Origin of the sequence: Comamonas odontotermitis (assembly GCF_040396735.1) — a bacterium.
GTDB classification, from domain to species: Bacteria; Pseudomonadota; Gammaproteobacteria; order Burkholderiales; family Burkholderiaceae_C; genus Comamonas; species Comamonas odontotermitis_C.
In genome coordinates, this window is sequence record NZ_JBEBNZ010000001.1 from 1 (window position 1) to 226,187 (window position 226,187).

208 protein-coding genes (1 of these 208 running past the window's edge) are annotated in these 226,187 nt (G+C 62.8%); 132 read left to right on the forward strand and 76 right to left on the reverse strand.

Going from position 1 to position 226,187, the window contains the following annotated elements; translation table 11 throughout:
• Nucleotides 1–432: 432 nt before the first annotated feature.
• Both ACH2DG_RS00005 and ACH2DG_RS00010 read right to left on the reverse strand, forming a co-directional pair.
• Entirely contained in the window at nt 433–1,044 is a 612-nt protein-coding gene (locus ACH2DG_RS00005; RefSeq protein WP_395023687.1) for a class I SAM-dependent methyltransferase, read from the reverse strand.
• 199 nt (nt 1,045–1,243) lie between these two features.
• The gene (locus ACH2DG_RS00010; protein WP_184704513.1) at nt 1,244–1,627 is read right to left on the reverse strand and encodes a VOC family protein; all 384 of its coding nucleotides are present in this window, start codon (nt 1,625–1,627) and stop codon (nt 1,244–1,246) included.
• Between the two features lie 343 nt (nt 1,628–1,970).
• Here ACH2DG_RS00010 and ACH2DG_RS00015 point away from each other — a divergent pair, with 343 nt between their 5' ends.
• Nucleotides 1,971–2,927: a DMT family transporter gene (locus ACH2DG_RS00015; protein ID WP_395023688.1), complete on the forward strand. Its 957-nt coding sequence runs from the start codon at nt 1,971–1,973 to the stop codon at nt 2,925–2,927.
• 25 nt (nt 2,928–2,952) lie between these two features.
• Here ACH2DG_RS00015 and ACH2DG_RS00020 read toward each other — a convergent pair whose 3' ends face one another.
• Nucleotides 2,953–3,903: a LysR substrate-binding domain-containing protein gene (locus ACH2DG_RS00020; protein WP_395023689.1), complete on the reverse strand. Its 951-nt coding sequence runs from the start codon at nt 3,901–3,903 to the stop codon at nt 2,953–2,955.
• Nucleotides 3,904–4,107: 204 nt separating this feature from the next.
• On the opposite strand from ACH2DG_RS00020, the gene ACH2DG_RS00025 reads away from it, so the two are divergent.
• The 7 genes from ACH2DG_RS00025 (at nt 4,108) to ACH2DG_RS00055 (ending at nt 9,666) form a co-directional block, all read left to right on the forward strand.
• Complete coding sequence (locus ACH2DG_RS00025; protein WP_395023690.1) at nt 4,108–4,806, forward strand: hydrolase; 699 nt, start codon at nt 4,108–4,110, stop codon at nt 4,804–4,806.
• 30 nt (nt 4,807–4,836) lie between these two features.
• Nucleotides 4,837–5,109, forward strand: a complete 273-nt coding sequence (locus ACH2DG_RS00030) for a XapX domain-containing protein (RefSeq protein WP_395023691.1) — start codon at nt 4,837–4,839, stop codon at nt 5,107–5,109.
• Nucleotides 5,110–5,274: 165 nt separating this feature from the next.
• Nucleotides 5,275–7,173 carry an amidohydrolase gene (locus tag ACH2DG_RS00035; protein ID WP_395023692.1) on the forward strand — a complete coding sequence of 633 codons (1,899 nt, stop codon included), beginning with the start codon at nt 5,275–5,277 and terminating at the stop codon, nt 7,171–7,173.
• An 11-nt stretch (nt 7,174–7,184) separates the two neighbouring features.
• Entirely contained in the window at nt 7,185–7,625 is a 441-nt protein-coding gene (locus tag ACH2DG_RS00040) for a DoxX family protein (RefSeq protein ID WP_395023693.1), read from the forward strand.
• A complete protein-coding gene (locus ACH2DG_RS00045; RefSeq protein ID WP_395023694.1) occupies nt 7,622–8,344 on the forward strand; it encodes a YoaK family protein in 723 nt (240 codons plus the stop codon). Before ACH2DG_RS00040 ends, ACH2DG_RS00045 begins: the two co-directional genes overlap by 4 nt.
• Before the next feature lie 17 nt (nt 8,345–8,361).
• Nucleotides 8,362–8,955, forward strand: coding sequence for a TMEM175 family protein (locus tag ACH2DG_RS00050; protein WP_395023695.1), 594 nt, complete (start codon nt 8,362–8,364; stop codon nt 8,953–8,955).
• Between the two features lie 24 nt (nt 8,956–8,979).
• On the forward strand, nt 8,980–9,666 hold the full coding sequence (locus ACH2DG_RS00055) for a YoaK family protein (protein ID WP_395023696.1): 687 nt from the start codon (nt 8,980–8,982) through the stop codon (nt 9,664–9,666).
• Nucleotides 9,667–9,720: 54 nt separating this feature from the next.
• Here ACH2DG_RS00055 and ACH2DG_RS00060 read toward each other — a convergent pair whose 3' ends face one another.
• The gene (locus ACH2DG_RS00060) at nt 9,721–10,194 is read right to left on the reverse strand and encodes an RDD family protein (RefSeq protein ID WP_395023697.1); all 474 of its coding nucleotides are present in this window, start codon (nt 10,192–10,194) and stop codon (nt 9,721–9,723) included.
• A gap of 114 nt (nt 10,195–10,308) precedes the next feature.
• On the opposite strand from ACH2DG_RS00060, the gene ACH2DG_RS00065 reads away from it, so the two are divergent.
• From ACH2DG_RS00065 to bla, 4 genes are all read left to right on the forward strand, one after another.
• Complete coding sequence (locus tag ACH2DG_RS00065; RefSeq protein ID WP_395023698.1) at nt 10,309–11,139, forward strand: DUF4261 domain-containing protein; 831 nt, start codon at nt 10,309–10,311, stop codon at nt 11,137–11,139.
• A 7-nt stretch (nt 11,140–11,146) separates the two neighbouring features.
• Nucleotides 11,147–11,764, forward strand: a complete 618-nt coding sequence (locus ACH2DG_RS00070) for a nucleotidyltransferase family protein (RefSeq protein WP_395023699.1) — start codon at nt 11,147–11,149, stop codon at nt 11,762–11,764.
• A 117-nt stretch (nt 11,765–11,881) separates the two neighbouring features.
• Complete coding sequence (locus ACH2DG_RS00075; protein WP_395023700.1) at nt 11,882–12,499, forward strand: PadR family transcriptional regulator; 618 nt, start codon at nt 11,882–11,884, stop codon at nt 12,497–12,499.
• A gap of 222 nt (nt 12,500–12,721) precedes the next feature.
• Nucleotides 12,722–13,654 (forward strand): class A beta-lactamase, encoded by a 933-nt coding sequence (gene bla, locus ACH2DG_RS00080; RefSeq protein ID WP_395023701.1) that lies wholly within the window; start codon nt 12,722–12,724, stop codon nt 13,652–13,654.
• Nucleotides 13,655–13,812: 158 nt separating this feature from the next.
• On the opposite strand, the gene ACH2DG_RS00085 is transcribed toward bla, so the two are convergent.
• Together ACH2DG_RS00085 and ACH2DG_RS00090 are read right to left on the reverse strand one after the other, a co-directional pair.
• Nucleotides 13,813–16,122 (reverse strand): Ig-like domain-containing protein, encoded by a 2,310-nt coding sequence (locus ACH2DG_RS00085; RefSeq protein ID WP_395023702.1) that lies wholly within the window; start codon nt 16,120–16,122, stop codon nt 13,813–13,815.
• A gap of 276 nt (nt 16,123–16,398) precedes the next feature.
• Nucleotides 16,399–17,193: a tyrosine-protein phosphatase gene (locus tag ACH2DG_RS00090; RefSeq protein ID WP_395023703.1), complete on the reverse strand. Its 795-nt coding sequence runs from the start codon at nt 17,191–17,193 to the stop codon at nt 16,399–16,401.
• Nucleotides 17,194–17,370: 177 nt separating this feature from the next.
• On the opposite strand from ACH2DG_RS00090, the gene ACH2DG_RS00095 reads away from it, so the two are divergent.
• Complete coding sequence (locus tag ACH2DG_RS00095) at nt 17,371–18,597, forward strand: acyl-CoA dehydrogenase family protein (RefSeq protein WP_395023704.1); 1,227 nt, start codon at nt 17,371–17,373, stop codon at nt 18,595–18,597.
• A gap of 4 nt (nt 18,598–18,601) precedes the next feature.
• Nucleotides 18,602–19,645, forward strand: coding sequence for a phosphotransferase family protein (locus ACH2DG_RS00100; protein WP_395023705.1), 1,044 nt, complete (start codon nt 18,602–18,604; stop codon nt 19,643–19,645).
• Nucleotides 19,646–19,656: 11 nt separating this feature from the next.
• On the opposite strand, the gene ACH2DG_RS00105 is transcribed toward ACH2DG_RS00100, so the two are convergent.
• From ACH2DG_RS00105 to ACH2DG_RS00115, 3 genes are read right to left on the reverse strand one after another with little or no spacing between them, the layout of a single operon-like run.
• A complete protein-coding gene (locus tag ACH2DG_RS00105; protein ID WP_395023706.1) occupies nt 19,657–20,010 on the reverse strand; it encodes a DUF4124 domain-containing protein in 354 nt (117 codons plus the stop codon).
• Nucleotides 20,011–20,036: 26 nt separating this feature from the next.
• Nucleotides 20,037–21,488 carry a hypothetical protein gene (locus tag ACH2DG_RS00110; RefSeq protein WP_395023707.1) on the reverse strand — a complete coding sequence of 484 codons (1,452 nt, stop codon included), beginning with the start codon at nt 21,486–21,488 and terminating at the stop codon, nt 20,037–20,039.
• On the reverse strand, nt 21,488–24,406 hold the full coding sequence (locus tag ACH2DG_RS00115) for a DNA topoisomerase III (protein ID WP_395023708.1): 2,919 nt from the start codon (nt 24,404–24,406) through the stop codon (nt 21,488–21,490). Before ACH2DG_RS00115 ends, ACH2DG_RS00110 begins: the two co-directional genes overlap by 1 nt.
• 160 nt (nt 24,407–24,566) lie before the next feature.
• Between ACH2DG_RS00115 and ACH2DG_RS00120 the strand changes: the two genes are divergently transcribed.
• From ACH2DG_RS00120 to ACH2DG_RS00130, 3 genes are read left to right on the forward strand one after another with little or no spacing between them, the layout of a single operon-like run.
• The gene (locus ACH2DG_RS00120; protein WP_395023709.1) at nt 24,567–25,211 is read left to right on the forward strand and encodes an SET domain-containing protein; all 645 of its coding nucleotides are present in this window, start codon (nt 24,567–24,569) and stop codon (nt 25,209–25,211) included.
• Complete coding sequence (locus ACH2DG_RS00125; RefSeq protein WP_395023710.1) at nt 25,208–26,086, forward strand: biotin--[acetyl-CoA-carboxylase] ligase; 879 nt, start codon at nt 25,208–25,210, stop codon at nt 26,084–26,086. The genes ACH2DG_RS00120 and ACH2DG_RS00125 overlap by 4 nt, the downstream gene beginning before the upstream one ends.
• 39 nt (nt 26,087–26,125) lie before the next feature.
• On the forward strand, nt 26,126–26,920 hold the full coding sequence (locus tag ACH2DG_RS00130; RefSeq protein ID WP_395023711.1) for an SPOR domain-containing protein: 795 nt from the start codon (nt 26,126–26,128) through the stop codon (nt 26,918–26,920).
• Nucleotides 26,921–26,963: 43 nt separating this feature from the next.
• Here the strand turns inward: ACH2DG_RS00130 and ACH2DG_RS00135 are convergent, their stop codons facing one another.
• Both ACH2DG_RS00135 and ACH2DG_RS00140 read right to left on the reverse strand, forming a co-directional pair.
• Nucleotides 26,964–28,418: a sensor histidine kinase N-terminal domain-containing protein gene (locus ACH2DG_RS00135; RefSeq protein ID WP_395023712.1), complete on the reverse strand. Its 1,455-nt coding sequence runs from the start codon at nt 28,416–28,418 to the stop codon at nt 26,964–26,966.
• Between the two features lie 68 nt (nt 28,419–28,486).
• Nucleotides 28,487–29,167, reverse strand: coding sequence for a response regulator transcription factor (locus ACH2DG_RS00140; RefSeq protein WP_184704474.1), 681 nt, complete (start codon nt 29,165–29,167; stop codon nt 28,487–28,489).
• Nucleotides 29,168–29,391: 224 nt separating this feature from the next.
• Here ACH2DG_RS00140 and ACH2DG_RS00145 point away from each other — a divergent pair, with 224 nt between their 5' ends.
• Nucleotides 29,392–30,321, forward strand: coding sequence for an SdiA-regulated domain-containing protein (locus tag ACH2DG_RS00145; protein WP_395023713.1), 930 nt, complete (start codon nt 29,392–29,394; stop codon nt 30,319–30,321).
• Between the two features lie 34 nt (nt 30,322–30,355).
• On the opposite strand, the gene ACH2DG_RS00150 is transcribed toward ACH2DG_RS00145, so the two are convergent.
• A complete protein-coding gene (locus tag ACH2DG_RS00150) occupies nt 30,356–30,856 on the reverse strand; it encodes a MarR family winged helix-turn-helix transcriptional regulator (RefSeq protein WP_395023714.1) in 501 nt (166 codons plus the stop codon).
• Nucleotides 30,857–31,054: 198 nt separating this feature from the next.
• Here ACH2DG_RS00150 and recA point away from each other — a divergent pair, with 198 nt between their 5' ends.
• The 7 genes from recA to ACH2DG_RS00185 all read left to right on the forward strand — a co-directional run bounded on the left by recA (nt 31,055) and on the right by ACH2DG_RS00185 (nt 36,881).
• Nucleotides 31,055–32,131 carry a recombinase RecA gene (gene recA / locus ACH2DG_RS00155; RefSeq protein WP_395023715.1) on the forward strand — a complete coding sequence of 359 codons (1,077 nt, stop codon included), beginning with the start codon at nt 31,055–31,057 and terminating at the stop codon, nt 32,129–32,131.
• A 101-nt stretch (nt 32,132–32,232) separates the two neighbouring features.
• The gene (gene recX, locus ACH2DG_RS00160) at nt 32,233–32,688 is read left to right on the forward strand and encodes a recombination regulator RecX (RefSeq protein WP_395023716.1); all 456 of its coding nucleotides are present in this window, start codon (nt 32,233–32,235) and stop codon (nt 32,686–32,688) included.
• Nucleotides 32,689–32,785: 97 nt separating this feature from the next.
• Nucleotides 32,786–33,763, forward strand: a complete 978-nt coding sequence (locus ACH2DG_RS00165) for a Bug family tripartite tricarboxylate transporter substrate binding protein (RefSeq protein ID WP_395023717.1) — start codon at nt 32,786–32,788, stop codon at nt 33,761–33,763.
• Nucleotides 33,764–33,779: 16 nt separating this feature from the next.
• The gene (locus ACH2DG_RS00170; RefSeq protein ID WP_395023718.1) at nt 33,780–34,832 is read left to right on the forward strand and encodes a porin; all 1,053 of its coding nucleotides are present in this window, start codon (nt 33,780–33,782) and stop codon (nt 34,830–34,832) included.
• Nucleotides 34,833–35,000: 168 nt separating this feature from the next.
• Entirely contained in the window at nt 35,001–35,255 is a 255-nt protein-coding gene (locus tag ACH2DG_RS00175) for a VF530 family DNA-binding protein (protein WP_395023719.1), read from the forward strand.
• Between the two features lie 302 nt (nt 35,256–35,557).
• Entirely contained in the window at nt 35,558–36,040 is a 483-nt protein-coding gene (locus tag ACH2DG_RS00180) for a VOC family protein (RefSeq protein ID WP_224150619.1), read from the forward strand.
• 136 nt (nt 36,041–36,176) lie between these two features.
• The gene (locus tag ACH2DG_RS00185; protein WP_395023720.1) at nt 36,177–36,881 is read left to right on the forward strand and encodes a hypothetical protein; all 705 of its coding nucleotides are present in this window, start codon (nt 36,177–36,179) and stop codon (nt 36,879–36,881) included.
• Between the two features lie 13 nt (nt 36,882–36,894).
• Here the strand turns inward: ACH2DG_RS00185 and ACH2DG_RS00190 are convergent, their stop codons facing one another.
• Nucleotides 36,895–37,530, reverse strand: coding sequence for a LysE family transporter (locus ACH2DG_RS00190; protein WP_395023721.1), 636 nt, complete (start codon nt 37,528–37,530; stop codon nt 36,895–36,897).
• A gap of 351 nt (nt 37,531–37,881) precedes the next feature.
• Here ACH2DG_RS00190 and ACH2DG_RS00195 point away from each other — a divergent pair, with 351 nt between their 5' ends.
• Nucleotides 37,882–39,636, forward strand: coding sequence for a peptidase M20 (locus ACH2DG_RS00195; protein WP_395023722.1), 1,755 nt, complete (start codon nt 37,882–37,884; stop codon nt 39,634–39,636).
• A 21-nt stretch (nt 39,637–39,657) separates the two neighbouring features.
• The gene (locus tag ACH2DG_RS00200) at nt 39,658–40,086 is read left to right on the forward strand and encodes a peptidase dimerization domain-containing protein (RefSeq protein ID WP_184704450.1); all 429 of its coding nucleotides are present in this window, start codon (nt 39,658–39,660) and stop codon (nt 40,084–40,086) included.
• A gap of 105 nt (nt 40,087–40,191) precedes the next feature.
• Here ACH2DG_RS00200 and ACH2DG_RS00205 read toward each other — a convergent pair whose 3' ends face one another.
• The 4 genes from ACH2DG_RS00205 to ACH2DG_RS00220 all read right to left on the reverse strand — a co-directional run bounded on the left by ACH2DG_RS00205 (nt 40,192) and on the right by ACH2DG_RS00220 (nt 43,434).
• Nucleotides 40,192–41,115 carry a hypothetical protein gene (locus ACH2DG_RS00205; RefSeq protein WP_395023723.1) on the reverse strand — a complete coding sequence of 308 codons (924 nt, stop codon included), beginning with the start codon at nt 41,113–41,115 and terminating at the stop codon, nt 40,192–40,194.
• A gap of 85 nt (nt 41,116–41,200) precedes the next feature.
• Entirely contained in the window at nt 41,201–42,136 is a 936-nt protein-coding gene (gene yddG, locus ACH2DG_RS00210; protein ID WP_395023724.1) for an aromatic amino acid DMT transporter YddG, read from the reverse strand.
• Between the two features lie 135 nt (nt 42,137–42,271).
• Nucleotides 42,272–42,424 (reverse strand): hypothetical protein, encoded by a 153-nt coding sequence (locus ACH2DG_RS00215; RefSeq protein ID WP_395023725.1) that lies wholly within the window; start codon nt 42,422–42,424, stop codon nt 42,272–42,274.
• Nucleotides 42,425–42,588: 164 nt separating this feature from the next.
• Nucleotides 42,589–43,434 (reverse strand): IclR family transcriptional regulator, encoded by an 846-nt coding sequence (locus ACH2DG_RS00220; RefSeq protein WP_395023726.1) that lies wholly within the window; start codon nt 43,432–43,434, stop codon nt 42,589–42,591.
• A gap of 199 nt (nt 43,435–43,633) precedes the next feature.
• Here ACH2DG_RS00220 and ACH2DG_RS00225 point away from each other — a divergent pair, with 199 nt between their 5' ends.
• From ACH2DG_RS00225 to ACH2DG_RS00255, 7 genes are read left to right on the forward strand one after another with little or no spacing between them, the layout of a single operon-like run.
• Nucleotides 43,634–44,713: an ABC transporter ATP-binding protein gene (locus ACH2DG_RS00225; protein ID WP_395023727.1), complete on the forward strand. Its 1,080-nt coding sequence runs from the start codon at nt 43,634–43,636 to the stop codon at nt 44,711–44,713.
• Between the two features lie 35 nt (nt 44,714–44,748).
• Nucleotides 44,749–45,606, forward strand: coding sequence for an ABC transporter permease (locus tag ACH2DG_RS00230; RefSeq protein ID WP_395024113.1), 858 nt, complete (start codon nt 44,749–44,751; stop codon nt 45,604–45,606).
• 17 nt (nt 45,607–45,623) lie between these two features.
• The gene (locus tag ACH2DG_RS00235) at nt 45,624–46,418 is read left to right on the forward strand and encodes an ABC transporter permease (RefSeq protein ID WP_184704438.1); all 795 of its coding nucleotides are present in this window, start codon (nt 45,624–45,626) and stop codon (nt 46,416–46,418) included.
• Nucleotides 46,418–46,771, forward strand: a complete 354-nt coding sequence (locus tag ACH2DG_RS00240; protein WP_395023728.1) for a (2Fe-2S)-binding protein — start codon at nt 46,418–46,420, stop codon at nt 46,769–46,771. Before ACH2DG_RS00235 ends, ACH2DG_RS00240 begins: the two co-directional genes overlap by 1 nt.
• The gene (locus ACH2DG_RS00245; protein WP_395023729.1) at nt 46,768–48,210 is read left to right on the forward strand and encodes an FAD-dependent oxidoreductase; all 1,443 of its coding nucleotides are present in this window, start codon (nt 46,768–46,770) and stop codon (nt 48,208–48,210) included. The genes ACH2DG_RS00240 and ACH2DG_RS00245 overlap by 4 nt, the downstream gene beginning before the upstream one ends.
• The gene (locus ACH2DG_RS00250) at nt 48,203–49,363 is read left to right on the forward strand and encodes an NAD(P)/FAD-dependent oxidoreductase (RefSeq protein ID WP_395023730.1); all 1,161 of its coding nucleotides are present in this window, start codon (nt 48,203–48,205) and stop codon (nt 49,361–49,363) included. Before ACH2DG_RS00245 ends, ACH2DG_RS00250 begins: the two co-directional genes overlap by 8 nt.
• Nucleotides 49,360–50,427, forward strand: a complete 1,068-nt coding sequence (locus ACH2DG_RS00255) for an ABC transporter substrate-binding protein (RefSeq protein ID WP_395023731.1) — start codon at nt 49,360–49,362, stop codon at nt 50,425–50,427. Before ACH2DG_RS00250 ends, ACH2DG_RS00255 begins: the two co-directional genes overlap by 4 nt.
• A 143-nt stretch (nt 50,428–50,570) precedes the next feature.
• Here the strand turns inward: ACH2DG_RS00255 and argC are convergent, their stop codons facing one another.
• A complete protein-coding gene (argC, locus tag ACH2DG_RS00260; protein WP_395023732.1) occupies nt 50,571–51,503 on the reverse strand; it encodes an N-acetyl-gamma-glutamyl-phosphate reductase in 933 nt (310 codons plus the stop codon).
• Nucleotides 51,504–52,032: 529 nt separating this feature from the next.
• Between argC and sucC the strand changes: the two genes are divergently transcribed.
• The 7 genes from sucC (at nt 52,033) to ACH2DG_RS00295 (ending at nt 57,855) form a co-directional block, all read left to right on the forward strand.
• Nucleotides 52,033–53,193 (forward strand): ADP-forming succinate--CoA ligase subunit beta, encoded by a 1,161-nt coding sequence (sucC, locus tag ACH2DG_RS00265; RefSeq protein WP_224150606.1) that lies wholly within the window; start codon nt 52,033–52,035, stop codon nt 53,191–53,193.
• A 17-nt stretch (nt 53,194–53,210) separates the two neighbouring features.
• Nucleotides 53,211–54,107 (forward strand): succinate--CoA ligase subunit alpha, encoded by an 897-nt coding sequence (sucD, locus tag ACH2DG_RS00270; protein ID WP_184704425.1) that lies wholly within the window; start codon nt 53,211–53,213, stop codon nt 54,105–54,107.
• Nucleotides 54,108–54,277: 170 nt separating this feature from the next.
• The gene (locus tag ACH2DG_RS00275; RefSeq protein ID WP_395023733.1) at nt 54,278–54,961 is read left to right on the forward strand and encodes a TerC family protein; all 684 of its coding nucleotides are present in this window, start codon (nt 54,278–54,280) and stop codon (nt 54,959–54,961) included.
• Nucleotides 54,962–55,120: 159 nt separating this feature from the next.
• Nucleotides 55,121–55,819, forward strand: coding sequence for an FHA domain-containing protein (locus ACH2DG_RS00280; protein WP_395023734.1), 699 nt, complete (start codon nt 55,121–55,123; stop codon nt 55,817–55,819).
• 308 nt (nt 55,820–56,127) lie between these two features.
• The gene (locus tag ACH2DG_RS00285; RefSeq protein ID WP_395023735.1) at nt 56,128–56,571 is read left to right on the forward strand and encodes a pilin; all 444 of its coding nucleotides are present in this window, start codon (nt 56,128–56,130) and stop codon (nt 56,569–56,571) included.
• A gap of 48 nt (nt 56,572–56,619) precedes the next feature.
• On the forward strand, nt 56,620–57,396 hold the full coding sequence (locus tag ACH2DG_RS00290) for a hypothetical protein (protein WP_395023736.1): 777 nt from the start codon (nt 56,620–56,622) through the stop codon (nt 57,394–57,396).
• A 15-nt stretch (nt 57,397–57,411) separates the two neighbouring features.
• A complete protein-coding gene (locus ACH2DG_RS00295) occupies nt 57,412–57,855 on the forward strand; it encodes a pilin (RefSeq protein ID WP_395023737.1) in 444 nt (147 codons plus the stop codon).
• Nucleotides 57,856–57,871: 16 nt separating this feature from the next.
• On the opposite strand, the gene moaC is transcribed toward ACH2DG_RS00295, so the two are convergent.
• Nucleotides 57,872–58,336 (reverse strand): cyclic pyranopterin monophosphate synthase MoaC, encoded by a 465-nt coding sequence (gene moaC, locus ACH2DG_RS00300; protein ID WP_395023738.1) that lies wholly within the window; start codon nt 58,334–58,336, stop codon nt 57,872–57,874.
• A gap of 252 nt (nt 58,337–58,588) precedes the next feature.
• On the opposite strand from moaC, the gene ACH2DG_RS00305 reads away from it, so the two are divergent.
• Nucleotides 58,589–60,256, forward strand: coding sequence for a M48 family metalloprotease (locus ACH2DG_RS00305; protein WP_395023739.1), 1,668 nt, complete (start codon nt 58,589–58,591; stop codon nt 60,254–60,256).
• Here ACH2DG_RS00305 and ACH2DG_RS00310 read toward each other — a convergent pair.
• From ACH2DG_RS00310 to ACH2DG_RS00320, 3 genes are all read right to left on the reverse strand, one after another.
• On the reverse strand, nt 60,224–60,580 hold the full coding sequence (locus tag ACH2DG_RS00310) for a phage holin family protein (RefSeq protein ID WP_395023740.1): 357 nt from the start codon (nt 60,578–60,580) through the stop codon (nt 60,224–60,226). The two genes, ACH2DG_RS00305 and ACH2DG_RS00310, sit on opposite strands and share 33 nt — an antisense overlap.
• A gap of 177 nt (nt 60,581–60,757) precedes the next feature.
• Nucleotides 60,758–61,192: a hypothetical protein gene (locus ACH2DG_RS00315; RefSeq protein ID WP_184704400.1), complete on the reverse strand. Its 435-nt coding sequence runs from the start codon at nt 61,190–61,192 to the stop codon at nt 60,758–60,760.
• Nucleotides 61,193–61,266: 74 nt separating this feature from the next.
• Entirely contained in the window at nt 61,267–62,034 is a 768-nt protein-coding gene (locus ACH2DG_RS00320; protein WP_395023741.1) for a TerC family protein, read from the reverse strand.
• Between the two features lie 445 nt (nt 62,035–62,479).
• On the opposite strand from ACH2DG_RS00320, the gene ACH2DG_RS00325 reads away from it, so the two are divergent.
• Complete coding sequence (locus ACH2DG_RS00325; RefSeq protein ID WP_395023742.1) at nt 62,480–62,908, forward strand: DUF3717 domain-containing protein; 429 nt, start codon at nt 62,480–62,482, stop codon at nt 62,906–62,908.
• A gap of 117 nt (nt 62,909–63,025) precedes the next feature.
• On the opposite strand, the gene ACH2DG_RS00330 is transcribed toward ACH2DG_RS00325, so the two are convergent.
• Nucleotides 63,026–63,586 (reverse strand): YaeQ family protein, encoded by a 561-nt coding sequence (locus ACH2DG_RS00330; RefSeq protein ID WP_395023743.1) that lies wholly within the window; start codon nt 63,584–63,586, stop codon nt 63,026–63,028.
• A 99-nt stretch (nt 63,587–63,685) separates the two neighbouring features.
• Nucleotides 63,686–65,065 carry an adenylosuccinate lyase gene (gene purB, locus ACH2DG_RS00335; protein ID WP_395023744.1) on the reverse strand — a complete coding sequence of 460 codons (1,380 nt, stop codon included), beginning with the start codon at nt 65,063–65,065 and terminating at the stop codon, nt 63,686–63,688.
• A gap of 154 nt (nt 65,066–65,219) precedes the next feature.
• On the opposite strand from purB, the gene ACH2DG_RS00340 reads away from it, so the two are divergent.
• Nucleotides 65,220–65,843, forward strand: coding sequence for a glutathione S-transferase family protein (locus tag ACH2DG_RS00340; RefSeq protein ID WP_395023745.1), 624 nt, complete (start codon nt 65,220–65,222; stop codon nt 65,841–65,843).
• Nucleotides 65,844–66,331: 488 nt separating this feature from the next.
• Here the strand turns inward: ACH2DG_RS00340 and glnE are convergent, their stop codons facing one another.
• Nucleotides 66,332–69,073 carry a bifunctional [glutamate--ammonia ligase]-adenylyl-L-tyrosine phosphorylase/[glutamate--ammonia-ligase] adenylyltransferase gene (glnE, locus tag ACH2DG_RS00345; protein WP_395023746.1) on the reverse strand — a complete coding sequence of 914 codons (2,742 nt, stop codon included), beginning with the start codon at nt 69,071–69,073 and terminating at the stop codon, nt 66,332–66,334.
• A gap of 119 nt (nt 69,074–69,192) precedes the next feature.
• Here glnE and ACH2DG_RS00350 point away from each other — a divergent pair, with 119 nt between their 5' ends.
• From ACH2DG_RS00350 to ACH2DG_RS00365, 4 genes are all read left to right on the forward strand, one after another.
• Nucleotides 69,193–73,458 (forward strand): YhdP family protein, encoded by a 4,266-nt coding sequence (locus tag ACH2DG_RS00350; RefSeq protein WP_395023747.1) that lies wholly within the window; start codon nt 69,193–69,195, stop codon nt 73,456–73,458.
• A 112-nt stretch (nt 73,459–73,570) separates the two neighbouring features.
• Nucleotides 73,571–74,386: a carbon-nitrogen hydrolase family protein gene (locus tag ACH2DG_RS00355; RefSeq protein ID WP_395023748.1), complete on the forward strand. Its 816-nt coding sequence runs from the start codon at nt 73,571–73,573 to the stop codon at nt 74,384–74,386.
• Nucleotides 74,380–76,428, forward strand: a complete 2,049-nt coding sequence (locus tag ACH2DG_RS00360) for a nitrogen regulation protein NR(II) (protein WP_395023749.1) — start codon at nt 74,380–74,382, stop codon at nt 76,426–76,428. The genes ACH2DG_RS00355 and ACH2DG_RS00360 overlap by 7 nt, the downstream gene beginning before the upstream one ends.
• Before the next feature lie 6 nt (nt 76,429–76,434).
• Entirely contained in the window at nt 76,435–77,064 is a 630-nt protein-coding gene (locus ACH2DG_RS00365; RefSeq protein ID WP_395023750.1) for a response regulator transcription factor, read from the forward strand.
• 110 nt (nt 77,065–77,174) lie between these two features.
• On the opposite strand, the gene ACH2DG_RS00370 is transcribed toward ACH2DG_RS00365, so the two are convergent.
• Both ACH2DG_RS00370 and ACH2DG_RS00375 read right to left on the reverse strand, forming a co-directional pair.
• On the reverse strand, nt 77,175–77,819 hold the full coding sequence (locus ACH2DG_RS00370) for an OmpA family protein (RefSeq protein WP_395023751.1): 645 nt from the start codon (nt 77,817–77,819) through the stop codon (nt 77,175–77,177).
• A 217-nt stretch (nt 77,820–78,036) separates the two neighbouring features.
• Complete coding sequence (locus ACH2DG_RS00375; protein WP_393944293.1) at nt 78,037–78,165, reverse strand: hypothetical protein; 129 nt, start codon at nt 78,163–78,165, stop codon at nt 78,037–78,039.
• Here ACH2DG_RS00375 and ACH2DG_RS00380 point away from each other — a divergent pair.
• Nucleotides 78,125–79,330, forward strand: coding sequence for a murein transglycosylase A (locus tag ACH2DG_RS00380; protein ID WP_395023752.1), 1,206 nt, complete (start codon nt 78,125–78,127; stop codon nt 79,328–79,330). The two genes, ACH2DG_RS00375 and ACH2DG_RS00380, sit on opposite strands and share 41 nt — an antisense overlap.
• 116 nt (nt 79,331–79,446) lie before the next feature.
• Here the strand turns inward: ACH2DG_RS00380 and ACH2DG_RS00385 are convergent, their stop codons facing one another.
• Together ACH2DG_RS00385 and ACH2DG_RS00390 are read right to left on the reverse strand one after the other, a co-directional pair.
• The gene (locus tag ACH2DG_RS00385) at nt 79,447–79,839 is read right to left on the reverse strand and encodes a DUF4124 domain-containing protein (protein WP_395023753.1); all 393 of its coding nucleotides are present in this window, start codon (nt 79,837–79,839) and stop codon (nt 79,447–79,449) included.
• Between the two features lie 103 nt (nt 79,840–79,942).
• Complete coding sequence (locus ACH2DG_RS00390; RefSeq protein ID WP_395023754.1) at nt 79,943–80,452, reverse strand: Lrp/AsnC family transcriptional regulator; 510 nt, start codon at nt 80,450–80,452, stop codon at nt 79,943–79,945.
• Between the two features lie 213 nt (nt 80,453–80,665).
• Here ACH2DG_RS00390 and ACH2DG_RS00395 point away from each other — a divergent pair, with 213 nt between their 5' ends.
• The 5 genes from ACH2DG_RS00395 to ACH2DG_RS00415 all read left to right on the forward strand — a co-directional run bounded on the left by ACH2DG_RS00395 (nt 80,666) and on the right by ACH2DG_RS00415 (nt 90,288).
• On the forward strand, nt 80,666–84,262 hold the full coding sequence (locus tag ACH2DG_RS00395) for an indolepyruvate ferredoxin oxidoreductase family protein (RefSeq protein ID WP_395023755.1): 3,597 nt from the start codon (nt 80,666–80,668) through the stop codon (nt 84,260–84,262).
• 294 nt (nt 84,263–84,556) lie between these two features.
• Nucleotides 84,557–84,889, forward strand: coding sequence for a preprotein translocase subunit YajC (yajC, locus tag ACH2DG_RS00400; protein WP_395023756.1), 333 nt, complete (start codon nt 84,557–84,559; stop codon nt 84,887–84,889).
• 68 nt (nt 84,890–84,957) lie between these two features.
• Nucleotides 84,958–86,850, forward strand: coding sequence for a protein translocase subunit SecD (gene secD, locus ACH2DG_RS00405; protein WP_395023757.1), 1,893 nt, complete (start codon nt 84,958–84,960; stop codon nt 86,848–86,850).
• 11 nt (nt 86,851–86,861) lie between these two features.
• Nucleotides 86,862–87,812, forward strand: coding sequence for a protein translocase subunit SecF (gene secF, locus ACH2DG_RS00410; RefSeq protein WP_395023758.1), 951 nt, complete (start codon nt 86,862–86,864; stop codon nt 87,810–87,812).
• Nucleotides 87,813–87,924: 112 nt separating this feature from the next.
• Nucleotides 87,925–90,288 (forward strand): DUF1631 family protein, encoded by a 2,364-nt coding sequence (locus tag ACH2DG_RS00415; protein WP_395023759.1) that lies wholly within the window; start codon nt 87,925–87,927, stop codon nt 90,286–90,288.
• Between the two features lie 46 nt (nt 90,289–90,334).
• On the opposite strand, the gene dprA is transcribed toward ACH2DG_RS00415, so the two are convergent.
• On the reverse strand, nt 90,335–91,510 hold the full coding sequence (gene dprA, locus ACH2DG_RS00420) for a DNA-processing protein DprA (RefSeq protein ID WP_395023760.1): 1,176 nt from the start codon (nt 91,508–91,510) through the stop codon (nt 90,335–90,337).
• A 35-nt stretch (nt 91,511–91,545) separates the two neighbouring features.
• Nucleotides 91,546–92,772 carry a LysM peptidoglycan-binding domain-containing protein gene (locus ACH2DG_RS00425; protein ID WP_395023761.1) on the reverse strand — a complete coding sequence of 409 codons (1,227 nt, stop codon included), beginning with the start codon at nt 92,770–92,772 and terminating at the stop codon, nt 91,546–91,548.
• Nucleotides 92,773–92,944: 172 nt separating this feature from the next.
• On the opposite strand from ACH2DG_RS00425, the gene def reads away from it, so the two are divergent.
• The 8 genes from def to ACH2DG_RS00465 all read left to right on the forward strand — a co-directional run bounded on the left by def (nt 92,945) and on the right by ACH2DG_RS00465 (nt 99,034).
• On the forward strand, nt 92,945–93,466 hold the full coding sequence (gene def, locus ACH2DG_RS00430; RefSeq protein WP_224150577.1) for a peptide deformylase: 522 nt from the start codon (nt 92,945–92,947) through the stop codon (nt 93,464–93,466).
• 1 nt (nt 93,467) lies between these two features.
• Nucleotides 93,468–94,016: a hypothetical protein gene (locus ACH2DG_RS00435; RefSeq protein WP_395023762.1), complete on the forward strand. Its 549-nt coding sequence runs from the start codon at nt 93,468–93,470 to the stop codon at nt 94,014–94,016.
• A gap of 65 nt (nt 94,017–94,081) precedes the next feature.
• Complete coding sequence (fmt, locus tag ACH2DG_RS00440) at nt 94,082–95,068, forward strand: methionyl-tRNA formyltransferase (protein WP_395023763.1); 987 nt, start codon at nt 94,082–94,084, stop codon at nt 95,066–95,068.
• Nucleotides 95,065–95,889: an AzlC family ABC transporter permease gene (locus ACH2DG_RS00445; RefSeq protein ID WP_395023764.1), complete on the forward strand. Its 825-nt coding sequence runs from the start codon at nt 95,065–95,067 to the stop codon at nt 95,887–95,889. Before fmt ends, ACH2DG_RS00445 begins: the two co-directional genes overlap by 4 nt.
• Complete coding sequence (locus tag ACH2DG_RS00450) at nt 95,886–96,230, forward strand: AzlD domain-containing protein (protein WP_395023765.1); 345 nt, start codon at nt 95,886–95,888, stop codon at nt 96,228–96,230. The genes ACH2DG_RS00445 and ACH2DG_RS00450 overlap by 4 nt, the downstream gene beginning before the upstream one ends.
• A gap of 193 nt (nt 96,231–96,423) precedes the next feature.
• On the forward strand, nt 96,424–97,617 hold the full coding sequence (locus tag ACH2DG_RS00455; RefSeq protein ID WP_395023766.1) for a phosphoglycerate kinase: 1,194 nt from the start codon (nt 96,424–96,426) through the stop codon (nt 97,615–97,617).
• Between the two features lie 209 nt (nt 97,618–97,826).
• Nucleotides 97,827–98,459 (forward strand): hypothetical protein, encoded by a 633-nt coding sequence (locus ACH2DG_RS00460; protein WP_395023767.1) that lies wholly within the window; start codon nt 97,827–97,829, stop codon nt 98,457–98,459.
• Nucleotides 98,456–99,034 carry a FlgO family outer membrane protein gene (locus tag ACH2DG_RS00465; protein WP_395023768.1) on the forward strand — a complete coding sequence of 193 codons (579 nt, stop codon included), beginning with the start codon at nt 98,456–98,458 and terminating at the stop codon, nt 99,032–99,034. Before ACH2DG_RS00460 ends, ACH2DG_RS00465 begins: the two co-directional genes overlap by 4 nt.
• Nucleotides 99,035–99,192: 158 nt before the next feature.
• Here the strand turns inward: ACH2DG_RS00465 and ACH2DG_RS00470 are convergent, their stop codons facing one another.
• The gene (locus tag ACH2DG_RS00470) at nt 99,193–100,083 is read right to left on the reverse strand and encodes a DMT family transporter (RefSeq protein ID WP_395023769.1); all 891 of its coding nucleotides are present in this window, start codon (nt 100,081–100,083) and stop codon (nt 99,193–99,195) included.
• An 83-nt stretch (nt 100,084–100,166) separates the two neighbouring features.
• Between ACH2DG_RS00470 and pyrF the strand changes: the two genes are divergently transcribed.
• The 3 genes from pyrF (at nt 100,167) to ACH2DG_RS00485 (ending at nt 102,741) form a co-directional block, all read left to right on the forward strand.
• Nucleotides 100,167–100,988, forward strand: coding sequence for an orotidine-5'-phosphate decarboxylase (pyrF, locus tag ACH2DG_RS00475; RefSeq protein ID WP_395023770.1), 822 nt, complete (start codon nt 100,167–100,169; stop codon nt 100,986–100,988).
• A 113-nt stretch (nt 100,989–101,101) separates the two neighbouring features.
• Nucleotides 101,102–101,644: a helix-turn-helix domain-containing protein gene (locus ACH2DG_RS00480; protein ID WP_224150567.1), complete on the forward strand. Its 543-nt coding sequence runs from the start codon at nt 101,102–101,104 to the stop codon at nt 101,642–101,644.
• A gap of 137 nt (nt 101,645–101,781) precedes the next feature.
• Entirely contained in the window at nt 101,782–102,741 is a 960-nt protein-coding gene (locus ACH2DG_RS00485) for a Bug family tripartite tricarboxylate transporter substrate binding protein (RefSeq protein ID WP_395024114.1), read from the forward strand.
• Nucleotides 102,742–102,824: 83 nt separating this feature from the next.
• Here ACH2DG_RS00485 and ACH2DG_RS00490 read toward each other — a convergent pair whose 3' ends face one another.
• A complete protein-coding gene (locus tag ACH2DG_RS00490) occupies nt 102,825–103,778 on the reverse strand; it encodes an EamA family transporter (RefSeq protein ID WP_395023771.1) in 954 nt (317 codons plus the stop codon).
• 175 nt (nt 103,779–103,953) lie between these two features.
• Nucleotides 103,954–105,099, reverse strand: coding sequence for an NAD(P)/FAD-dependent oxidoreductase (locus ACH2DG_RS00495; protein WP_395024115.1), 1,146 nt, complete (start codon nt 105,097–105,099; stop codon nt 103,954–103,956).
• An 84-nt stretch (nt 105,100–105,183) separates the two neighbouring features.
• On the opposite strand from ACH2DG_RS00495, the gene ACH2DG_RS00500 reads away from it, so the two are divergent.
• The gene (locus ACH2DG_RS00500; RefSeq protein ID WP_395023772.1) at nt 105,184–106,338 is read left to right on the forward strand and encodes a PQQ-dependent sugar dehydrogenase; all 1,155 of its coding nucleotides are present in this window, start codon (nt 105,184–105,186) and stop codon (nt 106,336–106,338) included.
• 19 nt (nt 106,339–106,357) lie between these two features.
• Here the strand turns inward: ACH2DG_RS00500 and ACH2DG_RS00505 are convergent, their stop codons facing one another.
• Together ACH2DG_RS00505 and uvrA are read right to left on the reverse strand one after the other, a co-directional pair.
• Nucleotides 106,358–106,819, reverse strand: coding sequence for a GNAT family N-acetyltransferase (locus tag ACH2DG_RS00505; protein ID WP_395024116.1), 462 nt, complete (start codon nt 106,817–106,819; stop codon nt 106,358–106,360).
• A 65-nt stretch (nt 106,820–106,884) separates the two neighbouring features.
• Entirely contained in the window at nt 106,885–110,025 is a 3,141-nt protein-coding gene (uvrA, locus tag ACH2DG_RS00510; protein WP_395023773.1) for an excinuclease ABC subunit UvrA, read from the reverse strand.
• Nucleotides 110,026–110,390: 365 nt separating this feature from the next.
• Between uvrA and ACH2DG_RS00515 the strand changes: the two genes are divergently transcribed.
• From ACH2DG_RS00515 to ACH2DG_RS00540, 6 genes are all read left to right on the forward strand, one after another.
• Complete coding sequence (locus ACH2DG_RS00515; RefSeq protein ID WP_395024117.1) at nt 110,391–111,614, forward strand: MFS transporter; 1,224 nt, start codon at nt 110,391–110,393, stop codon at nt 111,612–111,614.
• 165 nt (nt 111,615–111,779) lie between these two features.
• The gene (gene ssb / locus ACH2DG_RS00520; RefSeq protein ID WP_395023774.1) at nt 111,780–112,382 is read left to right on the forward strand and encodes a single-stranded DNA-binding protein; all 603 of its coding nucleotides are present in this window, start codon (nt 111,780–111,782) and stop codon (nt 112,380–112,382) included.
• Between the two features lie 88 nt (nt 112,383–112,470).
• A complete protein-coding gene (locus ACH2DG_RS00525; RefSeq protein WP_395023775.1) occupies nt 112,471–113,205 on the forward strand; it encodes an ABC transporter substrate-binding protein in 735 nt (244 codons plus the stop codon).
• A 3-nt stretch (nt 113,206–113,208) separates the two neighbouring features.
• Entirely contained in the window at nt 113,209–113,694 is a 486-nt protein-coding gene (locus tag ACH2DG_RS00530) for a YbaK/prolyl-tRNA synthetase associated domain-containing protein (RefSeq protein WP_395023776.1), read from the forward strand.
• A gap of 185 nt (nt 113,695–113,879) precedes the next feature.
• Nucleotides 113,880–115,394 carry a rhomboid family intramembrane serine protease gene (locus tag ACH2DG_RS00535; RefSeq protein ID WP_395023777.1) on the forward strand — a complete coding sequence of 505 codons (1,515 nt, stop codon included), beginning with the start codon at nt 113,880–113,882 and terminating at the stop codon, nt 115,392–115,394.
• Nucleotides 115,395–115,522: 128 nt separating this feature from the next.
• The gene (locus tag ACH2DG_RS00540; RefSeq protein ID WP_395023778.1) at nt 115,523–116,872 is read left to right on the forward strand and encodes a tol-pal system YbgF family protein; all 1,350 of its coding nucleotides are present in this window, start codon (nt 115,523–115,525) and stop codon (nt 116,870–116,872) included.
• Nucleotides 116,873–116,888: 16 nt separating this feature from the next.
• Here the strand turns inward: ACH2DG_RS00540 and mnmA are convergent, their stop codons facing one another.
• Nucleotides 116,889–118,046, reverse strand: coding sequence for a tRNA 2-thiouridine(34) synthase MnmA (mnmA, locus tag ACH2DG_RS00545; RefSeq protein ID WP_395023779.1), 1,158 nt, complete (start codon nt 118,044–118,046; stop codon nt 116,889–116,891).
• Nucleotides 118,047–118,263: 217 nt separating this feature from the next.
• On the opposite strand from mnmA, the gene ycaC reads away from it, so the two are divergent.
• Nucleotides 118,264–118,893 carry an isochorismate family cysteine hydrolase YcaC gene (gene ycaC, locus ACH2DG_RS00550; RefSeq protein ID WP_395023780.1) on the forward strand — a complete coding sequence of 210 codons (630 nt, stop codon included), beginning with the start codon at nt 118,264–118,266 and terminating at the stop codon, nt 118,891–118,893.
• Between the two features lie 55 nt (nt 118,894–118,948).
• A complete protein-coding gene (locus tag ACH2DG_RS00555; protein ID WP_395023781.1) occupies nt 118,949–119,197 on the forward strand; it encodes a hypothetical protein in 249 nt (82 codons plus the stop codon).
• 138 nt (nt 119,198–119,335) lie between these two features.
• Here ACH2DG_RS00555 and ACH2DG_RS00560 read toward each other — a convergent pair whose 3' ends face one another.
• Complete coding sequence (locus ACH2DG_RS00560; RefSeq protein WP_395024118.1) at nt 119,336–121,795, reverse strand: penicillin acylase family protein; 2,460 nt, start codon at nt 121,793–121,795, stop codon at nt 119,336–119,338.
• A 130-nt stretch (nt 121,796–121,925) separates the two neighbouring features.
• Entirely contained in the window at nt 121,926–122,426 is a 501-nt protein-coding gene (locus ACH2DG_RS00565; RefSeq protein ID WP_395023782.1) for an NUDIX hydrolase, read from the reverse strand.
• A 190-nt stretch (nt 122,427–122,616) separates the two neighbouring features.
• Here ACH2DG_RS00565 and ACH2DG_RS00570 point away from each other — a divergent pair, with 190 nt between their 5' ends.
• Nucleotides 122,617–124,053 carry an aminopeptidase P N-terminal domain-containing protein gene (locus tag ACH2DG_RS00570; RefSeq protein WP_395023783.1) on the forward strand — a complete coding sequence of 479 codons (1,437 nt, stop codon included), beginning with the start codon at nt 122,617–122,619 and terminating at the stop codon, nt 124,051–124,053.
• Nucleotides 124,054–124,313: 260 nt separating this feature from the next.
• Entirely contained in the window at nt 124,314–125,759 is a 1,446-nt protein-coding gene (gene pyk / locus ACH2DG_RS00575) for a pyruvate kinase (protein ID WP_395023784.1), read from the forward strand.
• A gap of 182 nt (nt 125,760–125,941) precedes the next feature.
• Here pyk and ACH2DG_RS00580 read toward each other — a convergent pair whose 3' ends face one another.
• Entirely contained in the window at nt 125,942–126,652 is a 711-nt protein-coding gene (locus ACH2DG_RS00580) for a phosphatase PAP2 family protein (protein WP_395023785.1), read from the reverse strand.
• A gap of 75 nt (nt 126,653–126,727) precedes the next feature.
• Here ACH2DG_RS00580 and ACH2DG_RS00585 point away from each other — a divergent pair, with 75 nt between their 5' ends.
• The 25 genes from ACH2DG_RS00585 (at nt 126,728) to ACH2DG_RS00705 (ending at nt 154,159) form a co-directional block, all read left to right on the forward strand.
• Complete coding sequence (locus ACH2DG_RS00585) at nt 126,728–127,429, forward strand: response regulator transcription factor (protein WP_395023786.1); 702 nt, start codon at nt 126,728–126,730, stop codon at nt 127,427–127,429.
• A complete protein-coding gene (locus tag ACH2DG_RS00590) occupies nt 127,426–128,793 on the forward strand; it encodes a histidine kinase dimerization/phospho-acceptor domain-containing protein (RefSeq protein WP_395023787.1) in 1,368 nt (455 codons plus the stop codon). The genes ACH2DG_RS00585 and ACH2DG_RS00590 overlap by 4 nt, the downstream gene beginning before the upstream one ends.
• A gap of 244 nt (nt 128,794–129,037) precedes the next feature.
• Nucleotides 129,038–130,102, forward strand: a complete 1,065-nt coding sequence (gene fba / locus ACH2DG_RS00595; protein WP_395023788.1) for a class II fructose-bisphosphate aldolase — start codon at nt 129,038–129,040, stop codon at nt 130,100–130,102.
• A gap of 250 nt (nt 130,103–130,352) precedes the next feature.
• Nucleotides 130,353–131,762, forward strand: a complete 1,410-nt coding sequence (gene gorA, locus ACH2DG_RS00600; RefSeq protein WP_395023789.1) for a glutathione-disulfide reductase — start codon at nt 130,353–130,355, stop codon at nt 131,760–131,762.
• Nucleotides 131,763–131,851: 89 nt separating this feature from the next.
• On the forward strand, nt 131,852–133,096 hold the full coding sequence (locus ACH2DG_RS00605; protein WP_395023790.1) for a M48 family metallopeptidase: 1,245 nt from the start codon (nt 131,852–131,854) through the stop codon (nt 133,094–133,096).
• A 188-nt stretch (nt 133,097–133,284) separates the two neighbouring features.
• Nucleotides 133,285–134,124 carry a hypothetical protein gene (locus ACH2DG_RS00610; protein ID WP_395023791.1) on the forward strand — a complete coding sequence of 280 codons (840 nt, stop codon included), beginning with the start codon at nt 133,285–133,287 and terminating at the stop codon, nt 134,122–134,124.
• 181 nt (nt 134,125–134,305) lie between these two features.
• Complete coding sequence (locus ACH2DG_RS00615) at nt 134,306–135,994, forward strand: AMP-binding protein (protein WP_395023792.1); 1,689 nt, start codon at nt 134,306–134,308, stop codon at nt 135,992–135,994.
• A gap of 93 nt (nt 135,995–136,087) precedes the next feature.
• Entirely contained in the window at nt 136,088–136,846 is a 759-nt protein-coding gene (locus tag ACH2DG_RS00620) for a 5'-methylthioadenosine/adenosylhomocysteine nucleosidase (protein ID WP_395023793.1), read from the forward strand.
• Between the two features lie 86 nt (nt 136,847–136,932).
• Entirely contained in the window at nt 136,933–138,135 is a 1,203-nt protein-coding gene (locus ACH2DG_RS00625; RefSeq protein ID WP_395023794.1) for an MFS transporter, read from the forward strand.
• A 245-nt stretch (nt 138,136–138,380) separates the two neighbouring features.
• On the forward strand, nt 138,381–139,157 hold the full coding sequence (locus ACH2DG_RS00630; RefSeq protein WP_395023795.1) for an SDR family oxidoreductase: 777 nt from the start codon (nt 138,381–138,383) through the stop codon (nt 139,155–139,157).
• Nucleotides 139,158–139,173: 16 nt separating this feature from the next.
• A complete protein-coding gene (locus ACH2DG_RS00635; protein ID WP_395023796.1) occupies nt 139,174–139,704 on the forward strand; it encodes a cupin domain-containing protein in 531 nt (176 codons plus the stop codon).
• A gap of 18 nt (nt 139,705–139,722) precedes the next feature.
• The gene (locus ACH2DG_RS00640; RefSeq protein ID WP_395023797.1) at nt 139,723–140,601 is read left to right on the forward strand and encodes an alpha/beta fold hydrolase; all 879 of its coding nucleotides are present in this window, start codon (nt 139,723–139,725) and stop codon (nt 140,599–140,601) included.
• 15 nt (nt 140,602–140,616) lie between these two features.
• Nucleotides 140,617–141,453, forward strand: a complete 837-nt coding sequence (locus ACH2DG_RS00645) for an IclR family transcriptional regulator (RefSeq protein ID WP_395023798.1) — start codon at nt 140,617–140,619, stop codon at nt 141,451–141,453.
• Between the two features lie 13 nt (nt 141,454–141,466).
• Nucleotides 141,467–142,276, forward strand: a complete 810-nt coding sequence (locus ACH2DG_RS00650; protein ID WP_395023799.1) for an SDR family oxidoreductase — start codon at nt 141,467–141,469, stop codon at nt 142,274–142,276.
• 157 nt (nt 142,277–142,433) lie between these two features.
• Nucleotides 142,434–144,128 (forward strand): thiamine pyrophosphate-binding protein, encoded by a 1,695-nt coding sequence (locus ACH2DG_RS00655; protein WP_395023800.1) that lies wholly within the window; start codon nt 142,434–142,436, stop codon nt 144,126–144,128.
• A gap of 39 nt (nt 144,129–144,167) precedes the next feature.
• Nucleotides 144,168–144,965, forward strand: coding sequence for an aspartate dehydrogenase (locus ACH2DG_RS00660; RefSeq protein ID WP_395023801.1), 798 nt, complete (start codon nt 144,168–144,170; stop codon nt 144,963–144,965).
• Nucleotides 144,966–144,983: 18 nt separating this feature from the next.
• The gene (locus ACH2DG_RS00665) at nt 144,984–146,459 is read left to right on the forward strand and encodes an aldehyde dehydrogenase (protein ID WP_395023802.1); all 1,476 of its coding nucleotides are present in this window, start codon (nt 144,984–144,986) and stop codon (nt 146,457–146,459) included.
• Nucleotides 146,460–146,468: 9 nt separating this feature from the next.
• Nucleotides 146,469–147,431 carry a VOC family protein gene (locus ACH2DG_RS00670; protein WP_395023803.1) on the forward strand — a complete coding sequence of 321 codons (963 nt, stop codon included), beginning with the start codon at nt 146,469–146,471 and terminating at the stop codon, nt 147,429–147,431.
• Between the two features lie 38 nt (nt 147,432–147,469).
• Nucleotides 147,470–148,450 (forward strand): tripartite tricarboxylate transporter substrate binding protein, encoded by a 981-nt coding sequence (locus tag ACH2DG_RS00675; protein ID WP_224150534.1) that lies wholly within the window; start codon nt 147,470–147,472, stop codon nt 148,448–148,450.
• Between the two features lie 52 nt (nt 148,451–148,502).
• Nucleotides 148,503–149,477, forward strand: coding sequence for a Bug family tripartite tricarboxylate transporter substrate binding protein (locus ACH2DG_RS00680; RefSeq protein WP_395023804.1), 975 nt, complete (start codon nt 148,503–148,505; stop codon nt 149,475–149,477).
• 24 nt (nt 149,478–149,501) lie between these two features.
• Entirely contained in the window at nt 149,502–149,723 is a 222-nt protein-coding gene (locus ACH2DG_RS00685; protein WP_184704273.1) for a recombinase-like helix-turn-helix domain-containing protein, read from the forward strand.
• A 19-nt stretch (nt 149,724–149,742) separates the two neighbouring features.
• Complete coding sequence (locus tag ACH2DG_RS00690; protein ID WP_395023805.1) at nt 149,743–150,768, forward strand: Rieske 2Fe-2S domain-containing protein; 1,026 nt, start codon at nt 149,743–149,745, stop codon at nt 150,766–150,768.
• Nucleotides 150,765–151,724 (forward strand): PDR/VanB family oxidoreductase, encoded by a 960-nt coding sequence (locus ACH2DG_RS00695; protein WP_395023806.1) that lies wholly within the window; start codon nt 150,765–150,767, stop codon nt 151,722–151,724. The genes ACH2DG_RS00690 and ACH2DG_RS00695 overlap by 4 nt, the downstream gene beginning before the upstream one ends.
• Before the next feature lie 24 nt (nt 151,725–151,748).
• A complete protein-coding gene (locus ACH2DG_RS00700) occupies nt 151,749–152,804 on the forward strand; it encodes a porin (RefSeq protein WP_395023807.1) in 1,056 nt (351 codons plus the stop codon).
• Between the two features lie 86 nt (nt 152,805–152,890).
• Nucleotides 152,891–154,159, forward strand: coding sequence for an MFS transporter (locus ACH2DG_RS00705; RefSeq protein WP_395023808.1), 1,269 nt, complete (start codon nt 152,891–152,893; stop codon nt 154,157–154,159).
• A gap of 102 nt (nt 154,160–154,261) precedes the next feature.
• Here the strand turns inward: ACH2DG_RS00705 and corA are convergent, their stop codons facing one another.
• The 4 genes from corA to tsaB form a co-directional block, all read right to left on the reverse strand.
• On the reverse strand, nt 154,262–155,248 hold the full coding sequence (gene corA, locus ACH2DG_RS00710) for a magnesium/cobalt transporter CorA (protein WP_395023809.1): 987 nt from the start codon (nt 155,246–155,248) through the stop codon (nt 154,262–154,264).
• A 257-nt stretch (nt 155,249–155,505) separates the two neighbouring features.
• Nucleotides 155,506–156,042: a uracil-DNA glycosylase family protein gene (locus tag ACH2DG_RS00715; RefSeq protein ID WP_395023810.1), complete on the reverse strand. Its 537-nt coding sequence runs from the start codon at nt 156,040–156,042 to the stop codon at nt 155,506–155,508.
• Between the two features lie 347 nt (nt 156,043–156,389).
• Nucleotides 156,390–156,890: a ribosomal protein S18-alanine N-acetyltransferase gene (rimI, locus tag ACH2DG_RS00720; protein WP_395023811.1), complete on the reverse strand. Its 501-nt coding sequence runs from the start codon at nt 156,888–156,890 to the stop codon at nt 156,390–156,392.
• Complete coding sequence (gene tsaB / locus ACH2DG_RS00725) at nt 156,887–157,618, reverse strand: tRNA (adenosine(37)-N6)-threonylcarbamoyltransferase complex dimerization subunit type 1 TsaB (protein WP_395023812.1); 732 nt, start codon at nt 157,616–157,618, stop codon at nt 156,887–156,889. Before tsaB ends, rimI begins: the two co-directional genes overlap by 4 nt.
• A gap of 263 nt (nt 157,619–157,881) precedes the next feature.
• On the opposite strand from tsaB, the gene dacB reads away from it, so the two are divergent.
• Nucleotides 157,882–159,414, forward strand: coding sequence for a D-alanyl-D-alanine carboxypeptidase/D-alanyl-D-alanine-endopeptidase (dacB, locus tag ACH2DG_RS00730; protein WP_395023813.1), 1,533 nt, complete (start codon nt 157,882–157,884; stop codon nt 159,412–159,414).
• Nucleotides 159,415–159,646: 232 nt separating this feature from the next.
• Nucleotides 159,647–161,095, forward strand: a complete 1,449-nt coding sequence (locus ACH2DG_RS00735) for an IS1182 family transposase (protein WP_395023814.1) — start codon at nt 159,647–159,649, stop codon at nt 161,093–161,095.
• A 251-nt stretch (nt 161,096–161,346) separates the two neighbouring features.
• Here the strand turns inward: ACH2DG_RS00735 and ACH2DG_RS00740 are convergent, their stop codons facing one another.
• The 4 genes from ACH2DG_RS00740 to ACH2DG_RS00755 all read right to left on the reverse strand — a co-directional run bounded on the left by ACH2DG_RS00740 (nt 161,347) and on the right by ACH2DG_RS00755 (nt 164,055).
• The gene (locus ACH2DG_RS00740) at nt 161,347–161,787 is read right to left on the reverse strand and encodes a hypothetical protein (protein ID WP_395023815.1); all 441 of its coding nucleotides are present in this window, start codon (nt 161,785–161,787) and stop codon (nt 161,347–161,349) included.
• A 297-nt stretch (nt 161,788–162,084) separates the two neighbouring features.
• Nucleotides 162,085–162,498 (reverse strand): GNAT family N-acetyltransferase, encoded by a 414-nt coding sequence (locus ACH2DG_RS00745; RefSeq protein ID WP_395023816.1) that lies wholly within the window; start codon nt 162,496–162,498, stop codon nt 162,085–162,087.
• Nucleotides 162,499–162,513: 15 nt separating this feature from the next.
• Nucleotides 162,514–163,086, reverse strand: a complete 573-nt coding sequence (locus tag ACH2DG_RS00750; RefSeq protein WP_395023817.1) for a putative glycolipid-binding domain-containing protein — start codon at nt 163,084–163,086, stop codon at nt 162,514–162,516.
• A 63-nt stretch (nt 163,087–163,149) separates the two neighbouring features.
• On the reverse strand, nt 163,150–164,055 hold the full coding sequence (locus tag ACH2DG_RS00755) for a LysR family transcriptional regulator (protein WP_395023818.1): 906 nt from the start codon (nt 164,053–164,055) through the stop codon (nt 163,150–163,152).
• A gap of 137 nt (nt 164,056–164,192) precedes the next feature.
• On the opposite strand from ACH2DG_RS00755, the gene ACH2DG_RS00760 reads away from it, so the two are divergent.
• On the forward strand, nt 164,193–165,059 hold the full coding sequence (locus ACH2DG_RS00760; protein ID WP_395023819.1) for a pirin family protein: 867 nt from the start codon (nt 164,193–164,195) through the stop codon (nt 165,057–165,059).
• 193 nt (nt 165,060–165,252) lie between these two features.
• Here ACH2DG_RS00760 and ACH2DG_RS00765 read toward each other — a convergent pair whose 3' ends face one another.
• Entirely contained in the window at nt 165,253–166,248 is a 996-nt protein-coding gene (locus ACH2DG_RS00765) for an SGNH/GDSL hydrolase family protein (RefSeq protein ID WP_395023820.1), read from the reverse strand.
• A gap of 154 nt (nt 166,249–166,402) precedes the next feature.
• Here ACH2DG_RS00765 and ACH2DG_RS00770 point away from each other — a divergent pair, with 154 nt between their 5' ends.
• Nucleotides 166,403–167,560: an SGNH/GDSL hydrolase family protein gene (locus ACH2DG_RS00770; RefSeq protein WP_395023821.1), complete on the forward strand. Its 1,158-nt coding sequence runs from the start codon at nt 166,403–166,405 to the stop codon at nt 167,558–167,560.
• Between the two features lie 82 nt (nt 167,561–167,642).
• Here ACH2DG_RS00770 and ACH2DG_RS00775 read toward each other — a convergent pair whose 3' ends face one another.
• The 3 genes from ACH2DG_RS00775 to purE are packed head-to-tail and all read right to left on the reverse strand — an operon-like array spanning nt 167,643 to nt 170,317.
• On the reverse strand, nt 167,643–168,641 hold the full coding sequence (locus ACH2DG_RS00775; protein WP_395023822.1) for an L-threonylcarbamoyladenylate synthase: 999 nt from the start codon (nt 168,639–168,641) through the stop codon (nt 167,643–167,645).
• A 9-nt stretch (nt 168,642–168,650) separates the two neighbouring features.
• On the reverse strand, nt 168,651–169,826 hold the full coding sequence (locus ACH2DG_RS00780) for a 5-(carboxyamino)imidazole ribonucleotide synthase (protein ID WP_395023823.1): 1,176 nt from the start codon (nt 169,824–169,826) through the stop codon (nt 168,651–168,653).
• Nucleotides 169,823–170,317, reverse strand: a complete 495-nt coding sequence (gene purE / locus ACH2DG_RS00785; protein ID WP_224150514.1) for a 5-(carboxyamino)imidazole ribonucleotide mutase — start codon at nt 170,315–170,317, stop codon at nt 169,823–169,825. The genes ACH2DG_RS00780 and purE overlap by 4 nt, the downstream gene beginning before the upstream one ends.
• A 111-nt stretch (nt 170,318–170,428) precedes the next feature.
• Here purE and trxA point away from each other — a divergent pair, with 111 nt between their 5' ends.
• On the forward strand, nt 170,429–171,385 hold the full coding sequence (trxA, locus tag ACH2DG_RS00790) for a thioredoxin (protein ID WP_395023824.1): 957 nt from the start codon (nt 170,429–170,431) through the stop codon (nt 171,383–171,385).
• A gap of 210 nt (nt 171,386–171,595) precedes the next feature.
• Nucleotides 171,596–172,591: a DUF6882 domain-containing protein gene (locus tag ACH2DG_RS00795; protein ID WP_395023825.1), complete on the forward strand. Its 996-nt coding sequence runs from the start codon at nt 171,596–171,598 to the stop codon at nt 172,589–172,591.
• A 93-nt stretch (nt 172,592–172,684) separates the two neighbouring features.
• Here ACH2DG_RS00795 and ACH2DG_RS00800 read toward each other — a convergent pair whose 3' ends face one another.
• The 3 genes from ACH2DG_RS00800 to ACH2DG_RS00810 all read right to left on the reverse strand — a co-directional run bounded on the left by ACH2DG_RS00800 (nt 172,685) and on the right by ACH2DG_RS00810 (nt 175,364).
• Entirely contained in the window at nt 172,685–173,095 is a 411-nt protein-coding gene (locus tag ACH2DG_RS00800; protein WP_395023826.1) for a hypothetical protein, read from the reverse strand.
• A 239-nt stretch (nt 173,096–173,334) separates the two neighbouring features.
• On the reverse strand, nt 173,335–174,834 hold the full coding sequence (locus ACH2DG_RS00805) for an FAD-linked oxidase C-terminal domain-containing protein (RefSeq protein ID WP_395023827.1): 1,500 nt from the start codon (nt 174,832–174,834) through the stop codon (nt 173,335–173,337).
• A 164-nt stretch (nt 174,835–174,998) separates the two neighbouring features.
• Nucleotides 174,999–175,364 (reverse strand): hypothetical protein, encoded by a 366-nt coding sequence (locus ACH2DG_RS00810; RefSeq protein WP_395023828.1) that lies wholly within the window; start codon nt 175,362–175,364, stop codon nt 174,999–175,001.
• A 161-nt stretch (nt 175,365–175,525) separates the two neighbouring features.
• On the opposite strand from ACH2DG_RS00810, the gene ACH2DG_RS00815 reads away from it, so the two are divergent.
• The 4 genes from ACH2DG_RS00815 to ACH2DG_RS00830 all read left to right on the forward strand — a co-directional run bounded on the left by ACH2DG_RS00815 (nt 175,526) and on the right by ACH2DG_RS00830 (nt 177,837).
• Nucleotides 175,526–176,041 carry a phage tail protein gene (locus ACH2DG_RS00815; RefSeq protein ID WP_395023829.1) on the forward strand — a complete coding sequence of 172 codons (516 nt, stop codon included), beginning with the start codon at nt 175,526–175,528 and terminating at the stop codon, nt 176,039–176,041.
• Nucleotides 176,042–176,092: 51 nt separating this feature from the next.
• Nucleotides 176,093–176,620, forward strand: a complete 528-nt coding sequence (locus ACH2DG_RS00820; RefSeq protein ID WP_395023830.1) for a phage tail protein — start codon at nt 176,093–176,095, stop codon at nt 176,618–176,620.
• A 79-nt stretch (nt 176,621–176,699) separates the two neighbouring features.
• The gene (locus ACH2DG_RS00825; protein WP_395023831.1) at nt 176,700–177,236 is read left to right on the forward strand and encodes a phage tail protein; all 537 of its coding nucleotides are present in this window, start codon (nt 176,700–176,702) and stop codon (nt 177,234–177,236) included.
• A gap of 28 nt (nt 177,237–177,264) precedes the next feature.
• The gene (locus tag ACH2DG_RS00830) at nt 177,265–177,837 is read left to right on the forward strand and encodes a GNAT family N-acetyltransferase (protein WP_395023832.1); all 573 of its coding nucleotides are present in this window, start codon (nt 177,265–177,267) and stop codon (nt 177,835–177,837) included.
• Here the strand turns inward: ACH2DG_RS00830 and ACH2DG_RS00835 are convergent.
• The 3 genes from ACH2DG_RS00835 to purU all read right to left on the reverse strand — a co-directional run bounded on the left by ACH2DG_RS00835 (nt 177,834) and on the right by purU (nt 182,304).
• Nucleotides 177,834–178,127 (reverse strand): DUF6916 family protein, encoded by a 294-nt coding sequence (locus tag ACH2DG_RS00835; RefSeq protein WP_395023833.1) that lies wholly within the window; start codon nt 178,125–178,127, stop codon nt 177,834–177,836. The genes ACH2DG_RS00830 and ACH2DG_RS00835 overlap by 4 nt on opposite strands.
• A 1-nt stretch (nt 178,128) precedes the next feature.
• The gene (locus ACH2DG_RS00840; protein WP_395023834.1) at nt 178,129–181,143 is read right to left on the reverse strand and encodes a beta strand repeat-containing protein; all 3,015 of its coding nucleotides are present in this window, start codon (nt 181,141–181,143) and stop codon (nt 178,129–178,131) included.
• A 312-nt stretch (nt 181,144–181,455) separates the two neighbouring features.
• Complete coding sequence (gene purU / locus ACH2DG_RS00845; protein WP_395023835.1) at nt 181,456–182,304, reverse strand: formyltetrahydrofolate deformylase; 849 nt, start codon at nt 182,302–182,304, stop codon at nt 181,456–181,458.
• An 89-nt stretch (nt 182,305–182,393) separates the two neighbouring features.
• On the opposite strand from purU, the gene ACH2DG_RS00850 reads away from it, so the two are divergent.
• The 3 genes from ACH2DG_RS00850 (at nt 182,394) to ACH2DG_RS00860 (ending at nt 186,190) form a co-directional block, all read left to right on the forward strand.
• A complete protein-coding gene (locus tag ACH2DG_RS00850; protein ID WP_395023836.1) occupies nt 182,394–182,657 on the forward strand; it encodes a hypothetical protein in 264 nt (87 codons plus the stop codon).
• A 225-nt stretch (nt 182,658–182,882) separates the two neighbouring features.
• Nucleotides 182,883–185,342: an adenosylcobalamin-dependent ribonucleoside-diphosphate reductase gene (locus ACH2DG_RS00855; protein ID WP_395023837.1), complete on the forward strand. Its 2,460-nt coding sequence runs from the start codon at nt 182,883–182,885 to the stop codon at nt 185,340–185,342.
• Between the two features lie 158 nt (nt 185,343–185,500).
• Nucleotides 185,501–186,190 carry a hypothetical protein gene (locus ACH2DG_RS00860; RefSeq protein WP_395023838.1) on the forward strand — a complete coding sequence of 230 codons (690 nt, stop codon included), beginning with the start codon at nt 185,501–185,503 and terminating at the stop codon, nt 186,188–186,190.
• 66 nt (nt 186,191–186,256) lie between these two features.
• Here ACH2DG_RS00860 and ACH2DG_RS00865 read toward each other — a convergent pair whose 3' ends face one another.
• Nucleotides 186,257–187,468, reverse strand: a complete 1,212-nt coding sequence (locus ACH2DG_RS00865; protein ID WP_395023839.1) for an MFS transporter — start codon at nt 187,466–187,468, stop codon at nt 186,257–186,259.
• A 101-nt stretch (nt 187,469–187,569) separates the two neighbouring features.
• Here ACH2DG_RS00865 and ACH2DG_RS00870 point away from each other — a divergent pair, with 101 nt between their 5' ends.
• Nucleotides 187,570–188,343: a helix-turn-helix transcriptional regulator gene (locus tag ACH2DG_RS00870; RefSeq protein ID WP_224150498.1), complete on the forward strand. Its 774-nt coding sequence runs from the start codon at nt 187,570–187,572 to the stop codon at nt 188,341–188,343.
• 74 nt (nt 188,344–188,417) lie between these two features.
• Here ACH2DG_RS00870 and ACH2DG_RS00875 read toward each other — a convergent pair whose 3' ends face one another.
• From ACH2DG_RS00875 to ACH2DG_RS00885, 3 genes are all read right to left on the reverse strand, one after another.
• Nucleotides 188,418–188,723 carry a DUF3567 domain-containing protein gene (locus ACH2DG_RS00875; RefSeq protein ID WP_224150497.1) on the reverse strand — a complete coding sequence of 102 codons (306 nt, stop codon included), beginning with the start codon at nt 188,721–188,723 and terminating at the stop codon, nt 188,418–188,420.
• Nucleotides 188,724–188,928: 205 nt separating this feature from the next.
• The gene (locus tag ACH2DG_RS00880) at nt 188,929–190,158 is read right to left on the reverse strand and encodes a DUF3108 domain-containing protein (RefSeq protein ID WP_395023840.1); all 1,230 of its coding nucleotides are present in this window, start codon (nt 190,156–190,158) and stop codon (nt 188,929–188,931) included.
• 48 nt (nt 190,159–190,206) lie between these two features.
• A complete protein-coding gene (locus tag ACH2DG_RS00885) occupies nt 190,207–191,016 on the reverse strand; it encodes an IclR family transcriptional regulator (protein WP_395024119.1) in 810 nt (269 codons plus the stop codon).
• Between the two features lie 144 nt (nt 191,017–191,160).
• Between ACH2DG_RS00885 and ACH2DG_RS00890 the strand changes: the two genes are divergently transcribed.
• Entirely contained in the window at nt 191,161–192,243 is a 1,083-nt protein-coding gene (locus tag ACH2DG_RS00890; protein ID WP_395023841.1) for a fumarylacetoacetate hydrolase family protein, read from the forward strand.
• A gap of 209 nt (nt 192,244–192,452) precedes the next feature.
• Here the strand turns inward: ACH2DG_RS00890 and ACH2DG_RS00895 are convergent, their stop codons facing one another.
• A complete protein-coding gene (locus ACH2DG_RS00895; protein WP_224150494.1) occupies nt 192,453–192,917 on the reverse strand; it encodes a MarR family winged helix-turn-helix transcriptional regulator in 465 nt (154 codons plus the stop codon).
• Nucleotides 192,918–193,231: 314 nt separating this feature from the next.
• Here ACH2DG_RS00895 and ACH2DG_RS00900 point away from each other — a divergent pair, with 314 nt between their 5' ends.
• The 6 genes from ACH2DG_RS00900 to ACH2DG_RS00925 all read left to right on the forward strand — a co-directional run bounded on the left by ACH2DG_RS00900 (nt 193,232) and on the right by ACH2DG_RS00925 (nt 200,014).
• The gene (locus tag ACH2DG_RS00900) at nt 193,232–194,974 is read left to right on the forward strand and encodes an FAD-dependent monooxygenase (RefSeq protein WP_395023842.1); all 1,743 of its coding nucleotides are present in this window, start codon (nt 193,232–193,234) and stop codon (nt 194,972–194,974) included.
• Nucleotides 194,975–195,007: 33 nt separating this feature from the next.
• Nucleotides 195,008–195,220, forward strand: coding sequence for a hypothetical protein (locus tag ACH2DG_RS00905; protein ID WP_395023843.1), 213 nt, complete (start codon nt 195,008–195,010; stop codon nt 195,218–195,220).
• A 28-nt stretch (nt 195,221–195,248) separates the two neighbouring features.
• Nucleotides 195,249–196,577 carry a homogentisate 1,2-dioxygenase gene (gene hmgA, locus ACH2DG_RS00910; protein WP_395023844.1) on the forward strand — a complete coding sequence of 443 codons (1,329 nt, stop codon included), beginning with the start codon at nt 195,249–195,251 and terminating at the stop codon, nt 196,575–196,577.
• A gap of 157 nt (nt 196,578–196,734) precedes the next feature.
• The gene (fahA, locus tag ACH2DG_RS00915; protein WP_395023845.1) at nt 196,735–198,054 is read left to right on the forward strand and encodes a fumarylacetoacetase; all 1,320 of its coding nucleotides are present in this window, start codon (nt 196,735–196,737) and stop codon (nt 198,052–198,054) included.
• 67 nt (nt 198,055–198,121) lie between these two features.
• Nucleotides 198,122–199,093 carry a Bug family tripartite tricarboxylate transporter substrate binding protein gene (locus ACH2DG_RS00920; RefSeq protein WP_395023846.1) on the forward strand — a complete coding sequence of 324 codons (972 nt, stop codon included), beginning with the start codon at nt 198,122–198,124 and terminating at the stop codon, nt 199,091–199,093.
• A gap of 210 nt (nt 199,094–199,303) precedes the next feature.
• Nucleotides 199,304–200,014, forward strand: a complete 711-nt coding sequence (locus ACH2DG_RS00925; protein ID WP_395023847.1) for a haloacid dehalogenase type II — start codon at nt 199,304–199,306, stop codon at nt 200,012–200,014.
• Nucleotides 200,015–200,122: 108 nt separating this feature from the next.
• Here the strand turns inward: ACH2DG_RS00925 and ACH2DG_RS00930 are convergent, their stop codons facing one another.
• Nucleotides 200,123–201,328: a M20 aminoacylase family protein gene (locus tag ACH2DG_RS00930; RefSeq protein WP_395023848.1), complete on the reverse strand. Its 1,206-nt coding sequence runs from the start codon at nt 201,326–201,328 to the stop codon at nt 200,123–200,125.
• A 352-nt stretch (nt 201,329–201,680) separates the two neighbouring features.
• Here ACH2DG_RS00930 and ACH2DG_RS00935 point away from each other — a divergent pair, with 352 nt between their 5' ends.
• Nucleotides 201,681–203,747 carry a molybdopterin-dependent oxidoreductase gene (locus tag ACH2DG_RS00935; protein ID WP_395023849.1) on the forward strand — a complete coding sequence of 689 codons (2,067 nt, stop codon included), beginning with the start codon at nt 201,681–201,683 and terminating at the stop codon, nt 203,745–203,747.
• A 109-nt stretch (nt 203,748–203,856) separates the two neighbouring features.
• A complete protein-coding gene (locus tag ACH2DG_RS00940; protein ID WP_395023850.1) occupies nt 203,857–204,954 on the forward strand; it encodes a M14 family metallopeptidase in 1,098 nt (365 codons plus the stop codon).
• 35 nt (nt 204,955–204,989) lie between these two features.
• Here the strand turns inward: ACH2DG_RS00940 and ACH2DG_RS00945 are convergent, their stop codons facing one another.
• Complete coding sequence (locus ACH2DG_RS00945) at nt 204,990–205,550, reverse strand: hypothetical protein (RefSeq protein ID WP_395023851.1); 561 nt, start codon at nt 205,548–205,550, stop codon at nt 204,990–204,992.
• A 73-nt stretch (nt 205,551–205,623) separates the two neighbouring features.
• Between ACH2DG_RS00945 and ACH2DG_RS00950 the strand changes: the two genes are divergently transcribed.
• Nucleotides 205,624–206,889 (forward strand): class I SAM-dependent methyltransferase, encoded by a 1,266-nt coding sequence (locus ACH2DG_RS00950; protein ID WP_395023852.1) that lies wholly within the window; start codon nt 205,624–205,626, stop codon nt 206,887–206,889.
• A gap of 99 nt (nt 206,890–206,988) precedes the next feature.
• The gene (locus ACH2DG_RS00955; RefSeq protein ID WP_395023853.1) at nt 206,989–207,321 is read left to right on the forward strand and encodes a DUF1840 domain-containing protein; all 333 of its coding nucleotides are present in this window, start codon (nt 206,989–206,991) and stop codon (nt 207,319–207,321) included.
• A gap of 67 nt (nt 207,322–207,388) precedes the next feature.
• Here the strand turns inward: ACH2DG_RS00955 and ACH2DG_RS00960 are convergent, their stop codons facing one another.
• The 10 genes from ACH2DG_RS00960 to ACH2DG_RS01005 all read right to left on the reverse strand — a co-directional run bounded on the left by ACH2DG_RS00960 (nt 207,389) and on the right by ACH2DG_RS01005 (nt 217,420).
• Nucleotides 207,389–208,381 (reverse strand): Bug family tripartite tricarboxylate transporter substrate binding protein, encoded by a 993-nt coding sequence (locus ACH2DG_RS00960; RefSeq protein WP_395023854.1) that lies wholly within the window; start codon nt 208,379–208,381, stop codon nt 207,389–207,391.
• A gap of 204 nt (nt 208,382–208,585) precedes the next feature.
• Nucleotides 208,586–209,575, reverse strand: coding sequence for a tripartite tricarboxylate transporter substrate-binding protein (locus tag ACH2DG_RS00965; protein ID WP_395023855.1), 990 nt, complete (start codon nt 209,573–209,575; stop codon nt 208,586–208,588).
• Nucleotides 209,576–209,970: 395 nt separating this feature from the next.
• Entirely contained in the window at nt 209,971–210,429 is a 459-nt protein-coding gene (locus ACH2DG_RS00970; RefSeq protein ID WP_395023856.1) for a hypothetical protein, read from the reverse strand.
• 54 nt (nt 210,430–210,483) lie between these two features.
• Entirely contained in the window at nt 210,484–211,785 is a 1,302-nt protein-coding gene (locus ACH2DG_RS00975) for an amidase (RefSeq protein WP_395023857.1), read from the reverse strand.
• 73 nt (nt 211,786–211,858) lie between these two features.
• Complete coding sequence (locus ACH2DG_RS00980; protein ID WP_395023858.1) at nt 211,859–212,527, reverse strand: hypothetical protein; 669 nt, start codon at nt 212,525–212,527, stop codon at nt 211,859–211,861.
• A complete protein-coding gene (locus tag ACH2DG_RS00985; RefSeq protein ID WP_395023859.1) occupies nt 212,524–213,345 on the reverse strand; it encodes a hypothetical protein in 822 nt (273 codons plus the stop codon). Before ACH2DG_RS00985 ends, ACH2DG_RS00980 begins: the two co-directional genes overlap by 4 nt.
• Nucleotides 213,342–213,842 (reverse strand): hypothetical protein, encoded by a 501-nt coding sequence (locus tag ACH2DG_RS00990; protein ID WP_395023860.1) that lies wholly within the window; start codon nt 213,840–213,842, stop codon nt 213,342–213,344. Before ACH2DG_RS00990 ends, ACH2DG_RS00985 begins: the two co-directional genes overlap by 4 nt.
• Before the next feature lie 8 nt (nt 213,843–213,850).
• Nucleotides 213,851–214,516 carry a hypothetical protein gene (locus ACH2DG_RS00995; RefSeq protein WP_395023861.1) on the reverse strand — a complete coding sequence of 222 codons (666 nt, stop codon included), beginning with the start codon at nt 214,514–214,516 and terminating at the stop codon, nt 213,851–213,853.
• Between the two features lie 5 nt (nt 214,517–214,521).
• Entirely contained in the window at nt 214,522–215,130 is a 609-nt protein-coding gene (locus ACH2DG_RS01000) for a hypothetical protein (protein WP_395023862.1), read from the reverse strand.
• Between the two features lie 133 nt (nt 215,131–215,263).
• Complete coding sequence (locus ACH2DG_RS01005) at nt 215,264–217,420, reverse strand: SdrD B-like domain-containing protein (RefSeq protein WP_395023863.1); 2,157 nt, start codon at nt 217,418–217,420, stop codon at nt 215,264–215,266.
• Nucleotides 217,421–217,823: 403 nt separating this feature from the next.
• Between ACH2DG_RS01005 and htpG the strand changes: the two genes are divergently transcribed.
• From htpG to ACH2DG_RS01030, 5 genes are all read left to right on the forward strand, one after another.
• Nucleotides 217,824–219,767 (forward strand): molecular chaperone HtpG, encoded by a 1,944-nt coding sequence (gene htpG / locus ACH2DG_RS01010; RefSeq protein WP_395023864.1) that lies wholly within the window; start codon nt 217,824–217,826, stop codon nt 219,765–219,767.
• A gap of 423 nt (nt 219,768–220,190) precedes the next feature.
• Nucleotides 220,191–220,745, forward strand: a complete 555-nt coding sequence (gene xrtH, locus ACH2DG_RS01015; protein WP_395023865.1) for an exosortase H — start codon at nt 220,191–220,193, stop codon at nt 220,743–220,745.
• Nucleotides 220,746–220,838: 93 nt separating this feature from the next.
• Nucleotides 220,839–221,573, forward strand: coding sequence for an exosortase H-associated membrane protein (locus ACH2DG_RS01020; RefSeq protein ID WP_395023866.1), 735 nt, complete (start codon nt 220,839–220,841; stop codon nt 221,571–221,573).
• A gap of 188 nt (nt 221,574–221,761) precedes the next feature.
• On the forward strand, nt 221,762–222,208 hold the full coding sequence (locus tag ACH2DG_RS01025; protein WP_395024120.1) for a hypothetical protein: 447 nt from the start codon (nt 221,762–221,764) through the stop codon (nt 222,206–222,208).
• A gap of 155 nt (nt 222,209–222,363) precedes the next feature.
• Entirely contained in the window at nt 222,364–223,800 is a 1,437-nt protein-coding gene (locus ACH2DG_RS01030; protein ID WP_395023867.1) for a hypothetical protein, read from the forward strand.
• Between the two features lie 94 nt (nt 223,801–223,894).
• On the opposite strand, the gene ACH2DG_RS01035 is transcribed toward ACH2DG_RS01030, so the two are convergent.
• On the reverse strand, nt 223,895–224,935 hold the full coding sequence (locus ACH2DG_RS01035) for a serine/threonine protein kinase (RefSeq protein ID WP_395024121.1): 1,041 nt from the start codon (nt 224,933–224,935) through the stop codon (nt 223,895–223,897).
• Nucleotides 224,936–225,217: 282 nt separating this feature from the next.
• Between ACH2DG_RS01035 and ACH2DG_RS01040 the strand changes: the two genes are divergently transcribed.
• A protein-coding gene (locus ACH2DG_RS01040) for a class I SAM-dependent RNA methyltransferase (RefSeq protein WP_395023868.1) crosses the window boundary here: on the forward strand, nt 225,218–226,187 show its 5' portion. Its footprint extends 320 nt past the window's final position; the window shows 970 of its 1,290 coding nt (coding positions 1–970); the start codon lies at nt 225,218–225,220; its stop codon lies off the right edge, out of view.

Consider the following 226,187-nt stretch of genomic DNA (forward strand, 5'->3'; position numbering starts at 1 on the left):
GCAGAAGACACGGCCGCTATTGTCGTCGCCCTTTGCAGCCCAGGAAATCAAGCGGCTTTAGAACGTGTTGACGATCTCCTCGCGCCGCGACAGTGGGCTTGAGGGGCGCCCGGCTAGGGAGGGGACGCTAGGCGCAATACCGCAGCAATAGCCCCGCTATTGTGAGGATTTGCAACAACGCAGACCGCCCGCAGGGCCACCGTCCCTACGGGGTGGAGTGAAATCGGGCGATTTCTGCGCGCTCGCCCTTGCTTGCACCCCGGTGCAAGCTGCGACCCATCGCTTCGAGTTCATCCCGATTGCACTCCAACGCGGCTGCATAGAGATCGTAAACACGTTCTTAGTGCGGCCAAAGAGGCCTGGCCACGCCGGATCGCTGGGCAGTCGGCCAGCTGGGCACCAGGCAAGTCGGGTCCGCTTCGGGCGGATTTCTCAGTCGCCCAGCGCTTCCAGCGCGAACAGCGGCACCTCGGCGCGGCGGCTCAGCCATACGCCGCCGCCAAGCTCGGTAAAGCCCTGGGCCAGCCCGCGCCGGTACAAGGCGGCGCGGTGGCGGAACAGGCGCGGATCGGTGAGCGTGTCGTCGATGATGTCGCGTTCATAGTCTTCGCGGGCCACGGCTTCCACATACAGGGCGCCGCAGGACAGGCGCGCCAGATTGTCCAGCGCCAGCTTCAGATCGGTGGGGCTCAGGTACGGCAGCACACCCTGGCAGATGACCAGATCAAACGGCTCGCCCCCGGCGTGTTGGTAGTCGACGACCGAGCCGCGCTCCCAACCATAGCGCTGGCACAGATATTCGCTCAATTCGACACCGTGGTAGCTGGCAGAGGGAAAGTGCTCCGCAATCGCATCACGCCACAGGCCGATTCCGCAGCCCACATCGAGCACACGGCGTACCGGCACCCGCACGTATTGCAGGTAACTGCAGACAAAGGCGCCCAGACGCGCGGCATGGGCCGGATCGACGACACTGGTTTTCTTGTCGAAGTAAAAGCGCTGGTAATACGCCTCGTCAAACCATCCCTTGTCCGCTGATTGCACCCTTCGTCCTTTTGCTGCTGAGCGCTGCCGGGCGCAGCGCTGAGCGGGCAGTATGGCGCAGATGGCGATGCTGGCGGCGCACTGCGGTATTTCTTGCGAAACCATGGCGGTCTGTGCTGCCACAGGCGCTACCTGGCAACAAAAAACGGGCGCTACCGCCCGTTCTGTCTGGAAAGATGGCTGTCGAAAGACCGGCGAATCACTCCTTGGGTTTGCGATGTGCCAGGCACAGCTTGTTGCCGTCCGGATCGCGCAGATAGGCCAGATACAGGGCGCCGGGCCCTTCGCCGCGCCAGCCGGGCGGGTCTTCGCAGGTCACTCCTCCGTTGGCAAGGCCGGCAGCGTGCGCGGCATTCACTTGCTCGGGGCTGGTGGCGGCAAAACCTGTGGTGCTGCCATTGCCAAAGGTGGCTGGTTGGCCGTTGATGGGGGTGCTGACACCAAACGTGCCGCCATTGCCGCGCCAGAAATAGCGGTTCTTGTTGGCATTGCCAGGCGGCACGCCCAGTACGCCCAGAAAGGCGTCGTAGAACTGGCGGGACTTTTCCAGATCGCTGGCGCCCAGCATGATGTGGTTGAACATGGTTGTCTCCAGAGGGGGTGCAATAGTGCAGCGGCCACTATAACGAGAAAGGGCTTGCGTGCCGCGTTATGCGCGTGACAATTGCCGGGGGCGGTTTTGGGGGGTATGAAGACAATAATTTGATAGCTGACAGTGCTTTATTGGTGGGCGCTGGATGCTGTTTTCAGAAATATTTTTTGGAGCGGGCAGCCGGGCGCGCGCATGCCCCTGTTGCGCAGTTGCCCGTGTGGGGCGGCCTGCGCAGCCATCTGCGCTTGTCGCTATAGTCGATGCAGCTTGCAACCATCGCCCTCTCTGCGGCATATGGATGGACAAGGAGCGCAAGTGCGCGGTGTACCGAACTATGAACCTCCAGAAAACTCTTGGCCCGCAGGCATCTTCGCACCTGCGGTTGATTGGCATGGCTTTGCTGTGGGGGGCGTCATGGCCCGCCGGGCGCATGGTGGCGCAGCACATGCCGCCGCTGGCCGCATCGGGCCTGCGCTTTGTGCTCGCGGCCTTGGTGCTGCTGCCATGGATGTACATGGCAGGGGGGATGGGCCAGCTCAAGACCTGGTCGGCTCGGCGGTGGCTGGGCATGGCTGCAGCAGCCGCGACGGGGGTGTTTGGCTACGCTGCATTCTTTCTGAGTGGCCTGCAACACCTGCCGGCAAGCAAGGCCGCCCTGGTGATTACCCTCAACCCGGTGGTCACCTTGCTGCTGGCAGCGTGGATCTTCCGGGAGCGGCTCAATCGCACCATTGGCCTGGGCATGCTGGTGGCCGCCATGGGCGCGGCGCTCGTCATATCGCACGGCAATCCGCTGCAACTGCTCAGCTCCGGCGTAGGCGTGGGAGAGCTGATGATTCTGGGCTGCGTGGTGTGCTGGGTGAGCTATACCCTGATTGGCCGGGCCATCCTGACCGGGGTGGATGCGCTCTCGACCACGGCAGTCACCTCCACCATGGGGGCGATCATGCTGCTGCTGGCCAGCCTGGTGGTGGAAGGCCCGCAAGGCATGGCCGGCGTCGTGCACGCGGGGGGCACGGCATGGGGCGCCCTGTTGTTTCTTGCCTGGGGCTCCACGGCCCTGGCCTATGCCTGGTATTTTGATGGTGTCAAGGCGCTGGGTGCGGGCGCCGCGTCCGGCTACATCACCCTGGTGCCGGTGATCGGTGTCATCTGCTCGGCCCTGTGGCTGGGTGAGCAGGTCGATGCATCCATGCTCGTGGGTGGTGCCTTGGCGGTGGCTGGCACGGCGGTGATGAACTGGGGGCGCCGCCAGCCTGCGCCTCTGGCCGGAGCAGCCCGCGCAGGCTGAATGAGCTGGCGCGGTGCATCACCGGTCACTGCGATGGAGGCTCCAGAACTGCGCATTCCTCTTCCACCCGTGCCCAGGGCTTGCTCCGGAACTCCTGCGCAGCGTAGTCCATGAAAGCCTGTACCCGCGCCGGTCGGGTGCGGCCGGGCGGAGTCACGATGCTGAGCGAGAGCACATCGGCCTCCCAGCCCGGCAGCGTGGTCTGCAAGCGGCCATCGATCAGCTCCTGCCACACCAGAAAAGAAGGCTGCAAGGCCAGGCCCATGCCTGCCAGCAAGGCGGGCTGCAGCGCCTCGGCATTGTTCACCTGCAACTGAAAAGGGATCGCCTGGGTGCATTCGCCATGCTCTGCGTGGCGAAAGCGCCAGGTTTTTCCATAGTGCGCGAGGCTGTATTGCAGGCCCTTGTGCTGCGCCAGCTCGCTGGGGTGGCTGGGATGGCCATGGCGTTTGAAGTATTCAGGAGCGCCCACCAGCAGGATCGGCACCTGGCACAACCGGCGCGCGATCAGGCTGGAGTCGCCGAGATTGGCAATCCGCAATGCCAGATCGAACCGGTCGCGGACCAGATCCTCCTGTTCGTCGGCAAACTGAAGGTGCAACTCTACATCGGGGTACATCTGCATGAACCGGGGCAGGACCGGTGCCAGCCGCGTGATGCCGAATGACATCGGCGCTGCAATGCGCAACTGCCCTCGCAGGCTCGCCGAACGGTCGGTGATATCGGCTTCGACGGCTTCTCCCTCCTGCAGGATGCGCGATGCCCGCTCCAGGGCGCCCGCTCCGGCGTCGGTCAGCGTGATGCGCCGTGAGGTTCGGTGAAACAGGCTGGTCTTGATCCGCCCTTCGAGGCGGGAGATGGCTTTGGACACCGTGGCCTGTGACAAGGCCAACTCTGTTGCGGTGCGGGCGAATGACCCTGTTTCCGCAACCTTGGCAAAGATCGCCCACGCTTCCAGATCTGGCAATTTGTTCATGGCATCGGCCGCTCGGCACATTGAAACACCCCTGCAATATGCCAGTACCAGCCGGGTTTGTGGATGTCAAAAATGGAAAGGGTGGAATTCCATTCCTTGGCTTCTCAACACCATGTCTGGCTTCTAGACTGCCCTTGCGCTGAATCCGGATTCTCCGGTTCCTGCCTCCCAATCACCGTCCTCCAGCATTTGAAAGCGGTCACCATGTCCAGAACCAACCTTCTCGAAGTCCTGACACCGGCCAATAGCCAGATCATCTTCATCGACCAGCAGCCCCAGATGGCCTTTGGCGTGCAGTCCATCGACCGCCAGGTGCTCAAGAACAATGTCGTCGGCCTCGCCAAGGCAGCCAAGGTCTTTGGCATTCCGGCCACGATCACGACGGTGGAGACCGAGAGCTTCTCTGGCCACACCTATCCCGAGCTGCTGGGGGTGTTTCCCGAGCACCAGATTCTGGAGCGCACCTCGATGAACTCGTGGGATGACCAGAACGTGCGCGATGCGCTGGCGGCGGGCGCTGCCCAGGGTCGCAAGAAAGTGGTGGTTTCGGGACTGTGGACCGAAGTGTGCAACACCACGTTTGCCCTGTCGTGCCTGCACGATACCGACTATGAAATCTACATGGTGGCCGATGCCTCGGGCGGTACATCGCTGGATGCGCACAACTACGCCATGGACCGCATGGTGCAGGCCGGTGTGGTGCCCGTGACCTGGCAGCAGGTGCTGCTGGAATGGCAGCGTGACTGGGCACGCCGCAGCACCTATGATGCGGTGATGGACATCGTGCGTGAGCATTCGGGCGCCTACGGCATGGGCGTGGACTATGCCTACACCATGGTGCACAAGGCGCCCGAGCGCGTGCAGCACGGCGAGCGCATCGGCCCCAACCCGGCCAAGGCCTGACCGTATCCGCGTTTGAACAGGCACGACGCCATGAAGCTCTATGCACTATCGCTGGGCGCCGGCCTCCTGGTCGGTGTGGTCTACAGTTTGCTCCAGGTGCGCTCGCCAGCGCCCCCGTTGGTGGCCCTGGTCGGGCTGCTGGGCATTCTGGTGGGTGAGCAGGCCATTCCTGTAGGCAAGCAACTGCTGCGTGGTACGGCGTTCGGTGCGGCCTGCCAACAGACGCAGGCCACCGAGCATGTGCTGGGGCAGTTGCCCGGGCGGCAGGCTGCAGAAACCAAACCCGGTGACCCGCAAGCCTGAGCCCGCTGCGGGCCTGCCGAGCGCTGCGCCGCTCGAATACTTCAGAGAGGTAGATGCATGACTTCCCGCCGAAACATTCTGAGCGCTGCAACATCTCTGGCATTGGGCGGCTTATGGGGTCGTCCTGCCGCTGCCGGCGCTGCCGATCAAAAAGGAGCTTCCACCATGTCCGACACCCATCCCGATGCCATTTTCTTCAATGGCCGGATCACCACACTGGACCGTAGCAAGCCAGTGGCCAGCGCCGTGGCGGTCAAGGCGGGCCGTTTTGTCGCGGTAGGCGATGACCAGGAGATTCTGGCCCTGGCGGGCGACAACACCCGGCGCGTGGACTTGAAGCGCAGGAGCGTGCTGCCCGGCCTGTTCGACAACCACACCCATGTCGTACGCGGCGGTCTGAACTACAACCTGGAGCTGCGCTGGGATGGCGTGCGCTCGCTGGCCGATGCACTGGAAATGCTCAAGCGCCAGGTGGCCATTACCCCGGCGCCGCAGTGGGTGCGCGTGGTGGGGGGCTTTACCGAGCACCAGTTTGTTGAAAAGCGCCTGCCCACATTGCAGGAGATCAATGCGATTGCCCCCGACACCCCGGTGTTTCTGCTGCACCTGTACGACCGCGCCCTGCTCAACGGCGCTGCACTGCGTGCGGTGGGCTACACCAAGGACACCCCGGCGCCGCCCGGTGGCGAGATCGTGCATGACGCTGCAGGCAACCCCAGCGGCTTGCTGCTGGCCAAGCCTAACGCCACCATTCTTTATGCCACGCTGGCCAAGGGCCCCAAGCTGCCGCTCGATTACCAGGTCAACTCCACGCGCCACTTCATGCGCGAGCTCAACCGCCTGGGAGTGACTGGCGTGATCGACGCGGGTGGCGGCTTTCAGAACTACCCGGAGGATTACGAGGTCATCCAGAAGCTGGCCGATGCGGGGCAGATCACGGTGCGGCTGGCCTACAACCTCTTCACGCAAAAGCCCAAGGAAGAGAAGGCCGATTTCCTCAAATGGACCTCCTCGGTCAAGTACAAACAGGGCGACGATTATTTTCGCCACAACGGCGCGGGCGAAATGCTGGTGTACTCGGCGGCCGATTTCGAAGACTTTCGCCAGCCCCGTCCCGACATGCCCGCCAATATGGAGGATGACCTCGAAGAAGTGGTGCGCGTGCTGGTGCAGAACCGCTGGCCCTGGCGCCTGCATGCAACCTATGACGAAACCATCACCCGCGCGCTCGATGTGTTCGAAAAAGTCAACCGCGACACGCCGCTGACCGGTATCCACTGGTTCTTTGACCACGCCGAGACCATCTCCGACCGATCCATTGACCGCATCGCCGCACTCGGTGGCGGCATTGCCGTGCAGCACCGCATGGCTTACCAGGGCGAATACTTCATCGAGCGCTACGGCGCGCGCGCCGCCGAAGCCACGCCACCTGTCAAGCGCATGCTGGAAAAGGGCGTCAAGGTCTCCGCTGGTACCGACGCCACGCGCGTGGCATCGTACAACCCCTGGGTGTCGCTGTCGTGGATGGTCACGGGCAAGACGCTGGGCGGCACGCAGCTGTACCCGCAGCGCAATCTGCTGGACCGTGAAACGGCCTTGCGAATGTGGACCGAGAACGTTGCCTGGTTCAGCAACGAGGAAGGCAGACGGGGCCGCATCTCGGCAGGCCAGTTGGCAGACTTCATCGTGCCCAGCAAGGACTTCTTCCAGGTACCGGAGGACGAAATATCGTTCCTCACTTCGCACCTGACCGTCGTCGGAGGCCGTGTGGTCTATGGCGAGAGTGATTTTGCTGCGCTGGACGACAACCCGCTGCCCCCGGCCATGCCGGATTGGTCGCCCACGCGCACCTTCAAGGGCTATGGTGCCTGGGGCGAGCCCGAGGGCGCTGGCAGAAATTCGCTGAACCCGGCCCGCTACCGCAATATGGCTGCTGCCTGCGGTTGCGGCACCCATTGTGGTCTGCATGGCCACAGCCATGCCGATGCCTGGGCCTCCAGCGTGCCGTCGTCCGATCCCAAGAGCTTCTTTGGCGCGCTGGGGTGCTCATGCTGGATGGCTTAAGAGGGGGCGGGATGGCACGCCTGCGCCTTGAAGGCCGCCTGGCAGCCTTGGCGCGGCCGGTCTTTGCCAGCACCGCGCTGCGTTGGGTGGCGTGGCTGGGTCTGTGCGCGGCGTATCTGCAGGGCGGGCTGGTCAAGCTCAGCGATTTTCCCGCCGCCATGGCGGAGATGGCGCATTTCGGGTTGGCACCCGCGCCCGTATTCGCGGTGCTCGTGATAGCGCTGGAGCTGGGTGCTTCGGCGTTGATTCTCATCGGGCGGCTGCGCTGGCTGGGCGCGTTGGCCTTGGGCGGTTTCACGCTGCTGGCCACCTTGCTGGCGCTCCGGTTCTGGGAGCTGCCCCCGGGTCAGGAGCGATTCATGGCCGCCAATTCGTTTTTTGAGCATCTGGGCCTGGTGGGCGGTTTTCTGCTGGTGGCTTGGCTGGATCTGCGAGAGAAGGAGGCCGCATGAAGACGACCGACAGCGCACCGTCTGTTATGGCGCCGGCGCCGGGTCTTTGGGTGCAATGCCGCGCGCCTGTGCTGCTCACGATTGTGGGCGGCGCCATCGATACGATCGGCTTCATCGCGCTGCTGGGCTTTTTCACCGCCCATGTGACCGGCAATCTGGTGCTGGCCGGGGCGGCATTCGTCAAGGGCGGGGCAGGCCTGTGGATCAAGCTGGGAGCGATCCCGCTGTTCATTGCCACGGTCATGCTCACCAAGATGTGGATAGACCGCTGCAGCCAGTCCCCTCGGCCTCACCGAACCCTGGGCTGGCTGTTTGTGGCAGAGGCGGTGCTTCTCATCGGTTTCATGGCTGCCGGCCTGCAGTTGGAGCCATTTAGCAGCCCTGATGCCGTGGCGCTGGCGCTGACCGGAGGCCTGGGCCTGATGGCACTGGCCATACGCAACACGGCCAGCAAGACCCTGATCAAGCACATCAGCCCGAGCACCATGATGACGGGCAATACCACGCAGTTCGGCATCGACCTGTCCAACTATGTGCGCCAGCCCGGCCGTGCGCAGGGCCAGGCTTTGCTCAGGAGCGGCAGCATCGTGGGGGGCTTTGTGCTGGGCGCTTTTCTGGGCGCGGTGCTGTACCACCACCTGGGTTTCTGGAGCGTGCTGCCCTTCATGCTGACCGTGCTGTACCTGGCCAGCCTGGCCTTTCGCCAGCAGCCCATCTGACGGACGGGAGCAGTGCCATGAACAAAGGCCGGCTTGAATCCTTCAGCGACGGCGTCATCTCGGTGAGCCTGACGCTGATGCTCTACCAGATCCAGCTGCCCGCCGAATTCACCTGGGGCGGCTTGTGGAAGGAAGCGCACAACTTCTTTGGCTATGTGCTCAGCTTCATCTACGTCGGCATCTACTGGAACAACCACCACCACCTTTTCCTGGTGGTGCGTGGCATCAATGGCCGCATCATGTGGGCCAACCTGAACCTGCTTTTCTGGCTCACCATGATTCCGATCACCACCACCTGGGCCGGGAAGTCGGGGCTGCTGGCGCTGCCCACGGCGCTCTACGCTGCGGTGCTGTTCATGTGCGCGCTCTCGTACTGGGTGCTGGAGCGTGTCATCATCCTCTCGGAAGGCAAGGATTCCGTGCTTGCCGACACCCTTGGAAAGGACCTCAAGGGCAAGATATCCCTTCCGGTGTACGCTCTGGCCATCGTCGTCAGCTTTTACAGCACCATGGCAGCGTTTTCCATTTTCACAGCGATGGCTGCGCTCTGGTTCCTGCCGGATTCACGGATCGAGAGATACCTGGCCCGGCAAGATGGCCCGCAGCCTTGAACTCCACCTTCGTTAGGAATGCCGATGCCAGAAGCCGCTACCACTCCAGCCCCCTTGAGCCATCTGCTGGGCTTCAATGCCGGTTATGTGGATACGGCGGGGTTTCTGGCGCTCAATGGCCTGTTTGCGGCGCATGTGACAGGCAACTTCGTCACACTCGGCGCGGCGCTGATCCACGGCAGCGCAGGTGCGGTCTCCAAGCTCCTGGCGCTGCCTGTCTTCTGCGCAGCGGTGGTGCTGACACGTCTGGCCAGCAACGCATTGGCGGCGCGGCAAAAGGCGCCCATGCGCCGCCTGATTGCGGCCCAGGTGCTGCTGCTGGCGCTGGCGGCAGCGCTGATGCTGGCTTTTGGCCCTTTTGCCGACAGCGACGCGCTGCCCGCATTTACCGCAGGCATGCTGATGGTGTGCGCGATGGCTGTGCAAAATGCCATGCAGCGCATGCATCTGGCCCAATTGCCACCTTCAACCTTGATGACAGGCAACACCACCCAGGTCATGATCGATCTGGCGGATCTGTTCAAGGGCCTGCAAGGTGAGGGGCGCAATGCGGCCACTGGTCGCCTGCGCAAGATGCTCCCCGCCATCGCCAGCTTTGCCGTGGGTTGCGCGCTGGCGGCCCTGGCCTACGTTGCCCTGGGCATGTGGTGTTTCGTGTTGCCGCCGGTGGTTGCGGCGCTGACGTTGCGCTGGACGCCGAAGGCGGGGTAAATTGCTATCACGATAGGAGCATAAGCGGGCTGCAGCTGCGCGACACGCATCATTTCAAGGCTTGTCCGTGCCTTTGAATGCCACCGCCTGCGTACGCCCGCCCTTTTTGCGCACCACGACGGTATTGGCCATCTTGTCATGCCAGCCCTGCTTGCGTGGGTCGAACGCCACCCAGATCAACCCCAGCCCCAGAGGGATGGTGGATACAAAGTAGCCCAGGTAGCGGAGCACCGACTGGCCTACCGTCATTGCCTCGCCGGTATCTGCGTCCACTATTTCGGCGCCGATCAGCATCTTGCCCGGCGTGGCCCGCAGCTTGTGCCACAGCCAGATGCAGGCGACTGCCGGCAGCACCCAGCTGATCAGCACATCGGCCGGGCCCCTCACCCATCCGTCGGCAAAGAAGTACTCCCACCCATACACCGCCACCAGCGCCGGGGTGATGATCAGCATCAACACCACCGTGTCAATCAGCGCCGCGCCTACGCGCGCCCAGAAACCCACATACTCCAGATCATTGCCGTCCATGCTGGCTGCTCCGTTTGCGTTGCACCATCATAGAACCAGCGGGTAAAGCGCAGGTAACGCCGCTGCAGCGCCTCCATGGCAAGATGCACGCTTCTTTCACTGCTGCGCACGCTCATGGCTCCCACCGATTCCAGCCCTCGCATGGCCCCCGATATGTGGGCGTTTGAAGCACTTTACGCCCAGCCCCCGCAGCTGGATGGCGAGACCCTGCGCGCCGCGCTGGCCGAGCGCCTGGGGGAGGTCGAGCTGGTGTCGGACGGCGACACCATCCTGCTGGCGCTGCGCGACTACACCGTTGATTACAGCGACAAAAAGGGCGTGCCCAGCGAGATCGCCATCATCCGTGCCGATCAGCCACCGGATGCTGCCGAGTACGCCAGCGCACTGGAGCAGACCTGGGATTGGCCCGAGAAGGAAGCGGCGCTTGCCCAATGCCAGCACTGCGTGCTGGTGAGCGAGTTCATGGGCCGGGGGCTGGGTACGGAGGAGCGCCTGGAGATTCTGCAGGCCGTCATGCATGTGCTGATCGGTAACGGCGGCATCACCGCCATCAGCCAGACCAATGCGGGCTGCCTGCTCGATCCGCAGCGCTACCTGCAGGCCCATGCGGATGGCTTCCTCTACTACGGCGTGCTCAATGTGCGTTTCTTCAACATCAGCAACCGCCCTGGCGAGATGTTGATGGACACGCTGGGCGGTGCAGCCTTTGGCGTGCCGGATTTGCAACTGCACTTTCAGACGCTGGAGCCGGCCGAGGTCTCCCGGTTTCTGTTCAACACTGGCGTGTACCTGATCCAGCACGGCGACGTTATCCAGGACGGCCACACGCTCACCAGCATAGACGGCCAGCACAAATGGCCATGCCAGCATGAGGATGCATTGGCAGCACCGGAGCGGGTGGTGGTGGATGTGCGGGCTGGGGACAGGCTGCCGACGAAGGATTGACCCTGCCATGCAGTCTCAGCACGAACAGGCAAGCCCGCCAACGGCTCCCACGCCGGAAATTGGTCATGAGCAGCGCTTGTGCACTTTGGTGCAGTCTTCCGAAACGCTGATGGCCGCATTGAGGGCAATACGCTCCCTGGGATTGCATTCCTGGTGCCTTGGTGCGGGCATCATCAGGGCAATGGTGTGGGACCACCTGCATGGATACCGCGAGCCTTCAAGCGTGCCTGACGCCGACGTCGCCTTTTTTGACGCGCTCGCCCCACATGGCCTTGACGCCCAGCTTGGGCAGCAACTGAGCGCCTTGTTCCCGGGCTTCACGTGGGAGGTGGTCAACCAGGCGCAGGTGCATACCTGGTATCCCACGGTTTTCGGGCAGGAGGTCGCACCATTGACCTCTTTGGTGGATGGTCTTGCCACATGGCCGGAGACGGCGACCTGTGTGGGCGTTTACCTGGACAGAGATGACAGGCTGCATATCGTCGCCCCCTTCGGCTTGAGCGATCTGTTCGAGATGAGACTCCGCCACAACCCGCGCAGGGTGCCTTATGAGGCATTCATGCACCGTGTCTGGTCCAAGCAGTTTTTGGAGAGATGGCCGAAACTGACCCTCTGCAGCGCATGAACCGATCTGCGGTCCCCCTTCATTTCTGGGCATGCGGTAGCCATCTTTACAAATCGCCTCTTGAAATCTTTCTTATTAAGATATATCTTAGATGCATCTTAAAAAGGAAATTCTTCCATGCCACATCCACACTATCACTTTCACCACAATCACCATCTGTGCAGCCCGCGTGGGCGGCATGGCGATGAGGGCGGGCCGGGCCGAGGCCACCACCATGGCCCGCGCGGTCACGGGCCCGACGCCGAGCGCCACCTGGCGCACAAGCGCGAGCGCATGTTCGAAGCCGGGGGCCTCAAGCTGCTGGCGCTGCACCTGATCGGCCAGCAAGCGAGCCATGGCTATGACGTGATCCGCGCAGTGGGCGAGTTGGTCGGCGGCGATTACCAGCCGAGCCCCGGCACCATCTACCCCACGCTGAGCTATCTGGTGGACATGGGCCACGCCACAGCGAGCGAATCCGCAGGCGGGCGCAAGCGCTACACCATTACCCCGGAAGGTGAGCAGGCTCTGGCCGAACAGGCGGATGCGCTGCAATTGCTGCTGGCACGCTTGGCCCGGGGCAAGGACCGCGATGCCCGCCAGCGCCCCCCGCAACTGGTGCGCGCTATCGAGAACTTCAAGATGGCCCTGCGGCTGAAGATGGCGGGTGACGGGGAAACGGCACTGTCTGCCGCCCAGGTGGACAGGATTGCAGCGTTGCTTGATGAGGTAGCGCTGAAGATCGAAAAGGTCTGAACGCTGAATGGCAGCCATTCGCGGAGGCTTTTCGAAAGAGCTGCCTGAAAAACGTCGATTGATATTGATGGGTATGTGGATAAAGCTATTGAAAATATAGCCAACGCAGGCGCACGGAATGCACAAAGGTGGATGCGCACTGACGCGAACAGCCGCCAGCCTGCGTTATGCTGGAGCAGGTGTGCTCTGCACCCTCTCACCACAACAAATAAGCAGATCGATATGCAGCGACGTCAATTGGTAGCAAGCGGCCTGGCCGCTGGTTTTACAGCAGCAACGGGCCTGGGGTTGGCCGGTTGCGCCCACAGGGTGGCCGCCCATCCCAAGGCGGACAAGGCCCTGGCAAGCGCATTGGCCGGTATTGAAAAACAAAGCGGCGGGCGCATGGGCGTCTATGTGTACGACGCCGTCACGGGCGGCGAGGCTGGCTGGCGCGAGCGCGAGCGTTTTCCGATGTGCTCCACGTGCAAAACCCTGCTGGCGGCCCATGTGCTGCATCTGGCGCAGGACGGACAAGTGGATCTGGGGCGGCAGGTGGCCATCGCGCAGACCGATTTGGTGACCTACTCGCCGGTGACCGAAAAGTATGCGGGCCAGCCGGGTGGCATGACGGTGCTGGAATTGTGTGAAGCCGTAGTCGTGCTGAGCGACAACACCGCCGCGAATCTGATTCTGGGCGCTACTGGTGGCCCTGCCGCGCTGACCGCATGGCTGCGCAGGGAGGTGGGCGACAAGACTACGCGCCTGGACCGCACCGAGCCCAGCCTGAACACCGCCGAGCCCGGTGACGAACGCGATACCACCACGCCGCAGGCCATCAACCGCACATGGCAGGCCTTGCTGCTGGGCGATGTGCTCAAAGGCTATGGCCGCGCCATGCTGCAGCAGTGGCTGATCGACAGCCGGACGGGTGACAAGCGCGTGCGCGCTGGCCTGCCCGCAGACTGGAAGGCCGGGGGCAAAACCGGTTCCGGGGCGCACAGCACCTTCGGGGATACCTTGATCGCCTGGCCCAATGCAAAGTCGGAAGGGCTGATCATCTCTGCCTATCTGACCGGTGGGCAACAGAACTTTGCCCAGGGCGATGCGGTGCTGGCCCAGGCGGGAGCCGCGATTGGACAGTGGTACCAGCAGATACAGAACGAGAACGGTTGATCTCTGGCAGTCAATCGAGTGCCGTTGCCGTGGCGTATCAAACATGGTTTTCCGGCCTTTTTCTGGCCGTGTGGTGCCAATGCAATGAATGCTCCTTTCCCAAGCAAAACGCCGCCCGTATCTCCACAGGCGGCGTTTTTTCATGGGCTTTCAGCGATTTAGCGCACGGCCCTGCGGCGCTTGCGCCAAGCACAGCCACCCACCAGCGATGTGAGCAGGACCAATGCAGCCGGATGCATTGTCGGCACAGGTGCAGGCTGCACGGCACGCCCCGCTTGCCAGGTCATGGTTGCCGTGCGCACCTGCAAGGCCTTGGCGCGGGCGGACTTGATCTCGCTGTCGGCCGTCGCCGTGATGGTGTCCACCCCCGCCACGGTGCTGGTGTAGCACAGTTGGGCAGTCCCGGTGCTGTCTGTCGTGAGGCTGCTGCTCTGGTTGTTGGCGCCGCTGACCGCGAAGCTCACCGTCTGGTTGGCGACCGGTTGGTTTTTCGCATCGCTCAAGGCCGCTGTAAAGCACTGGGTGGCATGGGTTGGGCTGCTGAGTGCCAGAGGCGAAAGGCTCAGCGTCTGTGACAAGGCCGGGACTGTCCAATTCGCCGTGGACGTCTGCACGAGCGGGCCGCTGGTAGCCGACACCGTGTCATTGCCCCCATGGGCTCCGTTGACGCACAACTGTGCCTCGCCCGCTGCACTGGTGGTGGCTGCGCTTTGCTGGGGGTGGACACCTGCGACATCGAAGGCAATGGCCATGTTGGCCAGAGGTTGGCTGGATGCATCTGCCAGCCTGGCTACAAAGCACTGCAGGGTGTTGACGGGGTTGCTGGCGATTGCGGGGGTCAGAGTCAGTGTTGCATCGCTGGCGCCTTGCTGCCATCTGACTTTGGAGCTTGCAGATTTCCCGCCCGTCGACAGCACCAGGGTATCGATGCCTGCCATGCCGCTGGTGTAGCAGAACGAGGCTTTGCCCGACGTGTCAGTGAAAATGCTGGAGATCTGCGGATTGGCTCCGGAGAGGGTGACATCCACCTTCACGCTGTTCAGCGGCGCGTCTGCCATATCGGTCACCAAGGCGGCAATGCAGTACTGCTGGTTCACCCAGCGGATGGCGTCCTCTGAGGGAGACAGCTTGATCTCCTTGATGTTGGAGATTTTTGCAAGGCCCATACCGCCTGCATAGCCGTACGAGTCATAGTTGGTAAAACCATAGATGGTGACGCCCACGCCGACGGGCGAAGTGATGTGGTACGAGCCTGGGGCCACTCTTTTGTTGATGTAGAAAAAATTTCCTTGAGGGCCCGGCCAGAAGTCTGCCTTGGGAATCAGTACACCGTCGAGAAAGACATCTACCGGCAGCTGTGTGGCAGGATCAACGGGAGTGACGATGCCCAAATAATTTTCGGTAAAGCGCGGCGAAACCGGGTCTGCGTCTGCGGTCGCCAGGGTGTAGTCATTGATGAAAAGATCCGCTGGCGGCACCAGCATCATGAAGGGGTCTCCTTTTTTTCCGTACTGGTCAAAATCATTGCTGTTGGCGTACTGCACCACCAAGGCAGGTTTGCTGGTTTGAACGGAGAGCGCCTGGATATCGTTGAGTTCGTGAAATTGGCCGGCGCCAAGTGTGGCCACCACCGAGCCGTTGATGGTGACGGCGGTGCCTGCCTGATCCGCCAGAATTCGGTATCTGGTACCCCCATACCGGCTGGCAAGCGGAGCCATGAAAAAACGCGTGCCCCAGGACGAGGTGGGGATCATCTGCTCCATCAGCATGTCGCAGGCTGGCCAACCGACGGGAATATAGGCGCAGGTGGCACCAGACACGACCACGATGGGAAGGTTGGACGTCACCGTAGAGCCCGTCAAATCACTTTCCGACAGGATTTGGTAAGTTTCCCCTCGATTGAGGGTGATCTGGATAGGTGTGTTGGCCGGGTTGGCGAGCACTGCCGCTGTGGGCATGATGGTGACCGTACTCCCATCCTGCGTTGCCACAATCGCTGCGGATGAATACTGTTTGGGCGTCGGTGCATAGCTTGCGATGCGGTAGGCGTTGCCAAGGGTTGCGGTTGGGAACGCCAGAAATGCGTCGGTGGATACGGCCCGGTTACTCAAACCGTACAAACTGATCGCTTTGTCGGAGCGGACATGAATCGCCTTTTTCTCGACCACCATGTTGGTGGTGAGCTGGCTCGAGATGGGAACCTGTATCCGCAGTACCTGGTTCGGTGTGGTGGTGAATGCCTGGGTTGTGCCGGTTTCCAGAAACTCAATCGTGCCGGTTGCGGCCTCCGCGCTTGAAATGAACAGATCCAGCGAGTTGACCGATGCATCGTAGTTCTGCGTGAACGTAGCGTAAAAATCGGTTCCTTTGGAGGTGAGGCTCTGCGCCCAGGCAACGGGTGCGCTGGCAACAACCATTGCGAGCAGGCAGACCGAGCCCGCTATTCTCAAAATTCGTCGGATGCTCATGGAAACCCCTTCTGAGGCCTCGCCCGCAATCCACGCGGCAAAGCCTGCACATGTGATTTGGAAAATTCATGGACCTCTTGAGGTTAGTAGTAAATTTGTTTAATAACAATGACCTATGCCGCTTGATAGCCAAGTGGTATTTTTGCGTCGCTATTTGGTGAATAGGCGCGTTGGTAATGCACCTCGGTCCACGCTCTGCACAAGGCGCAGCCAGCAAAAGAAAGCGCCGGCCTGCGAAGTGCAGCCGGCGCTCGGCGCTATAAATTCAGGAGAAGGCTATTCCAGATACATCTGCGCCAGCCGGGCCTGGGCCTTGGCGTCCACGCCCAACACCTGGCTCACATAGGCGGGGACGCTGCCGTATTGCTCCAATACTGGATCGAGTGCTGCAGTCAGAAAGGGTTCCTGCACTTTCCACAGCACATTGAGCACTTCTTCGGGGATGTGGCTGGCGGCGGCGCGGGCCTCTGCGGGGCGGTGGTAGTACTGGTTGGTCAGCAGATAGTCGTGCATCACCACATCCCGCGGCACACCCAGGGTCATCAGTAGCAAGGTGGCGGCCCAGCCGGTGCGGTCCTTGCCGGCCGTACAGTGGAAAACCAGCGGCTTGTCGCTTGCCAGCAGCATCTGGAAAAACTGCGCAAACTGGCCGGCGTTGTCGTGGATGAAACTGCGGTAGGTGTCCTGCATCAGCTCGACGGTGTGCGCCGCGCTCAGGTTTTCGCCTTGCTGCAGCAGGGTAAAGGCGCGCTGCACGACAGTCGGCTCGATGGCCAGCGAATGGTGCAGCAGGCCATCGATGCGGTAGTTGTCCACGGTTTGCTCGCGCTGGCCGCGAAAATCGGCACTGCGGGCAACGCCCAGTTGCTGGAGCAAGGTGTGCTGCGATTCCGACGTCAGGTGCGCCAGATGGTCGGAGCGAAACAGGGTGCGCCAGCGTAGCTTTCCGCCATCGAGACCCTGGTAGCCGCCCAGGTCGCGGAAGTTGGTGGTGCCTGCCAACGGCAGGTGGCGTTCGGGAAGTGTGGTGGCCTGTGGTTGCGGCGCCACCGCCGCGTTCATCGTATCCATACAAGGGTTATAGCCCACTCTCATGACAGGGCTGTCGTGCAGGTGATTGGTGGGTGCAAATAGACCGCCCTGACTGCATCCCACAGCACGCTGTGAACGGGCGCCTTTGTCGCTATTGCGACCTGGGCTGGGGTAGTGCATGGCAACATCGGCGCCATCTGATTGCAAGGCGCCGATATGGACTTTTCCCTCTCTCCCCAACTGCAAGCGCTGCGCGACAAGACGCGCCAGTTCATCGCCGAACAGGTGATTCCGCTCGAAAACGACGAGCGCCAATCGAGCCATGGCCCGAGCGAGGCACTGCGGCGCGAACTGGTGGGCCGCGCGCGTGCGGCCGGCCTGCTCACGCCCCATGCCTCCAAGGCGCTGGGCGGCCTGGGCCTGAGCCATGTCGAAAAGGCAGTGGTGTTTGAGGAAGCTGGCTACTCGTGGCTCGGCCCCACGGCGCTCAACATCCACGCGCCCGATGAAGGCAATATCCACCTGATGGAGGAGGTGGCCACTGTCGCACAGAAGGAGCGCTGGCTGCGCCCGCACGTGGCGGGTGAACTGCGCTCCTGCTTTGCCATGACCGAGCCCGCGCCCGGCGCAGGATCGGACCCGGCGGCGCTGGCCACCACGGCGGTGCGCGATGGTGACGACTATCTCATCACGGGCCGCAAATGGTTCATCACCGGCGCGGAAGGCGCCGACTACGCCATCATCATGGCGCGCACCGAGGATGGCGGCGCCACCATGTTTCTCTCCGACATGAACCGCCCCGAGATCGTGCTGGAGCGCAGCATGGATGCGATGGACGCGTGCTTTACCGGAGGCCACAGTGTGCTGCGCTTTGACAGGCTGCGCGTGCCAGCGGGCGACATCCTGGGCGAAGTCGGCAAGGGCTTTCGATACGCGCAGGTTCGGCTGGCGCCTGCCCGCCTCACACATTGCATGCGCTGGCTGGGCCAGGCCCGCCGCGCACAGGATGTGGCCCTGGCCTATGCGCGCCGCCGCGTCGCCTTCGGCAAGCCGTTGGCATCGCACGAAGGCGTGGGTTTCATGCTGGCAGACAACGACATGGACCTGCATACTGCGCGGTTGCACATCTGGCACACCGCATGGCTGCTGGACCAGGGCGAGCAGGGCAACTACGAATCCAGCCGCGCCAAGGTGGTGTGCTCCGAAGCCGAATGGCGCGTGGTGGACCGCTGCGTGCAGATGCTGGGCGGGCAGGGCGTGACCATGGAGACGCCGGTCATGCGCATCTTCATGGACATGCGGGCCTTTCGCATCTACGACGGCCCGAGCGAAGTGCACCGCTTCAGCATGGCGCGCAAGCTGGTGCAGGCGGCCGAGAAGGACGCCGATGCAGAGCGCGGCGTGCCCGATGCGATCTGCGCCATTCCGCCATTGCAGCATTGATGCTATGAAAACGGAAGCTATTGGCGCAGGCCAGTTAAGTGCAGTGCTGCAAAAGTACCTGAAGGACGCAGGCCTGACGCAAGGCGAGGCGGTGGGCGTCAGCGTGCTCGCTGGCGGCCAGTCCAACCCTACCTACCGCGTGCAGGTGGGAGGGCAGCAGATGGTGCTGCGCAAGCAGCCGCCGGGGCCGCTGGTGGTGGGGGCGCACGCGGTGGACCGAGAATACCGGGTCATGCATGCCCTGGCGGGCAGCGATGTGCCCGTGCCCCGCATGCTGGCCTATTGCGACGATGCGCAACTGCTGGGCACGCCGTTCTACCTGATGGAGTTTCTCGAAGGCCGCGTCTTCATGGACCCGGCCCTGCCGGAACTGGGTGGTGCCGAGCGCGCTGCGCTGTATGGCGAGATGAACCGCGTCATCGCCGCGCTGCACCAGGTGGATATCGATGCCGTGGGTCTTGCCGATTACGGACGCCACGGCGGCTATGTGGCGCGGCAGGTCAAGCGCTGGGGGCAGCAGAGCCGGCAGCTGTCCGTGACCGTCAACGATGCCATGCGCCGCCTGATCGACTGGCTGCCCCAGCACCTGCCGCAATGCGATGCAACCACGCTGGTGCATGGCGATTACCGGCTGGACAACCTGGTGTGGCACCCCAGCGAGGCGCGTGTCATTGGCGTGCTGGACTGGGAACTTTCAACCCTGGGCGATCCGCTGGCCGACCTGGCCTACCACGGCATGGCCTGGCGTGTGTCGCCCGATCTGTGGCGCGGCATCGGCGGGCTGGATCTGGCTGCGCTCGGCATTCCGGATGAAGCGCAGTACCTGCAGCTATACGCCAACGCAACGGGCCGCAGCCCTGGGGCGCTGTGGGAGTACTACCTGGCCTTCAACCTTTTCCGCATGGCAGCCATTCTGTATGGCATTGCCCAGCGGGCTGCCGATGGCACGGCTGCGGCAGCCGACGCGGTGCTCACGGGCGCCAAGGCGGGGCCGCTGGCCGAGCTGGGCTGGCAGTGCGCGCAGCGCTTCATGCGCCAGCAGCGATAGCATTGCCGTACTCAGCGCGCTGCATTCCCTGGTACAACCGATAGGTTCTCCGGCACCACCTGCTCTTCGCTGCCCGCAGGGCAAGGGGCATCGGTATAGATGGTCTTGCCGTTCTGGATGCATTTGCGTGGCTGCGCCGGCACGGCTGCAGGCTTGCCTTGCGCATCAGCTGTGCGACGCGCCTGGCTGCGCTTCTGCTCATCAGCAGAGGGTGGCGGCGGACTGGATGCCTTCTTGAGCAGGGTGTTCGCCGTGTCCCGGGCTTCGTCCAGCACTGCCGGGCCGCGCCAGGCAACGATGGCAGCCACCACGGCCAGCGCAATGGCCAGGCCCAGGAGGATGCGGTGGGTGCGGCGAATATACATGGAGCTGTCCGGTCAAGACGAGGCCGCTATTGGCAGGCCAGTGCGGCCTGGTGCTGGGGATGGCTGCGGCACATCATCTGCTCCGAGGCCTTGAAGATATGCGCCTTGACGGAGGGCATGTCCACGAAGCCTCCTATGTTCAGATGAATGGATTTGTCGTAGGTGTTGTCAAACGTGAAGAACTCCAAGGCTTCGATATCGCCGCGCTTGCGCTCCTTGTCATAGAAGGTGAGGGCGCGCTTGACTTCGTCCAGCACACGAGACTCGATCAGCAACTGAGGCTGGCCCGGCTCGATGTTCTGCCTGGCGTCGAATTCCAGCACACCATTGTTGCTGGACTCGGTGACCAGGATGATCTTGGCCTTGCTGTTCGCTTTGGCGATTTCCTTGCGCAGCATGTTCGTGGCAGCGGCCATGCGGCATGTGTACAACTGGTCCAGCAGGCGGCGGTCCTTGTCGCGGGCGCTATCGGTGGACGCATTGCCATTGCCCGCAGCGGGCGGGACGATGGGGCCATCCTGGTAGAAGGAGAGCTGCGCGCGCAGTTCGGATACCTTGCTGAACTTTTCGATCTCGCAGGCTCCGCGCGGAGCGTGTTTTTGCAGCTCGGGCAGCATGTTTTCGTAGAGCGCGTCCTGCAGCACGGTGGACAGGTAGAAGTCGAATCCGAAGAGGTCGTACCCTTGGGGCAGGCCACCGGCCAAATACATGTTGCCAGCGCTGTCATAGGTAGTGAGGCGGTACTTCTCGATGTGCTGCAGCCATTGCAGCTCGTCTGCCGCGGCAATACCGACCTGGGCCTTCTCGCTCAAGGCCTGGTAGTACTGGTCGATGCTGCGCACGTACCGGCTGGCTTCACGATCCACCATTCTGGCGAAGTCGGCATTGACCATGCCGCTGGCAAAAATCACCCCCAGCTTCACATTCCGGATCTGGTACTCGGCAAACAGCATGCGCAGCGTCTTTGCCGTGCGCTCCAGCTCTGCCTTGGAGATGCCGTTGAGATAAGGCTCATCTGCAACAAAGACCGTCGCCACCTGGGCCTGGTAGCGCTGGATCAGCTCCATGTAGGGCCGCAGGATGGCGATGGCTTCCGGATCGGGGGGGATGTCGCGCAGCTTGTTGGACGCAAGCGGTGCGAGCAGCTTGCGTTGCCGCTGCGCATCCATGCCATATTCGGTAGTGAGTTGCGCGGGAGGCCGGATACGGTTGAGCACCGGCCCCAGGTCCAGGTCCACCCGGGTGTTGCTGCCCACCACTTTCTGAAGCTGCACTTCCAGCAGAGCTGGCTCAAAGACGTTGATATGGGCGCCTGCCACCTTGCCGATGAGCTCTGGGTTGATGCCGTCGGGCGTAAACACAGCGATGTGCGCAGGCACATCTCCGCGTGGGTACAGGGCTGCGACGGCGATCGCCACGCCGATGGCGCAGACAGCGGCGGCAGCGAAGAGGGCCTTCTTTCGCACAATCGGCCGCATCAACCCAGGTGCTGGCCCAGAACGCCAGCCAGCTCGAACATGCCGATGCTGTCCTTGCCGAACACGGGGCGCAGTTTGTCGTCGGCGAGGATGGTGCGCTTGTCCTTGGGATCCTGCAGATTGTGGGCCTTGATGTACTCCCACATCTTCTTGACGGCCTCGGGGCGAGCTACCGGCGCGCTGCCGATCACGGCGGCCAGGGCTGCGCTTGGCGTCTTGCCCGATGCGGCGGTGGTCTTGCGGGGGGCCTTGGTTGCAGTCTTTGCTGCCGTTTTCGTGGCCTTGGTGGCCTTTGCACCCGTCGTCTTGCCTGCGGTCTTGGTGGCCGTCTTGGCCGCCGCAGCCTTGCGCGCGGGGAACTTGCCTTCGCGCGGCTCGAACTCGAAGTTCACCTTGCCGGCTTCCTTGTCCCAGGCCAGGAAGGCCTTGAAGCTGCGGCGTGTGCGGTTGGAGATGAACTTGTCCAGCAGGTCGGTCTTGCCGGTGGCCAGCAGCTTGGCCATCTGGTCGCGCTCGATGGGTTGCTGCAGGATGATCTGGCCGCTCTTGAAATCGCAGCTGGGCGTGGGCTGCTGCGCCGTGGGTACGGCCTTGCTGCACACGTAGTTGGCGCCATGCTCGAACACCGGCGCGCCGCACTTGGGGCAGGCGCCCAGCGCGTTCTGGTGGCCAAAATCAACCAGCTCACCCGATTCTTCGTCCGATTTGTTGTCATCGAACACGAACTCGAACTTGAAGTTGTTGTTGTCCTCGTCGCGCACGATGGCCACTTCGGCGGCAAATGGCCAGCCAGCCTTGGAGCGGAAGCCGTCCAGCGGTCCCAGCTTGCGGTCGCGCAGCAACTGGTCGGCTTCTGCGGTCTCGAAAGTGCGGCCTGCGGGCGACTTGGTGAATGAGAAGCCGCAGCCTTCGCCATTGCCGTGGATGCCGGTACAGGCATAGCGGCGGTAGTTTTCCTTGACGACGCCGCCGCAGTTCGGGCAGGGTGCGGACAAGGTGGCGTAATCGCCGGGAATGGTGTCGCGGTCGTATTCCTTGGCCTTCTTGACCAGGCGCTCGGTCATGGCCTGGATCTCGGCCATGAAGGCTTCGCGCGAGAGCTGGCCCTTTTCCATCTGCGCCAGCTTGTATTCCCATTCGCCGGTCAGGTCGGCGCGCGACAGCTCTTCCACCTCCAGGCCGCGCAGCAGGGTCATCAGCTGGAAGGCCTTGGCGGTGGGAATCAGCTCGCGGCCTTCGCGCAGCATGTATTTTTCGGTCAGCAGGCCTTCGATGATGGCAGCGCGCGTGGCAGGCGTGCCCAGACCCTTTTCCTGCATGGCTTCGCGCAGCTCGTCGTCGTCGATCTGCTTGCCGGCGCTCTCCATGGCGCCGAGCAGAGTCGCTTCGGAGTAGCGGGCGGGCGGCTTGGTCTTGAGGCCTTTGGGGTCGACCGGGTCAGCGAGCGGCTTCTCGCCGGGCTGCACCGGCACCAGGTTCTGGCCCTTGTCACCGTCCTTGGCGTCTTCCACCTCGTGGGCGGCTTCCTTGCCGTAGATCGCCAGCCAGCCGGGCTTGACCAGTACCTTGCCCTCGGTCTTGAAGTGGTGCTGCTCAACCTGGCTGATACGGGTCGTGACCTGGTACTCGGCGCTGGGGAAGAACACCGCCATGAAGCGGCGTACCACCAGCGTGTAGAGCTTGTGTTCCGCTTCGGAGAGCGCTCCGGGAGCCTGTGTGGTCGGGATGATGGCAAAGTGATCGGACACCTTGCTGTTGTCGAAGATGCGCTTGGATGGCCGGATGTAGTTGGCACCGATGGCCTGCTGCGCAAAAGGCGCAAGCTGCTGCATGCTGCTGTGCGCCAGCATCTCGAAGGTCTGGCGCGCCACAGGCAGGTAGTCCTCAGGCAGCGCGCGCGAATCGGTACGCGGGTAGGTCAGGGCCTTGTGCCTTTCGTACAGGGCCTGGGCCAGGGCCAGCGTCGTCTTGGCAGAGAAGCCGAACTTGCTGTTGGCTTCACGCTGCAGGCTGGTCAGGTCGAACAACAAGGGCGATGCCTGTGTGGTGGGCTTGCTCTCTTCGGTGACGGTGGCAGGCTTGCCACGCGCGGCGTTGGCGATGGCCTGCGCCTCCTGCAGGCTCCACACGCGATCGGCCTTGGCCTCGGCGTCGTCGCTCTTCTTCCAGGCGGGGTTGAACCACTTGGCCGGGTAGTTGCCGGCCTGGGCGCCGAACTCGGCGTGGATTTCCCAGTAATCGCGGCTGACGAACTTGCGGATCTTTTCCTCGCGCTCCACCACCAGCGACAGGGTCGGGGTCTGCACACGGCCCACGGTGGTCAGAAAGAAGCCGCCATCGCGCGAGTTGAACGCCGTCATTGCACGCGTGCCGTTGATGCCCACCAGCCAGTCGGCTTCGGAGCGGCTGCGCGCAGCGTTGGCCAGACCCTGCATCTGGCTGTCGGTGCGCAGCTTGCCAAAACCCTCGCGGATGGCCTGCGGCGTCATCGACTGCAGCCACAGGCGCGTGATGGGCTTGCCCAGACCGCCCTTGGCGCCGCCTGCGTACTGCTCGATCAGGCGAAAGATCAGCTCCCCTTCGCGGCCCGCGTCACAGGCGTTGATGAGGGCGGTGACATCCTTGCGCTTGGCCAGCTTGACCACGGCATTGAGGCGCGCCTTGGTCTTGTCGACGGGCTTGAGCTCGAAATAGGGCGGGATCACCGGCAGGTGGGCAAAGCTCCACTTGCCGCGCTTGACATCGAATTCTTCCGGCGCCTGGATCTCCACCAGGTGACCCACCGCGCTCGTGACGATGTAGCCGTCCGACTCGAAGTAGTCGTCGTGTTTGGCAAATTGGCCTGCCACCGGCGTCAGTGCGCGGACGATGTCTTGCGCAACGGACGGCTTTTCTGCAATGACCAGGGTCTTGGACATGGGTTCACTCTCATCAATCTGGGGTCTGCCAGCGCTGTGAATTGCTGGCTCTCTGAGCACGCTCTTACAATGCACGCTTCACGCGCATGTGCGCGGGCGCCTGCATGTACGTACGCGCACATGCGCATGTGCTTATTTTTAAAGTAGCAGAAAAATTCCCATGCCGAGCAATGTCCCCCATTTTTCAACAGGCCGCCGTATCCAGGTACGGCGTTCCGGCGTGCACGGCAGGGGCGTTTTTGCGCTGCAGGATATCGCAGAAGGCGAAGTGATTGTCGAATACGCGGGCAAGGTCATCAGCTATGAAGAGAGCCAGCGCCGTCATCCGCACGATCCGGCCCACCCGAACCACACCTTCTTCTTCCAGATCGACGGCCACCGCGTGATCGATGGTGGCGATGGCGGCAACTCGGCCCGCTGGATCAACCACAGCTGCGATCCCAACTGCTTTGCCGAAGAGGTGGAGGACCGCATCTTCATCAGCGCGCTGCGCAATATCAGCGCTGGCGAGGAGCTGGGCTACGACTACGGCCTCATCATCGAAGAGCGCTACACCGCCAAGCTGAAGGCCGACTATGCCTGCCATTGCGGCGCGGCCGACTGCCGGGGCACCATGCTGGCGCCCAAACGGGGCTGGAAGCCCAAGGGGCCCGCCAGCGACCAGCCCGATCCTGGCAAGAAGCCAAAGACAGGCGGCAAGACCACAGCGAAGGCCAAGGCAGAGCCGAAGCCAAAATCGAAGGCCAAGCCAAAGGCCAAACCCAAGGCCAGACAGACCAAGACTTCGGCAAAGGCCCGCGCATGACCGCAGCCAGCCAGGAGCCCATCCGTTGGCCTGCTGAGGCCATCTGGCAGGCTGTAGAGCCACAGTTGCCGGGCTTCACGATCGAGATCGTGCCCAGCATCGATTCCACCAACACCGAACTGATGCGCCGCGCGCGTGAGGGCCGGCAGGAGCCGATCCTGCTGGTGGCCGAGCAGCAGACGGCAGGCCGTGGCCGCCTGGGCCGCCCCTGGCGCAGCGAAGTGGGAGATTCGCTGATGTTCTCGCTGGGCCTGCCGCTTGCGCCGCGCGATTGGTCCGGTCTGTCGCTGGCCGTGGGCGTGAGCGTGGCGGAAAGCCTGCAGCCGCAGGCGCCTGCTGCAGGCAGCGCCACGCTGCAGACACCAAAAATCGGCCTCAAATGGCCCAACGACCTGTGGCTGACGGGCGACCGCAAGCTCGCCGGCATTCTGGTGGAAACTGCAAGTTTCATAGCAGGCAGTGCGCATTCAGCAAGCGCAAGCGGGTATTTTGATCCGCAGCAGGCACTGCGCTATGTCGTGATCGGCATCGGCATCAATGTGCGTGCGCCGCAGGGCGATGGCCTTTCCACCGTGCCCGGCAGCCTGCAGATGGTGGATGGCCGTTGGGATGCGCCGCAGGCGCTGGCCGCCGTGGTGCCGGCATTGGTGACCACGGTGCAGGCGTTTGCCCGCCAGGGATTTGCACCGCTGCAACAGCGTTTTGCTGCGCGCGATGCATTGGTAGGCCGTGCGGTAAGCTTGAGCGATGGCACCCAGGGAGTCGCGCAGAGCGTGGCCGCAGATGGTGCGCTGCAGGTACACACTGCTGCCGGGCTGGTGGGCGTGACCAGTTCCGAGATCAGCGTGCGTCCCCAGGCGCCGCTGCAGGGCTGACGCACGGGTGGTGCAGACCAAGACAAGGGAAAAGTCGGGATGATTCGTTTTGCCATCGTGCTACTGTTGCTGGCCAATGCGGGCTACTACGCGTTTTCGCACGGCATGCTGCGCAGCCTGGGCTGGGCGCCTGAAAACCCGGCCGAGCCCGAGCGCCTGCAGCAGCAGGTCAATCCCGAAGCGTTGCGCATCATGACGCGCGAGGAAATGGAGCAGGCGCAAAAGCAGGTGCAGAGCGCGGCGCCTGCCGCCGAGGCGCCTGTGAACCCAGCCTCGGAAACAGTTGCCAAGCCGGCTGCCGAAGCCGATAAAGCGGCAGAAAAACCTGCGGACAAATCGGCAGACAAGCTGGCCGAGAAGCCTGCTGAAAAGCCCGAAAAGCCCGAAAAGCGGGAATGTCTGGTGGCAGGCAGCTTCGATGCCAAGCAGGTGGAGGCGTTGCGCCTGCAACTGGCCAAGCTGCCCGAAGGCAGCTGGAAGCTCGATTCCACCACCTCTGCGGGCCGCTGGATGGTCTATGTCGGCAAGTTCAGCAGCCAGGATGCGTTGGACAAACGCCGCGAAGAGTTACGCGCGCTGGACATCAGCACCGACCGCGCCCGTCTGGCGAGCCTGGAGCCCGGCATTTCTCTGGGGCGCTTTTCCACCGAGGAAGCCGCAGAACGCCACCTGGCCGCCATGGGCAGGAAGGGCGTGAGCGGCGCCAAGGTGGTAGTGGACCGGCCCGAGACCATCAACTACACCCTGCGCCTGCCGCGCGCCGATGCGGCCACCAAGAAGCGCGTGCAAAGCTGGCATGTGATGGATGGCAAGGATCTGCAGACCTGCTCCTGACAGGAGCGCTCCGCTTTCCAGCCACAGGCCCAGAGAGCATTGGTCATGCAGCAGCGTCTGGCTTCTGGGTTGTCGGCAGCCGCACGCTGAACACCACGCCGCGCTGCGTCTGCTTGGGATAGGCGTCTTCCAGAGTGACGCTGGCGCCATGCTGGCGCGCGATTTCCTGCACGATGGGCAGGCCCAGTCCGGAGCCGTCGACATCACTTCCGAGCACGCGGTAAAAGGGCTGGAAGATGTGTTCACGGTCCTCCTCGGCAATGCCAGGGCCGGAGTTCTCTACCTGCAGCACCAGCACATGGCCAAAGGGGTCGGCCAGCAGGCGCACATTGATGATGCCCGGCGTGCTGGCGCTGGAAGGCGTGTAGTTGATGGCGTTGTCCAGCAGGTTGCGCACCAGCTCGCCTAGCAAGGTGGCATTGCCGTTGACCCAGACTTCCGGGTCGTCCACCTGCATGCCTTCGTAGCCCATGTCGATGTGCTTGGCCAGCGCACGGTCTATGCCGTCGTGCATGGCATCCAGCACGATCTCTGCCATGTTGCAGGGCGTGCGCTGCAGCAGCGCGCCTGGGCCTTCGGCGCGAGCGAGCGAGAGCAATTGATTGACGGTGTGGGTGGCGCGCATGCTCGAACGCCCGATCTGCTGCAGCGACAGTTTCAGGTCCGTGGCATTGGCATCGGCGCGCTGGGCCATCTCGGCCTGCATGCGCAGCCCCGCCAGGGGCGTCTTGAGCTGGTGGGCGGCATCGGCCAGAAAGCGCTTCTGGGTGGCCAGCGAGTCGTTGAGCCGCCCCAGCAGGTCGTTGACCGCGTCGACCAACGGCACCACTTCCAGCGGAACATCCTTGTGGTGGATGGGCGAGAGGTCATCGGGCTTGCGCGCGCGGATGCGCTCCTCCAGTTGGTGCAGCGGCTTGATGCCACGCGCCAGCGCCAGCCAGACCAGCAGCACCGCCAGCGGCAGGATGACGAACTGCGGCAGCATCACGCCTTTGATGATCTCGGTGGCCAGCACGCTGCGTTTCTCGCGCGTCTCGGCCACCTGGATCAGCGCCAGATTGGGCTCGGGCAGCGACAGCCGCACCCAGATCCAGGCAATCCGCACTTCCACGCCGCGCAACTCGGCATCGCGCAATTGCACCAGGCCAACGGGGCGCTCCTGGTCGTCCTGGGGCGGGGGCAGTTCCGATTCGCCAGCCAGAAAACGTCCATTGGGCGCCGTTACCTGGTAGTACACGGCGTCCGAGTCATCGGCACGCAGAATTTCGCTGGCGGGCTGGGGCAGGTTGAAATAGGTCTGCCCACCATGCACGCTCACCAGCTGTGCCAGAGCGTGGGCGTTGTACTCCAGCGCGCGGTCAAAAGGCTTGTTGGCCAGGTTCTGCGCCACCAGCCAGGTCAGCGCGAGCGACACCGGCCACAGCAGCAGCAGCGGGGTGAGCATCCAGTCGAGGATCTCACCGAACAGGGAACGCTGCTCACCGCGAAACAGGGCCAAGGCAGTCCTTGTGGTCTAAAGTGCCGCCAACGCCCATGTACAAAGCGCTGGCTGCTATGAAATGATGGTCAGGCCGCAGGCTGTATCTTTTCGAGGCAATAGCCCAGGCCGCGCACGGTGGCAATGCGCACCGGGCCCTTCTCGATTTTCTTGCGCAGGCGGTGGATGTATACCTCGATCGCATTGGTGCTGACTTCTTCGCCCCATTCACACAGGCGCTCGACCAACTGGTCCTTGCTGACGAGGCGGCCGCTGCGCTGCAGCAACACCTCCAGCAGGCCCAGTTCGCGCGCGGACAGCTCCAGCATCCGGCCTTCCAGCGTGGCGACGCGTCCTGCCTGGTCGTATTCCAGCGGGCCGTGCTGGATCAAGGTGGTGCTCATGCCTGCGCTGCGGCGCGTGAGGGCACGCACGCGTGCCTCCAGCTCGGACAGCGCAAAGGGTTTGGCCATGTAGTCGTCGGCCCCTAGATCAAGGCCTTGCACGCGCTCGTCCACGCTTTCGGCGGCGGTGAGGATCAGCACGGGTATCGCCGAGCCGCGCGCGCGCAGCCTTTTGAGCACTTCCAGCCCGTGCATCTTGGGCAGGCCCAGGTCGAGAATCAGCAAGTCGAACTCGTTGTTGGCCATCAATGCGGCATCGGCTTCGGTGCCAGTGGCTACATGGTCCACCACAGCGCCCGAGTTGCGCAGACTGCGCAGCAGGCCGTCGGCCAGCACCTGGTCGTCTTCGGCAATCAGAATTCGCATGGGGTCTCCTGTTTGGTATGCGCTGCGCGCTGTTTCGGTTGATTCTAGAGCCTGTTGACGCCGTGTATGGCGATTGGCCGGGCGTGGCGCTGTGCCTGCAGGAGAGCGAGCGTGCATGACCGCGTCACAAAAATGCCGCACGGCATCGCGTACCATGCGCGTACGCGTTTTCAGCCCCGGCATGGTGCCCTGGCGCACAGGCGTGTTCAACCAGACAGGGCAGAATGAAACGGGATACCCAGGTGTTGGGGTGGCGGTTGCGCCGCCGCCGGATAGCGGCGGTCATGGCCTTGCTGGCGCTGGTTGCGATCTGTCTGCACCTGAACACCATGCGCCTGCCCTGGCACGGTGCAATCGCAGCAGAGCGTGCTGCTCCGGCCGCGAATGCGCAACTGGCGCGTTACCAGGCAACAGAGCAGGCCAAACCGGTCATCGGCATTCGCGACAACCTCTCGGGTCTGACCTACAGCCCCCACACCCATACCCTGTTTGCCGTGATCAACCGCCCGCCCAGCGTGGCCGAGCTGAACACCAGGGGCGAACTGCTGCGCCTCATGCCCCTGGAAGGCGCCGATGACCCTGAAGGGATTGCCCATATCGATGGCAACTGGTTCGCCATTGCGGATGAACGCCGCAACCGTATCCACTGGGTGGAGATCATGCCTGAAGGCCGCCAGGTGGTGCTGAGCCAGGCCCAGTCTCTGGCATTGGGCGATACGGAGATCAAGAACTTCGGGGTAGAAGGTCTCAGCTGGGACGGGCAGCGCCGGCAACTCGTTGCAGTGACGGAAAAATGGCCCATGCAGGTATTGCGCATCAGCCTGCCCGCCTTCGCTCCCGGTACCGGCGCTTCGCCCTCCGTGACTGTCAAGTCGTGGGAGCCTGCCGACCCCACCGGCCTGCCCACCACCGATCTGGCGTCGGTCGAAGTCGATCCTCGCACGGGCAATCTGCTGCTGCTGGGAGAGGAGTCGTCGGTGCTGTACGAATACGACCGCAATGGCGATCTGGCCGGCCTGATGCCGCTGTGGGCGGGCGAAAGCGGACTGGAGCGCACCATCCCCCAGCCCGAAGGCGTGGCCATGGATGGCGCTGGCGTGCTGTACCTGGTTTCTGAACCGAATCTCTTCTACCGCTTCGAAAAACGGAGCTAGCAGTGGTTGCTAGATAAGCGCTGGTGGGGTTTTGTCAAAAATTTTGTGCATCGCTGCCGCAATAGGCTTCCAGCCCCAGTTTCACCACGGTCGCCACCTCATCCCCCACCTCGGTGCGGAACTCGGCCTCTGCCTGCGTCACCGCTCGCTCGAAGGCCTGCAGCCACAGCAGGCCGGTGCCGGTAAAGCGCACGATGCGGGCCCGTGCGTCACGCGGATCGCTCTCGCGCGTCACCAATCCCCAGGCTTCGCACTGATCCACCAGATTGGCCATGGCCTGCTTGCTCATGCCTGCGCGCTCGGCCAGGTCGGTCAGGCGGTCACCGGCCAGCGCCAGATGCCGGGTAATGTGGATATGGGCGGCGCTCACCTGGTCTCGCGCTGCCAGGTTCGACAGGGCAAGCGGCACCGCTTCGTCCTGTGCCATCAGCTGCAGCACGCGGGCATCGAAGCGGAGCATGGCATGGCCCAGAAGGCGGCCCAGGTGCGTCAGGCGCCAGCTATCGTCGGGCAAGTGGGGAAGAAGAATGGGCATGGGTCCTTGAAAACAAAGGGCTTTTTTGTCAGAGCGGGTCGGTGTCGGTATTTTATATATAGTCAACTAAACTGACTAAAAAAATGATTTTATAAAATATACCAATCCCATAAACTACTGTGCAAGCATCCAGTCTGTATATGTAGACAGCTGGATGGAAATCCATACGACATGACTGTTAAACGCAAGGAGAAATCCATGAACGCCACCGCTACCAAGCCAGAAGCCAATACCGAAAAAGCCAAAGCCCTGGCTGCGGCGCTTGCCCAGATCGAAAAGCAGTTCGGCAAGGGCACGATCATGAAGCTGGGGGAGGGCGAAGCGATTGCGGACATCCAGGTGGTCTCTACCGGCTCGCTGGGGCTCGATATCGCCCTGGGCGTAGGCGGCCTGCCGCGTGGCCGTGTGATTGAAATCTATGGCCCTGAATCGTCCGGCAAGACCACGCTGACCCTGCAGGTGATTGCCGAAATGCAAAAGCTGAATGGCACCTGCGCCTTCATCGACGCCGAACATGCGCTCGATACCAGCTATGCGCAAAAGCTGGGCGTGAACCTGTCCGAGGTGCTGATCAGTCAGCCCGACACCGGCGAGCAGGCGCTGGAGATTGTGGACAGCCTGGTGCGCTCTGGCGCCGTGGACCTGATCGTGGTGGACTCGGTCGCTGCCCTGACGCCCAAGGCCGAAATCGAAGGTGAAATGGGCGACCAGCTGCCCGGCCTGCAAGCGCGCCTGATGAGCCAGGCGCTGCGCAAGCTGACCGCCACGATCAAGAAGACCAACTGCACGGTCATCTTCATCAACCAGATCCGCATGAAGATCGGCGTGATGTTCGGCAGCCCCGAAACCACCACGGGCGGCAATGCGCTGAAGTTCTACGCCTCGGTGCGCCTGGACATCCGCCGCACCGGCACCATCAAGAAGGGCGACGAGGCCATCGGCAACGAAACCAAGGTCAAGGTCGTCAAGAACAAGGTCTCGCCTCCGTTCAAGACCGCCGAGTTCGACATCCTCTTTGGCGAAGGCATCTCGCGCGAAGGCGAAATCCTCGACATGGGCGTCAATGCCCGCATCATCGAGAAAAGCGGCGCCTGGTATGCCTACAACGGAGAGAAGATCGGCCAGGGTCGCGACAACTCGCGTGAGTTCCTGCGCGAGAACCCAGAGCTTGCCATCGAGATCGAGAACAAGGTGCGTGAAAGCCTGAACATCTCGCTGCGCCCCGCAGAAGACGGCGTGATCGCAGGTCCTGATGTCGATGGAGACGACGCCTGACCCGCGTCCGCATCTCATCGGTTTCCGTAAAAATAGCTGCTTGCGCACAGTAGGTGCACGCAAGCAGCTATTTGTTTTATAGCGTATTGAATGCATTCTGAATGTCGTTTGCCAAACTCTCCCTCCAAGGCCGTGCATTGCGCTATCTGGCGCAGCGCGAGCACTCGCGTGCCGAACTGGTGACCAAACTCCGCCCGCACCTGGAAGAGGGCGATGATCTGAATGCCGTGCTCGATGCGCTGGAAGCCAAGGGTTTCATCAGCGCCGAGCGACTGGTGGACAGCGTGCTCCATACCAAGGCGGCGCGTTTCGGCGCCAATCGCGTGGCGCAGGAGCTGCGCCACAAGGGTGTGGATGCCGAGCTGATTGCCGACGCCATGGACCGCTTGCGGGGCACCGAGCTGCAGCGAGCCCGGGAAGTGTGGCGGCGCCGCTTTGGCGAGCAGCCTTCCACGCCGCAGGAGCGGGCAAAACAGATGCGTTTTCTGGCCAGCCGTGGTTTTGGCGGAGATGTGGTGCGCAGGGTGCTGGATGGAGCCGGGGACGAGGATCAGTAGCGCAGTCATGCCGAACAGGCATATCTGCTAGCCGCTCAGAGGCAGTGCTCAGCAGCATCGATTTTGGCCACAGTGTGAACTCTACAGGAGACTTCACATGCAAAGACGACAGTTTGCCAGCGCCCTGCTGGCATTGGGAGCCATGCCCTTGGCGGTAGGTGCCCAGCCATCATTTTCTTCCAAGCCCATCCGCATCATGGTGCCCTTCGGCCCGGGAGGCGTAGCCGACCTTACCGTGCGCATCGTGGCGCAGAAAATGACCGAACTGCTCGGCGGCCAGCCCATCATCGTGGACAACAAGCCGGGTGCGGGCGGCGTGGTGGCTGCAGAGCAGGTGGTGCGGGCCGCGCCCGATGGCCTCACGTTGCTGCTCATGTCGAATGCCAACGCGGTTGCAGAAGGGCTGTTCAAGTCGCTTTCGTACAACGCGGCCAAGGACTTTGCGCCGATCTCCATGTTGGGCTATTTCGATCTGGCCGTGCTGGCGCCGCAGGACGGCCCGATCCGTTCGCTCCAGGATCTCGTCGCCCAGGCCAAGGCGCGGCCTGGCAAGCTCAATATCGGCACCATCAATATGGGCAGCACGCAGCACCTGGCGGCAGAGCTGCTCAAGACTACGCTGGGCATCGACGTGCAGATCGTGCCTTTCAATGGCTCGCCCGCCGTGCTCAACGCGCTGCGTGGCAAGCAGGTGGATGCGGCCGTTGAAATTCTCGCGCCGGTGATGGCCCAGGTCAGCGGCAAGGTGCTGCGGGCACTGGCCGTCATGGGTGACAAGCGCGCGCCCGGGCTGCCGCAGGTTCCCACCGTGGCCGAGAGCGATGCGGCGGCCAAGGGCTTCAGCGTGGCTTCGTGGAATGCGCTGGCAGCACCGGCAAAGACGCCTCAGGCCGTCATCGCACGGCTTAACCAGGCGGCCAATGCGGCGCTGGCCTTGCCCGATGTGAAGCAACGCCTGCAAGTCCTGGGGGTCGAGGCGCGGGGCAGCACCGCCGAGCAGCAGGCGGCGCTGTTGAACAGCGAAATCCAGCGCTGGGGTGCCGTGATCCAGCGTGCCGGCATTCCGAAGCAGTAAGAGAGAGGGCGTGTCCATGCAAACCCAAACCTCATTCTCTGCATATGCCGCCGCCTTGGCACTGATGGCTGGCGGCACCATGGCTGTTCATGCACCTGCCCGGGCTGCCGACGTCAGCAGCGTGCAGCTGTACGGGCTGGTGGATGCCTATGTCGGCTCCATGCGGCGCAGCGACCAGTTGGCACGCACCCTGGTGGTCAACAGCAATGGCATGACCACGTCCTACTGGGGCCTGCGCGGCAGCGAAGACCTCGGTGGCGGCCTCAAGGCGCTGTTTGCGCTGGAGAGCTTTTTTCAGACCGACAGCGGAGCGAACGGACGCAACAGCGCTGATCCTTTTCTGTCGCGCAATGCCTGGGTAGGGCTTGCGGGCGGCTTCGGGCAAGTGACGGCCGGGCGGCAGACCAACCGGCTATTCGTGGCCAGCGGCCAGTTCGATCCATTCGGCGGCTCGCTGCAGTTCTCTCCCATCATGCTCCAGACCTGGCAGGTGGCATACGACCGCGCGGTGCTGGGCGATAGCGTGTGGAACAACACCGTGCAATACACCTCGCCGACCATCGGCGGTTTTCGTGCCGATGTTTCCTATGGCTTTGGAGAACAGGCAAGCGACCACGGCCGCAGCAACAAAAGCCTGGCCATCAACTATGCGCAAGGGCCCTTCGCGGCAGCGTTGATTGCGCAAACCGTGCAGTACGGGCCGGGGCTGGATGGCACCAGCATTACCCGCCAGTCGGCGCTTCTAGCTGCCGTCTCCTACGATCTGGGCATGGCCAAGGTCTATGGCCAGTGGCAGCGGGCGCGCACGCCTGATCTGGGCGCGAGGGCCAACACTGCCCAGCTGGGCGTGGGTGTTCCGGTGGGGGCGGCAGGCAAATTCATGGCATCGGTGGCACGTACCCGGCGCGATGCTTCCAACGCCGACGATAGCCGCCGCACCAACTGGGCCGTGGGTTATGACCACCAACTGTCGCGGCGCACCGACCTGTATGCCATCTACCTGAGCGACAAGCTCTCAGGCCATGGCGTGGAAGGCAGCATCGGGGCGGGCATACGCCACCGTTTTTGAACCGCATTCAAGCCTTGTTGCGGCGCGATGGCGCAGACGACTCTGGCCGGGCGCCTGCAATGCCGTGGTGCCGAAGGAGTCGTGCCAACTTGCGGGATTTCGGCGTGCGCGCCCTTGACTGTTCCCCGGTGCACGCCTTGCAGGGCTGCACTGGGCGACAATGGCGCCATGACCCTCTCTGAGCAACCACGCAATCCTCTCCACGGCATGACGCTGGAGCGCATCCTGAACGAGCTGGTGGATTACTTCGGCTGGCCGGGGCTTGGGGCGCGCATTCCGGTGCGCTGCTTTACGCTCGACCCCAGCATCACCTCCAGCCTGAAGTTTCTGCGCAAGACGCCCTGGGCCCGCGAGAAGGTGGAGAGTCTCTACCTGTTCATGCTGCGCGAGCAAAAACGCACTGATCGCAACGAGCGCGACTGAGCAGGTTCGCCGTACAGTTCCCTGTTGCATGCATCAAAAGCATCGGTGGCATATGACGGTATTGCGCCAATCGCTATTATTAATATAGCTAATTTACGCCCTCGTACCCTCATGCCCTCATCGAATTTGTACCCGAGCTTGTGAGCGTCTGGCCGGGGAAAGCGTTCCCATATGCACATCTGGACGCGATCCGTACGTGCTGGTTACCCCGTGTTTGCGCGAACGGTATTACCCTGTAGCTTGGTTGCGGCGGGTGCGCAAGGTGTCCGCCAGATCGATCAGATTCTGCAGGAGACTTTTGCATGACTCCCAAAAACACCATATGCCTCTGGTATCAGGGCGACGCCCTGGAGGCAGCGCGCTTTTACGCGCAGACTTTTCCTGACAGCACGGTGGGCCAGATCCACCGCGCACCCGGCGACTACCCCGATGGCAAGCAGGGTGACGTGCTGGTGGTGGAGTTCACCGTTGCCGGTATCCCGTGCATCGGGCTCAACGGCGGGCCGCATTTTCAGCACAACGAATCGTTTTCGTTCCAGATCGCCACCGACGACCAGGAAGAGACAGACCGGCTGTGGAACGCGGTTGTGAGCAATGGCGGGCAGGAGAGTGCCTGCGGCTGGTGCAAGGATCGCTGGGGCATCTCGTGGCAGATCACCCCGCGCGCGTTGACGCAGGGCGTGTTCAATGCCGACCCGGCCACGGCGCAGCGCGTATTTGCCGCCATGATGACCATGACCAAGATCGACATCGCGGCCATCGAAGCTGCCCGCAAGGGGGCGTGAGGCCGGGCCTCTGACCGGTCGAGGGGCGAAGGTTCAGCGGGTGGGTCGGCCGATTTTTGCTGCATTGCCATCCATGCTTCTTCTATGATGTCTGCAGCGGCACCGTTTGCCGCAGGCAACCGGGAGACCAGCCAAGATGGCAGAACAAGTACCAAACGGGGCAGTGGGCTCCGCCCTGCGCACGGGTGCAAGCGCAGGCGTGTCGATGGTGGGCGGAATCGCACTGGGCGTGGCGCTCGCCTTTGCATTGGGCTTGCTCGGCACCGTCTACTACCTGGTGCTCTGGAGTACTGCCAAGGCGACATTGCCCGCTGATGCGCTGGGGGCCGGGCCTGTGGTGGTTCTGGTCTTGCTGGCGCTCACCATCCCCGCCTATTTTTTTATGGGCATGAATCTGGGCCGTGGCATGGCGCTGGCCAAGCTGGTGCGCCGCTATGGCCCAGCATTGGCGCAGCCCCTGGCCGATCAACTGGCAACCCGGATAGAAGCGCTGCCTGCGGCGCACCGCACCTTCCATCGCGGCGCAGATGTGTTTTCGGCAGAGGCAGCGGTGGAGAAAATCAAACCCCTGGTGGGAGACGGTGCAGTCGTGCGCAAGGTGGTCGGAATGCTGATGGACCGGTTGCCACTGTCCGAGCTGATGCAGGAATGGGGCGAGACCCGTGCGGCCCATGGCGGTGGAGATGCGCTGCCAGGCGACCCAGCGCTGCGCAGCTTTCTGGCCACTCGCATTCAGCAGACATTGGACGGCATGGCGTCGCCCGCCCTGACATGGCTGGGCGCATTGCTGGCCGTGCACGCCGTCGTCTTTGGCGCAGGCCTGTGGTTGCTGCGCGGCTGACCGCCGCAGATGCTCAACGGCTGGCCAGGCGCTGGATGCCCAGCAGCACCAGCGCGCCGCCTGCGAGGCCGTTGACTGCCCGCTCCATGCGCAAGTAGCCGCGGCGCAGTGCCGCATTCCCAAACACCCAGGTGATCCCCAGGTGCCAACCCAGCGACAGGCAAGTGACCAGCAGCACGGTTGCCACATGGAACCAGGCTGGCGCATGCAAGGGAACGAGCGCGGCAAACGCACTGGTCCAGAACGCTGCCCCCTTGGGGTTGGTGACCCCCGTCAACAGCCCGGACCGGTATGCCGCCATGGGTGAAGCAAGGCGCGGCGCTTGCGCGACAGTGCCAGATTCGGCATTACGGCGTGAGCGGAGCGCGGACCGCAGCAGTCCCGCCCCGTACCAGACCAGATAAGCCGCCCCCGCCACCCGCACGCCGGTTGCCAGCCACGGGTGCTGCGCCAGCAGGGTGGACAGGCCCGCGAGCGCCAGCACCACCCAGAAGATGGAGCCGGTGGTGAGGCCCAGCACCACAAAGCGCGCCGCCTTGTGCTCCCCTTGCAGCGCCAGCTGGCTCAGGATGAAGAAATTGGGGCCAGGGCTGGCAAGCACGGCCAGGTAGATGCCGGCAATGGTGAGCAGCGAAACAAGGTAGGACATGGTGCGCGGGGGGAGCAGGGATGGGGGACGGACGCCTGTCTGTGATTGTGGTGCCGAACCGCTGTCGCGCTGATGCTGGTTTTGCAGCGCTGTGATGCGCTGTCGATTACCGTGGCACGTGTCGCGCGGTGCATAGCAAGCGACTGCCACCAACCTATGGTTTCTCCCCGGTTTGACAAATCGGTGACAGTTCACGCGCAAGGCGTGGCGGGATGATGCGTCTTGCAAGAATTTATATCTATAACTTCATTGCAAATATTTATAAAAATGCATCCAGGCATTGTTGATATCGGTCGGGCGAGGAAGGTTGGTCAACGGTGCCGACGCACCATTTTTGGAGAAGCATAGAGCATGATGAAAACGCACTTCTACAGCAGATCTCCATTGTTCTACGCCATGTCGGCAGCCTTGTTGCTGACCGCATGCGGAGGCAGTGGTTCCAGCGACGACGGTGGCGAAACACCCGCCACCCCCAAGCCCACCACCATTGTGGATGGGGTTCCCGCCATTGATCCGTTGATCGCGTCGGCTTCGCAAAAGCTGATGGCTGACAAAAAGATCCAGGACATCATGGCCGAGCTGAACACGGCGGCCAGTGAAAAGCAGCGCTACAACCAGCACATGGAGCTGGTGCGCATTGCTTCGCCGTCGCGCTACGAAAACCGCATGGCCCAGGAGGTGCACCGCCGTTTCGTGAACGACTGGGGTTTTGCGGCCAACGAAGTGAAGACCCGCGCTGATGGCAATCTGCCCGGCTCGGACGTGCAGATCGTCGATGGCCTGCCGGTGTACAACGCCTGCGTGGAAATCAAGGGCAGTTATTCGGGCAGCCCAGGCGCCAAATCGTACAAGGGCCAATATCCCAAGGTGCTGATCGAATCGCACATCGACGTGGTCAACCCCGAGGTGCTGCCGCCCGAGGACAAGAAATACCAGCCGATCAAGCTGCAGCCGATCACCGACCCCGTGGTGACGACCCCTGCGCAACTGGCTGCGATCAAGACCGAACTGGCCTTCGACGCCAATGGCCGCATCATCGAAGACGACAACTATGCGCGTTCGAGCAAATGGTTTGCGACGCAGGACGAGGCCAAGGCCGGTGGCGGTGTGCGCATGTACGTGCCGGGCTACTCGGATGCAATGGGCAACACCACCAATGTGTTCACCATGGCGCGCATGTTCAAGAAATACGGTATCAAACCGGTGTACGACGTGTGGCTGTGCGGCACGGCAGGCGAAGAGGGCAAGGGCAATCTGGCCGGGATGAAGCAGCTGTATGGCTTCGAGCAGGACCTGGGCACCGGATCGAACCCGCTGAACTTCGTTGCCAACTTCGGCTCGGAAGGCGGCGGCACGGTGAACTTCACCGGCAGCTACCGCTTCGAGATGAAATTCAAGGCGCCAGCCACACCGGGCGCAGGCCCGAGCGCTGTCGAAGCCATGGCCTCCACCATTGCCAAGATTGCCGACCTGAAGACGCCTTCGGAGGAGCGCAGTGGCGCCCTCAAGACCACGTACACCGTGGGCCAGGCCAGCTGCGAAGCGCCCGCTGCCGGCAGCGATGTGGTGCCCAGCTGCTCCTTGCTGGTGGACATGCGCTCGGAGCGCACCGACACCTTGAACGAGATGCGCGCCAAGATCGAACCCACCTTCAAGGCGGGCATGACGGCGGAGAACACCCGCTACAGCAAGGCTGACGGCTCGCCCGAAGCGGTGTCGATCGAGCAGGTCTGGTATGGCCTGCGCCCTGCATTCGTCAATGGCAACACCGCCAACATCGCGCTGCAGGTGGGCTGGCAGGCAGCCCAGTCGGTGGGTGTGGACAACACCGGCAAGGTGCCCTCGGGCTCGACCAGCCTGAACGACAACGTGCCTGCCAACACCGGGGTGCCCACCTACAACTGGTCGCTCGCATCGGATGTGGCGGGCGGCGGCGGCCATGCGTTCTGGGAATGGGGCACGCGCGGCGATCCCAAGCGCGAAGCCAAGCGTATCCAGCGCGCCATGATGGCGGTGTTGATGGCCTCGGGCTACAACCTCTCCGATGGCACGGTCATCACGCCAGCGCTCGACCCGATCGGCGTGCGTACCCGTGAAGTGAAGTAAGCCACCGCAGGAGTCAATACCATGAAGAAAACCATTTCCACCCTGTTCCTGGTCGCATCTGCGTGGGGCGCCGGTCTGGCACAGGCCCAGACCATTGTGGCGGAGTTCCAGGGCCCCGGCGGCCACAGCAGTGGCAACTATGGCCGCACCAGTGCGCTGCATGCCGCTGCGCGCGCCATGATGGAGCTGCAGAAGTCCGGCTTGCCGGCGGGCAGCTATTCGGTCTCCGAACTGACAGGCGGCAACTCGGTCAACTCGATCGCATCGGACGGCAAGTTTGTCGTCAAGCTCAATGCCCAGTCGGGTGTGAGCGAGAGCGATCTGCTGGCCAAGGTGACCGCAGCCGCCAAGGCTGGTACCGATGCGGAAAACGCGTTCCGCAACGTCAAGCCTGGCGATCTGACCGCAGGCGCGCCAGCGGATATCCGCTACAGCGTGACCCAGCCGTAAGCTGCGCTGCAGGCAGCAAAAAAGGGGAGCACTCGCTCCCCTTTTTTCATCTTTGATAGCGCCTGCCGTTTGATAGGTGGGCGCGGAAGACTGGTTTGCTTGAAACTACGGGCGCTGCGCCAGAGTTTTGCCTTCCTGAGACATGGCACGCAGATGGCGTTCTACGCGCAGGAAGACGACGATCATCATCAGGAACACGAACGACCACAGCAGCACGGTGAACACCAGCAGGTTGCTCGGTTCGAGCAGACGCTCCAGCCAGCCCGGCGTTGCGGCCTGCGCATCACTCTCGCCCGCCTTGGTGCTGAATACCATGTTGTAGTTGAGCAGCAGGTTGCTCACCACGATGGATGCGGTCTGCTTGCTGATGCCCGCCTGCACCTGTGGGTCGGCCAGCAAGGTTTTGAGGGCTGCAGGCGCGCCCAGTACAAATGCACGGCCTGCGTCGTAGTTGTAGCTGGTGATGATGCTGCGCGTCTGGTTCAGCAAGGCCTCGCCGATGCTGGTGGGCTGGGGTTGCCAGCCATCGCCGTCGGCCGCCTCGACGGCAGCGGCGGCAGCCGTGGCTGCATCAACCGCTGCGGTGTCAAGGTCAGCACGTTCCTTGGCCTGCATGGCAGCCACCAGTGCAGGCAGCGCCTGTGCTGGCGCCAGGCCCCGCTCGTTGTTGTCGTCTTCCAGCTTCTTGCGCTGCGCGGGGTTGCGCTCGATGGCGGCGCGCACCAGCGCATCCACTTCTGCAAAGGCGGCAACGACCGTCGTATCGGCCGCCAGCTTGCCATCGTTGAGGGCCTGGCTGGCATCGCCATAGCCAAAGTCGGAATAGGTGATCTTCTTGAGTTCTTCGTCGCTGATCTTGAGCGTCGCCCAGTCACGGTCCTTGTGCGCTTCCTCCAGTGTGGTGTCCGGCTTGGGTTTGCGCACGGCCTCCCAGCTCCACAAGGCAAAGTTGAACAAGGTGAACAGCACAAGGATCACCATCACCAGGCGCATCAGATACAGCAGTGCGCTCTCAATTTTCCCGAGCATCGATTCCATCCCCCATGGGTTGTGCAAAACCCGCGAGTGTGCCATGTGCCCATGACGCGATGGAGGTTGCCGCACGTCTCTGTGGTTACTGTTTGTTGCGAGGCTGGCGCGTGCACCACCAGCAGATCAGCGAGCCCAGGGTGACCAGGGCCACGCCTTGCCAGAAGCTCCAGCCCGGTTGCACCTGCAGCCACACCGTACCCACCAGGGCTGACAGTACGGGGGTGAAGTACGAGCCCACCGCCATCACCGTGAGATTGCCGTGGCGGATGCCGTAATCCCAGCAGCTGTAGCCCAGCGCCGTGAGGCCGCTCAGCATGCCCAGTTGCAGCACGGCAGGTACAGACCACTGCAGGGCGCTTTCGGCGCTGATGGCATATTTGGCCCACAGCACCGCCGCCACCGCCCACAAGAAGGCGGGCAGGGCGTTGGCGCCATGCGCATAGCGCTTGGAGAGCACCGAGTAGCAGGGCCAGAGCCAGGCCGCAGCGAAGGCCAGGCCATAGGCGAGCGGGTTGCTCTGCACATTGGCCCACACGCTGGCAATCGACAAGGCGCTGTCGCCCTTGAGTACCAGCACGATACCCGCCATGGCCAGCAGCACGCCGGGCACGAGGCCGATGCGAAAGCGCTGCAGGCCGAACACGGTGGCCAGCACGATGGTGAGGCTGGGCCACAGGTAGTTGATCATGCCCAGCTCCAGCGTCTGCGTGCGGTTGCTGGCAAAGCCCAGGGAGAGCGACAGCGCTATCTCGTACAGCACGAACAGCAGGCCGCAGCCCCACAGATAGGCGGGGTGCATCTTGCGCAACTGTGCAGTGCGCGGCATGCCAAAGCGCAAGGTCACCAGCAGTGCGCTTGCCGTGAAGACGGAGGCAGCGCCACCAATCGGCCCCAGGTGTTCGGCCACGCTGCGAAACAGCCCTACCGACGTTGACCAGCACAGCACGGCTGAAAGCCCTACCAGGGTGGCGCGAGGATGGGTGCTGAGGACGGAGGGCGAGGAGGCGTCGGAAGACATCGGAACAGGCAGAAGCAGAAGGCGCCTTGCATGGTAGCGGCAAAGCACGCAGCCTGTCTGTCGCCTGCCGTATCAGGGGAGATTCAGCATCTTGCGCTTGATTGGAAAGCGTAAAAAGCTATCAAAATAATAGTGTCAGCCGGCGATATGGCTGCCAAAGGCCAGTGCGGCAAACAGGGTAGCGACAATCACCAGCACCGCAAAGGCGATGAGGCCACGGTTTTCGCTGCGTTCGGCGGCTGCCAGTTCATCGGCCGTAGGCACGTGATTGGGGCGTGTGTAATCCATGCAGAATCTCCAAAGCATTGCAGCCACACGCCGTGCGGCTGCCCAGTGGCTAGACTATAAAAGCTCGCCGTCCGCTTGTGGAGCTGCAAATCTAGGTGTTTTACCTGTATACAAAATTTGCATGCAATGTGTGCCAGCGGGCGGCTTTTACGTATGTGGACGTTCTAAAGGCTGCGCGTGCGGTCGCCGGTGGACAGCGCGTGCATTGGGTGGCGCAAGGTAGGGTCGAACGGGTTGACCTGGCTGCTGAGTGTTCTGGCCTCGCGCAGCAGCATGTCGCGTACGGCAGGCAGGCGTTCGTCGTTCAGGCGGGCCGTGTGGGTGCCGATGGACAGCGCCGCCACCACATGGCCATTGCGGTCAAACACCGGGGCTGCGAGGCCAGCCATGCCTTCGAGCAGGCCGGAATTCCTGGCGGTATAGCCTTGCTGAAGCGTTCTGTCGATCTCGGTACGCATATACACCTCGTCGTACACGTTGTAGTGCTGGATGCGCGGCAGGTTGTAGCGCAGCACCTCTTCGCGCTCGGCGTCGGGCAGATTCGCCAGGATGGCCAGTGATCCTTGGCCGACGCCCAGCGGAATGCGGCCGCCAATGTCGCCCGTGAAGGTGCGGATGGGGAACTGGCCTTCGATCCGGTCCAGGCACACCGCATCAAAGCCGGAGCGCACCATCAGGATCACCGTGTCGCTCAGGCTGGCAGACAGGCGCAGCAGCACGGGACGCGCGAGGCTGCGCAGATCCTGCACTCCGCCAGCAAGCGCCGCCAGCGAGAACAGGTCAAGGCCCAGCCGGTACAGCTTGTGCTGCTGGTCCTGCTCCACCACGCCTTCCTGCACCAGGCCTTGCAGCAATCGGTGGGTGGTGGCCTGGGTCAGGCCGATTTCCTTGGCCAGGTGGGTCACGCGCACGCCTTCCTTCTGGTGCGCGGCCAGCGCGCGCAGCACCACAAAGCTGCGGTGCAGAGTGCCGCGCTGGTGGCTGGCGGTGTTTTCGTTGTCGTGGTCCATGGTGTACGCGGAATAAAACAATGAGTTTTTCGATTTTTATTCCATTTAACGGAATAAATCAAATTTATCTTCCATTATTAGTATTTATACCGTGTCTCTGCCAGGCCTGCATTCCGAAAATTGGCGAATTCTTGAAAACATCGTCCATGCCCGCGCGCTGACCAGCAGGGCTGCTGTGCATGCCACCGAGGTGATCCCCATGAGCTTTTTACGTCTTCACCAAGTCTCCAAACAGTACGGCACCACGCGCGTGGTCAGCGGCTTCAATCTAGAGGTGAGCAAGGGTGAATTTATCTCGCTGCTCGGCCCGTCGGGCTGCGGCAAGACCACCACCTTGCAGATGATTGCGGGCTTTGTGGATGTGAGCGAAGGCCGCATCGAGCTGGATGGCAGCGACATCACCCGGGCCAAGGCCAATGAGCGTGGCCTGGGCATCGTGTTCCAGACCTATGCCCTTTTCCCCCACATGACGGTGCGCCAGAACGTGGAGTTTGGCCTGGAGATGCGCAAGGTGGTCCAGCCCGAGCGCAGCGAACGCGCCAGCGACGCGCTCGCCCTGGTGCACCTGGCGCAATACGCCGACCGATACCCGCGCGAGCTGTCCGGCGGCCAGCGCCAGCGTGTGGCCCTGGCGCGCGCGCTGGTGATCAAGCCGCCCGTGCTGCTGCTTGACGAGCCGCTGTCGAACCTGGATGCCAAGCTGCGCGAGGAGATGCAGTTCGAGCTGCGCGAGATCCAGCGCAAGGTTGGCACCACCACCATCATGGTCACCCACGACCAGAGCGAAGCCATGTCGATCAGTGACCGCGTGGTGGTGATGGAAGCGGGCCGCATCACCCAGGTAGATACGCCGCACACCGTGTACGAGCACCCGCACAACGCCTTCATCTCCACCTTTGTGGGCAAGGCCAACCTGCTGCAGGCCACGGTTCAGCCGATGGCCTCGGCGCAGGGCGGAGCCGTGGCCCAGGTGGGCGGGGTGGCGATCGAGGTGGTGGGGAGTGGCGCGTTGCCTGCCGGTGGCGCGCGCGTGCTGCTGGGCCTGCGCCCGGAGAAGATCCTGCTGTCCGCGATTGACGCCGGCCGCGTGCAGGGTCAGGTGCGCGAGCGCTTCTTTCTGGGCAATACCTGGATGTACACCGTGGAGTGCCCGCTGGGCACGCTCACGGTCACTTCGGCCAACGATGGTACCGAGCCGCATGGGGTGGGCAGCACGGTGGGCATGGCCTGGTGCGACAGCAATGTGCGCGTGATTGCCGGTGAAGGAGTGGCCGCATGAGTCGCCCTGCCGTAGCCATGGCGCAAGGCGCCCCGATGCCAGAGCGGCGCAACTGGGCCCCCTGGGGCATGAGCGCGCCAGCCCTGCTGCTGTTTGCCGTGATGCTGGTGGTGCCGCTGATCCTGACGACCATTCTGTCGTTCAACGTCTACAACGCCGACAGCGGTCCGGTGGCCGGTACGTTCACCATCGAGCACTATGTGCACATCGTCACCGACAGCTACTACTACGAGATTTTCTGGCGCACGCTGTGGATCTCTGCTGTGGTTACCGTGATCTGTATTGCCATCGGTGCGCCCGAGGCCTACATCCTGAGCAAGATGCGCGCGCCCTGGCGCTCGATCTTTCTGCTGATCATCCTGGCGCCGCTACTCATCTCCGTGGTGGTGCGCGCCTTTGGCTGGAGCATGCTGCTGGGCCCGGAAGGGCTGATCAACACCGTGCTCAAGGCCGTCGGCATCGGCAGCGTGAAACTGCTCTACAACGAGACCGCCATCGTGATTGCGCTGGTGCATGTGATGCTGCCTTTCATGGTGATCCCGGTGTGGACTTCGCTGCAAAAGCTGGATCCGTCCGTGGAAAGCGCCTCGCTCTCGCTGGGGGCATCGCACGCCACCACCTTGCGCCGCGTGGTCTTTCCGCAGGTGTTGCCCGGCATTCTGTCGGGCAGCCTGATCGTGTTTGGCCTGGCGGCCAGCTCGTTTGCCATCCCGGGCCTCCTGGGCGGGCGGCGGGTCAAGATGGTCGCCACCCTGATCTATGACGAATACCTGCATGAGCTGAACTGGCCCCTGGGCGCAGCCATCGCCTTTGTGCTGCTGGCTGCCAATCTGGTCATCATGCTGGGCTGGAACCGCATGGTCGAAGGCCGCTACCGCAAGACGCTGGGCTGAATGGCGAGGTACACACAATGCAAAAAAACGGACCCATTGCCCTCATCTTCAACGCGCTGGTCATCACCTTCATGCTGGCGCCGCTGGTCATCGTCTGCCTGGTGGCGTTCACCCCCGAAGAGACGCTGACGATCCCTACCACCAGTTTTTCGCTGCGCTGGTTTGATCAGGTGCTGCACCACCCGGATTTCGTGCAATCGTTCTGGAACAGCCTGGGTCTGGCCGTGTCTGCGGCATCGATTTCCACAGCCCTGGCGGTACCTGCCGCAATAGCGCTGGTGCGCTACGAGATTCCGGGCCGAGGCGCGCTGCAGGCGCTGTTCCTGTCACCGCTGATCATTCCGCACCTGGTGCTGGGGGTGGCCATGCTGCGCATGTTCTCCCTGGTGGGCGGGCAGGGCAGCTTTGGCTGGCTGATCTTTGCGCACGCGCTGGTGGTGATGCCTTACACCATGCGCCTGGTGATGGCTGCGCTGATCGGCTTTGACCGCAGTGCCGAGCAGGCTGCATATTCGCTGGGTGCGAGCAATGCCACCGTGTTCAAACGCATCACCTTGCCGATGATCCTGCCGGGCATCACTGGTGGCTGGCTGCTGGCTTTCATCAACAGCTTTGACGAGCTGACGATGTCGATCTTTGTCATATCGCCCAGCACGGTGACCTTGCCGGTGCGCATGTACATGTATGCCACCGAGTCGCTCGACCCGATGATGGCTGCCGTCTCGGCACTGATCGTGTTCATCACGCTGGGACTGATGCTGCTGCTCGATAAGGTCTATGGCCTGGACCGCATTCTGATTGGCAAGCACTGATGGCACACGCGACAACCAACAGCAACGCGGCCCAGTTGCAACGGCTCAAGGAGCAGGGCCGCATGCCCGTGGCCTTTGTGCTCAATGGCCAGCCTGCACAGGCATTGCAGGGCGATACGGTGCTGACCGCCGTGCTGACGCAATCGGCACAACTGCGCACCCACGAGTTTGCGGGAACGCCCCGCGCGGGCTTTTGCATGATGGGCGCCTGCCAGGACTGCTGGGTCACCCTGGGCGGCACTGACGCAGGCCGCAAGGTGCGCGCCTGCTCCACGGTGCTGCAGGCGGGCATGCAGGTATGCACCACGCCTGGCGCCGTTGCCACCGCCGCACCGGTGGAGGTGCAGCCATGATCGGCAGCGACTTCTACCTGGATGACCCGCGCCCAGCCGATGGCGCGGCCGTGATCGTGGGTGCCGGCCCTGCCGGTATCCGCGCGGCCCAGACCCTGCTTGCCCACGGCGTGCGGCCTGTCGTCATTGACGAAGCGCCCAAGGCCGGTGGCCAGATCTACCGCCGCCAGCCTGACGGCTTTGCCCGCTCGCCCAAGGATCTGTACGGTTTTGAAGCGGGCCGCGCCACTGCCTTGCACCAGGCCTTTGACAGCCTGTGCGCGGACATCGACTACCGGCCTGACACCCTGGTGTGGAATGCGCAAGGCCACACGCTGGATCTGCTGCACACGGCCCGCCGCACGGCAGACACCGTGCGCTGGCGCGATGTGATCGTGGCCACCGGCGCCACCGATCGCGTGTTGCCGATCCCTGGCTGGACATTGCCTGGCGTCTACACCTTGGGCGGTGCCCAGGTGGCACTCAAGTACCAGGGCTGCGCCATTGGTGACGCGGTGGTGTTTGCCGGCACCGGGCCGCTGCTGTATTTGGTGGCCTACCAGTACGCCAAGGCGGGCGGCAAGGTGTGTGCGGTGCTGGATACCGCGCCCGCTGCGCAACGCTACAAGGCAGCCCCCGCCATGCTGGCGCAACCGGCGGTGACTGCCAAAGGCGTGTACTACGTGAGCTGGCTGATGTTCCACAACGTATCCGTGCACCATGGCGTGCAACTGCTGCGAGTAGAAGGCGGGGTGGGGAATGAGCGCGTGCAGGCCCTGGTGTGGAAAGATGCACAAGGCGCTGAGCAGCGCACGGCCTGCAGCGCCGTCGGCCTGGGCTATGCATTGCGGCCCGAGACGCAGTTGCCAGACCTGCTGGGCTGCGAGTTTGCCTTTGCGCCGCTGCACCGCTGCCATGTGCCGCAGACCGATGCGGACCGCCGCAGCTCGGTGCCCGGTGTGTATCTGGCTGGCGACGGCGCAAGCATCATGGGTGCGGATGCTGCCGAGATGTCGGGCGAACTGGCTGCCTTGGCGCTGTTGCAGGATCGCGGTGTCCCAATTGATGCCTCGCGCGCATCTCACCTGCGTCAGCGGCTCCTGAAAACAGAGCATTTTCGGCGGGCGCTGGAAGTGGCCTTCCCGTTTCCCGAGGATTGGGCCGCGCGGGCGAGCGACGATCTGGTGGTGTGCCGCTGCGAAAACATCACCGCAGGCGAAATGCGCAGCACGGCCGCTGCCAATGCGAATGGCGATATCAACCGCATCAAGGCGCTGTGCCGCGTGGGCATGGGGCGTTGCCAGGGGCGTATGTGCGGCGTGGCGGCGACCGAGATTCTGGCCGATGCATTGCAGGTGCCGGTGGAGAGCATCGGCCGCATCCGTGGCCAGGCGCCGATCAAGCCCCTGCCGCTGGACATGACCGTGGCAGCCGCTGCGCAGGAGGCTGCCCATGGTTAAGCATCTGGCCACCGAGGTGGTGGTGATCGGCGGCGGCATCATGGGCGCGAGCACGGCGCTGTTTTTGCGTCAGCGCGGCGTCAACGTGGTGATGCTCGAGCGCGACCTGTGCGGCTCGCGTTCGAGCGGCGTCAACTTTGGCGGCGTGCGCCGCCAGGGCAGGTCGCTTGCCATGCTGCCGCTGTCGCAGCGCTCGCATGTGTTGTGGGGGCGGCTGACCGAGTTGATCGGTACCGAGGCCGAGTACGAGCGCTCGGGCCATTTCAAGATTGCGCGCTCGGATGCAGACATGGAGTCGCTCATGCGTTACGCCGAGATCACGCGCGACTGCGGCCTGGGCTTGCAGCTGCTCGACGGGGCGGAGCTGAAAAAGCGCTTTCCCGTAGGCGGCACGCAGGTGGTGGGCGGCTCGTTCTGCCCCGAAGACGGCCAGGCCAACCCACGCCTGCTGGCGCCTGCCTTTGCTGCCGCCGCGCGCCGCGCAGGCGCGCAGGTGCTGGAACACACACCGGTACAGGCGGTGGAGCACAACGGTCAGCGCTTTGTGGTGCGCGCGCCGGGGCTGGAGATCAAGGCCAACATCGTGGTCAACGCGGCTGGCGCCTGGGCGGGCCAGTTTGCCGAGCAGTGCGGCGAGCCGGTGCCCATGCGCATCCGCCCGCCCGCCATGGGTGTGACGGAGCCATTGCCGCATTTTCTGCACTGGAGCCTGGGCGTGGAGGGCGGCAGCATCTATTGCCGCCAGGTGCGACGTGGCAACGTGGTGTTTGGCGGCGGCCCGGGCCTGGTGCTGGACGACACCCGCGCCCGCAACCGCGCCACCACCATCTGGGAACAGCTGCCGCAATTGGTGGCGCTCTTGCCGCAGCTCAAGAACGCACAACTGATCCGCACCTGGAGCGGCAACGAGGGCGCGCTGCCCGACCATGAACCCATCATCGGCGCCAGCAGCCGCATTGCAGGCCTCTACCATGCCTTCGGCTTTGCAGGCGGGGGATTTCAACTCGGCCCCGGCGTGGGCGAGGTGATGGCCGAGCTGATTGCGCAGGGCCGCAGCAGCACGCCGATAGACGCTTTCCGTATCGACCGATTCTTGCAACCTGCTTCCGCTGGCGAAGCCTCTTCTCCCACCCCCGAAAGGAAAATCGCATGACGACAAAGACAACCAAGACCTCTCCGCTGCGCGGTGCCATTCGGGCAACAGCCCTGGTGGCAGCGGTGGCTGCAATGGGCGCAGCGCACGCACAGACCAAGACCATCTACATCGGCATGAATGGCGGCAACATGGAGCGTACGTACTCGCAGTTCGTCTTCCCGCCGTTTGAAAAGGCCAACAACGTGAAGGTAGTGGTGGTGCCCGGCACCTCGACCGACATCCTCGCCAAGGCACAGGCCAGCAAGGACAAGGCCCAGATGCAGGTGATGACCCTGGACGACGGCGTGATGTACCGCGCCATCGGCATGGGTCTGTGCGAAAAGCTCAAGCCATCGGCCAACATCAATGACATTCCGGCCATTGCCAAGATCAAGGACAGCGCCGTTGGTCTGTCGATGGGGCTGACGGGCCTGGCCTACAACACCAAGATGTTTGCCGAAAAGGGCTGGGCAGCGCCCACCTCCTGGGGCGATCTGGCCGACCCCAAGCTCAAGGGCAAGGTGGTGGTGCAATCCATGCCCGCGTCATCCTTCGGCCTGCATGCCTTCCTGATGTTCAACCGCCTGAAGGGGGGCAACGAGAAGAATGTGGATCCGGCATTCAAGGCCTGGCCCACGACGATTGGCCCGAACGTGGTGGAATATATTCCCAACTCGTCCAAGGTGGTCGAGATGATGCAGGCCGGTGATGCGGCCATCTTCCCCTACACCCTGACGCAGGCCGAGCTGATGAAATCCAAGGGCATTCCGATGGAGTACGTGGCGCCCAAGGAAGGCGCGGTGGTGCTGATGACGGCCATGTGCGTGCTCAGCAACAACCCCGAATCGGAGCTGGCGCACAAGCTGCAGGACTACCTGGTGAGCCCCGAAGCCCAGGCCCTGGCCATGGAAAACGGCAGCTACAACCCGGTCACGCCCAAAGCCAAGCTGCAGGGCAAGGCTGCTGAAGAGCAGAACAAGATGAACGCCATCCTGAAAAATGCGGTGGCAGTGGATTGGGACGTGATCAACGCCGACCGCCCTGAGTGGAACAAGCGCTGGAACCGGACGGTGGAGCGCTGAATCACGGCGGTCTTCAAAGGCACAAAAAACAAAAGCGACCTCGGGTCGCTTTTGTTTTGATAGCTGTTGGCGCTTGTCTTGGTTAGGTCTCAGGCACCTGAATGCTGGAACTCCATGAAGAGCAAGCGCTTTTCGCTATGTTTTTACAAGCCCAGCATCAGCTTGAGGTTCTGCACCGCAGCGCCGCTGGCGCCCTTGCCCAGATTGTCGAGGCGGGCGATCACCACGGCCTGGCGCAGCTGCTCGTTGCCGAACACGCGAATTTCCAGGTTGTTGGTGCCGGCCAGCGTATCAGCGGCCAGCTTGTTGTCCTCCGTAGGAGAGAGCACCTTCACCCATTGCTCAGCCTGGTTGGTCTTGGCGTAGTGGGCGGCCAGTGCATCGTGCAGATCGCTCATCAGCGGCTTGGTGGGCAGCTCTTCGAGGTGCAACGGCAACTGCACCAGCATGCCTTGCGCAAAATTGCTGACAGCTGGAATGAACACCGGGCGACGCGTCATGCCGGTGTACTTCAGGATTTCAGGGATGTGCTTGTGTGTCAGGCCCAACGCATAGGCTTCGTAAGGAGCGGCGGTGCCAGCCTCGTAGGCCTCGATCATGGTGCGGCCGCCGCCGCTGTAGCCAGATACCGAAGGCAGCGCCAGCGCTGCATCGGGCGCGATCAGGCCCGCATCAACCAGCGGGCGCAGTATGGCAATGGCGCCCGTGGCATAGCAGCCGGGATTGGAGACGCGCTTTGCCCCTTGCACGGCTGCCTTCTGGCTGGCGCTCAGCTCTGGAAAGCCATATACCCATGCATCATTGGTGCGGTGCGCGGTGGAGGCATCAATGATCTTGATGGTGCGCCCGGTTTCCTGCTCGATGGCATCCACCATGGCAGCGGTTTCCTTGGCGGCATCATCGTGCAGGCACAGGATGACAAGGTCGACACCAGCAATCAGCGCCCGCTTGGCCGCAGGGTCCTTGCGCAACTCGGGTGCAATGCTTACCAACTCCACGCCGGGCATGTCCACCAGGCGCTCGCGAATCTGCAACCCGGTGGTGCCAGCTTCGCCGTCGATAAACACTTTTGCCATTGCCATAACTCCTGCAGTGCTGCGGCATGGGCGAGCCCGGCCGCTGTTGGATGGGAAAACACCTATTTTCATACAAAGCAGCCAATTGTGGGCTGGTGGTGCGAAATTTTGTGTCCGGAGCACGTTCTTCGCCCTGGAGTGAGGGCCTGCAGGCAGCAAGGCGCCTACCCTAAAACCGTGACAGGCACGGCAAGGCGTCGCAAAAATCCTGCAGTGTCCGGGTATTTATGTGGGAGCCACCTGCAGACGTTCTCCCTGCGCCTGGTGAAAGACAGGTTGGGCAATAAGGAAGGGCATTGGCGTACAACAGACTTCAATAGTTAGCTATACAAATAGTAGCTATAAGCATTTGTACCTAAGGTAAATCCAGAGTGTCCGCTCAGGATGCATGGCCGGATGCGGGCCATGGCGCAGTGCAGCATGTTAAATTCGCGGGTTGCCAGGCCTCCTAGCCCAGTTTGCGAGTTCTTTGTTCTGCGCGCATGGCCGCCGGGTTTTTCCCTTTTTTGTTTTACTCCGAGAGACACTCATGAAAATTCATGAATACCAAGGCAAGGAAATCTTGCGTCAGTTCGGTGTGCCCGTTCCGCGTGGCATTCCCGCTTTCACTGTGCAAGAAGCAGTGGAAGCCGCACAAAAGCTGGGTGGCCCGGTTTGGGTGGTGAAGGCCCAGATCCACGCAGGCGGCCGCGGCAAGGGCGGTGGCGTGAAGGTGGCCAAGACGATCGACGATGTGAAGAAGCTGGCTGAGCAGATCCTCGGCATGCAGTTGATTACGCACCAGACCGGTCCTGAAGGCCAGAAGGTTCGCCGCCTGTACATCGAAGACGGCGCCGACATCCAGAAGGAATACTACCTGTCTGCCGTGACCGACCGTGGCACGCAGAAGGTGGCCTTCATCGCTTCGAGCGAAGGCGGCATGGACATCGAGGAAGTGGCGCACAGCACCCCCGAGAAGATCGTCAAGGTGTTCATCGACCCCCTCAAGGGCTTCACCCAGGCCGACGGCGAAGAGCTGGGCAAGGGTATCGGCATGCCTGCGGACTCGATGGCCCAGTTCATCGACATCTGCCAGAAGCTGTACAAGTGCTACATGGACACGGATGCATCGCTGGTCGAAATCAACCCCCTCAACCGTGACTCCAAGGGCAATGTGATTGCGCTGGACGCCAAGTTCAACTTCGACTCCAACGCCCTGTTCCGCCACCCGGAAATCGTGGCCTTCCGCGACCTGGACGAAGAAGATCCTGCTGAAATCGAAGCTTCCAAGTTCGACCTGGCCTACATCAGCCTGGACGGCAACATCGGCTGCCTGGTGAACGGCGCAGGGCTGGCCATGGCCACCATGGACACCATCAAGCTGTTCGGCGGCGAGCCTGCCAACTTCCTGGACGTGGGCGGCGGCGCCACCCCCGAGAAGGTCACCGAAGCCTTCAAGATCATGCTCAAGAACCCCAAGGTCAAGGGCATCCTGGTCAACATCTTCGGCGGCATCATGAAGTGCGACACCATCGCCACCGGCGTGATCACCGCCTGCAAGGCCGTGAACCTGCAAGTGCCTCTGGTCGTGCGCATGAAGGGTACCAACGAAGAGCTGGGCAAGAAGATGCTGGCTGAATCGGGCCTGCCGATCATCAGCGCAGACACCATGGCCGAAGCGGCCACCAAGATCGTTGCCGCAGTGAAGTAAGCCCTGGAGAACACAACATGTCTATCTATATCAATAAAGACACCAAAGTCATTACCCAAGGCATCACGGGCAAGACCGGCCAGTTCCACACTGAAAAGTGCCAGGAATACGCGAACGGCAAGAACTGCTTCGTCGCTGGCGTGAACCCCAAGAAGGCTGGCGAAAAGATTTTCGACATCCCAATCTACGGTTCGGTCAAGGACGCTGCCAAGGACACCGGTGCAACCGTATCCGTGATCTATGTGCCACCCGCTGGCGCCGCTGCTGCCATCTGGGAAGCCGTGGAAGCCGATCTGGACCTGGCCATCTGCATCACCGAAGGCATTCCCGTGCGTGACATGCTGGAAGTGCGCAACAAGATGAAGGCCAAGGAAGCGGCAGGCGGCAAGAAGACCCTGCTGCTGGGCCCCAACTGCCCAGGCCTCATCACCCCCGGTGAAATCAAGATCGGCATCATGCCCGGCCACATCCATATGCCAGGCCGCATCGGCGTGGTGAGCCGCTCCGGCACGCTGACCTACGAAGCCGTGGCGCAGCTGACCGAACTGGGCATTGGCCAGTCGTCCGCCGTCGGTATCGGTGGCGACCCGATCAATGGCTTGAAGCACATCGACGTGATGAAGGCTTTCAACGACGATCCCAACACCGATGCCGTCATCATGATCGGCGAAATCGGCGGTCCGGACGAAGCGGAAGCTGCACAGTGGTGCAAGGCCAACATGAAGAAGCCCGTCGTTGGCTTCATCGCTGGCGTGACTGCCCCTCCCGGCAAGCGCATGGGCCACGCAGGCGCGCTGATCTCCGGCGGCGCCGACACGGCAGATGCCAAGCTGGCCATCATGGAAGAGTGCGGTTTCACCATCACCCGCAACCCATCCGAAATGGGCCGCCTGCTCAAGGGCTTGCTGAAGTAAGAACGTGTATGGAGCCTCTGCGTACCCGCAAAGAGGTTCCAGACGGGTTCTACGCAAAATTACGCATGTAAAGAGCGGTTTGCGCCGCTACACTGCGTACTCCAACTAAAAAGAAGACGCCAGATCTCCATGATCTGGCGTCTTTGCATTCATAACTACGGAGCGCAACAATGGAGTACCTCAGTCACCCCGACTTCTGGATCGGGCTGGTCAAGATCATCTGGATCAACATCATTCTCTCGGGCGACAACGCAGTTGTCATCGCCCTTGCAGCACGTTCACTCCCGCATGAGCAGCAGAAAAAAGCCATCATGTTTGGCTCTGGCGCCGCCGTGGTGCTGCGGATCGTGCTGACCGTGGTGGCCGCCAAGCTGCTGGAGCTGTCCTTCCTGCAGATCATCGGCGGCTGTCTGCTGCTGTGGATCGGCCTGCAACTGCTGACTGGCAATGAAGACGACGAAGGCGCATCCAAGGGCACTGGCTCAATGATGGCCGCCATCCGCACCATCCTGATTGCCGACCTGGTGATGAGCCTGGACAACGTGATTGCCGTGGCCGCAGCGGCGCAAGGCAACATGGTGCTGCTCATCCTGGGCCTGGCCATCTCCATTCCCCTGGTCATCTTTGGCTCCACGCTGATGATCAAGCTGATGGAGCGCTTCCCCGTGATCGTCATCCTGGGCGCAGGCCTGATCGGCTGGGTTGGCGGTGAAACCATCATGAACGACAGACTGCTGCACAGCTATGTCGAGGCCAATCCTGCGCTGCACTACATTGCTGCGGCTGCAGGTGCTGCACTGGTGGTGGGCCTTGGCCTGTGGCTGCAAAAGCGAGGCGAAGCGAAAGCTGCCTGATCCGCAGTCGCAACCATCTTTCAGAAAAGCGCCTCAGGGCGCTTTTTTTTGCGCCCGAAACCCATGCATGAGCGACGATGCGTATCGTTTGTTAACAAAACTATCGAGATCGGCAACTCCATTGTGATTTTACGTATAATTACACGGAGGTAAATCAACATGCCACGCTTAATAGTTTCTTTAGATGGGATGGTGGTTCAGGACTATGTGCTCAAAGAGTCCAGAACCACCCTGGGCCGCCGTTCCTCCAACGACATCATCCTCACCGACATGGCTGTCAGTGGGGAGCATGTGGCATTCACCTATGAAAAGAAAATCGGCATCGTGGTGGTGGAAGACCTGGGCAGCACCAACGGCACCCGGGTCAACGGCATCAAGATCCGCCGCCAGGTGCTCCAAAGCGGCGATCTGCTCGATATCGGCAAATGCCGCATCCGCTTTTTGATGAGTTCCATCGCACCGGAAACCGGTTCGCCCAATGGCGGCTTCTATACCGAAGCGTTGTCCGTCCCCGTGCCCCACATGCTGCCCGAGAACGAGTCGCATGAAGAAGGCCCATCCACATCGCCCGCAGCATTTCCCCATCATGAGGAATCGCCCTATAACGCTGGTGCCCACCTGCGCGCAGTCAAAGGCGCGGATGAAGACGTGATGCTCTCCAAGATCGTGACCGCCGTAGGCCGCCCTGGCATCGCGGTGGTGGCCTTCACCAGACGCGGCAAGGGCTACGTGGTCTCCAAGGTGGACGGTGCCACCGATGCCAAGCTCAACGGTCGCGCGCTGAGCACTACCGAAGCGGTGGTCAAAGGTGGCGACAAGATTGAGTTGGCGGGCATGGAGTATGAGTTTTTGAGCTGATGGCTGTCGGCCACTGCTTCACTCTTCAGACCAACGGCACCTTCGGGTGCCGTTGTCACTTGTAGAGGCGGAAGGTTGAGGCTCGCTGGCAGATGGTCTGTAGAGTGACAAAAATGTCGAAGCAGGCGGAATGTGACAAAAATGCCTGTTTGCAACAATCAATTAACAAAAAGCTGCAGTTTTGTCAGCCTCACGCAAGCTGACGCACACCGCCAAAAGTTGGCACGGCGCTTGCACTACTACTCACAAGCCAAGTCGCTGTGATCTGGCTACTAGTTTCAATACAGATTCCATAGAGAGGTTTCAACATGCTGCGTAAGATGCAAAAGGGTTTCACCCTGATCGAACTGATGATCGTTGTGGCGATTATTGGTATTTTGGCTGCGGTGGCTCTGCCTGCTTACAATGACTATGTAACTCGTGCCCAAGTGGCTGAGGCCGTGGAATTGACTGGTGGAGTAAAAGCTCCATTGGCTGAATATGGTGCTCAACAAAGTGCATGGCCGACACTGGTTGCTCCTACAGCTGCTACTACTGCAACCGATATTCCTGCTACCTTGGCTGGCAAATATGCTACACTGACCGCTACAGTGGGTGGTACATATCCATCAGGCGATGTAACTGCAACTATGAATGCGGGTACTCGTGCTGCTGGTACGACTATTATTATGTCAACCACTGATGGTGGCGCAACATGGTCTTGCACTGGTGGTACGGTTGTAAGCAAGTATCGTCCACAAGCCTGCCGCTAATAAAAATATATCTAAAAAAGGATTCCGTTAGGAATCCTTTTTTTTTTTATGAAAAAATCCTCTGTGCAGATGACCATATTGCAAATTTTTAAGATTCATCTGGTTGTAAGTGGATTAATAGCCATATGTGCATGGCTGATTGTTGAAAAATTATTGTTTCCATATCCTTTTGCAAAAATTTCTGGAGGTGCTCATCTTCTACTGATAATTATTCTTGTTGACGTAATATGTGGTCCAGTACTAACATTGGTTTTATTTAATTCAAAGAAATCCAAAAATGAATTGGTGGCCGACTTCTTGTTGATAGCCTTATTGCAACTATCGGCATTGAGTTATGGTTTTTATAGTGCATATGTCGCAAGGCCAATTGCTATAGTATTTGAGAATGATAGATTTGTTGTAGTGTCTGATTCTGAGATTGATGAGTTTAGCCAAATTGAGGCATCGAATGAATATAAGAAATTCAAAATATTCGAGCGTGTATTGGTTGGGATTCGATCGCCGGTTAACTCGACCGAAGAGAATCAAAATATTAGTCTATCTTTGGCTGGACTTGATCCTAGTTTGCGCCCCTCTTGGTGGCAGCCGTACAATTTAAGTCAAGATGAAGTCATGCGAAATATGAAGGGTTTTTCTGCTTTTATGATGAGAATGCCCATGGATCAAGAGAGGAGAGTCCGAATGGAAATTAATAGGTATAACAAAAATGAAAATGAGCTATATTACTTACCGATTGTCGGGCGTGATTCTCTGGATGACTATGTTGTTTTGCTGGATAAAGATGCGAATATATTGGGATATATTGCTGCTAATGGTTGGTTATAAAGGTATGGAGGTTGAATGCAAATTCTTGAAAAAGGATTTACTCTTGTTGAGATGATGATCGTTCTTGCCATAATTGGTGTGTTAGGGGGGCTGGCATTAGTGGCTTATGATGATTATATTTCGAAGGGGCAGATCGATGAGGCTATCACCTTGCTAGCTGGTTTGAGAAATCCTCTTGTAGACTATAGTAGTCAAAATAATTCATGGCCCACTTCTATTGTGGGGAGTGGTGTAAATGCAGCCTCTACAGAGATTTCCGCTTCAATAACGGGGAAGTACGCGACGATCACTAGCTCTGTTAGTGGAGTTTATCCATCTGGAGTTATTACGGCGACATTGGGTTCCAATACTCGAATGAATGGTCAAACGATTATTTTCTCTACCACTGATGGGGGAGCGAATTGGCTGTGCAATGGAGGGACGGTGGTCTCTCGAAAAAGACCGCAGGCATGTCGTTAATTTGCTTTATAGATAGCTATTTATTAGATTTTCCACCTATTTTTTTTAAAAGATGAATTTCTGTTTGAAGCAGAGTTTTATCCACCGCTTTACACATATCATAAATAGTCAATAGCGCAATCTGCACCGCAGTAAGGGCCTCCATTTCCACCCCGGTCTGTCCCACTGTCTCCGTCCGTGCCTCGCATCGCACAGCATTTTTCTCTGGCAGCACCTCAAAATCCACCGACACCTTGGTCAGTGCAATCGGGTGGCACAGTGGAATCAGATCGCTGGTTTTCTTGGCGGCCATGATGCCTGCGAGGCGAGCTACGCCTAGAACGTCGCCTTTCTTGGCGGTGCCTGCCTGGATGATGGCCAGGGTTTCTGGCTGCATGGTGATGTAGCCTTCTGCAATGGCAATGCGGTGGGTGGCGGGTTTGGCGCCTACGTCCACCATATGGGCTTGGCCCTGGGCGTCGAAGTGGGTGAGTTCATTCATGGCGTGTGCTTTCAATCTCAATCGCTGGTATCTCTTGTCTCTGCGCAGCAAGTGCAACTTGTGCGAGGGTGCTTCATCATACGTGTTAGCGTTGTCGTTGCCTGCATGGAGATTGCGACAGGCAATGCCTTGACTCCGCCCCGGGCGTCATATCTTTTGCTACACGGAATTTTGATGAAAAAATGGCTGTTTGCGCGTACGGGATGTGCGCTGTTAGCTACAAATTTGATAGTTTCTGCCGCACTGGCTCCTATGGCTGTTCATGCCCAAGGCAGTTTGCCTGCCATGGGCGAAGGCGCCGAGATGACGACCAGCGAGGAGCGGCGTCTGGGTGACGATATTGCGCGCGAGATTTACCGTGATCCGCAGTTCATCGACGACCCGATTCTGTACGACTATGTCAACGGCATCTGGCAGGAATTGATGGCGGCCGCCAAGCAGCGCGGCACCTTGACGGCAGAGCTGCAGGAGCGTTTTGCCTGGCAGGTGATGCTGATCCAGGATGCGACCGTGAACGCGTTTGCCCTGCCTGGTGGTTTCATGGGGGTACAGACGGGCCTGGTGGCGGTGGTGGGTAGCCGTGATGAGCTGGCGTCGGTATTGGCGCACGAGTTGAGCCATATCACCCAGCGGCATATCGCACGCATGATGGCGCAGCAAAAGCGCATGACGCCGGTGATGATTGCGAGCATGTTGCTGGGCGCATTGGCGGCCAGCAAGAATCCGGCTGCGGCGCAGGCCCTGATGATGGGCGGGACGGCTGCTGCCATTCAGACGCAGCTGAACTTTTCGCGCGATATGGAGCGCGAGGCGGATCGCACCGGCATGGGCTTGATGCAGCCTGCAGGGTACTCGCAGGCGGGCTTTGTCACGATGTTTGAAAAGCTGCAGCAGGCCAACCGCATGAATGACAACGGCAGCTGGCCCTATCTGCGCACCCACCCGCTCACCACGGAGCGGATTGCCGATATGCAGTCGCGCCTGCCCAGCGGTGCAGCGCGTCAGCCGCAGGATGCAGGCATGGTGGCGCAGATGATGTCGGCGCGGGCCAAGGTGCTGTCAAAGGCGGAGCCCGCAGTACTGCAGCAATGGGTGCAACTGACGCAGGCGCCGGAGTTTGCCGCCAAGACGGCTGGGCAGCGTGCCGGCGGCTGGTATCTGGCGGCACTGGCCAACAGCCAGTTGGGCCGCAATGATGCAATGCAGGCGGCGCTGGACCAATTGGACGCGTTGGTGCAGGGCCACCCGGATGCCACCCGGCAGGCCGGGCTGCTGCGCGCCGATCTGGCACTGGCCAACCGGGCGCCGGATTCCGCCTTGGCCGCACTGGGCAAACTTGCCGGTGCAGCTGCCGCCAATCCACAAGCACCCGCTGCTCGCCAGACGACAACGGTCAGCAATGCGGCGACGGGCCTGGTCAATGAAGCGGTCATCAGCCGGGGCGAAGACAAATCACTGCGTATATCGGATGCGGACACCAGCACCCCGCTGGCGATGCCAACGAACTCGACCGCTGCGCCATTACCGGCAACCGGTGGTCTGGACCGGGCCGTTGCAATACTGGATGCGCAGGCCCTGGCGCAGTTGCCGTCCGCAGCCCTGGCGCAGCATGCCGATGTGCTGCGCAATGCCAGCAGTGTCTTGCAGAGCCTGACGGCGCAGTCGCCCAAGGACGCAGCAGCATGGCAGGCGCTGGCGACGGCATTCCGCCTGCAATGCCAGCCGTTGCGCGCAATCCGTGCCGAAGCGGAGGCGCGTAGCGCGCAGTACGACTATGCGGCTGCCGTAGACCGCTTGCGTGCAGGGCAGGACATGGCGCGCGGCAGCCAGAACCGCACCGATTACTACGAGGCCTCGATCATCGATACCCGCCTGCGCGAGATGCAATCACTCGCGAAAGAGCAGGCGGCTCGTAAGTGATTCGATGACCAGGCTGATGACAGAGTAGAGCAGCGAGCCGATTAGCGCGGCCCAGAAGCCATGCACCTGAAAGCCGCTGCCTGCGATTCCCGATGCGGCCCAGAACATCAACGCATTGATCACGAAGAGAAACAGGCCCAGCGTGATCACCGTGACTGGCAGTGTCAGCACCACCAGAATCGGGCGCACGATGGCGTTGCACAAGCCGATCAGCAGGGCGGCAATCAGTGCTGCGCCAAAGCTGCGCACTTCTACGCCGCTGTACAGATAGGCCACGCACAGCAGGGCGAGGGCGGAGAGGAGCCATTTGATGAGGAGTTTCATGGTTGGGCAGCATAGCGGATTGCAGTAGCTGCGTCATGTCATCCCATTTCTCCAATTTCGGATGCGAGTGTCGGTATCGCAGGGCGCACGCCCAGTGACAGTTGCCTCCAAGGCAACAAAAAAGCACCCGAAGGTGCTTGATGGGAGAGGCCCGGTGAGGACGGGCTAGTGACTTGATCAATCCAGCGCCAAGGTAAAGCAGACGCCCAGCACGCTGAGCAGCGAGCCTGCCAGCTTGGCGCGGTGAGGCACAAAATCGGCCGAAGGCGGCTCCGAGATGGCCTTGGGGCGGCGCCAGTCCAGCACTTCTGCCTCCGGGTATTCGGCGTGCAGTTGGGCGGTCATCTGCTGCACGCTCACCTCGGAGATGTGGGTGGACACGCGCGCGCTCTGCAGCAGCGGGCTTTGCGGGATCAGGCCTTCAAACAGGTTCTTGGCCCACTTGTTGCGCCATTTGTCCAGCGTGCTGCGGTTGCCCCAGCGGCTGGCGCGGCGGGTGATCTTGGGGGCGCAAGCCACCAACACCCAGTGCTCTTCGCAGCTGGCTGCTCGCTCCGTCAAGCGTTGCAGGGCGAAAGCGGCGTCATCTACAAAGACTATTTTTACGTTCATCCAAGTGGCCTAGGTGGGCCGGGGGGCGCTTTGGGCGCCGCCCGGTGGTTGAAGGAAAATGTGGCAGTATCCGCTTAGTGGGACTTTTCTGCCGAGAGTTCCGCAGTCTTTTTGCTGGCGATCCACTTGCCCAGTGCCAGCACCAGCAGTGCGCCGCCTACATGGGCTATCCAGTACAGCGAGGTGGAGATCACCGCCATGCCCTTTTCGTCGGTCGTGCCCAGCTTGGGCATCCAGGTCCATTTCTCGGTGTTGACGAACACGGGGTCGGTCACAAGCATGCCACCTGCAATCCAGCCCAGCAGCATGCCGCCAGCCACGATGATGACAGGATAGCGCTCCATCAGCTTGATGACCAGCTGCGAGCCCCAGACGATGATCGGGATCGAGATCAGCAGGCCCAGGATGATGAGCAGCATCTGGTGCTCGCCCGAGCTTTGCGCGGCACCGGCAATGGCGATCACATTGTCCACCGACATGACCAGGTCGGCCACGATGATGGTTTTGATGGCCGCCAGCAGCTTGTCGCTGCCCTGGATGTTGTCATGGCTTTCTTCATCGGGAGCCACCAGCTTGATACCGATCCACACGAGGAGGATGGCACCCACGACCTTGAGGAAAGGCAGCGCCAGCAGCACCATGGCAAAGGCGATCAGGATGACGCGCAGCACAATGGCACCGGCAGTGCCGTAGATGATGCCTTTTCGGCGTTGTTCGGGAGGCAGTTTGCGGCAAGCCAGCGCAATCACGACGGCGTTGTCGCCACCGAGCAGGATGTCGATGATGATGATCTGGCCGAGAGCGATCCAGAAGGGTGTGTGCGTGAGAAAATCCAAATCCATGTAAGCACCTATTTTGAGAAACCGGCCGGTCTTTGAAAACCGCCAGCGATGGGGTGTCGTTACAGGTTTGAAGAGGCGACGTGTTCCGCTGCGGCGAGCGCGCAGGCAGGGGCAGTGGCTTCGAAAAACCTGTGGTGCGGCACCATGGTTTTCAAAGGTCTTGCTCGGATCATGTTGCCATGAACCTAACGCGCCGGAAGCTGTTGAGGCTTCGTATTGACGACGCATTATCTGTCCCAACACCTGCCGCAGGCAGCGCTTGGACGGGAGCTACTCCCCTTCGTCAGCCGGTATTGAAACACATGCCAGTGAAGAATGGGTGAAAAGCCCCGGCGCGGCGTCGGAGTATTGCCCGTGGTCCGGCCTTTTCAAGCCCAAGGCCCGCAGGGCAATTGTCATGGGCTCGTCCGACGGGCAGATACTGCGGTCTATGATCGCCAGGGTTATGGAGCGTATTTACATCACCGACATCGAGGCCGCCATCAACCACTGGCGCCAGCGGGTGCCCAGCGGCCCGGGGCTGGCACTGGCACCCGAAGTGTGCGCCCTGGCCGAGGTGTATGCGCAGATGGTGTTTGGGCGTGTTTCCGAGATAGATGCCGACGCGCTGGATGGCGAGGCGATGTTTGCCTGGCTTGCCTGGTATGACACTACGCCGGATACGCCCTGCATCGCGATCTGCTCCACCAGCCAGGGTGATGGCTTCTGCAAGGGCTGCGGGCGCAGCTTCGAGGAGGTACAGCACTGGCTGTCCTATTCGCCCGTGCAAAAGCGTGCCGTGTGGCAGCGCATCACGGCCGATGGCTCGGCGTGGCGTTTCAACCGCTATGCCGAGCGTGCTCTGGGCGGGGTGCCCGTCAAGCTTGTTGAATGAAAATAGCTGCTGGCGCTTGATGCATAAGCGCCAGCAGCTATTGTTTTCATGGTTTTCTGCGGCGTATGTGGCGCTGCCTCAACCAGTCGATGGGTGCTTTTTGCAGCAACGGATGGCCTACTTCCAGCGAATTGGCTCCACGAACACGGTGCCAAGATTGCTGGAGAGCGTCAGCTGCCCTTCCTGAATGGTCGCCTGCAGCTGCATGCTGCGCTCGGCGAGCCGGGCCAGTTCCTGCGACACATCGGAGGGCAGGCGGAAGACTTCGAGCTTCTCCTGGCGCGCCAGTTTGCCCTCCAGGCCCTTCCACCATACTTCGGCGGCGTGGTGAAAACAGTACACCAGCATGTGGTCCGACTTGTTGCAGGCCTTGGTGATGGGCTTCTCCTCGGGCTGGCCCACCTCGATCCATACGCGCTTGGCGCCGGTGAAATCGGTCAGGTGGACATCCGGATCATCGGGATCGGACAGGCCTGCGCCAAAACCCAGGGTGCCATCGCCATTGCACAAATCCTGCAACTGGTGGGCATTGAGCGCCAGGGCCACCAGGCGCACCATCATCCGCTCGTCGGTTTCGCTGGGGTGGCGCGCCAGGGTCAGGTTGTGGTCGGCGTAGTAGTTGTGGTCGATGTCTGCAATCGACAGGTTGGCCTTGTAGACCGTGGATTTGAGCGCCATGGCGGGTAATGCTTCAAAAATAATAGCTGCCTGCGCTTTTCGGGTGCGCGCCAGCAGCTATTCTTATTAAAAAACCGGGCGGGATGCCCGGTGGCAGGGTCAGATGCGCTTGGCCAGCTCGGCCGCCTTGCCCGTGTATGAGGCGGGGGTCATTGCCAGCAGGCGATCCTTGTCGGCCTGGGGGATTTCCAGGCCGTTGATCAGGCGGTGCAGGTCTTCGGCCTGCACGGTCTTGCCGCGCGTGACTTCCTTGAGCTTTTCGTAGGCGCCCTGCACGCCATAGCGGCGCATCACGGTCTGGATGGGCTCGGCCAGCACTTCCCAGGCGTTGTCAAGGTCTTCGGCCAGGCGCTCTTCGTTCAATTCCAGCTTGTTCAGCCCGGTCATCAGCGAAGCGTAGGCCAGGGCCGTGTAACCCATGGCCACACCAATGTTGCGCAGCACGGTCGAATCGGTCAGATCGCGCTGCCAGCGGCTGATCGGCAGCTTCTCGGCCAGATGGCGCAGAAGCGCGTTGGCCAGGCCCAGGTTGCCTTCGGCGTTTTCAAAGTCGATGGGGTTGACCTTGTGCGGCATGGTGGACGAGCCGATCTCGCCTGCCTTGAGACGCTGCTTGAAGTAGCCGACCGAGACATAGCCCCAGATGTCGCGCGAGAGGTCGATCAGGATGGTGTTGGCGCGGGCAATCGCATCGAACAGCTCGGCCATGTAGTCGTGCGGCTCGATCTGGATGGAATAGGGCTGGAAGCTCAGTCCCAGGCCCTGCGGCTCCTGCTTCTCGATCACGTTCTTGCTGAAGGCTTCCCAATCGAACTCGGGCCAGGCCGACAGGTGGGCGTTGTAGTTGCCCACGGCGCCGTTCATCTTGGCCAGCAGCTTCACATTGGCAATGCGCTCCATGGCGGCCTGCAGGCGCACGGTCACGTTGGCCAGCTCCTTGCCCACGGTGGTGGGCGATGCGGTCTGGCCGTGGGTGCGGCTGAGCATGGACACAGCGGCGTACTGGTGTGCCATTTCGCGCAGCTTCAGCACCACGCGGTCGAGGCCCGGCAGCACGACCTGGTCACGGCCGGCGCGGATCTGCAGTGCATGGCTGGTGTTGTTGATGTCTTCGCTGGTGCAGGCAAAGTGCACGAATTCCGCCGCCTTGAGCAGCTCGGGGCGGGCATCGAACTTGCCCTTGATCCAGTATTCCACCGCCTTCACGTCGTGGTTGGTGGTCTTTTCAATCTCCTTGATCGCCTCGGCGTCCGCTTCGGAGAAGTTGGCAACCAGGCCGTGCAGATAGCTGCGCGCGCCTTCGGAGAGCGGGGCAAACTCGGCGAAACCGGCGTCCGACAGCGCGATGAACCATGTGATTTCGACCTGCACGCGTCGGTGCATGTAGCCGTATTCGCTCATGATCGGGCGCAGGGTTGCGAGTTTGGAGGCGTAGCGGCCATCCAGCGGGGAAAGGGCGGTAAGGGAAGACAGGCTCATGGACCGCTATTGTAGGAGTTGCACTTTTGCCGCGGCGGCAGTCTGGATTTGGCTCGGTACAATCCACACCGGTGCCGCGCACGTTGACCTACAGCAAGGTCCGTGCAACCCACCCTTGCTCCCACGGTCACGCAAATCCATCACCTTAAATGCTATGAAATTGTTAGGAAGCCTCGCCAGCCCTTACGTACGCAAGGTCCGCGTGGTGCTGGCGGAGAAAAAGCTCGACTACCGGTTGGAGCTGCTGGACGTGTGGCAGGACAGGGTGGCCATCACTGCTGCCAACCCGCTGGGCAAGGTGCCTTGCCTGGTGCTGGACGATGGCGCGGCGTTGGTGGATTCGCGCGTGATTGTCGAGTATCTCGATACGCTGTCGCCGGTGGGCAAATTGATCCCTGGTGTGGGCCGGGAGCGCGCCGAGGTGCGCTCCTGGGAGGCGATTGCCGATGGCGTGCTGGATGCGGCCGTTCTGGTGCGACTGGAGAACATTTTTGCCGGGCGCTCGCCTGAGCAGCGCAGCCAGGAGTGGATCGATCGCCAATGGGGCAAGGTCTGGTCCGGACTCGATGCCATGAGCCTGGGCCTGGGCAAGAAAAGCTATTTTGCCGGCAACGGCATCCACCTGAGCCTGGCCGACATCGCCGTGGGCTGCGCATTGGCGTGGCTGTTGTTCCGCTTTCCGGAGCTGGACTGGCAAGGCAAATACCCGAATCTGGCGCAATTGCTGGAGCGCCTGGAAGCGCGGCCCAGCTTTGCTGCTACCCAACCTCAGGTCTGATATCTGATACGGGGCAGACCCCTCCTTCCGCGCACCTCTGCCGGCAGTTTCACTGCGCCAAAGCCATCCGCACCAAAGAAAAGGCCCAGTCCGTAGACTGGGCCTTGGAAGAAAAAAGTTGCGAAGCGTCCCGAAGTGAATGATAGAGAGGGAGGGAGGAGAAGCACCTCAGGTTTGCAGTCATACCGCATACGGCCTGAAAGACTTCGCAACACTAAACTGGCTGGGGTTCTGCAGCTTGGGCAAGCCGCTCTGCTGAACTCTTGTTCATAGAGTATGGCTCAAATCCCGAAGTTCCAGAGCACCGAAGAAAATGTATTGTAAATAAACAAATTAATTGTTTTCGAATGTAATTTTCTATCGCGTTTTAGTATAGGGTAAATATTAATACTACTGCAAATGGACGGGTCTTTGCGTGCAAGTGATCGCCCACGCCGATGACCGATCCAAGTATAAACCCTTGCTGCGATGCCGTGGATGTGGGGTATTTAGCCCGGGTTGAATACGGCTTGCCACAGCGCCAGAACGGCCTGCTGCTCTGGCTGCAACTCACCCTGCGGCACCTGCGTCGGTGTTTCGTTCAGCCTTGCCACGTGCTGCACACGGCGCAGCGCACGATAGGCATTGGCGGCTGCCTGGCCGACGCTGGCAGGCACCAGACCGGCGGCCTCGGCGCGTTGTACCAGCGCAATATTGCCCAGGTTGGGAATCAGTTCGCGGTGCGCGCCAGCGTGGAGCAGCACCAGGTATTGCACGGCAAACTCCACGTCCATCATGCCGCCCACGCTGTGTTTCACATCGAAGAGACCTGCGGGCACGGTGTGGGCGCCGCGCACGCGTTCACGCATGGTGACAATTTCGTCACGCAGCGCCTTGCCATCGCGCGGTGCGGTGATGACAGCTTCGCGCACGGCGTCAAAACGTGCGCCCAAGGCTTCGCTGCCCAGTACAAAGCGAGCCCGCGTCATGGCCTGGTGCTCCCAGGTCCAGGCGGTATTGCTGCCGCGCTGCTGCTGGTAGTTGGCGTAGGAATCAAAGCTGGTGACCAGCAGGCCCGAATTGCCGTTGGGGCGCAGGGCGGTGTCGATCTCGAACAGATCACCCTCGCCGGTCTTGACTGTGAGCCAACTGATGAGCTTGCGCACGAAGGCCGAGTACACCTCGGGTGCCCGGTCGTCGGCGTCGTCGAACACAAAGACGATGTCCAGATCACTGCCGTAGCCCAGTTCCTTGCCGCCCAGCTTGCCGTAGCCGATGATGCCGAACAGGGGCTCGTCACGGTGGCGATTTTTCAGGCGCTGCCAGCACCACTGCGTGGTGATGCGCAGCACCGCGTCGGCCAGCGCCGACAGGTCATCGGCGACCTGCTCGACGGTGATGTGCCCTTCCACATCGCGCGCCAGGGTGCGGAAGGTTTCCGCGTGGTGGGCGCGGCGCAGCAGGTTCAGCAGGTTTTCGTCGTCGTCCTCTCCGGTCGATTGCAGTGCGGCGCGGCGGCCCTCCAGCTCGGTCTCGAACTCGGTGGCATTGAAGCGCTCGTGCATCAGCGCGTCGCTCGCCAGTTCATCAATTACGCCTGGGTGTTGCAGCATGTAACGGGCTGGCCATTTGGCGGCCCCCAGCAGGTGCATCAGCTTTTCATGCACGGCGGGGCGCTCCTGCAGCAAGGCGAGGTAGCTTTCGCGGCGCAACAGCGGCTCCATCCAGTCGGCCAGGCGCACGGCGGCGATTTCGCTCACCTGGCCCTGGGCCAGCCATTGCGCGGTGCGCTGCAGCAGCATCACCAGGCGGGTCTTGCCTCCGTCGCTCAGGTAGGCATAGCGGGGATTGCGCTGCCATTGCTCGATGCGCTCGCGCACGCTGCCGGGCAACTGGGCCAGCACGGCGTCCAACTCCGGGGCTGCGGGGGCTTTGGTGCCGCCGCATTGGCCGGAGCTGCAGCCCTTGGTATCGCCCAGCAGTTTGTCGAATTCCTCGGCCACCAGCTCCCGGTGGGCATCAAGCTGGTGCAGGAAGGCGCATTCGTTGTTGTAGCCCAGGGTTTTCGCCATCCAGAGCAGGTCGTCGTCGCGCGTGGGCAGTACGTGGGTCTGCTGATCGTCCAGGTACTGGATGCGGTGCTCCACCTGGCGCAGAAAGGTATAGGCATTGGCAAGGGCCTGAGCGGTCGCATCGGCCATCAGGCCTGCGCGGGCGAGGCGCCCCAGTGCTTCCAGGGTCGGGCGGCAGCGCAGCTCGGGGAACTGCCCGCCGCGCACCACCTGCAGCAATTGCACGATGAACTCGATCTCGCGGATGCCGCCGCGCGAGAGCTTGACGTCATTGGCGCGCTCGGGGTGCCCGGCGCTGCGCTTGGACGCATGCTCGCGGATCTGGCGGTGCAGGTTGCGCAGCGAGTCGAACACCGCGTAGTCGAGGTAGCGGCGGAATACAAAGGGCAGCACCACGCCACGCAGTGCCTGCACATTGGGCGTGGCAATGTCGGCGAGCGGCGCGACGATGCGGCTTTTCATCCAGGCAAAGCGCTCCCATTCGCGGCCATGGGTCTGCAGGTAGTCTTCCAGCGCGGACAGCGAGATGGCCGCCGGACCTGAGTTGCCGTTGGGGCGCAGCATCAGGTCGACGCGAAAGACGAAACCGTGCTCGGTGGTGTCGCCAACCAATTGGTAGATCCGCTTGACGGCGCGCAGAAAGTATTCGTGGTTGCTGAGCTTGCCCCGGCCGTCCGGCCGTCCGGCGGTATCGCCGTCCTGTTCGTACACATAGATAAGGTCGATGTCGCTGGAGACATTGAGTTCGCGCGCGCCCAGCTTGCCCATGCCGATCACCCAGAACTGCACTGGCAGGCCATCGGCGCCCTGAGGCGCTCCGTGTGCAATGTCCAGCTCTGCGCGGGCGGCGGTGGTGGCGGCATCCAGTGCCAGCTCGGCCAGTTCGGTGACGCTGCGGGTCACAGCAGCAAGGGTGGCGTGGTCGTCGCAATCCAGATAGATCAGGCGCTCCATCACCAGCTGGCGCAGGATGCGCAGCGAAGCACCCAGGTCGTAGCCCTTGGCCTGTAGTGCTTCCAGGGTGGCGCGCATGGTGGCATGCACAGGAGCGCCAGCGGGCAGCATGTCCAGCATATCGGCATAGCGGCGATGCAGGCGCTGGAAAAAGCGGGAGTGTGCTGCCAGCGGCGAGGGCAATTGCATGGAAGCCGGCTGGGTGGTGATATCCGTTTGTGCCATAGCGCTATTCAAAGAATGGATCGGCGGCGCCTGTTCAAATGTTCACATCTGAAATGCAAGCTGCAAGGCTGCCGCGGGCCATAATTCTTCTTTCCCCTACTGATTGGACTTCATTGACTGTGCGCGCGTCCCGACTGCTCCGGCCCCTTGCCACACTGGCGCAATGGGCCTTGAGGCTTTTGCTGGTTGCGGCATTGCTCCTGGCATTGGCCGTGGCGGCGTTGCACTGGTGGATTGTGCCGCGTATCAATGACTTTCGCCCGCAAGTGGAATCTCGCCTGTCGCAGCGGCTGGGCGTGCCCGTGCGCATCGAATCGCTGCAGGCCGATGGCGACAACGGCCTGGTGCCCGCCATTGCAGCGCGAGGGGTTCAACTGCTGCAGCCCGATGGCGCTGCTGGCCTTGCGTTGCCAGAGGTGAAAGTCGCCTTGTCGGTGCCGTCGCTGCTGCGTCTGCGGGCCGAGCAGATTGCCATTCTTGCGCCGCAACTGGTGGTGCAGCGCATGGCCGATGGCACCCTGCACGTGGCGGGGATTCCTGTGGCGACATCGGGGCAGAGCGACTCCAGCGGCGCGGCGGACTGGCTGTTCCGCCAGCGCGAAGTGGTGCTGCAAGGCGGCAGCGTGGTCTGGGACGACCAGTTGCGCGGCCTGCCGCCCGTCACCCTGCGCGATGTGAACATTCTGCTGCGCAACCCCGGCCTGCGCCATGAATGGCAGATCAGCGCCCGTCCGCCAGCCGACTGGGGCGATGTGCTGGAGCTGCGCGGCCGCATGCGCCAGCCGATCTGGGCGTTGCACGATGGCAACTGGAAACACTGGAGCGGCCAACTCTACGCCGAGGCCAAGCAGCTCAATGCCGCTGCCATGGCCGCTTACCTGCCGCCTTCCATCGGGTTGCAGCAAGGGTTGGGCTCGGCACGCCTGTGGATCGATGTGGAGCGCGGCCAGATCAAAAACGGAACTGCCGATGTGGCATTGCGCGATGTCGGCATGCGGCGCAACTTCGCGCTTTTCGAAGAAAAAACTGCGCCTGGAGAACAACCAGAAAGCGCTGGTAGCTCTCAAAAAAATAGCAGGACGGCGGACGGAACTCCGATTTTGCTGCTGCGCTCGGTACACGGACGGCTGGGAGGCAAGGCCGATGCAACCGGCTTTCGCCTCTTTACCGACAAGCTGGCCGTGGAATCGGCCCAGGGCCAGCAGTGGCCTGGTGGCAGTGCGCGTATCAATCATGTGTATGCCCAGGGCAAGCAGCCCAGTGAGACGGAAGCCAGCGCGCAATCGCTCGATATCGCATCTTTGGCAGAACTGGCGCGGCTGTTGCCCATTCCTGCCGATGTACGCCAGTGGTTGGTGAGCAACCGGCCAGCGGGCTTGATCCGCGAAGCCTCGGCGCACTGGCGCGGCGGGGATGCCGACAAGATCGAGGACTGGAGCGTCAAGGCCGATGTAGGGCAGCTGGCTTTTGGCATGCCTGCCGCTCCCGTGCGCGCCAACGCGGCGCGCGATGAACATGGCGGTCTGGTGCTAGGGGCGCGCGACGCGCATTTTGGGTTGCGGGGCCTCGATTTGCAGCTGAACGCCAGCGCGGCTGGGGGCGAGGCGACTGTGCGTTTTGCCGATGGGGCGCTTTATCTGCCTACCGTGTTTGAGGAGCCGCTGCTGCCGATTACCGCAGCGCACACCCAGCTGAGCTGGACCGTGGCGGGCGACCAGATCCAGATGCAGTCGGAGAAGCTGGAATTTGCCAATCCGCACGCTGCAGGCCACGCGCGCTGGTCCTGGCACACGGCAGACCCGGAAAAATCGGGGGCGAAGTCTCGCTTTCCCGGCATTCTGCAGCTCAAAGGGGCGCTGGAGCGTGCCGATGGCACCCAGGTGCACCGCTATCTGCCACTGCACATCCCTTCCGATGCGCGCCACTACGTGCGCGATGCCATTCTGGCGGGCCAGGCCAGCAATGTGCAGTATGAAATCAAGGGTGATCTGTGGGATGTGCCTTTCCGTGAGCGGGGACAGGGCGTTTTCCGCATCACGGCTCCCGTGCGCGATGTGCGCTATGCCTATGTGCCCGCGTCGCACCTGCTGCCGGGCGAAAAGCCCTGGCCGGAGCTAAATCGCCTCTCGGGAGAGTTGGTGTTTGACGGTCCGGGCATGCAGGTCAACCAGGCCAAGGGCATCCTGGACGGCAACGAGCGCATCCGCGTGGAGCAGGCCACGGCCAGGATTGCAGACTTTCACGACACCACGGTCGCTGTCAATGCGCGCGCGCGCGGGCCGCTGGCCGACATGCTGAACACGGTGCGCAAATCGCACATCGATGCACTCACCGACGGCGCCTTGGCGCAGACGCAGGCCGATGGCGAAGCGCAGTTGCAGCTCAAGCTTGATCTGCCGGTGCACCATATGGAAAAGGCCAAGGTCGACGGCAAGGTATTGCTGGCGGGCAACCGCATCCAGTTCCACAGCGATGCGCCCGAAGTGCAGCAGGTCACGGGGGCCGTACAGTTTTCCGAACACGGTTTTGCATTGCAGGAATTGAAAGGCCAGGCCCTGGGGGGAGCGGTGCAGTTTGCGGGCGGTATGGACGTGAGCAAGCTCCCTCCCGGCGCAGACCATGGCCCGGCCGTGGATGTACGCGCCAGCGGCATCGCCACTGTGCAAGGCCTGCTGCAGGCGCAGGAGCTGGGGCCCGCCGTGCAACTGGCCCGGCTCGCGCAAGGGCAAGCGGCCTACCAACTGCGTATCAGCATGGCGCGTGGGGTGCCTCTGGTGGACGTGCGCAGCGATCTGCAGGGCATGGCGCTCAATCTGCCGCCGCCGTTGCAAAAGGCCCCGGCCGAGAGCTGGCCGATGCACTTTGCATCCACGGTACCGGAAAGTGCGGCCTCCGCTGGACGGAGCCCCGTGCTCGAAACCATTGATTTTGATCTGGCGGGTCGGGCGCAGGTGCGCTACGTGCGCGAATGGGGCGCCGATGCAGCGACACCGGCCAAGGTGGTGAGTGGTGCCATCCGCCTGGGCAGCGGCGCGCTGGCCCTGCCTGCTAAAGGCGTGGCAGCCGAGATCGAGCTGCCGCGGCTGGACGTGCAGGCCTGGCAAACCGCGCTGCAGCAACTGGAGCCTGCGGCAGCCTCCGCTTCGGGGCCGCCTTCCGGGCAGGCCGCAGCGCGCAGTGCCGGCAACACCATCGGCAGCAGCGAACTCGTTACCGATTACCTGCCGGACCACTGGGATGTGCGTGTGGGCGTGCTGCAGGTGCGGGGCATGGAGGTGCAGCAATTGCAGATGCGCGGGTCGCGCAAGGGCGATCGCTGGAGCAGTGAGGTGCGCTCCAGCCTGCTGGACGGTCAGCTCGACTATGTGCAGGAGAAGGGCGGCCCCGGCACGGTGCGTGCGCGCCTGTCGCAATTGCGGGTGGACAAGAAGGGCAGCGACGAGAGCAAGGCGCCAGTCGCAGAGGAAGACAGCAATGAGCAGCCGCGGCGCCTCCCTGCGCTTGACATCGTGGTGGATGATCTGCGCTGGCACGGCCACTCTGTCGGCCGGTTGGATCTGCAGGCCAGCAACCGCAGTCAGGGTGCGCAGTCGTGGTGGCATCTGCAGCAGATGGTGCTGAGCAACGACGCCGCCAGCCTGCAGGCGAGTGGAGATTGGGGGGCCGTCCAAACGGGGGCTGTGGATGCAGCAGCCGTGGGGCCGACAACACAGGGCGCGCGCCGCACGCAGCTCGACATGCGGCTCGATTTGAAGGACACGGGCGACCTGCTGCGTCGCCTGGGCATGGCCGGTGTAGTGAGCCGGGGCAAGGGTGTTCTGCAAGGGCGCATTGCATGGACGGGCAGCCCGCTCAGCCCCGACTACACCAGCATGGACGGCAAGCTGCATGTGGATGTGGGGCAGGGCCAGTTCCTGAAAGTGGAGCCGGGCATTGCCAAACTGCTGGGCGTGCTCAACCTGCAGGCTCTGCCGCGTCGGCTGACCCTGGATTTCAAGGACATCTTCAGCGCCGGGTTCGGCTTTGATTTTGTGCGCGGCGATGTGGATATCCACGACGGCCTGGCCTCCACTACCAACCTGCAGATGAAGGGTGTGACGGCGGCTGTGCTGCTGGAAGGCAAGGCCAACCTGCGTGATGAAACCCAGAACTTGCATGTGGTGGTGATACCCGAGCTCAACACCACCACCTTGTCGCTGGTGACGACGGCCATCAACCCCATCATTGGCATTGGCAGCTTTCTGGCGCAGGCCCTGTTCAAGGGGCAGATCACGCAGGCGGTGACGCAGCAGTTCGAAGTCTCGGGTTCCTGGGCAGACCCGGAAGTCAAACGCGTGCAGCGTGCCGCCGCAGCGGACAGGCAGGCGGCAGAGCCGTCGCATTGAGAATCTGCCATACCTACCGTTCCTGCGAGGGTAAACACGTTCCGAGCACTCGCGCAGATAATCAAGGCATTCCGCAGATTTCCTTGAACCTTTGCCAGGACACCCCGCTGCCATGAAAGTTGCCGCCCTTCAGATGGTGACCAGCACCCGCTGGGATGCCAACCGCGACCAGGCCTGGGCGCTGCTGCAGCAGGCGGCGCACGCCGGGGCGGAGTTGGCCGTGTTGCCCGAGTATTTCTGCCTGATGGGCCACAAGGACACCGACAAGCTGGCGCTGGCCGAGCCCCTGGGGCACGGCCCCATGCAGCAATTTCTGGCGGACAGCGCGCGTGAACTCGGCTTGTGGATTGTGGGAGGCACGCTGCCGCTGCAGGGGCCGGATGCGCAGCATGTGTTCAACAGCAGTCTGGTGTTCAGCCCGCGGGGCGAGCGCGTGGCGCGCTACGACAAGATGCATCTGTTTTGCTATGCCAATGCCACCGAAGCGTATGACGAGCACCGTGTCATTGCTCCGGGGTGCCAGCCGGTGTTCTTTGATCTGGCAAGCCAGGACGGCCATATCTGGCGCATTGGCCTGTCGGTGTGCTATGACCTGCGATTTCCGGAGCTGTACCGCCTGCATGCCCAGGCGGGTGCGCAGTTGTTGCTGGTGCCCAGCGCCTTCACCTACACCACAGGCCAGGCGCACTGGGAGTTGCTGCTGCGCGCCAGGGCGGTCGAGAACCTGAGCTACGTGCTGGCGGCCGCGCAGGGCGGCGCCCACGACAACGGCCGCCGCACCTGGGGCCACAGCATGGTCGTCAATCCGTGGGGCGAAGTGATGGCGATGCAGGCGAGCGAGGCTGGCGTGGTGCTGGCCGATCTGGACTGGGCAGGGCAGCAGCAGTGGCGCGCGCAACTGCCGGCTTTGCAGCACCGCGTATGCTGATGACTGCATGGGCGCGCTGGACGGCCCGGCGCTGGCACTACAGTTGGCGGCGCTGGTCGCTGTGGCTGCTGTTGATGCTGCTGGTGGCGGGCATGCTGGTGATGCAGGTATGGCTGGCCGGGCGCTATGAAGTCTCTGAAGTGCAGCAGCGGCTGGACCGCGAAGCGGCCGATGCCGTGGCCGACATTCGCACCACATTCAACAGCAATGTCAACCGCCTGCGCACCATGCCGCGCTATGACAGCGATGTGATGGCATGGCAGCTGACGGCTGCCGACATGCTGCGCAACCACCGCGATCTGGCGCATATCGAATGGCGCAATCCGCAGATGCAGATCGAGGCGAGCGAGGAATCTCCCTACCTGAACCTGCAGTGGTCCAGCATCGACCGCACCGGCGTCAATACGGAGAGCAACACCGCCTGCATGCGCGCCCAGCGTTCGGGCAGCGCCTCGTATGCGGGCAGCTATTTTCTGTCGCAGGGCAACGGCACGGGGCTGGAGTTGCTGGAGCTGTGCACGCCCGTGCAGACCGGCGAGCGCCTGCACGGCTTCGTGGTGGTGACCTACATCCTGCAGAACGTGCTGACGGATCTGGTGAACGAGAACTTTCGCCGCAACCATGAACTGTCGTTCACCGAGCCCGATGGCACGCGCCTTGCGATCGTGAGCACGCCTCGGCGCGGCACACGCGTGTTCACGGCCACCCAGCTGCTGGACCTGCCGGGCGCCACGCTGATGCTGCGCATCGACAGCTGGCATGCAGCGCCCAACGTCTTTCCCAATGTGCTGACGGCGCTGGTGACCGGCATGTCGATCGCGCTCGTGACCGTGCTGGTGGTGCTGGTGCGCGACAACCGCAAGCGCCTCAAGGCCGAGCGGGACCTGGGCGACGCACTCGCCTTTCGCAAGGCGATGGAAGATTCGCTCGTCACCGGCCTGCGGGCCCGCGATCTGCAGGGCAAGACCACCTATGTGAACCCGGCTTTCTGCGAGATGGTGGGCTTTACTGCCGAAGAGATTCTGGACCCCAGCCGCTCCACGCCCTATTGGCCCCCCGAGCTGGCGCCGGAGTATGCGCGGCGCCAGCGCATCCGCCTCTCGGGGCAGTTGCCGCCTGCGCGAGAGGGCTATGAATCGACCTTCATGCGCAAGGACGGTGTGCGCTTTCCCGTGTTGATCTTCGAGGCACCGCTGATCAATGCGGCAGGGCTGCATACCGGCTGGATGAGCGCCTTTGTCGACATGAGCGAGCAGCGCCGGGTGGAAGAGCTTTCGCGGGCTTCGCAGGAGCGACTGCAGGCCACGGCACGCCTGGCCACGGTGGGAGAGATGGCGTCGCTTCTGAGCCACGAACTGAACCAGCCGCTGGCGGCCATATCCAGCTACGCCACAGGCACACTCAATCTGCTGCCCGAGAATGCGCCTGCAGACGAGCTGCAGACGTATCTGCCCGATGTGCGCATGGCCGTGCAGCGCATGGCTTTTCAGGCCGAGCGCGCGGGCCGTGTGATCAAGAGCGTGCATGACTTTGTACGCCGCCGCGGGCAGGCGCGCGAGCTGGTGCCTCCGCAGGAGCTGCTCGATGCCGTGCTGCCGCTGGTGCGGCTGCAGGGGCGTAAACTGCAGGTGGAAGTGGTGGCCGTGCTGGCGCCGGATGTCCCTGCCGTGTACTGTGACCGCACCATGGTCGAGCAGGTGCTGCTCAACCTCAGCCGCAATGGCATGCAGGCCATGGACTTTCCTGGATGTGAGACGCGGCTTTTGCGCATGGATGTGCGTTTTGCAAGTGTGCAGGGCGACGCCACTGCTGGCCGCACCTGGGTGGAGTTTGCCGTGACGGATTGGGGCGTGGGCATCTCCGGCGAGGTGGCGCAGCAGCTGTACACGCCGTTCTTCACCACCAAGGACGAAGGCATGGGCCTGGGCCTTTCCCTGTGCCGTACCGTGGTGGAGCAGCACGGCAGCCATCTGGTGCACCACGACAACAGCCCGCAGGGCACGATATTCAGCTTTACCTTGCCGACCTGGCGCAATGATTGAGAGACGATGCAACCGCTTGTGAATGCCACCGTATATATCGTTGATGACGACGCCGAAGTGCGCGAAGCGCTCGCCTGGCTGCTGCGCTCGCGCCGCCTGCTCAGCGAAGGCTTTGCGTCAGCCGAGGCGTTTGAAGCCATGCTGCATGCGCGCCCGGTGCAGAAGGACCCTGCCTGTGTGCTGCTGGATGTGCGCATGCCCGGCATGAGCGGCCTGGCCCTGTTCGACCGCCTGCTGGAGCAGGGCGTGGTTGCCGCGATGCCGGTGATCTTTCTCACCGGCCATGCCGATGTGCCCACGGCTGTGGCCACCGTCAAGCGCGGCGCCTTTGATTTCTGCGAAAAACCTTTCTCCGACAACGCCTTGGTGGACCGTGTGGAGCACGCCTTGCACGCATCTGCAGCGCACCTGGAAGCGCTGCGTGGGCAGCAGCAGGTACGCGAGCGCGTGGCCGACCTCACGGACCGTGAGCAGGCCGTGATGCGCCTGGTGATCGACGGCCTGCCCAACAAGCTGATCGCCGATGAGCTAGCCATCAGCGTGCGCACGGTCGAGGTGCACCGCGCCCGCGTGTTCGACAAGATGATGGTCAAGTCGGCAGTGGAATTGGCCAACCTGCTGCGCGAGCTGACCTGAGCGCAGGGCGCCTCTGGCGGACGCATCCATCAAAAAAAAAGGAGCGCCTTTGGCGCTCCTGGGTAGCAGGTCTGCATGTGCTGCGGGGCCGCAGCAGCGGCAGCAAGCGTTTATTGCTGCACTTCACCCACAAAGATCTCGACGCGGCGGTTGCGCGCGCGGCCTTCGGCGGTGTCGTTGGTCGCAATCGGCTGGCGCGAGCCCATGCCCTGTACCTGGATACGGCTGCCATTGACGCCGCGCGAGGTCAGGTAGTTGCGCGTGCTCTCGGCGCGGGCGAGCGACAGCGGATCGTTGATGCCATCGTTGCCAGTGCTGTCGGTGTGGCCGATGATGCGCACCTGGGCGTTCTGGTTGTTGCGCAGGCCTTCGGCAAAGCGGTCCAGGATGGGTGCGAAGTTGCCCTGGATGTCCGAGCGGTTGGTCTGGAACGAGATATCGCTCGGGATATCGAGCTTGAGCTGGTTGTCCTGCGTCTGCGTCACGGTCACGCCAGTGCCCTGGGTGGCCTGCTCCATCTCGCGTTTTTGCTTTTCCATGTGCTGCGACCAGATGTAGCTGCCCAAGGCACCCACACCCGCGCCGATCACGGCGCCCTTGCCAGCATGTCCGCCGGCAATGGCACCAATGGCAGCGCCCCCCAGGGCGCCCACGCCGGCACCGGTTGCGGTGGTGCGCTGGGTGTCCGACATATTGGCGCAGCCGCTCAGAATCGCCAGGCTGGCAATGACAGGGACCAGGATTTTTTTGCTCATTGTGGAACTCCTTATCAAATTGGGCGCGGCCTCCAGCGGGCCTGCACCTTAGAACGTGTTTACGCATCCCTATGCGGAGCGAGGAGGCCGTAAACGCGTTCTTGGAGCCAAATTGTGAGCGTACCGGCAGGCAAATGCCAGCGACAAAGCTTAAGAATGGTAAAAACGACGGTAACGAGCGGCACTGTCCTACGGATGGCGGGTATCTGTCCAAAGCCTACTCACGCGGAGGCTGCTCATCTTTGCGTACGATTTCCCCTTTTTTGCGACCGGCAAACATCGTCCACCAGACGATCGCCACCAGTATGACCAACGCCAATAGCGCCTCCAGCAATATCAATCCCATGGGTTCTCGTTCCTTACGCACGCTGTGGATGGTTGCCATTGTAGGAATTCTGTCTGCCTGCTCCACCAAAGTCCCTCTGGAGGAGCCGACCTCGCGGCCGCCCGTTTCGGGCAGCATCGAGGTGCCGCCTCCTGATGCGAACGAGCCTTTGCCTGCACCCATTCAGCAGGGCAAAAGCCGCTGGGTGCCGGTGCACTGGTCATCGGTGCCGGGGCTGGAGCAGGACAACCTGGCTGACGCCTGGAACGCCTGGATCAAGAGCTGCGGCCGCCCGCCCGCACCATTTGCGCAGTTCTGCTCGGAAGTGCGGCGCATGAGCATGGCCACCACGCAGGAGCAGCGCGCATGGATGGTGGCGCGTTTTCAGCCCTACCGGGTCGAATCGCTCGACGGCAACCCGGACGGCATGCTGACCAGCTATTTCGAGCCCATGCTCGATGGCGCGCGCCAGCCGGGCAATGGCTACTCCATCCCGCTGTACAAGGCGCCCGCCAGCCTCGGTGCGCGCAAGCCCTGGTTCAGCCGCCAGCAGATCGATACCCTGCCGCAGGCCCAGGCCGAGCTGCAGGACAAGGTGATCGCCTGGGTGAACGACCCGGTGGACGCGATGATGCTGCACATCCAGGGCTCGGGCCGTGTGCGGGTGCAGGACGCCGACGGCTCGGTGCGCATGATCCGCGTGGCCTATGCGGCCACCAACGACCATCCCTACAAGAGCATCGGCAAATGGCTGCTGGACCAGGGCCTGGTGCGCGACGCCACCTGGCCGGGCATCAAGGCCTGGATCGCCGCCAACCCCGCGCGCATCAACGAACTGCTGTGGAGCAATCCGCGCTATGTATTCTTCAAGGAAGAGCCACTGTCTGCGCTGGACGCCGAATTCGGTCCCAATGGCGCGCAGGGCGTGCCCCTGACACCGGGGCGCTCCATTGCGGTAGACCGTGCCAGCATTCCCTATGGCACGCCGGTGTGGCTGTCGTCCACGGGCCCGACCGTGCAGCTCAACCGCCTGGTGATGGCGCAGGATACGGGCAGCGCCATTCTGGGGGCGGTACGCGCCGACTATTTTGCGGGCTGGGGCCACGAAGCGGGTGATTTCGCCGGCCGCGTCAAGCAGCCGTTGCGCCTGTGGGTGCTGTGGCCTCGCCAACTGGCCAAGCGCTGAAATGCTATTGAATGAATAGCTTGTAGCGCATATCCACTGTGCGCTACATGTTGTTTTGGTATGGGCCGGATAGCTGTTTGATGGATGCCAGGGCAATGAGGCCAGCGTAGAGGACTTTACTGCGAAGCCTGGTGCTTTTTGTATGCTGCCACCCAGGCGTCCATGCAGGCCTGTACACATTCCATGTTGGTGGCGAGTTCGGCCAGCTCTTTTCTACAGGCATTGAACGCGGCCTGCGGGTGCGTTTGCTGCAGTCGCGCGTGGACTGCACGGCCCGCCTGTACGCACAGGTTGGCGGCGGGCTCCTCCTTGGTGGCTGCAGCGGGTTGGGCGCCCGGTTTGGCGTTGGGAGCTGCCGCATCGGGCCGCTGGTGCTGGTTGATTTGCGTCTGGGTCGCGCTGGCGGCACAAGGCGTTTCCTGGAAGGCCACCTTGCCATCGGATTGCTTGCACTGGTAGATGGAGCCGGCGTGCGCGCTGGCGAGCGTGGAACTGCCAGCAAGAATCATCAAAAAAGATAGCGAATGGCGTTTGATGGTTGTACGAAAACCGGATTTTTCTTGCATGGTGAAAGCTTTGGGACAGACCTTGTCTCGCCCATGCCGCACCGAGTCATCGCACCGGCTTGTGAGGAGGAAGTGTCTTGTTAGTAGGTGTAACTGGCAATGGTAGCGCACTGCTGGCCTTCACTTCCCCCAAGGAGAAGGTCGTGTGCACGTCCTTGACGTTCGGCAGCCGCAGCAGCACGTTGCGCACGAACCCCGAAAAACTCTCCAAGTCCCTGGCCACCACCTGCAACTCGAACGTGCCCGCGCCGCTGATGTAGTGGCAGGTCGTTACCTCCGGCAGCAGGCGGATCGACTCTTCCATGCGCTGCGTGATATCGGCCGTGTTCTGCGCCGCATCCACCCGTACGAAGGCGAGCACACCCAGGCCCAGCTTGTGGCGGTCCAGGGTGGCGTGGTAGCCGGTGATGTAGCCAGCTTCTTCCAGCGCCCGCACACGACGCCAGCACGGCGCTGCCGACAGGCCCACCCGCTGGGCCAGTTCGGCGTTGGTGAGGCGGGCGTCATTTTGCAATTCTTGCAAGATCGCCCAGTCAAATTTGTCAAGTTGATTCATTTATGGCTAGTTTAGAGCAAGATTCTTTCAAAAACTAGGGAAGCCCCGGCAAGAAAAAGAATACTTTATCCGCGCGCTTGCCCGTACACTGCAGCGGAGAAAGGTGCGGTGTTTTGCCGCACCCGCCGGCCTTGGTGCCGGCCCCATCCACACCCCACAAAAACCTGAAGGGCCACAAGCCGATATCAGGAGATCTCCCCAGGAGACAAGACGATGAACGCCTCACTACCAGAACACATCCGCAAGGCGCTGGAAACGGTTAGCCTCGACGACAAATACGCGTTGGACCATGGCCGCGCCTTCATGAGCGGTGTGCAGGCCCTCGTGCGCCTGCCTATGCTGCAGCGCCAGCGCGATGCTCTGCAGGGCCTGAACACGGCCGGTTTCATCAGCGGCTACCGTGGCTCGCCCCTGGGTGGTTACGACCAGGCGCTGTGGGCTGCCAAGAAGTACTTGAAAGAGAACCACATCGAGTTTCAACCCGGCGTGAATGAAGAGCTGGGCGCCACGGCTGTCTGGGGCACGCAGCAGCTCGACCTGTATCCGCAGAGCAAGAAGTTCGATGGCGTGTTCGGCATCTGGTATGGCAAGGGCCCGGGTGTGGATCGCAGTGTGGACGTGTTCAAGCATGCCAACATGGCAGGCACTGCCAAGCACGGCGGCGTGATTGCGCTGGCCGGAGACGACCACATCAGCAAGTCATCCACCGCTGCGCACCAGAGCGATCACATCTTCAAGGCCGTGGGCTCACCGGTGTTCTTTCCCTCCAGCGTGCAGGACATTCTGGACATGGGGCTGCATGCATTTGCGCTCAGCCGCTTTGCCGGCGTGTGGTCGGGCATGAAGACGATTCAGGAGATCGTCGAGTCCTCGTCCAGCATTTCGGTCGATCCGGACCGCGTGAACATCATCACGCCCGACGATTTTGTGATGCCGCCAGGCGGCCTGCACATCCGCTGGCCCGATGCGCCGCTGGAGCAGGAAGCGCGCCTGATGGACTACAAGTGGTATGCAGCGCTGGCGTATATCCGCGCCAACAAGCTCAACTACAACGTGATCGAGACCAGGCAGGACCGCTTTGGCATCATTGCCAGCGGCAAGGCGTTCAACGACACGCGCCAGGCGCTGGTTGACCTGGGCCTGGATGACGACACCTGCCGCCAGTTGGGCATTCGCCTGCACAAGGTGAATGTGGTCTGGCCGCTGGAGGCATCGATCACGCGGGACTTCGCCATGGGTCTGCAGGAGATCCTGGTGGTGGAAGAAAAGCGCCAGGTGATCGAGTACCAGCTGAAGGAAGAGCTGTACAACTGGCGCTCGGACGTGCGCCCGAACGTGCTGGGCAAGTTCGACGAGACCGATGGCGACAATTCCGGCGGTGAATGGTCGGTGCCCAACCCCAGCGCCCACTGGCTGCTGCGCCCCAAGGCCGACCTGACGCCCGCCATCATTGCGCAGGCCGTCGCCAAGCGCCTCAAGAAGCTGGGTGTGCCCGATGACATCGTGCGCCGCATGGATACGCGCCTGGAAATCATCGCCGCACGCGAAAAAGGTTTGATTGAGCTCAAGCAGGACAGCGGCGACCGCCTGCCATGGTTCTGCAGCGGCTGCCCGCACAACACCAGCACCCGGGTGCCAGAAGGCAGCCGTGCCGTGGCAGGCATTGGCTGCCACTACATGGTCAACTGGATGCCTGACCGCAATACCAGCACCTTCACGCAAATGGGCGGAGAAGGCGTTACCTGGGTCGGTCAGGCGCCATTCACCACCGACAAGCACATCTTCTCAAACCTGGGCGACGGCACCTACTTCCACAGCGGGTTGCTTGCCATCCGCCAGAGCATTGCCTCCGGCGTGAACATCACCTACAAGGTGCTGTACAACGACGCCGTGGCCATGACCGGCGGCCAGCGCGTGGGCGAGCGCCCCGAAGGCCATTCGGTGCTGCAGATCATGAACAGCCTGTTGTCCGAGGGTGTGAAAAAGCTCGTGATCGTGACCGACGAGCCGCAGAAGTACGACGGCGTCAAGCTGGGCGAAGGCGTCACCGTGCACCACCGCGACGAGCTCGACCGCATTCAGCGCGAGTTCCGAGAGATTGTGGGCACCACCGCCATCATCTACGACCAGACCTGCGCCACCGAAAAGCGCCGCCGCCGCAAACGCGGCACCATGGCTACGCCGGACAAGACCGTCGTCATCAACGAAGCGGTGTGCGAAGGCTGCGGCGACTGCTCGACCAAGTCCAACTGCCTGTCGGTGGAGCCGGTCGAGACCGACTTTGGCCGCAAGCGCAAGATCAACCAAAGCACCTGCAACAAGGATTTCTCCTGCGTCAATGGCTTCTGCCCCAGCTTTGTCACCGTCGAAGGCGGCAAGCTGAAAAAAGCCAAGAAGGAACAGAAGGGGGACCTGAGCAAGCTGCCTGCACTGGCTGAGCCCGTGCTACCTGATGCCAGCAAGGCCTGGGGCATTGTGGTGGCGGGTGTCGGTGGCACGGGGGTGATCACGATCGGATCGCTCCTGGGCATGGCCGCGCACCTGGAAGGCAAGGGCGTGGTCACGCAGGATGCGGCAGGCCTGGCCCAGAAGGGCGGCTCCACCTGGAGCCACATCCAGATCGCCAATTCGCCGGACGCCATCTACACCACCAAGGTGGACACGGCCAAGGCTGACCTGATCATTGGCTGCGACCCGATCGTGGCCGCCACCAAGACCACCCTGGCTGCCATGCAGCAGAGCCGTACCTTTGTGGCGCTCAACACCCACAACACCCCGACGGCGGCGTTCGTGCACAACCCGAACTGGCAGTTCCCCGAGGCGAGCTGCGAGGCGGCTATTCTGGCAGCCGTGGGGCAGGACGGTGTGGGCATGTTCGATGCCGAGCACATCGCCACCCAGGCGCTGGGCGACAGCATCTACACCAACCCGCTGATCCTGGGCTACGCCTGGCAAAAGGGCCGCGTGCCCTTGTCGCACGCTGCGCTGATGCGCGCCATGGAGTTGAATGGCGTGCAGGTGGACAACAACAAGGCGGCTTTCGAATGGGGGCGCCAGTGTGCCGCCCATCTGTCGCAGGTGCAGTCCATGTTTGCCGCGCAGCAGGTGATCCAGCTGGTCAAGAAACCATCGCTGGAAGAGCTCGTAACCAAGCGCGTGGCCTTCCTGACCGATTACCAGGACGCGGCCTACGCTGCCGATTACCAGGCGTTCGTCAATAAGGTGCATGCGGCCGAGGCGCAATTGGGCACCGGCACGCGCCTGTCGCAGGCCGTTGCGCGTTACCTGTTCAAGCTGATGGCTTACAAGGATGAGTACGAGGTGGCACGCCTGCACACCAGCCAGGAGTTCACCGACAAGATCGCCAGCATGTTTGAAGGCGATTACAAGATCGTGCACCATCTGGCGCCGCCGCTGACGGCGGCGAAGAACGACAAGGGCGAATTGCTCAAAAAGGCCTATGGCCCCTGGATGCGCAAGGCCTTTGGTGTGCTGGCCGGCCTCAAGGGCCTGCGTGGCGGCGCGCTGGATATTTTTGGCCGTACCGAGGAGCGCCACATGGAGCGGGCCCTGATCCAGGAGTACCGCGACTGTATGGAAGAGCTGCTGCGTGGCCTCAATGCCCAGAACCTGGCACTGGCGGTAGAGATCGCCAGCATCCCCGAAGACATTCGCGGTTATGGCCATGTGAAGGAGCGCCATCTGGTGGCGGCACGTGCCAAGTGGCAGCAATTGCTGCAGCGCTGGCGCAACCCGGCGGCAGCAGCCCAGACGGCTGGCAGTGATGCCCGTCAGCCTGCCCAGGTCTGATGCCGCAAATGTTGGTAATGAAAGGCTGCCTCGGGCAGCCTTTTTCGTCGAGGAATGCCTCCGGGTGCTGACAAATTTGTCAATTCAGACGGAGGGTGGTCTGTGCCACGCCCTCTCTTACCGGTATTTGCCGCCTTTGAATACCGGATGGCACAAAACCTGCTTAATTCCATGAAAAACAGGGAAAAACCGCCCCAGGCGCAGGTATTGCCACCACCGTGTTGAGAGCGCACGCATACAATGCCATCTTTGGGTCGCCGAGACTGGCGCCTGCATCTACGTTTGGAGCTTCATTTGTTTATCTCTTCCGCTTTTGCCCAGACTGCCCCGGCTGCCGCTGCATCGGGTGGCATGACCTCGACCCTGACCAGCATGCTGCCTTTGGTGCTGATGTTCGTGGTGCTCTATTTCCTGATGATCCGTCCTCAGATGAAGCGCCAGAAAGAGCACCGCTCCATGATCGAAGCACTGGCCAAGGGCGATGAGATCGTCAGCTCCGGTGGCCTCGTGGGCCGGGTGGCTGGCCTGAACGAGCAATTCGTGCAACTGGAACTGGCTGAAGGCGTGGTGGTGCAATTGCAGCGCAGCGCGGTTGTTCAGGTGCTCCCCAAAGGGACCCTGAAGTAATCTCCGAGAGAACAGATGTGGCGCAGCATGGCTGCGCCTTGTATTTTGTGTAAGGTTAAAGCGCGATCATGAACCGTTATCCGGTCTGGAAGTACGCGATCATTGTGATCGCGCTTCTGGTGGGGATTATTTATACCCTGCCGAACTTTTTTGGTGAGGCGCCTGCCGTGCAGGTCGCCTCGGTCAAGGCCACGGTGCCCGTGGATGCGGCGCTCGAAAAGCGGGTGGAGTCTCTGCTGGCCGATGCAGAAGTGAAGCCGCTGTCGATTGTGCTGGATGGTGGATCGATCCGTGCCCGCTTTGACAAGGAAGACGAGCAGCTCAAGGCCAAGGGTGTGCTGGAGAAGGCGCTGATTCCCGATGCCTCCGACCCCGCCTATGTGGTGGCGCTGAACCTGATTTCGCGCTCGCCCGCATGGCTGACGGCGCTGCATGCCAAGCCCATGTACCTGGGCCTGGATTTGCGTGGCGGCGTGCACTTCACCTTGCAGGTGGACATGCAGGCAGCGGTCACCAAGCGCATCGAGACTTTGACCAGCGACGTTCGCCTGGCACTGCGCGACAAGAAGATTCGCCATGGCGGCGTGAACCGCGAAGGCCAGTCGCTGGAAGTGCGCCTGCAGGACGAGGCGACTGCGACCGCGGTGCGCAACCTGATTGCCGACACCATGCCCGACCTGCAGGCCAGTGTGAACAGTGCAGGCGGTGCCTACACCGTGCGCGCGAGCATCAAGCCCGAGTCGCTGCGCAGCGTGCAGGAGCAGGCGCTCAAGCAGAACATCACGACCCTGCACAACCGTATCAATGAACTTGGTGTTGCCGAGCCAGTGATCCAGCAGCAAGGCTCGGACCGCATCGTCGTGCAATTGCCCGGCGTGCAGGATCCTGCGCAGGCCAAGGACATTCTGGGCCGCACGGCGACCTTGGAAGTGCGCATGGTGGACGAGAGCTCCGAAGCGCGCTCGGCCGAAATGGGCTCGGGCCCCGTGCCGTTTGGCTCTGAAAAGTACAACGACCCCAATGGCCAGCCAATTGTGGTGAAAAAGCAGGTCATCCTGACCGGTGAAAACCTGAATGACGCCCAGCCGGGCTTTGACAGCCAGACGCATGAAGCCACGGTGAACCTGACACTGGACGGCAAGGGCGCAACGATCTTCAAGGATGTGACCCGCGAGAACATTGGCAAGCGCATGGCCATCCTGCTGTTCGAAAAGGGCAAGGGCCAGGTAGTGACCGCTCCGGTGATCCGCTCTGAAATCAGCGGTGGCCGCGTGCAGATCTCGGGCCGGATGACCACCAAGGAAGCCAGCGACACTTCGCTGCTGCTGCGTGCCGGCTCGCTGGCGGCGCCCATGGAAATCATCGAGGAATACACCATCGGCCCGAGCATGGGCAAGGAAAACGTCGAAGCCGGTATCAAGAGCGTGGTGGGGGGCTTTGTGGCCATCGCCATCTTCATGTGCCTGTACTACATGGTGTTCGGTGTGATCTCCAGCATCGCGCTGGTGGTGAACCTGCTGCTGCTGATGGCGATCCTGTCGATGCTGCAGGCAACGCTCACCCTGCCGGGTATCGCCGCCATGGCCTTGGCCATTGGCGTGGCCATTGACTCGAACGTGCTGATCAACGAACGCGTGCGAGAGGAGTTGCGCGCGGGTGCTTCGCCGCAATCGGCCATCCACGCGGGTTACGAGCACGCATGGCATACCATTCTGGACTCGAACGTGACGACCTTGATCGTGGGCCTGGCGCTCTTGGCGTTCGGCTCCGGCCCGGTGCGCGGTTTTGCCGTGGTGCATTGCATCGGTATCCTGACCAGCATGTTCTCAGCAGTGTTCTTCTCGCGCGGCCTCGTCAATCTGTGGTACGGCTCGCGCAAGAAACTCAAGAGCGTGGCCATCGGCCAGGTGTGGAAGCCCGAAGGTGAGGACCACCGTTCCGTGGCCTCGATGAAGCGATAAGGAGGAAGAAAATGGAATTCTTCCGTATTAAAAAAGACATCCCGTTCATGAAATACGCGTTGGTGCTCAACGCGATTTCGGTCATTACCTTCGTTCTGGCGGTGTTCTTCCTGACCACGCGCGGCCTGCACCTGTCGGTGGAGTTCACCGGCGGCACGGTCATGCAGGTGGCTTACCAGCAGCCTGCAGATGTGGGCAAGATCCGCGAGCAGGTGGGTGCCCTGGGTTACCAGGATGTACTGGTGCAGAACGTCGGCAGCGCAGACCGAGTGATGATCCGCTTGCCCATTGAAAAGGGTGTGACCTCGGCGCAACAGGGCGAGAAGGTCATGGCGGCACTCAAACAGGCCGATTCCAGTGTCACCCTGCAGCGCAGCGAGTTCGTTGGCCCATCCGTGGGGGAGGAGCTGGTGCACGGCGGCTTGATGGCTCTGGGCATGGTGGTTCTGGGGATCGTGATCTATCTGGCGATCCGGTTTGAATGGAAATTCGGCGTTGCGGCCGTCATCGCCAACTTGCACGACGTTGTGATCATCCTGGGCTTCTTTGCATTCTTCCAGTGGGAGTTTTCACTGTCCGTGTTGGCGGGTGTGCTGGCTGTGCTGGGCTACTCGGTCAACGAGTCGGTGGTGATCTTTGACCGGATCCGCGAAGCATTCCGCAAGTTCCGCAAACTCAATACGCACGAGGTGATCGACCACGCCATCACCTCCACCATGAGCCGCACCATCATCACCCACGCTTCGACCGAGGCCATGGTGCTGTCGATGTTCTTTTTTGGCGGACCGAGCCTGCACTACTTTGCATTGGCCCTGACTATCGGTATCCTCTTTGGTATTTACTCATCGGTTTTCGTGGCAGCTGCGATTGCGATGTGGTTGGGTGTCAAGCGGGAGGACTTGGTCAAGCAGACCAAGAAGGAGCATGACCCCAACGATCCCAATGCGGGTGCCACGGTGTGACAACGTAGGGCTTGTGCAGACCATGCCGGACAAAACGCAACTCGATGAGGCAGGCGTTTTGTCCGGGCTTGGTTTGCAAGGGCCCCAATAACATTAACGCATCGGGAATTCTGTGGCTGTCGCTCCATCGCACCAACGCATCTGGCAAAAGAAACTGGCCCGGCAGGCGCGATTGCGGTTTGTCGGTGGTCTATGTGCCGGGCTTCCCGTGGTGATTCTGCAACTGAATCAGCAACTGGCTGCAACCCTGGCGAAACCCATGGTGGATGCAGGGCGCAGCCATGTGGCCCTGAGCGATGCATCGAAGAAGCTGGAGAAGCACCAGAAGGCCTGGATTGACGCCGCCACCAGGCTCTTTCGTCAAAGCCTGTTGAGCGGGGATGCCCAGGAAGACACATCGTCCTCCAGCCTGATGCTGGAGCTGGTCACCGATGAGGCGATGAATGGCAAGATTTTTGCCTCGCGCATGGCGGCCCAGGTTCTGGAAGCCGTGGCGCCTGCATTTGACCATGTCCGCAGAGTCACCCAGTTTCTGGAAGATGAGGAGTTGGGGGCGAGCGATATTCTGCGTCCCGAAATCTGGTGCCAGAAGCTGATTGAGGCCTGGGAGGGTGCAGGGCTGGACCGCCCCACGCTGGAGATGCTCCGCACGGAGTTGCTGGCACAGATTACCGCTGTAGGTGCAAGGAACTATGAAAGTGTGCAGCAGTTCTACAACGAACAAAATGCTGCCACGGAAGAGGATCTGAAAGGCAGCCGCATCAAGCGGACGGAAGGAGAGGCTGCCAGCGGTGCCGCAGCAGTAGGCGCAGGGCAAGTAGTGCCAGGAACCTTCTCCGCCAACATGTCTGCCGGGGCAGGACTGGCCACAGGAATGGCTGACGTGGCACCCCATTTTGCCGCAGTGCAGGGAATGGGGGCGATTGCCGCCGCCAGGCAGAAGGCGACGGGCGTGCTTGCGCAACTGCGTAGCTTTCTGGGCGGACTTGCAGGGGCAGCCGGTGGTGGGGGCATGGTTGGCGGCGGTGCGACCGCGCGAACAGGACAAGGCGGCGGCGGTGGAGGCGGTGTACTGATCTCCCACGCACTGCAGCAGGCGCTGATCGCACAACCCTCGGTGATGGAGTCGGCCTGGTTCGATACCGTTCCGGGCCCGACCCAATATGGCGCTGCGCACATCATTGCGCCAGTGGCCATGGCTGCGAGGCAGCAATCGTCCTCGCTCAAGAGCGTTGCAACATCCGACGAAGAAAAGGCGATCATTGAAATCATCGCCTTGATGTTCCAGAGCATTCTGAATGAGGACCGCATACCCGCCGGTATCCGAATCTGGTTTGCGCGTCTGCAGGTACCGGTGCTGCGCGTGGCCTTGGCGGAACCCGCATTCTTCAATGACATGGAGCACCCGGCCCGTCAGCTGATCGACCGCATGGGCGCCTGCGTTCTGGGCTTCGAGGCCTCAGCGCTCAGCGGGACGGCACTGGAGGCCGAAGTCAAGCGTGTGGTGCAGGTGATTGAGCAATACCCCGAAACGGGCAGCCGCGTGTTTCAGCTGGTGCTCAAGGAATTCCAGAAGTTCCTGGAAACCAATCTGACCGAGCAGACGCCCAAGGCCCAGGAGCTGGTGAGCCTGGCGCAACAGGTGGAGCAGAAGGAGACGCTCGCCATCCAGTACACGATCCAGCTGCGTGATATGTTGCTGGACATGCCGGTCGATGGCGAGGTGCGTGAATTCCTGTTCAAGCAATGGTCGGATGTTTTGGCGATGTCGACCATCCGGTTCGGGGCCGAGCACGAGAACACCAAGAAATTCAAGCAGGCTGCATTGGATCTGGTGTGGTCCGCGTCCGCCAAGCCCAGCAAGGAAGAGCGTGCCAAGGTCATCCGCCAGTTGCCTGTGCTGCAGACCGTTCTGCGCCAGGGTTTGACGCTGGCAGGGGTCCTGAATGAACGACAGGATGAAATCGTCAAATCCTTGATGGACATCGTTGCCGGTGCGTTTTTGGCAAAGACCCATGAAATTCCCCGCGAGCGCATCGAGGCGATGGCACAACGCCTGGCCCACCTCGAAGATGCGCTCGATGACGTTGTGACCGAAGACTATCCGCTCAGCGCCGAGAGCATCGAGCTCATGCTGGGTATCGATACCACTTCCATCCATGTGATTGCAGACAATGGCACGCAGGTCTCGCCTGAAGTGCTGGAATGGGCCAAGCACCTGGCAGTAGGCCATTGGTTCATGCTGGACCACAATGGCAGCCCCATGCAGGTGCAATATGCGTGGCACAGCAAGCACCGGCAGTTGCAATTGTTTGCCGCGCTCAGCGGCGTGTATTTTCTGTTCCAGTTGCGCCGGATGGGCAATTACCTGCAATCGGGCTTGCTGGTGCCGCGCGATGCGGAAGGCATCACGGCCCGTGCCGCGCGCGATGCCCTGGCAAAGATCGAAGCCAATCCAGAGCGCCTGTTGCAGTAGGCCTGCCGGCAACCAGCCACGGGTCAACTACTGACTACTGTACCGATCAGCCGCTGATTTGACGCTGGTACAGACCGCCTGGCAGGCGTGCCACCTGGCCTTGCAATTCCAACTCAAGCAGCTGGATCTGCAAGGTCGCTGCATCCCAGCCGGTTCTTGCAGACAGTGTATCCAAATCCGTCGGGTCATAGCCCAATGCTGCAAGCAATGGGTTGGCAGGGGGCTGGGAGCAGGGTGCGCCTGCAACCGCGTCTGCTGCTGCAGACGGCGCATTGCCTACCTTAGTGCAGGAGAGCGCTGGCAGTTCGTCCAGAATGTCTGCGACTGTTTCGACCAGTTTGGCGCCTTGCCGGATCAGTGCATGGCAGCCCTTGCTCTGGGGGGAATGGATGGAGCCTGGGATAGCAAACACTTCACGCCCTTGTTCATTGGCAAGGCGTGCGGTCACCAGCGAGCCAGATTCCGGAGCGGCTTCCACCACCAACGTACCCAGTGCCAGTCCCGAGATGATGCGATTTCGCTTGGGGAAATTCTGCGCCAACGGCGGTGTTCCCAGGTGGTATTCGCTCACGATCAGACCGTGTTCTGCAATCTGCTGGGCCAGTGCATGGTTGTGCTTGGGGTAGACACGGTCGATACCGGTACCGATCACGGCGATGGTCGCCGGGGTTTCAAGAGGCGGTGCTGCCAGAGCGCCCTGGTGCGCAGCAGTATCAATACCCAGCGCCAAGCCAGACACGATGCTCACGCCTTGGCCTGCAAGTGCCTGAGAAAAAGCATGGGCATTGGCACAGCCTTGCGCCGTGGGATTGCGGCTGCCGACGATTGCCAGGGATTTATCTGGCCAAGCCTTGAGCAAACCGTCTGCGCCAAACCATTGCTCATGTCCCAACAGGTACAGCACAACAGGAGGATCGGCGGTTTCCAGCAGGCGGCCCGGGTAGTCTGGGTCGCCCAAGGTGATGATGTGACGCCTTAGCGAAGATGATGGTGCCGCCAGCAGCCATGCGCAGGTTGCTGTTTGCAGGCTACGGACGGTATCCGATGGATGGAGCAGGGCTTTTGTCTGGTTCGCCGAGATGCAGGATTGCAGCGTGGATGCGGGCTGCGCCAGTATCTGCGCTGGCAGGCCAAACTGGGCAAGCAGGCGGCGAACCGACGCATTGCCCAGGCCTGGCGTGGCTGTCAGTTGAATCCAGTCGCGCAGTGCCTGTTCATGCATGGTTCAAGGGCTGCGCGGGTGGGGGCAGATACCTGTCAGGGGCGGTAGTCGGGCGAGATCAGGGCGTCACCGACCTTCACGCCTTCCTTGGCCTCCAGAATCAAGGCGTAGGAAACCTTGTCAAAGGTGCGGAACACCATGGCCAGGCCATTGGCTTCGTTCGGCAGCTTGATCACGGTCTGGTCGGCATCCGTCTTGTCCTTGATACGGGCTCCACGCGTCATCAGGCGGAATACATGGCCCAGTTCCACACCGTCCGCCTGGCCGCGATTGATGGCAATCACGTTGTTGCGGGCGGCGTAGGCTACGGAGTTGCTGCCGTAGATGGAGACCACGCTGCCTTGCAGGTGCTCATCGGGCGCGTGGGGCACGTAGCTCGTCACCTGCAGGCGCGGCATGGGCAGCAGCTTGTCGCCGATACGGATTTCTTCCTTGACCGAAGTCACGTCGAGCGAGGCCGGTACGGGGTCGGTGTGCTGGCGGCCCTTCACATCCAGCGTGGTTTCCTGGCGTTCGCCGGCCACCAACTGGACTTTGCCCAGGTACTGCGCTTCGTAGCCCAGGATGGCGCCGGTTTCCGGATCCTTCATAGGCGTCGCGTTGCGGAACACGCGGTAGAACTGGCGCTCCTGGCCCATTTCCAGCGAGTTGTCGGCCGAGCGCCCATAGACCCGGTCGCCGGGGGAGAGCAGGGCGCGTTCCTGGGTGGCGCCCACCAGGCGCGGCGCTTTTTCGCTTTCACCCTCGCCCAGTACCTCGGGCTCTACCAGGAAGGCTTCGATCAGGCGCTGGTTCACAGCGGGCAATGCGTTGCCAGACAGGCTTTCGCTGCGCACGCGCGGAGAGATGCGGATGACTTCGTCCTCGCCGCTGCGCGAAGTGGCCAGGCGCGCAAATCCATCCTTGCGCTCCAGGTACAGGGTTTGACCCGGGTAAATGAGATGTGGATTGGCAATGGTCTTGAGGTTCATGCCCCACAGCTCGGGCCAGCGCCATGGCTGCTTCAGGTACATGCGAGAGATATCCCACAGCGTGTCGCCGCGCTTGACCACATAGGTATCTGGAGCCTTGGCTGCAAGATCGCTCTCTGGAATACCTTGCGATGCCACTTTTTGTGCAGTGCTGCGTTGTTGGGCGGTAACCGGCAATTGCGATGCTGGTGTTGCCGCAAGGCTGGTGAAACAGACCGATGCGATGGCTGTCGCAACAGCGGTGACGCGCAGATGGCGGAACAGTGGCTGGGTTGGCGTGGATGCTGGCATTGCCGGGTGACTCCCTCACATGCGCTGGCGGGCTGCAGCCGACCAGCGTTCAATCGTTTGTAATTCGCTCTGATTCTCGGGCCAAGCCCTTGATCGATCAATGATTATTGCAAGCCGGGCGGGCATTGGCGAGCAAAAGTGGCGAAAATAACGACATTCACAGATCAAATCCATGACAATTCTGCCGATTCTTTGCTATCCCGACCCCCGTCTGCACAAGGTGGCCAAACCTGTTGCAGTGGTGGACGACCGTATCCGCACGCTCACCCAGGACATGCTGGCCACCATGTATGACGCCAGCGGCATTGGCTTGGCGGCCACGCAGATCGATGTGCACGAGCGTGTCATCGTCATTGACGTGTCCGAAGAGCGCGACCAGCCCATGGTCATCATCAACCCGGAAATTCTCTGGGCCAGCGATGAAAAGCAGATGGGCGATGAGGGCTGCCTGTCGGTGCCCGGCATTTATGACGGCGTCGAGCGCTCGGTGGCCGTCAAGATCAAGGCGCTGAATGAAAAGGGCGAAAGCCGCGAGATCGACGCCGAGGGCCTGCTGGCCATCTGCATCCAGCACGAGATGGATCACCTGATGGGCAAGGTGTTTGTCGAGTACCTCTCACCGCTCAAGCGCAACCGCATCAAGACCAAGCTGGTCAAGCAGCAAAAGCGCGATCTGGCGGACGCGAAAGCCTGATATGCACACGCCCCTGCGCCATGGCACCGCATCCTTTCAAAAGGCAGGCTGCCGTCCCGCAAGCCTTTTGCACAGGCTGTGGGCAGTGCTGGCGGCGGGGCTGCTGCTTGCGGGTTGTGCCTATCCCACCCAGTTCAAGCCGGGCGACAGTGCGCAGGCGGTGCAGGCCAAGCTGGGTGCGCCGTATTCGGTGGTCAAAACCGATGATGGAGGTGAGCGCTGGCTCTATTCCACCCAGCCCATGGGGCGCGAGGCCTTCCAGTTGCGCTTTGGGGCCGATGGCCAGTTGCAGTCCACGACACAGGTGTTGACGGCTGAAAAATTTGGCGCCATCCGCAACGGCCAGTACACCGAGCGGCAGCTGCTGCAGGACTTTGGGCCACCGATGGAAGTCACCCAGGTTTACAGTTTCAAGGGCCGCGTCTTTACCTACCGCTTCTGGGACAATAACATCAAGCGGTTCGCGCATGTGCATATCGATCCGCAGGGCGTCGTGCAAAAGCTGATGTTCATGGACGAGCCCACGCCCGAGCCGCGCCAGCGTGATTAACAGGCGGCTTGCAGCCATTGTGCAAGTCTGCCGATGACAGGGGCCTTGCGCCACCACCAAACGACATGAAAGTAGTATTTGCCGGCACGCCGGAATTCGCCCGTGTGGCGCTCACGCGGTTGCTGGCAGCCGGGTTTGATGTGCCTCTGGTGCTGACTCAGCCTGACCGCCCGGCAGGCCGTGGCATGAAATTGCAGGCATCGCCTGTCAAGCAGTGCGCACTGGACCACCACATTCCCGTCAGCCAGCCGCACAGCCTGCGCCTCGATGGCAAATACCCCGATGAAGCGGCAGCCGCCCGCGATGCCTTGCTGGCGGCGCAGCCCGATGTGATGGTGGTGGCCGCTTACGGACTGATCCTGCCGCAGTGGGTGCTGGATCTGCCTGCCAAGGGCTGCCTCAACATCCATGCCAGCCTTCTGCCGCGCTGGCGCGGGGCGGCCCCCCTCCACCGCGCCATCGAGGCGGGCGATGCCGAGACCGGCGTCACCATCATGCAGATGGATATTGGCCTTGATACCGGGGACATGTGCCTGATCGAGCGCCTGAAGATTGCCGATACCGACACCACCGCCAGCCTGCACGACAAGCTGGCCGAACTGGGTGGGCGCATGATCGTGGAGGCGCTGGAGATGAGCGCCTGCGGCGGCTTGAGTCGCACGCCGCAGCCTGCGCAAGGCGTCACCTACGCGCACAAGATCGAGAAGGCGGAAAGCACCATCCACTGGGGCGACAGCGCCGAGCAGATCGACCGCCGCATCCGTGCGTTCAACCCGTTCCCTGCTGCCTCTACCCGTATCGGCGACGAAGTTGTCAAGCTGTGGGCTGCAGAAATTGATAGCAAAGAGCGCAATCCACAAGCGCACCACGGGCAGATTTTGTCTGTGTCTGATGATGGCGTGGTCGTGGCCTGTGGCAACGGAGCCTTGCGCATCACCGAGTTGCAGCGTCCCGGCGGCAAGCGCTTGAAGGCTGCAGACTTTTTGCGTGGCCATGCACTGCAGGCGGGCCAGATGCTGGGCGACGATCCATCTGCACCGGCGGCTGCATGACCCTGCAGCAGCTGCGCCGCGCAACCGAGCATCCGAGCTTTCGTGCCGGGGTGATCGATATGTCCGGCACCGCAGTCGGCATTGCCGCCTGGGCGCTGGTGACAGGCGTGGCCATGGTCAAGGCGGGTATTTCGGCGCCGATGGCCATTTTCATGTCGCTGGTCGTCTATGCCGGCAGTGCCCAACTGGCCGTGCTGCCGCTGCTGGCTGCGGGCGCGCCGCTGTGGGTAGTGTGGTTCACGGCGGCATGCGTCAATCTGCGCTTCGTCATCCTCTCGAGCATGTGGCGCACCTATTTTGCGCACTTGCCGCTATGGCACCGGCTGTGCATCGGCTATTTCAGCGGCGACGTGATCTTTGTGGCCTTCATGCGCCGCTATAGCGCGCCTGTGCCCAAGCCTCAGCAGGTGTACTACTTCTGGGGTGCCTCGTCGATCAACTTTGTGGCCTGGCAAGGCTTCTCGATTGCCGGCATCCTGCTGGCCAACGTGGTACCGCTTGAGTGGGGCCTGGGCTTTGCCGGGGTGCTGGCGCTGCTGGGCGTGCTGTATTCCATGCTGATTGATCGCGCCACCAAGGTTTCTGCAGTGATTGCCGCCACTGCAGCCATTGCGGCCTACGGCATCCCGCTCAAGCTCAATATCCTGGTGGCGATTGCCTGCGCCGTGACGATCGGCCTCCTGGTAGAGGCCGTCGATCAGCGCGGGCGCAAGCCCAAGATTGTGGTTGTGGCCAAAAGCAAGCCCTTGCCGTCGCCCGGGCCGGAGCAGCCCGATGATGGCACCAGCGCCGTGCCCGTACACGAGGAGCATGTGCGATGAGCGCCGAAGACTGGGAACTGCTCTACCAACTGGCGGCCATCGTCGGCCTCACGGTGATCACCGTCATTACCCGCGCGTTCTTCATGATCCCGAAAAACGAGCTGCCGCTGCCGGACTGGCTCAAGCGCGGCCTCAAATACGCACCGCTCGCGGCGCTCACCGCCGTCATCGCACCAGAGGTGCTGATGACCCAGGGGCACCTCATCACCACGGTGTTGGATGCGCGCATTCCTGCGCTCGTCTGCGCCACCCTCTATTACTTCAAGAAGCGCGGCATTCTGGGCACCATCGTGGTCGGTATGGCGGTGTACCTGCCTCTGCACATTGGTCTGGGTTGGTGATCTGCTATTGATTTTGATGTGGATGCGCTTGCTGGTGGCGCGCTGGTGGCCGATTTTCCTTTGATCTCTATCACTGCTGAGACGCATGCCACCGGGGGCACCTGCGCGTGCCGGGATGGCGCCTCTACAATGGCGGCAATTCCGGCAGCGGCCATGCTGTCCTTCGGTTTTTTGACTCTGTGACGACCACTCCATGAACATCCTCCGTTTCTCCGATCTGTGTGCCCAGGGCAAGGTGCAAGGCAAGCGCGTCTTCATCCGCTCCGACTTGAACGTGCCGTTGAACGATGCCGGCGACATCACCGAAGACACACGCGTGCGTGCGTCGGTTCCCGCCATCGAGATGGCCCTGAAGGCCGGTGCTGCAGTGATGGTGACCAGCCACCTGGGCCGTCCGACCGAGGGTGAGTTCAAACCCGAAGACTCGCTCGCTCCTGTGGCAAGGCGCATGGCCGAACTGCTGGGCCGTGATGTGCCCTTGGTTGCCAACTGGGTCGACGGCGTCGAGGTGCAGCCCGGCCAGGTCGTGCTGCTGGAAAACTGCCGTGTCAACAAGGGCGAGAAAAAGAATGTTCCCGAGCTGGCGCAGAAGATGGCCAAGCTCTGCGATATCTATGTGAACGATGCCTTTGGCACCGCCCACCGTGCCGAAGGCACCACCTACGGCATCGCCCAATACGCACCCGTTGCCTGTGCAGGCCCGCTGCTGTCTGCCGAGATCGATGCCATCAGCAAGGCGCTGGCCAACCCCAAGCGCCCGCTGGCGGCCATTGTTGCGGGCTCCAAGGTGTCGACCAAACTGACCATTCTGCAATCGCTGTCCAACAATGTGGACCAACTCATCGTGGGCGGCGGCATCGCCAACACCTTCATGCTGGCCGCTGGCCTGAAGATCGGCAAGTCGCTGGCCGAGGCCGATCTGGTGGGTGAAGCCAAGGCGGTGATCGATGCCATGGCAGCGCGCGGCGCCAATGTACCCATTCCGACCGATGTGGTGGTGGCAAAGACCTTTGCAGCTGATGCGCCCGCCACGGTCAAGAAGGCGACGGATGTGGCCGACGACGACATGATCCTGGACATTGGGCCCGAGACGGCGGCCAGGCTGGCCGAGCAGCTCAAACAGGCCGGCACCATCGTCTGGAACGGCCCGGTCGGCGTGTTCGAATTCGACCAGTTTGCGGGCGGCACCAAAACCATTGCCGCAGCGATTACCGAGTCGCCCGCTTTCAGCATTGCCGGTGGCGGCGACACGCTGGCAGCCATTGCCAAGTACGGCATCGAAGACAAGATCGGCTACATCTCGACCGGCGGCGGTGCTTTCCTTGAGGTGCTGGAGGGTAAGACACTGCCAGCGTTCGAGATTCTGGAAAAGCGCGCCAACGGCTGAAGGTGACCGGCGGGTGGTGGCTCGTGGCTCCCTAGGGCGGAGCGCTTGCAAGGAGTAAACACTAAAGTGTGAGCAAAAACAACAAAATGCTTCGTTGTGCTCGCACTTTGGATCGTTTTCCTTGTCTTTGCGCCACCACATCTACAACAATGGAACCAAGCATGGGCGGGCATCGGCTCGCCCACATTCCAATTCCGAGGAGGGAAAACATGGCATTGAAAAAGACCATTGGAGCTGCAGCGCTGGCTGGCGCTGTGCTCGCATTGACGGGCTGCGCGGTAGAAGCTCCCGTTCCATACGGCGCAAACTATGCGCAACCAACCCAGATGAAGGTGCGTGCTGCGGGTCACTGGGACCTGATGGCCAGCGACGTGGTCGCAGAAACCATGGCGACTCTGGAGCGCAACGGCCTCAATGCCAAGACGCCGCTGTATGTAGCCCTGCCGCAGAACGCCAGCGCGTTTGATGCAGTGTTCCACGATCTGGTGGTGACCAAGCTGGTGCAGCATGGCGCCTCGGTCTACAACACCCCTGGCCAGCAGCTTGAACTGAACTACGACGCCAAGATCGTGCACCACAATCTGCAGCATGTGGACGGCAATGGCTACAGCCGTGAAGGTTTTAACGGCTTTGGCGCCACCATTGGCGATGCAGATTACCAGCCCGTCACCGCCGCTGGCGCTCCTGCCTACTCGGAAGTGCTGCTGACCTCGACCGTGCTGCGCCAAGGCCAGTACGTGGCGCGCAAGTCCAATGTGTACTATGTGGACAACGCCTCCGTCGGCCAGTTCGCCAAGACCGAAGCCTATCGTGCCGTGAACATGAAGGTGGTGAACAAATGATGATGCGACTGACTTCCATTGCAGCTCTCGCATCTGCCACAGTCCTGGCAGGCTGCACCAGTTGGGGCGTTCCCGCCCAGCCGGTGAGCACGGTTCGCACCGAGCCTACCTACCAGGCTGCAGATGCCAACAACTTCCTGGCGAGCAGCCAGGATGCCATCAACAAGCTGACGGCCACCGTGGCGCCTCAAGCCGTGGGCACGGGCCCCGTGCTGGTGGCCACCGTGGTGAACGTAAACAACACCAATGCGTCGGCCCCATTGGGTCGCACGCTGTCCGAGATCTACGCCAACCAGATGGCGGCACGCGGCTTCCACGTCAAGGAAGTCAAGCTGCGCACCGATCTGTATGTGCGCGAAGGCACTGGCGAGTTGATGCTGTCGCGCGAGATGCGCGACATTGCCCGCAGCCAGAACGCCTCGATGGTGGTGGTGGGCACCTACTCGCCAGCTGCCAACTTCACCTACGTCAGTCTCAAGCTCGTGCGTACCGAAGACAGCCGTATCCTTGCGGGTTACGACTACGCACTGCCCAATGACCGCGACGTAACCCGTCTGGTGAACGCACCTCGTTAAGCCAAGCATGGGCTAGTGCCCATCTGGAGAGCGCAACGCACTATCGTTTTGATAGTGCGTTTTTTATTGCAGATAAGTGCAGAGAACCTGGCTTTGGCGCCGGGACAGCGCTGAGGAACAGCCCGGCGTCATCAGTGATCGCCTGCCAATACGCTGGGTTAGGCTCGGGTGCTGGCTTTGCTCGGCCACAGCACCGAGGCAATGGCCACTACCATCAAGGCCACAGCCGTCCAGTCCTGCCAGTGCAGAACTTCCCCCAGCCACCACGCGCCGCTGAAGACCCCCAGTACCGGGATCATCATCACGCTCAATGTGGAGGCCAATGGCGGCAGGGTGCGCACCAGAAAGAACCAGGCCACCTGTGCAAAGCCAATCACCAGGATGGCATTGAAAAGAATGGCGCCCCAGGCCATTGCATCGGGGGCATGCCACTGCGGGCGTTCCAGCGCCGTGGTCAGCACGCACAGGCAGACAGCGGTTTCCACAGTCATCCAGAAAGCCAGCGTCAGTGTCGGTGCCGGGATTGTGGTGCGCCGCAGCAACTGCGTGCCCAGCGCCCAGCTACCGGCAGCCACCAGCATCAGCGCCACCCCCGTGGGCTTGCCCCCCAGCTTGTCCATCTCATTCCACAGCAGCAGCAACACGCCACCCGCTGCGGCTGCGACACCAGCCCAGGCGCGCGCAGGCAAGCGGTCGCTGAAGAACAGGGCGCCGATGGCCGCTGAAAAAATGGGCATGGTATAGCCCAGAATGGCGGCCCGCCCGCTGGGCAGCAAGGGGATGGCAATGATGATCAAGGTGTGCCACAGCACCATGTTGAAAAGGCCGAGCACCAATAGCCGTCCCCAGTAGCGGCGCTCCACCTTGAAGGGCGTCTTCAGCACCACCAGCAAGGCCGCCAGCAGGGGCAGACCGATGAGCATGGAGCTGGCGCGGAAAGCCAGCGGAGGGAAATGCTGCACGCCCAGTTTCATCACCGGCCAGTTCAGACCCCAGACCAGGGTCAGCAGTGTCAATGTAATCAGTTGTTTTCGCGACAGGGTAGGCATGGGCAGCGATGGTAACTGCAATCCCCGCATGGCACAGTCAGCTGCGCAAAAGCCATGGAGGGCGGCCTTTTACAATACGGGTCATGCCATTTATTGACCAGCTGCGCGCCGCAGCCACCCAAAACAATTCCATGCTGTGCGTGGGCCTGGATCCTGAACCCGGCCGCTTTCCCGGGGCCATGAAGGGCGATGCGTCCAGAATCTATGATTTCTGCGCCGCCATCGTGGATGCCACCCACGATCTGGTCAACAGCTTCAAACCCCAGATTGCGTACTTTGCGGCCCATCGCGCCGAGGACCAGCTGGAAAAGCTGATGACCCACATGCGTGCCGTTGCACCCCATGTGCCGGTGATTCTCGACGCCAAGCGCGGCGACATCGGATCGACCGCCGAGCAATACGCCAAGGAAGCCTTTGAGCGCTATGGCGCCGATGCGGTGACCTTGTCGCCTTTCATGGGCTTTGACTCCATCACGCCCTATCTGAAATACGAAGGCAAGGGCGCCTTCCTGCTGTGCCGCACCTCCAACCCGGGTGGTGATGACCTGCAGGCCCAGGTGCTGGCCGATGTGCCCGGCAACCCCCGGATGTTCGAGCATGTGGCCCAACTGGCCCAGGGCCCGTGGAACACCAACGGCCAGCTCGGCCTGGTGGTGGGCGCCACACGCCCCCAGGAAATCGAGCGCGTGCGTGCGCTTGCACCGTCGCTGCCCTTGCTGATTCCTGGCGTGGGCGCGCAGGGTGGCGATGCCGTGGCCACGGTCAAGGCCGCACGGATCGGGGGCGGCCCCATCGTTATCAATTCCTCGCGTGCGGTTCTGTACGCATCTCAGGGCGATGACTTCGCGCAGGCGGCGCGTCTGGCTGCGCAGCAAACGCGGGATATGCTGAACGCAGTGGACTGAGGGGCACTGTCCAGTGCCTGTCGGCTCTCTGTCGTGCGGATGGCGGCCTGCTGGCGTGGTGCAGCACACGGAAACTTGGCACATTGCAGTGGCGATGTTTCAGGAGAAATGACATGCTGGTTCAAAAACTGCGTTTGCAACGAGGGTGGTCCCAACAACAGCTGGCCGAACTGAGCGGCCTGAGTGTGCGAACCATTCAACGTATCGAGCAAGGCAGTGGTGCCACGGTCGAGACCTGGAAATCGCTGGCGTCCGTCTTTGAGGTGGACTTTCAGCAATTACGAGGAGTTCCGGCCATGCATGCATCCGAACAGACAACGGGCAGCCCAGACGCTGACAACGCTTTACCGCCAGCCCCAGCGCCAATGACCACTGCAAGCGACCAGCAGCGCGCGCAGGAAGAATGGCTGGCAATGCGCCATGTGCGCAAACTGGGTCGCTTTTACCGGCAGTTGATGCTATATGTCGTTGTCATCGCCGTACTGGCCCTGGTCAATGCATTCACGCAGCGCCACTACTGGTGGGTGGTGTGGCCCGCATTCGGCTGGGGCCTGGCGTTGCTGTTGCAAGCCAACAGGCTGTTCCAGTGGGTGCCGTTTCTCGGCTCGGATTGGGAACGCCGCCAGGTGGAAAAGCGATTGAACCGGCCGCTATAGTGCGTGGGGTGTGATCAATCTTTTGGATTGGTCTGCCTCTCCTTTGTGGGCACAATGGGGCATGGCTGGTGTGGCACTTTCCGGTGTCTGCGCCGCACAAGGATGAAACCATGCATAACTTTTTGAAGCGCCGGCACATGATGCCGGTTTTCTGCGCTGCGGCGCTCGGCACGCTGGCGATCCCGGCACTGGCCGCAGACAACTATCCCAGCAAGCCCATTACCATCGTGGTCGGCTATCCGCCCGGTGGCAGCACCGATCTGGTAGGGCGCCTTGTGGCGACTGAACTGTCGGATCGATTGAAACAACCAGTCGTGATCGAGAACCTGGGTGGGGCGGGCGGGGCCATCGGTGCGCAAAAAGTAGCCAAGGCCGCAGCGGATGGCTATACCCTGCTGGTATCGGCCAACAACGAAATGGCGATTGCGCCGTTGATCAACAAAGCCGTCAAATACGACGTGTTCAAGGATTTTGTGCCAATTGGCCTGGTGGCCACCCAGCCGATGGTCCTGGTGGCCTCCCATTCCACCGGCGTCAAGAACGCCAATGACTTCATCAGGCTGGTGGCGGCGAATCCGGGCAAGTACAGCTATGGCAGCTCTGGTGTCGGCACCGCCTTGCACCTGGCCGGTGAAATGGTCAAGCAAAGTGGCGGCCTGGACATGATCCATGTGCCCTACAAGGGCGTGGCGCCGCTGACGAACGATCTGGTGGGCAACAACCTCGAGTTCGGCGTATTCGTGCTCTCATCGGGCCTGCCGCACATCAAGGCGGGCAAGGTGGTGGCGCTGGGCACCACCGAGGCGAAACGCTCCAGCGTGACGCCGGATATCCCGGCCCTGGCCGAGAACCCGCAGTTCAAGCATGTGGACATCAATAGCTGGTTTGCACTGATGGGGCCGGCCAAGCTACCAGCACCGGTCGCTGCCAAGCTCAAGGCTGCGTTGAATGACACCCTGCAGTCGTCCGCCTTCCGCACCAAGATGGAGGCAACCGGCAATGTGCTGGCATCGCCCAAGGTCGACATGACAGCCTTCCTGAAGACGGAAGTCGCCAAGTACAAGAAGATCGTCGACGCCGCCAACATTGAGGAATGACGCAGGCTTGGGACTCGCAGGGTTTCAGTTAGCTATAAAATAGATAGCGAATTGCGCTTTGCCATCAAGTGCAAGAGGTCCTTTTATAGGCGCTGCCTGCGCGCGACCTCCACCAGCCTCCCGCCCCAGATCACCACCACCAGTGCCAGCACCACCAGCACGGCGCCGGCCCACTGCCAGGGGGTCACCTTCTCATCCAGCATCAGCATGCCAGTGGACAGGCCGATCACCGGTACGCACAGGCTGAAGGGCGCCACGCGATTGGCGGAGTAGCGCTGGATCAGCTGCGTCCACAGCCCATAGCCGATGGTGGTTGCAACCCAGCCCAGATAGGCAATGGACGCCCACGCCAGCAGCGGAATCTGCTGCCACGTCTGCCACTGCGTCCACCTGCCGATATCGCCATCGTCCAGCCAGGCCGAGAGCGCGATGAAAGGAATGATCGGCATCAGGCTGCCCCAGGTGATGAAGGCGATCGGGTCGTAGCTGGCGTTTTCCTTTTGCGCGAGGCGCACCACCACGTTCGAGCAGGACCACGAGGTGGCCGCACACAGCACCAGCAGCAGGCCCGCCAGCGTGGTGCCGCCCGTGCCGTTGCTGCGCAGCTCATTGATCAGCAGGCAGCCCAGGCCCAACGCGGCAATGCACATGCCAGCTACCAAAGGGCGTGCGGGCTTGCCGCGCAACAGCACCCAGGTCCATACGGCTGTCAGAAACACCTGGGTCTGCAGAATCACGCTGGCCAGCGACGCTGTCATGCCGACTTTGAGCGCCGTGAACAGAAAGCCGAACTGTCCCACGCCCTGCAGCAGGCCAAACAGCACTACCCAGCGCCAATGCACCTTGGGCGGCTTGAAGAACAGCACCAGAGGAAACGCCGCGCAGATATAGCGCATGGCGCCCAGCTCAAAGGGCGTGAGGCTGCGCAGGCCCCATTTCATCACCACGAAATTCACCCCCCAGATCACAACGACGGCCATGGCGAGCATCAAATCCCGTGGGCTGAACGGGGGCGACGACGAAGAAGAGGAAGACATGGCGGCAGAGCTGTTGTTGTGCTGTTTTGGCCCAGTGTAGAGATGGGGGCTGCACTTTGCTGGCACTGCGGTATTGCTACCCAAAGTGGCTTCGCCAATCTTCAGCCCACAACCGCTGCCGACTCACCCATGCCTTAGAGTAACCGGCCCAGTTGGGCCTGCTGCTTTTCAGTCTTTACAGCGTCTGCAGGCGCTGTGGCGATAGTGCACCTCGCTGCACGCTGTGCTGCTGCAGCACGGGGTCAAGGGGTTCGTTCAGTGCGAGGTTTCGCGCGAGCAGCGAATAGCCATAAGCACTCTGGATGCCGTAGCCGCCCTGCGCGGCCACCCACAGAAACGCGGGCGCCTGGGTATCCCAGCCGATCACCATTTCTCCGTCTGCCACAAAGCTGCGCAAGCCCGCCCAGGTGTGCCTGGGGCGGCGTATGTCGAACTGCGTGGCCTGCATGATGCGGTCAATGCCAATGGCAATATCCAGTTCTTCGGGCTGTACATCGTGCGGCGTAGTCGCATCCGCATTCGCGGGAGAGCCAAGCAACTGGCCCGCATCGGGTTTGAAGTACCACTGCTCATCGATATCGATCACCGCCGGCCAGGCATGGCCGTCCATGCCATCGGGCATGGCAAAGGTAAAGGCGCTGCGGCGCTTGGGGGTGAGCCCAATGGGCGCAGCACCTGCCAGCTGGCCCATCACATCGGCCCAGGCGCCGGCGGCGTTGACGATGTGGCGCGCCTGTGCGTTGCGGCCATCGGCCAGTTGTACGGTCCAGCGCAGTGCCTGGGCATTCCATTGCAGCGCCTGCACGTCGGCATCGGTCCACAGCTGGCCGCCGCGCTGGCGCAGACCGCGCAAAAATCCCTGGTGCAGGCCGTGCACATCGAGGTCGCGCGCGCCATCGTCGGCAAAGCCGGCCACCAGTACTTCGGTGTTCAGCGCAGGCAGCAGGGCCTTGAGGGCCGTGGCATCCAACCAGCGGGCATGGGGGGAATGCAGCTGTGCGTTCTGAAACTCCTTGCGCAGCTGCGGCAGTTGGTCGTTGCTCGCCACATACAGCACGCCACGCGGTCCCACCAAGGGCTGCTCGGCAAAGTCGGCTGGCGGCTGCTCGTAAAAAATGCGGCTGGCGCGTGTCAGCGCCTGTACCTGGGCGGGGCCGTAATGCTCTTCAAACAGCGCGGCAGAACGGCCCGTGGTGTGGTAGCCGGGCTGCGATTCGCGCTCCAGCACCAGCACGGATGCGCGCTCTGCCAGCTGCCAGGCGGTGGAACTGCCAGCCATGCCGGCTCCGATGACGATGAAATCCCAGATGGCATCGGACAGGGAATCGGATGCGGCAGAAGGGGAACTGAGGTGTTGGTCCATGGTCACCATGGTACTGTCTGGAATCGACCAAGAGGAGGCCCCATGGCACCGAATCTTCTGCCACTGTCGCCTACGCCACTGCGCTGGAGCGCGCTGCGCCAACTGTCGGTCTTTGCTGGCGTGTGCATGGCTGCAGGCGTGGCGCTGGCGCAGCCCGCCTTGCCCAGGCCCGAGGTGCTGGCAAACGGCCTGGCCAACCCATGGGCGATTGCGCCCCTGCCCGACCAGCGCTGGCTGCTGAGCGAGCGCGCGGGCAAGCTGTGGCTGCTGAACGCACAGGGCATCAAGCAGACTGAATTGAAAGGCGTGCCCGCCGTGGCATTCGGCGGGCAGGGCGGTTTGCTGGATGTGGTGGCCGACAGCCAGTTTGCCAGCAACCGCCGCATCTACTTTTGCTACAGCGAACCCGGGCAAGACAAGGAGACCAACAGCACGGCGCTCGGCAGCGCACGTGTTGCTGCGGATGAGCGCCAGCTTGAAGAGGTCAAACGGATCTTCAGCCAACGCCCCAAGGTCAAAAGCAGCGCGCATTTTGGTTGCCGCATTGCCCAGGCGCGCGACGGCACGCTGTTCCTCGGCCTGGGCGACCGCTACTCCTACCGCAACGATGCGCAGAAATTGGACAACCACCACGGCAAACTGGTGCGTATTGCCGCAGATGGGAGCGTGCCCAGGGACAACCCCTTTGTCGGCAAGCTGGAGGTGCTGCCCGAAATCTACAGCTACGGCCATCGCAACAGCCAGGGCCTGACGATGGGTCCTGATGGCCAGCTTTGGCAACACGAGCATGGCCCCCAGGGCGGCGATGAGGTGAACCGCCCGCAGCCCGGCAAAAACTACGGCTGGCCTTTCATCACCTACGGCGAGGAATATGGCGGCGGCAAGATTGGCGAGGGCACGCAAAAGGCTGGCATGGAGCAGCCTCTGCATTACTGGGTGCCCAGCATCGCGCCATCGGGCATGGCTTTTGTCACCAGCGATCGATACGGGTCGGGCTGGAAGGGCAGTTTGCTGGTGGGCGGGTTGAAATCACGCAGTCTTGCCAAGCTGCAGGTGCAGGATGGGCGCATCACCGGCGAGCAGCGCTTGTATGAATCGCTGGGCGAACGCATCCGCGATGTGCGCCAGGGCGCGGATGGCCTGGTCTATCTGCTGACGGATGGGCCCGACGGCAAGCTGATTCGCCTGGTGCCCTGAAAACCTGTTCAAAGGCGGCTTACAGCTTGCGTTTGAAGCCCAGATGGCTGGGCTCGAAGCCAAGCTTCTGGTAGAAGCGGTGCGCATCGGTGCGGCTTTTGTCGGTGGTCAGTTGCACGACCGAGCAGCCCCGCTCACGGCATTGCGCCACCGCCCACTCCAGCATCTGCTGGCCAGCGCCAATGCCGCGCAATGCAGCAGCGATGCGTACCGATTCGATCTGGCCGCGCCAGGCCCCGGTGTGCGACAGGCCGGGCACAAAGGACAGCTGCAGGGTTCCCACGACCTGGCCCTGCAACTCTGCCACCACGAGGCGCTGGTTCGGATCGGCGCAGATGGCTTCAAATGCCGCGATATAGCGCGAATCAGGAGGGTCGACCAGCACCTCGCGCTCGCGGCCCAGGGCATCGTCTGCCAGCAAGGCAATGATGGCGGGCAGATCGGCAAGGCGGGCGGTGCGAAAAATCAGGCTCGCGGGCATATGCGCAGTGTGGCGTTGCTTGGTATCGGTCATCGGATTGCGGGCTTGCTCTGAAAACGGTCGCCTCAGGCCCGAAGGTAAGGCGCCAGATACCGCCCGGTATGGCTTGCCGGGTTGGCCGCCACTTCTTCGGGGGTGCCCTGTGCCACCACCTGGCCGCCGCCCGCGCCGCCCTCGGGGCCCATGTCGATGACCCAGTCGGCGGTTTTGATCACGTCCAGGTTGTGCTCGATCACGACGATGGTGTTGCCCGCGTCGCGCAACTGGTGCAGCACCTTCAGCAGCAGGTCGATATCGGCAAAGTGCAGGCCGGTGGTGGGCTCGTCCAGAATGTAGAGCGTGCGGCCCGTGTCGCGCTTGGAGAGTTCCTGCGCAAGCTTGACACGCTGGGCCTCGCCGCCCGACAGGGTGGTCGCGCTCTGGCCCAGGCGGATGTAGGACAGGCCCACATCCAACAAAGTCTGCAGCTTGCGCGCGATGGTCGGCACATCCTTGAAGAAGGTGTGAGCGTCTTCCACCGTCATGTCCAGAATCTGTGCAATGTTCTGGCCCTTCCACTGCACCTGCAGGGTTTCGCGGTTGTAGCGCTGGCCGTGGCACACGTCGCAGGGCACGTACACGTCAGGCAAAAAATGCATCTCCACCTTCACCATGCCATCGCCCTGGCAGGCTTCGCAACGGCCACCGGCCACATTGAAGGAAAAGCGCCCCGGGCCATAGCCGCGTTCCTTGGCGGTGTTGGTCTCGGCCATCAGCTCGCGGATGGGCGTGAACAGACCTGTGTAGGTGGCCGGGTTGCTGCGCGGCGTGCGGCCAATGGGGGACTGGTCCACGTTGATGACCTTGTCGAAGTAGTCGAGCCCCTCGATTTCGTCATACGGCGCCACATCGCCTTGCGCGCGGTTGATCTTTTGCGCCGCCGCAGCGTACAGGGTGTCGTTGACGAGCGTGGATTTGCCCGAGCCCGAGACGCCGGTCACACAGGTGAACAAGCCTACCGGAAAATCCACCGTCGCTTGGTGGAGGTTGTGGCCGCTGGCACCCGCCACACGCAGGGTCTGCACGGCGTGCGGATCGATGCTTTTGATGCCAGATGTGCTGCTGGCGCTTGACTGGCGAACGCTGGCTGCTCCCTTTTTGGGAGTCTTCTTGGCGAGAGAGGCTTCCACGGTCGGAAAGTGCGATTCCGCCTTGGCCCCCACGGGCTTGCCCGCGGGCGCTCCCACCGTGCCTTCCAGCACCGGTAGCCAGGGGGTGCGGTGCGGAGGCACGGCAATGGTTTTCTTTCCGCTCAGGTACTGGCCGGTCAGCGACTGCGCGTTGGCGCAGATGTCGGCATAGCTGCCCTGCGCCATCACCCGGCCACCGTGCACGCCTGCACCCGGGCCCATGTCGATGATCTGGTCGGCCGCGCGCATCATGTCTTCGTCGTGTTCGACCACGATCACGCTGTTGCCGATGTCGCGCAGGTGCATCAGGGTGGCGATCAGGCGGTCGTTGTCGCGCTGGTGCAGGCCGATGGAGGGCTCGTCAAGCACGTACATCACCCCCGTCAGGCCGCTGCCGATCTGCGAGGCCAGCCGGATGCGCTGCGCCTCGCCGCCCGAGAGCGTTTCGGCGCTGCGGTCCAGGCTGAGGTAGGTCAGACCCACGTCGTTGAGGAACTGCAGGCGCGTGCGGATTTCGTGGATCACGCGCGCGGCGATATCGGCCTTGGCGCCGGAGAGGTGCAGGTGGCTGAACCAGTCATAGGCCTCAGCCAGGGTGACATGGCTCACGTCCTGAATGGCACGGGCTTCGTCCCCTTCGCCCACGCGCACAAAGCGGGCCTCGCGGCGCAGGCGCGCACCGTGGCAGTCGGGGCAGGGCTGCACGCTCTGGTAGCGCGAGAGCTCATCGCGCACGATGCTGGAATCGGTTTCCCGGTAGCGCCTTGCCATATTGGGCAGGATGCCTTCGAACGGGTGTTTCTTGGTGATGAGCTTGCCTGCGTTTTCGCCGCTGGCCAGTTCGTACTTGAAAGCGATGTCTTCGCTGCCCGACCCGTACAGCACCACCTGCCGCACGATGTCCGGCAGGCTCTCGAAAGGCTGCTCGATGTCGAACTTGTAGTGGCGGCCCAGGCTCTCGAGCATGGCAAAGTAATAGCCATTGCGCCGGTCCCAGCCCTTGATCGCGCCGCTGGCGAGGCTCAGCGAGGGAAATGCCACGACGCGGTCAACGTCGAACACCTCATGCACGCCCAGGCCGTCGCAGGAAGGGCAGGCGCCGTGCGGCGAGTTGAACGAGAACAGCCGCGGCTCCAGCTCCGCCAGCGCGTAGCTGCAGATCGGGCACGAGAACTTGCTGCTGAACAGATGTTCCTTGCCGGTGTCCATCTCCATGGCCAGCACGCGGCCGTTGCCTTCGTTGCCGCCTACGCGCAGCGCCGCCTCAATGCTCTCGGCCAGGCGCTGCTGCACATCGGGGCGGATCTTGACGCGGTCGATCACCACGTCGATATCGTGTTTCTCGTTCTTGGCCAGAGGCGGCAGCGCTTCGTGCTCGTACATCTGCCCATCGACCCGAAAGCGCACATAGCCCAGCGCCTGCATCTGCGCAAACAGCTCGACGAACTCGCCCTTCTTGCCGCGTGCCACGGGGGCCAGGATCATCAGCTTGGTGTCCTGCGGCAGCGCCAGGATCGCATCCACCATCTGGCTCACGGTCTGCGCCGCGAGCGGCAGGTTGTGATCCGGGCAGAACGGCGTGCCGGCGCGGGCGTACAGCAGGCGCAGGTAGTCGTGGATTTCGGTCACCGTGCCCACGGTGGAGCGCGGGTTGTGGCTGGTCGCTTTCTGCTCGATGGAGATGGCTGGCGACAGGCCCTCGATCAGGTCGACATCGGGTTTGTCGAGCCGGCCCAGGAACTGGCGTGCATAGGCCGACAGGCTCTCGACATAGCGGCGCTGCCCCTCGGCATACAGGGTGTCAAACGCCAGGCTAGATTTGCCCGAGCCCGACAGGCCGGTAATCACCACCAGCTGGTGGCGCGGAATGTCGAGATCGATGTTCTTGAGGTTGTGGGTGCGTGCGCCACGGATGGCGATGCGGCTGTGCGCCAGGCGCGCACCCAGGTAGCGGCCGTCGTCCTGCGCCAGGGGTTCACCCAGTTCGGCGTGCAGATCGAGGGCGGCATTGGGGATGGTCGGAGTGCGTGGTGGCATGGGAGGCGCGGAGAACCAAAACTCCCCATGATAGCCAGCCAGCGGGTTTTGTGTGTGACCGACGCACTTTGGCGCCAAGGTTGTACAGGGCAAATAGCCATGCCATGGGGCGCAAAAGATGTTGATGTCGCGCAAGTACAGCGGTAGAAAATGGAATATACATACGCCAAATCAGTACTGGCAGCTATTGATTTGGAAGCGTGTTGTTTCCTGTTGTCTGTAAGGATTGTGGTGCCGCCCTACACTTGCCGCTGGCGATAATCCTTGTCGCGCTGCGGGCTGACTGTCAGCCCCTTGCTTTTTTGGCCCATCTTCTGATTTCTCCCTTGCCGCGCTCCTCCCGTCCATCCTCTTCTTCATCCGCCATGCTGCCTGCCGAGCGGCGTGCCAGCGTGAGCCTGGCGCTGATCTTTGCGCTGCGCATGCTCGGGCTGTTCCTGGTGCTGCCCGTCTTTGCACTGGAGGCGCGCAAGTACCCTGGCGGAGATGATCCGGCGCTGGTGGGGCTGGCCATGGGTATCTATGGGCTCACACAGGCAGTGTGCCAGTTGCCGCTGGGCATGGCCTCCGACCGGCTGGGCCGCAAGAAGGTGATCGTGCTGGGCCTGCTGGTATTTGCGGCAGGCAGTCTGCTCGCCGGGCTTGCGGGCAATCTGCATACGCTGCTGATCGGCCGGGCGCTGCAGGGCGCAGGCGCCGTATCGGCTGCGGTGACGGCGCTCCTGGCCGACCAGACGCGCGATGCCGTGCGCACCAAGGCCATGGCGCTGGTGGGGGCCAGCATTGGCCTGATGTTCGCGCTGGCCCTGGTGATCAGCCCGCTGCTGGTGGTGCATATCGGCCTGTCGGGTCTGTTTCTGCTGACCTGTGGCCTGGCGCTGGCAGGGATTGCCGTGGTGCTGTGGGTGGTGCCACCCGAGCCGGTGGTACACCACGACGGCCCACGCGGCAGCCTGCGCGATGTGCTCCGGCACGCCGATCTGCTGCGCTTGAACGGTGGCGTGTTTGTGCTACACACCGTGCAGATGGCCATGTGGGTGGCGGTGCCAGCCATGCTGGTGCAGGCAGGCCTGCCCAAGGCGGAGCACTGGCATGTCTACCTGCCGGCCGTGGTGCTGTCATTTGTGGCCATGGGAGCGCTGTTTTCGATGGAGCGCAGGGGCAGGCTGCGTGCCGCGCTGCTGGGCGCCATCGCCCTGGTGCTGGTGGTGCAGGTGGGACTGGGCATGCTGGCGGCTGGCGGCAGCATTCCCACCATCTGGTGCATGGCACTGTTGATGTTTGTGTTTTTCTGCGGTTTCAATGCGCTGGAGGCCACGCAGCCCAGCCTGGTCTCGCGCATGGCGCCGGCGCCGCTGCGCGGGGCGGCGCTGGGCTGTTACAACACTTTGCAGTCGCTGGGGCTGTTTGCGGGCGGCGCGCTGGGTGGCGTCCTGGCCAAGTGGGCCGGGCCGACGGGCCTGTTCGCCGCCACTGCCGTGCTTACCTTGCTGTGGCTGGTTGTGACCTGGCCACTCCGTCCAGTGGCGCGTGCAGACCACAGTGGCGAAAAGGAGAAAGTGAGCGCTGGCAATGGTTCGGCCCGCTGAACGGGCCAAGCCCTGTTTTTCTGTCGATCCTGCCATGCACCCGGATTGCGCTTTGGGGTAGGATACGATCCTGTTTTTCACCAGTGATGGGCGTTTGAAGGCCGCAGGGCCAGCAAGGCTGCCAACGCATAGTAGGCGCCCATTTTTCAAGGACTCATTTTCACCATGGCATCCGTCAACAAAGTCATCATCGTCGGCAATCTGGGCCGCGATCCCGAAATCCGCACCTTCCCCTCGGGCGACCAGGTCGCCAACGTCACCATTGCCACCACCGACCGCTGGCGCGACAAGAACACCGGCGAGAACAAGGAATCCACCGAATGGCACCGTGTGGTGTTCAATGGGCGTCTGGCCGAAATCGTGGGCCAGTACCTGCGCAAGGGCAGCCAGGTGTATGTGGAAGGCAGCCTGCGCACCCGCAAGTGGACCGACCAGGCGACCGGCCAGGAGCGTTACGCCACCGAAATTCGCGCTGACACCATGCAGATGCTGGGCAGCCGTCAGGGCCAGGGCGGCCAAGGCCAGGGCGGTGGCGACGACTACGGCTATGGCGACAGCGGCTACGGCGATCAGGGCGGTGGCAGCCAGGGTGGTGGCAGCCAGGGTGGTGGCCAAGGCGGCTACCAGCAACGCCGCGCGCCGGCGCCTGCCATGGCTCCCCGCCAACAGCAGGCACCTGCACCGCGTCCGGCGCCCGCACCCATGCCCGCACCGGCCCCGCGCGCAGCGTCGGGCTTTGACGATATGGACGACGATATTCCATTCTGATCCGCGCCTGCCACGCGCTCACCCATGAACGATTCAAGGCCTGCATTCCACTTTGGTGCAGGCCTTTGTTTTTGACGAAAGCCTTGCCATGACTGCTGGTGCCGACATCGTTTCTGCCTTCGCTCCCACGGGTCGCGTGCGCGCTGCCATCAACGTGGGCAACCCCATCCTGGCGCGGCTGCAGACCGATGGCACGCCTGCCGGTGTTTCGGTGGACCTGGCGCATCGCCTGGCTGCACAGCTGGGGGTGCCGCTGGAGCTGCAGGTGTTCGAGGCAGCGGCCAAGTCGGTCGACGCGGTGACGAATGGTGTGGCGGATTTCGGGTTCTTCGCTGTCGATCCGGTGCGCGGTGCAGGCATCGCATTTTCTGCGCCTTATGTGCTGATTGAAGGGGCGTACATGGTGCGCAGCGATTCGCCGCTCACTGACAACGCGCAGGTCGATGTGGCGGGTCATACCGTGGTGGTAGGCCAGGGCAGCGCTTACGACCTGTACCTGTCGCGCGAACTCAAGCACGCCAGCATCGTGCGTGCGCCGACATCGCCTGCGGTGGTGGATGTGTTTCTGGCGCCGACGGGCGATGTGGCCGCAGGCGTCAAGACCCAGTTGGAGACCAGCGTGGCGCAACGCGGCGGCTTGCGCATGCTGCCCGGGCGCTTCATGGTGATTCAGCAGGCCATGGGTGTGCCAAAAACACGGGGTACGGTCGTGGCCCAATGGCTGTCCGATTTTGTGGAAGAGGCCAAGGCGCATGGCTTTGTGGCCGAGGCGCTGGCCCGCCACCAGATACAGGGCGCCACCGTTGCGCCGCGCAAGGATTGAGTGATGGTGTTTGATCAACTGGTGCAACTGCTCGACGGCCATGGCGCGCGCTACCGCGTGCTGGAGCACCCGGCAGAGGGCAAATCGGAAGAGGTGGCACGCATTCGCGGTACGGCGCCGGGCCAGGGCGCTAAGGCCATGCTGTGCAGAACCAGGAGTGGGGCGGTTGGAGAGAACTGGGTGCTGGCGGTGCTTCCGGGTGACCAGAAGCTGGATTTTCGCAAGCTTGCGGCTGCCCTCGGGTTGCCCAAGATGACGCTGGCTAGTGCCGAAGAAGCCACGCAGCAGACCGGCTGCGTGATTGGCGCAATCCCTCCGTTCAGCCTGGCGCCGCAGATTACGCTGGTGGTGGATCCGGGCCTGGTGGCGCGTTTTGGCGAAATCGCCTTCAATGCCGGCAGGCTGGACCGCTCGATGGTGCTGAACAGCGAGGACTATGTGCGCATTGCCCAGCCAGCGCAGCATGTAATCTGCGCGGATGCGGTGTAAGCAAAAAGCGCGGCGGATGCCCAATCAGAGGGCGCAATAACTCTGCTTTTGATAGCAAACACTGATGTGAAAGGCAGCCTGTCTCCCTTGTCTGGTCGCTGAACGAGACGCAAAAATCCAACACTGTGGCTGCTCGGCTGGCGCGGTTTGCAGCGTGGCTGCCGTGCCACCGCACAATATGCGCCATGTTCATCGCCATCCCGCTTGAAAACAAACCCTCCTGGCAGTCTCCACCATGGATGACCGTGCTGTTGATCGTCATCAACTGCCTGGTGTTCTGGGTCTGGCAGGAAGGTGAGGAGCGGGGAGCTGAGCGTGCTGCCAAGACCTACGCGCACACGGCGCTTCCTGCGATGGAGGTGCCGGAGTTCGTCAAATACCTGGATGCGCAGAGCCAGAACAAGGACAGCCGCATCAGCAAGCAACTGGTGCGCATGGCCCAGGGCCTGCAAAAATCCCAGGATTACGAGCAGTTGTACACGCTGATGTGGCAAGAAGGCCGCTTTCGGCGCCAGTTGCTGGCGGGCGAGGTGATCCGGCCTGGCGATCCGCTCCATGCCGAATGGCAGGCGGCCCGCGCCCGCTTTGCGCCGCAGGAGCCCAAGCCCTTCACATCACGCTGGGCCATGAGCTACGAGCCCGGCGCAGGTCTGCAGCCTGTGCAGGCCTTCACCTCCACCTTTTTGCATGGCAGCACCGGGCACCTGCTGGGCAACATGGTGTTTCTGTTCCTGTTCGGCTTCACGCTGGAGATGGCACTGGGTGCGGGGCTGTACCTGTGCTTTTATGTCATTGCCGGTATCAGTGCATCGCTGTTTGCTGGCCTGTTTTATGCGGGCATGGGCAGCTACGGACTGGGTGCATCAGGTGCGATTGCAGGGCTGATGGCCATGTACGTGGTGCTCTACCGCATGCGGCGCATCCGGTTCTTCTACATGCTGGCGTTCTACTTCAACTACGCCACCTGGCCCGCGCTGGTGCTGCTGCCGGTGTGGATGGGGTTCGAGCTCGCGCAGCACTGGATAGGCGGGCGCGGTGTGGCCTACATGGCGCATTTTGGCGGCCTGGTGGCAGGGGGCATTTTGATGGCGCTGTACCTGCAGTTGCGGCGCAAGGAGTCGGTGGTGGAGGAGGCTGCGCGCGACAAGCAGGCCGCCAAGGCGCAGGCAGATGCCTTGCAGGCGGCCGTACAGCGTGCCCAGCAGCATACCGATGCGCTGGCGTTTGACCGTGCGGCCCGTGCGTGGCGCGAGGCAGCCAAGCTGGCGCCCACCGATCCCAAGATTCTGCGCGCCTGGTTCGAGAGCGCCCGCCATGCCCCTGCCAGCGATGATTTCCACCTGGCTGCGCGCACCATCTTCAAGCTGCCTGCCAGGGCCGATGCTGAGCGCCAGTTGCAGCACCGCAGCTGGCGTGTGTACTGCGAGCGCGCCCAGCCGGTACCGCGCATCAGCAGCAACACGCTCCATGCGCTGGTGCCGGGCTTTGTACGCCTGGGCGAATGGGATGACGCACAGAAGCTGTGCCTGCAGCTGGAAAAGGCTGCGGATCACCCGCAATGGCCGAGCACCCTGTCATTGTTGGCCAATGGCCTGGCCAAAGCCGGGCGCATGGATGATGCGCGCCGCTGGCTGCCCGCGCTGCAGCAGGCGGCACCGCACGAGCCAGTGACGCGTTGGCTGGGCGGGGCTGTGCGATGAGCCATGGGCCTCTGCCCCGTCTGTGTTTTGTAAAGGGATTGTGAAGTTATGCCTTATGATCGTTTCTGACAATACATAAAGTTGCAACTTGCAATTTTCACAATAGTCCATAGACAACAGGGGCGGCCATGGGCCTATCGCGTTCACAACCGGAAGTCGACAACGACAGCGCCAACTGGAACATTCCTCCTTTCTGGCAAAAGCTCAACAGTTTTTTCCTGTTTCCATTCCAGCGCACGCCATTCTTGTACGCCGTGGTGCTGTCGCTGTGTGCCTATGCCATGTTCATGGGGCTGCTCATCGGGATTGCGGTGTTTGTGGGCCTGATGCTGGCCGTCAGCCGCTATGCCTTCAAGACGGCGGCGTATGCATCGCGTGGCGTGCTGGACAGCAGCGACTATGACCATTACCCGCTGGACGCCGACCTCAAGGTGCTGCCCTGGAAGTTCTTTGGCGTGCTCCTGGTGCACGGCTTTGTCATCGGCATGCTGGCGCAGGCCAGCCTCAAGTTGGGCGTGCTGGGCAACCTGGGGTCGTCGTTCCTGATTCCCGTCACCTTGATGGTATTGATCAGCACGGGCAGCCTGTCGTCGGCCATCAACCCGTTCATTCTGCTGGGCACGATTGCCGGCATCGGGCTGCCGTACTTCCTGTTGTGCCTGTTTTTGTTCCTGCTGATGCAGGGCGCGCCCATGGCCATGGGCTTTTTGCTGGTGCTGGTGCCCAAGGCCATGCTGGCGCCGCTGATGGCCTTTGCCATCATCTACTTTCTGTGGGTGATTGCGGCCATGATCGGCTATGTGATGTACCAGAACCATGCGGAGTTCGGCATTGAGCCCGACAAGGCGCCCGAGGCCGAAGGCGGCAGCACGGTGCAGGTCGACCCGCAGGCCGCGGAGGCCAAACGGCGCGATGCCGCGGTTGCGCAACTGGTGCAGAACGGCGACATGCAGGCCGCGCAGGACGAGGCGCGCGAATGGCAGCGCCTCAATTATGACAATGTGGCCGACCAGCGCCGCTACCACCGTGTGCTCAAGCTCACTGACAAGACGGCAGAACTTGCGCGCCATGGCCAGCAGTTCATCGACCTGTTGTTGCGCAAACACCAGGCCAGCGAAGCACTGGAGGTATGGGGCAGCTGCTACAAGCGCATGCCCGGTTTCAAGCTGGAGTCTGCCGAGGCCTCCCTGGCATTGGCCCATACCGCCTGGAAGCGCCAGCAAGGATCGCATGCGCTGGCGGTGCTGCAGAATTTCGAGAAGAACTACCCGGGCAGCCCGGTGATCCCGCAGGCGCAGGAGCTGATTGTTCGGGTGCTCAAGCAAGGGTTGGGCAAGCCGGATCAGGCGGTGCGCGTTTTCATGCGCATGAAAATGCGCTACCCCGAGCACCCCAGCACGCAGGAGGCGGCATGGATCCTGCGCGACGAATTGCCGCAGGACCCTGCCAAGCCGGCAGCGCCCGTTGCGCCAGTGTAGGTCTATCGCTTAGAGCTTAGAGCGCAGCTTTGGCAGGCGTGGCATGCGCTACCCCTGCCTCCGCCCCCACCTGGGCGATGATGCCGCCGCCCAGGCAGACCTCGCCGTCATACAGCACGGCTGACTGGCCGGGTGTCACGGCCCATTGCGCCTCTGGAAAATCCAGGTGGAAGTGGCTGTTCGTCGCATCGGCGCCGATGCTGGCAGGCGAGTCGGGCTGGCGGTAGCGAGTTTTGGAGCCGTAGGTGCCTGCGGCTGGCGGGTGGCCGGCAATCCAGCTGGTATTGTCGGCATCGAGGGCATGCGACAGCAGCCAGGGATGGTCGTGCCCCTGCACCACGCGCAGGATGTTCTTGTCCAGATCCTTGCGTGCCACGAACCATGGCGCATGGTCGCCCGCGCCGCGTGCAGCCCCCTTTTCCTTGACGCCGCCGATGCCCAGGCCCGATCGCTGGCCCAGCGTATAGAACGACAGTCCCACATGCTTGCCCAGCTTGCGGTTGCGGTCGTCCAGGATCAGGCCGGGCTCCTTGCTGATGTAGCGGTTGAGGAAATCGCGGAACGGGCGCTCACCGATGAAGCAGATACCGGTGGAATCCTTCTTCTTGGCATTGGGCAGGCCAATTTCTTCGGCAATGCGGCGCACCTCGGTCTTCCGCAACTCGCCCACAGGGAACAGGGCCTTGGACAGCTGCGCCTGGTTCAGCCGGTGCAGGAAATAGCTCTGGTCCTTGGCGGGATCGAGTCCTTTGAGCAGCTCGAACAGCCGGGTTTCTGGGTTCTGGCGCACGCGTGCGTAGTGGCCGGTGGCAATCTTTTCGGCGCCCAGACGCATGGCGTGGTCCAGAAACGCCTTGAACTTGATCTCGGCATTGCACAGCACGTCGGGGTTGGGTGTGCGGCCCGCCTGGTACTCGCGCAGGAATTCCGCAAACACGCGGTCCTTGTAGTCGGCCGCAAAGTTGACGTGTTCGATCTCGATGCCGATCACGTCGGCCACGGCGGCGGCGTCGACAAAGTCGATGTTCGACGAGCAGTACTCGCTGTCGTCGTCATCTTCCCAGTTCTTCATGAAGATGCCGACGACCTCGTGCCCCTGCTTCTTGAGCAAATACGCGGTGACGGCCGAATCCACGCCGCCACTCAGCCCCACTACGATGCGCTGTTTAACCATGGGCGCAATTATCCGCCCCGGCAGCGGGCGCTTGCTGCGCTAGGGCTATGCTGCGTGCACGGTCTATCGTTCATATTTTTGAACGATGAATGCAAATTTCAGTGATTTATCTTTGATCGTTCCATCATTAATATTCATTCCAGGCGTTAGGCACGAATCTTCGTTGCAGACGCTCCTGGCGGGCAACGCCCGCCGACTGATCTGAAAAGGAACGACCATGTCCCACAAGCCCTATGTTCGCCTCGACAAGGACAATGCCGCCGTGCTGTTGGTGGATCACCAGACGGGATTGCTCTCGCTGGTGCGCGATATCGATCCCGACAAGTTCAAGAACAATGTGCTGGCGCTGAGCGATCTGGCCAACTACTTCAAGCTGCCCACCGTCCTGACCACCAGCTTTGAAGATGGCCCCAACGGCCCGCTGGTGCCTGAGCTGGTGCAGGCGCACCCCAAGGCGCCGTTCATTCCACGCCCTGGCCAGATCAATGCCTGGGACAACGAAGACTTCGTCAAGGCCGTCAAGGCCACCGGCAAGAAGCAACTGATCATTGCCGGCGTGGTGACCGAGGTGTGCGTGGCCTTTCCGGCGCTGGCGGCCATCGAAGAAGGCTTCGAAGTGTTCGTGGTGACCGATGCATCCGGCACGTTCAATGAAATCACCCGCGATTCGGCCTGGCGCCGCATGGAAGCAGCGGGCGTTCAGCTGATGACCTGGTTTGGCGTGGCTTGTGAGCTGCACCGCGACTGGCGCAACGATGTGGAAGGGCTGGGCACCCTGTTCAGCAACCACATCCCTGACTACCGCAATCTGATGAATAGCTATTCGCGTGCCAGCGCAAGCAAATAAAGCACCAATAGCTATTGAATAAGTAGCAATAAAGCCAAAACTGCAAGGAGCCACCATGGAGCAAGCGCATGTCATCGCCTACCAGGCGCAGACGGGTTTCATCGGCCTGCAACTGCCCGATGGCAGCTACGCCCTGGCGGAGCAACTGGGCAACCAGCCGCTGCGCGAAGGCCAGCAGCTGCAGGGCAACCTGCACAGCGTGGGGCTGGAGACGCTGGAAGACGCCAGCACGCATGCGGCCTACGAGGTATTCATGCAGGCCTATGGGCTCTCGGCGGAAGGCTTGCGGCTGGCGCTGCTGTAAGCACGGTCCAAAAACCTGCTCAACGTGGCCGCAGACATTGCAGATAGATATTGCAGATATCGAACCAGCAGATGGAAAAAGGCGATCCCCGGATCGCCTTTTTTGCTGCCACCCGAAGGCCGGGTTTGAAAGACGGGTTTATTGCGGTGTCAGCGCAATGCGCTCGCGCGTGGCTTTCTCTACCGCACTGCGTGAATAGGCGAGCGGAAAGTACTGGCCTGCCGCCCAGGTGTTGGCCAGGTCACGGTAATGCGGGCTGGCCGGGTTGCCCGATTGGCCGGGCGTGTTGACCACGCGCGAAGCATCCCAGTTGCCCACATCCACCACCATGCGGAAAGACGCACCCGAAGTCAGCTGGTAGGTGTCTGCGTTGTAGCTGGTGGCCATGGGCGTGGCCCACGATCCGCCGATGCCGCCAGCCCCGACATTGAGCTTCTGCCTGGTGGCGCTGTCCACCACACCGGCCAGGGGGTGCACGAAGATCGCCTGGTGCAGGTCGCCCCAGGTCCAGCTCTTCGCATCGGCCCCCAGCTTGCCCTGCAGCCACTGCATGGCAGGCGCAATGGAGGACAGCAGCACCTGGTCGCGCTCGGCCGGGCTCATCCATCCCTGGGGGGTCTCCAGCACCGTGATCATGCGGGTGGCGCTGGTGTCCTTGGCAAAGCTGCGCTCGCCTGCAGCCAGCACCCGGTCGGTCAGTGCTTTCTTCAAGGTGGCGTTGCTCCAGACCTCGTACAGCGCTGCGGCGGGGCTGTCCTTGGACATGGTGCCGTCCCAGCCCTGCAGCATGGCCAGGCCCTGCGCGGTCTGTGCATCGTTGCTCTTGAGCGGCGCCAGCAGCTGGAGCAGGCGCTGCGCTGGCACGGCCACGATGTCGGTCTGCCAGGCTTCGGAGTCGGCAACGCTGAGCTTTCTGCCTTCCTTGGCTGCCTTTTCGAACAGCCCATGCAGGCGTTGCGCGCGGGCCGCATCCGACCATTCGTAGCCAATGCCCTTCTGGTAGAGCGGATGACCGGGCGGCACATTGTTTTCGTTGGCGGTCACCACGTAGCCGCGCTGGGGGTTGAACTCCCAGGGCAGCTCGTCGCCATTGCGGTAGCCCGTCCATTCAAAGCGGCCGTCACCGGGCACGGGTGTCAGCCCGTCCCAATTGGGGCGAATGGGTGTCAGGCCGCCGGGAATCCAGCCAATGTTGCCGCTGCTGTCGGCGTAGACCTGGTTCTCACCCGGAGCGCCCCAGCGGTTCATTGCGGCGCGGAACTGGTCGAAGTTCTGCGCCCGCATGTAGTCCATCGAGCCGAAGTAGGGCGCCATGCCCAGGTCCAGCCAGGCTGCGCGCAGGGCGTATGCCTTGTTGTTTTCGGCGGCGAGCACCGGGCCGTGGCGGGTGTACCAGTTCTCCACGATGACGGGTTTGGCCGCGCCTTTGACGGCAATGGTTTCCGTGACGCGGGTCATGGGCTCCCAGCGGCCCTGGTACTTGTATTCCTTGCTGTTTTGCGGATTGGTCTCGTACACGTACAGGTCTTCCTGGTCCATGTAGAAGCGCGTCAGGCCAAAGGCAATGCGACCGTTGTGGCCGATGGAGATGCCGGGCAGAAACGGCTCGCCCGCGCCGATCACGTCCATGCCAGGGGCCGAGATGTGCGAGATGTAGCGCAGGCTGGGCGCGCCATGCGCGCGGTGCGGGTCGTTGGCCAGAATGGGGCGGCCGGTCGTGGTCATGCCGGGCGCAATCGTCCAGTTGTTGCTGCCATAGCTGGCCAGGGTGTTGGCATCGGGCTGGTTCAGTGTGGATTCGGACAGGGCCAGCAGCTGTTCGGGGGCCATGTCCTGTGCGGAAACCTTGACGTTTTCCTTGGTAAAGCGCGGGCTGGCAGTGGCCAGGGCATAGGCGCGCTTGAGCTCCTTGCCGGGCAGGCCGCACACCTCCAGCCCTTCGGGGATCTGCGGTTTCACATCAGGCACCAGCTCGCGGCGCAGCCAGTCCACGCGGGCGCCGTTCTGCTTGCCCTCGCAAAAGGCCTGGGCGCGGTCCACCTCGCTGGTAAAGTTCAGCGTGAGGCCGTGGTGGCGGATGCGTACCGTGTCTTCTGCTGCCCATTTGGCGGGCTGGTAGCCCAGCAGTTTGAACTCCTCGGGCAGCAGGCCGGGGTCTGCCTGCGTCTGTGCCACAAAGGCATTCACCCCGGCCACGAAGGCCTCGGCCACCCGCTTGGAGTCCGAGCCATAGGCCAGCCATTCGCGGTACATGTCGCCGCGAAAGAGCACGGCCCGCGCAGCCTTGTCGCTCTCGACCCAGGCAGGGCCGAAGTCCTGGGCCATTTCGCCCAGTCCGCGCTTGCGCCACAGGTCCATCTGCCACAACCGGTCACGCGCGGCCATATAGCCTTGCACCACGAAGGCGTCGTAGGTGGTGCCGGCATAGATGTGCGGCACGCCCCATTGGTCGATCAGCACTTCGGCAGGTTTTTCCAGTCCGGCAATCTTGGCTTGGCTCTGCGAGGTGGGCGCGGTCGCGAGCGAGCTGCAGCCTGCAGCCAGGAGCGCTGCAGCCAAAGGCAGCGCCAGACGCAGCACGCGGCGCGGCGGGGTGATGGACGGGAAGGCAGGGTGTTGGCGTGGCACGGTGTCGTCTCCTCGTTGTGAGGCGTCCACATTGCCACGGGGCAGCTTGCCGCGCTATCGCCTGCGCGGCAGTACGGCCTCAGGAGATCGTCAACACGTTCTAAGCGCCCGTCTCGGGCTCTACCAGCACCGACGCATCGGTGTAGATCAGCCCCAGCGGAAAGCGCTGTCCGGCGAGGTAATCGTTCAATGACTGCAGCACCAGTGGGCTGCGTAATTGACCTGCGTCATGGGCGGCCTGTATCTCGTCCGGGGTCATCCATACCGTGCGGCGAATCCCATCGTCCAGCGGCTGGCCTTCGTGGAATGCGCCCAGGGTGCCGGTGAAGGAAAAGCGCATATAGGTCGTATCCGTGCCGGTCTTGGTGCGGACAAAGCGATTCATATAGATGCCCAGCAGCGCCGTGGGCTTGAAATCGAATGCGGTCTCTTCCAGCACTTCGCGGGCGCAGGCCTGGATGGGCGACTCGCCAGGGTCCAGATGCCCGGCAGGGTTGTTCAGGCGAACACCGTCCGAAGTGTCTTCTTCTACCAGCAAAAAGCGGCCATCGCGCTCGATCACGGCGGCCACGGTGACATTGGGTTTCCAGCGGTGGGGCATGCGCGCATTATGGGTGAAGTCGAACTAGGCGCGCTGCCGGTATGCGGTTTTTAAGGTCAATATCAGGGCTGGTGCTTGTATATGGGGCGCAGATTGCTATCAAATTATGAGCGCTAGTGTTTACCCCAATTTCCGCAGGCGAGGCCGCGTTATGGCTGCAGGGCTTTGGGAGCAGCGCTAGGATAGAACCATGCAGAACAACAACGTCCCCGCCATTCCCGCCCAAGCCATCTATGCCGAGCGCCGCGCCCAGGTCGCCCGCCAGTTGGGCGAGAGTGGCATTGCCATCATTCCTACGGCGCCGGAACACCCGCGCAACCGCGACAGCGACTACCTGTATCGCCACGACAGCTATTTCTACTACCTGACCGGTTTTACCGAGCCGAATGCAACGCTGGTGATCACGGCCGATGGAAAAAGCACCCTGTTCTGTGCGCCCAAGGATCTGGCGCGCGAAATCTGGGATGGCTACCGCCTGGGGCCCGATGCCGCCGTGCCCGCGCTGGGCGTGAGCGAAGCCTTTGCCATCAACGAGCAGGACGCGCGCATGGCCAGGATGCTGGAAAACCGCACGGTGGTGTGGTATCCGTTTGCCATCCATCCGGGGCTCGAAGGCGTGGTTGCCAAGTGGCTCAATGCCGTGCGCGCCCGTACCCGCTATGGCGCCCTGGTGCCCGAGCAGCAGCGTGACCTGTGTGCGATCTTGGACGAGATGCGCCTCATCAAGGATGCGCACGAAATCGCCATCCTGCGCCGCGCCGGCGCCATCAGTGCGCGCGCCCATGTGCTGGCAATGCAGCGCTCGGCACGCATGCTGCGCGCGGGCAAGGATGTGCGCGAGTACCATCTGGATGCCGAGCTGCTGCAGGCCTTTCGCGAGCACGGTTCGCAGTACCCGGCGTACGGCTCCATCGTGGCGGCAGGGGCCAATGCCTGCGTGCTGCACTATCGCGCAGATGCCGCGCCCGTCAGAAGCGGTGATCTGGTGCTGATCGATGCCGGCTGCGAGCTCGACGGCTACGCCAGCGACATCACCCGCACCTTCCCGGCCAATGGCAGATTCAGCGGCCCGCAGCGCGCGCTGTACGACCTGGTGCTGGCCAGTCAGGATGCCGCCATTGCTCTTGCCCTGCCTGGCAAGCGCTTCAACGACTTGCATGACGCCACGGTGGCCGTGCTGGCGCAGGGCATGCTGGACTTGGGCCTGCTGGACGGCAACAAGGTCGGCAATGTGCAGGATGTGATCGAAAACCGCAATTATTTCCAGTTCTACATGCATCGCACCGGCCACTGGATGGGCATGGATGTGCATGACTGCGGCAACTATGTGGAGCCGAGCGAGGTGGGGCACATCAGCGAGCGGCGCGATCCGCTCTCGGGCGAGTTGATCATCAACCGTCCCAGCCGCATCCTGCGTGCGGGCATGGTCACCACCATCGAGCCCGGTATCTATGTGCGCCCGGCCGAGGGTGTGCCCGAGCAGTTCCACAACATCGGTATCCGCATCGAAGATGACGCGCTGATCACCGAAACGGGCTGCGAGCTTCTGACGCGCGGCGTGCCGGTGGCAGCCGATGAGATCGAGGCCTTGATGCGCGATGGCGCGCCAGCCCCGTCAGACCTGTAAACATATGAATTACACGCAAAACGCTATTGAAAATGTAGCTTGTTGCGTATGCCACGCCTGCATCAGCAGGCGTTTTTTCTTGCAACGTGGCCAAAGCACATCAATTGTGCAGGTGCACATCGAATGAAACCGGTTGGTAACCGCAAACCGTGACTTTGGTGTCAGAATGGAAACTCGATTACAGAATGAAGCTGTATACAGTTACATGAAACAGTTGCCGCTTCCCGTTTGAGACAAACACAACGCTCAGGAAAACATCCATGGCTTCCCCCAAGATTCGCCGCGCCACCAAGATTGTTGCCACCTTAGGCCCAGCCTCCAGCGATCCGGCGCTGCTGGAAGAGATGATCCGCTCGGGCGTGAATGTGGTGCGCCTCAATTTCAGCCACGGCAAGGCACAGGACCATGTGGACCGTGCCCGCATGGTGCGCGATGCCGCGCAGCGTGCCGGCCGTGAAGTGGCCATCATGGCCGATCTGCAGGGCCCCAAGATCCGTGTCGGCAAGTTTGCCGAAGGCAAGGTCATGCTGGAGCCGGGCGCCAAGTTCGTGCTCGATGCCAGCCGTGCCGAGCCTGGCGATATCAACGGCGTGGGTCTGGATTACAAGGAGCTGCCGCGCGATGTGCGGCCGGGCGACGTGCTGCTGTTGAACGACGGCCTGATCGTGCTGACGGTGGACAGCGTGCGCGGCGATGCTGTCCACACCACGGTCAAGCTCGGCGGCGAGCTGTCCAACAACAAGGGCATCAACAAGAAGGGTGGCGGCCTGACGGCGCCAGCGCTCACGGCCAAGGACATGGAAGACATCAAGACCGCGATGAGCTTCCAGGCCGACTATGTGGCCGTCAGCTTCCCCAAGACAGCAACCGACATGGAAATGGCGCGCCAGCTGTGCATGGTCGCCGCAGCCGAATACCGCCACCGCCCCGGCCTGATTGCCAAGATCGAGCGCGCCGAAGCCATTCCGCACCTCGAAGACATTCTGCGTGTCTCCGATGGCATCATGGTGGCGCGTGGTGATCTGGCCGTGGAGGTGGGCCACGCCGCCGTGCCTGCGCTGCAAAAGAAGATGATCAGCCTGGCGCGCGAGATGGACAAGGTCGTCATCACCGCCACCCAGATGATGGAGAGCATGATCACCAACCCCGTGCCCACGCGCGCCGAGGTGAGCGACGTGGCCAACGCCGTGCTCGATGGTACCGATGCGGTGATGCTGAGCGCCGAGACGGCCGCTGGCAAGTTCCCGCTGGAAACCGTGCAGGAGATGGTTGCCATCTGCGCTGCTGCAGAGGCTTCGGCCGACTGGGCGGCCGACACCGATTTCGTCGGCAAGACCTTCCAGCGCATCGACCAGAGCATTGCGCTGGGCGCGCTCTTCACCGCCACGCACCTGGGTGCCAAGGCCCTGGTGGCCATGACCGACAGCGGCTCCACGGCGCTGTGGATGAGCCGCCACCGCACGCAGATCCCGATCTACGCGCTCACCCCCAAGGTGGCCACGCAGCGCAAGATGGCGCTGTACCGCAACGTCCGCCCGCTGCTGATGGATACCAGCGCCGACCGCGATACGGCCCTGGGTCAGGCCGAGGTACACCTCAAGGCGCGTGGCATTGTGCAAAGCGGCGATATTTACGCCATCACCTGCGGCGAACCCATGGGCTCGCCCGGTGGCACGAACATGATGAAGATCTCCCGGGTGGTGTGATACCGGGCATTGGGATTTTTGCTATCGAAAAAAGAGCTTCTGGCGCCTGGATGGCGAGCGCCAGAAGCTCTTTTTTCATGAAAAACCGGGTGACGGCCGCGAGTGCCGAAGCCGGTGTGGAAAACACCGCTTCTCATCCATTCAACAAGCGCCAGGCGCTATCAAAAAAACAGCGTTTCGCATCAAATCTGCGTGGCCTTGCGCCGCTGCACAATCGCATCCACGGCGAGGCCCGACGTCCAGCACAGCCAGGCGGTCCACAGGGTGTGGCTCATGTAGTGGGCGCCGCGCATCTGCTGGCCGATGCCAAGGGCAAGGCCAAGCACCAGCGCAATCGCCAGCCACCAGCGTGCAGCACGCGGGGCATCGCGGTACAGCGCAAAGTAGCCGCCCAGAAAGGCAAAGCCAGCGGCAGCATGGCCGGCAGGAAAGCAGTGGCCGCCGCCGCCATCCCGCACGCCCCAGCGCCAGTGCGACACGTAATCGGCCACACCGCCAAACAGCTGCAGATCCCAGGGGCAGCTGGTGGCGCTGCTGCGCTTGACAATGGCCACCACGGCCAGTGCGATCAGAATGCCCACCACCAGTTGCACACGCCGTGCCGACGGCAGGCGGCGCAGCGCGCCAAAGGGAAACCACACGCCGATGCTGAGCACCACCACGGTGATCCAGCCGAGCATGCGCATCACCTCGTGCATGTAGGTCACCAGAAAATGGTTGTCGCGCAGTGCAAAGCCCTGGGCCGTACCCCACCAGCGGGCCATGGCGACATCCTGCCCGGCTAGATCCCAGAGGGATGCCAGCACGAAACCGATCAGGGAGATGACGATCCAGCGGGTGGTGGGGGTGGAACTGGCGTTGGCGGACAGCGCAAGACTCGGAGACGATTGCATGGCATGCAGCATGCGCGGCTGCGCTTAAGCATTTCTTAATGTAGAGGCAGGTCGCCCTCATGCACAATGGCTGGCATGCGAATACTCTTGGTTGAAGACGACGCCGGCATTGCCGAGGGGCTCAAGGCCAACCTGCAGCAGCGCGGCCATGCTGTGGACTGGTGCAGCAGCATTGCCGCAGCCTGGACGGCATTGACCACGGAAGGCTTTGACGCGCTGCTGCTGGACCTGGGGCTGCCCGATGGCGATGGCACCAGCCTGCTGCAGCGGCTGCGCAACGCGCCGGCACCCACAGGCCTGGCCAAGACCCTGCCCGATCCGGCAACGCCCGTCATCATTCTGACTGCGCGCGATGGTGTACATGACCGCATCGAAGGGCTGGACCTGGGGGCGGACGACTACCTCTCCAAGCCGTTTGATGCCCAGGAACTGCAGGCACGCCTGCGGGCCCTGGTGCGGCGGGCGGCGGGCCGCGCCAACCCGCTGATCCACTACCGCGACATGGTGCTGGACCCGGCGCAGCACCAGGTGCGGCTCAATGGCGCCCTGGTGGAGATGTCTCCGCGTGCCTACACCATCCTCCTCATCCTGCTGCAGGCCCATGGCCGGGTGCTGTCGCGCCAGCAGCTCGAGGAAAAGCTCTACAGCTTTGACGCCTCGGTCGAGAGCAATGCAGTCGAGGTGCATATCCACCACCTGCGCAAGAAGCTGGGCGCAGACTATATCCAGACCATGCGCGGCGTGGGCTACTTCATGCCGCAGGATGCTGGCGCATGAATGCATCTGCCGCATCGCACCGCCTGCCGCGCCTGCAGACGCGCCTGCAGGTATGGATTCTGGGTGCGCTGGCGGTGGTGTGGGCCAGCTTCGTGTTCTGGGGCTACCAGGCGGGGGTGGAAGAGGCCGATGAGCTGACCGATGGCCACCTCGCCAGCGTGGCCGCCCTGGTGCTGAACCTGCCGGTATCCGACGCCTTTGGCCAGGGCAAGACGACGCCGCGCGTGGCATTGCCGGGCCTGCGCGCCCATGATTACCAGCAGTCCATGAGCATGCAGCTGTGGGACGACCAGGGCAATATGCTATTGAATGTGGGCAGCGCGCCACGGTTGAAGTTTGCTGACGAGCGCGAAGGCTTCTTCGATGCGGAGCTTGGCGCCAAGAAGCAGACCTGGCGCACTTTCACGCAATGGAACGCCGAACACACCCGCAAGGTGACGGTAATGGTGGCCCTGCAGGAGCGCGACGATCTGGCCGACGACATTGCAGGCCAGATGGTGCTACCCGGACTGTGGCTGCTGCCGGTGGTCACCCTGGTGCTGGGGCTGACGATACGCGCCGGTCTCAGGCCGCTGCACCAGTTATCCCAAGACGTGGAAGCGCTGCAGCCCGAGCAGGGCCAGCGCCTGTCCACTGGCCATGACTGGCAGGAATTCCGTGCGGTCACGCACTCCATCAACACCTTGCTCGACCGCAACGACGAGGCCATGGAGCACGAGCGCAAGCTCGCCAATGAAGTGGCGCACGAGCTGCGCACGCCGCTCGCGTCGATCAGCCTGCACGCCCAGGCCCTGCAGGGAGGGCTGCCGCAGCCGCAGCAGGCGCAGGCGGTGGAGCGCATCCGCAGCGATGCCTTGCGCGCAGGCCATGTGCTCAACCAGATTCTCGCGCTGGCACGCAGCAGCCGGGTGGCGCTGACGCAGCAGGCCCGGCCTGTGGATGTCGCCCAACTGGCGCGTACGGTTGCGGCAGAGTATGCGCAGGCTGCGTGGCAGCACGGCGGCAGCCTGGCCGTGGAAATGCCTGATGCCCTGTGGGTGAGCGGCCATGCGGTTCTGTTGGAGGTGGCTTTGCGCAATCTGGTGGAAAACGCCTTGCGCCATACGCCGCCCGGCACGCAGATCGAGGTGCAGGGCGGGTTGGACGAAGCTCCGGAAGGCGGCCACTGCTGGCTCCAGGTGTGCGACGATGGTGGTCGCACCGGGCAGACCGCCGCTGCGGAGCCCGTGGACAGCCTGCACCTGGGCCATGAAATCACCCAGCGCATCATGGCCTTGCACCATGGCAGTTTTGGGCAGACGGCGGCTCCCGCACCCTATACCACTTGCTATCGCCTCGGTATGCCGGCGATACCGGCCGCCTGAGCTTGTTAAAATAGGCAGTTACCAAGCGGTTACCGGCCATTTTCTGCCTTTTTGTGGGCCGGTCGCCTGCCGCCTGGAGTTGCTGAAACCGCCTTGAGACGCCACCGAGCCTTGCCTGCCGGCCCGTCGTCTTTTCGCAAATCCTGCGTTTTGCAGGGTGGTGCCGGCAATGCGTAAATAAATCGAGGGTGCTGCAGCAGCGGCTGCAGCGCTTTTTCTTTGTATTAGAACGGACCCGACGACCATGCCTTTGATCTCGATGCGCGAAATGCTGGACCATGCTGCCGAAAACGGCTATGGCATCCCCGCCTTCAACGTGAACAACCTGGAACAGGTCCAGGCCGTGATGTCGGCAGCTGACGAAGTCGGCGCGCCCGTGATCCTGCAGGCCAGCGCTGGCGCCCGCAAGTACGCTGGCGAGCCCTTCATCAAGCACCTGATCCAGGCTGCGGCCGAGATGTACCCCCACATCCCCCTGGTCATGCACCAGGACCACGGCACCACGCCCGAGATTTGCCAGGGCGCGCTGAACCTGGGCTTTGGCTCGGTGATGATGGACGGCTCGCTGATGAGCGACGGCAAGACGCCTTCGTCCTTTGACTACAACGTGGATGTGACCCAGAAGGTCGTCGCCATGGCGCACAAGGTAGGTGCAACGGTGGAAGGCGAGCTCGGTTGCCTGGGCAACCTGGAAACGGGTGACGCTGGCGAGGAAGATGGCATTGGCGCCGTGGGCAAGCTGGACCACAGCCAGATGCTGACCGACCCGGAGGAAGCGGCCGTGTTCGTGAAGGCCACGCAGCTGGACGCGCTGGCCATTGCCATTGGCACCAGCCACGGCGCCTACAAGTTCTCACGCAAGCCCACGGGCGACATCCTGGCGATCTCCCGCGTCAAGGAAATCAACGCCCGCATTCCCAACACCCACCTGGTGATGCACGGTTCTTCTTCGGTGCCGCAGGAGCTGCTGGCCATCATCAACCAGTACGGCGGCAAGATGAAGGAAACCTACGGCGTGCCTGTCGAGGAAATCCAGGAAGCCATCAAGTTCGGCGTGCGCAAGATCAACATCGATACCGACATCCGCCTGGCGATGACCGGCGCCGTGCGCAAATTCATGGCCGAGAACCCCGACAAGTTCGACGCCCGCGAATGGCTCAAGCCCGCCCGCGAAGCCGCCAAGCTGGTGTGCAAGACCCGCTACATCGAGTTTGGCTGCGAAGGCCAGGGCGCCAAGATCAAGGGCTACAGCCTGGAGCAGATGGCCAAGAAGTACGCCGGTGGCGAGTTGGCCCAACTGGTCAAGTAAATACGACTGTTTTCACAGCTGCTGGCGCATATCAGATGCGCTCCAGGGGCCTGAAAACCAAAAAACCTGCAGCATGCTGCAGGTTTTTTTATGGCCTGTGCGGCCCGCTCCACAGCACACCGGATTGCCCAGGGGCGCGTACAGCGGAGATGCCCCAGCACCGATAGGCGCTTTGCAAGGCCTGCGGGCAGAGTGGTGCGCACTTTTGCCAGAATGGGGCGGTCATACAAAAACGCAAGGAGTACGGCCCATGCTGCCCCAGCACGAATGGAATTTTGATGTGATCGTCGTCGGCGGCGGCTCAGGCGGCGTGCGCGCGGCACGTATGGCTGCCAAGCGCGGCGCCCGGGTGGCGATGGTCGAATCGGGTGCCATGGGTGGCACCTGTGTCAATGTGGGCTGCATTCCGAAAAAGCTCTACAGCTACGCGGCGGGTTACCACGACGCCTTTGCGCAAGCCCGGGGCTACGGCTGGCAGGTACCGGAAGGCATTGCGCTGGACTGGGGCCAGCTCAAGGCCGCGCGCGCCAAGGAAATCACCCGCCTCAACGGCATCTACGAAGGCCTGATGACCGGTGCCCAGGTAGAGCGGCTGAGTGGCCATGGCCACCTGGCCGATGCGCATACCGTGGTGGTGTCCCAGGGCGATGCGGAAGTGCGGCGCCTCACGGCCGCCCATATCCTGATCGCCACCGGCGGCACCCCTGCGTTGCCGGATGTGGAAGGCAAGGAATGGGCCATCGTGTCTGACGACGTGTTCGACCTGCCCGTGCTGCCGCGCCGCATGGTGGTGGTGGGCGGCGGCTACATCGGCTGCGAAATGGCAAGCATCTTCCACGGCCTGGGCGTGGAGGTGACCCTGCTGTACCGCGGAGAGCAGATTCTGCGTGGTTTCGACGACGAAGTGCGCGCCTTTGTCGCCGAGGAAATGCGCAAGGCCGGTGTGGATGTGCGCGTGAACACCGATGTGGCGCGCATCACCGCAGAGGCTGCAGGTGCTGCGGCAGGCGAGCGCGTGGTGCATCTGAACGACGGCAGTGTGCTGCGCGCAGACCAGGTGCTGTACGCCACGGGCCGCAAGCCCCATGTGGCCGGCCTGGGGCTGGAGGCGCTGGGCATTGCGCAGTCAAAGAACGGTGCCATCGTGGTCGATGAACACTTCACCACCAACCTGCCCAGCGTGCATGCCCTGGGCGATGTGGTGGGGCGGATGGAGCTTACGCCCGTGGCGCTGGCCGAGGCCATGGCCTGGGTGGACCATGTGCTGGGCCCGGTGCCGGGCCAGGAGGCGCGGGTGATGGACTACGGCAATATTCCAACGGCGGTGTTCACCCACCCGCAGATTGGCACCGTGGGCCTGTCGGAAGCACAGGCGCGGGAGCGCTGCGGCAAGATCCGTGTCTACCGCAGCGATTTCAAGCCGCTGCGCCACACCTTGTCGGGCAGCAGCGAACGCAGTCTGGTCAAGCTGGTGGTCGATGATGCAAGCGACCGCGTGGTCGGGTTGCATGTGGTGGGAGCCGATGCCGGCGAAATTGCCCAGGGCTTTGCCGTGGCGATGAAGGCGGGCGCCACCAAGGCGGTGTTTGACCAGACGATCGGCATCCACCCCACCATGGCCGAGGAGCTGGTGACCTTGCGCGAGCTTTCACGGACCTGACAGTTGTTGCGATGCAACGTCGCTGCGCTGCATCGTTCTGCCCTTTGTAACTTGATGCATGATGGCGCATCTTTACAAAGGAGACACATATGGCGGACTTGGTGTACCCGCGCGAGAAATCACTGGGCTTGATCACCCTGGTGCTGGGTTTGATCGCCTGGCTGGTGATCATTCTCGCAACCCTTGGCACGGCACTGATCTACCTGCTGTTCGGCTTCATCTTCTACCTGTTTGCGCAATCGGGCCTGATTGCCTGGCTGCGCGGTACCGGCGTGCGGCTGTCGGACGAGCAGTTCCCCGATCTGTACCTGCAGTACCTGCAGTGCTGCAAGAAGCTGGGCATGGTGGAGCCGCCAGAGGTCTACATCCTGCAGGGCGACGGCATCATGAATGCGTTTGCCACGCGCTTTCTGGGTCGCAACTTCGTCATTGTGCTCACCGACACGCTGGACGCCATGCGCGAGCAGCCCGATGGCATCAACTTCTACTTTGGCCACGAGCTGGGCCACATCAAGCAGGGCCACTTGACCGGCCATTTCTGGCGCATGCCGGTGCTGTGGCTGCCGCTGATCGGTGCCGCATATTCGCGCGCGCAGGAATACACCTGTGACATGCATGGCCGTGCCTGCTGCGACAACCCCGAATCGGCGGCGCGTGCGCTGTCAGTGCTGGCTGCTGGCGCCGAAAAGTGGAAAAGCATCAACCTGGTGCAGTATGCGCGCCAGACCATGAAGAACCGTGGCTTCCTGCCCGACCTGCATGAGCTGCTGAGCGGCTACCCCTGGCTCACCAAGCGCGTGGCGCGCATGATCAGCCCGGGCACCAAGATGCCGGGGCGCAACTGGTTCAGCTATCTTTTTGCACTGTTCGTTCCATACGGCGGGCGCGCTGGCGGTGCATTTGCCGGCATCATCATCGTGGTGGCCATCATCGGCATCCTGGCGGCTGTGGCCCTTCCTGCCATGAAGGGCGCGGGTGCCATGGGCGGTGCTGGTGGTGGCCTGACCGACATGCTGATGCAGGGCATGCAGGAGAAAAAAGGCAAGGAAGCCTTCAGCAAGGAGTGGACCCAGGCCGAGCAGGTGCGCAATGCGCTGGCACGCTACTACGAGCAAAAGGAGGAAGTGCCCGATACCTTGGCAGAAGCTGCAGTGCCTGCGCAACTGGCCTCCAGCCTCAGCTATGACAGCAGCGACATGTCGCTCACGGCCATCACCCGCTTTGGCCGCCTGGGCATGACGCCATCGGTCGATGATGACGGCAAGGTGCAATGGCACTGCGTGGCAGAAGGCAAGGCAGAGCGCTACCTGCCAGACGCCTGCCGCGAGGACTGACACCCGCTGCCGCGCTGTGCCTGGCGTTGGCAATGGGCTGGTGCGGATGCGGGGTGAATACATCTTGAAACATGTCATGCCAATGTCTCCAGATTCGCCTGGGGCGGGGCGGTCAGAATTCGGGGCGCTCTTGCTATGATGCGGGGCTTGGCAGCGCCCTGGCTGCCGCCGCCTTCTGGATCCGTTCTATGCCTTTTTCCGCTGTCCGCTCTCCTTCCATGGTCTTGCTGGCCTGCAGCGCCGCTGTTGCGCTGCTGACCGCCTGCGCACCGCTGTCGCCCAATACCGCGCAGGTGGGACGCACCCAGGTGTCGCTCGACAGCAATCCCGACCTGCAATGGAAGTACTGGGGCACGGACAGCGAAGTCCTGAACGTGCTGCCCGAAGACCTGTCCAAGGACAAGCCCCTGACCGCCAAGCTCTGGCAGATGCGCACCACGCTCGGTGAGCTGGTGGGTGTGATGTCGGTACGCTCCAATGTGGACAGCCTGGACAACCGCAACACGGTCTGGACCGAAGATTGCCCCAAGCAAAAGGGCGTGCTGGTAGAACGTACCCAGGGCCTGAACGTGGGCCGTGTGGACTGCCTGCGCATCAAGCGGACGGCCAACAGCATGGATTGGCTGGCAGCAAATGATCCAGCCATGGCTGCGCGCCTGGAGGCCGCTGGCGTGTTCTTTGCCCGGCCGGTGTCCTATGTCTCCTACCAGTACACCACCAGCAATGGCGGCTATGTAGAGGTGCAGGTGCTGGCAGACCACCGCCTGGTACGCCCACAGACACGCAACAGCGTTGATTTTCTGGCTGCCGGTCGTCCATTGGTGGATTGGTCGCAGGATCTGGCGCTGTCCGTGCGGCAAAGCACGGGTTATATCAATGGGGTGATGAACGTGCCGCCCTTCCCCTACGACATCGACACCAAGCCTTATTACGAAACCAGAACCGTGGATTCGGACGTGCTGATCAGCAAGGACACGTTCAAGAAAGATGCCCCGGCATCCGAGGGTGAATCGCCAGCCAAGCCGTAACCGCACCTGTCGCGCAAGGGGTGGCCCCACCGCTTCAAAAAATGCCATGGCGCAAACCATGGCATTTTTTTTCGTCTGATTCAGGGTATATCCAGACCCGCGGGCGCTGCAAACTCCGCACAATAGGGCCGATACCATTCAAAAACGGTGCGGGGAAACCGCATCCGCAGGAGACTTGTGCATGACAGAACGCCCCTGGCTGGCGGCCTATCCGGCCGAAATGCCAAAGGACATTGACCGGGACCATGTGCCCACCCTGGTGCAATTGCTGAACCAGGCATTCATCCAATACGCAGACCGCACGGCACTGCATTTCATGGGGGCGACCTTCAGCTACCGCCAGCTCGACCAATACAGCACGGCGCTGGCGGCTTATCTGCAAACCTTGTCATTGGTCAAGGGCGACCGGGTGGCACTGATGATGCCCAATGTGCCGCAGTATGCGGTGGCCGTGGCAGCGGTATTGCGCGCCGGGCTGGTTGTGGTCAATGTCAATCCGCTCTACACCTCGTCCGAGCTGGACCACCAGCTCAAGGACAGCGGCGCCAAGCTGATGATCGTGCTGGAGAACTTTGGCGCCACGGTGCAGAACTGCCCGGCCCACCGCCAGCTCGACAAGGTCATTGTCTGCAGCATGGGCGATATGCTGGGTTTTCTCAAAGGCAATATCGTCAACTGGGTGGTGCGCCACAGCAAGAAACTGGTGCCACCGTTCCAGATTGATCGCAGCATTGCCTTCAATGACGCGCTGCGTGAAGGCGAACGCCACCAGTTCTCGCCCGTGGATGTGGGCGCGGACGACATCGGTGCACTGCAGTACACCGGTGGCACCACCGGCGTGGCCAAGGGGGCCGTGCTGCTGCACCGCAACCTGGGCGCCAATGTCATGCAGGTGCAGGCCTGGTACGGCCCCGCGCTCAAGACCATCCCTGCGGGCGAGCACCCGCTGTGTGTCTGCGCGCTGCCGCTCTACCATATCTTCGCGTTCACGGTGTGCTTTCTGCTGTCGATGCGCCTGGGCCACCAGGTGCTGCTGATCCCCAATCCGCGCGACATGAAGGCGGTGCTGGGCGAGCTGGGCAAGTATGAATTCCATACCTTGCCGGCCGTCAACACCCTGTTCAACGGGCTGATGAACCACCCCGATTTCGACAAGGTGAACTGGAAGAACCTGCGCGTGGTGGTGGGTGGCGGCGCTGCCGTGCAGCATGCGGTGGCAGAGCGCTGGCTGCAGCGCACCGGCCAGCCGATTGTCGAAGGCTACGGCCTGTCGGAAACCAGTCCCGTGGCCAGTTGCAACATCGTTGGCACCGGCAAGGAATCCTCGGGCTCCATCGGCTACCCGATGCCGGGCACCGATCTGGCGATTCTGGATGACCTGGGCTATCCGGTGGCCCAGGGCGAGCGGGGTGAAGTCTGCATTCGCGGCCCGCAGGTGATGGCCGGGTACTGGCAGCGCCCGGACGAGACCGCCAAGGCGATGACCGAAGACGGCTTCTTTCGCAGCGGTGATATCGGCATCATGGAAGCTGACGGCATGTTCCGCATCGTGGATCGCAAGAAGGACATGGTGCTGGTGAGCGGTTTCAACGTCTACCCGAACGAGGTGGAAGATGTGGCAGCCGCCTGCCCGGGCGTGGCCGAATGCGCAGTGGTGGGCGTGCCGGACGAGAAGACGGGCGAGGCCATCAAGCTGGTGGTGGTGCGCAAGTCGCCAGACCTGACCGAGGCGCAACTGCGCGCCTTCTGCGCCGAGCGGCTGACCGGCTACAAACGGCCCAAGTACATCGATTTTCGCGATGCCCTGCCCAAGACCCCTGTAGGCAAGATACTGCGCCGCGAACTGCGCGATGAGTCTCCCAAGGCGTGAGAGCTTGAAAACGTTCTGAAAGTCAAAGCAGTTGGCAAAGCGGAGATTGCGGCGACAATCTCCGCTTTGTTTTTGCCGATTCCAGCCCCTGACGTGACCATCGCCATCCTCAGCGCCCTGCCACAAGAGCAGGCAGGCATTGCCAACTTGTTGACAGACTCGTCCATCACCGACCATGCCAGCCGCCGCTATACGCACGGCAAGCTGCATGGCCATGCCGTGGTGCTGGCGCTCTCGGGCATTGGCAAGGTGGCTGCGGCCAGCACGGCTGCCACCTTGATCGAACGCTTTGGCGCGCGGGCCATTGTGTTTACCGGGGTGGCCGGCGGACTGGGCGAAGGCGTGCAGGTGGGCGACGTGGTGGTGGCCAGCAGCTATGCGCAGCACGACATGGACGCCTCGCCGATCTTCCCGCGCTACGAGGCTCCGGGCTACGGCAGGGCGCGCTTTGACTGCGATGCCGCATGGAGCGCGCAGCTGGCCTGTGCTGTGCAGCGCTGCGTGGAGGAAGAGGCCGCCGCGTGGACTGCCGAACTGGGCCTCCCCGCGCCGCGCATGCACGAGGGTCTGATCGTCAGTGGCGACCGATTTGTCAGCAGTGCTGCCGAAGTGCATGTCTTGCAAGGCAGTTTGCGGGCTGCAGGGCTGGAGGCCTTGGCGGTGGAAATGGAAGGCGCTGCTGTGGCCCAGGTATGCGCCGATCATGCTCTACCGTTTGCCGCCATGCGCAGCATTTCCGACCGCGCCGACGACAGCGCGCACATGGATTTTCCGCGCTTCATCAGCACCCTATCGAGCCGCTACGCCCAGCACATCATCGGCAGCCTTCTGCAGAGCCTGCCTGCCGCCTGAGGAGATGGTCCGGTTGCGAGGGTGACTGTGCGCGGCAGGCATGCCCGGCACAATGGCGCGCTGGTTTGATGCGTCCCATGCCGACAATGTCCCTTTTTTCGCCGAATCCCGGTGCCGAGCGGCCGGTGCTGACCACCTGCAAGCTCGGCGTGGGGCAGATGCTGTCGTGGGGTTCGGCCTTCTACTTGCCGGCCATCCTGGCGGGCGCCATGGGCGGGAGCCTGGGCGTGCCGGCATCCCGCGTCTTTGCGGCGTTTTCGCTGGCGCTGCTGGTGATGGCCTTCACCGGTCCGGTGGCGGGGCGGCTCATCGACCGCTGGGGCGGGCGCCCGGTGCTGATGGCGACCAATGTGCTGTTCGCCCTGGGCCTGGTGCTGCTGTCCCGGGTGCAGACGGCGGGACAGCTGTTTGCTGCCTGGCTGCTGCTGGGGCTGGCCATGGGCGCCGGGTTGTACGAGGCGGCGTTTGCCTCTGCCGTGCGGCTTTATGGCAAGGAGGCGCGCGGCGTGATCGTGGGCATCACCTTGTTTGGCGGCTTTGCCAGCACTGTGAGCTGGCCCATCACCACCTGGCTGTTGCAGGCCGTGGGTTGGCGCGACGCCTGCCTGTTCTGGGCTGGGGTGCAGTTGCTGGTGCTGTTGCCCCTGCATGCCACGCTGCCGCACGCACAGCCCCGGCAGGGGGCCGATCCGGCACTGAATGGAGCAGCGGCACCCAGCCAGCTGCCACCCAATACCATCCGCAGCCGAATGGGTACGCTGGTGCTGCTGGCTCTGACGTTTGCCTCCGTGTGGTTCATCGGCACCTCCATGATGTCGCACCTCCCGAGCCTGCTGGCCGTGAGTGGTGCCACTGCCACGGCCGCCGTCGCGGCCGCTGCGCTGGTGGGGCCTGCGCAGGTGGCGGGCCGCATTGCGGACTACGTATTCCTGCGCCGCGCGCACCCGCTGTGGTCGGCGCGGATCGCCGTCATGGCCTACCCGTTGGCAGCCCTGGTGCTGGTGGGGTTTGGCGCTGCTGGTGGCTGGGGCTATGCGGTGGCATTTGGCCTGGGCAACGGCATCATGACGGTGGTCATCGGCACCCTGCCGCTCGCGATGTTTGGCGCGCAGGGCTACGGGCAGCGGCAAGGCCTGCTGATGGTGCCGGCGCGCATGGCGCAGGCCAGCGCGCCTTTCCTCTTCGGTCTTGCGCTGGAGCGTTGGCAACTGGGCGCGTTGTGGGTGCTGGTGGCCGCTGCCAGCACTGCCGCCACGGCACTGTGGTGTCTTCGCCCCAGGCAGGACTGATTGGTGCCCGGCGGCCGGGCCCCCGAGATACACACCTGATTCGATAGCGGATCGCGCATGGGCAGTGCGGTCTGCAGGCTGATTTCTGCCGCCGTTCACCGCATTCGACGAGGCCGGGAGCCGCGCCTTTTCCTGTCCCGCTCATTCAATGCCCTAGGGTTTCCCCTCTGTATTCCCCCCATGGGGTGATCGCTACACTTGCGTTGTTTCAGGAATTAATCATTGTTTCTTAGGTGAAACGAATCATGAATCTCACACCCATGCCACAGATTGGCCAATTGCAAGGTCGCCGCATTCTGGTGACCGGTGCCGCGCGTGGTCTCGGTTTTGCTTTTGCCCACGCCTTGTGCGAGCACGGTGCCCATGTGGCGCTGGCCGATTTGCGTGAAGACCTGCTGCCGCAATCGGTGGCTGCGCTGCAGGGGCGCGGCTTTTCTGCCGTTGGCATCCGCGTTGATGTGTCCGATCCAGCTTCGGTGCAGCAATGCGCGGAGCAGGCGGTGCGCGAGCTGGGCGGGCTGGACGGCCTGGTCAACAACGCGGCTGTGACCGATTCCGGCGGCAAGGGCATGGACGACATCGAGCTGGCCAAATGGGACCAGGTGATGACTGTGAATGTGCGTGGCACCTGGCTGATGACCCGCGCATGCCGCCCCGCCTTGCGTGAAAGCGGCCGCGGCGCTGTGGTGCATCTGGCCTCTGACACCGCGCTGTGGGGCGCGCCCAACCTGATGGCCTACGTGGCCAGCAAGGGTGCCGTGATTGCGATGACGCATGCCATGGCGCGCGAGATGGGCGCCGACGGCATCACGGTCAATGCCGTGGCGCCGGGCCTGGTGCTGGTGGAGGCCACGCAGTACGTGCCCGAGGCGCGGCACCGGCTCTACATCGACCAGCGCGCGCTGCAGCGCGAGCAGATGCCCGAGGACGTGGCTGGCGCTGTGGTCTACGCCATGTCGGACGGGGCGCGCTTCGTCACGGGCCAGGTTCTTGCCGTCAACGGCGGCTTTGTCATGAATTAACCGCAAGGAGCGAACCATGAGCGAACAGCAAAATACCCCGCGCACCTGGGCACGTCCCGAAGGCGCAAGCCTCAAGGACTGGATGGAGACGCGCATCGCGCGCTTTTCCACCCGCAAGTACGATTTTGACGCACTGAAGTTCCAGGCCGACTTCGACCCCAAGTACCGCCGCGGCCAGATGCGCTACATCGGCACCGGCGGCACCGGTGTTGCCACCGACAGCAATACCATCCCGTCCGAGCACTTCACCTTCTCCACGATGGTGATCCCTGCTGGCAACGAAGGCCCACCACATATCCATGTGGATGTGGAAGAAGTGTTCTTCCTGATGCGCGGCAAGCTCAAGGTGGTGCTGACCACGCCTGAGGGCGAGCGCTTCGAGACGGTGATGACCGACCGTGACGTGATCTCGGTGCCCCCGGGCGTGTACCGCGAAGAGATCAACATCGGCGACGAAGATGCGCTGATGTGCGTGATGCTGGGCGCCAAGAAGCCGATCACGCCGACCTACCCGGCTGACCATCCGCTCGCCAAGATCAAGCGCTGATCCAGCAAGGCCCGCACCATGTCCACCGACACCACCACGCCCTGGAGCGAAGCGCTCATGCGCAAGGAGCAGCAGCTGGAATCGCAGTTCGCGCAGCGCATGGTGGCGCTGCCCGATGGCACGCAACTGGCTGTGCGCGAGCGCCCGGCGGCCGGTGGTGCCGCGCAGACCGTGGTAATGCTGCATGGCATCAGCTCGTCGGCGGCCTCGTGGCTGGATGTGGCATTGGCACTACGTCCCAGCTGGCGTGTGCTGGCCTGGGATGCCCCCGGCTACGGTGCGAGCAGCCCCTTGCCGCAGACCCATCCGCGCGATACCGACTATGCAGCCCGCCTGGGCGCCTGGTTGGCCGCAGATGTAAAGGGCCCAGTGGTATTGGTTGGCCATTCGTTGGGGGCATTGATGGCGGCGGCTTGTGCTGCGCAATACGCGCCGCAGGCGCTCGCAGGCCTGCTGTTGCTCAGCCCTGCAGGCGGCTATGGCTCGCACGATGCGGCTGCCCGCGAAAAGGTGCGCAGCGAGCGCAACGCATCGCTTGGCACGCTGGGCGTGGCAGGGCTCGCACAACGCATCGACCAACGCCTGCTCAGCCCCGGCGCCGATGCGCTGGCACGCGAGTGGGTGCGCTGGAGCACATCGCGCATGCACGAAGGTGGCTACCGCCAGGCCGTAAACATGCTGTGCGACAGCGACCTGGGCGGGCATGCACCGCTGTCCATACCGGTGCATATCGCCTGTGGCGAGCACGACGTGGTCACCACCCCCGCTGCCTGCCGCCGCTGGGCGCAGGCCTGGCAGGTGCCTTTTTCCAGCATCGCTGATGCAGGCCATGCCAGCCCGGTTGAAAAGCCCGGCGCAGTGGCCGAATGGATCGAAGATAGAGCCTTCTTACTTTGAACCAGGAATACCGCAATGACACAGACCAATCCTTCCGAAACCGGCTCTGAAAAGTATGTGGTGCCAGCGCTCGAGCGTGGCTTGCGCCTGCTGCAGGAGTTTGGCCGCGACAGCCGCACCCTGGGCGCTCCCGAGCTGGCGCGCCGGCTTGAGCTGCCCCGTGCAACGGTGTTCCGCATGCTCAACACGCTCGAAGGCATGGGCTTTCTGGAGCGCATCGACGGCGGCACCGAATACCGTCTGGGCATGGCCGTGCTGCGCCTGGGTTTCGAGTACCTGTCGTCGCTGGAGCTGACGGAGCTGGGCCAGCCCGTCATCGCTCGTCTGTGCGACGAAATCAGCTACCCCTGCAATATCGTGGTGCGGGACAACCGCTCGATTGTCTACGTCGCCAAGGTCACGCCGCCAAGGCCGCTGGCCAGCGCCGTGCACGTGGGCACCCGGCTGGCGGCGCACGGCACGGTTTTCGGCCGCGTGCTGCTGCTGGACTTCTCGCTGGCGGAGCTGCGCGCGCTCTACCCGGAAGAGCACCTGGAAGCGTTCTCGCCCAACACCCCCCGGACTGCGCTCGACCTGTTCAACCTGATCGAGGCCGACCGCGAGCGTGGCTACGTCTTCGGTGAAGGCTTTTACGAAACCTCGATCTCCACCGTAGCGGCGCCCGTGCGCGACCACAGCGGCCGCATCGTGGCAGCGCTGGGCTCCACGATTCCGTCACCGCATGCAGGCCAGGCCAAGGCTGCGGGCGTTGCCGAGCGCGTTTGCGCAGCAGCCGACGAGCTGTCGGGCCTGCTGAACTACCGCCGTGAGCCCCAGGCCGGGGCACGGGTTCTGTCCATGCCGGGGCATTGAAGGAATTTTGCAAATGAGTGCTTTCCAGATCAAGGATGTGGTGGCGGTGGTCACCGGCGGATCGTCAGGCATCGGCCTGGCGACGGTGGAGTTGCTGCTCCAGCACGGCGCGGCCGTGGCTTTCTGCGGGCGCAATGAGGAGCGCCTGCGCACCGCCGAGGCTGCGCTGCGCGGGCGTCACCCCCAGGCGCGACTGCTGGCTGCCGTCTGCGACGTGCTGAATGCAGAAGACGTGCAGCGCTTTGCGGCCCAGGCGCAGCAGGCCCTGGGCACGGCAAGCATCCTGATCAACAACGCAGGCCAGGGCCGTGTGTCGACCTTTGCCGACACCACTGACGAAGCCTGGAGCCAGGAACTGCACCTGAAATTCTTCTCCGTCATCCATCCCACGCGGGCCTTTCTGCCCCAGTTGCAGCAGCAATCGGCCCAAGGGCGCGACGTCGCCATCGTCTGCGTGAATTCGCTGCTGGCATCCCAGCCCGAGCCGCACATGGTGGCCACCTCGGCTGCGCGTGCCGGCCTCAAGAACCTGGTGCGTTCCATGGCCACCGAATTTGCCCCGCAGGGCGTGCGCGTCAACGGCATCCTGGTAGGTCTGATCGAGTCGGGCCAATGGCGCCGCCGTTTCGAGGCGCGCGAAGACAAGTCGCAGGACTGGGCTGCCTGGACCGGCGCACTCGCCACCAGGAAATCCATTCCGCTGGCGCGCCTGGGCTTGCCCCGTGAGGCCGCGCAGGCCATCACCTTTCTTGCCAGCCCCCTGTCGTCGTACACGACGGGCAGCCATATCGATGTTTCCGGAGGTCTTTCCAGACATGTGTAACACCCCCTGTGCGGCTGACGCCGCTTCCCCCTCTCTCGCTTCGCGGGAGGGAGACGACGCCCTCGCTGCGGGGCGGCCCTTGCTTGGCGTCCCGCCGATGAACTGCGCCGGTGGCATGCGCAGCGCCTGCTATCACTAATACGGATCTGACAAGACCATGACATCTACCGCACCACAAATCACCGTCGGCGCCGCCGTTGCCGAATTTCTCGAGCACTGCGGCGTGAAGGCTGCGTTCGGGGTGATTTCCATCCACAACATGCCGATCCTTGATGCGATGTTCGCGCGCGGCAAGGTGCGCTTCGTGATGGCGCGCGGCGAGGCGGGCGCTGGCAACATGGCGGACGCCTGTGCCCGCTCCACTTCCAGCCTGGGCGTGTGCATCACCAGCACCGGCCCGGCAGCAGGCAATATTGCAGGCAGCCTGGTGGAGGCCTACACCGCAGGCACCCCGTTGCTGCACATCACCGGCCAGATCGAGACCCAGTACCTCGACCAGAAGCTGTCGTACATCCACGAGGCGCCAGACCAGCTCACCATGCTGGGTGCCGTCTCCAAGGCTGCATTCCGGGTGCGCAGCGCCGAAACCTGCCTGTCCACCTTGAAAGCCGCCGTACAGGCCGCGATGACCGCACCCACCGGGCCGGTGAGTGTCGAGATTCCCATCGATATCCAGCAAAGCGTGATCGATATGCCTGCCGACTGGTCGCCGCTGCCGGTGCCTGTTCTGGCACCGAGCGAGACTGCGCTGGACGCACTGGCCAACACGCTGGCCCAGGCCCGCCGCCCACTGCTGTGGCTGGGTGGTGGTGCACGCCATGCCGGTGCTGCCGTGCGACGCCTCAAGGTCATGGGCTTTGGCATTGTCAGCACGGGCCAGGGGCGTGGCATTGTGCCTGAAGACGATCCGGCCTCGCTGGGCGCCTACAACATCCAAAAACCTGTCGAAGCCTTCTACCAGCGTTGCGACGCCATGCTGGCCGTGGGCACGCGCCTGCGCAGCAACGAGACGCTGAAGTACGAACTCCAGTTGCCGCGCCCGCTGCTGCGCATCGACGTGGACGCTGCCCAGCAGGGCCGCTGCTACATCGACGACGGTTTTGTCTGCGGCGACTCCGCCCTGGCCCTGAACGGCCTGGCCGACCGTCTGGAGGCGCGCGGCTACCGGGCCGATCCCGAGCTGCTGGCCGATCTGCGTCAGGTGCACAACGAGGTCGTTGCCACCATGCGCGATGGCCTGGGTCCCTACAGCGCCTTGGTGCAGCAGCTGCAGCAGGTGGTGGGCCGCAACTTCAACTGGGTGCGCGATGTGACTGTCTCCAACAGCACCTGGGGCAACCGCGAGCTGCGCTTTTTCGAGCCCAACGCGGGCGTGCACGCCACGGGCGGCGGCATCGGCATGGGCATGCCCATGGCCATTGGCGCGGCCATCGGTGCAGCGCAAAGCGGCTCGGGCCGCAAAACGCTGGGCCTGGCGGGCGATGGCGGTTTCATCCTGAACCTGGGTGAACTTGCCACGCTGGTGCAGGAAGAGTGCGACACGCTGATCGTGCTGATGAATGACCAGCGCTACGGCGTGATCCAGAACATCCAGGACGCCTCCTACGGCGGCCGCCGCTGCTATGTGGAGCTGCATACGCCCGACTATGCACAGCTGTGCGCATCGATCCATTTGCCCCATGCCCGGGTGCAGAACCTTGATGAACTGCCTGCCGTGCTGGAGTCGGCATGGAGCAGGAAGGGGCCTTTCCTGCTGGAGATCGACATGCGCTCCATCGGTGGCTTCAAGACCACGTTCTCCGGCCCGCCGGTGAACAAGCTGGACCAGATTCCGGCGACCAAGACCCAGTGAGACCCGACAAGACCTGAGAAAACCAGAAGGACCCACACCATGCAGATTGCTCTGATCGGCTGCGGCGCCATTGGCACCGCCTTGCTGGAACTGGTGAAGGACGATGCCGGCCTGCAGGTTGCCGCCCTCGTGGTACCGGCTGATGGCGCCGAGGCCGCGCGTGCCGTGGCCCAGCGCCTGGCGTCGGGTGCGCAGGTAACGCAGGCCGTGCCGGCAGCTGGCATTGATCTGGTGGTGGAGGCCGCAGGCCACGCCGCCATCGAGCAGCATGTGCTGCCTGCATTGCGCCGAGGCGTGCCCTGCATCGTGGCTTCGGTGGGTGCGCTGTCGGCAGCTGGCCTGCCTGAGCAACTGGAGGCCGCTGCCCGTGAAGGCCGCACGCAGGTGCAACTGATTGCCGGTGCCATTGGCGGTATCGATGCACTGGCTGCAGCCCGCATCGGTGGCCTTTCCACGGTGCGTTACACCGGCCGCAAGCCGCCACACGCCTGGAAGGGCACACCGGCCGAGCAAGGGCGTGATCTGGACGCCCTGACTGCAGAGACGGTGATCTTCGAAGGCACCGCCCGCGAGGCGGCTGCGCAATTTCCCAAGAACGCCAATGTGGCTGCCACTGTTTCGCTGGCAGGCCTGGGGCTGGATCGCACCACGGTGCGCTTGATTGCCGACCCGGCCGTGCGCGAGAACCTGCACCAGGTCGAAGCCGCAGGCGCCTTTGGCAGCTTCGAGCTGACCATGCGCAACCAGCCGCTGGCGGCCAACCCCAAGACATCGGCCCTGACCGTGTTCAGCGCGGTGCGCGCGCTGCGCGGCAAGGTGGCACCGCTGGTGATCTGACAACGAAAGAGTTTCATCATGTCGAATCTTGAACTGCTCCCCATCAACATCGGCGGCGAATGGCGCCTGGGTGGCGGCGACGAATCCGCCTCGCTCTACCCTGCCACCGGCGAAGTCGTGGGCCGCCTGCGCGCTCCCAGCCTGCACGATGTGGAAGAGGCCATCCAGAAGGCCGACCACGCATTCCGTACCAGCGGCTGGGCACAGAAGAAGCCACACGAGCGCGCCGCTGTGCTGCACCGTGTGGCGCAGCTGATCCGCGAGCGCGCCGAGCCGTTGGCCCAACTGCAGCGCCTTGACAACGGCAAGCCCATCAACGAAACGCGTGCCCTGGTGGCCAGCGCTGCCGGCACCTTCCAGTATTTCGCCGCTGCCTGCGAAACCATGGAAGAGGCGATCACGCCGCAACGTGGCGATTGCATGACCATGAGCGTCTACGAGCCCATGGGCGTGGTCGCTGCCATCACGCCGTGGAATTCGCCCATCGCGAGTGAAGCGCAAAAGCTCGCACCCGCGCTTGCGGCCGGCAATGCCGTGGTCGTCAAGCCCGCCGAAGCCACGCCGCTCCTGGCACTGGAGCTGGCCAGAATCTGTGAGGAAGCCGGTGTTCCGAAGGGCATCGTCAGCGTGCTGCCCGGGCGCGGCTCGGTGATCGGCGATGCCATCACCAAGCACCCGCTGGTCAAACGCGTGTCGTTCACCGGCGGTACCTCCACCGGCAAGCACATTGCCCGCATTGCGGCCGACAAGATGATGCCCGTCTCGCTGGAGCTGGGCGGCAAGTCGGCCACCATGGTGCTGGAAGACGCCGACCTCGACCATGCCGTCAACGGCGTGCTCTACGGCATCTTCAGCTCGTCGGGCGAGTCATGCATCGCCGGCTCGCGCCTGTTCGTGGCACGCAAGCTCTATGGCGATTTCATGGAGCGCCTCACTGCCAAGGCCGCTCAGTTGCGTGTCGGTGACCCGGCCGACGAGCGCACCCAGATGGGCCCGCTGATCACCGCCAAGCACCGTGAATCCATCGAAAGCTATGTGCAGTTGGGCCTGTCCGAGGGCGGCCAGCTGCGCACCGGTGGCCACCGCCCCGAGGGCGCGCTGTATGAGCGCGGCTACTACTACCGCCCCACCATCCTCGAAGGCGTGCAGAACGACTGGCAGATCTGCCAGCAGGAAATCTTCGGCCCCGTGCTCGTGGCCATGCCCTTCGACAACGAGGAGTCGCTGCTGGAGCAGGCCAACGACAGTGTCTACGCGCTGGCCGCCGGTATCTGGACGCGCGACTACAAGGCCGCGTGGCGCATCGGCCGTGCGGTGCAGGCCGGCACCGTGTGGATCAACACCTACAAGCAGTTCTCCATCTCCACGCCGTTCGGTGGCTGGCGCGACAGCGGCCTGGGCCGCGAGAAGGGCCGCCTGGGCATCCAGCAGTACATGGAGCAAAAAAGCCTGTACTGGGGCCTGAACGAATCCCCCTTGGGCTGGGCTAATTGAGGAGTCATCATGAGCGTACTGGGCATTGACGAAATCAGCTACGGTGCAGGCGATCTGGCGGCCTGCCGCCAGTTCTTTATCGACTGGGGGCTCAATCTGGTTGCCGAGCAAGCCGACCGGCTGGTGTTCGAGACCCTGAACGGCTGCCGCGTGATCGTGGCCGCCACCGACCACCCTGATCTGCCGCCCGCCATTGAAGCAGGCCCCACGCTGCGCGAGGTGGTCTGGGGCGTGGAGAGCGCTGCCGATCTCGCGCTCTACGAAAGCCGCATCGCACAGCTGCCGGGTTTTGTGAAGCAGGGCGCGCGCATCGGTTGCACCGACCCCAATGGCCTGGCCGTTCGCCTGCAGATCACGAAAAAGCGCGATGTGGAGGTGCAAAGCGCCGAGTACAACACCTGGAGCCGCAAGGGCCGCATCGACCAGGCCGGCCCGGCCTACGAGCGTGCCCAGCCCATCGAAGTGGGCCATGTGGTGTTCTTCGTCAAGGACGTGCAGGCCTGCGAGCGCTTCTATGTGGACAACTTCGGTTTTGCAGCCTCGGACCGCTACCCCGAGCGCGGCGTCTTCCTGCGCACCGCGCCCGATGGTGGGCACCACGACATTTTTCTGCTGCAGCGCCCCGATAAGCACGCCGGCCTGAACCATGTGGCCTTCACCGTGCGCGACATCCACGAGGTCTTTGGTGGCGGCATGCATATCTCGCGCTGCGGCTGGGACACCCAGCTCGGCCCGGGCCGCCATCCGGTGTCGTCTGCCTATTTCTGGTATTTCAAGAACCCGGCCGGCGCGCTGGTCGAGTACTACGCCGATGAGGACCAGCTCACCGCCGACTGGCAGCCGCGCGAGTTCGAGCCCGGCCCCACGGTGTTTGCCGAATGGGCCATTGACGGCGGCCTGGACGGCAACACCCGGCGCCAGAAGGGCGTGGGCGGCGCCGACGGCAAGTTTCTGACCGACAAGCGCCACTGATCCCATCCGATACGGAGTCCAACGCGATGCAACGACGCATGCTTATCCCCACGCTGCTGGCACTGGCCGCAGCCGCCGCACTGCCTGTTGCCCCGGCGCAGGCGCAGGATGCCCGCCAGGCGCTGGCGGCGGGGCAGTTCACCATCATTGCGCCGTTTCCGCCCGGAGGGCCGATCGACACGCTGGCGCGCATGCTCTCGAATGGCCTCGCCGCGCAGTACAAGCAGGTCTCCATTGTGGACAACCGTACTGGCGCCAACGGAAATATCGGCATCGAGGCGGCCCGGCGTGCCAAGGCCGATGGCCATACGCTGCTGGTCGTGCCGCAGGGCAACCTCACGATCAACCCTACGCTGATGCCCAAGCTGCACTACAGCGTGGAGGGTGACTTCGTGCCGGTGGCATCGCTTGCGCGCACCGCCAACGTGATTGCCGTGAACCCGGCCGTACCGGCGAAGAGCGTTGCAGAGCTCATCGCGCTGGCCAAGAGCAAGCCCGGCACCGTGAGCTATGCCTCACCCGGGGTGGGCAGCAGCCTGCACCTGGCAGGCGAGTTGTTCGGGCAGCAGGCGGGTGCCGATTTTCTGCACGTGGCCTACAAGGGCACACCCCAGGGGCTGAACGATGTGATGGGAGGCACCGTGCCGATGATCATCGGTAACCTGCCCACGCTGCTGCCGCACATCCAGTCGGGCAAACTGCGCGCGCTGGCCATCACCGACGCGCAGCGCACGCCTGAGCTGCCCGATGTGCCCACGCTGGCAGAAGCTGGCGTCAAAGGTGTTGCGCTGTCGTCCTGGTACGGCGTGATGGCGCCCAAGGGTACGCCAGCACCCGTGCTGGCCCAGTTGCAGCACGACATTGCACAGATCTTCAACGACCCGGCAAGCAAGGCGCAGCTGCAAAAGCAGGGCCTCGGTGTCTGGATCGTGGAAGGCCAGAAGTTCGGCGAACTGATCCGCACCGAGACGGCGGCCTGGGCGCCCATCATCAAAAGCCGCGGGATCGAGGCGCAATAGACGGATAGCGAGCAGCCCGCCAAACCACCACCCACCACCACAAGAGCCCACCATGAAAAACTCACGCCGCCAGATTTGCCTGGCCGTCGCCCTGCTGGCCTCCACCGCTGCTGGCAGCGCCATGGCCCAGGCCTACCCGAGCAAGCCCATCACCATCGTTGTGGCCTACCCGGCTGGCGGTGACACCGATGCCATGGCGCGCCTGTATGCCGACAAGCTGTCGCAGCGGCTGGGCCAGCCCGTGGTGGTGGAGAACCGGCCCGGCGCAAGCGGCACCATCGGCACGGTGCATGTGGCCAAGGCAGCGCCCGATGGCTATACGCTGCTGCTTGCGCCCAGCACCTTCTCGATCGCGCAGTTCGTGCTCAAGACTTCGGCCGCCTCGAGTTACGACGTGCTGCGTGGCTTCGTGCCTGTGGTGCAGACCAGCGTGCAGCCGCTGTTCGTCGCCACCAGCCAGGCCTCGGGCATCAAGGATCTGGCAGCCCTGACTGCGCAGGCCCGCAGGAGCGAGCTGACCTATGCCAGCCCCGGCAGCGGCTCGCCCATGCACATCCTCGGTGAAATGTTCAACAAGGCGGCTGGCGTCAAGCTCGCGCATGTGCCCTACAAGGGCGTGGCGCCCGCCGTCAACGACCTGATCGGCGGCCATGTGCCTGCCACTTTCATGACCTGGGGGCCGATTGCTCCCTACGCCGGCACCAAGGCGAATGTGCTGGCGGTGGCCGATGCCCAGCGCAGCCCGCTGGCGCCCAACGTGCCCACGCTGGCCGAGCTGGGCGTCAAGAACGTGGAAGTGACCGCCTGGCAAGGCCTCTTCGGCCCCAAGGGCATGTCTGCCGAGACCGTGAAGCTGCTGAACACCCACCTCAACGAAATCCTGAAGATGCCGGAAGTGGCGACCAAGATGGCCACCTTCGGCGCACTGCCTGCGGGCGGCGATGCGGCCCGGCTCGAGAAAACCAATGCGGCCGACTACGACCGCTTTGGCAAGCTCATCAAAGACCTTGGCATTCAGGCCGAGTGAACCGTTTTAGAAGGAGACCCCGCCATGGCTGTTGACCGATACCTTGAACCGCACCAGGCACGCCAGCGCCCTGCCACCCTGTTTGAAGACCTGCTGGGCGACGCGATTGAGCGCGCCTTTGGCGAAGGGGTGCAGACGCTGCCCGAGCTGGTGGCCTACATCAACCGCAGCGGCCCCGCCGGAGAGAACGGCGAAGCCTGGACGGAACAGAGCTTTGGCGCCCTGATGGCGCGCCTGGGCCACTGAAGCAGGAAAGGAGCACTCCATGAACGTACAAACCATTACCATCGATCCCGTGGATCGCTTGCTCACCAAAGGCCTGAGCAACCTCTGGTACCCCGTCTGCCCGTCTGATTTCGTGCAGGACAAGCCCATTTCGCTGCGCCGCTTCGGCTACAAGATTGCGCTGTGGCGCGATGCCGCAGGCCAGGTGCATGCGCTGGAAGACCATTGCCCGCACCGGGGCGCGCCGCTGTCGCAAGGGGTGATCCTGGGCGACCGGCTGGCCTGCCCTTACCACGGTGTGGAAGTGCGCTGCGACGGCACGGTGACCAAGGTGCCCGGCAGCCCCGGCTGCAAGCTGGAGGGCTCGCGCGCCGCGCTGGACTTTCATGTGCATGAAGCGCACGGCGCCATCTTCCTCTTCAACAGCGACAAGCATGTGGATACGCCGCCCGCGTTCTCCATGCCGGAGGAGCTGACCTCGCCCGAGTATTCGAGCTTTCTGTGCTATGCCGAATGGCGTGCGGATTACCGTTATGCCATCGACAACGTCATGGATCCGATGCACGGCACCTTCCTGCACAAGCAGTCGCACTCCATGTCCGAAGGCGACAGCAAGGCCACGTTCCAGGTGCGCGATACCGACACGGGCTTCGTCTTCGAGAAGGCGGGCCAGCGCGGCGTGAATTTCGACTGGACCGAGTGGGGCGAGACCGACATGCACTGGATGCGCCTGGAAATCCCGTATCCGAAGACTGGCGGGCCCGGCGGCAACTTTGCCATCATCGGCTGCGTCACGCCCATCAGTCCCGAGCTGTGTGCGGTGTTCTTCTGGCGGTGCCGCCGGGTGCAGGGCTGGATGCGCGACACCTGGCGCTTTCTGTACCGCAACCGCCTGGAGGCGCGCCACTGGGCGGTGCTGGAGCAGGACCGCGTGATGATGGAGCAGATGGAGTTTGACGCCAACGAGCGTGAAAACCTGTACCAGCACGATATCGGCCTGGTGCGCCTGCGCCGCCGCCTGCGCAGCCTCGCCAAGGATCAGCTTGAGGGAAGCGCCGCACCATGAGCAACAGCTTGCAGGCCTTCGTGCACACGTTGCGCTTCGAGGCCCAGGACACCATCAGCGTGGAGCTGCGCCCGGTGGATGGCGGCGAGTTTCCGGCTTTCACGGCGGGCTCGCACATCGACCTGCACCTGCCCAACGGGCTGGTGCGCAGCTACTCGCTCTCCAACGACAGCAGTGAGCGCCACCGCTATGTGGTGGGCGTGCTGCGCGACCGTGCCAGCCGTGGCGGATCGCGCTGTGTGCATGAGGCGTTGCGCGTGGGCCTGCCCATCACTATCTCCGAGCCGCGCAACCATTTCGCTCTCGACGAGGGCGCTGCGCATTCGGTGCTGGTGGCTGGTGGCATTGGCATCACGCCCATGTTGTGCATGGCACGCAGGCTCCACAGCCAGGGCCGCTCGTTCGAGATGCTGTACTTTGCACGTGAGCGCAAGAGCGCGGCCTTCCTCGCCGAGCTGCAGGCTCTGGGCATGCCGCTGCACCTGCATTTCGATGCCGAGGCGGGCGGACCGCCCGATCTGCGCGGCCTGCTGGCGCAGCGCACGCCTGATGCGGGACTGCACCATTACGCCTGCGGCCCGACGCCGATGCTCGATGCCTTCGAGAAGTTCTGCAGCGAGCTGGGCCACGCCAACGCACACATCGAGCGTTTCACGCCAGTGGAGGTCAAGGCATCGACCGATGCCCTCGCCAACTACACGGTGGAACTCAAGCGCAGTGGGCGCTTCATCGAGATCACGCCCGAGAAATCATTGCTGGACACCTTGCTGGAGGCTGGCGTCGATGTCGACCACAGCTGCTGCGAAGGCGTCTGCGGATCCTGCGAGACACGCGTGCTCGCAGGCGTTCCCGATCACCGCGACTCGGTGCTCAGCCCCAAGGAGAAGGCGAGCAACAAGGTGATGATGGTCTGCGTCTCCGGGTGCAAGAGCGAGACGCTGGTTCTGGATCTTTAACGACACACAAAGAGAGACAACACCATGAAAAAAATCGTGATTGCCGCTGGCCTGGCCAGCCTGGCAGGGGCGGCTGCTGCCCAATCCAAGGTCGAAATCTTCGGGGTCATCGATACCAATGTCACCCGGCTTTCGGGTTCTGGCTCGTCCAGCAAGGTGGGCCTTGCCACGGGCGGCGCCAATATCAGCCGCCTGGGTTTTCGGGGCACCGAAGACCTGGGAGGGGACCTGAAGGCGGGCTTCTGGCTGGAGGCGGGCCTCGATTCCGACACTGGCGCAGGCAAGGCTGCAGGCACCAGCGGCCTGGGCTTCAACCGCCGCTCCACCGTCAGCCTGCTGGGCAACTTTGGCGAGCTGCGCCTGGGTCGTGACGACTCCGCCACCTTTCTGAGCACGCTGATCTTCGATCCTTTCCTTACCAATGGCGTGGGTGGCACAGGCGCATTCACCATTCTGGGCATTCCGGGTTCGGGCACCGCCACGGGTGGCGCACCGATCCAGATCAGCAACGCGGTCAGCTACTTTCTGCCGCCCAATCTCGGTGGCTTCTACGGCCAGGCCCAGGTGGCATTTGGCGAACACACCAAGAGCGAGCCCAACAAGAACCAGGGCGATTACCGCGGCCTGCGCGCGGGTTACCGGCAAGGAGCCTTCAACGGCGCGCTGGCGATTGGCCGGTACTACGGCGACAACTCGGACAACAACATCACCGCCAGCAATGTGGGCCTGAGCTACGACCTGGGCATGGTCAAGCCGATGCTGCTATGGGCCAGCGAAAAGCGCGGTTCGCTGAAGGTGACGGCGCTGCAGCTGGGCGCCACGGCGCCGCTGGGCAATGGTGAGTTGCGTGCCTCTGTGGGCCACTACAACACGTCAGGCAGCAATGCGGACTGGAACAAGATTGCCGTGGGGTACGGCTACAACTTCTCCAAGCGCACACAGGTCTACGGCACGCTGGCCTACCTCAAGAACAAGGACGGATCGAGCCGTGCCATCGGCGTGCAGGGCCTGAGCGCCACGGGCTCCACCATGGGCGGCAAATCCACCGGCATGGAGCTGGGCATCCGCCATTTCTTCTGATCGCGGGCCGTGCCCTATGCGCCGCCCTTGCCTGAACGCAGGGGCTGGCGCGGGCGTGCTCTTTTATCTCTTAGGAAAGTCGCACCATGAATGACTCCCGTTCAATGCGCTGGTGGGGCGTGATCACGCTGTTCGTGATCGTTGCCATCTCTTATGTGGACCGGATCAATATCTCGGTTCTGATCACGGACCGCGATTTTCTCTCGCACATTGGCCTGACGACGGATGACCGTACGCGCCAGGGGCTGCTCGCTACCGCGTTCATGGTGGGGTACGGGGTGTCATCGCTGGTGCTCACGCCCTTCTGCGCGGCGCTGTTCGGTGTGCGGCGCAGCCTGATTGGCGGTCTGCTGCTCTGGGGGGTGGTGACCTTTCTGTCGCCTGCGATGAGCAGCTACGGGCTGCTGCTGGCCTCGCGCATTCTGCTGGGCGTGTCGGAGGGACCGCTGTTTTCGCTGGCAGGCAGCTACATCAAGGCACATTTCGAGAGCCGCGAGAATGGCAAGCCCAATTCGCTGGTCAACATGGGAACCGGGGTGGGGCTGGCCGTGGGGTATCCGCTGGTGGGCTACCTCGTGGCGGGACACGATTGGGAAACGTCCTTTCATGTGCTGGGCCTCATCAATGTGCTGCTCGGCATTCCACTGGTCTGGGCCTTCGTGCGCATGCCCAAGGTGGAAACCGGCATGCCCAAGCCACAGTCGCTGGGCCAGGCCGTGGGCCAGGTCGGCACCATCGTGCGCGGCGCCATGCATACGCGCTATCTGTGGCTCATCACCATTCTGACGGCGGCTTTTCTGTCCTACCTGTGGGGCAGCAGCAACTGGCTGCCTGCGTACCTGAAGGAGTCGCGCGGCTTCTCGATGCGCGAGATGGGCTGGCTGGCTTCGCTGCCGCAGTACGCCAGCGTGGCTGCGGTCTTTGTGGGTGGCATGATCATCGACCGCATTGCGCGCCGCCAGGTGCCGCTGATCTTCGTGTTCGGGAGCATTGGCGTGGCTGCCGCCGTGTGGCTGGCCATCCATATGGAAGACCGCTATGCGGCTGCCTATTGCCTGATTGCCGCCAATTTCTGCTGGGGGCTGATGAGCCCGGCCATTCCGAGCACCGTGCAGTACTGCGCGCGGCCTGAACACATTGCCAGTGCGTATGGCGTGGTCAATGGCGCGGGCAGCCTGGTGGCGGGCTTCATGCCGGCCATCATGGGCGCCGTGATCGGTGCGCTGTCGGCCCGTAGTGGAATGGGCGCAGGCTTCTTTGCAGGTTTTGCTGCGCTCATCGGTACGCAGGCGGTGGTGATGCTGTGCGGCATCATTCTGTGGGTGCGAGAGCGCCGCGCCACGCCGCAGTCATAAAAAATGAGCGCATGGCGCTCATTCTTCGTCGATTCCAAGGTGATTCATGCTTGAAGTGCTTGTACAGCAGGCGCTTCAAGCATCTTTTTTTGACAGGAATCTCTATTTCAGCCAGCCACGCTTGCGGAAGTACAGCATCGGTATGACGGCGCTGCATACCATCAGCGCGATGCCATAGGCATAGCCGTATTGCCAATCCACTTCAGGCATGTACTTGAAGTTCATGCCATAGACGCTGGCGATCAGCGTAGGGGGTAGCAGGGCAACGCTTGCCACCGAGAAGATCTTGATGATCTTGTTCTGGTTGATGTTGATGAAACCGACGGTGGCATCCATCAGGAAGTTGATCTTGTCGAACAGGAAGGCGGTGTGGTTGTCCAGCGATTCGATGTCACGCAGAATCTGGCGCGCATCCTCGAACTGGTCGGAGTTGAGCATCTTGCTGCGCATCATGAAGCTGACGGCGCGGCGCGTGTCCATCACGTTGCGGCGGATGCGGCCGTTCAAGTCTTCCTGGCGGGCGATGGCCGACAGCACCTCACTCGCGTGCGTGTCCGTCACATTGCCAGCCAGCACCTGGGTGCTGACTTTTTCCAGGTCGTCGTAAATGCCTTCGAGCGTGTCGGCCGAATATTCGGCGTCGGCGTCAAACAGCTTGAGCAGAACGTCCTTGCTGTCCTCGATGAGCCCCGGCGCGCGGCGTGCGCGCAGGCGCAGCAGGCGAAACACGGGCACATCCTCGTCGTGGATGGAAAACAGCACGCCGTAGCTTTTGAAGGCGGCGTTGTTCAGGTTCATGATGAAGGCCACACGCACGCTGCGCGGGTCTTCGTCGTCGTCGATCAGAAAGTCGCTGCGAATGTGCAGGTCGCCGTTGTCTTCTTCGTAGAAGCGGGCGGATTCCTCAATGTCCTGGTCCATCGCGTCTTCGGGGATGGACAGGCCGTAGTGCTGCTTGACCCAGCGCTTTTCTTCCAGCGTGGGCGATTCCAGATCGACCCAGATCGGCTGAAAGCGTGCAAGATCCTGCAGCGACTCGATCTCTTCCTGCACCAGGCGGCCATTGGCGAGCGTAAAGATGTTGAGCATAGGCTCACTTCCTTGTTGTTTTTGGTCTGCAAAAGGGGGAATGGGGCGCTTCCAACCCTTGTGCAACAACGCGCGGCCAGGGTGGAAGCTACCAACTAGGGTAGGGATCCAAGGAGATTGCTCCGATTGATGGAATGGGCGCCATTATGGCATTGCAGCATGGCCCAAGCATGGCGGTGCGCAATTACAGCAGGCCGCCCGGGCGCCTGCGTTGCCATGGCCCCACGGCATGGCGAAGGTATGGGCGGTTGCGGGTTTCAGCGGCCTGTGTGGGCCAGCGCCAGGCACAGGTCGGCCCAGGTCTCACCCTTGGACTTGGGCACGCGCAGCAGATGCGAGGGGTCGTAGGTGACCACCGCAGGCAACCGGCTGGCACCCACCTGGTGCACCTGCTGGCGCAGGCGGGAGAAGGGCTGCTCACCCCCCAGCAGGTGGCGGGCGGCGGGCAGGCCCAGCACGAGCGCCATCGCGGCCCCCGTGTCCTGCACCAGCGCGTCGATGCTGTGGCTGGACGGCTCCTGTCCTTCGCCTTGGCCGGTATCCTGCCCCGGGGCCAGGCGTGCCAGCGGCACCCAATACACGGGGGCGTCAGTCAGGCGCATGGCGCGCAGCATGTTGATGACCAACTGGCCCGCTTTGCCCTGTGGCGGCGCGCCTTCGGGCAGCTCGGCCACCACCAGCCAGGCGGGCTGGCTGCTGGCGGGGGCGGGTTCTGTCTGCAGCTTGGCGTCTCGCAGATCCAGCAGCACCGGAGCGCGCAGCGCAAAGCGCACACGCGGAAAATCTTCTGGCATGGCCTGCGCCGCAGGTGCCACATGCGTAACAGGCGCAGCTGAGGGGGCTGCCTCAGTACGGGCAGGGGACGGCGTGGGGACGGGCTCTGCAGGGGCTGGCAATGGGGCTTCTGCGCCCGAAGGGGTTACAAGGGGTCGATCTGCTCTGTTTTCAGGAGCTATTGGTGCGCTACGGTCGGGCGCCAGAGCCTGTTTTTTCTCTGAAACCCGCGCAGGTGCTGCCGTTGGGGGAGCTACCTCGGCGGCTGGGGCCGCCACGGGCGCGGCAGACTCGGGCCACCACAGCGGGTGGCCCATCTCTTGCAGCATGGCGCGTTGGCGGGCATCCAGGTTCAGGCTCATACGGATCAGGCGGAAACAGGCAACAGGTAACGCATCACCACGGCGTCTTCGCGTTCCAGGTGAGACACCGGATAGTAACCCTTGCGCAGCCCCACGGCCTCAAAACCGAAACGCAGGTATATCTGCTGCGCGCGGACGTTGCCTTTGCGCACCTCCAGCCAGATGGTGCCAGCGCGCACGCTGGCGGCCCAGCTTTTGAGCTGCTCCAGCAACACCTTGGCCCAGCCCTGGTGCTGGTGGCGCGGGTTGACGGTGATGTTGAGCAGATGCACCTCGTCCACCCCCTGCATCGCAACAAAATAACCCACCAGCTGGGAATCGATCCACAGCAGCTGGATGCCATAGCCCATGGCCATCGAATCGATGAAGTTGCCACGGGTCCATGGATGGCTGTAGCACTGGTTCTCGACGGCCAGCAGGGCATCGAGGTGGTCGATCTGCAGCGCAGACCAGTGCAACTGCGGTTCGGGCTGCCGGTCCATTGCCAGTTTCGCTCCTGACGTCATGCCTGGGGCGCCGCCTTTGCGGGTGCAGCGGTCTGCTGGCTGGCCTTGATGGCCTCGCGCTCTGCCGTGGTCTTGGCGACCTTGTCGCGGATATAAAGGGGCAGCGCATCCTGCGCCGCCACGGCATGCCCTTTGGCGAGCAGCGCGGGCGCCAGGTTCAGCAGGGCGCTGGCAGTAGGCATGGCATGTACATGCGGCAGTGCGGGCAGCAACCGGTCGCCATAGGGCGCCTGGGCATTGCCCGCCACCGTAAAGCCGCTGATCGCCAGCACATCCTGTGGCGGGCCTACAGTCAACTCGGTCTGCAGCAGCCATTGTGCGTCTGCGTAGGCATAGGCGGCGCTGTAGACCTCGTCCATTCGGGCGTCAAGGCACGCCAGCACCTGCGTGCAGCCATGCTGCAGGCGGGCCTCTTCGGCGACAGCCACCAAGGTATCCACCGGCAGCACCGGCACCTGCTGACCCTGGCTGCTGGCGGCAAACGCCAGGCCCTGGCTGATGGCGCAGGCCGTGCGCAGCCCGGTGAACGAGCCCGGCCCCCGGCCAAACACGATGGCATCCAGTTCGGTAAAGGCAAGGCCCGCCTCCGCCATCAGCGCGCGCACGGCGGGCAGCAACTGGCTCGACGACTGCGCGCCACCCGCACCGCTGTGCAGCCAACGCTGGCTGCCGCGCGCCACGGCGATGGAAAGGGTGTCGGTACTGGTATCGAGGGCAAGCAGATTCATGGGGAGGGAGGCGCCATCAACCGGGGCGCCACTAGGCAGGCCTGCAGGCACAAAGGCGGGCAACGGGGCATTATCGCGGCAAAGCCAAGGCTGCACGCTGGGCTTGGGCATAGCGGATAGACTGCTGCGATGCAACAGAACTGCAGCATAGCCAACAGATAGCCGGAACAATGCAACACCAGGTTCGTACCGAGACACGCCTCCGCCCACCCCTTTCTTTCGCAGACAGCACCAGCAATGGCAGCCGCCCGTGGCTGCAATCCATGGCCATTGCCATGATTGCGCTCGGCCAGGTGGCCTGCGCGCAGACCCCTGCCATGCAAGGTGCAGAGCGCACAACGCCTGCGGCAGGGGCAGTGCAGGTGGCGCCCAATCCTTCTCCGGCCGTCCGCGCACCGGTTGCACAGTCGGCGCCTGCGGCGCCCGTGCAGCCCGCCAGCACCATTGCCACGGGCCGCCTGCCTGCCGAGGTCGAGGCCGCGCTGCAACGCGGCAAGCTGGCACCCGACTCCGTATCGGTGGTGGTGATGGACGCCAGTGGCACCCAGCGCCCCTTGCTGGATGTGCGCAGCGACGTACAGCGCAACCCCGCATCGGTGATGAAACTGGTCACCACCTTTGCCGCGCTGGAGCTGCTGGGCCCCGCCTACACCTGGGACACCTCCATCAGCACGGATGGCAGCATTGCCAAGGGGGCATTGAACGGCAACCTCTACATCCAGGGCTCGGGCGACCCCAAGCTGGTCATGGAGCGACTGTGGCTGATGCAACGCCGCCTGCAGGATCGTGGCGTCAAGGTCATCGTGGGCGACGTGGTGCTGGACCGCAGCGCCTTTCAACTGCCGCCCATCGACCCGGCCTATTTCGACAACGAGCCCTTCCGCCCCTACAACGCGGTGCCTGATGCCCTGCTGGTCAACTACAAATCGATGACCATGAGCTTCATGCCCGACGCCGCTGCCGGCGTGGCGCGCATCGCCTACGAGCCCGCCATTGCCCACATGAACCTGCCGGCAACCGTGCCGCTGGTGAACACCAAGGGCGACTGCGGCAACTGGCGCGCCGCGCTCAAGGCCAATTTTGCCGTTGCGGGCCAGATCCAGTTTGCGGGCGGTTACCCCGCGGCCTGCGAGGAAAACAGCTGGTCCGTTGCCCCCGCAGCCCCCGAAAGCTTTGCACCGCGTGTGTTCGAAGGCATGTGGCGCGAGGCCGGTGGCAAGATCACCGGCCAGGTGCGCTTTGGCGCTGTACCGCAGGGCGCCGCGCCGCTGATGCGCTTTGATTCGCCCAGCCTCACCGAGGTGGTGCGCGACATCAACAAATACAGCAACAACGTCATGGCGCAGCAGGTTTTCCTCACCCTGGGCAAGCAGCGCGCCGGTGTCGGCACCTTTGAAGGCGGCCGCCAGGCGGTGGCCCAGTGGTGGAGCGAGCGCATGGGCGGCATGAGCCAGCCCACGGTGGACAACGGCGCAGGCCTCTCGCGCGATGCGCGCGTTACCGCAGGGGGCCTGGCCAAAATGCTGTCCGTCGCGTGGACCAGCAATGTCATGCCCGAGCTGATGGCCTCCATGCCCATCGTGGGTGTGGACGGCACCATGAAAAAGAGCAAATCGAGCGCCGTGGGCGGCGCCCACCTCAAAACTGGCACCCTGCGCGACGCCTCGGCCATTGCTGGCTACGTCAACGGCGCCAACGGCCGCCGCTGGGTGGTGGTAGCCCTCGCCAACAGCGACAACGCCCCTGCGGCGCGGCCCGCCTGGGATGCGCTGATTGACTGGGTGGCGGCGCAGTGAGGGTATGGGTTCGATAGCGGTTGGTGCTTTAGGAAAGGGACTTTACCGGGGTGATTAACCGTTGCGAGTGGCTGGCGCTGTGAGTGGGTGTGAAAGGCTGCAAACGACCCGCTGCTGTCGCTCACACCTTTGACGCCAATGTCTGCTGCGCAGCGAGGCTGTGTGAAAACCCTCTCGCAGTCTGCCGCATGGGTCAGTAGAGTCCGTAGACATATTGAGCACCGAGGTAAATATGTCCAGATACATCGAGGGTCAGGATCGACAGCAGGTTACGCTGCTGCCAGAGTGCCTTGATGACTTCATCGCAGAGGACAACACGGTTCGAATCGTTGATGCCTTTATCAACGAGTTGGACTTGGCGGCCTTGGAGTTCAGCGGCATACAGCCGGCTGCAACGGGCCGGCCTTCATATCACCCCTCTGTGCTGTTGAAGCTCTACCTATACGGCTACCTCAACCGCATCCAGTCCAGCCGCAGGCTGGAGCGCGAATGCCAGCGAAACGTGGAACTAATGTGGCTGACTGGCCGGCTCGCTCCCGACTTCAAGACCATTGCGGACTTCCGGCGCGACAACGGCACGGGCATCCGCAACGTCTGCCGTCGCTTCGTGATGCTGTGCCGCGAGTTGAAGCTGTTCACCGAGGCCGTGGTGGCCATTGACGGCAGCAAGTTCAAGGCCGTCAACAACCGAGAGCGCAACTTCACGCCTGGCAAGATCGAACGCCGTGAGCGCGAACTGGAAGACAGCATCCGGCGCTACCTCGACGCCTTGGAGACGGCAGACCGAACCCAGCCTGCGGAGATGCAGGCCAAGACTGAGCGCCTGCAAGGAAAGATCCAGAAGATGCGCCAGCGCCTGCAAGACCTGCAGGTGGTCAAGGCACAGCTGGAGACCCTGCCAGATCGCCAGATCTCCCAGACGGATCCCGATGCACGCGCTATGACCACTTACAGCGCCAAGGGCACGGCCATGGTGGGCTACAACGTGCAAGCTGCGGTAGACACAAAGAACCATCTGATCGTTGCCCACGAAGTTACAAACAACGGCAGTGACCGGGCGCAGCTGAGCCGGATGGCCCTGGCGGCACGCGATGCGATGGGCAAGCGCCGATTGAGGGCCATCGCCGACCGTGGCTACTACAGTGGTCCTGGACTCAGGGCTTGCGAGGACGCCGGAGTTGCGGCGCTTGTTCCCAAGCCCATGACATCCAACGCCAGGTTTGAAGGTCGGTTCGACAAGACCGACTTCATCTACATCGCCCGCGACGATCAGTACCAATGCCCAGCAGGTCAACGTGCGATCCGCCGCTTCAGTCGAGAAGAAGCTGGGTTGCAGATCAGCATCTACTGGTCCAGCGCCTGCCCCGCCTGCGCAATGAAAGCGCAATGCACAACGAGCCAGTACCGGCGCATCCGGCGATGGGAACACGAGGAGGTCATGGACAAGGCCCAGCAACGGTTGGACCAGATGCCTCACGCCATGACGGTGCGCAAGAGCACCGTCGAGCATGTCTTCGGCACCCTCAAATACTGGATGGGCTGGACGCACTTCCTGACCCGGGGCATCGAGAACGTGGCCACCGAGATGAGCCTGAGCGTGTTGGCGTACAACTTCAAACGCGTTCTCAGCATCCTGGGCGTCGAGCGGACCAGGAAAGCGATGCAACTGCTGGGCGCATAGGCGCCCTTTTTAGCCACTGCGCGCCCGATCTACAGCCTCGAGCGGGCTCCAGCATCACCTTGGAGGGCCAAGGCCGGGGTCAGTTCGCACAACGGACGAAGCATGCGAGATGCGAGTGAATTGTGCGGGTCCCCAGAGAGTTATCACACAGCCTCCAGCGATTGCCGTCATTGATACAGCCAAGTCTACCCACCACCTCATGACAATCCTCGGCCGCTCGAGCCTGCGAGTAGGATCTCTGCGTGGGGCGCTCATACCTTGGCGAGGAAGGCCGCCGCATCACCGGCTTCACACTTCCAGTCTGCGAAGACCCCAACCAGATTGCATTCCACGCAGTGGCAAGCGATGTAGTACCAGCGCACGTCATGTGTACCCTTGTACACGGAGACGCCGGATACCAGCTCGAACACCTCGTTCTCGCACACGCACGCGTGCCCGCCGGGGGCGGCCTCTTGAACGTAGTCCGCGCTGTCGCCCATGAGGTGTTCCTGCCCGCAGTCGCTGCAGGTGCGGATTGCCACGCCGGCCTCTTCATCGGTCTGCAGCGCAAAAGTCCGGCAACCGCAATCGCATTTGGACGAGGCAAACCGGACGGCCTCATGGCCATTCGCAACGCTGTAGCTGCGCAGCTCGGCTTGGGTGTCGCCGGACGTCGTCCCGTACATGAACTCGCCCTTTTTCGTCAGTGCCATTGATGCTGTTCCATTCTTCAAGGTTGGCTTCACGGCAGACCTGAGGCCAGGCTGCCCCGATCATCTGGATTTTGCCTGAAGGCACGGTGAGTCGTCGTTGAGGGGGCGGGGCGGAGTGGTCGCCGACAAGGGCGGCGGAAATCCTTGAATGCCAATTCTTGGAGATTGCAGCCAGAGACCATCAAATTCAGCTATTGATCGCCGCTGACATTCGATATTGAAGCTCTTATGCCAGCTCTCACCCTGCACCAGCCGCTGAAGTGAACTAAGCGGCTCACCAGCGGCACTGGTAGCTCCTTAGCCTGCACCGCTGCGAGAACGCTCCATGGCCTCGCTCGAAGCTACAAACCCCAGCTTTGCAAAGAATTCGGGCGCTTGCCCGCGCGATGCGCGAAGCACCCAGGTGATGCTGTCGTCGTCTTTCACAATCTCTTCCACCAGGCGTTTGCCGATGCCCTGGCCGCGCCATTCGGGGGCTACGACCACCATCGAGAGGTAGCCGTTGGAGAGACCGTCGGTGATGGCGCGGGCAAAGCCGATGGTCTGGCCCTGCGAGGTGGCGACAGCCACCCGCTGTGAGGCGGTGATCAGGCGCTCCAGAAAGAGGTTGCTCGGTATGCGGTGGGCCCAGCCGTGGGCGGTCAACAGTTCAAATATGCCTTCCAGGTCGGTGGCTACAAAGCCGCGGATATGCACGGGGTGGTTTTTCATGGCGTGGCCCACTTTTCATTGGTTCTCATCCATGCCCAGCATTCTCCACAGTCCCGGATATTCTGATACCACGCCGAAATCGGTGACCTCCAGCCTGGCGCGGTAGTGGTGCTCCGGGGATGCGTATTCGTAGGCGTGTGGGCTGACGCGGTGGTAGGTTTGCTGCAGCCTTTTCACCTGCCAATCATCGGCGTCCAGCCATATGGCGACGGTTGAAGCGGTTTCAGAGGCTTGCAGGTTCAAACGCCGTATGGCGTTGGTATTGCTGGCCGGAGTGAAGCCCAGGTCGATGTCGACCAACCCGTCAAGGCTGTGATCGGGTTGCGCGTTGATGAGCCATGTTCCGCTGGTACCACGGGCGATGTGCAGGCCAATATTTCTGGTGCCTACCCAGCCCTGTACGGTCGCTTCCTGGCTGGCCCAGTGGCTGTCGCAGCGCAATTGGTAGTGCAGGTTGGCGGTGCTGGCAGTTTTGCCCTGGTGGTGGAATACGGCCGTGCCTTCGATTGTCCAGCCACCCGGGCCTTGGGTGACGCGGCAGGCGTCCAGACCTTCCTTGTCCAGGCATTTCCAGAGTACGGTGTACATGGGCTCACTCCTGATTCAGATGGTGGCGGACTCCATGGTGAACGCGCTATTCGTTCGCCGCCTTCAGCATTCCACCTTGGCAAACTCCACGGCCAGATGGTCGATCAGCGCGCGCACGGCGGGCAGCATGCCGCGGCGGCTGGCAAATACGGCGTGCACGGCTTCTTCGCGCGGGCCCCATTCGGGCAGCACGCGCACCAGGGTGCCGGCGGCAATCTGTTCGTGGATCATGATCATGGGCAACTGCACGACGCCCAGGCCTGCCAGCGCAGCGCCGCGCAGGGCCACCATGTCGGTGGTGATGAGGCGGGGCTGGTGGGCAATGCTGATGGCTTTTTCCTCAGCGTGCTGCAGGTGCCAGATGAACTGTTGTTCGGGTGAGCCGAGCCACAGGCTGGGCCAGGTCGAGAGATCCTGCGGCGCGCGCGGCTGGGCCTGGCGTGCCAGCAGGATCGGGCTGGCCACAAGGTGCTGTTTGTGTACCGAGAGCATGCGCACGGACAGGTCGCTGTCTTCGAGTGGCATGGTGCGTACGCGAATGGCCAGGTCCAGCCCTTCGCCGATGACATCGACGCGGCGGTTGGTGGCATCGAGCTGCACCGTCACATCGGGGTACATCACCATGAAGTCGGTGAGCATCTTGTGCGCCAGCTCGTGCAGCAGGGTGATGGGGCAGGAGAGCCGCACCACGCCGCGCGGGGTAGCCTGCACGGCTTCCACGCTGCGCTGGGCCGCATCGGCCTCCACCAGCATGGCCTTGCAGTGCTGGTAGTAGGTGTGGCCGATTTCGGTGACGGCAAATTTGCGGGTGGATCGCAAGAGCAGGCGCACGCCCAGGCGCTCTTCCAGCAGGGCAATGCGGCGGCTGAGCTTGGATTTGGGCATGCCGAGCGCGCGGCCTGCCGGGGCAAAGCCACCGTGGTCCACCACCTGGACAAAGTAATACAGGTCGTTGAGGTCTTGCTGCATGGGCGCTCTCTATATCGTTCTTCAAATAGAACGAATTGGGCCAATTATGCCCTCTAGTGCAAGCAGTGTTCCATCCTCATAATTGCAGTACGGCCTCCAGCACGATGGACTGGCGGGCCATAGAAGGAAACACCACCATGAAAAACGTTCTGCAGGTTCAAGACGCACCCCGCCAGCATTGGGTGGGCGATGGCTTTCCCGTGCGTTCGCTTTTTTCGTACCAGAGCCACGGCAAGGCGCTCAGCCCTTTCCTGCTGCTCGATTTTGCCGGCCCGGCCGAATTTGCGCCCGCCACCACGCCGCGTGGCGTGGGCCAGCACCCACACCGGGGTTTCGAGACGGTCACCATCGTCTATGACGGGGAAGTGGCGCACCGCGATTCGACTGGCCAGGGTGGCGTGATCGGGCCCGGCGATGTGCAGTGGATGACGGCGGGCGCTGGCATTCTGCATGAGGAGTTCCACTCGCCCGCTTTCACGGAGAAGGGCGGCCCGCTGCGCATGCTGCAGCTGTGGGTGAACCTGCCAGCCAAGGACAAGAGTGCGACTGCGGGCTACCAGGGCATTGCCAATGCGCAGATTCCTGCAGTGGCGCTGCCCGGCGATGCAGGGCAGGTGCGGGTGATTGCCGGCAGCTACGCAGGGCAAACGGGCCCGGCCCGCACTTTCACGCCGATGAATGTGTGGGATGTGCGCATCCGCGCAGGGCAGACGGCCACGCTGGAGTTGCCCGACGGCTGGAGCACGGCGCTGGCCATGGTGGAAGGAGTCGCACTCGTCAATGGCGAGCATGTGGCGCGCGAAGCGCAGCTGGTGGTGATGGAGCAATCCGGCACCACGGTCACCATCGAGGCCAACAGCGATGTGGTGCTGCTTTTGATGAGCGGTGAGCCTATCAACGAGCCCATCGTCGGCTATGGCCCGTTTGTGATGAATACGCAGCAGGAGATCGTGCAGGCAGTGAACGATTTCAACAGCGGCAAGTTCGGCAGCATGCGGGCGTGACAGGGTTTTGCCTAAAATGGCTCTCAACGCTTGATGGGTAAGCGCTGGCCACTATCAAAGCCATAGAGCGCGATAGGCGCAAAAAAACGGACACCTCGGTGTCCGTTTTGCTGTGTGGCTCTTGCCATTGCCGGCTGCGCCGGCAGTGGCATGACCGCCTGTTTGCCAGCTACTTATTAGTGGCTTCAGTGGCTTACCAGTTGGCCTTCATGCGGTCATACACCCAGTCACCAAAGCGGCGGTGCGCTTCGGGCGTGTAGTTGATTTTGTCGGAAAACACGTACTGCGAGATCTTGCCGCTGTCGACCACGGTGTCGATGGTGCACAGCGACGAGTTGATCTGGCCTGCACCGATGCCAATGCCATTGGTGGCATCCACGGTGGTGCACAGCGGGTCGGTGTTGTTGGTGAAGTTGAAGTTACCGGGGTTGCCGGTCATCGAGTTGAAGTAGTACTGCACGTCGGAGTACAGCACCTGGGTGCCATCCAGATCCACCAGGGAGACCTGCATGGTCTGGTTGAACGCGTTGGTGGCGTCTTCCAGCGTCTTGGTGGGCTTGGGGTCGGCGGCCGGGTTAGCGGCATCAAGGCCCTTGGCCCACAGGGTGCGCGAGACGTTCGGGGTGCCGATGCCCAGCACGCGCGGCGCGCCAGCCACATGCAGGCGGCGCACCTGGTCGGCCATCTGCTTGCCGGCGGTCTTCATGTTGGCCAGGTACTGCTCCACGGTGGTGGTGCCAGCCAGCACTTCGTTGTAGCCCGCAATCACATCGCTCATGCCGCCGCTCAGCAGCACAAACTGCTTTTCGGGGAACTTGGGGTTGGCGGCCAGGTAGCTGTCGATCTGCGAGGTAATGGACGGTGCGTTGGTGCCGGTGGCATCGGGCAGCGCCACTCGGGCATTGCCTTGCGCGTAGGCGGTGCCGCCGGCGCGTGCTGCCGTCAAGGTCAGGTCATAGCGGTAGGCGATCTCGCGCGTCCAGTTGTTTTGGAGGCCGTCGGTGGTGGTGACGGAGTAGGGCCGGCCATTGGAGTTCTGGCCCAGGTCGGACATCGCGTCGCCAAAGGTGATGATGCTGTCGGGGCGAATGCTGTTCGCCGTGGTGCTAGAGCCGCAAGCCGCCAGCAGAGCCACCGAGGCAGCTGCCGCGGCGGTCAACAGGGTTCGGTGCATCCAGTTTTCTGCCATGTAGGTTCTCCAAATTTGTAGTGCGTAGTGTAGCGAGGCTGGGGGGGACCACCAAGGCACTGAGGTAAAGAGTGGTAAACCTGTATGGGCACCGCAGGGGCGCAGTCGTACGCTCGGGTTCTTAGTGTTTCAACCAACAGCGACAGGAGACAGCATGCACGCGCAACGATTTCAAGCCGCCCGCTGGGCGCGGTGGGCTCTGTGGACGGGGGCGGCTGCCGCCGCTGCATTGCTGAGCGCCTGCGGAGGGGGCGGCAGCGATGACGACGACACCCGAGTGACCACCGTGAAGGTGATGGGCGACAGCCTGGCCGACAGCGGCACCTTTGGCTACAAATTCACCGTGCAGGCAGCGCAGGCGGTGGGTGCGGGATCGACCCCGCTGTGGGTCGATCAGGTGGCCACGCAGTACGGCACCAGCCTGTGCGCGCACTACCGTTTCAATGGCAGCAGCTTTGCCGCACAGGCCAATTGCACCAACTACGCCATTGGCGGGGGGCGCATCAACTACCTGCAGTCGGCCAGCTCGCCGTTGTCCATTCCGCAGCAGTTGCGCGATGCGGCGGCGGCGGGCTTCGGCAAGGGAGACTTGCTGCTGATCGACGGCGGTGGCAACGATGCCTCGGATCTGGTGACAGCCTACCTGAGCGCGGCCACCGACCAGGGCGCGGCCTACCAGGCTCTTTTGTCCACCCAGCTTGAAGCCGCCACGGTGCGAGAGCTGATGGGCAAGGGCGCCAGCGGTCTGGCAACGGCTGGGGGCGCCTATCTGCAGGCGCTGGCCAAGAACTGGGCCGCCACCATCCGCAGCCAGACGGTGGACAAGGGCGCGCTGCGGGTGGCGGTGCTCAACATGCCCGATGTCAGCCTGACGCCCAAGCTCCGCGTGGTGCTGCAAGCCGTGGCGGCGCAGCAGGGCGAGGCGGCCGCGCAGCAGCTCCAGGCGCTGATCTCGGGCTGGGTGCGCGCCTTCAATCAGCAGCTTGCCAGCAGCCTGGCGGGCGATACCCGTGTGGCCATGGTCGATTTTTACGCTGCCTTGAACGACCAGGTGAGCCAGCCGCAGAAGTACGGCTACACCAATGTGACGACGCCCGCCTGTCCGGCCAGCGGCGCAGATGCCAATGGCCTGCCCCAGTATGACCTGTCAACCTGCACGGCAGCGGGTCTGTCTGCCCGTATTCCTGCAGGCCAGACTTCGGCGGACTGGTGGCAGAGCTATGTGTTTGCCGACAGCTTTCACCCAACGCCACGCGGTCATGCGCAGTTGGGGGTTGCTGTCAACGCGCGTTTGGTGCAGGCAGGGTGGTAATTTGCTATAGAAAAAATAGCTGCTGGTGCTTTTTAAATAAGCGTCGGCAGCCTTTTTGTCTGGAATTGCGTTGTGCGTTGTATCAACCGGCCGCAGCGGCGCGTTGCAGCCGGTCGGCCACGCCTTCCCAGTCGGCCGTCTCGGGCGGTGTTTCGATCCAGATCAGCTTGGCGCCCCAGTCGTCAAAATTTCGCAGCATGCCAAACAGCTCGCGCGCTACGGCCAGTGGTGCCTCTGGCATACGACGCAGCAGCAGGTGCGTGTTGCCGGCTTTCAGGGGGCTGCGGTGGTAGATGGCGATGTTCTTGCCATCGGCGCCCAGAAGGTCGAGGGCCGATTGCAGCTGCCTGGCATCCATGAGCCGCACCTTGGCATTGGGCGCGTAGTGGGCCAAGAGCGTTCCCGAGGCACGAGGGGTATGCGCAGGCAGCTCTTCTATTGAGAGCGGCTGCATGCCGCAGGCGCGTGCAATATCGTCGCGCGTGATGGCGCCGGGGCGCAACAGCACGGGCACGCCGCGCGTGCAGTCGACGATGGTTGATTCGATGCCGACCTCGCAGGCGCCACCATCGAGCACCAGAAGGTCGTCGCCGAACTCCTCGGCCACATGGCGGGCCGTGGTGGGGCTGACGCGACCAAACTTGTTGGCGCTGGGCGCAGAGACACCCCAGACGGGAGGGTCGAGCTGCTGGCAGGCCTGCAGCACTGCATGGGCCACGGGGTGCGACGGGCAGCGCAGGCCTACGCTGTCCTGGCCGCCGGTCGAGGCCTTGGCGGCCTGCGGCAGGCGCGGCAGGATCAACGTCAGCGGGCCGGGCCAGAAGGCGTCGATCAGCTGCTGGGCAAAAACCGGCACTTCCTTGGCGTAGCGGGTGATGGCGTCTGCGCCCGCCACATGCACGATCAGGGGATGGTTGGCCGGCCGCCCCTTGGCCGCGAAGATCTGCGCAACGGCGGCATCGTTGTCGCTGTCTGCTGCCAGCCCGTAGACCGTTTCGGTGGGCAGGCCCAGGAGCTGGCCCGCCTGCAGGGCAGCAGCAGCGGTCTGGACCGAGGTGTCCAGCGTTCCATCCAGAATCACATCAAGTCCTTAAAACGCATCGATACCCAGGATGGCGGCGGCCTTCAGCGCCGTCTCGCGTGCCTTCTCGGGCGTGGCGGCGGTGATGTTCAGGTGCCCCATCTTGCGCCCGGGCTTGGCATCGACCTTTCCATAGAGGTGCAGGTGGGCGCCGGGCAGCTGCAGAATTTCGTCCCAGGCTGGCGTTTTGGCCACACCGCCGCTGAACCACAGGTCTCCCAGCAGGTTGAGCATGATGGTGGCGCTGTGCTGGCGCGGCTGCACCAGCGGCAGGTTGGCCATGCAGCGTACCTGCAGCTCGAACTGCGACACATCCAACGCGTTCTGGCTGTAGTGGCCACTGTTGTGCGGGCGTGGCGCGATTTCGTTGACTACCAGCTGGCCGTTTTCCAGCACGAAGAATTCCACACAGAGCACGCCCACGTAGTCGAGGCCGATTGCTACTGATTTTGCAGCTGCAATCGCTTGTTCGGCTTGCGCGGCGGGTACATTTCCTGCAAAAACCTCGGTCACCGCCAAGATGCCGTCGCGGTGCAGGTTGCGCTGCACGGGCAGGTTGACGACGTCGCCATTGCGGCTGCGCGCCACGATGACCGAGCATTCGTGCGCCAGCGGCAGCATTTTCTCGAGCACACAGGCCACGTGCTTCAATTCGTCCCAGGCAGCCACCAGCTCGGCGCGGGTCTTGACTCGGATCTGGCCCTTGCCGTCGTAGCCCATGCGGGCGGTCTTCAAGATACCAGGCAGCAAGGCGTCGTTCACGGCTGCCAATTGCGCGGCGGTCTCGATCACGGCATAGGGCGCGCAGGGCACGCCGCATTTCACGAAATGGGCCTTTTCTGCCGCGCGGTCCTGCGCAATCGCCACGGCAGAACCTGCGGGCGATACCGGCAGGCTGGCTGCGAGCTGGCTCAAGGCACCAGCGGGCACGTTCTCAAACTCGGTGGTCACGGCGTCGCACAGGCGAGCCAGCTCTGCCAGGCCTTGCACGTCTTCGTAGCCGGTGCGGATGTGGTGGTGGCTCACCAGGCCCGCAGGGCTGGTTTCGTCCTTGTCCAGCACGGCGGTGAAGTAGCCCATGGCCTGCGCGGTCTGCACGAACATGCGGCCGAGCTGGCCGCCGCCCAGCACGCCGAGGGTGGCGCCGGGCAGGATGGGGACGGTGTCCTTGGCAGTATGGCTCATGCGTTCACCGGCAAGGTCATGTTGCGGGCCGCTTCGGTCTGTTCGGCGCGGAAGGCGTCGAGCTTCTTGCGCAGCGCGGCATCCTCATTGGCCAGCAGGGCCACGGCAAACAATGCCGCGTTGGCGGCACCGGCGTTGCCGATGGCAAATGTGGCCACGGGCACGCCCTTGGGCATCTGCACGATGGAGTGCAGCGAATCGACGCCTTGCAGGTGGCGGCTGGCCACGGGCACGCCCAACACCGGCACGGTGGTTTTAGCGGCTATCATGCCCGGCAAATGCGCGGCGCCCCCTGCGCCTGCGATGATGGCCTTGAGGCCCCGGTCCGCTGCGCTCTCGGCAAAGCGGAACATATCGTCTGGCATGCGGTGCGCCGAGACCACCTGGGCTTCGAAGGCGATACCGAATTGCTGGAGAATGGCAACTGCGTGCTGCATGGTGTCCCAGTCGCTGCTGGAGCCCATGACCACGCCAACTTGGATGGGTGTCATAGTGTGCGTTGGCGGGTGCCCCAGGCAACAATGCCGGCCCCGCGCCAGGGTGGAACCCGCCATTTTACTTTTTGCAGTGAAGCTGCCTGATCAACACGGATTTTTAGCGACATGATCGACGTCACCATTCAGAATTTTGAAGCCGAAGTCATTGCAGCCTCGATGCAGGTGCCAGTGCTGGTGGACTTCTGGGCGCCCTGGTGCGGCCCCTGCAAGACCCTGGGCCCGATCCTGGAAAAGCTCGAAGTCGAGTACGCCGGCCGCTTCAAGCTGGTCAAGATCGATTCCGACCAGGAGCAGCAACTGGCGGGCATGTTCGGCATCCGCTCCATTCCCACCTGCGTGCTGATGATTGCCGGCAAGCCGGTGGATGGCTTCATGGGCGCCCAGCCCGAAGGCAAGTTGCGCGAGTTTCTGGACAAGCACCTGCCTTCAGAGGCTGAAATGGCTGCCGAAGCGGGTGCTGGCGAAGCACAGGCGCTGCTCGACAGCGGCGATGTGCAATCGGCCCTGCAGATGCTGCAGGAGGCGCTGGCTGCCGATCCGGCCAATGACGATGCGCGCTTTGACTATGTGCGCCTCCTGATCCAGACCGGCGCGCTCGATGAAGCCGAGGCCCAGCTCGAAGAGCCGCTCAAGCGCATCCAGCATCCGCTGCGCTTCGAGGCGCTCAAGGCCTGGGCCCAGGCCATCCGCTTTGTGCACGAAGACGACCGCGGTGAATGGCCCCTGGAGCAGTTCGACGCGCTGATTGCCGCCAACAAGCGTGACTTTGACACCCGCTTTGCCAAGGCCCGCGTGCTGATGGCCGAAGGCCGGTGGATGGCCAGCATGGACGAGCTGCTGGAGATCATCATGCGCGACAAGACCTGGAGCGACCAGGCGGCCCGCAAGCTCTACATTGCCATTCTGGAGTTGCTCACGCCGCCCAAGCCCAAGGACGCAGGCGCCGTACCGGGTAAAACCGCAGGCGGCATCGAACTGACCGGCAAGGCTGGCAAGCAGGAAGACGAGCTGACCGCCATGCTGAGCAGCTACCGCCGCCGCCTGAGCATGGCGCTGAATTGAGCCCTTGCAGATGCGCCGCCACCGGGCCAACCCTACACCCCGTTGCAACTGCGGCGGCGTGGGGCTCTGGTTTGCACCTATACTGATAGCAGCAAAGCGGCAATGGGCGCGCGCAGGTGCCCAATTCGGGCGTGAGATGGCCAGCAGGAATTGGCAGACACGGCGCTCGGAGCGCATGGGGCGTGCCGCGATCGCAGGAGAGCAAATACCATGGGACTGTGGCAAAAACTGTTCGGCTGGCTGAACCCGTCGGCCACAACGGCTGCCCATACAGAGGCGGGCGCAGCGCTGCAGACCGCACCGGGTGGGGCGTCGCCTTCCGGTTACCAGGCTGCCCATGAGCCCGCGTTCGATCCCCACGCCGAGCTGGTGGCCCCCACGCCTGTGGCAGATGAGCGTGACATCCCCGGCACATCTGATGGCGCGCAATTCCAGGATGCAGAAGACGCCGCTGCGCAAGACACCAACCAGCCCGATCTGTTTGAAGCGGCCGCACAGGCCGAAGCTGCGCGGCTGGCTGCCATTCCTGCGGTCATCAACAATCCGGGCTTGCGCGACGCGCTGTCCACCTATGCTGGCATCGCCTGGGATCGGCAGATTGACTTTGCCGAAAAGGTGGGTGACCGCCCCTGGTCGGCCGATACCAGCCAGGGCCTGATTGCGTTTGGCGATGACCTGCGCTTTCGCATGCAGGTGCTGGGCTCGTACGCGTTCGAATCAGGTTCATGGCAATGGATCTGGGCCAACACCCAGGCCGAGGTGGCGCCCGCGTTCACCGAAGTGGCCCGCCAGCTGCTGGGTTTTGGCAATGCACAGCAACTGGCGCTGTTCACCCAGCCGCGCTCTGCGCTGCGCGAGGAAGACCTGCATACCATCGGCCTGATTGCCGCTGGCGCCGACGAGAGTGCAGGTTACTACCTGGGCAATTACGGCGAAGGCATTCTGCTGGCGCTGATCGACCCGGGCCACGGCCTGCCTGCACCGGCCGCAAGCAAGCCCGAGCGTGTGCTGATGGTTGTGCCGCAACTCATCAGCGAATTCGAGCTGAACCACCGCCTGCTGCTGCGCCACTACCTGGAGGCCAAGGGCTTTGCCGTGCAGGATGAGGGCGGGCAGATTACGGCGAGCCAGGGCGCCAACCGCGTGAGCGCCAAGCTGGATGCGCAGGGCCGCATCACTGCCATCAACGGCAGCCTCAACTCGTAATACAAGTAATACCTTGTGCGAAAACGGCAGCTGGGGCCTGTCCCATCAGCGTATTGCTATTTTATTGATAGCGAATCTGTTTTGAACAGGTTTTCAGAACCGGAAATCGAGCGACTTGCTGCTCGCGCCAACGTCCACGGTCTGGCTTTTTTCGCGGCCATCCTTGGTGGTGGCAGTCACGCTGTATTTGCCTGGAGGCAACTGCAGCAGGCAGACCGGCCCCGAGGCGGTGAATGCTGCCGTGCCCGCGCCGCTCAGGCGTACGGACACATCGGCAAGATATTCACCCCCTGCGGCGGCGAACAACAGGGCCAGCGGATAGCTGGGCATGGCGCTGCGCATGGCGGTGGATTCGTCCAGGCCAATGCCGCCGCAGCGGTATTGAACGGCACCGGCGCTCTGCATGGACGGCGTTTGCTGTGCCTGCACGGCGTTGCTGGCCAGGCCTATCGCCACGAGGGCAATGCCCGCCAATGACTGCGGAAAAGTGGAAAACCATTGCATGCTGAACTCCTGGAGACAAGGGCGCGGATGAGCGCGCCAATACATGCTGCAGCTTGCAATTGCGTGGCAGGCTGCATCTTTGCCATGTATTCGAGCTTTGCATACCCATGCGCTGCGCCCTGTCAGCCGCAGCGCATGCAGGGAGTCAGCGGTGCCAGAGGATTGGGGGCGCTGGGTGCTCATGTCTAATGAAAACGGCGACCTTGGTCGCCGTTTTGCCCAGAATCGCCCGGTTGGGGTTAAAAGCGTTCCAGCTCGGGGTGCTTGATCGCTCCCGCGCGCACCAACATCTTGCCGTATTCGGCGCAGCGGTTGAGCGTCGGAATCACCTTGCCAGGGTTGAGCAGCCCCTCTGGATCGAAGGCCGCCTTGAGGGCCAGCATCTGCGCATTCTCCTCCGCAGAAAACTGCACGCACATGCTGTTGAGCTTTTCCACGCCCACACCATGCTCGCCGGTCACAGTGCCACCCATGGCAACGCTGGTCTCCAGAATGGCGGCGCCGAACTGCTCGCAGCGGTGCAGTTGGTCGGGATCGTTCGCATCGAAGAGGATCAGCGGGTGGAGGTTGCCGTCGCCTGCATGAAAGACGTTGGCGCAGCGCAGGCCGTACTTCTTCTCCATCTCCTGAATTGATAGCAGGATATCAGCCAGGCGCTTGCGTGGAATGGTGGAATCCATGCACATGTAATCGGGGCTGATGCGGCCGCTGGCGGGGAAGGCGTTCTTGCGCCCGCTCCAGAAGCGCAGGCGCTCTTCCTCGCTGTTGCTCACGCTGATGGCCGTGGCACCCGCCTGGCGCAGCACGTGGGTCATGTGGGCAATCTCTTCGGCCACTTCTTCAGGCGTGCCATCGCTCTCGCACAGCAGGATGGCTTCGGCCGTCAGATCGTAGCCGGCGCGCACAAAGTCTTCGACGGCGGCGGTCATGGGCTTGTCCATCATCTCCAGCCCTGCCGGGATGATGCCGGCGGCGATCACCGCTGCCACGGCGTCACCCGCCTTGCGCACGTCATCAAAGCTGGCCATGATGCAGCGCGCCAGTTGTGGCTTGGGGATGAGCCTGACCGTCACCTCGGTTGCCACGGCGAGCATGCCTTCGCTGCCGATCACGGCGGCCAGCAGGTCGTAGCCAGCCACATCGAGTGCCTCGCTTCCGAATTCAATCGGCTCGCCCGCCACGGTAAATCCCTTGATCTTGAGCACGTTGTGCACGGTGAGACCGTACTTGAGGCAGTGCACGCCGCCCGAATTTTCGGCGATGTTGCCGCCAATCGTGCAAGCGATCTGGCTCGACGGGTCGGGCGCGTAGTACAGGCCGTAGGGCGCTGCAGCATCGCTGATGGCCAGATTGCGCACGCCGCACTGCACCACGGCCGTGCAGGCGGCGGGGTCCACGCGCAGAATCTGGTTGAAGCGCGCCATCGACAAGGTCACGCCCAGCGCGATGGGCAGCGCGCTGCCGGAGAGGCCGGTACCTGCGCCGCGCGCCACCACGGGCGCCTGCAGCGCGTGGCAGGTCTGCAGCACAGCTTGCACCTGCTCATATGTCTCGGGCAGGCAGACGACCAGCGGGCGCTGGCGGTAGGCCGTCAGTCCATCGCATTCGTAGGGCGTGGTGTCCTCGTCGTGCCACAGCAGGCAGTCATCGGGCAGCACCTTGCGCAGCGCGGTAACCACTTCACGCTGGCGCGTGGCGCGGTCTGCGGTAGAGGTCGGGGGGGAGGCGTTAGCGGACATGCCCCAACTGTATCGCCATTGGCAGGCGCTGTGGGAAAGGGGCAGGATAGGAGAGTCGGGAAATCAAAAATAAGAGTTGCTGGCACTTGAAGGGAGTGGTCTTCAGGCAGAAACTGCATCAGACAGCCATGCAGCCCCCCTTGCTGTACAGCGCGGCTGCAATCTCAAGTCGTGGCAAGTTTGCTGATATAGGCCATGGCGGCTTGGCCATGCGGCTGCAGGAACAGTTCCACATCCTGCCCCGACTGGGGCGCGCGCAGGCGGTGAATCCCTTCCGTGATCGGCTGGCTGCACTGGAATTGCAGCGTCCATTGGTCCAGGCGGGGGTCTGTGGCTGCATGGGTCACGTTGACCAGGGTGAGCGTCGTTCCGTTTTCCAGAGTGAATACCGCTCCCGCAAACGCCACCGGGTTGCGCACCAGGGCGTCTGGGGCAGAAGGCTGCGAGGCCAATGCGGAAAGCACGGGTGAGCCGGCGGCTGCCACCGCTACGCCGGTCAACGCCCGCTTTGCAAAATTTCTGCGATCCATGGCGGCCTCCTTGTGCCTTGTAAAGAGTGAAAGCCGCTGACCGGCCCTGCAGACATACATGCCATTTTGACAAAAAATGATGCAAAATGCTTCTAAATATTTCTTTGGTTGGTGTGCGCCTTGGACATAGCAGGCGTGATGCCTGATTGGAAGGAGATCCGATGAGCGAATTTTTTATGGGGCAAGTCGTGATGACTGGCCTTAATTTCGCGCCCAGGGGATTTGCGCAATGCAACGGCCAAATATTGCCTATTGCCCAGAACCAGGCCCTCTTTTCGTTGTTGGGCACGACTTACGGTGGCAATGGCACGACCAACTTTGCATTGCCAGATCTGAGGGGCCGCACCCCCGTCCACTTTGGTAATTCGATGGGGGATTCTGTCGTCCTTGGCCAGCAAGGTGGCCTCGAAAATGTCACGCTGCTGTCCTCCAACCTGCCAGCACATACCCATACTCTGCAAGCAACGACCGCCACGGGCACTACGCGTATCCCCAAAGGCAATGCATTGGCAAACAGTGCTTCAACGGCTCTTTACGCTACAGCTTCACCCAACGTCGCCTTGGCGCCGCAGTCCATCTCGCAGGCAGGCAGCACCCTGCCGCACTCCAACCTGCAGCCTTATACGACGCTGAATTTCTGCATTGCGCTGCAGGGAGTTTATCCTTCGCGCAATTGAGTTGCATGATGCGAATGCCGAGCTTTCAAGACGATCCATGAGGCTTTATCCATGAGCACCCCCTTTCTTGGCGAAATACGCATGTTCGGTTTTCAACGCGTCCCCAATGGCTGGTTTGCCTGCGACGGAAGCCTGATACCCATCGCGCAATATGATGCGCTGTACGCCCTTCTGGGCACTACTTACGGGGGGGATGGGGTCACCACCTTTGCGGTTCCCGATCTACGTGGGAGATTGCCAATTCATCAGGGGACAGGACCTGGGCTGAGCACGTACGTCATCGGTCAAAAATCGGGTACCGAATCGGTCACGCTGCTGTCTTCGCAGATACCGACCCATACGCATACCTTGTTGGCAAGTACTACGGCTGCAACGGAGCAGACGCCTACATCCAATGCACTGCTGGCGGCCATCAGCGGCGACGGGCTGTACTCTACCGATGTCTCGGGCGCTGCCATTGCAACCTATCCCCAGACCGTGGGTAGCGCTGGAGGCAGTCAACCCCACGAAAACACGATGCCGGCCCTGACTGTGAATTTTTGCATCGCCTGTGAAGGCATCTTTCCGTCACAGGGGTAAAGTGCGGCGCAGAACTCCAAGATGGCTGCTGCGGACTCCTGTTGCCTGTGCGACTGAGATTTTCCAGAGGTAATACACCATGTCTGAACCATTCGTTGGCGAGATCCAGATTTTCGGTTTCGGCTTTGCTCCTTATCAGTGGGCACAATGCAATGGCGCTCTGATGGCCATTCAGCAAAATACGGTGCTCTTTGCGTTGCTGGGCACCCAGTATGGCGGCAATGGGCAAACCAACTTCCAGTTGCCCAATCTGATGGCGCGCGCTGCATGCAGCCAAGGACAAGGGCCAGGTCTGACATCCCGTACCATTGGCGAGACGTTTGGCTCCAGTGCGGTCACCCTGTTGTCAACCGAGATACCTAACCATACCCACACCCTGCAGTTCTTCAACCAGGGTGATCCGAACAAACGCCAGTCCACACCGCAGGCGAATGCGGCGCTCAATCTGCCGTCGCAAGCTGCATCCAAGTTCTTTGCTCCGGCTGGTGCGATGGCTCCGCTTGCGGCTACTGCGCTTCAGCCCGCGGGCGGCTCTCAACCCCATGAAAACCGCCAGCCCTACCTGGCCTTGAATTTCTGCATTGCCTTGCAAGGGGTGTTCCCCCAATTCGGTTAACTGCGCAGTTGCGGAAAGGGCGCAGGGGGTGCAGCAACTTCCATCATTTCCCAGCTCCTGGTACGCGATACCACAGCCCGCTGCATGGGCGGTGCGCGGCCTGTCACTGCGGCACGCCTGTGATGCAGACCTGCCCTGGCTGCAGATGCTCTACAGCCAGTCACGCGAAGCCGAGCTGGCTCCGGTGCCCTGGCCTGCCGCCGTCAAGGTCGCTTTTCTGGAGAGCCAGTTTGCGCTGCAGCACCGGCACTTTGTGCAGGCGGGTACGAGCGGCGCCTGGTGGATCGTGTGCCAGAAGAGCGCAGATGGCATGGTCCAATCCATTGGCCGTCTGTACCTTGCCGAGGGTGTGCACACCGTCACAGTGGTGGATATCTGCCTGCTTGGCGCGCATCGGTCACAGGGCCTGGGCACTGTGCTGCTGCGCCAGGTGATGAATGAGGCGGCCCGGGCCGGACGCTCGGTAAACCTGCATGTGGCGCATGGCAATACAGGTGCATTGCGGCTCTACCAGCGGCTGGGGTTTGCCGTTCAGGAGGATGTTGGCAGCCACCTGCGAATGCAGTGGGTACCGCCAACAATGGGTTCGGCGCTTTCCTAGTTGAAAACGGCCTGGTAGAGAAAGCCCGTGGCATCGCGTGCCACAGGCACCACGAAGATGGCCTGATCGCCCATGCTCGCATGGCGCATGGAATAGGTCTGCTGTGGAAACAGCACCGCCGATTCATTGCGAAACACCAAGGAAAACGGCTGGCGGTACAGTTGCGCCCCCGCTGACGATTGCAGCGGCTGCACCTCCACCAGCTGAAAAGGCACTTCGGAATCGGCCAGCAGACCCATGAATACCGTGCCGACATGGGGCTGGAAATCCTCCAGCGTCAAGAATTTCACCTCAGTGCTCCCGTTGCTTGTTGTGTGCAGAACCGCGGCTGCGGCGCGGTGCCTGTTGCCAGGCTAGCGCGGCCAGCAGCAGCGCGAGCAGGGCCAGCATTCCTTCCGACTGGCTGGGGACGGGCACGGCGCCTGCGCTGGCCTCGGCGACCCCAAACCCGCCGGGATCGGCGATGGAGCCGTTGGCGGCCAGATCATCGTCGCCGGTCTGTCCGTCCGTCACCGTGTAGGTGATGGTATTGGTTCCCACAGTGGCTGGATACACGTACCACGATGGCGCCTTGCCGGGCTGCGGGCCATATTTCCAGTACTGCGCGCCGGCGGGAACGGCCGACGGATAGGCCAGCTCGATGGTGATGGTCGACCCGACCTCGCAGCCCGTCGTCTTGAAGTCAAACAGACCGTGGGGGAAGCGGATACCTGCCAAGGGGGTGGTCATCTCGGAAGCTGGGAGATAGCGGCTCGTGTCGAATCCGCAGCCAGCACCACCACCGCTGAGCGTGGCCGTGATGACGCCTGTCCCGCTGGGCGATGGTGCGGAATAGCTCTTGGCGCTGGGGATGCCGGTTTGCGCGGCAGAGGCTGGGCCAGGGCCTACCTCATTGGTGGCGCTGACCGCGCAGCTGTAGGTGGTGCCATTCGTCAGCCCCGTGACCTTCAAGGGCGAACTGGTGCCACTGACCGCCGTGGTACCTGCACCGCACGATGCGCTGTAGGCCGTGACGGCGCTGCCGCCGTCAGACGCTGGAGGCGCAAAGGAGAGGGTCAGTTCCGCATTTCCTGCCGAAATCGCCGTGATGGATGGTGCGCCAGGGAGTGTGGCCGGGGTGGCGGTGACCGAGGCAGAAGGCTGGCTGGAGCCAATGGCATTGCGCGCGGTGACGGAGCAACTGTAGGCCGTGCCATTGGTCAGGCCCGGAACCGTGATGGGGCTCGTGGCGGCGGTGACCGACACAGGGCCCGGCAGGCAGGTGGCGGTGAAATCGACCACGGCAAGGCCATTGGGGGCGGCGGGCGTGAAGTCCACCAGGATTTGCCCATTGCCTCGGGTGGCGGGGCCGATCGTTGGCGCATCGGGCACCAGGCCGGGAGTCACGTTGACCACCGCAGATGGCGCGCCGGAGCCTGCAAGGTTGCTGGCTGTCACGGTGCAAGCATAGGCAGTGCCGTTGGTCATGCCTGTCACCACCAATGGCGAGCTGGTGCCAGTCTGTGTGCGGGGGGGAGCGCCGGAAGCACTGCAACTGGCCAGATAGCTGGATACGGGACGACCGCCATCCACCAACGGAGGCGCGAACGTGATCGTCGCCTGCGCATTTCCCGGTGCTGCGCTGGAGATTGTGGGCGCCCCAGGCGGGCCAAATGGTGTGACTGATGCGGGTGCAGATTCGGCACCGAAGCCTGCCGCGTTCCGTGCAGCAACCGTGCAGGTAGAAGCGGTGCCATTTGCCATGCCTCCCACTTCGATCGGTGAGCCTGGCCCGGTCACCGTCAAGCCGCCGCTGCAGCTGACCCGGTAGTCCAGGATGGCCGAGCCTCCATTGTTGGCAGGCGCGGTGAACACAATCGAGGCTTTTCCATTGAGCGGGTCCGCACTGGTGATGGTGGGGGCTGCGGGCATGGTTCTGGGCGTCACACTCAGCGCATTCGATGGTGTACTGCCCAGAGCGTTGGTGGCCAACACCACACAGTTGTAGGTGGCGCCGTTGCTCAACCCGGCCACCGTGATGCTGGGCAGCGTTCCGTTTTGGGAGATGGTCCCTGGATCGCACACTGCCGTGTAACCGGTAATGGGATCGCCGCCATCAGATGAAGGAGCGCTGAACGTCAAGGTTGCTGCAGAATCGGCAGGCTGCGCTGCAGTCAGCGAGGGAGCCAGTGGGGCGCCCTTGGGCATCACGGAAACGCTGCCAGAGGCTGCACTGGGCCCGACGGCATTGGTGGCCGTGACGGAGCATGTATAAGTGCCACCATTGGTGAGACCCGTCACCTCAATCGGTGATGCGGTGCCTGTCTGGCTGGCCGACCCGCAGGTGGCGGTATAGGACTGGATGGGGCTGCCGCCATCGGAGCTGGGGGCGGTAAACGAAATCTGGGCCGCACCGTTACCGCCGATTGCCGTGCCGATGACTGGCGCGCCCGGCACGGTGGCATTGGCCACTATGATGGTCAGCGTGTGTATTTCGCTGTAATCGAAAAGGGGAAAGACAGGATCCACTGAGGCGTCGCTGACCAGCAATTGCACGGTGTAGCTACCCGGCGCAGTAGGTGTTCCGGTGATTCCGCCGGTGGATGAAAGCGACAGGCCCACAGGCATTGTGCTGCCTGGTAGCAATGAGAGCGCCAATGGAGCTATTCCGCCAGGAACGGGTACCTGGGTAGAGGCAAGCATTCCGGTAGCCAGGTGAATCGTTGCAGGCGAAATCGACAGATCGGGATTGCCCAGAGCACCGGCATAGGACTTGGTGCCGCTGACTGTCAGGCTGTCCGTTGCCCTGACCGTGAAGCTGTAGTTTCCACGGACAGTCGGGGTGCCGGAGAGCAGCCCGTCCGCAGACAGAGTCAATCCTCCAGGCAATGTGCCGACACTGACCGCATAGCTGTAGGGTGCAGTGCCTCCGGTAGATGTGAGCGTGGTGTTGACGGCCGCGCCAGCTTGCAAAGCCAGGTTGCCTGGTGCAACAGTGATGCTGGAGCCTGAGGCGGTGATGTTGATGTTGAAAACCAGCCAGAGCCCTTGTGGGTCTTCCAGCGTAAAGGTGTCAAAGACAGTGGCTGAGCCGTCATGGCTATACGTCACAAACTGCTGGCCATTGATATCGGGGCCAACCACGGCCGTGCCATGCTGCGGGGCTGCGGGCTGGTTGGGCGGAGCCACCACACCTTCGCCAAAACCAAAGTTGTCCGGGCCGTCAAACCCCGATATGTCGATATTGATAGCGCCGCCAGCAGGTACCGTGGCTACCTGCGGCGAGTAGGCGGAGAACGGAGAGGCCCAGAGGCGCGTGAGCGGCACCAGGCACAGTGCGCAAAGTAGAAAAAATCCCCATATCGGTTGTCGATAAAGTGGCTTCACGGCTGCGCTTTCCGAAGAAATGGATGGCTGGTGGCGCAGATGAGGCGGTTACAGTATTTCGCTCAAATGCGTCAAATTGTGAACGAAGTATAACAATGCGACAAATTGAGTGCGACTTCTTTTTGCGTGGCTGCAAATCGGCAGCCAATGCGTCGGCGTGGTTTTGTCGAAGCTGCAGGGATGGTGGCAGGGTAGGCCATCATGCAAAAAAGCCAGCAGAGGGCTGCTGGCTTTTCTGGGGATGGCTGCCGATCAGCGGAAGACCACGGTCTTGTGGCCGTTCATCAGCACCCGGTGTTCGCTGTGCCACTTCACGGCACGGGCCAGCACCTGGCTTTCGGTGTCGCGGCCGATGGTGGTGAGGTCTTCCACGGTGCGCGAATGGTCCACGCGTGCCACATCCTGCTCGATGATCGGTCCTTCGTCGAGGTCGGCCGTTACATAGTGGGCGGTGGCGCCGATCAGTTTCACGCCGCGCTCGTGTGCCTGGTAGTAGGGGCGCGCGCCCTTGAAGCTGGGCAGGAAGCTGTGGTGGATATTGATGGCGCGGCCCGAGAGCTTGCGGCATAGATCGTCCGACAGGATCTGCATGTAGCGCGCCAGCACCACCAGGTCGGCCGACTCGGCCTTGATGATCTCGAACTGCTTGGCCTCCACCTCCGCCTTGTTGTCCTTGGACATCGGCAGGTGATGGAAGGGAATGTTGTAGCTGGCCGCGAGCTGGTAGAAGTCGCGGTGGTTGCTGATGATGGCGCGGATGTCGATGGGCAGCAGGCCCGACTTCCAGCGGAACAGCAGGTCATTGAGGCAATGGCCTTCGCGGCTGACGAAAATGACCGTGCGCATGGGTTCGCTGGCCGAGTACAGTCGCAGCTTCATGTCCAGCGGCTTGGCAAACTCCGTCAGGGCGGCGCGCAGCGTGTCGTAGTCCGCATTGGTGCAGGCAAAGCGCACACGCATGAAGAACAAGCCGGTGGCATGGTCGTTGAACTGTGCGGCCTCTTCGATATTGCCGCCTTGCTCCAGCAGGAATCCAGACACGGCATGCACGATGCCGGTGCGATCAGGGCAGGAAAGCGTGAGGATGTAAGCGTTGGTCATAAGTCTGCCATTGTCGCAGGACTAAGGGCTAACCCGGGAAACTCAGGCATCCATTTTTACCAAGGTAGAAATCCACCATGCGGATGTAAATGAGTGTTAAATCAATAGTTAAAAATCATAGCGTTGCAACGCTTGCTGGTTGCGTGGGAAACGAAAAATTCCAACAAAATCAAGCACCTTTTGGTTTTGGTGGAATTGCAAAAATGATAGCTAAGAAGCAAACTACAATAACGCCTGTACCCCTTGTCGGGGTGCTCCGCAAAGGGCTTTGGGCCGCTTTTGCGACAAGCCGGGCGCCAGGCTGCGGCCACACAACAATGGTGGTCTTCGCGGTTTTCAAGCCCGGCTTTTGACGTTAGATTGGAGTGTGTCGAGCAAACGCAATGAGGTTTGTATCGGCCGATCAATTCCATAAAAATTCCCCTCATCCACGCGTTGACCAGCGCCCGGCGCAATGGTGCCCTTGGTTGCGGGGAATTTGTCTGAAAAGCAGGTGCGGCCCGCAGAGGTGTGCCTGTTTTTGGGCAGGCATGCTGCACGCTTGCCATCGCAGTACCGTTTTTTTGAGGAAATACAACATGAAGCGCGACAACATCACCCAGCCGCACCAGGCGCTGGCCCCCCAGGCCATCAGCATGGATGTGCTGAAAGAAAAATACTTCAAGGGCGATGAGTCGACGATTGATGACCTGTACGCCCGTGTGGCCCGTGCGCTCGCCTCGGTCGAGAAGAAAGACATCCGCGCCGAATGGGAAGCCAAGTTTGCCGCCAACCTGCAGGCTGGTGCCATTGGCGCGGGCCGCATCATGTCGGCGGCGGGAACGGATATTCAGGCCACTCTCATCAACTGCTTTGTGCAGCCCGTGGGCGACTGCATCCAGGGGTTTGATGACGAAGGCTACCCCGGTATCTACGAAGCACTGCGTGAAGCGGCCGAAACCATGCGCCGAGGCGGTGGCGTGGGCTACGATTTCTCGCGCATCCGCCCCCGTGGCGCGGAAGTGAAGGGCACCGCCTCGATGGCGTCTGGCCCCTGCAGCTACATCAACGTGTTCGACCAGAGTTGCTCGACGGTGGAGTCCGCAGGCGCCCGCCGTGGCGCGCAGATGGGCGTGCTGCGCATCGACCACCCCGATGTGATGGAATTCATCACCGCCAAGCGCACGCAGGGCCGCTGGAACAACTTCAACGTCTCCGTCGGCGTGCCCGACGCCTTCATGCAGGCCGTGGTGGATGATGCAGACTGGCAACTGGTGCACGCCGGCCGCCCCAATGCCAAGCTGCGTGCCGAAGGCGCCGCTCAGCGCGAGGACGGCAAGTGGATCTACAAGACCGTGCGTGCCCGCGACATGTGGGACACGATCATGACGTCCACCTACGATTTCGCAGAGCCGGGCATCCTGTTCCTTGACCATATCAACGACGACAACAACCTGCGCTATGTGGAGCGCATTGCCGCCACCAACCCCTGCGGCGAGCAGCCGCTGCCCTCGTACGGCTGCTGCGATCTGGGCCCGATCATCCTGACCAACTTCGTGCGCAACCCCTTTGGTTTCGGCGGACTGCCCAGCTTTGACTTCGACAGTTTTCAGCAAGTAGTGGCCACGCAGGTGCGCGCGCTCGACAACGTGCTGGATGTGACCTTCTGGCCGCTGGAGCAGCAACGCGAAGAATCTGCCGCCAAGCGCCGCATCGGCGTGGGCTTTACCGGCATGGGCAATACGCTGGCCATGCTGACGCTGCGCTACTCCGACCAGGAAGGCCGCGACATGGCCCGTCGCATTGCCGAGTGCATGCGCGATTCGGCCTACCGCGCTTCGGTCGGGCTGGCCAAGGAAAAGGGCGCCTTCCCCAAGTTCGATGCCAAGGGGTATCTGGGCAAGGGCACCTTCGCCAGCCGCCTGCCCAAGGACATCCAGGAAGACATCAAGAAGCACGGCATCCGCAACAGCCACCTGCTGTCGATAGCGCCTACGGGCACGGTCTCGCTGGCCTTCGCGGACAATGCGTCGAACGGCATCGAGCCGCCCTTCTCGTGGACATACACCCGCAACAAGCGCGAAGCTGACGGCAGCAAGAGCCAGTACCAGGTGGAAGACCACAGCTGGCGTCTGTACCGCGAACTGGGCGGCGATGTGAACAACCTGCCGTCGTATTTCGTCTCGGCGCTGGAAATGTCCGCCACAGAACATCTGGCGATGATGGAAACCGTGCAGCCCTATGTGGACACCGCCATCTCCAAGACGGTGAACATTCCTGCCGACTATCCGTACGAAGACTTCAAGAACCTGTACCTGCAGGCATGGCGCGCCAATCTGAAGGGCCTGGCTACCTACCGCCCCAACAGCATTCTGGGTGCGGTGCTGGAGACCACGCCTGCTCCCAAGGCGGAAGCGCCTGCCGCAGAAGCTGTGGCGCCTGCTGCAGCCATCGCCGACCCGATGAAGGTCGTGATCGAGCGCCGCCCGGAAGGCGAGTTGTCCGCCGTGGCCGACAAGGTGGAATACTGGACGCAGGAAGGCCAGCAACGCCTCTACATCATCGTCTCCTTCCTGCCGGTGCCAAGTGCAGACGGCAAGAGCATGGTTGAGCGCGCGGTCGAGTTCTTCATGCCCGTGGGCCAAAGCGGCGAATCGCAGCAATGGATCACCTCCAGCATGCGCCTGCTGTCGCTGGCAGCGCGCGGCGGCTTCCTGGAACGCGCCCTGGGCGATATGCGCAAGGTTGCCTGGGACCGTGGCCCTGTGCGCCTGGGCACCTACCAGAAGGCCGACGGCACCCATGTGCCGATGTGGCACGACTCCGAGGTGGCTGCCATTGCCTATGCGGTGCAGCAGATTCTGGAGCGCCGCCGCCAGCAGAACCTGCCCGGCGTGACCAACACCACCTGGACGCCTGTGGCCGCAGCGCCTGTGGTGACCACTGGCATGCAGACCATGGCTGGCAAGAAGTGTGCTGAATGTGGCGCGCATGCCGTGATCCGCAAGGATGGCTGCGAGTACTGCACCTCCTGCGGCGCCGTAGGCTCCTGCGGCTGATCAAGCATTGGCAAGCCATGCTGCACAACGAGCCCGGCACTGAAAGCCGGGCTTTTTTTCGCCTCGCGCCAGAAATGGCGATAAAAAGCAGGTGCTTGGAATACGTCGGCAGGCGCATGCCCGCGTATGGAATGGATCTTTTTTGGGGAGAACGCACCGTGCAGGTTTTTTTCAGATTGCATCAACTGCTGTGTCTCGGCCTCGTGTTGACGGTCTTGCCTGCTGCGCATGCGGCCTGCGAAAGCCAGTCGCAGACCCAGTACAACAAGGATGGCTCGCAGATGCGGCTGATGCAGACCCGGTGCGATACCGATGGAGATACCGCCGGGGATACCGACGCAGGCCAGGACGACGGATCTTCCACATTCGTGCTCTCCATCAAGCCCAAGGGCAGCGACAGCTTCCGTACGGCGCTGACGCCGGACGCCTTGCCGGAAGGCTGGCGCATGGCCAGGTTGCGCGATCTGGAAGGTGACGGCAACTGGGTGCTGGAAGTGACGGGCACCAACTGCGGCGCCGGGCCCAATTGCCAGGGCTCCATCTACAAGCCCACCGCAGACCGCAAGCGCGTGTACCTGTTCTTTGATGGCGGTTACGCCGAGTTTCTGAGGATTCCCGGCTACTACGTGGAATCGGGCCGGGCCAGTTGCTGCAGCTGGGAATACCACCTCTACACTCCACCGGCGCCCGGCAAGGCCATCACCCAGCAGAACTTCCGCTACCGGGTGGTGGTGGGTGGCATCAGCGACGCGACAGCCAACGCATGCGTGATGACCGATGTGCGCCGCGAAAAGCGCGTGCCCATCCGCGACCCGCACATCCGCAAGCTGTGCAAGGTGTATGACTGATCGCTTGCTCTTGAAAATAGAGCTGCTGGTGCTTGTTGGGTGGGCGCCAGCAGCCTTTTCTACCGATTATTTGCGCCCCACCCGGGGCAACAGCACCGCCACCATGCCCAGAAGCGGCAGGTAGGCGATGACCTGGTACACATAGGCGATGCTGGTGCGGTCGGCCAGCACGCCCAGCACGGCGGCACCCAGGCCCCCCATGCCGAAGGCAAAGCCGAAGAACAGGCCGGACACCATGCCGATCTTGCCGGGGATCAATTCCTGCGCGTACACCAGGATGGCCGAGAACGCAGACGAGAGCACTAGGCCGATGATGATGGTGAGCATCACGGTCCAGAACAGGTTGGCGTGCGGCAGGATCAGCGCAAAGGGCGCGACGCCCAGGATCGATGCCCAGATCACCGGCTTGCGGCCGATGCGGTCGCCCACCGGGCCGCCGGCCATGGTGCCGACCGCCGACGCGAACAGAAACACGAACAGCAGCAGCTGTGCGTTCTGCACGCCTACATCAAAGCGCTGCATCAGGTAGAAGGTGTAGTAGCTCGACAGCCCTGCGACATAGAAGTACTTGGAAAAGATCAGCACCAGCAGCACCGCCACCGCGCCCAGCACCTGCCGGCGCGAGAGTCCGTTGCTGACCCGCGCAGGCGCCGCCTTGGCCGTGCGGTGCTGCTGCGCATACCAGCGGCTCACATGCGAGAGCAGCACGATGCCCACCACGGCCGTGAGGCCGAACCAGGCAGCGCTGTGCTGGCCAAACGGCACGATCACGGCAGCCGCCAGCAGCGGGCCGAGCGCGCTGCCGGTGTTGCCGCCCACCTGGAACAGCGATTGCGCCATGCCATGCTGGCCACCCGAGGCCATGCGTGCCACCCGCGAGGATTCCGGGTGGAAGATGGACGATCCGGTGCCGATCAGCGCGGCTGCTGCCAGCACGGTGGTGAAGTTGGGCGCAAACGCCAGCAGCAGCAGGCCGCACAGGGTAAAGCACATGCCTGCGGGCAACGAGTACGGCGTGCTGCGCCTGTCGGTGTACAGGCCCACCAGCGGCTGAAAGAGCGAGGCTGTCAGCTGGTAGACCAGGGTGATCAGGCCGATCTGCCCGAAACTGAGCTGGAAATTGCCTTGCAGCACCGGGTACATGGCCAGGATCAGCGACTGCATCATGTCGTTGATCATGTGGGAGAAGCTGATGGCGCCCAGAATGCCGAAGGCCGCGCGCGGCGCCGCGGCCTGCGGGGGGCTGACGGAAGGGGAGGAGGCAAGCGAAGGGTTCATGGCGGCGTCGCGCAAAGAGTCTGAATGCCGGCCATGCTACGCACGGCATTCATGCCTGTCTTGCGCATTTTGGGTTAGAGTCTTTGCGAAAAGGACATTGCATGCCTCACCACTTTCCAACCCTGGAGGACATGGAGCGCAGCCCGGTGCCGGTGGCATGCCACGCCACCGACTACCCTGCGGGCAGCACCACTGGACAGCACCGGCACGCGTTTCACCACCAGCTCATCCACGCCCTGCATGGCGTGATGGTGGTGGTGGCCGATGCAGGCCAATGGATCGTGCCGCCCACGCGCGGCATCTGGATGCCTGCGGGCACCGTGCACCAGGTGCGCCATATTGGCGATGTGCAGATGCGCAGCCTGTTCGTGCGCCCCCATGCCGCTCCCGGGCTGGCAACGCAGGCCCAGGTTGTCGGCATCTCACCGTTGTTGCGCGAGCTGATCCGCGCTGCCATGGAGGTGGATCTGCCCTACCAGGAGGATTCGCGCGACGGCCGCCTGATGCGCTTCTTGCTGGACGAGCTGCATGCCTTGCCGGTGCTGCCCATGCACCTGCCCCGGCCTGCCGATCCGCGCCTGCAGCGCATCTGCAATCACATCCAGCAGCGGCCCGACGACAACGCCACCCTGTCCGACTGGGCGGAGCACCTGGGTGTGGACCCCAAAACCTTGCAGCGCCTGTTTGCGCGCGATACCGGCATGGGCTTTGCTCGCTGGCGGCAGCAGGCGCGCCTGCTCAAGGCGCTGGAGCTGCTGGCGCATGGCGAAAAGGTGATCGATGTGGCGCTGGCCCTGGGCTATGACAGCCCGGGCGCATTTGCCACCATGTTCAAGCGCCAGTTCGGCCAGACGCCGACTGGCTTTTACCGCTGAGATGCAAAAAAGCTGCCTGCGCGCAAACGCAGGCAGCTTTCGGTATTTTTGACGCCTGAGTGGCTCTGCGTGGCTTAATGCACGATCACAGGTTGCTGGGCCAGGCCGGTGTAACGGTCAAGGGTAGCTTCCACCTCTTCCTCGGTGGGGGCATTGGCCTGCCAGGCCTGGATCTGCTGGTGAAACATTTCGGCCCAGGCACCGTCCAGGTACAGCTCCTTGCCGCTGCGCTTGTCCACGATTTCAAAGCCTTGGCGCTGCAAATGGCGAAGGGGCTCGGTGACGGAGGGGGTGCTTACGGTTGCTCCGTCGGTGGACAGGGGCAATTCTGGCGTCAGGTGCAACACCACGAAAGAGTCCGAGTCGTAAATCATTTGCATGATGTTCCTCCTTGTGAACCGTAGGTGGTGGCAGACCGCCGGTTTGCAAGCCTGCGTCCACAACACCGTTGTAGCAGGTTTTGATGGCAGCCATTGCAAACAACGGCGGTTTTGGGCAAGAAACGTAGCAAACGGGGGACAAACAAGCGGGACTTTTCCGCAGCTTTACGTCCCCAAGCACCTTTTCCCCTCGTATCAACACGCTCTACGGCGATGCCTTCTCAACCGTGGCCGACTGCAGCTGCAGATCGGCAAAGTCGCCATTGGCCTGCGAGATGCGGATACGCACGGGCAGGTATTGCATGGCCGGGTCGATCCACAGGTGGGCCACCTGGTCGTAGCGCTTGCGCGGCTGGCGGGTGAGGCGGATGGTCTGGCGGCTGCCGGCGGGCAGCTCCAGCGTTTCGGGTCCGTCGACGGCAAAGGTCCAGACGTCGGTGGTGCGTGCGCTGGTCACATTGATGTGGATGAGGGTGCCCGGCGGGTAGCGCTCGGGGCCCGCCGCGATCATGCTGGACAGTTGCAGAAAAATGGAGAGCCGGTCCTGCACGCCGGCGCTGGCGGGCTGGGGCTCGTCGTTGCCGCTGTAGGTGATCTGGCCTTTGTCCACATCCACATGCGCAGCCCGTTCGCTGCGGGCCTTGTCGCCAAAGCGCTGTGGCGAGAGGCCATGCGGCGTGATGCGGCCCGTGCTGGTCTGCGAGCGGCTACCCACCAGAAAGGCCGATACCTCTTGCCTGGCCTGGTAGGTGAGGCCATCGGTCTTGAAGCTGAGCTGCGCCTTGGCCGAATACTGAAAGCCCTTGGCCGAGCCCTTGGCCTCGAACTCCAGATGGGCCGAGGGTGGTACACGCACCGGCGGCATTGGGCCGCTGTACCCTGGGCTGCCTATGCCGACGGGGGCCGGCGGCTCGTCGCTGCTGCTTGTGCTGGCCGGGGATTTTCCATCGCCATTGCTGTTTTCACCGCTGACGGGGGCTGCAGGCGGGCCCGTGTCAGCGGAGTTTTGCGCATCGGATGCGGTGGTGGCGCTATCGCCCTGTGTGGCAGGCACAGCATCAGCGGCCTCTTCGCCGGACAGCAGGCCATCCAGTGCCGTGGTTCGGGGCTTGGCTGCCTGCGGGGTGGGGCCGAGGACGGCAAGGCTGTCGGGCGCCTGCTCTGGTGGTGCCTTCTGAGGCAGCGCCTTTGGTGGCGGTGGCTTGGGTTTGGCAGGCTTGGGGGCGGCGGGTGCAGCCTTGGTGCGCGGTGTCTCGGGCGCAGGCGGGGCAGGAGGCTCTGGCGCGATCTGACGGGTTTCAAACCGCAGCTCTTGCGGGCTGCTGCCGGTGATGCGAGCGGTGCGCCATATTTCCTGCATGCCCGGGCCTGCCAGCAGCGCCACATGGGCGGCCAGAACGGCGGCAGTCAGCAGAATCAACGGGCGTTGGCGCATGGCAGATTGGGAAGACTGCCAGTGTAGCGCTGGCGCTGGGCCGTACGGTCAACCGGGGGTAAAGCCTGTGGCATCGCCAGCCACGCGGTGGCCCAGGTCGTGCGACAGCTGCTGCGCGATCGCCTGCAGGCGCTGGTCCATCGCGCCGCCAAAGCTGGGGTCGAAGGTGGCAACGGTGCCCAGGGTGGTGATGGCCAGCACCAACTGGCCGCGCGCATCAAACACCGGGGCGCACAATGCAACCACACTGGGCAGCAAGGTGTCGACCACGCGTGCAACGCCGTGGGCGCGTACATCGGCAAACAGTTGCGCGGCTGCGTCTGCGGTATGCGGCAGGTCCTGGCGCCCTGCGCCGCGGGCCTGTTCCAGCTCCAGCTGCAATTGCTGCGCAATGCGCCCGGCAGGCAGCCATGCACCAAAGCAGCGGCCTGTTGCAGACGAGAGCAGCGGCATCACATCACCCAGGCGCAGGTGGCCGGTGGTGCCATGCGGGGGCTCTTCCCAATGCACCACGGTCGCGCCATGGTTGCCCCACACGGCCAGGGCCGCGGTATGGCCCAGTGCGTCGATCCAGCCGGGCATGCGCTCGCGCGCCAGGCGCACTGCGTCGGTGCGGCGCAGCGCAGCCAGGCCCAACTGCAAGGCCATCGGGCCCAGGTCGTAGCGGCTGGTGGCCGCATCCTGCCGGACCAGGCCGCTGCGCTGGTAGCTGACGAGGTAGCGGTGCGCCTTGGCAGCGGGCATGCCGGCTGTGGCAGCCAGGTCCTTGAGAGCCAGCGGGCCGGGCGCATCGATGAGCGCCTGCAGCAGCGCAAAGCCGACCTCCACCGATTGGATGCCAGCGCGGTCTTTGTCCAGAGGGTTGTCCATTGCGGCAGTTTACGGTATTCTAAATAAAGGAATCAGTTTTACTAATCGTAATTCAATGGTGTGGCACAGGCTCTGTGGTCAGGCTGACAAGGTCTGGCACGATAGAGGCATGTTTGACTGCGGAAACCCAGCATGAAGCTTGCAACCTACAAAGATGGATCGCGCGACGGCCAATTGGTCGTGGTGTCGCGTGACCTGCGCACCGCCCATTACGCCACCGGCATTGCCCACCGCCTGCAACAGGTGCTGGACGACTGGGCCTTCTACGCGCCGCAGCTGCAGGATCTGTACGACGCGCTCAATGCCGACCGCGCGCGCCATCCGTTTGATTTCAACCCTGCGCAGTGCATGGCGCCGTTGCCCCGCGCCTACCAGTGGCTTGACGGTTCGGCCTATCTCAACCATGTGGAGCTGGTGCGCCAGGCGCGTGGCGCGGAGGTGCCCGCCTCGTTCAAGACCGATCCGCTGATCTACCAGGGCGGCAGCGACGATTTTCTCGGCCCCTGCGACGACATCGTGGTGGTCAGCGAAGCCATGGGCATCGATTTCGAGGCCGAGATCGCCGTCATCACCGGCGATGTGGCCATGGGCACCAGCCCTGAGGACGCACTCGATGAGGTGCGCCTGTTGATGCTGGCCAATGATGTGAGCCTGCGCAACCTCATTCCCGCGGAGCTCTCCAAGGGCTTTGGCTTTGTGCAGAGCAAGCCCGCCACGGCGTTCAGCCCGGTGGCGGTCACCCCCGACGAACTGGGCGATGCATGGCGTGGCGGCCGCGTTCACCTGACGCTGCAGACGAGTTGGAATGGCCGCAAGGTCGGCATGTGCGAGGCGGGGCCGGACATGAGCTTCCACTTCGGCCAGTTGATGGCCCATGTCGCCAAGACGCGCAATCTGCGGGCGGGCACGGTGGTGGGTAGCGGCACCATCAGCAACCCCGGCGTGGAAAAGCATGGCCGCATGGACTGGCCCAAGGGCTACGGCTGTATTGCCGAAAAACGCAGCATGGAAATGATCCAGAACGGGAAGTCGACCACCGAATTCATGCAGTTCGGCGACAGCGTGCGCATCGACATGAAGGGCAAGGATGGCCACAGCGTGTTTGGCGCCATCGACCAGACCGTGGCGGCACTGCACGAAGCCCGCGAGGATGCCCAGCGCGAGGCCGAAGCAGCGGCGGTGCAGTCCTCCGAAGATACCGGAGAGGCCGCCTGATGCCTGCGCTGCATGCGGCCCATGGACATTTGCGTGCCAGTTGCACGCAAGGCCCGGAGCACGCAGCGATTGGTCTGAAGTTTGCTGCTAAATTTATAGCATTTGGCGCTTGCCAGATGCGCGCCTGTAGCCAGAATGGCCCAAATCTTCTTCGGCGCGTGGAAGCGGGTGCACCCATGCCGCCCATGGCTGGCGGCACGGCACATCCCTCATTCGGGCAGGCTGGTCTTGCGGGCGTGTTGCAGCAGGCGGTCGAGCAGCACATCGAGCTGTGCCTGCTCGTCGGTTGTGAGCCCGGCCAGAATCTCCTGGTTGCGGCGTGCCACCACCTCCATCACCTTGACCCACTGCTCCTGGCCCTTGGGCGTCAGGGTCAGCACCACGCCCCGGCCATCCACCTCGCTGGCCTGCTTGAGCACCATGCCCTGGTCCACCAGGGCCTGTGTGGAGCGGCTGGCCTGCGCCTTGTTCAGATTGGCGCGCATTGCCAGGTCGTTGACCGACAGCGGATGGAACGCACCAATGGCCGCCAGACATCGGCCTTCGCTGATGGGAATGCCGACATCTTCCTCGTACGCCTGTTGCGTGGCGCGGTCGGTGATCTTGGCCAGCGCGTGCAGGCGATGGGTGTAGGTACGATCCAGCGGCGTGTTCACCACAATTCCTTTGGTCAAAAAGTATCCCCAGCTTGCGCACGCAGAGCGGCAACTGCCTGTTCTGGTGGCAATAAAAGCCGGGGAGAAAAACAAGTATCGCGACTATGTCACGCCCGCCCGCTTTTCGGAAGGGTCAATGTTGCGCCCGCATCTAGTGCTTTCCCTAGCCTAGGGAAAACCCATGGCGGCGGCGTTGCGTCATCTTTGATAATTGTTGCGCGTGCAACAAATTATCTATCTTCAGCGCTGCACGCACCGTCTTATGGACCTGGTGCAACGTGGCCGCAGTGCGGACCTTTTTTCGGCAGCACCAGCTTTTGCACGAGGTTGTGATGTCTGCTGCTTACGAATTTGTTCCTTATCCCTTTACGGCGCGTACCTACGGCGCGAACCTGCCGCCGCTGCACGATGGCTGCGATCCGCAGCGCCGGCCGGTAGTGGTGGTGGGTGGTGGCCCAGTCGGCTACTGCACGGCGCTGGGGCTGGCCAACCACGGGGTGCCCGTGGTGGTGCTGGAGGCCGACGATTCGGTGTGCTTCGGCAGCCGCGCCATCTGCATTTCGCGCCGCAGCCTGGAGATCGTGGAGCGCCTGGGCGCGCTGCCCGGCTTTCTGGCCGAAGGCCTGCCCTGGACCGGCGGTCGCAGCTACTACCGTGATCAGGAGGTGCTGCATTTCCGGATGCCGCAGGACGCCAACCAGAAGCTGCCGCCCATGGTGAACCTGGCGCAGTACAGCATCGAGCAGTTCCTGCTGGATGCCTGCGAAAAGCGCGCCGACCTGATCGAGATCCGCTGGCAGAGCAGGCTTGCCGGCATCGACAGCCGCGATGACGGCGCGCGCCTGCAGGTGAGCACACCCAAGGGCGATTACGCCATGGAAGCCGACTGGGTGGTGGCAGCCGACGGTGGCCGCAGCTTTGTGCGCGATGCGCTGGGCCTCAAGCTCCAGGGCACCAGCTACGAAGGGCGCTACGTCATCGTCGACATCCAGATGGAAAGCAGCCGGCCCACCGAGCGCCTGGCCTATTTCGACCCGGACTGCAACCGGGGCTCTACCGTGCTGGTGCACAAGCAGCCGGGCAACGTCTGGCGCATCGATTACCAGCTGCAGGACGGTGAAGACCCGGAAGCGGCCATCCTGCCCGAGAACGTGCTGCCGCGCGTGCAGGGCCTGTTGGCCATGATGGGCGAGACCGCGCCCTGGAGCCCGATCTGGACTGGCATCTACAAGGCCAATGCGCTTACGCTTGACCGCTACCGCCACCAACGCGTGCTGCTGGCGGGCGATGCCGCGCACCTGGTGCCCATCTTCGGTGTGCGCGGGGCCAATTCCGGCATCGACGATGCCGACAACCTCGCCTGGAAGCTGGCCTATGTCATCCAGGGCAGGGCAGGCGAAGGCCTGCTCGACAGCTACAGCGACGAGCGCGTCTACGCCACGCACGAGAACCTGAGCTACGGCACCAAGAGCACCGAGTTCATGGCGCCGCCGTCGTTTGCCTTTGATTTGATGCGCCGCGCCGTGCTGAGCCTGGCCGTGGCCCACCCGCAGCTCGCCAGCCTCATCAACCCGCGCCAGACATCGGCCATCACCTACCTGCGCTCGCCGCTGAACGCGCAGGATGATGGTGCGCTGTTTGGTGCAGGCCCCGTAGCGGGGGCGCCGCTGCTCGAATGCCCGGTGCAGCTGGCGGGGCCGTCCACGTCGGTAGATGGGCCGCGAATGCGGGGGGGCCATGTGACCGATGTGGTGCAGAACCGCTTCACGCTGTTGGCGTTTGCGCCGCAACCGGCACTGCTGCAGGCCCTGCAGCTGCAGGCCGATGCGCTGCTTGCCAAGGACATTCCCACAGCAGTACTGCCAGTGGTGGGCGCGGTGGATGAAGCTCCCGGCGACGCAACAGCGGCGGTTGACGCGAAGGGGCAGCTCGCCAGCCTGTATGGCGTGCTGCCCGGCGCAGTGTATGTGCTGCGGCCTGATGGCCATGTGCTGGGCCGCTGGCAAGGCGGCTTGCACGCGCCGGCCGATGTGGCCGCCGCCGTGCGCCATGCCATCGACAAGGCACTGGCCTGATCACCCGCCCACACAACAGCCAAGGATTGCAGCATGAACACCACCGCCCCCCGTTTGACCGACACCGAACTCGACGCCGCCTACACCCAGTTTTGCCGCCAGATGACGGCGCTGGGCGAGGCCCAGGCCCCTTTATTCATGGCCCGCTTTGCGCTGTTGGCAATGCACCGGATTGGCGACGCCGCTGCGGTGCAGACGCTGATTGCGCAGGCGGCCGAGGACATGGCGCCTGTGCAGGCCGCATAGCGCTTTTTTCACCCAAGGAGACACCACCATGACCGACCCACAGGCCAGCGGCACTGCCAAGCCGCACGACACCCGGCACTACATGACCGGCTTTGCCAACGAATGGGCCACCGAGGCGATTGCCGGTGCCCTGCCCGTGGGGCGCAACTCGCCGCAGGTGGCGCCACTGGGTCTGTATGCCGAGCAGCTGTCGGGCACGGCCTTTACCGCACCGCGCCACAGCAACCGCCGCAGCTGGCTCTACCGCATCCGCCCCGGCGCCATGCATGAGCCGTTTGCCGCCATGCAGCTGTCGCTGTGGAAAAGCCATGTCAATGGCGGTTTCGACGAAGTGCCGACGCCGCCCAACCAGCTGCGCTGGGACCCGTTGCCCATGCCCACCGAGCCACGCGACTTCATCGAAGGCATGGTCAGCATGGCGGGCAATGCGGCCTGTGGCATCCACCTGTACGCGGCCAACCGCGGCATGGAAGGGCGCTACTTCTACAACGCCGATGGCGAACTGCTGATCGTGCCCCAACAGGGGCGCCTCACCATCGCCACCGAACTGGGCGTGCTCGATGTCGAGCCGCAGGAAATCTGCGTGGTGCCGCGCGGCGTGCGCTTTGCCGTGCACCTGCCCGACGGCACGGCGCGCGGTTATGTGTGCGAGAACTATGGCGAGCTGCTCAAGCTCCCCGACCTGGGCGTGATCGGCTCCAATGGCCTTGCCAACCCGCGCGACTTTCAGACGCCGGTGGCCGCCTATGAAGACAAGGAAGGTGATTTCGAGCTGGTGGCCAAGCTGCGCGGGCACTTCTGGACGGCGCGCATCGGCCACTCGCCCCTCGACGTGGTCGCCTGGCACGGCAACTACGCACCCTACAAGTACGATCTGCGCCGCTTCAACACCATCGGCTCCATCAGCTACGACCATCCCGATCCGTCGATCTTCCTGGTGCTGCAGTCGCCCACGGCGGTAGAGGGTGTTGATTCGCTCGATTTCGTCATCTTCCCGCCGCGCGTGCTGGCCATGCAGGACACCTTCCGTCCACCCTGGTTCCACCGCAATTTTGCGAGCGAATTCATGGGTTTGATCGAAGGCGCCTACGATGCCAAGGCCGAAGGCTTTGTGCCCGGTGGCGCGTCGCTGCATAACTGCATGAGCGGCCACGGGCCCGATGCCGACACGTTTGAAAAAGCCAGCCGCGCCGATACCACCAAGGCGCACTACATCACCGATACCATGGCATTCATGTTCGAGACGCCCGCCGTCATCCAGCCGACCCGGTACGCGCTGGACACTGTGCAGCTTCAGCACGAGTACTACCGCTGCTGGCAGGGGCTGAAAAAGCACTTCCAGCCGCAAGGCAAATAATCACAGGGCGCGCGCAGACAACGGTGTACAACAGGCTCCTGGCCTGACAAAACGCCTTGTCTGCGTTGGAACTGTGGCAATCATCAATCAAAATTGATAGCTGCTGGCGCTTGATGAAAGAGCGCTGGCAGTTGTTTTTATCGGAAAGAGACAAAGCATGAGCATGCTGAACGAAACCCACGACCCTTCCCTGCAAAGCTGGGTGGCCAGCGCCAATGTGGCGGGCTGCGATTTCCCGATCCAGAACCTGCCGTTTGCCAGCTTCAAGCGCAAAGGCAGCAGCGAAGCCCTGCGCTGCGGCGTGGCGATCGGCGACCAGATCCTGGATCTGAAGGCGCTGGCAGCCCTTGGCGCGCTGCAGGGCGAGGCCCAGCAGGCCGCTGAAGCGGGCGCGCAGACGCAGCTGAACGCGCTGATGGACCTGGGGCCGCAAGTCTGGAGCGCGCTGCGCCTGGCACTGTCGCGTGGCCTGCGCACAGGTGCTGCCCAGCAAGGCGTGTGGCAGGCGTGCCTGGTGCCGCAGGCCGAGGCCGAATTCGGTCTGCCCGCGCGTATTGGCGACTACACCGACTTCTACACCTCCATCCACCACGCCACCAACATCGGCAAACAGTTCCGCCCGGACAACCCGCTGCTGCCCAACTACCAGTGGATTCCGATTGGCTACCATGGCCGCTCGTCAAGCATCGTGGTCTCGGGCCAGTCCTTCAAGCGCCCGGTCGGCCAGACCAAGGCCCCCGACGCGGCGCAGCCCACCGTCAAGGCCAGCGCACGCATGGACATTGAGCTGGAGCTGGGCGTATTTATCGGCACCAGCAATGCACTGGGCGATCCGGTGGCCATCACCGAGGCCGAAGACCATGTGTTCGGCCTGTGCCTGCTCAACGACTGGTCGGCGCGCGATATCCAGCCCTGGGAATACCAGCCATTGGGCCCGTTCCTGGCCAAGAACTTTGCTTCGCACATCTCGCCCTGGATCGTGACGATGGAAGCGCTGGCCCCTTACCGCACGGCCTTTGTCCGCCCCGAAGGCGATCCGCAGCCGCTGCCTTACCTCGACAGCACGCACAACCGTGAGGCGGGAGCGCTCGACATCCACCTGGCCGTCGATCTGCAGACTGGCCAGATGCGCGCGGCAGGCGACAAGCCCGTGCAGATCACCAGCACCAACTACCGCCACGCCTACTGGACCGTGGCGCAGATGGTGGCGCACCATACGGTGGGTGGCTGCAACCTGCAGCCTGGCGACCTGCTGGGCACGGGCACCCTCTCCGGCCCCTCGCTGGACCAGGCGGCCGCCCTGATCGAGCTGACCACCGGCGGCAAGAACCCCATCAGCCTGCCCAATGGCGAAACCCGCACCTGGCTGGAAGATGGCGACTCCATCGTGCTGCGCGGCTGGTGCGAAAAGCCGGGCGCCGCCCGCATCGGCTTTGGCGAATGCGAAGGCACCTTGCTGCCCGCGCGTACTATCTAAACAATAGCTAATGGCGCCTGCATGGTGGGCGCCTCAGCCTGTTCTCATCACAATAAGGAGACACCTCATGTCCTTGCGTTTTTCTCTGCGCCACGCCGTGGCTGTGGCTGCCGTTGCGCTGCCTGCCGTCAGCTTTGCTGCCTATCCTGACCACCCGATCGAATGGGTGGTGCCCTATGCAGCCGGTGGCGGCTCGGACGTGGTGGCCCGCGTGGTGGCTGAGCCCATGGCCAAGGCCCTGGGCCAGTCCATCATCATCATCAACAAGCCCGGGGCTGCCACCAATATCGGTGCCGACTACGCAGCACGTGCCAAGCCCGATGGCTACACCGTGCTGACGGGCGACACCGGCACCCTGGCGGCCAACCCCTACCTGTACAAGAAGCTCAGCTACAGCGCCGAGAAGGATTTCTCCTCGGTCGGCCTGCTGGTGCGCTTTCCGATGATCCTGGTCGTCAACCCCAAGTTGCCGGTCAAGAACCTACAGGAGTTCGAGGCCTGGGCCAAGGCGCAGAGCGGCGGCGTGAGCTACGCCACGCCCGGTGCTGGCTCGCCCCACCATCTGGCGACCGAAATCTTCCGCGAGCGCGCCCACCTGAACCTGGTGCATGTGCCCTACAAGGGCGCGGCACCGGCCGTGCAGGATGTGATGGGTGGGCAGGTGCCGTTCATGTTTGTCGATTCGGTCACCGGTTACCAGAACATCCAGGCGGGCAAACTGCGGGCCATTGGCATTGCCACGCCCAAGCGCTCCAAGGTCTTTCCCGACATCCCGACCCTGGACGAGCAGGGCGTCAAAGGCTATGAGGCCTATGCCTGGCAAGGGGTGGTCGTTCCCAAGGCTACGCCTGCAGACCGCACCGAACTGTTGAGCAAGCAACTACAAGTCACCTTGAAGGAGCCTGCCGTGACCAAGCGCCTCGAAGAAATGGGCCTGGAGGTGACGCCTTCGAACAGTGCGGATATGGACAAATTCCTTGCCGCAGAGCGCGCCAAGCTGGGGCCTGTGATCAAAAGCAACAATATTCAACTCGATTGAGTAAAAAGTGAACAAATGCGATAAAATGAATCTGCCAGTAGGTTAACCATTCCATTGGTTGAAAAAGTTGAGTCACCAAGCGCGATGTCATAGACATCGCGCTTTTTTTGTACCCGGTAAAAATCGGAGAAGCGGCAAGACTCGCGGGCGATAGGATGACGCGCTCTTTTGCGGCATGCTGCAGCCATCATCTTTTTGCAAGGAATGGCAATGTCGGCTGCATTTCCCCAGGTTCCTCAGGTGTTGGCGTTCGATGTGTTCGGCACGGTCGTGGACTGGCACGGCTCCATCATGCGCGAGATGGCGCATCGTTATCCACAGGTCGACGGCGATGCTTTTGCCTTGGCATGGCGCGAAGGCTACAGACCTGCGATGGAGCAGGTGCGCAATGGCACCCTGGGCTGGATGCGCATTGATGCTTTGCACCGCCGCATTCTGGACGGCATCCTGCCGGAGTTTGGCCTGGGTCACATGCCCGAGGCGGAGCGCGTGGCGCTCAACCGTGTCTGGCACCGGCTCTCGCCCTGGCCGGATGCCGTGGCGGGCCTGCAGCGGCTCAAGAAACGTTTTGTCATCACGCCGCTGTCCAACGGCAATATCGCGCTGCTCACCCACATGGCCAAAAACGCCGGTCTTCCCTGGGACTGCGTGCTGTCGGCCGAGGTCTTCAAGGCCTACAAGCCTGATCCTGCCGCCTACCTGGGCGTGGCGGATGTGTTTGAGCTGCCACCCGAAGCGGTGATGCTGGTGGCCACCCACCACAGCGATCTGGCCGGTGCGCGCGCCTGCGGCCTGCAGACGGCCTATATCGAGCGCCCGCAGGAGTTTGGGGCGGCGCGCCCCAAGGACGTATCGCCCAGACCTGGCAACACCTACCACTGCCGCGATTTTCTCGATCTGGCAGACCGCCTGGGCTGCTGAGAAAGGACGGGTGCGGGGTGGGGCTCCGGGCCTTACCGCATCGCCCCTGTAGAGCCGAAAATGCAAAAACAGCGCCCGCAGGCGCTGTGGTTGTGGTGCGGGAGCGGCTTACTTCTTGCTCTGCGCCAGCCATTTGGTGGCCAGTTGCACCCAGTACGTGGCGCCCAGAGGAATCAGGTCGTCGTTGAAATCGTAGCTGGGGTTGTGCAGGGTGCAGGGGCCGCCGCCGTGGCCGATGGCGCGGTGGTCACCCTCGCCATTGGCGATGAAGCAGTAGGCACCGGGCTTGGCCTGCAGCATGAAGGAGAAATCCTCCGCGCCCATGGTGGGCTCCTGCACATTCACGCGGTCTTCACCGATGATGTCCACCATTACCTGGCGCGCAAATGCGGCCTCGTCGGGGGTGTTGACGGTGGCCGGGTAGTTGCGGTTGAAGTAGAAATCGCACTTGGCGTTGTTCATTGCGCAGCAGCCCTCGGCAACCTGGCGCATGCGCGACTCGATCAGGTCCAGCACCTCCACGGTGAAGGCGCGCACCGTGCCCTGCAGTTCCACGCTGTTGGGGATCACGTTGTTGGCTTCACCGCCATGGATCATGGTGACCGAGATCACGCCGGTGTCCAGCGGCTTCTTGTTGCGGGTGATGATGTTCTGGAACGCGGTGACGATCTGGCAGGCGATGGGCACGGGGTCGTTGCCCATGTGCGGCATGGCGCCGTGGCCGCCCTTGCCGGTGATGGTGATCTTGAAGTCATTGCTCGACGCCATGACCGGGCCGGGGCTCACGGCCATCTGGCCGGCGGCCATGCCGGGCCAGTTGTGCATGCCGAACACGGCCTGCATGGGGAATTTCTCGAACAGGCCGTCCTTGATCATCTCGCGCGCGCCACCGCCGCCTTCTTCCGCAGGCTGGAAGATCAGGTACACGGTGCCTTCGAAGTCGCGGTGCTTGGCGAAATGCTTGGCAGCAGCCAGCAGCATCGCGGTGTGGCCGTCGTGGCCGCAGGCGTGCATCTTGCCCTGGTGCCGGCTGGCATGGTCAAAGGTGTTGTTCTCCTGCATGGGCAGCGCGTCCATGTCGGCACGCAGGCCCACGGCATAGCCGCTCTTGCCGCCATCCTTGCCGTGCACGATGCCGACCACGCCGGTTGTCCCCATGCCGCGGTCAATGGGAATGCCCCATTCGGTGAGCTTGGCGGCCACCAGATCAGCCGTGCGTACTTCTTCAAAACAAAGCTCAGGGTGGGCGTGGATGTCTCTGCGGATCTGGGCAATGCTGGCCGCTTCGGCCACGATGGAGTCAATCAGCTTCATAGCGGGTATGTCCTGGTAAAACAAGCGCTGGCGCGCGTCTGTCGCCAATAGTCACTTGGTTTTTGATGGCAAAACTGACGCCGGGGCGCCAAGCCTTCTATGGTGCAGCAAAGCGGATGACCGCTGGCGCCAAATGGCCTGGGAATAACCCTCAAGCGGGCCTCCAGGTGTCACCTTTGGCACTTCTGTTTCCATTTCTGGATCATCCGATTTCCTTGCCGCCTTCGCGTGCTCTGATGAGGGATGAAGGGAATGTCGCCTTTGCAGCAGTGGGTGCGCAGACGTGCCGATCCCGCGCTACGATGTGCGGGCAGATCGCCTGCCGATCCATCACGACTCTGAGCCCGCCACCATGAACACGCCTCTTGCCTCTTCATCCGTCATCGGCGCCTGTCCGCATGATTGCCCCGACACCTGCTCCCTCGTCACCACGGTGGTGGATGGCGTGGCCACCAAGGTCAACGGCAATCCGCAGCACCCGCAGACCGGCGGCGTGCTGTGCGCCAAGGTGAGCAAATACACCGAGCGCACCTACCACGAGGGCCGTGTGCTGCAGCCGCTCAAGCGCGTGGGGCCCAAGGGGAGTGGCCGGTTCGAGCCGGTGGGCTGGGACGAGGCGCTTTCGGACATTGCGGCCCGACTGCACGCGATTGCCGCGCGCGACCCGCAGGCCATTCTGCCGTACAGCTATGCGGGCACCATGGGCTTTGTGCAGGCCGAAAGCATGGACCGGCGCTTTTTCCACCAGCTGGGCGCCAGCCTGCTGGACCGCACCATCTGCGCGAGTGCGGGCAGCGAAGCGCTGCTGCACACTTATGGCGGCAAGCTGGGCATGCGCGTGCAGTTTTTCGCCGAGAGCCAGCTGATCCTGATCTGGGGCAGCAACAGCATCACCAGCAACCTGCATTTCTGGCGCTATGCGCAGGAGGCCAAGCGCAATGGCGCCAAGCTCATCTGCATCGACCCGCGCAAATCGGAAACCGCCGAGAAATGCCACGAGCACATCCAGATCCTGCCCGGAACCGACGCGGCGCTGGCGCTCGCTTTGATGCATGAGCTGATCGTGCACGACTGGCTGGACCACGACTACATCGCCCAGCACACCCTGGGCTGGGATGCGCTCAAGGCACGGGCGCTGGAATGGCCGCCCGAGCGCGCCGCTGCGGTGTGCGGCATCACGGTGGAAGAGATTCGCAACCTGGCGCGCGATTACGCCACCACCAAGCCCGCCGCCATCCGCCTGAACTACGGCATGCAGCGTGCGCACGGTGGTGGCAACGCCGTGCGTGCCGTGGCCTGCCTGCCAGCGCTGGTGGGGGCATGGCGCCACCGGGCGGGAGGTCTGCTGCTGTCCACATCGTCCACCTCTCCGGCTCGCCGCGCCGATCTGCAGATGCCGCAACTGCTGGGCGCGCGCCGCCCACGCACCATCAACATGAGCACGATTGGCGATGCGCTTTTGCACCCAGGCGGAGCCGGTTTTGGCCCCCGGGTGGAGGCGCTTGTCTGCTACAACAGCAACCCGGTGGCCGTCGCACCCGAATCGGCCAAGGTGGCAAAAGGCTTTGCACGCGAGGATCTGTTCACCGTGGTGCTGGAGCACTTCATGACCGACACCGCAGACCATGCCGACTATGTGCTGCCAGCCACCACGCAGCTGGAGCACTGGGACATCCACACCACCTACGGCCATACCGATGTGCTGCTGAACCGCCCGGCCATTGCTCCGCAGGGACAGGCGCGCAGCAACGCGCAGATCTTCCGCGACCTGGCTGCGCACATGGCGCAGCACGATGCGGCGTTTGCCGCCGAGCACTTTCGCACCAGCGACGAAGAACTGTGCCGCGCGGCCATGGATGCCAACTGCGTGGATTTCGACACCTTGCTGGCGCAGGGCTTTGCCGTGCAGAACCTGCCCGATGCACCCTTTGCCAATGGCGGTTACGCCACCGCATCGGGCAAGTGCGAATTCTTTAGCAGTGCACTGGAAAAGCAGGGTGCCAGCCCACTCCCTGACTATGTACCCAACTACGAACCACCGACCGTAGCGCACCCCCTGGCCATGATCTCGCCGCCAGCGCGCAACTTCATGAATTCGACCTTTGTGAATGTGCAGAAGCTGCGCCAGGCCGAAGGCCGCCCCACGCTGGAGATGCATGCCGATGACGCAGCCGCGCGCCAGATCGCCGATGGCGATGCGGTGCGCGTGTTCAATGCGCGCGGCACCCATGTATGCCATGCCAGCATCAACGGCCGGGCGCGGCCGGGTGTGGTGGTGGGTCTGGGCGTCTGGTGGCGCAAGGATGGTGCCAACGGCACCAATGTCAACGAACTGACCCACCAGCAGCTCACCGACATGGGGCGCGCGCCATCCTTCTATGACTGCGCGGTGCAGGTGGAGCGTCTGTCTGCTGTTTGAGGCAGGGGCAAGCCGAGGAACAGGGATGCATCTCGGGCACCAGGCGTTTCGGGGCCCATTGAAGAGCGTTGGACGCCATTTTTCAAACCATAAGCAACAGGGGACAGACATGATCGGAATCCGCGACGCGTTTTCAACCAGCTACGCGAAGGCGCGCGTCAAGTTTCTGGAGGCCGCCGTGCTGGCGGGGCTGCAGGTCGAATCGCACAACCACCCTGAAGATGGGGCCGAAGACGAAACCCTGGCCATGGATGTGGCGCGCGACGGGGCACTGGATGCCGGCAGGCTGCTCATCATCAGCAGCGCCTGCCATGGCATTGAAGGCTATTGCGGCAGTGGCGTGCAGGTGCATGCATTGCATGACGAGGAATGGCTGCAAAAGGCGCGCGATGCCGGGGTAGCCGTGCTCTATGTGCATGCACTCAATCCGCACGGCTTCTCGTACGGCCGCCGGGTGACGCATGAGAACGTCGACCTGAACCGCAACTTCATCGATTTCAACCAGCCCTTGCCCACCAACCCTGCCTATGACGAGGTGCAGGACCTGATCCTGCCCGCGCAATGGCCGCCGACGCCCGATGTGCAGCAGGCGATTGACCGCTATATCGCCGAGCGTGGCCAGCGTGCGTGGCAGGGCGCTGTCGGCCAGGGCCAGTACCAGCACCCCACAGGCGTCTTCTTTGGCGGCCAGGCCCCCACCTGGAGCAACCGCACCATCCGCCAGGTGCTGCGCCAGCATGGCGGCAAGGTGCGCCAGTTGGCCTGGATCGACATCCACACCGGCCTGGGCCCCAATGGCTATGGCGAGCGCATCTTCACGGGGCCGAACGATGCGCAGATGCTGGCGCGGGGGCGCCGCTGGTGGGATGGGGGCGGCGCCACGCCCGTCACGTCACTGGACGATGGCAGCTCCTCCTCGCCGCCTCTCACGGGCCTGCTGTGGAACAGTGCGGTGCAGGAATGCCCGCAGGCCGAGTTCACCGGCATTGCGCTGGAATACGGCACCGTGCCGGTGCTGGAGACCACGGGCGCCATCCGCGCCGACCACTGGGTGCACAACCACCCTGATGCACCGAGCGCGCAACGCGCTGCCATTCACCAGCAGATGCGTGCAGCGTTCTATGACGAGCGCGATGCCTGGATGGGCCAGATCGTGAGCCAGGCACGGCAGGCGATGTTCCAGGCGGTGGACGGCCTGTCTGCCTGATTGTCTGAGCAACTGGCGGCCTGACCCGGTGGCATTCAATCCTGGTGAGGGCCGCGCAGCACCGCCAGGGTCTGCATGCCCCAGTGGTGCAGGCATTCGCGCACCATGATGAGCAAGGCAATCTGCCCCTGGCTCAGCGCCAGGCCGCGCAGCGGGCCACCCATGACCGTATCTGCGTAACGGTTAAACCAGTCCTCCACTGCGTCAGTGGGGTACAAAAGCAACACTGCTGTTGCCTCGGTGACATCGGCTGGCGCGGCCAATTGCTGGACCAGTGACGTCATCTCGGGCGCGGTACACAGCAGGCTGGTCTGCGCTGATGGAGCGGGCCACATGCGTACCAGGGGCATCACCGTATCTTCGGCAGTGGCAATCGCCGCTTCCACATCGGCATCATCAGGAGGGTTGTGGCGCAGGCAGCGCCTTGCCAGGCTGGTGCTGCCGATGGGCAATGCATGGACAAGGGGGCCGGCACTTTGCTGGCGCGCAACGGTGCTTTGATCATTGCCAATGTCCAACCAGGCCCAGTCGCGCCCGGGCCATTGCGCCATGCAAAGCGCCAGCAGATCGTTGGATGGGGGTGTGGATGAGGCCATGCATGCAATGTAGCGTGGCAATGTCAGACAAATGCCATTGACGGGACATGTTTGCTCACCAAAATGGGGTGCCATGAACATGCTGCAGTCCCAATTGGAGGCGAAGCTGTCGGGCCTTCCCGTGGCAGTCGCCATTGCTCTTCCCTCGGGCGAATGGATCGCCAACCCCCATGAAGCCCAGTTGCGGCTGCATTGCCGCAGCGCCAAATCGCTCGCGGCGCTGGCGTCTGGCGATATCGGGATCGTAGGCTCCTATATCGTCGAAGGCGATGTCGAGATCGACGGCAGCATGCGCGATGCCATGGCAGCAGCAGTGGCACTGATGCCGACGGACCCGGTGGCGGCACGCTCCACGTGGTGGAGCCGCCTGCTGGCGCGCTCGCGCTCGGCGGCCTTGCACACCCTGACCAAGGATTCGGAGCAGATCCAGTTCCATTACGACGTATCCGACGAGTTCTATGCGCTGTGGCTCGATCCGCGCCGTGTCTACTCGTGTGCTTATTACGCACAGTCCGATTTCAATGTGGCGCAGGCCCAGGAGGCCAAGCTCGATCTGATCTGCCGCAAACTGCGCCTGCAGGCGGGCGAGCGCTTTCTGGATGTGGGAGCGGGCTGGGGTGGCCTGCTGCTGTGGGCGGCAGAGCACTATGGCATTCAGGGAACGGGCATCACCCTGTCCAAGAACCAGCATGCCTATGTTCAGCAGTTGATTGCCCAGAAGGGCTTGCAGGACCGCGTGCAGATGTTGCTGATGGATTACCGCCAACTCAAGACGGCAGAACCCTTTGACAAGATCGCCTCGGTCGGCATGTTCGAGCATGTGGGCAGGGCTCATATGCATGAGTACTTTGCCACTCTCAAGAGCCTGATCAAGCCCGGCGGCCTGCTGATGAACCATGGCATCACCGCCGGCGGCACCGACAATGAACAGCTGGGTGCGGGCATGGGCGAATTCATCGAGAAATACATCTTCCCCGGCGGCGAGCTGCTGCATGTGAGCGTGGTGCAGCACGAAATGGCCAATGCCGGCTGGGAGATGGTGGACGCGGACAACCTGCGCCCGCACTATGCCAAGACGCTGTGGGCTTGGTCCGATGCGCTGGAGGCCCAGTTGGAGACGGCGCTGCAGGTGCTCTCGCAAAAGAGCAATCCCGAACAGGCGGCCAAGACCCTGCGCGCCTATCGCCTCTATCTTGCGGGCTGCGCCACCGGTTTCGAGCGCGGCTGGACGGCCTTGCACCAGATGCTGGCCACCGTGCCGGACGGATCCATGACCACTGGTAGCATCCGTGGTGCACAATCGCATTACCCATTCACCCGGGACTACATGTACCGTTAACAACGTGTTTACGATCTCCTCGCAGGAGTGTGGACGCGGACTCGGGCGGTCTGCACACACCCTCACGAAAGATCGCGAACACGTTCGAAGGAGAAGAATTTGGTCTATAAATTTGTATCGCGTGCCACGGCCGACATGATCATGCTGGAAGCGGATGCGCAAAAGATCCTGAAGATCATCGGCAAGGACGCATCGCCCGCCGGCATCATCACCGCAGCGCAGATTCCCGCTGCCATCGGGGCCTTGCAGGCCGCTGTTGCCGCCGAAGACGAGCGCAGCAAGCAGCCCGCCGAGCCGGTGGACAAGAATGCGGAAGACGAGGACGGCGATGACGTCAAGGCCACCGTGGGCCTCAAGCAGCGCGCCGTGCCCTTCATCGTCATGCTGCAGCGCAGCGAGGCAGAAGGCGCCGATGTGGTCTGGGGTCACTAGGCCTTTCATCCACCGCTGCAAATAAAAGCGACTGCATGGCAGTCGCTTTTTTCATGGCCACAGGTCTTCAATCGGGTTTGACCTGCGCGTGCTTGAGCACTTTTTGCCAGCGCGCCTGCTCCTTGGCGATGAACTGGGCAAACTGCTGCGGCGTGTCGCCTATGGGCTCGGCTGCGTCGCCCTGCAGCCGCTTGACCGAGTCGGGCGCCTTGACGGCCTTGGCGCATTCGGCGGCCAGGGTGTCTACATGGGCCTTGGCCATGGATGCCGGGGCCAGCATGCCGTACCACTGTGTCATCTCGAAGCCGGGGAAGCCCTGCTCTGCCACGGTAGGTACGTCAGGCAACTGGGGCAGGCGCTGGGTCGAGCCGGTGGCGATGCAGCGCACCTTGCCCGATTTGATGAAAGGCAGCAGCGCAGCAGCGCCCACCGATGCAGCATCAAGCCTGCCCGAGAGCAGGTCGGTCATCATGGGGCCTGTTCCCTTGTAGGGTACGTGCAACATGAAGATGCTGGCGGTCATCTTCAGGTACTCGAACGCCAGGTGCCCGGCGCTGCCATTGCCGGCCGATCCGTAGCTCAGCTTGCCCGGCTTGCTCTTGGCGAGCTTGACCAGGTCCTGCAGGTTCTTGACGGGCAGGTCGGGGTGCACGACATACAGGCTGGGCACCTTGGCCAGCAGGCTCACGGGCTGGAAGTCCTTGTTCGGGTCGTACGGCAGCTTGTCGAAGATATAGGGGTTGACGGCCAGGGTACCGATATGGCCCAGAACCACGGTGTGCTGGTCGTCGGAGCGCGCCACTTCCTGCATGGCGATATTGCCTGCAGCCCCCGGCTTGTTTTCGACGAACACGTTTTGGCCCATGGTCTTGGCGAGTTCTGCCGCCGTGGAGCGGGCCACGATCTCGGAACTGCCGCCCGGCGCGAACGGCACCACGAAGCGGATCGGCCTGCTCGGCCAGTCAGCTGCACGGGCGAACGCGGGCAGGCCAGGCAGGGCCAGCGCACTGCTGGAGGCCAGCCATTGGCGGCGGGTGAGGGCGGGTGAGGTCATGGGCATCTCCTGGAGGTCGTTATCGGTTGATGGAGGCAGCAGGTTGAAAATGGAATGCGCTCAGTCTGCGGCTATGTGCATGGCGCACGGGCACCCTGCCGGACAATAACAAAAAAGACTGCCGCAGCAGTCTTTGTTTTTGGGTAAAGATGGCAGCTAGCGCTTTCAGGAAAAGCGCCAAAGGCTATCAATACAAGCGCATTTGCCAAGTTATTCGGCAAAAGTGCCCGCTGCCTTGATGACAGGCGTCCACTTGGCAATTTCGGCCTGCACGAAGGCCTTGTGGCCCTCAGGCGTGACGCGGTTGTCATTGGCCACCACGGCGCTCAGGCCTTCGGATTTCTTGATGAACTCGGGGTCCTTCAGTGCCACCTTCAGGGCGTCGTTGACCTTCTTGAGGATATCGGCGGGCGTGCCCTTGGGTGCATACAGGCCGTGCCAGATGGTCACTTCAAAACCCTTGAGGCCCTCTTCCTGCAGCGTGGGCAGGTCCTTGAGCGATGGGGTGGTGAGGCGCTTGCTGGTGGTCACGGCATAGGCCTTGACCTTCTTGCCTTCGATCTGACCGGTGGTGTTGGTGGTCTGGTCGCACAGCACATCCACCTGGTTGCCCATCAGGTCGGCAATCGCCGGAGCAGCGCCCTTGTACGGCACGGGCGTCATCGGCACCTTCAAGGTACTTTGCAGCAGCAGGCCGCACAGGTGCGAGGCCGAGCCGATGCCCGCATTGGCGAGGTTGACCTTGTCCTTTTCCTTGTTGATGAAGGCGGCCAGTTCCTTGTAGTTGTTGGGCGCCAGCGTGGGCTTGCCGATCAGGGTCATCGGCACGTCGTTGATGATGCCCAGGTATTCAAAATCCTTCATCACATCGAACGACAGCTTGCGGTACAGGATGGGGGCCGTGGCCACGCCGATGTGGTTGAGCAGCAGGGTGTAGCCGTCAGGCTTGGCGCGTGCTGCCTTGGCCATGCCGATGGTCGAGCCTGCGCCATCGGCGTTGTCGATCACGATGGTGACGTTGTTGCCCAAGGGTTTGCGCAGCGACTCTGCCAGATCGCGCGCCACGCGGTCGGTCGGGCCGCCAGCCGTGAACGGCACCACGATGGTGACGGGTTTGTTGGGGTAGGAAGCATCGGCATGTGCGCCTGCTGCCGCAAAGGCGGCCAGCGCCACCACACTCCATTGCGCCATGATTTTCATAGTCTCTTGTCTTTCTCTGTATAAAAGGTGAAGCCTTTCATGTCCCCTGTTATTGGTGATGGCGGCCCCTGCAGCAAATGCGGGGGCTGGCCTTTGTCCTGGGTCAGCTTGGCGATAAAAGAGTGCCATCCTAACGACACCGGGGGACGGATTTTCCTAAGGTAAACCCTTGTTTTTCCGAAGTTTTTGGCCGAATTTCAGGCCAAAGGCGCTGCATGACTTCAAGCCAAATTGGTTGTTTGCGCAATGGCTGTGCGCGCAATTTGCTATGAAATTTGATAGTCAAAGCGTCTGAATCAGGGTGCAATATGCATGGCACTTCAGGCGCTGGAATGGCGAATTTTTGCTTTCCGTCAAGCCTTTTTGCGCAAAAGCACGGGGTTGGCAGACGCTTTTCAGCGCTTTTCGATGGGTGGTTTGCCCGGGCGGCTGGCTGCAATGCCGCGTGCCATGCGCGCGTTGCGCACGGCGGCAGGTGAGCGTCCCAGTTGCATAGCCAGTTGCGCATCGGGGGCCGTACCCAGCTGCACGATCTCGGCGTCGGTCCAGGGCTGCTGCGTCTCCTTGCCCCGGCTGGCATCCAGCGGGGCAATGCCCAGTGCCCCGCGTTTGGCCACCACGCTGGCCTTGCTGATGCCCCAGCGGGCGGCCAGCTCGGCATCGGTGCTGCGGCCCAATTCATCCAGCATGGCCTGGGTCCACGCCACGTGGCCAAAGGCGGCAATGCCCAGGCTGTTGCGCTTGAGGTTGACGGTCTTTGCCGTGGTGCCCCAGCGCTCGGCCAGTACCGCGTCCTTGTCGGTGCCCAGCTGGGCGATCATCTCGGCAGTCCACTCTATGCTTGCGCGGCCCATGGTGTTCTCAATAAAAATCGCGGTAAGGGTATGCAGGAAAAGCGCTGGTTGCTCTTATTTCTGCAGCGATTGCTCAATGGCTGCAGCCATGGCAAGTACCTGGCGGTCCTGCATGCGCTGGCCCACAAGCATGATGCCCACGGGCAGCTCGGTAGCCGCACGCGGTGCGGGCAGCGAGAGGGCGGGCAGGTCGTAGAAATTGAAAATCGAGGTGTTGCGCAGGATCAGGCCATTGGCGGCAAAGAACGCGTCGTCGTCTTCCAGCAGGTCGGCGATGCGCGGCGCGGTGATGGCGATGGTGGGCAGCAGGAGCAGATCCACACTCTGCATGGCGGCATCCATCTCCGCCTGCAGTCGCTGGCGTTGCTGCAGCAGGTTCACGTAATACGGCGCCGTCAGGCTGCGGCCCTTGTCCATTCGGGAGAGTACGCGCGGGTCAAACGCATCGCGCTGGTGGGCGAGCGCATCGTGGTGGATGGCAGCCGCCTCGGCCGCGATGATGGTGCCTTCGCTCTGCAACTGCCCGGGAGCCGCCATCAGGGCTTGCCAGGGCAGTTTGGTGAAAACGGCCCCTTGCGCCTGCAGTGATTCGATAGCCTGCTCTGTTTTCTGTAGAACCTCGGCGCTGCACTGTTCCCACGGCAGGCCTTGCGGCAACCCAATGCGCAGGCCGCGCACGCTGCGCACGGGTAAGGGGGTGGGCGCCTCGCCCGCCATGACGGCATTGGCGGCGGCGCAATCGGCCACACTGCGTGCCAGCGGCCCCAGGCTATCCAGCGTGAAGGACAGCGCAAATGCGCCCTCGCGCGATACCCGCGCCTGGGTGGGCTTGAAGCCCACCGTGCCGTTGAAGGCCGCCGGAATGCGCACCGAGCCACCCGTATCCGAGCCAATGGCGATATCGACCAGACCGCGCCCCACGCTGACCCCTGCGCCCGACGACGACCCGCCCGGAATGCGCGTGGCATCCTGCGCGTTGCCCGGCGTGCCAAAGTGCGGGTTGATGCCCACGCCGGAAAACGCGAACTCGGTCATGTTGGTCTTGCCGATGATGACGGCGCCTGCCGCACGCAACCGCTGCACCACCGGGGCATCGCGCGTGGCGGGGGGGCTGCTGCGCCGCATGGCGGCACCTGCGGTGGTCACTTCGCCCGCCACATCCAGCAGGTCTTTCAGCGAGACGAGCTTGCCATCAAGTGGCCCCAGAGACAGCCCGCGCGCAGCCCGCGCGTCGGCGGCCTGCGCGGCCTCCCGGGCCGCATCGGCGTAGATCTGGGTGAAGATGCGATGGCCTTCGTCGCCCAACGCTTTGAAGGCGTGCAGGGTGTGATCAAGGCGTTGGGTGGATGTGGGCATGGCAAGGTAAGCAGGCATTGGTACCGGTGCCATCGTACCCAAAAAATGCCCTGCGTTCCTGCGGATGCTTTGCCTATGGCGTCGTGGCGGTAAAGCGCAGTTGTCCGTTGTAGGAGCCTGCTGTGCGGCTTGCGCTGTTGGCGTAGGAGAAAGTCCAGTTGGCATTGCGGATGGTGACCAGGCTGTTCACCGCGCCCGCGCCGCCACCAGTCACGTTCACCGTGGTGCCGTTGCCGCTGTTGGGAATGGGAGGCGCGGGCAGGTTGGCGCTGTCGCTGCTGGTGACCACGATCTCGCTCATCGGAATGGTGTTGGATCCGCTGGTGAGCGGCGTCGTGACGGTGGCGTACAGGCTCACCTGCCCGCCATTGCTGCGCACTTCCACGGGCAGGACGTTACCGCTTGCGGCCACCACAAAGCCAGGGGCGGCGCCATTCCAGTTGACCGATGTATTGTTGCCGACTGCGGGCGTGGTCGGCACCGCCGGGATCGATGGTGTCAGCGTGAACGCCACCTGTGAAGCCGTGCCGCCAGGCGTGGGCCAGGCGCCGTCACCAATCCGAAAGAAGAGGAACTTGTCGATCTGGATGGCAAAGTTGAGCGCCACGCGCGGGGTGGTGCGCGGCAGGCTGCCGTTGCCCGATGAGGCGCTGGCGGCATGCACCGTGTTGCCGCCAGCCAAAGCCAGCCCCAGCGCCAACCCGCAGGTGGCGTGGTGCAGGCGGGCGTGGCTGGTTTTCACTTCAGTTCCGTATTGATTTTGAAGCTGCCCTTGTCCCAGTCCAGCAGGCCGCTTGCCTGCACGGGGTAGCTGGGCTGTGGTGCGCTCTGGCCGTCGTCGCCCTTGGGCATCAGCGCCAGCGTTCGCGTCTGGCCAGGCATGATGGGGGTGCCTTCGACGACCAGGCTGAAGGTGCGGCCCTTCGCATCCTTGGCATCCAGCGTGCCTTCGAGGCGGCCATGGGCATCGCCGGTGTTGCTCACGCTCACGGTGGGGGTGCGCTTGCCGGCCACGTCGCGCATGGCGAGCTGGTGCATTTCGAGTTTGGGCTCGGCGCCGCCCAGCATTACATACACCGCCACTGCAATGCGGCCGGTGACGGGCAGGCTGAGGCTTGCGCTGCCGCTGCGGATGATGCTTTGCTGTGCAGGCTCCACGCCTTCGATGGTGATCATGAACCGGCATTCGCTTCGTGGCGTATCGGCCGGGGGGGTGACCTGAAAGCGGAAGCTGTTCTTGGTTTGCGCAGGCACCGTCAGTGTGCGCCGCTCCAGTACTACCCAGGGGCGGCAACTGCCGGGCAGCAGTTCGTCGTGGTAGGTGATCTGGCCTTCAGGCGAGTAGGTCCAGTCCAGCGTGCGGATCGAGACGGCAGTGGGTGCACTTCCCAGGTTGTGGATGTCGATCGACTGGCCCAGCCGCTCGCCGCCCTTGGCGGTCAGTTCAAAGCGCGATGGCGCAACGGCAATCTCGAAGGGCGCAGCCTGCGCGCAGGCGGCAAGCAAGGCCAGACCCAGTGCGGAGACATTGCGGACGATGGACGGAACAAAACGACTCATGGCTGTATCTCGATCTCGAAATAGGATTCGAAGCTGAGGCTTGCGCCTCGGCCCAGTTGCAACTGGCGCGGGTCGATGCGCAGTTGCAGGTCAAAGGTGTCGGTGATCCACGGGGTGCGGACGTCGCCGCTCCATACCAGTACGCGGTCGCCCGGGCGTCCCATGCCGCTTTGAAACAGGGCGCCGCGCCATTGCACCTGTAGCGCGGACGGCGAGCGCAGTCCTGCAACGGCAAGCGGAATGACATAGTAAATGCGCGCCCGCCGGCCCACATAGGGGGCGGTGGCAAGCCGGTATTCGACCCGACCAAAGGGCAGCAGCACGGTCTGGGCATCGATCATCTGCGCCTGGCGTAAGTCGGCCTGCACATGTGCGCGTGGCGAGGCCGAATCGTCCAGCCGTGCAACCTGTGCATTGGCCGCTGATGCCATCACGCAGGCAAGCAGCCCCAGCATGGCGGAAAAACGCGGCAAATGGGTGGAGTGCAATCGCGGCATATGCATACTCACTGCATCGATGCGGTGAAGTACACCGTGCCCTTGTAGGCGCCAGCAGGGTAGATGACGTCGTTGGCGTAGGTGAACGTCAGCCGTGTGGCGTTCATGGCGTTGGATTGGTAGAACCAGCTACCCAAGATACAGATGCCGAAGATATTGATGATCCCAGAGCAATAGGTGGCATTGGCATTGAAGCTGGCGATTTGCTGGTTGGCGGCACCGTTGAACTGGCCGTTCTGAATGTCGCCCGCGCCACCACCGCTGGAATTGCTCACCGTCCAGCTGATCTTGCTGAAGGGGATGATGGTGGTGCCACAACTGGTGCTCTGGCAGGTGAGGCCTGTGGATGAATCCACTTGCAGGGTGACCGGGCGCGCGCCGCTATCGGAGTTTGCTGGTCGTATGGGAACCACCGAGATGTCAATCGCCGGTGTTCCTGTCACCGGTGCAGGCGTGAGACCCACATTGTTGCCAGTGACGTTGATTTGAACGGTATCTACGGCCGAGGGTGAACCTACCTGTAGCGAAATGGCGTAGGTGCTGCCGGTGTCGGTCACGGTGGTGATCACCGCGTTGGCGGGGACTGTGCTGCCGCACGCGAGCAGTGCCAGTCCCGCAGCCAGCGGAGCGCGGAATCGCCCCGGGGCTGTGGTCAGGAGAGCTGCGGCACGCATGGGCATCAGACGCCGGTGGCGGTGTAGGTCACCTGGGCAGTATACGAGCCTGCTTTCCAGGAGGCGGCTGCCGCGTTTGCCAGGCTGTAGGCCCAGGTACCGGTGGCGACCGCGTTCGACGGGATGGTCGCGCTTGCGGCGCCGCAGGCCAGGTTGGTTCCTGGGTGTGGCAGCGTGCCGGTAACGGTGACGGTGAAGTCCGTGTTGGCGGGGCCTCCTGTGGCAGGGGTCCAGGTCGGGGCGGCGCAGGTGAGGGTGCCTGTGCCTGCATTGGTCCAGGCATAGACAGTCAGTGCAGCCGGTGTGTTGAGCGTCGAGGTGGGTGCTGCACCACTCCAGTCCACACTGGTGTTGTTGCCAACCACAGGTGCTGTCGGTACGGCAGGAATGCTGAAGCTCGCGGTCCAGCTGAGGGTATCGATCGTGGTGTTGGTCGAGCCCACACGCAGCAGGATCAGCTTTGGCACTGCCACCGACAGCTTGACGTTGGCCTGCGCCGTGACGTTGCTGCCGTTGGTGGAGTAGCCGTACTGGCTGTCGGCCAGTGCATAGCCTGCGGATGCGAGCATCAAGACAGTGCCCAGCGCAATCGGATTCAGAAGTTTGTTGATCATTTTCACAGTCCTTTGTGTCAAAGGGGGTTGGCAAAAGCGCGGGTGCGCTGGTGGAGGCTGGTCTTCAACGTGCTCGGCGGTTCAGGGGTTTACTGCCGTTTACACATTGCCCGGCCTGTGGTCTGCTGCATGGCTACTCCCCCACCTTGATGACGGGAATCTCGGCGTTGGCTTCGCCACGCAGCGGAACATTGACGCTCACGCCGGCACCGTCCGCTGCGCCCCAGGGCAGCGGCACGCTGTCGAGCGTGACAGTGATCCGATGCTGGCCTTGGCCCACCATCGGAAATGAGAAACGGCCTTCGCGGTCGGTAACGGTGCGGTAGCGGCCATCCAGCACTACCTCGACACCATTGACGCCGCCTTCACCGATCTGCCGCTGGCCATCGCGGTTGGCGTCGTAGAACACGTTGCCCGAGACGCTGCCCGCACCTGTGCCGGGCGCTCCACCGGCCACGGCGAAGGGGCGGCCAGTGCTGCCGTCCCAGCGCAGATAGACGTAGGCGGTCTTGTCGTTGCTGCGATAGACCTGAGGGCCGTTCCAGTTCGGCAGGGGGACCGTGGAGGCGCGTGCCTGGTTGATCAGCGCAGAGAAGCCCAGGCGCCAGCCGCTGCCCAGATCCTGCTCGGCCGAGAGCGTGCCCGACAGGCCTCGGCTGGTGTACAGGCCGCCGGTCTGCGAGGTGTAGCGCAGGTTGCCAGAGAAGCTCAGCGAGCTGCTGGCCCAGTACCGCACTTGTACCCCAGCCGTGGGGTATTGGTGTGTCGTGCCGCTGCTGCGGTCGTCCGCCCAGCCCAGCGTGGTGGTGAGTTCGGGGCGCATGGTTTCGCGACGAACCGTGATCCAGTCTTGTTCCCACTGCACTTCGCGCCCCGTGGCATTGCCGTCGCCCAGCACGATCTGCTCGTTGCGCCTGGCGGTCAGGCTCAGGCGTGTGCGTGGCAGATCGAAAAAGCGGGTCTGGTAGAAGCCGTAGGCGTAAATGCTGCGCTGCGTACCCAGCGCCGTCTGGCCGCTGGCGCCTGCGTCGTAGCGGGTCTGGTACAGATTGAGGTTGCCGCCCATGGAGCTGTCGCGGTTGATGAAGTACTGCACATTGCCGCTGGCGCCCAGGCGGGACGAACCGGTCTGCATTGCCTGGGAGCTGCTGCGCACACGCTCGAAATCAAGCCCTCCGCCCCAGCTCAGGCGGCTGGCGCTGTGGTCCATTCGCCAGTAGGCGCCTTGGGTGCCAGAAGGCAGCAGGTAGTCACCAAAATACAGATTGGGCCGAGAGACATAGGCACCGAATTCATGGCGAAAGCGCCCCAGCTTTGCTCCCGCCTCCAGGTAAAGGCCCTGGGCCCCCCCTGTTGCAGTGCCCGGCGTGGTGCTGGCGGTGCTGCTGCCCAGGATGGTCAGGCGTGCGCGCAGGTCGCCATCCTGCCGCAGCTCTCCCCCATAGCCCACAGCGGCGGCCCAGCTCGATACGTTTTTGCTGCCGGAGCCATCGCCAGTGAGGAAGTTGTAGTAGCTGGCTGGAATGCCGCCCGCCTGCTCAATCTGCCCAGCGGCATACCAGGAGTCGCCCAGCCGGCGGGTGCCGCCCAGCCATGCGATGCTGCCCTGGTTTTTCTCGAAGCCTGGATACGGGCCGCCCAGCAGGTCGCCGCGCTCGCCCATGCCCGCGCGCAGATCGAAATCGCTGCCGTAGATGCGGGTGGAGAGCCCGCGCACGGTGCTGGTGCCCAGCGTGAGGCGGTAGTTGCGGCTGAGGCCTGTCGTCAGCTCGCTGTAGGCATCACCCAAGGTGGTGTCGGCCAGCACGCCCGGTGTGAGGGGCATGCCGAGATTGCGCAGGGTAATGCGCTGGCTGCTGGCCTTGCGTGCATAACCCAGGGCGCCAATGCCGTTGCCGGCATCCTGGTCGCCGTGCTGCGTGCGTCCATCGGCTTGCAGAACCCATTCACCATAGTTCAGGGTTTGCTGGCGGTACTCGATGCGCTGGCCAAATTCGGTGGCCTGGCGCTTTCCTGCGCCGGAGCTGCTGGACTGGGCGGCTCCAAGGCGGCTTTCCACCGACCAGCTGCGCAGCCCTTCTGGCTGAGACAGGGCCTCTTCTGCGCTGGCGGCCTCGCCAGCGCGCAGGGAGCTGACTTCGTCGGCGCTCATGAACCTGTCCTCATAGGCGGGAGGGGCTGCGTCGATCAGCTTGCGCAGCCGCGCCTGTTCGGCTTCTGCGGGCGTCATGGCCTCAATGCCGGGCGCGTTGCCTGCAGTGGCGCTGGAGGAGGTGACGGGCTGGGCCATGGCAGAGGTGATGCTGGCAATGCAGGTCAGTAAATAAGCCGTCCCGGGCCTGCGCAGAACAGGCACAGGCAGGGCTGGGGGTGGATGTAAATGAAATGCTTTCATTTGTAATATTTAGTGATTACATTTGAAATCATTTACATTCCAATTCTTAATCGATCAATGCAATTTGATACGTAACGTTTAGTTTCCCAGAAAGGATGACAGGTGGATATACGCGTCTATGTAAAGAAGATTGAAGCTCGTTCATAGAATTACGTTATTGATAGCCTATATAATTGTTACAATCGATGGTTTTGAAATAGATTTTTTGAATAAAAATCTGAGGTGAATATTCGGCTCTTGAATCGTCCGCCATGGCGCCCATATGACGGATTGACTTCTGTTGACACGAGCCATCCTCATGACAAAACAAACCCATTCCTTTCAGGCGGAAGTAGCGCAGCTTCTGCACCTCGTCACCCATTCGCTGTATTCCAACCAGGAGATTTTTCTTCGGGAACTGATCTCCAACGCGTCAGACGCATGCGACAAATTGCGCTTTGAGGCACTGGGCGATGCCAGCCTCTACGGCGATCAGCCCAAGCTGGAAGTGCGCGTGTCCTTCGACCAGGCCGCCAAGACCCTGACGATTACCGACACCGGCATCGGCATGACAGAGCAGGAAGCCATCGACAACCTGGGCACGATTGCCAAGAGCGGCACCAAGGCCTTCATGGAAAAGCTCAGCGGCGACCAGAAGGTCGATTCGCAGTTGATCGGCCAGTTCGGTGTGGGCTTCTATTCCGGGTTCATCGTCGCTGACCGGATTTCGGTGGAATCACGCCGCGCCGGGGTGCCCGCATCCGAGGGCGTGCGCTGGGTGAGCGGCGGCTCGGGAGATTTCGAGGTGGAGCAGATCACCCGCGAAGAGCGCGGCACCAGCATCACCCTGCATCTGCGGCCCGAGGCTCAAGAGTTTCTCAATGGCTACAAGCTCAAGCAGATCATCGCCAAGTACTCGGACCACATCAGCCTGCCGATCCTGATGGAGAAGGAAGAGTGGAAGGAAGGCGAGAACGACCAGCCCGGTGAAATGGTCAAGACCGGTGAGTGGGAGACTGTCAACAAGGCCAGCGCCTTGTGGACCCGCGCCAAGAAGGACATCAGCGACGAGCAGTACAAGGACTTCTACAAGGCCATCAGCCATGACTTTGAAGATCCGCTGACCTGGAGCCACAACCGCGTCGAAGGCAACACCGAGTACACACAGCTGCTGTACATCCCCGCCAAGGCGCCGTTCGACCTGTACCAGCGTGACAAGCACGCCGGCATCAAGCTGTACGTCAAGCGCGTTTTCATCATGGATGATGCAGAGGCGCTGATGCCCCAGTACCTGAGGTTTGTGAAGGGCGTGATCGATTCGGCAGACCTGCCACTCAACGTGAGCCGCGAATTGCTGCAGGAAAGCCGTGATGTGAAACTGATCCGTGATGGCTCGGTCAAGCGTGTGCTCTCCATGCTGGAAGACCTGGCCAGGCACGACAGGCATGAGGCGGGCGCGGATGGCGACGTGACCGATGTGGTGAACGAAGAAGACAAGGCCAAGGAAGGCAAGTACAGCCAGTTCTATGCCGAATTTGGCGCCGTGCTGAAGGAAGGCCTGGGCGAAGACATGGCCAATCGCGACCGCATTGCCAAGCTGCTGCGCTTTGCATCGACGGCTCAGGACGGGGTCGTGACCTCGTTTGCCGATTACAAGGCCCGCATGAAGGAGGGCCAGGACGCGATCTACTACATCACCGCCGATACGCTGGCCGCTGCCAAGAACAGCCCGCAGCTCGAGGTCTTCAAGAAAAAGGGCATCGAAGTGCTCCTGATGACCGACCGCGTCGACGAATGGGCACTGAATTTTGTGCACGAGTTCGACGGCACGCCGCTGCAGTCCGTAGCCAAGGGGGCAGTCGACCTGGGCAAGCTGCAGGATGAAGCCGAAAAGAAGGCGGCCGAGGAGGCGGCAGAGGCCTTCAAGCCTGTGCTGGCCAAGCTGAAGGACGCACTCAAGGACAAGGCTGAGGACGTGCGCGCCACCAGCCGCCTGGTCGATTCGCCTGCGTGCCTGGTAGTGCAGGATGGTGGCATGAGCCTGCAACTGGCCCGCATGCTCAAGCAGGCCGGGCAGGCTGCGCCGGAGTCCAAGCCGGTGCTGGAGGTCAACCCCGAGCATCCGCTGATCAAGAAGCTGGACGGTAGTGTCCATTTCCATGATCTGGCCCAAATCGTGTTTGACCAGGCGGTGCTGGCCGAAGGCGGTCTGCCGGAAGACCCGGCTGCCTACGTCAAACGGGTGAACGCGCTGCTGGCCTGATCTTCCGCGCTGAATCTGTCAGAAAAACAGCCCCGGCTCTATCAAGGGCCGGGGCTTTCCTTTTGTCTTTTTTCTTTGCTTTTATGACAGTCTTCTGCAAAGGGGGTGCGGCAACGCTGCGCGCTGCAGGTGTTGCAACGCCGGATGTGTTGCGGCGCGACGCCTTAGCATGAGTTGTTAACAGGTGTATTGACGCGATTGACCCCTTTCGGGGCTATATTTACCCCCATGCATGCTCCAGAAGGCGCAAATGGCAGGTGCGGGCCTGGACTTTCTGGCTGAAAAGCCCAGGTGAGCGGCGCGGAGACCGCAGCGGTGACCAGGCGCATTCCTGGCACCACGATCTCCCCGGGGCACAACGATAACCGCGATGCGGCAATGGATGGAAGACGTCCACCGTCCAAGTGAAGGCAAGCGATCACCATGGTTCGATTCTTTTTTGTTTTTCTGGGCATACAGCTCACCTTGTTTGGCCTCAACATGCTCAACTGGGTGCAAAAGCACCTTGTCGAGCCGTGGACGGCCATGCTGGCCAAGATCTGCGCGTTTTTGGTGACTTGGTTCGACAAATCGGCCGTCGCCGAAGGCAAGGTGCTGTGGAACCATGCGTCCAATTTTGGCGTATCGATCGAGGCAGGATGCAATGGCATCGAGGCCTGCATTGTGCTGTTTGCCGCCATTCTTGCGTTCCCCTCTACCTGGCGCCACAAGATCATCGGCATGGTGCTGGGCTTTGTGGCGGTGCAGGCCATCAACATCGTGCGGGTGATCAGCCTGTTCTACCTGGGCCAGTGGAACATGACGGCCTTCAACTTTGCCCATGAATACCTGTGGCAGGCCCTCATCATGCTGGACGTGCTGGTGGTGTGGCTGGTGTGGGTGCGTGCGGGCCAGCGGGCCAAGCGGGCCGAGGACGGTTCGGACAGCCCGCCACCTTCGGGCAGCATCGCCGGGCAGAATGCGCCGGTGGCGGCCTGAATGTGATGTGAGCCAGCAGCATCGTACTGCTGGCCTTGTTGGAGCCGAACAATGACACTCCTGCGCATGTAGCAGGAACCGGAGAGAAGAGGGATGAAGCGCTTAAACCCGATTCAGCGATTTGCCGTGCTGGCTTTTGTCGGCATCATCGTGCTGACCACGGTGTGGACCAAGCTGTCGCCATGGATCAGCTACCCGGTGGCCGTCATCTCCAAGGAAGGGCTTGAGGATCTGGCTGCAGGCTGGGTCAAGCAGGTGCAGATTTCCCCTGGCAAGATGGAGGTGGACACCAACGTCGGCATCGCGAACGCGCAGACGGACGGGCGGTGGGTGGAGATTTCGGTGGACGCGGACCCGGGCCGCTATGCCTATGGTTTTCCCATCTTTCTGGCACTGCTGCTGGCAGCCTGGCGCAAAGGGCGGGCCTGGCGTGCCATTGTTGGCTATATCGTACTGCTGCCATTTCAGGCATTCAGCATCTGCACCAGCCTGCTGATGCAGGTGGTGCTCGCCACCAATCTTGACCTGCGCCTGTTGAAGATATCGCAGGGCCAGCTCGAAGGCCTGGCCTATGGCTACCAGCTAGGCAGCCTCGTGCTGCCAACCCTGGTGCCATTCTTGCTGTGGCTGTGGATGGACCGCCAGTTCGTCAACGATGTTCTGGTGGAAGCCTGGAAGAAGAATATCCAGCCCCGGATCGCTCCCGAGCCCATGGTCGTGAAAGCGCCGCCACCCCCACCACCAGAGCAGGTGATCCGCCCTGCCGAAACGGGGCCCGAGATTTCGCACAGCATCAGCATCACACTGCCACCTCGCAATGAGCGGTGAAACGGGCATTCCACGTTGGTTGGCAGGCACTGGCAGCTATCGATTTTGATTGTGCCTGTGCCCCGGCAGCACATCCCGGCGGTCTCCAGCGCCTCTCCAGTCGATATCCCGTTGGCTGGACGATGGCTGCAGTGGTGGAACAATACCTTTCTATGCAAAAACAGATTTCCGTGTGGCGAGTTGCGGCCATGGGCGCGGTGGCCGCGTTTTCTCTCTCCGGCTGCTCTCCTTACGTCGGGGTTGGCATTCCTGTCGGTCCGTTTTCGGTGGGAGTAGGCGTGGGCAGTGGCGGCGTCAGCGCAGGCGTGGGCACGGGCGTGGGCCCTGTCGGAGTCGGCGTGGGTGTCAACCAGAGCGGCCAGGTCACCGGCAATGCGGGTGTGGGCGTGGGCACTTCGGTGGGCGGCGCGAATGTCGGCGTGGGTGTTGGCACTGGCACGGTGCTCTACGACCCGGCTGCACCTTCGCCGGATGGGGGGCGTCCTCCCGAGCCTGCTGTGCCGGAGGCGGGGCGGGTGGTGCCTGGCGCCCCACCTTTGCAGGCTGCGCCAGCGGACGCTGAAGCTGGTGCGGTGCAATGGCGTGGTGCCGACGGCCAGACGGTGCCGGACTGCAAATTCCGCAGTGCGTGCTGACAGAAGGCGGCTACCGCCGATACTGAGGCCGTTTTTTGGATCGGTATCGTGGCCGTGCCCCGGATTGGCGTCAGATAGGAAATAATTTTTAACAAGTTTTTGAAAACAATAATTACATATCGATATTTAAAATGATTCATAAATAGGAGAAATTTATGAATCTATACGCCTTCTCTCGCCTGTCACGGCCCCGCCGTCTCCGTCTTTCCATGGCAGGAATGCTGGCGGCCTCTGCCTTTTCCGCAGGGGCGCAGACGCCAGCGCCGCAGGTATTTGCCACGCCGGGTGTGCATACCTATGCCGTGCCTGCGGGCACCGGCAGTCTGCAGGTCGTCGTCAAGGGGGCAGCGGGCGGCGCTGGCGGATGGGATGACGCAATGGGCGGCAATGGCGTGGGCGGCACGGTGGTCACCGCCACCATTGCCGTGCAGGGCGGTGAGACAGTGAGCCTGCTCGTGGGAGAAGGGGGCGAAGGCGCGCTGGGAACACCAAAGGCATCCTATGGGGTTGGTGCAGCAGGAGGGGGTGATGGCACGCGCCAGGATGCAGGCTCCGTCACGTCTGCCTTGCCGGGGGCTGGGGGCCGTGGTGGAAACCAGGGCACGCTCAATATCAGCCCGGGCGGGGCTGGGGGTGGTGGCGCTTCGCAACTGGTGGTGGCGGGAGCGGCCATTACGGCGGGCGGGGGTGGTGCTGGTGGCTCCAATTCACGAATTCGTGGCACCAGCGGCAACTGGAGTGTGCCCGGCTCGCCTGCAGTCAACAATCTGGTATTGAATGCGCAGGATACGCAATGTGCCACGGCCGCCGTGGGCGGCAATGGCGAGAACGGCGGGAATGTGGACGGCGCTGGTGGCAGCGGTGGCGGTGGCAGCTACACCGGCCACGCTGGCGCAGGTGGCGTGCACGGGGTGGATGGCAGCGTCGATGTGAATGGCGCGCCGGGCGGCAGCGGCGATTCCTGCGTCCTGGATGCAGGCAGCTACAAGATCACCGGGGCCAGCACTTCGCTGGGCAATCCTTCCATTGCGGCCAATGTCAAGGGCGTGGCCAACCCATCGGGCGAAAACGGCAGCATCAGCATCACCCCAGTGCCGGCGCCGCCCAACAATGCCCCCAGCGCAGTCCCTGCGCTGAGCGGCACAGCAACGGTGGGCCAGGTACTGACGGGCAGCTACAGCTACGCCGATACCGAATCCGACCCGGAGAATGTCTCTGCCGCAGGCACGCAATATGTATGGGTGCGCAGCGCCACGCCAGGGCTGACGGCTTCGTCGCAGGGCACCGTGGTGCAATCGGGCGCGACCGCGGGCACTTCCTTGGCCTATACCCTGATGGCAGCCGATGAGCGCCAGTACCTGTCGTATTGCGTCACGCCAGTGGCGACCCAAGGCACTCTGACGGGCGGGCAAGCATGCTCGCCGGCGCTGGGGCCAGTCGCTGCTGCGGTGGTGCCGCCCGAGCCAGTTCCTGTGGCACCAGCGCCCGTGCCGACGCTCGGGTGGGGGGCTTTGTTGCTGGCTTCTGCTGGGCTGGGCGGATTGGGGGCGCTGCTGGCCCGCCGTCAAATGCGTAGCGGCCGCAGGGTCTAAAGCACATTTGCTTTGGTATTGATAGCAGTTGGCGCTTGGTCTGCAGGCGCTAGCTGTCGTTTTACTCAAAATGCAGTGAAACCATTCTGCGGTATCACACGTACAGCGGCGCTTCGTCCATCGCCTCCACCTGCGCATGCAGCAACTGGGTCTGTTCCTGCCAATAGGCATCGCTGCCGAACCAGGGAAAGTGGATGGGGAAGATCGGGTCATCAAAACGGCGGGCGAGCCACGCGCTGTAATGGATGAGGCGCAGGGTGCGCAGTGGCTCGATCAGCACCAGCTCGCGCCGGTCAAAGGGCCGGAACTGCTCATAGCCCTCAATCAGGGTGGAGAGCTGCGCCGCCTGCTGCGCCCGGTTGCCTGACAGCAGCATCCACATGTCCTGCACTGCCGGTCCGGTGCGTGCGTCGTCCAGGTCCACAAAATGCGGGCCGCCGCCCGCCTCGTCAGGGGGCACCCACAGCACGTTGCCAGGGTGGCAATCACCGTGCAGGCGCAGGTTCTGGCAAGGGCCTGCGGCAAAGTGGCCGGTGGCATTGCCAGGGTCCATGATGTGGCGGATCTTGTCGATGGCGCGCAGGCAGGCATCGCTCCATGCGGTGCGCTGAGAGGGGGCAACGGCCTGGTGGCGCATCAGCCAGTCGTGCGGCTCCAGGCCGAAATCGTGCACGTTGATGGCCGGGCGCGCCACAAAGGGCTGGGCTGCGCCCACGGTATGGATGCGGGCAAGGAACCGGCCTGTCCACTCCAGCACCTCCCAGTCATCCAGATCGGGTTGCCGCCCGCCTCGCCAGGGCGATACCGAAAAGCTGAAGCCTGCGTGATGGTGCAGGCTGGTGCCGTTCAAGACGAGGGGCGCCACCACCGGCACTTCGGCATCGACCAGCTGCTGCGAGAAGGCATGCTCCTCGGCAATCTGGTCGTCGCTCCAGCGGCCGGGACGGTAGAACTTGGCGACCACCTTGCGACCATCGTCCAGCCACACCTGGTAGACGCGGTTTTCATACGAGGCCAGCGGGTTCATCCGGCCGTCGCCCATCAGGCCCACATCTGCCAGCGCATCCAGCACCACATCAGGCGTGAGTGCGGCGTAGGCATGGAGCGCCTGGCCAGCGCCGGTGGCCGCAGCCATGTCCAGGGCGGCAGGTTGGGTATCGTCGTCAAAATGGTGGGTGTGCATGGCAGCCATTGTCTGCCGACTGGCAGGCCGTGGCTGTAATCCGGGGTGTGATCGAAGGGATTGCTGAAAAATAGCGCTTTTGCACAATGCCATCTATCGAAGATTGCTATCAATTTCGAAGTTTTTGGCAAATCTTCAGGCGCATTCGGGCTGCCAAAGCACGGCCCGCGCAGTCCGCCATTCCCGTCAGACTGCACGGATTGCGGAGCAACCGCGTATCCTTGGCGGTTCTCTATGAACCAATTGCACTTGTTTTTGCCCTGCGCCGCCGGCGTCGAGGGCTTTTTGGCCGACGAAGTCCACGCCATCACCGGCGCTGCGGGGCAAGACCTGCTAGTAAGCCGGGGCGGCGTGATGCTGCGCGGCATGTGGCGCGATGCCATGCTGCTCAATCTGCACAGCCGCCTCGCGCAGCGCGTGCTGGTCGAGCTGTCGCACAGCATGTACCGCAACGAGAACGACCTGTACCGCGCCGCCAGCGAAGTGGCCTGGGAGATCTGGTTCTCCCCCAAGGAGACGTTCAAGATCGAAGTGACGGCCCAGCACAGCCCGCTGACCAGCCTGAATTTTGCTGCGCTGCGCGTGAAGGACGCGATCGCTGACCGCTTCCGCGCCAAACGCAATGGCGTGCGCCCCAGCGTGGAAACGCACCACCCCGATGTGCGCGTGCACCTGCACCTGACCACGGACGGCGCCACCATCTACATCGACACCTCGGGCGAGGCGCTGTTCAAGCGCGGCTGGCGCGAAGACAAGGGCGACGCGCCGCTCAAGGAAACGCTGGCTGCAGCCATGATTGCCGCCAGCGGCTGGGACCCGCATGGTGACGAACCCCAGCCGCTGTACGACCCCTGCTGCGGCAGCGGTACCGTGGTGATCGAGGCCGCGCAGATCGCACGGCGCATTCCCGCCGGCATTCTGCGCCGCTTTGCATTTGAAAAGCTCGTACCGTTTCAGCGCCATGTCTGGGAAGCCATGCTGGACGAGGCGGAAGCAGCCATCCTGCCCGAAAGCCCGGTAGGCATCTACGGATCGGACATTGCATTTCGCATGGTCGATTTTGCCCAGCGCAATGCCGAGCGTGCGGGCGTGGCTGGCTCCATCCAGCTGCGCGGCGGCGATGCACTGCAGCGCATGCCCCCGAGCGATCAGCCCGGCATGATGCTGCTGAACCCTCCCTATGGCGAGCGCATTGCTGCCGCCG

Excerpts from the sequence above, each read along its gene's own strand:
- ACH2DG_RS00590 (WP_395023787.1), top strand. The coding sequence starts at position 127,426 with ATGAATGCATCTGCCGCATCGCACCGCCTGCCGCGCCTGCAGACGCGC.
- ACH2DG_RS00115 (WP_395023708.1), bottom strand. The coding sequence starts at position 24,406 with ATGTCCAAGACCCTGGTCATTGCAGAAAAGCCGTCCGTTGCGCAAGAC.
- ACH2DG_RS00765 (WP_395023820.1), bottom strand. The coding sequence starts at position 166,248 with ATGGCAGAAAACTGGATGCACCGAACCCTGTTGACCGCCGCGGCAGCT.
- ACH2DG_RS00570 (WP_395023783.1), top strand. The coding sequence starts at position 122,617 with ATGCAGAACAACAACGTCCCCGCCATTCCCGCCCAAGCCATCTATGCC.
- ACH2DG_RS00370 (WP_395023751.1), bottom strand. The coding sequence starts at position 77,819 with ATGAGCAAAAAAATCCTGGTCCCTGTCATTGCCAGCCTGGCGATTCTG.
- secF (WP_395023758.1), top strand. The coding sequence starts at position 86,862 with ATGGAATTCTTCCGTATTAAAAAAGACATCCCGTTCATGAAATACGCG.
- ACH2DG_RS00690 (WP_395023805.1), top strand. The coding sequence starts at position 149,743 with ATGAACGTACAAACCATTACCATCGATCCCGTGGATCGCTTGCTCACC.
- ACH2DG_RS00685 (WP_184704273.1), top strand. The coding sequence starts at position 149,502 with ATGGCTGTTGACCGATACCTTGAACCGCACCAGGCACGCCAGCGCCCT.
- ACH2DG_RS00095 (WP_395023704.1), top strand. The coding sequence starts at position 17,371 with ATGGACTTTTCCCTCTCTCCCCAACTGCAAGCGCTGCGCGACAAGACG.
- ACH2DG_RS00145 (WP_395023713.1), top strand. The coding sequence starts at position 29,392 with ATGAAACGGGATACCCAGGTGTTGGGGTGGCGGTTGCGCCGCCGCCGG.
- ACH2DG_RS00015 (WP_395023688.1), top strand. The coding sequence starts at position 1,971 with ATGAACCTCCAGAAAACTCTTGGCCCGCAGGCATCTTCGCACCTGCGG.
- ACH2DG_RS00655 (WP_395023800.1), top strand. The coding sequence starts at position 142,434 with ATGACATCTACCGCACCACAAATCACCGTCGGCGCCGCCGTTGCCGAA.
- ACH2DG_RS00650 (WP_395023799.1), top strand. The coding sequence starts at position 141,467 with ATGAGTGCTTTCCAGATCAAGGATGTGGTGGCGGTGGTCACCGGCGGA.
- ACH2DG_RS00200 (WP_184704450.1), top strand. The coding sequence starts at position 39,658 with ATGAAGAAAACCATTTCCACCCTGTTCCTGGTCGCATCTGCGTGGGGC.
- ACH2DG_RS00925 (WP_395023847.1), top strand. The coding sequence starts at position 199,304 with ATGTCGGCTGCATTTCCCCAGGTTCCTCAGGTGTTGGCGTTCGATGTG.
- ACH2DG_RS00950 (WP_395023852.1), top strand. The coding sequence starts at position 205,624 with ATGAACATGCTGCAGTCCCAATTGGAGGCGAAGCTGTCGGGCCTTCCC.
- ACH2DG_RS00490 (WP_395023771.1), bottom strand. The coding sequence starts at position 103,778 with ATGTCTTCCTCTTCTTCGTCGTCGCCCCCGTTCAGCCCACGGGATTTG.
- ACH2DG_RS00110 (WP_395023707.1), bottom strand. The coding sequence starts at position 21,488 with ATGCGGCCGATTGTGCGAAAGAAGGCCCTCTTCGCTGCCGCCGCTGTC.
- ACH2DG_RS00375 (WP_393944293.1), bottom strand. The coding sequence starts at position 78,165 with ATGGGATTGATATTGCTGGAGGCGCTATTGGCGTTGGTCATACTGGTG.
- ACH2DG_RS00695 (WP_395023806.1), top strand. The coding sequence starts at position 150,765 with ATGAGCAACAGCTTGCAGGCCTTCGTGCACACGTTGCGCTTCGAGGCC.
- ACH2DG_RS00555 (WP_395023781.1), top strand. The coding sequence starts at position 118,949 with ATGGAGCAAGCGCATGTCATCGCCTACCAGGCGCAGACGGGTTTCATC.
- fba (WP_395023788.1), top strand. The coding sequence starts at position 129,038 with ATGCCTTTGATCTCGATGCGCGAAATGCTGGACCATGCTGCCGAAAAC.
- ACH2DG_RS00960 (WP_395023854.1), bottom strand. The coding sequence starts at position 208,381 with ATGCCCATGACCTCACCCGCCCTCACCCGCCGCCAATGGCTGGCCTCC.
- ACH2DG_RS00975 (WP_395023857.1), bottom strand. The coding sequence starts at position 211,785 with ATGCCCACATCCACCCAACGCCTTGATCACACCCTGCACGCCTTCAAA.
- ACH2DG_RS00325 (WP_395023742.1), top strand. The coding sequence starts at position 62,480 with ATGGAGCGTATTTACATCACCGACATCGAGGCCGCCATCAACCACTGG.
- ACH2DG_RS00075 (WP_395023700.1), top strand. The coding sequence starts at position 11,882 with ATGCCACATCCACACTATCACTTTCACCACAATCACCATCTGTGCAGC.
- ACH2DG_RS00150 (WP_395023714.1), bottom strand. The coding sequence starts at position 30,856 with ATGCCCATTCTTCTTCCCCACTTGCCCGACGATAGCTGGCGCCTGACG.
- ACH2DG_RS00365 (WP_395023750.1), top strand. The coding sequence starts at position 76,435 with ATGCAACCGCTTGTGAATGCCACCGTATATATCGTTGATGACGACGCC.
- ACH2DG_RS00900 (WP_395023842.1), top strand. The coding sequence starts at position 193,232 with ATGTCTGCTGCTTACGAATTTGTTCCTTATCCCTTTACGGCGCGTACC.
- ACH2DG_RS00930 (WP_395023848.1), bottom strand. The coding sequence starts at position 201,328 with ATGAAGCTGATTGACTCCATCGTGGCCGAAGCGGCCAGCATTGCCCAG.
- ACH2DG_RS00525 (WP_395023775.1), top strand. The coding sequence starts at position 112,471 with ATGACTGCTGGTGCCGACATCGTTTCTGCCTTCGCTCCCACGGGTCGC.
- ACH2DG_RS00245 (WP_395023729.1), top strand. The coding sequence starts at position 46,768 with ATGATCGGCAGCGACTTCTACCTGGATGACCCGCGCCCAGCCGATGGC.
- ACH2DG_RS00310 (WP_395023740.1), bottom strand. The coding sequence starts at position 60,580 with ATGAAACTCCTCATCAAATGGCTCCTCTCCGCCCTCGCCCTGCTGTGC.
- ACH2DG_RS00215 (WP_395023725.1), bottom strand. The coding sequence starts at position 42,424 with ATGGATTACACACGCCCCAATCACGTGCCTACGGCCGATGAACTGGCA.
- ACH2DG_RS00020 (WP_395023689.1), bottom strand. The coding sequence starts at position 3,903 with ATGAACAAATTGCCAGATCTGGAAGCGTGGGCGATCTTTGCCAAGGTT.
- ACH2DG_RS01030 (WP_395023867.1), top strand. The coding sequence starts at position 222,364 with ATGAATCTATACGCCTTCTCTCGCCTGTCACGGCCCCGCCGTCTCCGT.
- ACH2DG_RS00225 (WP_395023727.1), top strand. The coding sequence starts at position 43,634 with ATGAGCTTTTTACGTCTTCACCAAGTCTCCAAACAGTACGGCACCACG.
- ACH2DG_RS00320 (WP_395023741.1), bottom strand. The coding sequence starts at position 62,034 with ATGGATTTGGATTTTCTCACGCACACACCCTTCTGGATCGCTCTCGGC.
- ACH2DG_RS01035 (WP_395024121.1), bottom strand. The coding sequence starts at position 224,935 with ATGGCTGCGGCCACCGGCGCTGGCCAGGCGCTCCATGCCTACGCCGCA.
- ACH2DG_RS00385 (WP_395023753.1), bottom strand. The coding sequence starts at position 79,839 with ATGATTCTTGCTGGCAGTTCCACGCTCGCCAGCGCGCACGCCGGCTCC.
- bla (WP_395023701.1), top strand. The coding sequence starts at position 12,722 with ATGCAGCGACGTCAATTGGTAGCAAGCGGCCTGGCCGCTGGTTTTACA.
- ACH2DG_RS00755 (WP_395023818.1), bottom strand. The coding sequence starts at position 164,055 with ATGCAGCAAGACCTCAACGACCTGTATTACTTTGTCCAGGTGGTGGAC.
- recX (WP_395023716.1), top strand. The coding sequence starts at position 32,233 with ATGTCGTTTGCCAAACTCTCCCTCCAAGGCCGTGCATTGCGCTATCTG.
- sucD (WP_184704425.1), top strand. The coding sequence starts at position 53,211 with ATGTCTATCTATATCAATAAAGACACCAAAGTCATTACCCAAGGCATC.
- ACH2DG_RS00565 (WP_395023782.1), bottom strand. The coding sequence starts at position 122,426 with ATGCCCCACCGCTGGAAACCCAATGTCACCGTGGCCGCCGTGATCGAG.
- purU (WP_395023835.1), bottom strand. The coding sequence starts at position 182,304 with ATGACCAACGCTTACATCCTCACGCTTTCCTGCCCTGATCGCACCGGC.
- def (WP_224150577.1), top strand. The coding sequence starts at position 92,945 with ATGACAATTCTGCCGATTCTTTGCTATCCCGACCCCCGTCTGCACAAG.
- ACH2DG_RS00180 (WP_224150619.1), top strand. The coding sequence starts at position 35,558 with ATGACTCCCAAAAACACCATATGCCTCTGGTATCAGGGCGACGCCCTG.
- ACH2DG_RS00805 (WP_395023827.1), bottom strand. The coding sequence starts at position 174,834 with ATGTCCGCTAACGCCTCCCCCCCGACCTCTACCGCAGACCGCGCCACG.
- ACH2DG_RS00250 (WP_395023730.1), top strand. The coding sequence starts at position 48,203 with ATGGTTAAGCATCTGGCCACCGAGGTGGTGGTGATCGGCGGCGGCATC.
- ACH2DG_RS00500 (WP_395023772.1), top strand. The coding sequence starts at position 105,184 with ATGGCACCGAATCTTCTGCCACTGTCGCCTACGCCACTGCGCTGGAGC.
- ACH2DG_RS00360 (WP_395023749.1), top strand. The coding sequence starts at position 74,380 with ATGCTGATGACTGCATGGGCGCGCTGGACGGCCCGGCGCTGGCACTAC.
- ACH2DG_RS00355 (WP_395023748.1), top strand. The coding sequence starts at position 73,571 with ATGAAAGTTGCCGCCCTTCAGATGGTGACCAGCACCCGCTGGGATGCC.
- ACH2DG_RS00970 (WP_395023856.1), bottom strand. The coding sequence starts at position 210,429 with ATGGGCCGCGCAAGCATAGAGTGGACTGCCGAGATGATCGCCCAGCTG.
- ACH2DG_RS00660 (WP_395023801.1), top strand. The coding sequence starts at position 144,168 with ATGCAGATTGCTCTGATCGGCTGCGGCGCCATTGGCACCGCCTTGCTG.
- ACH2DG_RS00330 (WP_395023743.1), bottom strand. The coding sequence starts at position 63,586 with ATGGCGCTCAAATCCACGGTCTACAAGGCCAACCTGTCGATTGCAGAC.
- purE (WP_224150514.1), bottom strand. The coding sequence starts at position 170,317 with ATGACACCCATCCAAGTTGGCGTGGTCATGGGCTCCAGCAGCGACTGG.
- ACH2DG_RS00425 (WP_395023761.1), bottom strand. The coding sequence starts at position 92,772 with ATGCCAGCATCCACGCCAACCCAGCCACTGTTCCGCCATCTGCGCGTC.
- ycaC (WP_395023780.1), top strand. The coding sequence starts at position 118,264 with ATGTCCCACAAGCCCTATGTTCGCCTCGACAAGGACAATGCCGCCGTG.
- ACH2DG_RS00615 (WP_395023792.1), top strand. The coding sequence starts at position 134,306 with ATGACAGAACGCCCCTGGCTGGCGGCCTATCCGGCCGAAATGCCAAAG.
- ACH2DG_RS00175 (WP_395023719.1), top strand. The coding sequence starts at position 35,001 with ATGACCCTCTCTGAGCAACCACGCAATCCTCTCCACGGCATGACGCTG.
- ACH2DG_RS00535 (WP_395023777.1), top strand. The coding sequence starts at position 113,880 with ATGTTCATCGCCATCCCGCTTGAAAACAAACCCTCCTGGCAGTCTCCA.
- ACH2DG_RS00905 (WP_395023843.1), top strand. The coding sequence starts at position 195,008 with ATGAACACCACCGCCCCCCGTTTGACCGACACCGAACTCGACGCCGCC.
- ACH2DG_RS00645 (WP_395023798.1), top strand. The coding sequence starts at position 140,617 with ATGACACAGACCAATCCTTCCGAAACCGGCTCTGAAAAGTATGTGGTG.
- ACH2DG_RS00295 (WP_395023737.1), top strand. The coding sequence starts at position 57,412 with ATGCAAATTCTTGAAAAAGGATTTACTCTTGTTGAGATGATGATCGTT.
- ACH2DG_RS00865 (WP_395023839.1), bottom strand. The coding sequence starts at position 187,468 with ATGAACCCTTCGCTTGCCTCCTCCCCTTCCGTCAGCCCCCCGCAGGCC.
- hmgA (WP_395023844.1), top strand. The coding sequence starts at position 195,249 with ATGACCGACCCACAGGCCAGCGGCACTGCCAAGCCGCACGACACCCGG.
- ACH2DG_RS00990 (WP_395023860.1), bottom strand. The coding sequence starts at position 213,842 with ATGCCGCGATTGCACTCCACCCATTTGCCGCGTTTTTCCGCCATGCTG.
- ACH2DG_RS00055 (WP_395023696.1), top strand. The coding sequence starts at position 8,980 with ATGCCAGAAGCCGCTACCACTCCAGCCCCCTTGAGCCATCTGCTGGGC.
- ACH2DG_RS00190 (WP_395023721.1), bottom strand. The coding sequence starts at position 37,530 with ATGTCCTACCTTGTTTCGCTGCTCACCATTGCCGGCATCTACCTGGCC.
- ACH2DG_RS01005 (WP_395023863.1), bottom strand. The coding sequence starts at position 217,420 with ATGGCCCAGCCCGTCACCTCCTCCAGCGCCACTGCAGGCAACGCGCCC.
- secD (WP_395023757.1), top strand. The coding sequence starts at position 84,958 with ATGAACCGTTATCCGGTCTGGAAGTACGCGATCATTGTGATCGCGCTT.
- glnE (WP_395023746.1), bottom strand. The coding sequence starts at position 69,073 with ATGGCACAAACGGATATCACCACCCAGCCGGCTTCCATGCAATTGCCC.
- ACH2DG_RS00505 (WP_395024116.1), bottom strand. The coding sequence starts at position 106,819 with ATGCCCGCGAGCCTGATTTTTCGCACCGCCCGCCTTGCCGATCTGCCC.
- ACH2DG_RS00035 (WP_395023692.1), top strand. The coding sequence starts at position 5,275 with ATGTCCGACACCCATCCCGATGCCATTTTCTTCAATGGCCGGATCACC.
- ACH2DG_RS00740 (WP_395023815.1), bottom strand. The coding sequence starts at position 161,787 with ATGGCACTGACGAAAAAGGGCGAGTTCATGTACGGGACGACGTCCGGC.
- ACH2DG_RS00290 (WP_395023736.1), top strand. The coding sequence starts at position 56,620 with ATGAAAAAATCCTCTGTGCAGATGACCATATTGCAAATTTTTAAGATT.
- htpG (WP_395023864.1), top strand. The coding sequence starts at position 217,824 with ATGACAAAACAAACCCATTCCTTTCAGGCGGAAGTAGCGCAGCTTCTG.
- ACH2DG_RS00995 (WP_395023861.1), bottom strand. The coding sequence starts at position 214,516 with ATGCGTGCCGCAGCTCTCCTGACCACAGCCCCGGGGCGATTCCGCGCT.
- ACH2DG_RS00025 (WP_395023690.1), top strand. The coding sequence starts at position 4,108 with ATGTCCAGAACCAACCTTCTCGAAGTCCTGACACCGGCCAATAGCCAG.
- ACH2DG_RS00700 (WP_395023807.1), top strand. The coding sequence starts at position 151,749 with ATGAAAAAAATCGTGATTGCCGCTGGCCTGGCCAGCCTGGCAGGGGCG.
- ACH2DG_RS00060 (WP_395023697.1), bottom strand. The coding sequence starts at position 10,194 with ATGGACGGCAATGATCTGGAGTATGTGGGTTTCTGGGCGCGCGTAGGC.
- ACH2DG_RS00855 (WP_395023837.1), top strand. The coding sequence starts at position 182,883 with ATGAAGCGCGACAACATCACCCAGCCGCACCAGGCGCTGGCCCCCCAG.
- ACH2DG_RS00515 (WP_395024117.1), top strand. The coding sequence starts at position 110,391 with ATGCTGCCTGCCGAGCGGCGTGCCAGCGTGAGCCTGGCGCTGATCTTT.
- ACH2DG_RS00230 (WP_395024113.1), top strand. The coding sequence starts at position 44,749 with ATGCCAGAGCGGCGCAACTGGGCCCCCTGGGGCATGAGCGCGCCAGCC.
- ACH2DG_RS00105 (WP_395023706.1), bottom strand. The coding sequence starts at position 20,010 with ATGTATATTCGCCGCACCCACCGCATCCTCCTGGGCCTGGCCATTGCG.
- ACH2DG_RS00530 (WP_395023776.1), top strand. The coding sequence starts at position 113,209 with ATGGTGTTTGATCAACTGGTGCAACTGCTCGACGGCCATGGCGCGCGC.
- xrtH (WP_395023865.1), top strand. The coding sequence starts at position 220,191 with ATGGTTCGATTCTTTTTTGTTTTTCTGGGCATACAGCTCACCTTGTTT.
- ACH2DG_RS00630 (WP_395023795.1), top strand. The coding sequence starts at position 138,381 with ATGAATCTCACACCCATGCCACAGATTGGCCAATTGCAAGGTCGCCGC.
- ACH2DG_RS00070 (WP_395023699.1), top strand. The coding sequence starts at position 11,147 with ATGCAGTCTCAGCACGAACAGGCAAGCCCGCCAACGGCTCCCACGCCG.
- moaC (WP_395023738.1), bottom strand. The coding sequence starts at position 58,336 with ATGAATGAACTCACCCACTTCGACGCCCAGGGCCAAGCCCATATGGTG.
- recA (WP_395023715.1), top strand. The coding sequence starts at position 31,055 with ATGAACGCCACCGCTACCAAGCCAGAAGCCAATACCGAAAAAGCCAAA.
- ssb (WP_395023774.1), top strand. The coding sequence starts at position 111,780 with ATGGCATCCGTCAACAAAGTCATCATCGTCGGCAATCTGGGCCGCGAT.
- ACH2DG_RS00985 (WP_395023859.1), bottom strand. The coding sequence starts at position 213,345 with ATGAGTCGTTTTGTTCCGTCCATCGTCCGCAATGTCTCCGCACTGGGT.
- ACH2DG_RS00125 (WP_395023710.1), top strand. The coding sequence starts at position 25,208 with ATGACCGCAGCCAGCCAGGAGCCCATCCGTTGGCCTGCTGAGGCCATC.
- ACH2DG_RS00235 (WP_184704438.1), top strand. The coding sequence starts at position 45,624 with ATGCAAAAAAACGGACCCATTGCCCTCATCTTCAACGCGCTGGTCATC.
- dprA (WP_395023760.1), bottom strand. The coding sequence starts at position 91,510 with ATGCATGAACAGGCACTGCGCGACTGGATTCAACTGACAGCCACGCCA.
- ACH2DG_RS00605 (WP_395023790.1), top strand. The coding sequence starts at position 131,852 with ATGGCGGACTTGGTGTACCCGCGCGAGAAATCACTGGGCTTGATCACC.
- ACH2DG_RS00460 (WP_395023767.1), top strand. The coding sequence starts at position 97,827 with ATGGCATTGAAAAAGACCATTGGAGCTGCAGCGCTGGCTGGCGCTGTG.
- ACH2DG_RS00745 (WP_395023816.1), bottom strand. The coding sequence starts at position 162,498 with ATGAAAAACCACCCCGTGCATATCCGCGGCTTTGTAGCCACCGACCTG.
- ACH2DG_RS00610 (WP_395023791.1), top strand. The coding sequence starts at position 133,285 with ATGCCTTTTTCCGCTGTCCGCTCTCCTTCCATGGTCTTGCTGGCCTGC.
- tsaB (WP_395023812.1), bottom strand. The coding sequence starts at position 157,618 with ATGAATCTGCTTGCCCTCGATACCAGTACCGACACCCTTTCCATCGCC.
- ACH2DG_RS00085 (WP_395023702.1), bottom strand. The coding sequence starts at position 16,122 with ATGAGCATCCGACGAATTTTGAGAATAGCGGGCTCGGTCTGCCTGCTC.
- sucC (WP_224150606.1), top strand. The coding sequence starts at position 52,033 with ATGAAAATTCATGAATACCAAGGCAAGGAAATCTTGCGTCAGTTCGGT.
- ACH2DG_RS00850 (WP_395023836.1), top strand. The coding sequence starts at position 182,394 with ATGAGTGTTAAATCAATAGTTAAAAATCATAGCGTTGCAACGCTTGCT.
- ACH2DG_RS00065 (WP_395023698.1), top strand. The coding sequence starts at position 10,309 with ATGGCTCCCACCGATTCCAGCCCTCGCATGGCCCCCGATATGTGGGCG.
- ACH2DG_RS00760 (WP_395023819.1), top strand. The coding sequence starts at position 164,193 with ATGAAAAACGTTCTGCAGGTTCAAGACGCACCCCGCCAGCATTGGGTG.
- fahA (WP_395023845.1), top strand. The coding sequence starts at position 196,735 with ATGAGCATGCTGAACGAAACCCACGACCCTTCCCTGCAAAGCTGGGTG.
- ACH2DG_RS00585 (WP_395023786.1), top strand. The coding sequence starts at position 126,728 with ATGCGAATACTCTTGGTTGAAGACGACGCCGGCATTGCCGAGGGGCTC.
- ACH2DG_RS00920 (WP_395023846.1), top strand. The coding sequence starts at position 198,122 with ATGTCCTTGCGTTTTTCTCTGCGCCACGCCGTGGCTGTGGCTGCCGTT.
- ACH2DG_RS00185 (WP_395023720.1), top strand. The coding sequence starts at position 36,177 with ATGGCAGAACAAGTACCAAACGGGGCAGTGGGCTCCGCCCTGCGCACG.
- mnmA (WP_395023779.1), bottom strand. The coding sequence starts at position 118,046 with ATGGTTAAACAGCGCATCGTAGTGGGGCTGAGTGGCGGCGTGGATTCG.
- ACH2DG_RS00140 (WP_184704474.1), bottom strand. The coding sequence starts at position 29,167 with ATGCGAATTCTGATTGCCGAAGACGACCAGGTGCTGGCCGACGGCCTG.
- ACH2DG_RS00635 (WP_395023796.1), top strand. The coding sequence starts at position 139,174 with ATGAGCGAACAGCAAAATACCCCGCGCACCTGGGCACGTCCCGAAGGC.
- ACH2DG_RS00240 (WP_395023728.1), top strand. The coding sequence starts at position 46,418 with ATGGCACACGCGACAACCAACAGCAACGCGGCCCAGTTGCAACGGCTC.
- ACH2DG_RS00445 (WP_395023764.1), top strand. The coding sequence starts at position 95,065 with ATGACCCTGCAGCAGCTGCGCCGCGCAACCGAGCATCCGAGCTTTCGT.
- ACH2DG_RS00735 (WP_395023814.1), top strand. The coding sequence starts at position 159,647 with ATGTCCAGATACATCGAGGGTCAGGATCGACAGCAGGTTACGCTGCTG.
- ACH2DG_RS00825 (WP_395023831.1), top strand. The coding sequence starts at position 176,700 with ATGTCTGAACCATTCGTTGGCGAGATCCAGATTTTCGGTTTCGGCTTT.
- ACH2DG_RS00945 (WP_395023851.1), bottom strand. The coding sequence starts at position 205,550 with ATGGCCTCATCCACACCCCCATCCAACGATCTGCTGGCGCTTTGCATG.
- ACH2DG_RS00030 (WP_395023691.1), top strand. The coding sequence starts at position 4,837 with ATGAAGCTCTATGCACTATCGCTGGGCGCCGGCCTCCTGGTCGGTGTG.
- ACH2DG_RS00540 (WP_395023778.1), top strand. The coding sequence starts at position 115,523 with ATGGGCCTATCGCGTTCACAACCGGAAGTCGACAACGACAGCGCCAAC.
- ACH2DG_RS00435 (WP_395023762.1), top strand. The coding sequence starts at position 93,468 with ATGCACACGCCCCTGCGCCATGGCACCGCATCCTTTCAAAAGGCAGGC.
- ACH2DG_RS00305 (WP_395023739.1), top strand. The coding sequence starts at position 58,589 with ATGGCTGTTCATGCCCAAGGCAGTTTGCCTGCCATGGGCGAAGGCGCC.
- ACH2DG_RS00670 (WP_395023803.1), top strand. The coding sequence starts at position 146,469 with ATGAGCGTACTGGGCATTGACGAAATCAGCTACGGTGCAGGCGATCTG.
- ACH2DG_RS00455 (WP_395023766.1), top strand. The coding sequence starts at position 96,424 with ATGAACATCCTCCGTTTCTCCGATCTGTGTGCCCAGGGCAAGGTGCAA.
- ACH2DG_RS00680 (WP_395023804.1), top strand. The coding sequence starts at position 148,503 with ATGAAAAACTCACGCCGCCAGATTTGCCTGGCCGTCGCCCTGCTGGCC.
- ACH2DG_RS00280 (WP_395023734.1), top strand. The coding sequence starts at position 55,121 with ATGCCACGCTTAATAGTTTCTTTAGATGGGATGGTGGTTCAGGACTAT.
- ACH2DG_RS00395 (WP_395023755.1), top strand. The coding sequence starts at position 80,666 with ATGAACGCCTCACTACCAGAACACATCCGCAAGGCGCTGGAAACGGTT.
- ACH2DG_RS01025 (WP_395024120.1), top strand. The coding sequence starts at position 221,762 with ATGGGCGCGGTGGCCGCGTTTTCTCTCTCCGGCTGCTCTCCTTACGTC.
- ACH2DG_RS00965 (WP_395023855.1), bottom strand. The coding sequence starts at position 209,575 with ATGAAAATCATGGCGCAATGGAGTGTGGTGGCGCTGGCCGCCTTTGCG.
- ACH2DG_RS00770 (WP_395023821.1), top strand. The coding sequence starts at position 166,403 with ATGCACGCGCAACGATTTCAAGCCGCCCGCTGGGCGCGGTGGGCTCTG.
- pyrF (WP_395023770.1), top strand. The coding sequence starts at position 100,167 with ATGCCATTTATTGACCAGCTGCGCGCCGCAGCCACCCAAAACAATTCC.
- ACH2DG_RS00170 (WP_395023718.1), top strand. The coding sequence starts at position 33,780 with ATGCAAACCCAAACCTCATTCTCTGCATATGCCGCCGCCTTGGCACTG.
- ACH2DG_RS00820 (WP_395023830.1), top strand. The coding sequence starts at position 176,093 with ATGAGCACCCCCTTTCTTGGCGAAATACGCATGTTCGGTTTTCAACGC.
- ACH2DG_RS00450 (WP_395023765.1), top strand. The coding sequence starts at position 95,886 with ATGAGCGCCGAAGACTGGGAACTGCTCTACCAACTGGCGGCCATCGTC.
- ACH2DG_RS00285 (WP_395023735.1), top strand. The coding sequence starts at position 56,128 with ATGCTGCGTAAGATGCAAAAGGGTTTCACCCTGATCGAACTGATGATC.
- uvrA (WP_395023773.1), bottom strand. The coding sequence starts at position 110,025 with ATGCCACCACGCACTCCGACCATCCCCAATGCCGCCCTCGATCTGCAC.
- pyk (WP_395023784.1), top strand. The coding sequence starts at position 124,314 with ATGGCTTCCCCCAAGATTCGCCGCGCCACCAAGATTGTTGCCACCTTA.
- fmt (WP_395023763.1), top strand. The coding sequence starts at position 94,082 with ATGAAAGTAGTATTTGCCGGCACGCCGGAATTCGCCCGTGTGGCGCTC.
- ACH2DG_RS01000 (WP_395023862.1), bottom strand. The coding sequence starts at position 215,130 with ATGATCAACAAACTTCTGAATCCGATTGCGCTGGGCACTGTCTTGATG.
- ACH2DG_RS00390 (WP_395023754.1), bottom strand. The coding sequence starts at position 80,452 with ATGAATCAACTTGACAAATTTGACTGGGCGATCTTGCAAGAATTGCAA.
- ACH2DG_RS00205 (WP_395023723.1), bottom strand. The coding sequence starts at position 41,115 with ATGCTCGGGAAAATTGAGAGCGCACTGCTGTATCTGATGCGCCTGGTG.
- ACH2DG_RS00880 (WP_395023840.1), bottom strand. The coding sequence starts at position 190,158 with ATGCGCCAACGCCCGTTGATTCTGCTGACTGCCGCCGTTCTGGCCGCC.
- ACH2DG_RS00340 (WP_395023745.1), top strand. The coding sequence starts at position 65,220 with ATGAAATTGTTAGGAAGCCTCGCCAGCCCTTACGTACGCAAGGTCCGC.
- ACH2DG_RS00780 (WP_395023823.1), bottom strand. The coding sequence starts at position 169,826 with ATGAGCCATACTGCCAAGGACACCGTCCCCATCCTGCCCGGCGCCACC.
- corA (WP_395023809.1), bottom strand. The coding sequence starts at position 155,248 with ATGCTCAACATCTTTACGCTCGCCAATGGCCGCCTGGTGCAGGAAGAG.
- ACH2DG_RS00795 (WP_395023825.1), top strand. The coding sequence starts at position 171,596 with ATGGGACTGTGGCAAAAACTGTTCGGCTGGCTGAACCCGTCGGCCACA.
- ACH2DG_RS00130 (WP_395023711.1), top strand. The coding sequence starts at position 26,126 with ATGATTCGTTTTGCCATCGTGCTACTGTTGCTGGCCAATGCGGGCTAC.
- ACH2DG_RS00120 (WP_395023709.1), top strand. The coding sequence starts at position 24,567 with ATGCCGAGCAATGTCCCCCATTTTTCAACAGGCCGCCGTATCCAGGTA.
- ACH2DG_RS00045 (WP_395023694.1), top strand. The coding sequence starts at position 7,622 with ATGAAGACGACCGACAGCGCACCGTCTGTTATGGCGCCGGCGCCGGGT.
- ACH2DG_RS00810 (WP_395023828.1), bottom strand. The coding sequence starts at position 175,364 with ATGGATCGCAGAAATTTTGCAAAGCGGGCGTTGACCGGCGTAGCGGTG.
- ACH2DG_RS00705 (WP_395023808.1), top strand. The coding sequence starts at position 152,891 with ATGAATGACTCCCGTTCAATGCGCTGGTGGGGCGTGATCACGCTGTTC.
- ACH2DG_RS00640 (WP_395023797.1), top strand. The coding sequence starts at position 139,723 with ATGTCCACCGACACCACCACGCCCTGGAGCGAAGCGCTCATGCGCAAG.
- ACH2DG_RS00665 (WP_395023802.1), top strand. The coding sequence starts at position 144,984 with ATGTCGAATCTTGAACTGCTCCCCATCAACATCGGCGGCGAATGGCGC.
- ACH2DG_RS00890 (WP_395023841.1), top strand. The coding sequence starts at position 191,161 with ATGAAGCTTGCAACCTACAAAGATGGATCGCGCGACGGCCAATTGGTC.
- ACH2DG_RS00580 (WP_395023785.1), bottom strand. The coding sequence starts at position 126,652 with ATGCAATCGTCTCCGAGTCTTGCGCTGTCCGCCAACGCCAGTTCCACC.
- gorA (WP_395023789.1), top strand. The coding sequence starts at position 130,353 with ATGCTGCCCCAGCACGAATGGAATTTTGATGTGATCGTCGTCGGCGGC.
- argC (WP_395023732.1), bottom strand. The coding sequence starts at position 51,503 with ATGGCAAAAGTGTTTATCGACGGCGAAGCTGGCACCACCGGGTTGCAG.
- ACH2DG_RS00195 (WP_395023722.1), top strand. The coding sequence starts at position 37,882 with ATGATGAAAACGCACTTCTACAGCAGATCTCCATTGTTCTACGCCATG.
- trxA (WP_395023824.1), top strand. The coding sequence starts at position 170,429 with ATGATCGACGTCACCATTCAGAATTTTGAAGCCGAAGTCATTGCAGCC.
- ACH2DG_RS00935 (WP_395023849.1), top strand. The coding sequence starts at position 201,681 with ATGAACACGCCTCTTGCCTCTTCATCCGTCATCGGCGCCTGTCCGCAT.
- ACH2DG_RS00480 (WP_224150567.1), top strand. The coding sequence starts at position 101,102 with ATGCTGGTTCAAAAACTGCGTTTGCAACGAGGGTGGTCCCAACAACAG.
- ACH2DG_RS00010 (WP_184704513.1), bottom strand. The coding sequence starts at position 1,627 with ATGTTCAACCACATCATGCTGGGCGCCAGCGATCTGGAAAAGTCCCGC.
- ACH2DG_RS00715 (WP_395023810.1), bottom strand. The coding sequence starts at position 156,042 with ATGCCAGAAGATTTTCCGCGTGTGCGCTTTGCGCTGCGCGCTCCGGTG.
- ACH2DG_RS00255 (WP_395023731.1), top strand. The coding sequence starts at position 49,360 with ATGACGACAAAGACAACCAAGACCTCTCCGCTGCGCGGTGCCATTCGG.
- ACH2DG_RS00750 (WP_395023817.1), bottom strand. The coding sequence starts at position 163,086 with ATGTACACCGTACTCTGGAAATGCCTGGACAAGGAAGGTCTGGACGCC.
- ACH2DG_RS00465 (WP_395023768.1), top strand. The coding sequence starts at position 98,456 with ATGATGATGCGACTGACTTCCATTGCAGCTCTCGCATCTGCCACAGTC.
- ACH2DG_RS01020 (WP_395023866.1), top strand. The coding sequence starts at position 220,839 with ATGAAGCGCTTAAACCCGATTCAGCGATTTGCCGTGCTGGCTTTTGTC.
- ACH2DG_RS00165 (WP_395023717.1), top strand. The coding sequence starts at position 32,786 with ATGCAAAGACGACAGTTTGCCAGCGCCCTGCTGGCATTGGGAGCCATG.
- ACH2DG_RS00040 (WP_395023693.1), top strand. The coding sequence starts at position 7,185 with ATGGCACGCCTGCGCCTTGAAGGCCGCCTGGCAGCCTTGGCGCGGCCG.
- ACH2DG_RS00485 (WP_395024114.1), top strand. The coding sequence starts at position 101,782 with ATGATGCCGGTTTTCTGCGCTGCGGCGCTCGGCACGCTGGCGATCCCG.
- dacB (WP_395023813.1), top strand. The coding sequence starts at position 157,882 with ATGGCCATTGCCATGATTGCGCTCGGCCAGGTGGCCTGCGCGCAGACC.
- ACH2DG_RS00275 (WP_395023733.1), top strand. The coding sequence starts at position 54,278 with ATGGAGTACCTCAGTCACCCCGACTTCTGGATCGGGCTGGTCAAGATC.
- ACH2DG_RS00675 (WP_224150534.1), top strand. The coding sequence starts at position 147,470 with ATGCTTATCCCCACGCTGCTGGCACTGGCCGCAGCCGCCGCACTGCCT.
- ACH2DG_RS00815 (WP_395023829.1), top strand. The coding sequence starts at position 175,526 with ATGAGCGAATTTTTTATGGGGCAAGTCGTGATGACTGGCCTTAATTTC.
- ACH2DG_RS00470 (WP_395023769.1), bottom strand. The coding sequence starts at position 100,083 with ATGCCTACCCTGTCGCGAAAACAACTGATTACATTGACACTGCTGACC.
- ACH2DG_RS00940 (WP_395023850.1), top strand. The coding sequence starts at position 203,857 with ATGATCGGAATCCGCGACGCGTTTTCAACCAGCTACGCGAAGGCGCGC.
- rimI (WP_395023811.1), bottom strand. The coding sequence starts at position 156,890 with ATGACGTCAGGAGCGAAACTGGCAATGGACCGGCAGCCCGAACCGCAG.
- ACH2DG_RS00380 (WP_395023752.1), top strand. The coding sequence starts at position 78,125 with ATGACCAACGCCAATAGCGCCTCCAGCAATATCAATCCCATGGGTTCT.
- ACH2DG_RS00220 (WP_395023726.1), bottom strand. The coding sequence starts at position 43,434 with ATGGACCACGACAACGAAAACACCGCCAGCCACCAGCGCGGCACTCTG.
- yddG (WP_395023724.1), bottom strand. The coding sequence starts at position 42,136 with ATGTCTTCCGACGCCTCCTCGCCCTCCGTCCTCAGCACCCATCCTCGC.
- ACH2DG_RS00875 (WP_224150497.1), bottom strand. The coding sequence starts at position 188,723 with ATGCAAATGATTTACGACTCGGACTCTTTCGTGGTGTTGCACCTGACG.
- ACH2DG_RS00100 (WP_395023705.1), top strand. The coding sequence starts at position 18,602 with ATGAAAACGGAAGCTATTGGCGCAGGCCAGTTAAGTGCAGTGCTGCAA.
- ACH2DG_RS00090 (WP_395023703.1), bottom strand. The coding sequence starts at position 17,193 with ATGGATACGATGAACGCGGCGGTGGCGCCGCAACCACAGGCCACCACA.
- ACH2DG_RS00050 (WP_395023695.1), top strand. The coding sequence starts at position 8,362 with ATGAACAAAGGCCGGCTTGAATCCTTCAGCGACGGCGTCATCTCGGTG.
- ACH2DG_RS00625 (WP_395023794.1), top strand. The coding sequence starts at position 136,933 with ATGTCCCTTTTTTCGCCGAATCCCGGTGCCGAGCGGCCGGTGCTGACC.
- purB (WP_395023744.1), bottom strand. The coding sequence starts at position 65,065 with ATGAGCCTGTCTTCCCTTACCGCCCTTTCCCCGCTGGATGGCCGCTAC.
- ACH2DG_RS00800 (WP_395023826.1), bottom strand. The coding sequence starts at position 173,095 with ATGCAATGGTTTTCCACTTTTCCGCAGTCATTGGCGGGCATTGCCCTC.
- ACH2DG_RS00870 (WP_224150498.1), top strand. The coding sequence starts at position 187,570 with ATGCCTCACCACTTTCCAACCCTGGAGGACATGGAGCGCAGCCCGGTG.
- ACH2DG_RS00315 (WP_184704400.1), bottom strand. The coding sequence starts at position 61,192 with ATGAACGTAAAAATAGTCTTTGTAGATGACGCCGCTTTCGCCCTGCAA.